The sequence below is a fragment of the Xylanibacter oryzae DSM 17970 genome (assembly GCF_000585355.1).
Classification (GTDB): domain Bacteria; phylum Bacteroidota; class Bacteroidia; order Bacteroidales; family Bacteroidaceae; genus Prevotella; species Prevotella oryzae.
Genome location: NZ_KK073873.1, coordinates 1,432,462 through 1,663,147, shown reverse-complemented (window position 1 = coordinate 1,663,147; position 230,686 = coordinate 1,432,462). Strand labels below are relative to the sequence as shown.

165 protein-coding genes, 1 pseudogene and 1 riboswitch (2 of these 167 running past the window's edge) are annotated in these 230,686 nt (G+C 37.1%); of the genes and pseudogenes, 112 read left to right on the top strand and 54 right to left on the bottom strand.

What is annotated here, in order from left to right:
- From XYLOR_RS06750 to XYLOR_RS06685, 14 genes are all read left to right on the top strand, one after another.
- On the top strand, positions 1-2,984 hold the 3' portion of the coding sequence (locus tag XYLOR_RS06750; RefSeq protein WP_036877998.1) for a glycosyl hydrolase family 28 protein. It extends 355 nt beyond the left edge of the window; only the last 2,984 of its 3,339 coding nucleotides appear in the window; the start codon falls outside the window, past its left edge; the stop codon is at positions 2,982-2,984.
- A 101-nt stretch (positions 2,985-3,085) separates the two neighbouring features.
- The gene (locus XYLOR_RS06745; RefSeq protein ID WP_036877996.1) at positions 3,086-4,414 is read left to right on the top strand and encodes a rhamnogalacturonidase; all 1,329 of its coding nucleotides are present in this window, start codon (positions 3,086-3,088) and stop codon (positions 4,412-4,414) included.
- An 86-nt stretch (positions 4,415-4,500) separates the two neighbouring features.
- Positions 4,501-7,653: a SusC/RagA family TonB-linked outer membrane protein gene (locus XYLOR_RS06740; protein ID WP_374057300.1), complete on the top strand. Its 3,153-nt coding sequence runs from the start codon at positions 4,501-4,503 to the stop codon at positions 7,651-7,653.
- Between the two features lie 34 nt (positions 7,654-7,687).
- Positions 7,688-9,718, top strand: coding sequence for a RagB/SusD family nutrient uptake outer membrane protein (locus tag XYLOR_RS06735; RefSeq protein WP_036880844.1), 2,031 nt, complete (start codon positions 7,688-7,690; stop codon positions 9,716-9,718).
- Positions 9,719-9,763: 45 nt separating this feature from the next.
- Entirely contained in the window at positions 9,764-12,586 is a 2,823-nt protein-coding gene (locus tag XYLOR_RS06730) for a SusC/RagA family TonB-linked outer membrane protein (RefSeq protein WP_036877994.1), read from the top strand.
- 52 nt (positions 12,587-12,638) lie between these two features.
- On the top strand, positions 12,639-14,384 hold the full coding sequence (locus XYLOR_RS06725; protein WP_036877993.1) for a RagB/SusD family nutrient uptake outer membrane protein: 1,746 nt from the start codon (positions 12,639-12,641) through the stop codon (positions 14,382-14,384).
- A 106-nt stretch (positions 14,385-14,490) separates the two neighbouring features.
- Positions 14,491-16,983, top strand: a complete 2,493-nt coding sequence (locus XYLOR_RS06720; protein ID WP_211242072.1) for a glycosyl hydrolase 115 family protein — start codon at positions 14,491-14,493, stop codon at positions 16,981-16,983.
- Between the two features lie 761 nt (positions 16,984-17,744).
- A complete protein-coding gene (locus XYLOR_RS06715; RefSeq protein WP_036877990.1) occupies positions 17,745-18,779 on the top strand; it encodes a hypothetical protein in 1,035 nt (344 codons plus the stop codon).
- Between the two features lie 470 nt (positions 18,780-19,249).
- Positions 19,250-20,905, top strand: coding sequence for a fimbrial protein (locus XYLOR_RS06710; RefSeq protein WP_036877989.1), 1,656 nt, complete (start codon positions 19,250-19,252; stop codon positions 20,903-20,905).
- Positions 20,906-20,970: 65 nt separating this feature from the next.
- Positions 20,971-22,161: a hypothetical protein gene (locus XYLOR_RS06705; RefSeq protein ID WP_245601962.1), complete on the top strand. Its 1,191-nt coding sequence runs from the start codon at positions 20,971-20,973 to the stop codon at positions 22,159-22,161.
- Between the two features lie 26 nt (positions 22,162-22,187).
- Positions 22,188-23,111 (top strand): FimB/Mfa2 family fimbrial subunit, encoded by a 924-nt coding sequence (locus tag XYLOR_RS06700; RefSeq protein WP_036877986.1) that lies wholly within the window; start codon positions 22,188-22,190, stop codon positions 23,109-23,111.
- A gap of 31 nt (positions 23,112-23,142) precedes the next feature.
- On the top strand, positions 23,143-24,921 hold the full coding sequence (locus tag XYLOR_RS06695) for a DUF4906 domain-containing protein (protein WP_245601961.1): 1,779 nt from the start codon (positions 23,143-23,145) through the stop codon (positions 24,919-24,921).
- A 94-nt stretch (positions 24,922-25,015) separates the two neighbouring features.
- Positions 25,016-25,378 carry a four helix bundle protein gene (locus XYLOR_RS06690; RefSeq protein ID WP_036877982.1) on the top strand — a complete coding sequence of 121 codons (363 nt, stop codon included), beginning with the start codon at positions 25,016-25,018 and terminating at the stop codon, positions 25,376-25,378.
- Between the two features lie 274 nt (positions 25,379-25,652).
- The gene (locus XYLOR_RS06685) at positions 25,653-26,375 is read left to right on the top strand and encodes a sensor histidine kinase (protein ID WP_051508915.1); all 723 of its coding nucleotides are present in this window, start codon (positions 25,653-25,655) and stop codon (positions 26,373-26,375) included.
- A 26-nt stretch (positions 26,376-26,401) separates the two neighbouring features.
- Here XYLOR_RS06685 and XYLOR_RS06680 read toward each other — a convergent pair whose 3' ends face one another.
- Positions 26,402-29,398, bottom strand: a complete 2,997-nt coding sequence (locus tag XYLOR_RS06680; protein ID WP_036877980.1) for a DUF4450 domain-containing protein — start codon at positions 29,396-29,398, stop codon at positions 26,402-26,404.
- Between the two features lie 197 nt (positions 29,399-29,595).
- Here XYLOR_RS06680 and XYLOR_RS06675 point away from each other — a divergent pair, with 197 nt between their 5' ends.
- Genes XYLOR_RS06675 through XYLOR_RS06650 form a run of 6 tightly spaced genes read left to right on the top strand, consistent with a single transcriptional unit; the run spans position 29,596 to position 39,595 of the window.
- Complete coding sequence (locus tag XYLOR_RS06675; RefSeq protein ID WP_036877977.1) at positions 29,596-32,340, top strand: TonB-dependent receptor; 2,745 nt, start codon at positions 29,596-29,598, stop codon at positions 32,338-32,340.
- 6 nt (positions 32,341-32,346) lie between these two features.
- Positions 32,347-32,730 (top strand): hypothetical protein, encoded by a 384-nt coding sequence (locus XYLOR_RS06670; protein WP_036877975.1) that lies wholly within the window; start codon positions 32,347-32,349, stop codon positions 32,728-32,730.
- Between the two features lie 7 nt (positions 32,731-32,737).
- Positions 32,738-34,240, top strand: coding sequence for a DUF6850 family outer membrane beta-barrel protein (locus XYLOR_RS06665; protein WP_154655686.1), 1,503 nt, complete (start codon positions 32,738-32,740; stop codon positions 34,238-34,240).
- 14 nt (positions 34,241-34,254) lie between these two features.
- The gene (locus tag XYLOR_RS06660) at positions 34,255-35,496 is read left to right on the top strand and encodes a DUF4876 domain-containing protein (RefSeq protein ID WP_036877971.1); all 1,242 of its coding nucleotides are present in this window, start codon (positions 34,255-34,257) and stop codon (positions 35,494-35,496) included.
- A gap of 34 nt (positions 35,497-35,530) precedes the next feature.
- The gene (locus tag XYLOR_RS06655) at positions 35,531-36,781 is read left to right on the top strand and encodes a DUF4876 domain-containing protein (RefSeq protein ID WP_036877969.1); all 1,251 of its coding nucleotides are present in this window, start codon (positions 35,531-35,533) and stop codon (positions 36,779-36,781) included.
- Positions 36,782-36,787: 6 nt separating this feature from the next.
- Positions 36,788-39,595 carry a M16 family metallopeptidase gene (locus XYLOR_RS06650; protein WP_036877967.1) on the top strand — a complete coding sequence of 936 codons (2,808 nt, stop codon included), beginning with the start codon at positions 36,788-36,790 and terminating at the stop codon, positions 39,593-39,595.
- 69 nt (positions 39,596-39,664) lie between these two features.
- Here XYLOR_RS06650 and XYLOR_RS06645 read toward each other — a convergent pair whose 3' ends face one another.
- Together XYLOR_RS06645 and XYLOR_RS06640 are read right to left on the bottom strand one after the other, a co-directional pair.
- Positions 39,665-43,978, bottom strand: coding sequence for a hybrid sensor histidine kinase/response regulator transcription factor (locus tag XYLOR_RS06645; protein ID WP_084608543.1), 4,314 nt, complete (start codon positions 43,976-43,978; stop codon positions 39,665-39,667).
- An 85-nt stretch (positions 43,979-44,063) separates the two neighbouring features.
- Positions 44,064-45,383, bottom strand: a complete 1,320-nt coding sequence (locus XYLOR_RS06640) for a threonine/serine exporter family protein (protein WP_036880835.1) — start codon at positions 45,381-45,383, stop codon at positions 44,064-44,066.
- A gap of 229 nt (positions 45,384-45,612) precedes the next feature.
- On the opposite strand from XYLOR_RS06640, the gene XYLOR_RS06635 reads away from it, so the two are divergent.
- The 6 genes from XYLOR_RS06635 (at position 45,613) to guaA (ending at position 51,911) form a co-directional block, all read left to right on the top strand.
- Positions 45,613-45,885 (top strand): co-chaperone GroES, encoded by a 273-nt coding sequence (locus XYLOR_RS06635; RefSeq protein ID WP_036877966.1) that lies wholly within the window; start codon positions 45,613-45,615, stop codon positions 45,883-45,885.
- Between the two features lie 36 nt (positions 45,886-45,921).
- On the top strand, positions 45,922-47,550 hold the full coding sequence (groL, locus tag XYLOR_RS06630) for a chaperonin GroEL (protein ID WP_036877965.1): 1,629 nt from the start codon (positions 45,922-45,924) through the stop codon (positions 47,548-47,550).
- 306 nt (positions 47,551-47,856) lie between these two features.
- Positions 47,857-48,036 (top strand): hypothetical protein, encoded by a 180-nt coding sequence (locus XYLOR_RS13920; protein WP_036877963.1) that lies wholly within the window; start codon positions 47,857-47,859, stop codon positions 48,034-48,036.
- Between the two features lie 55 nt (positions 48,037-48,091).
- Complete coding sequence (locus XYLOR_RS06620) at positions 48,092-49,630, top strand: RapZ C-terminal domain-containing protein (protein ID WP_036877961.1); 1,539 nt, start codon at positions 48,092-48,094, stop codon at positions 49,628-49,630.
- The gene (locus XYLOR_RS06615; protein ID WP_036877959.1) at positions 49,627-50,361 is read left to right on the top strand and encodes a nucleotidyltransferase family protein; all 735 of its coding nucleotides are present in this window, start codon (positions 49,627-49,629) and stop codon (positions 50,359-50,361) included. Before XYLOR_RS06620 ends, XYLOR_RS06615 begins: the two co-directional genes overlap by 4 nt.
- A 5-nt stretch (positions 50,362-50,366) precedes the next feature.
- Positions 50,367-51,911 (top strand): glutamine-hydrolyzing GMP synthase, encoded by a 1,545-nt coding sequence (guaA, locus tag XYLOR_RS06610; protein ID WP_036877955.1) that lies wholly within the window; start codon positions 50,367-50,369, stop codon positions 51,909-51,911.
- Between the two features lie 212 nt (positions 51,912-52,123).
- On the opposite strand, the gene XYLOR_RS06605 is transcribed toward guaA, so the two are convergent.
- Positions 52,124-52,777 (bottom strand): outer membrane beta-barrel protein, encoded by a 654-nt coding sequence (locus XYLOR_RS06605; RefSeq protein ID WP_036877953.1) that lies wholly within the window; start codon positions 52,775-52,777, stop codon positions 52,124-52,126.
- A 139-nt stretch (positions 52,778-52,916) separates the two neighbouring features.
- Positions 52,917-53,345, bottom strand: a complete 429-nt coding sequence (gene mscL / locus XYLOR_RS06600; protein WP_036877952.1) for a large-conductance mechanosensitive channel protein MscL — start codon at positions 53,343-53,345, stop codon at positions 52,917-52,919.
- Between the two features lie 216 nt (positions 53,346-53,561).
- Between mscL and gap the strand changes: the two genes are divergently transcribed.
- The 3 genes from gap to XYLOR_RS06585 all read left to right on the top strand — a co-directional run bounded on the left by gap (position 53,562) and on the right by XYLOR_RS06585 (position 56,553).
- Entirely contained in the window at positions 53,562-54,593 is a 1,032-nt protein-coding gene (gene gap / locus XYLOR_RS06595; RefSeq protein WP_036877950.1) for a type I glyceraldehyde-3-phosphate dehydrogenase, read from the top strand.
- 110 nt (positions 54,594-54,703) lie between these two features.
- Complete coding sequence (miaA, locus tag XYLOR_RS06590; protein WP_245601960.1) at positions 54,704-55,627, top strand: tRNA (adenosine(37)-N6)-dimethylallyltransferase MiaA; 924 nt, start codon at positions 54,704-54,706, stop codon at positions 55,625-55,627.
- Positions 55,618-56,553 carry a diacylglycerol/lipid kinase family protein gene (locus tag XYLOR_RS06585; RefSeq protein WP_036877948.1) on the top strand — a complete coding sequence of 312 codons (936 nt, stop codon included), beginning with the start codon at positions 55,618-55,620 and terminating at the stop codon, positions 56,551-56,553. Before miaA (XYLOR_RS06590) ends, XYLOR_RS06585 begins: the two co-directional genes overlap by 10 nt.
- A gap of 9 nt (positions 56,554-56,562) precedes the next feature.
- Here the strand turns inward: XYLOR_RS06585 and XYLOR_RS06580 are convergent, their stop codons facing one another.
- Positions 56,563-57,267: a Crp/Fnr family transcriptional regulator gene (locus tag XYLOR_RS06580; protein WP_036877944.1), complete on the bottom strand. Its 705-nt coding sequence runs from the start codon at positions 57,265-57,267 to the stop codon at positions 56,563-56,565.
- A gap of 263 nt (positions 57,268-57,530) precedes the next feature.
- Between XYLOR_RS06580 and XYLOR_RS06575 the strand changes: the two genes are divergently transcribed.
- The 3 genes and pseudogenes from XYLOR_RS06575 to XYLOR_RS06565 all read left to right on the top strand — a co-directional run.
- Positions 57,531-59,477: a glycogen debranching enzyme N-terminal domain-containing protein gene (locus XYLOR_RS06575; protein WP_036877942.1), complete on the top strand. Its 1,947-nt coding sequence runs from the start codon at positions 57,531-57,533 to the stop codon at positions 59,475-59,477.
- Positions 59,478-59,489: 12 nt separating this feature from the next.
- Positions 59,490-60,755 carry a glycosyltransferase family 4 protein gene (locus XYLOR_RS06570; protein WP_036877941.1) on the top strand — a complete coding sequence of 422 codons (1,266 nt, stop codon included), beginning with the start codon at positions 59,490-59,492 and terminating at the stop codon, positions 60,753-60,755.
- Positions 60,756-60,774: 19 nt separating this feature from the next.
- Positions 60,775-62,107: pseudogene (locus tag XYLOR_RS06565) on the top strand (glycoside hydrolase family 57 protein); the annotation flags it as partial.
- A gap of 552 nt (positions 62,108-62,659) precedes the next feature.
- Here XYLOR_RS06565 and XYLOR_RS06560 read toward each other — a convergent pair.
- Positions 62,660-65,191 (bottom strand): glycoside hydrolase family 88 protein, encoded by a 2,532-nt coding sequence (locus XYLOR_RS06560; protein WP_036877940.1) that lies wholly within the window; start codon positions 65,189-65,191, stop codon positions 62,660-62,662.
- A gap of 190 nt (positions 65,192-65,381) precedes the next feature.
- On the opposite strand from XYLOR_RS06560, the gene XYLOR_RS13320 reads away from it, so the two are divergent.
- Complete coding sequence (locus XYLOR_RS13320) at positions 65,382-65,942, top strand: DUF6359 domain-containing protein (RefSeq protein ID WP_051508913.1); 561 nt, start codon at positions 65,382-65,384, stop codon at positions 65,940-65,942.
- A gap of 205 nt (positions 65,943-66,147) precedes the next feature.
- Positions 66,148-66,329: riboswitch (cobalamin riboswitch) on the bottom strand.
- A 177-nt stretch (positions 66,330-66,506) separates the two neighbouring features.
- Here XYLOR_RS13320 and XYLOR_RS06550 read toward each other — a convergent pair.
- Positions 66,507-67,484, bottom strand: a complete 978-nt coding sequence (locus XYLOR_RS06550; RefSeq protein WP_036877939.1) for an ROK family protein — start codon at positions 67,482-67,484, stop codon at positions 66,507-66,509.
- Between the two features lie 130 nt (positions 67,485-67,614).
- Between XYLOR_RS06550 and XYLOR_RS06545 the strand changes: the two genes are divergently transcribed.
- The 8 genes from XYLOR_RS06545 to rpe all read left to right on the top strand — a co-directional run bounded on the left by XYLOR_RS06545 (position 67,615) and on the right by rpe (position 75,554).
- Entirely contained in the window at positions 67,615-68,280 is a 666-nt protein-coding gene (locus XYLOR_RS06545; RefSeq protein ID WP_036877937.1) for a LysE family translocator, read from the top strand.
- A 41-nt stretch (positions 68,281-68,321) separates the two neighbouring features.
- Positions 68,322-68,873: a DUF4924 family protein gene (locus tag XYLOR_RS06540; protein WP_036877935.1), complete on the top strand. Its 552-nt coding sequence runs from the start codon at positions 68,322-68,324 to the stop codon at positions 68,871-68,873.
- Between the two features lie 5 nt (positions 68,874-68,878).
- Positions 68,879-69,733, top strand: a complete 855-nt coding sequence (gene rfbD, locus XYLOR_RS06535) for a dTDP-4-dehydrorhamnose reductase (protein WP_036877933.1) — start codon at positions 68,879-68,881, stop codon at positions 69,731-69,733.
- Positions 69,734-69,738: 5 nt separating this feature from the next.
- The gene (locus XYLOR_RS06530; protein WP_036877931.1) at positions 69,739-71,307 is read left to right on the top strand and encodes a peptide chain release factor 3; all 1,569 of its coding nucleotides are present in this window, start codon (positions 69,739-69,741) and stop codon (positions 71,305-71,307) included.
- 9 nt (positions 71,308-71,316) lie between these two features.
- Positions 71,317-71,886 (top strand): L-threonylcarbamoyladenylate synthase, encoded by a 570-nt coding sequence (locus XYLOR_RS06525; protein ID WP_036877929.1) that lies wholly within the window; start codon positions 71,317-71,319, stop codon positions 71,884-71,886.
- A 1-nt stretch (position 71,887) separates the two neighbouring features.
- Complete coding sequence (locus XYLOR_RS06520) at positions 71,888-73,696, top strand: chloride channel protein (RefSeq protein ID WP_051508912.1); 1,809 nt, start codon at positions 71,888-71,890, stop codon at positions 73,694-73,696.
- Between the two features lie 26 nt (positions 73,697-73,722).
- Positions 73,723-74,709, top strand: coding sequence for a methionyl-tRNA formyltransferase (fmt, locus tag XYLOR_RS06515; RefSeq protein ID WP_036877927.1), 987 nt, complete (start codon positions 73,723-73,725; stop codon positions 74,707-74,709).
- 194 nt (positions 74,710-74,903) lie between these two features.
- On the top strand, positions 74,904-75,554 hold the full coding sequence (rpe, locus tag XYLOR_RS06510) for a ribulose-phosphate 3-epimerase (RefSeq protein WP_036877925.1): 651 nt from the start codon (positions 74,904-74,906) through the stop codon (positions 75,552-75,554).
- Here the strand turns inward: rpe and XYLOR_RS06505 are convergent.
- Complete coding sequence (locus XYLOR_RS06505; protein WP_036877924.1) at positions 75,549-76,142, bottom strand: RNA polymerase sigma factor; 594 nt, start codon at positions 76,140-76,142, stop codon at positions 75,549-75,551. The two genes, rpe and XYLOR_RS06505, sit on opposite strands and share 6 nt — an antisense overlap.
- 207 nt (positions 76,143-76,349) lie before the next feature.
- On the opposite strand from XYLOR_RS06505, the gene pyk reads away from it, so the two are divergent.
- Positions 76,350-77,801, top strand: coding sequence for a pyruvate kinase (pyk, locus tag XYLOR_RS06500; protein ID WP_036880829.1), 1,452 nt, complete (start codon positions 76,350-76,352; stop codon positions 77,799-77,801).
- 73 nt (positions 77,802-77,874) lie between these two features.
- Here pyk and XYLOR_RS06495 read toward each other — a convergent pair whose 3' ends face one another.
- From XYLOR_RS06495 to radA, 3 genes are all read right to left on the bottom strand, one after another.
- Positions 77,875-79,122, bottom strand: coding sequence for a phosphoglycerate kinase (locus XYLOR_RS06495; RefSeq protein ID WP_036877922.1), 1,248 nt, complete (start codon positions 79,120-79,122; stop codon positions 77,875-77,877).
- A gap of 153 nt (positions 79,123-79,275) precedes the next feature.
- The gene (queC, locus tag XYLOR_RS06490; protein ID WP_036877920.1) at positions 79,276-79,929 is read right to left on the bottom strand and encodes a 7-cyano-7-deazaguanine synthase QueC; all 654 of its coding nucleotides are present in this window, start codon (positions 79,927-79,929) and stop codon (positions 79,276-79,278) included.
- Positions 79,930-80,232: 303 nt separating this feature from the next.
- Positions 80,233-81,630, bottom strand: coding sequence for a DNA repair protein RadA (gene radA, locus XYLOR_RS06485; RefSeq protein ID WP_036877919.1), 1,398 nt, complete (start codon positions 81,628-81,630; stop codon positions 80,233-80,235).
- 184 nt (positions 81,631-81,814) lie between these two features.
- Here radA and XYLOR_RS06480 point away from each other — a divergent pair, with 184 nt between their 5' ends.
- Together XYLOR_RS06480 and XYLOR_RS06475 are read left to right on the top strand one after the other, a co-directional pair.
- Positions 81,815-82,732 (top strand): ABC transporter substrate-binding protein, encoded by a 918-nt coding sequence (locus XYLOR_RS06480; RefSeq protein WP_309477142.1) that lies wholly within the window; start codon positions 81,815-81,817, stop codon positions 82,730-82,732.
- A 13-nt stretch (positions 82,733-82,745) separates the two neighbouring features.
- Positions 82,746-84,974 (top strand): tetratricopeptide repeat protein, encoded by a 2,229-nt coding sequence (locus XYLOR_RS06475; RefSeq protein WP_036877915.1) that lies wholly within the window; start codon positions 82,746-82,748, stop codon positions 84,972-84,974.
- Here XYLOR_RS06475 and XYLOR_RS13315 read toward each other — a convergent pair.
- Genes XYLOR_RS13315 through kdsA form a run of 5 tightly spaced genes read right to left on the bottom strand, consistent with a single transcriptional unit; the run spans position 84,943 to position 93,034 of the window.
- Positions 84,943-86,049 (bottom strand): acyltransferase family protein, encoded by a 1,107-nt coding sequence (locus XYLOR_RS13315; protein WP_051508911.1) that lies wholly within the window; start codon positions 86,047-86,049, stop codon positions 84,943-84,945. The genes XYLOR_RS06475 and XYLOR_RS13315 overlap by 32 nt on opposite strands.
- A 7-nt stretch (positions 86,050-86,056) precedes the next feature.
- Positions 86,057-87,319 (bottom strand): phospholipase D-like domain-containing protein, encoded by a 1,263-nt coding sequence (locus XYLOR_RS06465; RefSeq protein WP_036877913.1) that lies wholly within the window; start codon positions 87,317-87,319, stop codon positions 86,057-86,059.
- On the bottom strand, positions 87,316-91,299 hold the full coding sequence (locus XYLOR_RS06460) for a two-component regulator propeller domain-containing protein (protein WP_036877911.1): 3,984 nt from the start codon (positions 91,297-91,299) through the stop codon (positions 87,316-87,318). Before XYLOR_RS06460 ends, XYLOR_RS06465 begins: the two co-directional genes overlap by 4 nt.
- A 23-nt stretch (positions 91,300-91,322) precedes the next feature.
- A complete protein-coding gene (locus XYLOR_RS06455; RefSeq protein ID WP_036877909.1) occupies positions 91,323-92,285 on the bottom strand; it encodes a KpsF/GutQ family sugar-phosphate isomerase in 963 nt (320 codons plus the stop codon).
- On the bottom strand, positions 92,282-93,034 hold the full coding sequence (kdsA, locus tag XYLOR_RS06450) for a 3-deoxy-8-phosphooctulonate synthase (protein WP_036877907.1): 753 nt from the start codon (positions 93,032-93,034) through the stop codon (positions 92,282-92,284). The genes XYLOR_RS06455 and kdsA overlap by 4 nt, the downstream gene beginning before the upstream one ends.
- 178 nt (positions 93,035-93,212) lie before the next feature.
- Between kdsA and XYLOR_RS06445 the strand changes: the two genes are divergently transcribed.
- Positions 93,213-93,749, top strand: coding sequence for an outer membrane beta-barrel protein (locus XYLOR_RS06445; protein ID WP_036877906.1), 537 nt, complete (start codon positions 93,213-93,215; stop codon positions 93,747-93,749).
- 88 nt (positions 93,750-93,837) lie between these two features.
- On the opposite strand, the gene XYLOR_RS06440 is transcribed toward XYLOR_RS06445, so the two are convergent.
- The 3 genes from XYLOR_RS06440 to XYLOR_RS06430 are packed head-to-tail and all read right to left on the bottom strand — an operon-like array spanning position 93,838 to position 99,378.
- On the bottom strand, positions 93,838-95,196 hold the full coding sequence (locus XYLOR_RS06440) for a TolC family protein (protein ID WP_036877905.1): 1,359 nt from the start codon (positions 95,194-95,196) through the stop codon (positions 93,838-93,840).
- A gap of 31 nt (positions 95,197-95,227) precedes the next feature.
- On the bottom strand, positions 95,228-98,356 hold the full coding sequence (locus XYLOR_RS06435) for an efflux RND transporter permease subunit (protein WP_036877902.1): 3,129 nt from the start codon (positions 98,354-98,356) through the stop codon (positions 95,228-95,230).
- 2 nt (positions 98,357-98,358) lie between these two features.
- Positions 98,359-99,378, bottom strand: a complete 1,020-nt coding sequence (locus XYLOR_RS06430; RefSeq protein ID WP_036877899.1) for an efflux RND transporter periplasmic adaptor subunit — start codon at positions 99,376-99,378, stop codon at positions 98,359-98,361.
- Positions 99,379-99,564: 186 nt separating this feature from the next.
- Here XYLOR_RS06430 and XYLOR_RS06425 point away from each other — a divergent pair, with 186 nt between their 5' ends.
- The 3 genes from XYLOR_RS06425 (at position 99,565) to XYLOR_RS06415 (ending at position 102,519) form a co-directional block, all read left to right on the top strand.
- A complete protein-coding gene (locus tag XYLOR_RS06425) occupies positions 99,565-100,494 on the top strand; it encodes a helix-turn-helix domain-containing protein (protein ID WP_036877896.1) in 930 nt (309 codons plus the stop codon).
- 493 nt (positions 100,495-100,987) lie between these two features.
- Positions 100,988-101,713, top strand: coding sequence for a nucleotidyltransferase family protein (locus XYLOR_RS06420; protein WP_036877895.1), 726 nt, complete (start codon positions 100,988-100,990; stop codon positions 101,711-101,713).
- Entirely contained in the window at positions 101,710-102,519 is an 810-nt protein-coding gene (locus XYLOR_RS06415; protein ID WP_036877892.1) for a hypothetical protein, read from the top strand. The genes XYLOR_RS06420 and XYLOR_RS06415 overlap by 4 nt, the downstream gene beginning before the upstream one ends.
- 124 nt (positions 102,520-102,643) lie before the next feature.
- Here the strand turns inward: XYLOR_RS06415 and XYLOR_RS06410 are convergent, their stop codons facing one another.
- The 3 genes from XYLOR_RS06410 to XYLOR_RS06400 are packed head-to-tail and all read right to left on the bottom strand — an operon-like array spanning position 102,644 to position 106,843.
- Positions 102,644-104,836, bottom strand: coding sequence for a glutamine synthetase III family protein (locus XYLOR_RS06410; RefSeq protein WP_036877890.1), 2,193 nt, complete (start codon positions 104,834-104,836; stop codon positions 102,644-102,646).
- Positions 104,837-104,893: 57 nt separating this feature from the next.
- Positions 104,894-105,778: a carbon-nitrogen hydrolase gene (locus XYLOR_RS06405; protein WP_036877887.1), complete on the bottom strand. Its 885-nt coding sequence runs from the start codon at positions 105,776-105,778 to the stop codon at positions 104,894-104,896.
- 21 nt (positions 105,779-105,799) lie between these two features.
- Entirely contained in the window at positions 105,800-106,843 is a 1,044-nt protein-coding gene (locus XYLOR_RS06400) for an agmatine deiminase family protein (RefSeq protein WP_245601957.1), read from the bottom strand.
- A gap of 158 nt (positions 106,844-107,001) precedes the next feature.
- Between XYLOR_RS06400 and XYLOR_RS06395 the strand changes: the two genes are divergently transcribed.
- From XYLOR_RS06395 to XYLOR_RS06345, 11 genes are all read left to right on the top strand, one after another.
- Positions 107,002-107,832: an ATPase gene (locus XYLOR_RS06395; RefSeq protein ID WP_036877885.1), complete on the top strand. Its 831-nt coding sequence runs from the start codon at positions 107,002-107,004 to the stop codon at positions 107,830-107,832.
- Positions 107,833-107,998: 166 nt separating this feature from the next.
- Positions 107,999-108,352 (top strand): NADH-quinone oxidoreductase subunit A, encoded by a 354-nt coding sequence (locus XYLOR_RS06390; RefSeq protein WP_036880825.1) that lies wholly within the window; start codon positions 107,999-108,001, stop codon positions 108,350-108,352.
- Positions 108,343-108,963 (top strand): NADH-quinone oxidoreductase subunit B, encoded by a 621-nt coding sequence (locus XYLOR_RS06385; protein WP_036877884.1) that lies wholly within the window; start codon positions 108,343-108,345, stop codon positions 108,961-108,963. Before XYLOR_RS06390 ends, XYLOR_RS06385 begins: the two co-directional genes overlap by 10 nt.
- Positions 108,964-108,970: 7 nt before the next feature.
- The gene (locus tag XYLOR_RS06380; RefSeq protein ID WP_036877882.1) at positions 108,971-110,542 is read left to right on the top strand and encodes an NADH-quinone oxidoreductase subunit D; all 1,572 of its coding nucleotides are present in this window, start codon (positions 108,971-108,973) and stop codon (positions 110,540-110,542) included.
- A 14-nt stretch (positions 110,543-110,556) separates the two neighbouring features.
- Entirely contained in the window at positions 110,557-111,639 is a 1,083-nt protein-coding gene (gene nuoH / locus XYLOR_RS06375) for an NADH-quinone oxidoreductase subunit NuoH (RefSeq protein ID WP_036877879.1), read from the top strand.
- Between the two features lie 23 nt (positions 111,640-111,662).
- On the top strand, positions 111,663-112,196 hold the full coding sequence (locus XYLOR_RS06370) for a 4Fe-4S binding protein (protein WP_084608541.1): 534 nt from the start codon (positions 111,663-111,665) through the stop codon (positions 112,194-112,196).
- A gap of 1 nt (position 112,197) precedes the next feature.
- A complete protein-coding gene (locus XYLOR_RS06365) occupies positions 112,198-112,713 on the top strand; it encodes an NADH-quinone oxidoreductase subunit J family protein (RefSeq protein WP_036877876.1) in 516 nt (171 codons plus the stop codon).
- Between the two features lie 3 nt (positions 112,714-112,716).
- Positions 112,717-113,025 (top strand): NADH-quinone oxidoreductase subunit NuoK, encoded by a 309-nt coding sequence (nuoK, locus tag XYLOR_RS06360; protein ID WP_036877875.1) that lies wholly within the window; start codon positions 112,717-112,719, stop codon positions 113,023-113,025.
- A gap of 6 nt (positions 113,026-113,031) precedes the next feature.
- Entirely contained in the window at positions 113,032-114,993 is a 1,962-nt protein-coding gene (locus XYLOR_RS06355; protein WP_036877873.1) for an NADH-quinone oxidoreductase subunit 5 family protein, read from the top strand.
- A 14-nt stretch (positions 114,994-115,007) separates the two neighbouring features.
- Positions 115,008-116,504 carry a complex I subunit 4 family protein gene (locus XYLOR_RS06350; RefSeq protein ID WP_036877872.1) on the top strand — a complete coding sequence of 499 codons (1,497 nt, stop codon included), beginning with the start codon at positions 115,008-115,010 and terminating at the stop codon, positions 116,502-116,504.
- Between the two features lie 42 nt (positions 116,505-116,546).
- Complete coding sequence (locus XYLOR_RS06345) at positions 116,547-117,980, top strand: NADH-quinone oxidoreductase subunit N (protein ID WP_036877870.1); 1,434 nt, start codon at positions 116,547-116,549, stop codon at positions 117,978-117,980.
- A gap of 383 nt (positions 117,981-118,363) precedes the next feature.
- Here XYLOR_RS06345 and XYLOR_RS06340 read toward each other — a convergent pair whose 3' ends face one another.
- Together XYLOR_RS06340 and XYLOR_RS06335 are read right to left on the bottom strand one after the other, a co-directional pair.
- Positions 118,364-119,761, bottom strand: coding sequence for a DUF5723 family protein (locus XYLOR_RS06340; RefSeq protein WP_051508910.1), 1,398 nt, complete (start codon positions 119,759-119,761; stop codon positions 118,364-118,366).
- A gap of 27 nt (positions 119,762-119,788) precedes the next feature.
- Complete coding sequence (locus tag XYLOR_RS06335; RefSeq protein ID WP_036877868.1) at positions 119,789-121,579, bottom strand: hypothetical protein; 1,791 nt, start codon at positions 121,577-121,579, stop codon at positions 119,789-119,791.
- 1,102 nt (positions 121,580-122,681) lie between these two features.
- Here XYLOR_RS06335 and XYLOR_RS13310 point away from each other — a divergent pair.
- Complete coding sequence (locus XYLOR_RS13310; RefSeq protein WP_051508909.1) at positions 122,682-123,884, top strand: PAS domain-containing sensor histidine kinase; 1,203 nt, start codon at positions 122,682-122,684, stop codon at positions 123,882-123,884.
- A gap of 79 nt (positions 123,885-123,963) precedes the next feature.
- Here the strand turns inward: XYLOR_RS13310 and XYLOR_RS06325 are convergent, their stop codons facing one another.
- From XYLOR_RS06325 to XYLOR_RS06310, 4 genes are read right to left on the bottom strand one after another with little or no spacing between them, the layout of a single operon-like run.
- The gene (locus XYLOR_RS06325) at positions 123,964-125,121 is read right to left on the bottom strand and encodes a sodium ion-translocating decarboxylase subunit beta (RefSeq protein WP_036877866.1); all 1,158 of its coding nucleotides are present in this window, start codon (positions 125,119-125,121) and stop codon (positions 123,964-123,966) included.
- Between the two features lie 4 nt (positions 125,122-125,125).
- The gene (locus tag XYLOR_RS06320; RefSeq protein ID WP_036877865.1) at positions 125,126-125,572 is read right to left on the bottom strand and encodes a biotin/lipoyl-containing protein; all 447 of its coding nucleotides are present in this window, start codon (positions 125,570-125,572) and stop codon (positions 125,126-125,128) included.
- Positions 125,573-125,622: 50 nt separating this feature from the next.
- On the bottom strand, positions 125,623-126,579 hold the full coding sequence (locus XYLOR_RS06315; protein ID WP_036877864.1) for an OadG family protein: 957 nt from the start codon (positions 126,577-126,579) through the stop codon (positions 125,623-125,625).
- A gap of 43 nt (positions 126,580-126,622) precedes the next feature.
- The gene (locus XYLOR_RS06310) at positions 126,623-128,311 is read right to left on the bottom strand and encodes a putative transporter (RefSeq protein WP_036877863.1); all 1,689 of its coding nucleotides are present in this window, start codon (positions 128,309-128,311) and stop codon (positions 126,623-126,625) included.
- A 231-nt stretch (positions 128,312-128,542) separates the two neighbouring features.
- On the opposite strand from XYLOR_RS06310, the gene mutA reads away from it, so the two are divergent.
- Positions 128,543-130,396 (top strand): methylmalonyl-CoA mutase small subunit, encoded by a 1,854-nt coding sequence (gene mutA, locus XYLOR_RS06305; RefSeq protein WP_036877862.1) that lies wholly within the window; start codon positions 128,543-128,545, stop codon positions 130,394-130,396.
- Positions 130,393-132,537, top strand: coding sequence for a methylmalonyl-CoA mutase (gene scpA, locus XYLOR_RS06300; protein ID WP_036877861.1), 2,145 nt, complete (start codon positions 130,393-130,395; stop codon positions 132,535-132,537). Before mutA ends, scpA begins: the two co-directional genes overlap by 4 nt.
- A gap of 188 nt (positions 132,538-132,725) precedes the next feature.
- On the opposite strand, the gene XYLOR_RS06295 is transcribed toward scpA, so the two are convergent.
- The 7 genes from XYLOR_RS06295 to XYLOR_RS06265 form a co-directional block, all read right to left on the bottom strand.
- Positions 132,726-133,988: an MFS transporter gene (locus tag XYLOR_RS06295; RefSeq protein ID WP_036877859.1), complete on the bottom strand. Its 1,263-nt coding sequence runs from the start codon at positions 133,986-133,988 to the stop codon at positions 132,726-132,728.
- Positions 133,989-134,030: 42 nt separating this feature from the next.
- Positions 134,031-134,399: a YccF domain-containing protein gene (locus tag XYLOR_RS06290; protein ID WP_036877858.1), complete on the bottom strand. Its 369-nt coding sequence runs from the start codon at positions 134,397-134,399 to the stop codon at positions 134,031-134,033.
- 8 nt (positions 134,400-134,407) lie between these two features.
- Positions 134,408-136,954 carry a ferrous iron transport protein B gene (feoB, locus tag XYLOR_RS06285; protein WP_036877855.1) on the bottom strand — a complete coding sequence of 849 codons (2,547 nt, stop codon included), beginning with the start codon at positions 136,952-136,954 and terminating at the stop codon, positions 134,408-134,410.
- Between the two features lie 142 nt (positions 136,955-137,096).
- Positions 137,097-137,801 (bottom strand): ABC transporter ATP-binding protein, encoded by a 705-nt coding sequence (locus XYLOR_RS06280; protein ID WP_036877854.1) that lies wholly within the window; start codon positions 137,799-137,801, stop codon positions 137,097-137,099.
- Between the two features lie 92 nt (positions 137,802-137,893).
- Entirely contained in the window at positions 137,894-141,211 is a 3,318-nt protein-coding gene (secA, locus tag XYLOR_RS06275; RefSeq protein ID WP_036877853.1) for a preprotein translocase subunit SecA, read from the bottom strand.
- Positions 141,212-141,303: 92 nt separating this feature from the next.
- On the bottom strand, positions 141,304-142,737 hold the full coding sequence (locus XYLOR_RS06270) for an alkaline phosphatase family protein (protein ID WP_036877852.1): 1,434 nt from the start codon (positions 142,735-142,737) through the stop codon (positions 141,304-141,306).
- Complete coding sequence (locus tag XYLOR_RS06265) at positions 142,734-143,948, bottom strand: Lnb N-terminal periplasmic domain-containing protein (protein ID WP_036877851.1); 1,215 nt, start codon at positions 143,946-143,948, stop codon at positions 142,734-142,736. Before XYLOR_RS06265 ends, XYLOR_RS06270 begins: the two co-directional genes overlap by 4 nt.
- Before the next feature lie 86 nt (positions 143,949-144,034).
- Between XYLOR_RS06265 and XYLOR_RS06260 the strand changes: the two genes are divergently transcribed.
- The 5 genes from XYLOR_RS06260 (at position 144,035) to XYLOR_RS06240 (ending at position 150,269) form a co-directional block, all read left to right on the top strand.
- On the top strand, positions 144,035-144,763 hold the full coding sequence (locus XYLOR_RS06260; protein ID WP_036877850.1) for a type III pantothenate kinase: 729 nt from the start codon (positions 144,035-144,037) through the stop codon (positions 144,761-144,763).
- Complete coding sequence (gene bamG / locus XYLOR_RS06255; RefSeq protein WP_036877849.1) at positions 144,756-146,057, top strand: BamG family beta-barrel-assembly machinery protein; 1,302 nt, start codon at positions 144,756-144,758, stop codon at positions 146,055-146,057. Before XYLOR_RS06260 ends, bamG begins: the two co-directional genes overlap by 8 nt.
- A 14-nt stretch (positions 146,058-146,071) precedes the next feature.
- Complete coding sequence (lptC, locus tag XYLOR_RS06250) at positions 146,072-146,776, top strand: LPS export ABC transporter periplasmic protein LptC (protein ID WP_084608644.1); 705 nt, start codon at positions 146,072-146,074, stop codon at positions 146,774-146,776.
- Positions 146,776-148,032, top strand: coding sequence for a hemolysin family protein (locus tag XYLOR_RS06245; protein ID WP_036877848.1), 1,257 nt, complete (start codon positions 146,776-146,778; stop codon positions 148,030-148,032). The genes lptC and XYLOR_RS06245 overlap by 1 nt, the downstream gene beginning before the upstream one ends.
- Before the next feature lie 98 nt (positions 148,033-148,130).
- The gene (locus XYLOR_RS06240) at positions 148,131-150,269 is read left to right on the top strand and encodes a peptidylprolyl isomerase (protein ID WP_036877847.1); all 2,139 of its coding nucleotides are present in this window, start codon (positions 148,131-148,133) and stop codon (positions 150,267-150,269) included.
- A gap of 97 nt (positions 150,270-150,366) precedes the next feature.
- Here XYLOR_RS06240 and XYLOR_RS06235 read toward each other — a convergent pair whose 3' ends face one another.
- The 14 genes from XYLOR_RS06235 to XYLOR_RS06170 all read right to left on the bottom strand — a co-directional run bounded on the left by XYLOR_RS06235 (position 150,367) and on the right by XYLOR_RS06170 (position 166,798).
- Positions 150,367-152,103, bottom strand: a complete 1,737-nt coding sequence (locus tag XYLOR_RS06235; protein ID WP_036877846.1) for an ATP-dependent DNA helicase — start codon at positions 152,101-152,103, stop codon at positions 150,367-150,369.
- Positions 152,093-154,681, bottom strand: coding sequence for a transglycosylase domain-containing protein (locus XYLOR_RS06230; RefSeq protein ID WP_051508908.1), 2,589 nt, complete (start codon positions 154,679-154,681; stop codon positions 152,093-152,095). Before XYLOR_RS06230 ends, XYLOR_RS06235 begins: the two co-directional genes overlap by 11 nt.
- 75 nt (positions 154,682-154,756) lie before the next feature.
- The gene (gene miaA, locus XYLOR_RS06225) at positions 154,757-155,653 is read right to left on the bottom strand and encodes a tRNA (adenosine(37)-N6)-dimethylallyltransferase MiaA (RefSeq protein ID WP_036877845.1); all 897 of its coding nucleotides are present in this window, start codon (positions 155,651-155,653) and stop codon (positions 154,757-154,759) included.
- Positions 155,654-156,433: an acyl-ACP--UDP-N-acetylglucosamine O-acyltransferase gene (gene lpxA, locus XYLOR_RS06220; RefSeq protein ID WP_036877844.1), complete on the bottom strand. Its 780-nt coding sequence runs from the start codon at positions 156,431-156,433 to the stop codon at positions 155,654-155,656.
- Between the two features lie 4 nt (positions 156,434-156,437).
- Positions 156,438-157,823, bottom strand: coding sequence for a bifunctional UDP-3-O-[3-hydroxymyristoyl] N-acetylglucosamine deacetylase/3-hydroxyacyl-ACP dehydratase (locus tag XYLOR_RS06215; protein WP_036877843.1), 1,386 nt, complete (start codon positions 157,821-157,823; stop codon positions 156,438-156,440).
- A gap of 15 nt (positions 157,824-157,838) precedes the next feature.
- The gene (lpxD, locus tag XYLOR_RS06210) at positions 157,839-158,882 is read right to left on the bottom strand and encodes a UDP-3-O-(3-hydroxymyristoyl)glucosamine N-acyltransferase (protein ID WP_036877838.1); all 1,044 of its coding nucleotides are present in this window, start codon (positions 158,880-158,882) and stop codon (positions 157,839-157,841) included.
- Positions 158,883-158,930: 48 nt separating this feature from the next.
- A complete protein-coding gene (locus XYLOR_RS06205) occupies positions 158,931-160,151 on the bottom strand; it encodes an HD domain-containing protein (RefSeq protein ID WP_036877833.1) in 1,221 nt (406 codons plus the stop codon).
- Positions 160,152-160,157: 6 nt separating this feature from the next.
- Positions 160,158-160,988, bottom strand: coding sequence for an orotidine-5'-phosphate decarboxylase (gene pyrF / locus XYLOR_RS06200; protein WP_036880812.1), 831 nt, complete (start codon positions 160,986-160,988; stop codon positions 160,158-160,160).
- Between the two features lie 35 nt (positions 160,989-161,023).
- Positions 161,024-162,136 (bottom strand): peptide chain release factor 1, encoded by a 1,113-nt coding sequence (prfA, locus tag XYLOR_RS06195; RefSeq protein ID WP_036877832.1) that lies wholly within the window; start codon positions 162,134-162,136, stop codon positions 161,024-161,026.
- Positions 162,137-162,161: 25 nt separating this feature from the next.
- On the bottom strand, positions 162,162-163,331 hold the full coding sequence (locus XYLOR_RS06190) for an AIR synthase-related protein (protein WP_036877831.1): 1,170 nt from the start codon (positions 163,329-163,331) through the stop codon (positions 162,162-162,164).
- A 15-nt stretch (positions 163,332-163,346) separates the two neighbouring features.
- Entirely contained in the window at positions 163,347-164,096 is a 750-nt protein-coding gene (locus XYLOR_RS06185) for a shikimate dehydrogenase family protein (RefSeq protein WP_036877830.1), read from the bottom strand.
- 18 nt (positions 164,097-164,114) lie between these two features.
- Positions 164,115-164,849 carry a bifunctional demethylmenaquinone methyltransferase/2-methoxy-6-polyprenyl-1,4-benzoquinol methylase UbiE gene (gene ubiE, locus XYLOR_RS06180; protein ID WP_036877828.1) on the bottom strand — a complete coding sequence of 245 codons (735 nt, stop codon included), beginning with the start codon at positions 164,847-164,849 and terminating at the stop codon, positions 164,115-164,117.
- Entirely contained in the window at positions 164,842-165,795 is a 954-nt protein-coding gene (locus XYLOR_RS06175) for a phosphoribosylaminoimidazolesuccinocarboxamide synthase (RefSeq protein WP_036877827.1), read from the bottom strand. The genes ubiE and XYLOR_RS06175 overlap by 8 nt, the downstream gene beginning before the upstream one ends.
- Positions 165,796-165,823: 28 nt before the next feature.
- Positions 165,824-166,798: a PhoH family protein gene (locus XYLOR_RS06170; RefSeq protein WP_036877826.1), complete on the bottom strand. Its 975-nt coding sequence runs from the start codon at positions 166,796-166,798 to the stop codon at positions 165,824-165,826.
- A 99-nt stretch (positions 166,799-166,897) separates the two neighbouring features.
- On the opposite strand from XYLOR_RS06170, the gene XYLOR_RS06165 reads away from it, so the two are divergent.
- From XYLOR_RS06165 to XYLOR_RS06110, 12 genes are all read left to right on the top strand, one after another.
- Entirely contained in the window at positions 166,898-167,725 is an 828-nt protein-coding gene (locus tag XYLOR_RS06165; RefSeq protein WP_036877825.1) for a DUF5715 family protein, read from the top strand.
- A gap of 90 nt (positions 167,726-167,815) precedes the next feature.
- Complete coding sequence (locus tag XYLOR_RS06160) at positions 167,816-169,765, top strand: ATP-binding cassette domain-containing protein (protein WP_036877824.1); 1,950 nt, start codon at positions 167,816-167,818, stop codon at positions 169,763-169,765.
- Between the two features lie 20 nt (positions 169,766-169,785).
- Complete coding sequence (locus XYLOR_RS14190) at positions 169,786-171,828, top strand: M13 family metallopeptidase (RefSeq protein ID WP_036877823.1); 2,043 nt, start codon at positions 169,786-169,788, stop codon at positions 171,826-171,828.
- A 174-nt stretch (positions 171,829-172,002) separates the two neighbouring features.
- Positions 172,003-172,938, top strand: coding sequence for a zinc ribbon domain-containing protein (locus XYLOR_RS06150; protein ID WP_036877821.1), 936 nt, complete (start codon positions 172,003-172,005; stop codon positions 172,936-172,938).
- A 2-nt stretch (positions 172,939-172,940) separates the two neighbouring features.
- A complete protein-coding gene (locus XYLOR_RS06145; RefSeq protein ID WP_036877819.1) occupies positions 172,941-175,886 on the top strand; it encodes a serine/threonine protein kinase in 2,946 nt (981 codons plus the stop codon).
- A complete protein-coding gene (locus XYLOR_RS06140) occupies positions 175,886-179,230 on the top strand; it encodes an AAA family ATPase (protein ID WP_036877818.1) in 3,345 nt (1,114 codons plus the stop codon). Before XYLOR_RS06145 ends, XYLOR_RS06140 begins: the two co-directional genes overlap by 1 nt.
- Positions 179,214-179,789, top strand: a complete 576-nt coding sequence (locus tag XYLOR_RS06135; RefSeq protein ID WP_036877817.1) for a double zinc ribbon and FHA domain-containing protein — start codon at positions 179,214-179,216, stop codon at positions 179,787-179,789. The genes XYLOR_RS06140 and XYLOR_RS06135 overlap by 17 nt, the downstream gene beginning before the upstream one ends.
- Positions 179,786-180,556, top strand: a complete 771-nt coding sequence (locus tag XYLOR_RS06130; protein WP_036877816.1) for a PP2C family protein-serine/threonine phosphatase — start codon at positions 179,786-179,788, stop codon at positions 180,554-180,556. Before XYLOR_RS06135 ends, XYLOR_RS06130 begins: the two co-directional genes overlap by 4 nt.
- Positions 180,557-180,591: 35 nt before the next feature.
- Positions 180,592-181,509, top strand: a complete 918-nt coding sequence (gene metA, locus XYLOR_RS06125; RefSeq protein ID WP_036877815.1) for a homoserine O-acetyltransferase MetA — start codon at positions 180,592-180,594, stop codon at positions 181,507-181,509.
- Entirely contained in the window at positions 181,509-183,329 is a 1,821-nt protein-coding gene (locus XYLOR_RS06120) for a peptidase U32 family protein (protein ID WP_036880809.1), read from the top strand. The genes metA and XYLOR_RS06120 overlap by 1 nt, the downstream gene beginning before the upstream one ends.
- Positions 183,313-184,305, top strand: a complete 993-nt coding sequence (locus tag XYLOR_RS06115) for a hypothetical protein (protein WP_036877813.1) — start codon at positions 183,313-183,315, stop codon at positions 184,303-184,305. The genes XYLOR_RS06120 and XYLOR_RS06115 overlap by 17 nt, the downstream gene beginning before the upstream one ends.
- 42 nt (positions 184,306-184,347) lie before the next feature.
- A complete protein-coding gene (locus XYLOR_RS06110) occupies positions 184,348-186,816 on the top strand; it encodes a glycoside hydrolase family 95 protein (protein ID WP_051508907.1) in 2,469 nt (822 codons plus the stop codon).
- Positions 186,817-186,857: 41 nt separating this feature from the next.
- Here the strand turns inward: XYLOR_RS06110 and XYLOR_RS06105 are convergent, their stop codons facing one another.
- Positions 186,858-188,111 (bottom strand): M16 family metallopeptidase, encoded by a 1,254-nt coding sequence (locus XYLOR_RS06105; protein WP_051508906.1) that lies wholly within the window; start codon positions 188,109-188,111, stop codon positions 186,858-186,860.
- A gap of 12 nt (positions 188,112-188,123) precedes the next feature.
- Here XYLOR_RS06105 and XYLOR_RS06100 point away from each other — a divergent pair, with 12 nt between their 5' ends.
- The 7 genes from XYLOR_RS06100 (at position 188,124) to XYLOR_RS06070 (ending at position 200,158) form a co-directional block, all read left to right on the top strand.
- Positions 188,124-191,135: a SusC/RagA family TonB-linked outer membrane protein gene (locus XYLOR_RS06100; protein ID WP_036877812.1), complete on the top strand. Its 3,012-nt coding sequence runs from the start codon at positions 188,124-188,126 to the stop codon at positions 191,133-191,135.
- An 18-nt stretch (positions 191,136-191,153) separates the two neighbouring features.
- Positions 191,154-192,644: a RagB/SusD family nutrient uptake outer membrane protein gene (locus XYLOR_RS06095; protein ID WP_036877811.1), complete on the top strand. Its 1,491-nt coding sequence runs from the start codon at positions 191,154-191,156 to the stop codon at positions 192,642-192,644.
- 38 nt (positions 192,645-192,682) lie between these two features.
- Complete coding sequence (locus tag XYLOR_RS06090) at positions 192,683-194,764, top strand: family 43 glycosylhydrolase (protein ID WP_245602036.1); 2,082 nt, start codon at positions 192,683-192,685, stop codon at positions 194,762-194,764.
- Positions 194,765-194,772: 8 nt separating this feature from the next.
- The gene (locus tag XYLOR_RS06085) at positions 194,773-196,143 is read left to right on the top strand and encodes a glucoamylase family protein (protein ID WP_036877806.1); all 1,371 of its coding nucleotides are present in this window, start codon (positions 194,773-194,775) and stop codon (positions 196,141-196,143) included.
- 7 nt (positions 196,144-196,150) lie between these two features.
- Positions 196,151-198,433 carry a beta-glucosidase BglX gene (gene bglX / locus XYLOR_RS06080; RefSeq protein WP_036877804.1) on the top strand — a complete coding sequence of 761 codons (2,283 nt, stop codon included), beginning with the start codon at positions 196,151-196,153 and terminating at the stop codon, positions 198,431-198,433.
- An 886-nt stretch (positions 198,434-199,319) separates the two neighbouring features.
- Positions 199,320-199,709: a hypothetical protein gene (locus XYLOR_RS06075; protein ID WP_036877802.1), complete on the top strand. Its 390-nt coding sequence runs from the start codon at positions 199,320-199,322 to the stop codon at positions 199,707-199,709.
- Positions 199,710-199,855: 146 nt separating this feature from the next.
- Positions 199,856-200,158, top strand: coding sequence for a hypothetical protein (locus XYLOR_RS06070; RefSeq protein WP_036877801.1), 303 nt, complete (start codon positions 199,856-199,858; stop codon positions 200,156-200,158).
- Between the two features lie 112 nt (positions 200,159-200,270).
- Here the strand turns inward: XYLOR_RS06070 and XYLOR_RS06065 are convergent, their stop codons facing one another.
- On the bottom strand, positions 200,271-201,377 hold the full coding sequence (locus XYLOR_RS06065) for an NAD(P)H-dependent flavin oxidoreductase (RefSeq protein ID WP_036877799.1): 1,107 nt from the start codon (positions 201,375-201,377) through the stop codon (positions 200,271-200,273).
- A gap of 1,522 nt (positions 201,378-202,899) precedes the next feature.
- Here XYLOR_RS06065 and XYLOR_RS06060 point away from each other — a divergent pair.
- The 24 genes from XYLOR_RS06060 to XYLOR_RS05945 all read left to right on the top strand — a co-directional run bounded on the left by XYLOR_RS06060 (position 202,900) and on the right by XYLOR_RS05945 (position 226,871).
- Positions 202,900-203,478 carry an acyltransferase gene (locus tag XYLOR_RS06060; protein WP_036877798.1) on the top strand — a complete coding sequence of 193 codons (579 nt, stop codon included), beginning with the start codon at positions 202,900-202,902 and terminating at the stop codon, positions 203,476-203,478.
- A 5-nt stretch (positions 203,479-203,483) separates the two neighbouring features.
- Positions 203,484-205,208, top strand: coding sequence for an HAD-IIIC family phosphatase (locus tag XYLOR_RS06055; RefSeq protein WP_036877797.1), 1,725 nt, complete (start codon positions 203,484-203,486; stop codon positions 205,206-205,208).
- Positions 205,208-206,110, top strand: coding sequence for an aldo/keto reductase family protein (locus XYLOR_RS06050; RefSeq protein WP_036877796.1), 903 nt, complete (start codon positions 205,208-205,210; stop codon positions 206,108-206,110). The genes XYLOR_RS06055 and XYLOR_RS06050 overlap by 1 nt, the downstream gene beginning before the upstream one ends.
- 16 nt (positions 206,111-206,126) lie before the next feature.
- Positions 206,127-207,071, top strand: a complete 945-nt coding sequence (locus XYLOR_RS06045; protein WP_036877794.1) for a hypothetical protein — start codon at positions 206,127-206,129, stop codon at positions 207,069-207,071.
- Between the two features lie 13 nt (positions 207,072-207,084).
- The gene (locus XYLOR_RS06040) at positions 207,085-207,330 is read left to right on the top strand and encodes an acyl carrier protein (protein WP_036877792.1); all 246 of its coding nucleotides are present in this window, start codon (positions 207,085-207,087) and stop codon (positions 207,328-207,330) included.
- Positions 207,331-207,569: 239 nt separating this feature from the next.
- Complete coding sequence (locus tag XYLOR_RS13915) at positions 207,570-207,992, top strand: acyltransferase (protein ID WP_169730558.1); 423 nt, start codon at positions 207,570-207,572, stop codon at positions 207,990-207,992.
- A gap of 3 nt (positions 207,993-207,995) precedes the next feature.
- Positions 207,996-209,159, top strand: a complete 1,164-nt coding sequence (locus XYLOR_RS06030) for a Coenzyme F420 hydrogenase/dehydrogenase, beta subunit C-terminal domain (protein ID WP_051508904.1) — start codon at positions 207,996-207,998, stop codon at positions 209,157-209,159.
- 44 nt (positions 209,160-209,203) lie between these two features.
- Positions 209,204-210,742, top strand: coding sequence for a lipopolysaccharide biosynthesis protein (locus XYLOR_RS06025; RefSeq protein ID WP_084608537.1), 1,539 nt, complete (start codon positions 209,204-209,206; stop codon positions 210,740-210,742).
- Positions 210,743-210,800: 58 nt separating this feature from the next.
- Positions 210,801-211,547, top strand: coding sequence for an alpha-1,2-fucosyltransferase (locus tag XYLOR_RS06020; protein ID WP_169730557.1), 747 nt, complete (start codon positions 210,801-210,803; stop codon positions 211,545-211,547).
- 8 nt (positions 211,548-211,555) lie between these two features.
- Positions 211,556-212,647 carry a polysaccharide pyruvyl transferase family protein gene (locus XYLOR_RS06015; protein ID WP_036877788.1) on the top strand — a complete coding sequence of 364 codons (1,092 nt, stop codon included), beginning with the start codon at positions 211,556-211,558 and terminating at the stop codon, positions 212,645-212,647.
- A gap of 3 nt (positions 212,648-212,650) precedes the next feature.
- Positions 212,651-213,793: a hypothetical protein gene (locus tag XYLOR_RS06010; protein ID WP_154655682.1), complete on the top strand. Its 1,143-nt coding sequence runs from the start codon at positions 212,651-212,653 to the stop codon at positions 213,791-213,793.
- Positions 213,790-214,644, top strand: a complete 855-nt coding sequence (locus tag XYLOR_RS13305; protein ID WP_051508903.1) for a glycosyltransferase family 2 protein — start codon at positions 213,790-213,792, stop codon at positions 214,642-214,644. Before XYLOR_RS06010 ends, XYLOR_RS13305 begins: the two co-directional genes overlap by 4 nt.
- 220 nt (positions 214,645-214,864) lie before the next feature.
- Positions 214,865-215,758: an NAD-dependent epimerase/dehydratase family protein gene (locus XYLOR_RS06000; protein WP_036877786.1), complete on the top strand. Its 894-nt coding sequence runs from the start codon at positions 214,865-214,867 to the stop codon at positions 215,756-215,758.
- Complete coding sequence (locus tag XYLOR_RS05995) at positions 215,737-216,882, top strand: glycosyltransferase (RefSeq protein WP_036877785.1); 1,146 nt, start codon at positions 215,737-215,739, stop codon at positions 216,880-216,882. Before XYLOR_RS06000 ends, XYLOR_RS05995 begins: the two co-directional genes overlap by 22 nt.
- A gap of 93 nt (positions 216,883-216,975) precedes the next feature.
- Entirely contained in the window at positions 216,976-218,025 is a 1,050-nt protein-coding gene (locus tag XYLOR_RS05990) for a glycosyltransferase family protein (protein WP_036877784.1), read from the top strand.
- Positions 218,026-218,106: 81 nt separating this feature from the next.
- The gene (locus XYLOR_RS05985; RefSeq protein WP_036877782.1) at positions 218,107-218,766 is read left to right on the top strand and encodes an acyltransferase; all 660 of its coding nucleotides are present in this window, start codon (positions 218,107-218,109) and stop codon (positions 218,764-218,766) included.
- 107 nt (positions 218,767-218,873) lie between these two features.
- The gene (locus tag XYLOR_RS05980) at positions 218,874-219,968 is read left to right on the top strand and encodes a glycosyltransferase (RefSeq protein ID WP_036877781.1); all 1,095 of its coding nucleotides are present in this window, start codon (positions 218,874-218,876) and stop codon (positions 219,966-219,968) included.
- 393 nt (positions 219,969-220,361) lie between these two features.
- Entirely contained in the window at positions 220,362-221,162 is an 801-nt protein-coding gene (locus XYLOR_RS05975) for a LicD family protein (RefSeq protein ID WP_036877779.1), read from the top strand.
- Positions 221,163-221,316: 154 nt separating this feature from the next.
- Positions 221,317-222,048, top strand: coding sequence for a WecB/TagA/CpsF family glycosyltransferase (locus XYLOR_RS05970; protein ID WP_374057286.1), 732 nt, complete (start codon positions 221,317-221,319; stop codon positions 222,046-222,048).
- Positions 222,049-222,083: 35 nt separating this feature from the next.
- Positions 222,084-223,169, top strand: coding sequence for a GDP-mannose 4,6-dehydratase (gene gmd, locus XYLOR_RS05965; protein WP_036877778.1), 1,086 nt, complete (start codon positions 222,084-222,086; stop codon positions 223,167-223,169).
- Between the two features lie 378 nt (positions 223,170-223,547).
- Positions 223,548-224,723, top strand: a complete 1,176-nt coding sequence (locus tag XYLOR_RS05960; protein WP_036877777.1) for a dienelactone hydrolase family protein — start codon at positions 223,548-223,550, stop codon at positions 224,721-224,723.
- Positions 224,724-224,994: 271 nt separating this feature from the next.
- Positions 224,995-226,131, top strand: coding sequence for a dTDP-glucose 4,6-dehydratase (locus XYLOR_RS05955; protein ID WP_036877776.1), 1,137 nt, complete (start codon positions 224,995-224,997; stop codon positions 226,129-226,131).
- Between the two features lie 97 nt (positions 226,132-226,228).
- Positions 226,229-226,453 (top strand): hypothetical protein, encoded by a 225-nt coding sequence (locus XYLOR_RS05950; protein ID WP_036877775.1) that lies wholly within the window; start codon positions 226,229-226,231, stop codon positions 226,451-226,453.
- Positions 226,446-226,871 carry a DUF2335 domain-containing protein gene (locus XYLOR_RS05945; RefSeq protein ID WP_036877773.1) on the top strand — a complete coding sequence of 142 codons (426 nt, stop codon included), beginning with the start codon at positions 226,446-226,448 and terminating at the stop codon, positions 226,869-226,871. The genes XYLOR_RS05950 and XYLOR_RS05945 overlap by 8 nt, the downstream gene beginning before the upstream one ends.
- Positions 226,872-226,949: 78 nt before the next feature.
- Here the strand turns inward: XYLOR_RS05945 and XYLOR_RS05940 are convergent, their stop codons facing one another.
- Together XYLOR_RS05940 and XYLOR_RS05935 are read right to left on the bottom strand one after the other, a co-directional pair.
- Positions 226,950-227,735 carry a LytR/AlgR family response regulator transcription factor gene (locus XYLOR_RS05940; protein WP_051508902.1) on the bottom strand — a complete coding sequence of 262 codons (786 nt, stop codon included), beginning with the start codon at positions 227,733-227,735 and terminating at the stop codon, positions 226,950-226,952.
- The gene (locus tag XYLOR_RS05935) at positions 227,732-228,796 is read right to left on the bottom strand and encodes a sensor histidine kinase (protein WP_036877771.1); all 1,065 of its coding nucleotides are present in this window, start codon (positions 228,794-228,796) and stop codon (positions 227,732-227,734) included. Before XYLOR_RS05935 ends, XYLOR_RS05940 begins: the two co-directional genes overlap by 4 nt.
- Positions 228,797-229,028: 232 nt before the next feature.
- On the opposite strand from XYLOR_RS05935, the gene XYLOR_RS05930 reads away from it, so the two are divergent.
- Both XYLOR_RS05930 and XYLOR_RS05925 read left to right on the top strand, forming a co-directional pair.
- Entirely contained in the window at positions 229,029-230,084 is a 1,056-nt protein-coding gene (locus tag XYLOR_RS05930) for an efflux RND transporter periplasmic adaptor subunit (RefSeq protein WP_051508901.1), read from the top strand.
- Positions 230,085-230,097: 13 nt separating this feature from the next.
- Positions 230,098-230,686: the start of an efflux RND transporter permease subunit gene (locus XYLOR_RS05925; RefSeq protein WP_051508900.1), read on the top strand. Its footprint extends 2,558 nt past the window's final position; the window shows 589 of its 3,147 coding nt (coding positions 1-589); it begins with the start codon at positions 230,098-230,100; the stop codon falls past the right edge of the window.

The following is a 230,686-nucleotide window of genomic DNA, read 5'->3' as shown; positions in this document are numbered from 1 at the left end:
TAATAGATGAAGGTAAATATCCAAGTGGTTTTGCAGGAGGTAAGTTTTCAGAAGAACGTCCTTATCTTCGTATGCAGGCTTTGGTCAGTTGTGGAGTCATAAATGTAAGTTCAGGAGAGGTTTTGACTAATTCCCAGATTGATAAGAATGCCATTAGTGCGGTTGCTATTTGCAATACTTCAGGTCTGCATAAAGAAGTTCAGATATCAGATCATAAGATATCTTTTTCGGCAGGAATGGATTCATGGAGGATAATGATTGTAAAACCAGATTTTCGTACCGGTCAGACAAGGTGCGTTAACAATCCTACAGGGGCAAAAGATACACGTTATTCACAAATGGATTATATGAATCCTAAAGCAGTAAGACAATTTATAGACTGGACTCACGAACAATATAAAAAATATATTGGCGGTGAGTTCGGCAAGACTGTATTAGGATTTCGTGGTGATGAACCGGATTATTCATATATTCCTTTTACACCTGCCATCATAGACTCTTTTAGAGTAATAAAGGGCTATGATCCTAAATTGTATTTGGCATCATTGGTTGCACCTACACAGACAGAAAAGGAGAGACGTTTCAAAGCTGACTACTGGGATGTCTGGTCTAGGTTATTTGCCGACAATTATTTTAAGCAAGTAGCAGATTGGTGTGGTAAAAATGGTATGGCACATGTCACCCATCTTAATAACGATCACAATATGCCAGCTTGTGTTAAGTCTGAAGGAAATCTGTTCCGTGATTTAAATAAGGTTCAAATACCGGGCATTGATGCTATTTGGAATCAGATATGGCCTGATACTGTGAACGATTTTCCTAAATACGCATCTTCAGTAGCTCATGTCTATGGCAAACCACGCTCTTTCAGTGAAAGTTTTGCAGCATACTATAATATTCCTACTATAACAGAAGCCAAGTATGTATTAGATTACCAGATGGTACGTGGAATTAATTTCTTCGAATTTATGTTTTGGATTGCAGGTTCAGAGAACCAAGGATGGATTTCTCAACCAGGTATGCATAAGTTGAACGATTATACCAATCGTACTGCATATATCCTCACACAAGGAATTCCAGGTGCGCGTGTAGCAATGTATTATCCTACTAATTCGTTGTGGCTGGGTAATAATAATGCTGCCGAAAGAGTAAAAAGGATAACGCATTTATTACTTCAGCATAAACGTGATTTCGATTATATTGATGATGATGCATTCACTGAAGCTATAAATGTAGGTCACGGTTATTTGCAGAATAAGAGTGGACAAAAGTATAATACCTTGATAATACCATCTGCCGATGCTTTGTCAGAGAAGGCATGGCATGTTATAAGAGATTTTGAAAAGGAAGGTGGAAAGGTCTTGTTCTGGGGTAGTACACCTTATTATATAATAGACAGAACATTTGAAGATGCAAAGACTTTTGTTAAAAGTGATTCTGAGTTTGTTGAACCTTCTGATGAATATACCGCTAATGTGGATGCAGCTATGCCTCGTGGAGAGATTGTTGTCAAAAACAACCAGCCCGAAGAGGTAAATAATGCACCAAGACGTGGAGGTGAACCAAAACGTATGCCCGTAGACCAGACAATAGATATCAGATATACCCGTAGAATAACACCTGATGGAGAATTCTATTTCATATTCAATGAAGGTCACCGTAATCAGAAATTTTCTATCGGAATGGATATTATAGGAAAAGCTGAAGCGTGGAATGGTGAGACCGGTAAAATCTCTCATATTGATTCTCGTATTGCAGACGACCGTACCTGGGTTGATCTGGAAATGAAACCTTATGAGACGGTGATGCTTAGAGTTAACAAACAGTCTAAACGTTATGACGTTAAAGATTTCGGAGCTATTGGTGATGGCAAAACGATAAATACACATTATATACAGTCAGCAATAGATAGCATATATAATAATGGTGGAGGAACACTGGTAATATCCAAAGGCGATTATATTACAGGTGCCTTGTTTTTTCATAAAGGCGTAAATTTGTTTTTGGATAAAGGCGCCAAACTCACATCTACAGTAGATGAAAAAGATTTTCCTTTGGTGTCTACACGTTTTGAAGGTAAGGAACAAATGTGGAAATCAGCACTCTTAAACTTTAATGACTGTAAAAATGTAGAGGTAGGCGGTAAAGGTATAATAGATGGTAGGGGAGTAGAGTGGAAATCACATCCTTTTGGAACGAGTGGTCGTCCAAGACTTATGTGCTTTACACGTTGTGATGGAGGAAAATTGAGTGGACTTTTACTCAAAGATCAGGCATCATGGTGTGTTCATATCTTATATACCGACAGTTTCAAAGTTGATGGTACTGTTATCAGAGCAGAACATACTATCCCCAGTTCTGACGGTATAGACATCGATTCATCATCTAAAGTTTTTGTCACAAATTGCGATATTGAAGATAACGATGATTGTATATCTATAAAATCAGGTAAAGATGAGGAAGGTCGCATGATAGGAAGATCTTCAGAAAATATATTGATTAGTAATTGTAGATTTGGATATGGACATAGCGGTGTAGACATAGGTAGTGAAGTATCAGGTGGTATTCGTAATGTCACTGTGAAAGATTGTATTATGGATGCCGAAAATGCCGGCGGTATTCGTATCAAGTCACAACCGAGCAGAGGTGGTGTTATTGAAAACATCCTTTTTAAAGATATAACTCTTAAGAACCCACGCACAGTATTTGATATAAATATGCGATGGAGGATGGTTCCGCCGTTGGCTCCAGCAGCAGAGAAATTAACAGAATTAAAGAATATACAGATAATAAATGTTAGCGGTACATGCCAAACAGTAGGATCGATAATAGGATACGACGAAATGCCTTTAAGTAGCATTATGTTTAAAAATTGTAATATAAAGGCTCAAAAAGGATTAATTTTTAAAAATACTAATATAAAAGACCTTACAGGACTATTAATTAAGGTAAACGAAAAAGAAAATGTTAAAAGCGCAAAATAGCTAATAAACGTACGATTTTTATATAAAACGAACAAAATTACCACATTTCTTATATAAACGCATGTTAATTTTGCAGGCGTAATTAACAAACTCTAATAATAATGAAGTTAAAACTGATACTATTAACCGCATCATTGATGACCATAGGTTTAAGTGCAAAAAACAAACAGTCTGTTTTCCCTGATGGAACAGCAATACCGCAGTGGTTTAATGATACGACTAAAGTCAATGTAGATAATCTTGGAAGAAAGTACGTAATTACTGATTATGGAGTCAAAAACGATTCCAGTATCGTACAGACCGAACAAATACAGAAAGTTATAGATACTGCTTATGCTAATGGTGGAGGCGTGATTGTATTTCCTAAAGGCACTTTCCTTAGCGGTTCTATTTTTTTCAAACAGGGAACCAACCTTTACTTGTCTGATGGTGCAACATTAAAGGGAATAGATGCAATTAAATATTATAATATCGTTAAAACTCGTCTCGAAGGACAGACACTGGATTATTTCTCTGCATTGGTAAATGCAGACGGACTTAATGGTTTTACGATATCCGGCAATGGTACCATTAATGGTAATGGCACACGCTTTTGGGAAGAATTCTGGATTCGTCGCAGAATAAACAGAGATTGTACTAATCTGGAAGCAATGCGCCCACGTTTAGTTTATATATCCAATTGTACAAATGTACAGGTACAAGATGTTCACCTTATTAATAGTGGCTTTTGGACAAACCATATATACCGCAGCAATCATGTGAAGTATATCAATTGTTATATTTATGCGCCTACCTCAGGAATAAAAGCTCCAAGTAGTGATGCAATAGATATTGATTATTGTCATGACGTATTAGTACATGGATGTTACATGAGTGTAAATGATGATGCTGTTGTATTAAAAGGAGGAAAAGGAACATGGGCAGACAAGGATACAACTAATGGACCTAACTATAATATAATAGTTGAGGATTGCAGATATGGCGTTGTTCATGGATGCCTTACATTTGGTAGTGAATCTTTGAATGACCGTAATATAGTATTCCGCCGTTGTTATGTTCACGATGCTAATCGTGTAATATGGTTGAAGATGCGTCCTGATACGCCACAGCATTATGAATATCTTTCGGTAGAAAATGTTGGTGGTGACTGTGCCAGTTTCCTGGTTGTTCGTCCATGGACACAATTTTATAATATTGAGAAGCGTGACGATATGCCAATGTCTATGTGCAATAACATAATGTTTAGAAATATTAATGTGAAAAGCGATAATTTTCTTGATGTAGGCAAATCAGAGAAGTATGTATTGAAAGACTTCTATTTTGAGAACTGTAATGTTAAGAATGATGCAGATCTTCTGGAAGAGGGAACAATACAAAATATGAAATTAAAGAACGTTAGAATTAACGGTAAAAAAGTTGATAAGTTTTAGAGTAATAAATAAATCTATTAATTATAATTATGAATAAACAATTTTCAAAGAGAACAATCCTGTCTGTCGCCGTATTCTTTACGGTTATGGCATTTCTGTCTTTCTTTAGTGTTCAGACTGTAATGGCTGCCACAAATGAATTGCAACAGCAAAGCCTCATTACAGGAACAGTTGTTGATGCTCAAGGAGAACCGGTTATCGGTGCAACCATAACGGTTGTGGGTGGTAGTGCCACACAGGGTACTATTACAGATCTTGATGGAGCCTTTAATATTAAGGCTAAAGCCGGTGCAAAACTTAAAATTTCATATGTTGGTTACGATACTCAGACAGTATCTGCACATAGTGGAATGAAAGTTACATTGGTAGAGAACACTACTATGTTGCAGAATGTAGAGGTCGTTGCCTACGGAGTGCAGAAGAAAGTTACCGTTACAGGTGCTCTTTCAAGTGTAAAAGGCGAAGACCTTGTACGTACACCGGTAAGTTCTGTAAACAATGTCCTTGCCGGACAATTAAGTGGTGTTACTTCAGTACAGTATTCAGGTGAGCCAGGAAATGATGCTGCTAGCATCTTTGTTCGTGGACAGGCTACATTCAACAATTCAAGTCCACTTGTACAGGTTGATGGTGTGGAGCGTTCAATGAACGATGTAGACCCCAATGAAATTGAGAGTATAACAGTATTGAAAGATGCATCCGCTACAGCCGTATTTGGTGTACGTGGTGCTAATGGCGTTATTCTTATCACGACCAAACGTGGTCAGGAAGGAAAGGCTAAAATATCAGCCACAACATCTTTCAGTATATTGACTCCTACTAAAATGGTAGAACAGGCCAACTCATATGAGTATGCTACATTCTACAACCAGATGAAGGACAATGATGGAAAACCGAGATTATTTTCAGATGTTGTTATTCAAAAATTCAAAGATCACTCAGATCCAATCCGTTATCCGGATACGAAGTGGGATGATTACATAATGAAAAAATCAACTCTTCAGACACAGCATAATATCAGTATTTCTGGTGGAACAAAGACTGCACGTTACTTTATTAATGTAGGTTTCTTCACACAGGGCGGTCTGTTCAAAGAATTTGGATTGCCAATGAATTATGGATACGAGTACAATAGGTTCAATTATCGTAGTAATCTTGACCTTGACATTACAAAGACAACAACAATCTCATTTAATGTTGCCGGTAATGTAAGTACTGCAAATAACCCAATGACTAGTGGTGGATCTTCAGGCCTTATCAAAGCAATGTATGAGGCTACTCCTTTTTCTAGTCCAGGCTTGGTTGATGGTAAATTAGTTACTTCTGCAACAAATTATGCCGATATGGGTACAGACCAGTTGCCTTTTGTTGGTGGATCTGGTATGACATATTATGCCTATAGTGGAAGTCGAGCAGGATTTAATCAGAATAATACTAACAAAAGTCAGATAGACCTTCAGTTATCTCAAAAACTCGATTTCCTTACAAAGGGTTTGCTCTTTAAGATTAAAGGTTCTTATAACAGTACATATTATGTAACTAAAAACGGAACAATGGATAGAGCCCTTTATACTCCTGTATTGTTGAAAGATGGTACTATTGGATATAAGAGAACCGGTACAGATGGCTCTCAAATATCATATGGTGATGAAACTACAGATAAAGACCGTGACTGGTATTTCGAAACATCTTTGAATTATAGTCATTCATTTGGTTTGCACAACTTGTCTGCTTTAGTTTTGTACAACCAGAGCAAGACATATTATCCTGCTGCTTATTCAGATATCCCTCACGGATATGTCGGTTTAGTTGGTCGTGTTACTTACGACTGGAACAACCGTTATATGGCCGAGTTCAATGTTGGTCATAATGGTTCAGAGAACTTTGCACAGGGCAAACGTTTTGGTACATTCCCTGCAGGTTCTATTGGTTGGGTAGCCAGTGAGGAACCATTTTGGAAACCATTAAAAAAGTTCATAAGTTTCTTGAAGTTACGTGCTAGTTGGGGTCTTGTTGGTAACGACCAATATGGAAGTGACAACAGTGTACGTTTTATGTATATGCCAGACCCATATTATGTTAATAGCACAAGCTATCTTTCACGTGGTGGATATGCATATAACTTCGGTGTAAATAATGGTACTGTTACCAAAGGTGCTTACGAAGGTCCCAAAAACAATCCAAATGTAACATGGGAAAAAGCCTTTAAACAGGATTATGGCGTAGATGTTAATTTCTTGGACGATCGTTTGCGTGGTACATTCGACTATTATCGTGAGCACCGTACTAATATTTTGCTTAATGATTACACGGCCCCTAGCATTATCGGATTTACAGTTCCTCTTGCTAACCTTGGTGTCGTAAATAGTTGGGGCTGGGAATTGTCTCTTAAATGGCAGGATCAAATAGGTAAAGACTTCCGCTATTGGGCAGGAATTAACCTTTCATACAACCAGAATAAGGTAGTAGAAGAGAAAGAAAAGCCATATAGCAACGACTATCAGTATGCTAAAGGTCATCGTATTGGTGCTCGTAGTCAATATTTGTTCTTTGAGTATTATGAAAATCCTTCTGCCAATAATATTGGTACCGCAGCTAGATATAAAGCAAAGTATGGTGAAAATCTTCCTACCCAGATTGTCGCAGACAATCTCCAACCAGGTGATGCTGTATATGTAGATTTAAATCATGATGGTGTTATTAATGCAGATGATATGAGTCGTGATTATGGTCATACAGATGATCCTCAATATATAGGTGGATTAACTTTTGGTTTCTCATGGAAAAACTTGTCCTTAAATACACAGTGGACTGCTGCTTGGGATGTTAGCCGTATGCTTTCTGGTGTCTTTATGGAGCCATTCCTCTGCTCTTCTAATAATGATCAAGGTGGATTGCTTAAATATCAAGTTGAACATACATGGACAGCCGATAATCCTTCTCAAAATGCAGAATATCCACGTGCGACATGGGCTAATGCATCTCAAAATTATGTAGCATCTACATTATATGAAAAGGATAGTAAATATCTTCGTCTTAAAACGTTGCAAATAGCTTACGATTTCAATTTCCCATTTATGAAGCGTATTGGTATGAATCAGTTACAGCTGGCGTTAAGTGGATACAACCTCCTGACTTTCACCCCTTATCTTTGGGGCGATCCTGAGACCAGAGCAAGTAGTTCACCTTCATATCCATTGCAGAGAACTTATACTCTTAGTTTAAAGATCGGTTTCTAATATGATTAACATTGAAAGAAAAATAAAATATTATATGAAACTAAATAATAAATTTTTTATCGGGGCTGTTGTAGCGTTTGCTGCATCTATAGGCTTTAGTTCGTGTACCGATAATATAGCTTTTGGAAATTCTTTTTTGGAAAAAGCTCCTGGCGGTAATGCTACTCAGGATACTATTTTCAATAATCCAGAATACACGAGGCAGTTTTTGGCAGGTATTTATACTTTGCAGTATTATGGATTGCCATGGCGTTCATCTAATGATGCACCACAATCTGCCAATTACTTTAATGGTCAGGTAGAGTCTCTGTCTGATTGCTTTGAGCTGCCATTTTCAAAATCTACAATATGGAATCAATATTATCAAGGATCATTTAATGCAGCAGCTGCATCTAGTACTGGTGGCGTTTATGGATTCCTTACAGAGAATACATGGGTTCTTGTGCGTAGAGCTTACGAATTGATAGAAAATATCAATAGAGTTCCTAATATGGAGCAGGATGAAAAAGATCGTTTGGTTGCAGAATCAAAATGTCTTATTGCTTCTGCTTATTTCAATATGTTCCGTCATTATGGTGGTTTACCATTGATTACCGGAACTTTTACTACTTCTGAGTCTTCATATGGTGTACAAATGCCACGTGCTTCAGTAGAAAAGACCGTAAATTTCATGGTCAATTTGCTTGATGATGCTGCTAAGACAAGTTCTTTACCTTGGGCATATGGTGCTGATGATGCTGCTTCTGAAACAGGCCATTGGACAAAGGCTGGAGCAATGGCTCTTAAATGTAAAATACTTCAGTTTGCTGCATCTCCATTATTCAATTCAGATAAAGGATATTATGGAAATACAACTGATGCAGAAAAAGATAGTCTGGTATGGTATGGCGGTTATGATAGAAGCCGTTGGACAGCATGTAAAAATGCTTGTAAGGATTTCTTTGATGCATTAGCTGCAAATGGTACTTACAAACTTGTACAGCCTACAGCAAATACACAAGAGGCATACCGTTATGCATACCGTTCTGCATATTGGGATCAGGGTAGCCCAGAGATACTTCATTCTGTTCGTGTAACCAACTCACAGAAAGACTCACAATATCAGTGGCTTTATTTGAGAGGTAACGATCGTCTTGCTTATTGTCTTACAGAAGAATATGCCGAAATGTTCCCTTGGGCTGATGGTACACCATTTGATTTTAATGCGGCTAAGAGTGCAGGGAAACTTGATCAGATGTTTGTAAAGGGCGATACTGTTAAAAATCAGCAGATGTTGCAGCATAGAGTTTATACACGAGATCCACGTCTTTACGAAACTGCAGATGTTAATGGAGCTTTACAGGTCGTTAATGATGCAAATGGTAATACTTCAGGTGCAAACTATGAAATTTGGGTAGGTGGTACCCAAGGAGGAACTGGCCAGAAAACAGCAACAGGTTGCTATGCAACAGGCTATCGTATAAATAAATACGTTGTTGGTGACATCATGTATTCTTCTTCGCATTATCCTCAGTGGGATGTACTTCGTTTGTCAGATATCTATTTGGTATATGCAGAAGCTTTATTGCAGGCAGATGATGACAATGTTGATGCTATTAAATATGTAGACAATGTACGTAGTCGTGTTGGGCTTAAGGGACTTGTTCAATGTAATCCTACAAAGGACTTAACAACAAACAAAGCAAATTTGTTAGACGAAATAATGCGTGAACGTGCATGCGAGCTTGGTTTTGAAGATACTCGTTATTTTGATATGGTTCGTTACAAACGTGCTGATTTGTTTGCAAAGACATTACATGGCCTTCGTATTTATCGTTTGGTTAAGAATACAACTACCGGTGTTTGGGAGAGATCAGAGTCACAGTGGTATAATGGTGACAGACCCTCAGCAAAGCAAGGCACACCTTCATATTATGAACCTTCTCATTTTGATTACGAAGTATTCCCGATAACTAATGGTGCTCGTGCTTGGTGGAGTAGCTTTGATAATAAATGGTTCTTACAGCCGTTCCCATCAACAGAAGTTAACAAAGGTTATGGATTAATTCAAAATCCGGGATGGTGATCTTATGTTGAATATTGATATTAATTCAATTAAACAATAAACTATATGAAACGAAATAATATATTAGTGTTTGCAGTTTTGGCAGGTCTTAGTCTGCCTGCTGCTGCACAACAAAATAAAGACTCACTTAGTACAGGCCGTTTTCAAGATCAGCCTATTGATGTGGGTGCGAACAGAACATTTAAACTTAGCGAGTCTACTGCAGCTGTATCTGTTATAACAAACAAGGATGTAGATAAGCGTGGCGCCCGTAATATAGGTAATTCTATTATTGGTCAGGGATTAGGTCTTATTTCATTACAGAATGCCGGAAACTATGCCGCAGCCAATCCTACATTCTATGTACGTGGTTTGCAGAGCCTTTCTGGTAGTACACCTTTAATTCTTGTTGATGGGATAGAGCGTGATATAGATAATATTACTCCGGAAGAAGTAGAGAGCGTTCAAATCCTCAAGGATGCAGCAGCGCTAACTCTATACGGATATAAAGGTGCTAATGGTGCCGTGCTCATTACAACAAAGCGTGGTAAGTATAACTCACAGTCTATGACTGTAACCCTGGACCATGTATTCAACTTTGCTGCCAATAAACCAAAGTTTGTTGACGCGCCTACTTATGCGCAGGCTATTAACGAAGCCTATGCCAATGATGGTTATGGCAACAACTACCGTTATTCAGATAATGAAATTGCAGCATTCCGCAGTGGTCAGTATCCATATTCTTATCCTAATGTAAATTGGGTTGACGAGACATTTAAAGATAATGCTGCCACTAACAAGATAAACGCACAGTTCACTGGTGGTGGTGAGAAATTCCGTTATTATGCGATGATAGACCTTATCTCAGACAAAGGATTTATTAAGAGTCCTAATGAGAATGATGGCTATTCTACACAGAATAAATATGTAAAGGGTAATATGCGTGCTAATATTGACGTAGACCTTACCCCAACAACTAAAGTTACAGCTAATGTTCTTGGAGTTCTTCTCGAAGCAAACCGTCCCGGTTCAAATGTAGACCTCTGGGATATGATTTATTCTACACCATCAGCAGCATATCCTGTTGTTTCACAGAATGGAAACTGGGGTGGAAGTAATACATGGGCAGGTACATCAAACCCTGTAGCTCAGTCGGTTGGCGCAGCTTATTACAAAAATCACACACGTAGCGTGTTTACAGACCTAACTCTTCGTCAGGATCTTTCCGGATTTTTAAAAGGTCTGTCAGCCCAAGCTCGTACTAGTTATGATAATACATCAAATATATACGAAGACCATAGCAAAACATATATTTATGATGTAACAGTACCTACATGGGCAGATGGTGCAACAGCTCCTACAGCAACAATAAGCTCTTACGGAACAGATTCTTCTATGGGTACTACCGCAAAAACAAATACATTCTCACGTCGTTTCCACTTCGATTTTGGTTTCGACTATCAGAATAGATTTGGAGCTCATTCTATTTATAGTCAGGTAAAATGGGATTATGAATTCCAGGATAAACAAGGTTATAATACAACAATTTACCGTCAGGATTTATCATGGTTTAATCACTATGGTTATAAAGACCGTTATTTTGCAGATCTATCTTTAGTATATTCAGGTTCTAGCCGTTTGGCCCCTAATACAAAATGGAGCTTCTCACCAACAGTATCTGGTGCATGGGTTATTTCAAAAGAGAACTTTATGAAGAATGTTTCATGGGTAGACTTCTTGAAATTGCGTGCTTCTTTCGGTATCTTAAATCTTGATTTGCTTCCTAATGATACATGGACATATTATGTACAGCAGTATCAGGTTTCAGGAGGTACATATCCATTCAATTCAGGTTGGGGATCTGATTTTGGTCGTACATATCTTGACCGTCTGGCATCAATAAACCCCGGTCATGAGAAAGCATATAAGTATAATGTAGGTATTGACGCCACATTATTCAAAGGATTGAATGTAACATTAGATGGCTATTTCCAGCGTCGTAGTGATATTTGGGTAGAAGCTTCAGGTGCATATACAGACGTCATTGGTGTTGATGCACCATACGAGAATGCAGGAAAAGTTGATTGTTGGGGTGGAGAACTCGGACTAGACTATACAAAGAAGATTGGTGAAGTTACTTATAATATTGGTGGAAACTTAAATTATAACCGCAATAAGATCAAAGAACAACTAGAGGAACCACGTCTGTATGATAACCTTATCCAGACAGGCCATTCATTGAACCAGATTTATGGTCTTAAGGCTATTGGTTTCTTCAAGGATGCTGCTGATATAGCAAATAGTCCTGTACAGACATTCTCTACAGTTAAACCGGGTGATATCAAATACGAAGATGTAAACGGTGATAATAAGATAGACGAAAATGATAAGACAGCCATTGGATATTCTACAGCCGCTCCACAAATATACTATTCATTCCATCTCGGTGCAGAGTGGAAAGGATTTGGAGTAGACATGGTGTTCCAGGGCACAGGACGTTACTCTGCAGTATTGAATACCAAGAGTATGTATTGGCCTCTCGTCAATAATACAACAATATCACAGTATTATTATGACAACCGTTGGACAACAGACAATCAGGATGCTAAATTCCCACGTCTAAGTCCACAAAGCAATGCAAACAACTATCAGACTAATACAGTATGGCTTGCAGATCGCTCTTTCTTGAAACTGCGTAATGTAGAAGTTTATTATAACTTTGCCAACAGCCTGTTGCAGAAGACAAAGGTTGTAAACGGAGCCAAGATATATGTACGTGGAACAGATTTGTTCTGTCTCGACCATCTCTCAGTTTCAGATCCCGAATCTTATGGAGCAACGAATCCTCTTACACGTAGTTTGGTTGTAGGACTCTCTGTTACTTTCTAATGACGAAAGATTTAATAAAGAAAGAATGTAATAATTCAAAACAAAGAATATAATGAAACTAAATACAATTATTGGCGTTAGTCTTGGAGTTTTAGCTCTTGCTTCTTGCAATGACAAAATGGACTACAAAGAATACAACGTATACGATAAGGATTATGTCAGTTCAAGTATGGGTTATGTAGGTAACCTCATGACTGATATATACAATTATGCAGATTATGATTTTGGCCAGGATTCTAAAGGTGCTATTTTAGGATCTGCTACAGATGAGAGTGAGTTTGCAACAGACGGAAATCCTATTCAGGATTTTTATAATGGCTCATGGAGTCCTGCTAATCCTCACAGCACAACGTGGTCTAATATGTATTCAGGTATTGCAGACTGTAATATCGTATTGAGTGAATTCCAAGGATTGAAATTCGCCTTAGACTCACTAAACAGTGATTATGCTCAGCAGATGTACCGTTATAATAACTATAAATGGGAATCTCGTTTCTGGAGATCTTATTTCTATTTCAATCTTGTACGCCAATACGGTGGCGTACCTTTGGTAACAGAGAGCCCTGTTGGCGGTAATTCAAAAGACATAAACGTTATGCCACGTGTGTCTTCCGATTCTGTTTATAAATTTATTATGGACGAGTGCAACGTAGTTAAGGACTCTATTATTGCGGATTATTCTAACCTTGGCAATATGGCTTTACCTTCAAGCGCTGCAGAAACAGGCCGAGCAGACAAATTGGCTGTTTTGGCTCTTCGTGCGCGTGCCGCATTATACTGGGCAAGCCCTCTTTTTAATACAACAAATGACAAAAGCCGTTACTACATAGCAGCTAAGTACACGAAGGAACTTCTTGATGCTTGTGATGCACGTGGTAAGAAACTGGCCGCAGATTATTCTTCATTATGGGGAGCTGACAACTGGAAAAATGAGGCTGTCACATGTGAAATTCTTTTTGGCCGCCGTATTTATGGCACAGGAACAGCGGGAGCTTCTGCTGTGTTTGAAGGATATAACTATCCTGTAGGTATAGAAGGTGGTGCAGGTGGAAACTGTCCTACACAGAACCTTGTAAATGCTTATGAAATGCAGAGTACAGGTCTTGGTATAAATGAACCGGGAAGTGGTTATAATTCAAGTAACCCATATGTAGGAAGAGATCCACGATTAGATGCTACAGTAGCAAAGAATGGTGATATCTGGCCAACGTCATATAAGACAGCCCTACAGACATATTATGGTGGTACTAACGGAGCACCTTTATCGGGCGCAACTCCAACGGGATACTATATCAAAAAATACTGTCATGGAGCTATCAATTTGGCTTCTAACTCAAAATATAAAGTAGACAACCATACATGGATTACATTCCGTCTTGGTGAGTTCTACCTGAACATGGCCGAGGCCCTGTATAAATATTTTGGTTCAGCTACGGCTACTTCAGCAGAGTTCCCATTGTCAGCTACTGACTATGTAAACAAAGTTCGTGCCCGTGCCAAGATGCCTAACTTCCCAACAACATTGGGTAATGATGCTTTCTGGGCAAAGTACAAGAACGAGCGAATGGTCGAACTTGCATTTGAGGGACATCGTTTCTGGGATGTTCGCCGTTGGAAAGAAGGCGGTACATACTTCCGCAATATTATTGAAACCAAATTGACAAAGAGTAATAGCGGAGTGATAACATTCAGCTGTGATACAATCAAACGTCAGTGGGACGACAAAATGTATCTATTCCCAATACCTCAGTCTAATATTCAGAAGAATAAGAATCTGACTCAGAATCCGGGTTGGTAAATTATAAATATTTTAATCGGGGTGTCCTGTATATATTATACGGATGCCCCGATTGTTTTTTACATGTAACCTAACTGATAACAGAATACTAAATACCAAAGACATCATGAAATTCTTTTCATTCATTTTCTCCTTCTTCTTTTTTATTACTGCCGAAGCTTCAGATTTGGTATGGTACAATGGCGCTGATAATATCAGATATTCATTGGCAACGCGACATTCGTTAGTTGTAAATACGGCTGTTGATATGTTCTGTGGTGATATGTGCAGCGTTACAGGAAAGTTGCCGCAGGCTGCACCAAAGAATGATGCCATTATTATAGTATATCAGTTAGATATGGCATCTGATAAGGAAAAGGCAGATATGAAAAAACATAATATCCCCATTGATAAGCTGATTGGAAAGAATGATGCTTTTTATATTAAAGTAATAGATAATAAGATATACATCACAGGTAGCAACGGTCGTGGCACCGCTTACGGTCTGCTTGAAGTTTCTCGTATTGCAGGTGTTTCGCCTTGGGTATGGTGGGGTGATGTCAAGCCGGAACATAAGACCAGCCTTACAATATCATCAGACTTCGAGACGTTGCAGATTCCATCTGTAGATTATCGTGGAATATTTATCAATGACGAAGACTGGAGCATGCGTCCTTGGAGCTGCAACACATTCGAACCATATGATAAACAAGGAACTATTGGCAGTGGTACCTACAAGCAGATTTTTAAGTTGCTGTTACGCCTTCGTGCTAATACCATATGGCCGGCGATGCATCCGGGTACTGTACCCTTTTTTATGACTAAGGGTGCCAAAGAGGTAGCAGACAGTTGCGGTATTGTTGTTGGCTCTTCTCATTGTGAACCTCTTCTTCGTAATAATGTGGGCGAATGGAATGTAGCTCTTCGTGGTCATTATAACCTTATATCCAATCGTGATTCGGTTTTGGCTTATTGGGCCGAAAGACTTAAAGAGACAAATCGTGGCGATTATCTTTATACAATAGGTATGCGTGGCATTCACGATGGTTCTATGGAAGGGGTAAATACACTAAAAGAGAAAACAGACGGTCTGCAGGCAGCAATAGATGCTCAACGTATGCTTATTGCCCGTTATGTAAATAAAGATGTTAAGAAAGTACCTCAGGTATTCGTACCATACAAAGAGGTCCTTCAGATAATGGAAAACGGACTTAAGGTTCCTGATGATGTAACATTGATGTGGTGTGATGATAACTATGGTTATCTTACCAGGCTCAGCGACAGTCTGCAACAGCAGCGAAGCGGTGGGGCAGGCATATACTACCATCTTAGTTATTGGGGCAGACCGCACGATTATCTATGGCTCACAAGTACTCAACCGGGACTTATTTATAATGAGATGAGACAGGCGTATGACCATAATGCCCGTAAATTGTGGATAGCCAATGTTCATGATCCTAAGGTTGTCGCATACGATTTGGAACTATTCCTTGATATGGCGTGGAATATAAACTCTGTTTCGGCATCAACACTTCAGTCACATCTGTGTAATTGGCTGTGCCGCCAGTTTGGTGATGAGGCAGGAAAGAGACTATTACCTGTCATGAAAGAGTACTATCGACTTTGCGGTATACGCAGACCTGAGTTTATGGGATGGTCACAGACTGAACTGGATAAAAAAATATATCCCAAAGGTCTTTCTCCAATGGCAGACACAGATTTCAACCAAAATGAATTTGGCAATGAATTGAACCGCTATCTGTGCTCTTATCAGAAATTGAAGATTGTTGTAGCAGACATCAAAAGTTTGATACGGCCTGATTTGCTTGACGCTTACTTTGCTGCAATCCAGTATCCGGTATATTCTGCTGCAGATATGAGTGAGAAGACTCTTGAAGCGCAGAAATCACGTACCTATTCTCAGAATTCTCTATCCGTGAATAGCCGTATTGATATGATAAAGTCGGCTGTTAAAAGTATCAAGGCATATAATGAGATACAAAGTCTGACATCCTATTACAACAACATAATGTCGGGAGGAAAATGGAAATACCTGATGAGTGACAAGCCCCGTGAGTTGCCGGTATTCGGCCCCCCTTCTATTCCGATTATTCCAAACGAGAGTGAAATGAGACAATATGGTGATGATGATAATTATACTTTTCAGTCCGATTCGTTATCTACCGATTATATATCAGAAAATGCATTCGATTACACAGTAGCTGACCCGGGTGCAAAGCCTGTTCAGATGCTTGGGCATAGTATGAATGCTGTGTCTTTGCCTAAAGGATGTGAACTGTCTTATGATTTTGTTTGCAAAAGAGAAGGCGAAGCTGTATTACGTACAGCCTTGATACCTACACATCCTAATGATAACGGTGATATTCGTTTCAGTGTAAGCATTGACGGTGCAGCTCCTTATATATATTCAATTAAGGAGGCAGATCGTTCAGAACAATGGAAACTTAATGTATTGCGAGGACAGGTTGTTATATCAACAAACGTATGGCTAAATAAAGGTCCACATACCCTAAAGATAAAATCTCTTGACGATCGTATTGTACTTGACCAATGGATGATAGACTTCAATACATCAAGAAAATTTTATGTGTTTCCGTAAAATGTTTATTAGTTTTGCCTTCAGTAAGAGCTTAAGGAACTTGCTATCAGCTCATAATGCTGAAGGCAATTTTTATACTTGTATCGTAGTTCTTTTCAGCTAGATTGTATATAGGTGCAAACTCTTTATTTGATAAGAAAAGGTCTTGTATATAATAATTTCTACTTTTGTATATTGTATCACCAATGTGTTGACAATGTTTTTAGCTAATCATTATGAATAACTAACTTAATGTCTTCATAATGCATGTATATTGATTTATAAGTGCTATACTTATAGGGCTTTCTATTTGTGTAGAACGATCGTGCGACCTAGGTCAAACGATCGTTCTACCTAGGTCGAAAGTTCATAAAGAATACTTATGCTCATAAAAAGGCATTGCTCTTTCATTATAATATGTACCTAAATTATATGAATATCCAAAAGGAAATACTTAATACACAAAAAAGAATAATTTTAGACTCGATAAATTTGCCTTCAGTGTATTGCGTTAGTAATCAATAGTTTAGTAGATACTGAAGGCAAATCTATATTGTTCCCTTAATATTGTTACCACCCATAAAGTCTAATATAACTGGATGTAATAAATGTTAAATTATATTATTAGTATCATAATTTTTAATTAATATGACATTAAATGAGTATTTTTGTATAGATTTAAAATATAAATAAAACCATGAATTAACTCTAATTTTTGGCGTAAAGATATTCTAAAATGTTGAACTAATATTATTGAAAAATTAAAAGAAAAATAATTATATATGAAAAAGGTATCTTTTATACCATTGTTAATGGTCCTTTTATCTTTTGTTGTGTTATCATGCAACAATGTAGACGATGTTACTTTAGAGAATCCTAAAGATATGTATTCTAGTGAGATTGAATTAAACAATATGAGTGTCGTTCTTAATGGGCAGCAACATGATGTAGAAAATTTGAAGTTTTATCCTTCAAATGATGATAGTACAAAACTATTAATGCGAATAGAAGGAATAATACCATCAGATAGTGATTTGATAATTCCGGTGAATGTAATCCCTACACAGGATTCTATTATATTCTCAGGTAAGAATTCCGATCCTCGTTATGACTTTGAGGTTAGAGGAGTCTATAAGAAGCGTTCTTCTATCGTATATGGAACTCATAATCATGTAAGGTTGGAATGCTCTTATAAAGTTATAGATGGTTTAAAATTGGAACATCCATATGTTTTTAGGTTTGATAAGGGGTGTATAGATTTTAGTTCAGAGGATGCTGGTAGTTTTGTAGATGATAAAGGTAATACTTATAATAATGCAGAAGTTGCCAAAACAGTAATAACTGACATATGTAAGAATATATCAAGAGAGACCACTGCCATGCAATTCTTGTTCCACGAGAATGGAACTATGGATATTTCTTTGCAGAAAGCAGGTGATACAGAAATGAAGCCATGGATGACAGTTCCTTATTGGTTCTCAAAATCAAGTAATTCTATCATTCTTGTTTTTAATGATGAACAGCAGTTGCAAGTCTGTTATCAATGGACTGGTCTGCCTAATATATGTGTTCCATTTTTAGTTAATTATGGTTTTAGAACAAGTGCCTATCCGTTGAAATTAATATACACTGATGAAGATAAATTGTCATTTTCTTTTGATCCTGTTATTGGATATCGAATTTATTCAATGTATGCTAGAGCTAAAGGATTGGAGGGAACTACAGCCGAAGAACAAAAGAATTTTTCTCTTTTTAAAGATATACTTTCAAAATCAAATAATTATGAATTCTGGCAGTTTATATTCACATCTGAGTAGTGATACTTGTTCTTTATTTCTATATTAATGGTCTAAATTACGCATTTTCTTAATTTATCAAGATAAAAACTTGTTTCAAGTATAAATTAAAATTACCTTTGAAATTACAAAAATAAGCAGTTAAAGGTTATGATAAAATATTGTGTTAAATATGTTAATATGTTTGCAAAGTTGAATAATTTTGCTAACACACACACACACACACACACACACACACACACACACACACACACAATTTATATAGACTCTTAAAATTTTTGAAGAAGATATATTTTATATCTTCAAAAAATTGGTCAATTTTCTTTTTCTCGTCATTTTTAGCCTATTTAGGCAGCTATTTTCGTGCCCGTATTTTTGCACTCAAAACTGTTGTCCCGCTTGTTGTTTCATGCTTATTTTTTATCTCTTGTTCATCAGAAACGTTTTTCTCCGGTGCAGACTTTTCGGAGTCTTCCTTGATCCATCTTTCTTTGGCATCCAATAAATCAGATAGTATTAGTACCAGAGCAAATGGCACTATTCCTGTCGACAATGGTGGGACAGCCGGAACGAATGAAGGCTTTTTGAATCACATATGTGTAGCATTGTTCAATTCATCAGGCAATTTGGTTACCATCCATGAATATGATTATATTAATGGCTCCACCGAAACAATAGCAACCCGTAAGGATGCTACCCAGATGCTTGTATTTGCCAATGTACCTCAGGGTGCTTTCTCGGGTAAATATACGATTAACGATTTCTATACAGTACCACAGGATTTGGGCTATACCACATCGGTAGACGGTAAGAGCAAAACGGGTGTTACCATAGCAAATTCTCAAAGCATGAAATCTTTGCCGATGATGTCAGCAGTGCAGTCACTTAACTGGTCTTCCGGTACAGTCCTTAGTCCAACAGTATCTCTTACCCGTTTGGTAGCGCGTGTTGCTATAACGAGCCTTACAACAAATTTCACTGGTTCATATTCAGGTTGCAGTTTCACTCCTACGGAAATCTTCATTTATAATGCCAATAATCAGCTTACTAATTGGAGTAAAAAGACAACTAGTGGTGACGTAAGTGGTGAGTGTATAGTTGCCAATTCAAATACTGTATATCTTGGTAGTGGCATAATAAGTACTTACAGTGGTCCCTACTACTTTTATGTGTTTCCACACAGTAGTACCAACCCTGCCAAATTGGTAATCAAGGGAACATTCAAGACAAACAGTGACAGTACATACACCACATATTATCCAATAACCGTAAACAGTAATGTAACCGGCAATATCGTATCTACCGTAACATCAGGCACAGGTGATTCTCAGATAAGTTCGAATACTACTTATGGTTTGTCTGTAACTATTAATGGTACAGGTGTCGCTAATGTTTCTGATGAACTTATACCCACTAATGTTACCGTAACCACGAGTGTTGCCAATTATACCAGTGCAACCGTCCCTGAATATTTCGGTCCTAAGATAGGAGATATATTCTATTCAGATGGTTCATACAGCAGTACACTTATTTCAGGTAAGACTCCTGTTGCAATCGTATTTAGTACAACAACGAGTGCTGCAGACAAGGCAAAAGGTTTTGTACATGGTTATGCAATGGCATTAAAGAATGCAAGTACTGGTTGTCAATGGGGACCATATCCTTCTTCTAATCCTACAGGTAGCTTAACTGCACATATTGGTACCGTTCTAAATGATTATAACGGTTTGACATATACGAGTAAGATAAACAATAGTACTTTTCCTGGTGCATATGCTGCAACGACATATAAATTGATTGTTCCCAATCCAAGCGGAACAAGTGGATGGTATCTACCGAGTGTCGGTCAATGTTTTCTTATTTGTGTAAATTTGGGCGGAATGTCATCTACTGGTTATATTGATCAAGATTCTTATATATATTGGGCTAATCAGGCTGCTACTTGTGCAAATAATATAAATCAAGTAATGAAAATAATTGGAGATGGAAAATATGATCCATTTTTAACAAATACTAGGTATTGGACCTCTTCTGAGTATACGACAGGACTTGCTTGTCATTTGGCTTTCTATATGGATGGGCATATGTATTTAAGTGGAAATACTACGGATAATAATCTTTATGTACGATCCGTTCTCGCTTTCTAATTTATCGATATTAAATCATATAAATGTAGAAATATATAAAGAATTAATTATAAAAACAAGAGACAATGAATAAGAATTATTTAATTATTGCAGTACTGATGTCAGTCTTGACGATTACATCCTGCACTTCTTCTGAAACAGAAGAGAAAACATCTAGTGGCAACCCCGCTATCGTTAACTTGAGCTTGGGTCTACAAACCCGTGCCTCTTCAACCTCCGCAATGCCGACAAGTTCCGCTACTTATGGAACCGGTGAGGGTAAGGTTGCTGCATTTTATGTTGGCCTGTTTGACGGCAACAAAGGTAAGGTAACAATAGAAACCGAGTCAAAGACCTCAATATCGACCACCACTCAGGCTCGTAATATACTAGTTGCCGCCAATACGATTAACACTGCAGCCGATAAGGCCTTGTTTACGGCCTGCAATTCGATGGATGATTTCAAAGCCCAGACAGCCGATCTAAGCTATACGACAAGTGCAGACGGCCAGTCAAACGCCGCCCGTAACACAACAAACTCTCAGACAATGACCGGTCTTCCAATGTCCGGTGAGGTAGACAACTGCTTTACCTCTTTTGCCACTTCAAATACCTCAAGTGTAACAGTACCCCTTGGCCGTCTTGTAGCCCGTATAGACCTAAACTCTCTGAAGTCTGCATTTGCAAGTACAACTACATATCCTAATGCTTCCTTTACAGTACATGAAATCTTCATGTATAATGTCAATGACGTTTGCACCTATGGTGGAATAACTAGTCAGAATATTGCCCTGGCAGAGTCTGCCGGCACAACAGGTAAGTGTGAGCAGACTAATGCATCAGGTGCAATAAATTCCTCCCTTAATGATTATGCTTATTTAAGTAGCGGGGCATTGACCAATACAGGTACTGGGACTGGTACAGATGCTGATCCGGTTGTATATATCACCTCCACAACTCCTTATTACTTCTATGTATTCCCTCATTCATCAACAAGTCCAACAAAATTGGTTATCAAGGGACTGTTCAAGACAAGTGTCAGTGATGCAGGTACAGAACTTTATTATCCAATAATAATAAATGATGATGCCATGTCAGACAAATCAATAACGACCGACAATGACGTTATAAAAGCCAATAACATCTATTCTCTGAGCGTTTCCCTAAAGGGCCGTGGTGTTCTCGATCCATCCCAGAATATCACCCCTGCTACAGCAACTGTAACATTAACCGTAACAGACTGGGCTGTGAATACCCAGACAGTAGTAATAAAATAGTTATAGACAGTCAAGTTATTATGATTATGAAGTTAAGATATTGCAAAGAGTTACAGCTGTTCTGTCTTGTTCTGGTACTTACAATGACATCCTGCATAGACGAGAATTTCTCGAACTGTGTACAATGCTCAGTAAGTGTATCAGCCACAGACAGTACAGGCAGGCCGCTTCCCGCAGCATTAAGTGGTAACCTAAAGGCATATCTATTCATAAATGGTAAATTTGACCGTATCGTAACAGCCGAACCTGATGGCAACTATCTGCTGAGCTACGACAGCCGTCTGGGCTCGGTATCACTTGTAACGATCGGCACTTCAGCGAGGGACAGTGTCGTGATGCATACCCCGTCAGAGGGCGATGATATAGGCCTGATGTCGGCCGGTGTAAAATTGGACTCAGTCACAGGCAAATACATCCTGCCCTCATCCCTCTATTATGGAGTATACAACTATACTTCAGGCCAACAGGGAAATAATACAACGCAGGCCAGTATCGTGATGCTTAACAAGCCTGTAACATTAAGAGTGGTTGTACGCCAGCTCAAGGAAACCTTTGGAGATGGCTCTTATAGTGTCGTCATCTCAGGCTTTCGCAGTATGATGACCTTTACCGGTCAGATTACGGGCGATTCAATAGATTACAGTCCCCGGTCATCATTTGATGGTAACAATCAGCTTGTAACAGATGCCGTCTGCTCATTTCCCAACAAGACAGGCGAGCATATTACAGTGGAAGTCTATAAAACCTCCAATGCAGGCAAGTCAGATACCCGAGTCTCGAGCCCAACAACAGAAACCTTGGTATGGAGCACTGACCGTGATGAGAATGGCGACTATGTATCCCTGAACTCAGGTGACAATAAAGTAATAATACTGGACTGTGGCCGTAAAGAAATCTCAATGAGCGTCATCCCATGGAACGAATATGCCCAGAGTATCGTAATACCATAGCGTAATTCCGTAAGACGAAAAGAATATAAAGATGAAGGAATCACTTAATATATTAAGAGTACAACAAAGACAAAAACTAGTTCTGGTTTTGTTAATGCTAACGGCATTAATATCAGTATTATCATCATGCAGTTCTGTAGATATGTCAGAGATGTCTCCCAGAACAGTATCGCTGACCGTTAATATAAGCAGGCAAAGCCCTACAATAGTAACACGGGCTATAAGTGATGCCATTGATAACATAGATATACTTATATTTGATGGTCAGGGTCATCTGATAGGCAGTGCCTATACCTCGACCAGTCCTACTTCTGTTACCCTGCCCACACGATTCGGCAGTAACTGTGCAATCTGTGCAGTAGCAAATACAGGCAGTAGCTCATATCTTGATGGTATAAGTACGCTTACCGAGTTGAGAGCAAAGGTTACGGCACCTGTATCAGACCCTGCGTCAGCATTAAGTATCATGTATGGTGAAACACCCAACGTGACAATAAATGCCTCGACAGCAACGCAGTCTGTATTGGTCAAGCGTATCTATAGTAGGTACGCATTTACGATAACCCCATCAAGTGATATAGCGATAACTGATTATCAGCTTTGCAATGTTCCCAATGAATGTTTTATTGCTCCTGGTAGTTCAAATAACCCGACTACAGGTTATAGCGGTATAAATTATAGTTCTGTAACGACATCGGCCTCTGCCGGTGGCGTAGTTACTGCAGGGCCTTATTATGTTCTTGAGAATATTGCAGGTAAGAATAGTTCAATAACAGCTTCAGAACAGCGAACAAGTGCAAATGCCCCATCCGGTGCTTCTTATATATTGATAAATGCAAAAAGGTATGCAGGTTGGGGAGCCGGTTGGAAATCAACCTATCGTATCTATCTGGGTGGTGTAACAAGTGCTACAACTCCAGTTGTAGACTGCACTGATTTTAATATATATCGTGGTTATGATTATAACTGCAATATCTCTATATTCGGTAGTGGAGCAAATGATGCAAGGGTCACATATACAGCCTTACCTTCTAGTGGTAGAAGTAATTTCTATACAGGTGATGCCATAGTGGGGAATTACCTTTACAGTGATGGTACAAATGGAACGACATTTAAGGCAAATCAAACAGTTGGTATAATCTATTCCAGCGAGATTACCCAGGCGCAATATGATGCAGGTTGCCGTCATGGTAGGGTCCTTGCTCTTAAAAATGCTAATAGTGGCAATGGTTGCTATTGGTCAAGTACTAATAATTCCCCATATACCGATCATACAAGTACCGGTCATCTTTACGCTACGACCTTTAAGACATGCTTTGATGATGTTAGTAGTGGCTATGATGCTTTGAATGCGAATCCATCGTATGTAAACACAAGTAGTAACTATGCATGGTATTATTGTAGAACCTATAATGACGGAACAAGCAGAACAAATGTTTCACCATCTACTAATACCGGTTGGTATCTTCCAAGTGTAGGTGAATGGTGGGATATAATGGAGAATTTAGGTACATGGACCAGTGATCAATATACAACAATAAAGGGTATGCGCACAAGTACAACAGCCATTCCTGCTTATATAATACAGAGTCTGCCAACAAGTACCTATTTTGATGCTTTGAATACAAAACTGTCAACAGCCGGTGGAGATAAAATTATTCCTAGCTCAGGTGCATATTATTTTTGGTCTGCGTCAGAGAACGGTGGTAGTTACGCTGTGGTCGTAGACTTCCGCAGTAGTGACGTCTACGTGTACTACTACTATAAGACTAACGGCAACGCCTATGTTAGGTCGGTCTTGGCATATTAATCTATTTATCACTTTAAAACTTTATCACTTTAGAATTTTTAGAAAATGAAGAATCATTTAAATACCGCTTTTAGGCGGTTGACACATAAAACCAATGGCATTATCTGAGGAGCTCCCAATATATAAGGCAACCTTCAGCATGCTTGGAATGGTTATAGAAAGAGTTAAATCATTTCCTCGTTTTTACAGATATACGGTTGGTGAGAAGATGGTTAATATCAATCTCGAAATGATATCATTAATATACAGAGCCAATAGCAATTATGACAAATTACCTTTAATAATAGAACTTTGCGACCGCTATCATATGTTGGTAATGCTGTTCAGATTAAGTGTAGAGCAGCATTTATTGACACCAGCACAATATGCCCGCTATGCTATGCAGATAAATATAATAGGAAGACAACTTACAGGGTGGAAACAATATTATGAAAGGAGAATAACCGGAAAAGAATAGACCAGACAATATTATAATATGAAAGAGATAGAAATAATAGCACAACAGAAACAGAGTGGAAATAAAAAGTTATATCTGATGAAGGTTGGTATGCATCATGCTTGTAATTATGATTAACGATGATATAGACGACGGTCGACTCGATTCCTTCCCGAATCTATATTTTGCAGTGACGACTGACCGTTCTCGGTGGAGACAACCCGGGTTGTCACCTGTGGTCGTGAGATTACAGCGGTCATAATCTACGGCATGATGCTTTTAAAATATTAATATCATGAAAGTAAAAGAAAAAGTTATTGAAGATGTGGAGCATGCAGAAAGTATTAAAAACGCATTCCTGCATAATATGAGTCATGAAATACGTACACCCTTAAATTCGATAGTAGGGTTTATGCAGTTATTAGATACTGATGTAACTGCAGAGGAGCATGACATCTTCCTGAAGATAATACACCAGAACTCAGAACTGCTGATAAGTATGATTGATAATATGCTCCTTATGGCATCTCTTGAAAGTGGCGAATATCAGATGGAGCGTGTGGATTTTGATGTAAGTTCGTTGATGCATGACTTATCAGAAAGCATGCAGGGGCAGATTCATGATGGTGTAGAACTTAAAATCATGATGCATGAGTCCATTTATGTATGCCTGGATCCGAATAGCCTTAGGCGGGTGCTGAAAGCCTTGATACTGAATGCCAACAAGTTTACACCTGCAGGCACCATAACAGTAGACTATAATGTAGACGATGATATGCTTAATGTGTCTGTAGCTGATACCGGCATCGGCATAGCTGTGGAAGACCGTAAAAAGATATTTGGTAAGTTTGAGAAACTGGACCAGTTCTCTCAGGGATTAGGTTTAGGTCTGCCGATATGCAAGGCTATAGTTAAAAAGTTAGGCGGTAGGATAGGAGTGCAGTCAAAACCGGGATGCGGTTCCGCATTCCGGTTTAGTGTGCCATTGCTTATCCATCACATAAATATAAACGTATAGTGTAGAATTACTCTACACCATAGGAACTATTGTTGTAATGTTATGGATATCAGTCCTATTACAATATCATTAGATAATGTACGTAGAGTAATACTCTTTAATTTCTTTGAAGGATCAAGTTTCATCTTAAGAATTGTACCTGCTCCTCCCGGAATTTCGCGGTATGCACCTTTAATATTTAGTACATCACTGATGTCTCTACTTACAATACCTGTACTGAAACCCACACGCAGAGGTCTAGGACTAGAGGTATAGAATGCTTTGCCGTCAACATAATAGTCTTGTTCTATCGGACACCAATTGTCAGGGTTTATCAATTCCATTTGTTGAGAACTTCCATCTTTGTAAAGCACTGTAATTATACCGTTGGCAATACGGCTCTGCATAGGATTGGTGCTTCCTGCCATAAGTAGAAATGCTGTAGAGGCGTTACCCTTGATAGGTATAGTTACGCTGTCAGGATAATTATTCCACAAAGATGTGTATATGATATTCTTGCCATTGGCAGGTGTGTGAAAAGGAACACCATCAGCATAGAATGTATTATTCTTAGCAAGTGAACGGAACACGGAATCATTTATCTCAGGATTGAAAATAGGATGACACCATTGGCCTACGCCGTTTTCGGGTATACGCAAAGTGGTATATGGTGAACTTGGTGATGTGTATTTATTCTTAAAGATGTCAGTAATATTGGCATTATACTTCAAATCCTTGCACATAGAGAACTGTTTTGACTTGTCGTATAACGGTTCTTCAGTGTCATTATCGGCCTGTTGGTCTTTTGCTAAATATGAATTGGACGTTGTTGAGCAGATGCTGTCACCACTCCATTTGATTACCACATTTAGAGTCTTATCTGCAGGTGCATTAATCTCAGCATAAGCATCTTTGTCGGACAAGCGAACAATCTTCCATGGTGTATCTATACCGTTTATAGTTACATTATTTACGTCTTGAAACGGCAGCTTTGCTCTGATAACGATAGATAGTTGTTGCTTGAAATTCTGTTTTATTATATAAGTGTCGGTCTTGTCATTACGAGAAAAGGAGTAATCCATATATGGTGATGATAAAGATGCTGAACGCCATTCGGACGGAAATCCGGGTTGCAGTATGCAGCGACCGAATAACGCATCAGGACGGACACCGAAAAGACCTTCTATAAGTGTGCGTGAAGATATACCAACAACATCGCCAAAGTCACGATAGCACTCACCTAGAGAGGCATCGTAATAAGAAATCTGACCGAAGTTACCAGGACTTTGTCCCAGATACATTCCGTCCATTATCATACCCTTCATTAGTCTGTAACCTTCTTCGTTTCTGCCTGCCTCAAAGTATGACAAAGCAGTATGCATGACCTCGCCCTGTGCAACATTATTTATGCTCCAGTCGTATGGCATCCAATTGGTAGTAGATACCGTAAACAGATTTTTTTCTGCTTTCGACAGTAATGTGTCGCCGGCTATCTTTATCGGTATATGTGGTATCTCCCTGTCTATATATTCAGTGGCTTGATAAGCCTGTAATGGAGAACAGGCTCCACAGTCGATAGGTGTGTATATGCTCCATAAAGCAGCACTCTGGTGTATACGTTTCAGACCCATGAAGTCTTGATATTCAGCCCAGTGACCTTTATCTTTAAGCCATAATCTCCGGTTCATTGCATCAAGTATCTTTTCAGCCTCTTTCTTATAAGGTGTGGCATCCTCGCCAATTATTTGCGCAATGCGTGCAGCAAGAAGATTAGCACGGTAGTTGTATGCCGAAGAATGAGTGGCGGCACCGCTGTTATAATAAAGGGCATCGCTAGCCCATATGCAGCAATAGGCATCATACAGGCCGTCATTATCAGGATCCCAGTTGCGTTTTTCCCACTCCAGATTCAATTTGATTGTCGGCCACATCTTACGCATGTAAGTAGTGTCGGCATCAAAGCAGAAATGCCATAGCAGTTCATCGATATAGTTGAGGTTCATATCATAATGATGAAACTGATGACTATTGTATGGATTACGACAAATATATCCGTTGCTGTACATCTGAGTTCCCCATTTGTAGACGCATCGTGACAGGGCGTTAGTAGAATCCTGTGAGGGATGGGGGATTGTAGGTGCTACATCGGTAACCTGACTAGCCGCATATGCATTGAAATGGCATACGGCACGGTCGTTCATGCCCAGTACATCGCCCAGAAAACCTGCCCTCCAACCGGGTAGTGGCATTCGCCATCCGATAGCTCCATGAAGCCATGTCTGTCCATCCCATACGCCATCAGCGGCAGCCGATAAAGCCCCTCCGATAGTATTAATATAAGGATCTGGAGTAAAGAACTTAATGCGGTCTACAAGACTTTTGCGTTCGGCATCTGTCTTTTGGAATATTGCATTACCGCCTTTTAATATTTTAATGTCCTGGTTGTCAAGTGATATAAACGAAGTGTTGTTTGTATTATCCCAGGCTATTGATCTTAACTTTTTAGGATTTAGAGGTGCTTCGAAACTTCCGGGTTTCTCAACGCCCAGGTCTCCCATACGGTTGAGTTTGGAGTTTGCTATCTCACATATAAGTCCTTCTATTTTTACTTTTCCATTAAACCCTTCAGTCTTGAACTGCCATATGCCACCTTCATGGTCATTATAAGCCAATACGGAAATATGAAGTTTGCCGTTATCCCAATTTTTATCAGAAAGGGTATAGTCTCGTCTTGCACCAACATAACCGGCCATACAATAAGAGGTGGAATCTAGAAAGACACTATTACCTTTATATGTAAGGCGGAATCGGATATTCTTATTATCGGTTTTGTTGTATGCAGCAAAAACGGGCCGGTCGCTTGTTTCTATTCTGAAAAGGGTGTTACCGCCGTAAAGAGCGCGTGTGAACCTGTTATTACCATTGGTGCATACGAAAGCATCGCCTTCCGGGTAATACTGCATTTTTCTGAAATCGTTGCCGGGACTTTGTGCCAGTGCATAAACGGATAGCAGCAGAGCCGGTAGTATTAGTATTTTTCTCATCGTTTTTAAGTTTGTAAGTTATTGAGATATAGTTTGTAGTGTGCAAAAATACATAAAAAAACAGATAAACGGGAAAATTAGTCAAAGAATTGAGACTTTAAAACAATTAGTAAAGGTCAAGGTTATCTTAAGATTCATTAATTTTAGGTATTGCAGTCACATCTTTTTCACTCTACCTTTGCAAAAAAATAAGGTAAATGAAATCAAAGGTGTTAATATTAGCTTTTCTTCTTGTTGCTTTTAGCATCGTTGTGAGGGCGCAAAATACGTATAAATGCAGGGTCGTAGATGGATATACAGATGAACCGCTTGCAGGGGCAGTAATAAGGATGACAATAGATAAAAAGGTATCTGTAATCACTGATATCAATGGGAATTTCTCTGTTAAGGCAAATAATCAGGCTATAAATAAAGGCATAGACATAACATATATTGGGTATACAAAAATCCATGTAGATCTTGTTAATGGAATGACATACAGATTGTCTCCGTCATCGACGACCATTAATGATGTAGTTGTAACGGCAACAGAATCGCGTGGACTTACAAGTTCGTCAAAAATAGAGAAACATGCGATGGATCATCTTCAGCCATCAAGCTTTGCAGATATTCTGGAACTGCTACCCGGAGGGATGGCAAAAGATCCGGTGCTGAATACATCGAATACAATATCTATAAGAGAAGTTCCAATAGCGAGCGGTAACTATGATACATCGTCGCTTGGAACGTCGTTCGTTATTGACGGGGCACCTATAAGTACTAATGCAAATATGCAATTTATGGATGGCGCATGGGAGACAAAAACCACAGGGCGAGACTATACCAATGCAGGTGTAGATATGCGTTCTATATCTACTGATGATATTCAGAATGTCGAAATTGTGAGAGGCATACCTTCTGTTGAATATGGTGACCTTACAAGTGGACTTGTCAAAATTAAAAGGCGTAAGGGTGGTAATGATATTTCGGCCCGTTTCAAAGCGGATATGGATAGCAAATTGTTCTATCTGGCAAAAGGGTTTACTCTTGAGCCGAGGCATATGTCATTGAATATAAGCGCAGACTATCTTGACAGTAAGGCTGACCCAAGGAATATATTGGAAACATACAAACGTATTACGCTTTCCGCACGGTTGAATAAACAGTGGATATCAGAAAAAAGTAATGTGGAAGCGGGACTGAATCTGGATTATGGAGGTTCTTTTGATGATGATAAGGTCGATCCGGAACTTAATTATGGTGGTGTGGACAAGTATGCATCCAAGTATAACAGGTACTCTCTGAATGCATCGCTTGATTATAAAAACCGTAAACTAAAATCAATAATCAAGTCGGCATCTGCACTTGTGTCAGTTTCTTATGAAAAAGATCTATTGGACCGTACCAGACTGGTACAACTTAGCCGTGAAACACCTGCTGCTACAACTACGGGTAATGGTGAAAGTGATGCAATACTTATTTCTCCATACACATATACAGCCAATCAGAAAGTTGACGGACGTCCATTCAGCATGTATGCAAAAGTAGGCACTACATTGAGATTCCCTATAAGAAATGTATCCAACGAATTAAAGTTGGGCGCAGACTGGCAAATGGATAAAAATTATGGTGACGGTCAGATATTTAATCAACTTAATCCCCTATATCCAGGGCTTTCAGTTCGTCCGCGTAAGTACTCTGCGGTACCGGCCTCGCATATATTGTCTGAATATGCTGAAGAAAATACAGTGATAAATATTGGTAAAAACAAGTTGGAGATACAGGCTGGAATAAGGGCAAGTACAATGCTTAACCTGTCGAGAGGATATGCACTTCATAATAAATATTATCTTGACCCACGAGTTAATATAGGATGGACATTCCCATCAGTATCTGTTATGGGTAGAAAAATGACGATACAGTTGGCTGGAGGTTATGGGCAACATACTAAGATGCCTACTATGGACCAACTCTATCCGGAACCTGTATATATGGATTTGATAGAACTGAATTATTATCACGCAGTAAAGGACTATCGCAGGATATACCTTCAGACATATGTTGTAGACCCTACTAATGCAGATCTGCGTGCAGCACGTAATAATAAATGGGAGATAAGAGGAGATGTTAATTTTGCCGGTAACAGACTCTCTGTTACATATTTTCGTGAAGACATGAAGTCGGGTTTCCGTTATACACCGATATACAATTCTTATAGTTTTAAAAGTTATGATGCGTCTTCAATAGATGCAAATACGATAACAGGTGCACCCGATGTAAGTACTCTTCCATATACCGCATTAACCGAGTTACGTAGTTATACGATGACTACTAATGGCAGTAGAACGTACAAGCAGGGGATAGAATATACATTGTCAACAATAAGGTTTCCGGTGATAAATACGCGTCTAACGGTAAATGGAGCATGGTTTAAAACAGAATACCGTAATTCACAACCAATAATGGAGATGCCTTCAAAAGTAATTGGAGGGGAAACATTACAGTATGCTGGTATATACAAAGATGATGACGGATATATTAGAGAGATGGTGAATACAAATTTTACATTCGATACTGATATTCCTAAACTAAAACTGGGATTTTCTCTTTCTGCTCAGTGCCTGTGGATGACTGCGTCACAGAATATGGGGAAAGAAAATATCCCTACGCAATATATGGATAGATATGGTGTGATTCGTGATTATACAGAAGAAGACAAGACTGATACCTATCTACAATATCTTGTTCGTACATATAATTCATCATTATATGACAGGCAGACAGTGCCTTTCTGTATGAATGTAAATCTGAAAGCAACAAAAAAACTTATGGGTGACAAACTGACTATTGCTTTGTTTGTTAATAAACTGCTGGATTATAATCCCGATTATGTACGTAATAATTATACCATACGACGCCAAGTAACACCATACTTTGGTCTTGAAATGAATGTAAAAATATAAAAGAAAATGAGAAAAAGACTATTATATATATTACCAATCGCTATTTTGATGCTGATAACCATTACTGCCTGTCATGAGGATAATGATGATTACAATACTAGTGCAGTCATATCCATAAATGTTCCTGACAGCATAATTATCGATAAAATGCAAGGTACTGTAACCGTTACTAATCTGAATAATAAGCAATCTTATTCTTCATCTAATTTCAATGGCACATCTACAAGTATGGATATAATGCGCGGATGCTATTCAATATCTGTAACCGGAACCGTGCTTTATCACGACAGTTTACAGATTAAGCACACACGGAATTTCAGGGCATCATCAAGTTATAGTGAACTTTTGAAACATCCGTCTGTGGTTAGTGTTGATATAATATTCATGTAAAATGGGAATGAAATATATCATATTAGCATTGCTACTCTTGGGCAATAGTATCAATATAATTGCCAGTACAGAAGATACTGCATCAGTAAAAGAGCATTATTCAATATTTAACGGAGTACTGACAGCTAACAGAGTTAACCCGGCATTCATGTATGGGACATATAAGTATCAATACTCTGAGATGTACGCTTACTCTGATAACGAAAGAACTGACAGACCGATATTTTATCAATTGGGTGATGGGCATTCGGATATTGGTATTGAAGTGAATTCTTATGTAAAACTAAGTAAAAGTAGTATCGTTTGGGGAGAGGCTTCGTACAGGAGTGGGAAAAAATATAACATAAAGTGGAATTCTACTACAGACTATGCATTATTATATCCTTATGTAATGGGTGATACACTAGGAGGAAACCTTAATAATGAACGGTATACCTTCGCCGGTGGATATGCAATAAAAACAGGCAAATTTACAATAGGACAATACATGAAATTCAGGGCTGAACATGAATACCGCACTACAGACCCAAGACCTCGCGGTATAGTGACAGACTTATCTCTACGTTTGGGCATTTCGTATGACTATCGTAAATATATTATCGGAGCGGGATTGGGAGGACTCTTTTATAAACAGACAAATAGTGTCTCTTTTTTTAGAGAACAAGGTGTTATACCTGAATATCAGATGGTTGGATTGGGCATGGATTATAAACGTTTTTCTGGTAGCAATACTTCTGCTTATTATAAAGCAACAGGTATCTCAACTGATATTAATTTAAGACCTATAGATGATGAGGGAGTGTATATATCAGCAACATACGATTATACTCCATACAGGCGAATACTGCCTAATTTAAATTCTTTGCCTGTAACTACATTATATCTATATCATTATACGTGCGAATTAGGTTGGAAGCATATCTCAGGAGTAGGATGGAGTGGCTTTGCCGGAATAAATTATGAGAAAAGAACGGGAGATGAGCATGTAGCAGGCAGTTCTTCTTCAACAGAGTATGCTGTAATAACAGATATGACTATGTATCGTAATCATAATGCTGACTATTATATGGGTGGTGCTTTGAACATCAAAGGTCTTTCATCGTGGAACGTAATAGGTAAATTGGGATACATGGATTATGGTTCAAAATATGTATATCCTGTGCGTAGCATGTCATTCTCAAAAGTTCATGGGAATATATCAGCTCAAATGATAAAAGATATAAGCAATGACATAATTGTGAATTGTAATGTGTCATCTTCATACTATATCAATGTAAGAAAAAATATGAGCATGCCTTATGCTACTATGGATTATGCCAATACTAATCTTATGGAATACACTTATGTAAATTGTACTGATAATTATTTAACAACTTATGCTAGTATAAGGATGGATTATAATCCACAGTTATGGAAACAGTATGGAATGTTTGTGGAATTAGGTGGAGGAATCATGACTAGCAATAACAATGGATATAAATTATATTTATCAATGGGTATAACATTTTAAATTATAAAAACAAAATGAATAAAGAAAAATTATTTAGGCTGATGTTATTAGTAATTGCTATATGTATTACTTTGGCTTCATGCAAGGACAATAACGAAGAAAATTCAATTCAGAGTGTGAAATTCGCTTTGTCATTAGATATGCCATTGAATGTTAATGAACCATCTCTTAATGAAGCAACAGCAACGTTGACGAATGTTCAAACTAAAATGACTTATACAGCAACGAACTTTAGAAAAAGTGGTACACAGTATGTGGATACTACAGAGATCTCAGCAGGAATATATTCTTTAGATGTGAAGGGCGACATTTCTTATAGTCTAGATACAACCTTAGTGAAAAGTACAGTAAAGGCAAACGAAAGTAATGTGGCTGTAAGTGCATCTGCAAACAGTAGTACAGTTGCAGGCAAGACAATAGCATTAAATACTTATAATGCACAGGATGGATTTGTCATCTCAGAGATATTCTTTACCGGTACACTCACACCTGAGGGTAAACAATACAGCGAGGATCAATACATAAAGATCGCAAATAACAGTGATTCTGTATTATATGCAGACGGACTCGCATTTGTGGAGTCTTCATTTCTGACAGTAGAAAAAGAAGATTATACTCCTGATATTATGAATCAAGCTATGACAATAGATGCCTTATATGTAATACTGGGAAAAGGTAAAGAGCATCCTGTAAAACCCGGAAAAGAAATAGTTATTGCTTTTGATGCGAAAAATCATAAAGAGATAAATTCAAACTCAATAGACTTGAGTTCTGCAGATTTTGAATTTTGTGATTTGTCATCTAATCCAAATTATTCTGATGATGATAATCCTAATGTGCCAAATTTAATTAATTGGATATCAGATAACCAATTGCAAATGTTGCATAATCGTGGTTTTAAATCTTATGCGATAGTAAGGCCTGATGTGGATATGAAGACATTTTTAAATAATTATAAATACAAGTATACTTATCTGTTAAACTATGGTGAATACTCTTTTGATATGGATGGAGAAGGGTATAAACTGCCTAATGCATGGGTAGTTGACGCTGTTAATCTCAGCGTAGCAGATTCATATCAATGGATAGTTACATCAGTATCCCTTGATGTGGGTTGGACACATTGTGGTAGTGTTGACGGAGATAAGACAAGGTATGGGAAAGCTGTGGTAAGAAAAAAATCAGGGAATAGATATATTGATACTAATAACTCTACTAATGATTTTGATGCTGATATGAAACCAACATTATTTTGATGAATACAATTTTATAAACTTAAAACAATAAATTATGAGAAAAGCTAAATTATTGATGGCTTTAATTGGATTGTTCGTTACTAGTTATGCTTTAATTTCATGTAAAGACAATGGTAACGAAGATGATCAAACAAAAAATGTAAAATTCGCTGTGGCATTGGATATGCCTCTGAACATTAATGAACCGTCTCTTACTGGCGCAACAGCAACGCTGACGAATGTACAAACAAAAATGACTTATACAGCAACGAACTTCAGAAAAAGCGGTACACAGTATGTGGATACTACAGAGGTTCCGGCAGGAGTATATTCTTTAGATGTGAAGGGCGACATTTCTTATAGTCTTGATACAACACTGGTGAAAAGTACGGTAAAGGCCAGCGAAAGTAATGTGACTGTTAGTTTACCAACAACCGGCGGTACAGTTGCGGGCAAGACAGTAGCATTAAATACTTATAATGCACAGGATGGATTTGTCATCTCGGAGATATTCTTTACCGGTACACTCACACCTGAGGGTAAACAATACAGCGATGATCAATACATAAAGATTGCAAATAACAGTGATTCAGTATTATATGCTGACGGGCTCGCATTTGTAGAGTCTTCCTTCGCAACAGTATTAAAGTATGACTATAAACCTGATATTATGAATCAGGCAATGACTATTGATGCAATATATGTGATACCTGGAAATGGAAAACAACATCCTGTGGCACCTGGGAAAGAGATCGTACTTGCACTTAATGCAAAGAATCATAAGGAGATTAATTCAAATTCAATAGACTTGAGTTCTGCAGATTTTGAATTCTATGATGTGTCATCCAATCCGAAATTTTCAGACGATGATAATCCGAATGTTGAAAACCTAATCAACTGGTATGATTATTCATATACTTATTTCACTCTTAATAATCGCGGATTAAGATCTTATGCCATAGCAAAACCTGAAACGGATAAGGAAACATTTTTACGGAACTATTTTTATAAATATAACTATGTGATATCATCAGGAGGAAACTCATATACAATGAGTAACTCAGGATACAAACTGCCTAATTCATGGATTATTGATGCTGTTAATCTAAGTATAGCATCATCGTATCAGTGGAATGTAACTTCTGCGTCACTTGATGCAGGTTGGGCTCATTGCGGAAGCGTGGAAGCTGATAAAACAAGGTATAAAAAAGCTGTAGTACGTAAAAAAGAAGGAAATAAATATATAGATACAAACAATTCGACTGATGATTTTGAATCGGATGCGATACCAACATTATTTAAATAATAATTTATGAAAAGAAAACTATTAACAGTATTACTGTTCGCTTTTGCCGTATTATCACGGGCTCAGGCATTATTGCCTTTTGATTCTAGTATAAGGCAAGGGAAACTGCCTAACGGACTTACATATTATATAAGGCATAATGCAAAAATGCCGCAGGTCGCGGATTTCTATATTGCCCAGCGTGTTGGGTCTATATTGGAGGAAAAGCAACAACGTGGGTTAGCTCATTTTCTGGAGCATATGGCATTTAACGGTACTATGAATTTTCCTGGTGACAGTATTCATCCTGGCATTGTAAAATGGTGTGAGAGTGTTGGCATTAAATTCGGACAGAACTTGAATGCATATACAAGTGTTGATGAAACGGTTTATAATATATCATCAGCACCTGTGAAAAGAGAAAATGTAGTAGATTCGTGTTTGCTTATACTTCATGACTGGAGTCATTTTCTGTTGCTTTCTGATAAGGAAATAGATAAGGAACGTGGAGTGATTCATGAGGAATGGAGAACACGTCGTGCAGGTATGGCTGTACAGCGCCTGATGGAAGATGCTATACCCGTAATCTATAAGGGATCAAAATATGAGGATTGCCTTCCGATAGGTAATATGGATATTGTAGACCATTTTCCATACAAGGACCTTCGTGACTATTATGCAAAATGGTATCGCTCTGATTTGCAGGCTATAATAATAGTAGGTGACATTGACGTGGATAAAATGGAACAGAAAGTAAAGGATGTGTTTGGTAATATACCAGCACCAATAAATCCTGCTGAACGTATATATTATCCTGTTGTGGACAACGATTCTATAGTGGTATTTACAGCAAAGGATAAAGAGCAGCCAACTGTGAATTTCAGTATGTATATGAAACGCGATGCTACGCCAAGAACAGAGCGCAATACAAAATCATATTATGCCGATGGATATAAGTCTCAAATTATCATAAAGATGCTTAATGACAGGCTAAAGGAAATCGTAAAACAAGCAAATCCTCCATTCCTTTCTGCATCTGTAAGGGATGGCGCTTTTTTCTTGTCGAATACAAAAGATGCTTTCTGCAGTTCTATGATGTGTAAACAAGATAGTGTACAAGATGGAATCTCTGCTCTTGTAGTTGAGATGCAACGGGCACGAAACAATGGATTTACACAGTCGGAGTTGGACAGGGCTAAGTCTGAACAACTAAGATGGGCTGAAAATTCATTCAATGATCGTGAGAAAGAGCGTAATTCGCATTATGTAAGGTTATGTCTCCGTAATTTTCTTGATGGAGAACCAATTATGTCTGCTGAAGAGGAATTGAATGAGGTAAAGAAACTAAATTTGCAAATAACTCTAAAGGATATAAATACAACAGTACGCGAAATTATTACAAATAAGAATGAGGTCGTTACTATTTACGGTCCTGATAAAGATGATTTTGTAATGCCTTCAAAAAATGAAATTATTTCATCTATATATAAGGCGAGAAACAAAAAATATGTCTCTTATACAGATAAAAAAATTCCGAATGATTTAATATCAAAAAAACCGAAAGCAGGAACTATCATATCAGAAAAAGAGTGGAAACATGGTTTCAGAATGCTTACGCTATCAAATGGTATGAAAGTATATATACGCCCAACAAATTTCGAAGGGGACGAAGTCAATATTTCGGCTTTTAGTCTTGGTGGAAAATCTTTATATCCTAATACTGATATGCCTAATATGAATTATCTGTCTGCATGTATAAATGAGAGTGGAATAGGGAACTTTGATGCAACTGCATTGGACAAGATGCTAGATGGAAAAACAGTTAATATTGCTCCCTATATTACTGATGAAACTGAAGGGATAAAAGGTTCTAGTAATACTAAAAATATGAAAGAACTCTTTGAACTTACTTATTTGTATTTTACATCACCGCGTAAAGATGTTGAGGCTTTCAAAAGTCTTATGAATAAACAGAGTGCTTTCCTTACAAATCGTGATGCAAACCCGAATGTATCATACAATGACTCTATTGTATCAATACTATATGGCAATAATCCAAGAATGGCGCCAATAAAAAAGGAGACTCTCTCGAGTGTTAACTATGATAGAATAATGCAGATATATAGGGAACGTTTTGCAGATGCTTCTGATTTCTCTGTAATAATGACAGGAAACATTGACATGGACAAAATACGTCCTTTAATATGCCGTTATCTGGCAAGCCTGCCACATAATAACAGCAATGAACAGATTAAAGACAACCATGTGTCTATTAGAGATACTAATGAAACTCATCTGTTCAAGAAAACTCAGGCAACTCCGTCGTCATTGACTAGTATATTCTTAAAAGCTAAAATGGAATACAATGCAGAAAATGATTTAAATATAGATGTGTTGAGCCAGATTCTACGAATGATGTATACTGATAAAGTTCGTGAAGAGAAAGGCGGGACATACGGAGTTAGTGTTGACGGTGAACTGGAAAGATTCCCTTACGCTGAGGCTTTGATGAAAATTAAATTCCGCACGGATCCTGAAAAATATAAGATGTTGATTCCTATTATATATGAGCAACTAAGCAAGGTTGCAAAGAACGGACCTAGTGAAGAAGATCTTAATAAGGTAAAAGAGTATGAATACAAAACGTATGGACAAGTTGTGAATACCAACAGTTACTGGTATTATGTGGCTTATAATGAACTAGTAAATAAGGTTGACTTTGATGCAGACTACCTAAAGAGAGTGAATGGATTAACAACTCAAAAGATAAGAGATTTTGCACAAATGATTCTTAATCAAAATAATCGCATTGAGATAACAATGATGTCTGAATAAAAACATAATTAATAAAATTAAAGCAAGTCTGAATAAATATCAGACTTGCTTTAATTTTATTAATAGTTTTTATTTTTTACCATATTTACTAGGTACAACACCATATTTTGCTTTGAAACATTTGTTGAAATATGATGCATCTTGTATTCCTACTTTATAACTAATTTCAGATATAGACAATTCGTTTTCAATCAAGAGCTCTGCAGCAATGCGCATACGTTCATTAGATAAGTACTTATTTGGGGAAATGCCTGTCAATTCACGCATCTTGCCATAAAATTTGGTACGACCCATATTCATCATTGATGCCAATACATCAACATTAAAATCGGTATCTTCTATATGTTGTGATATTATATGCTGCACTTTCTCCTTAAATACTTTGTCTGCCTTATTAGTGAGAATAGAATCTGATGTCAAATGAGCAGCAGGTGCTAAATCATTCGAGTCGCCGATGTTGCTGGTCTTTTCAGACTCTAATCTGATAGACCATTTTATGAGTTGTATGGCTCTGACAATAAGAATACGGAAGTTACATGGTTTGACCATATAGTCGTCTGCACCGGCCTCGTATCCTTTAATCTGATGGTTCTCATCATCTAAGGCTGTAAGCATTATTACGGGTATATGACAGGCATCCTTATCTTGCTTGATCTTCTTAACGATTTCGTAACCGCTCATATCAGGTAGCATTACATCGCAGATAAGCAAAACAGGGTGAGTCTTTAATACACCTTCGCAGCCGAATTGGCCGTTCATATATCCTTCTACATTGAAATATACACTCAGTTCATTCTTTATTTGCTCCATCATGTCCGGATCGTCTTCAATAACTGCTACAGTATAGTCGTTTATTGATGCTGGGAGCATCTCTCGTATTTCAATATTAGCATTTTCATCCAATACGTCTTTGGTTTCAACAGCTAGGTCGCTCTTATATTCTTCCGGGCTGTATACGTTATCATCGTCCGGGAAAATAAATGTGAAGATGGATCCGCCTTTTGCATCAACTCTATTATATGTTAGTGCCCCCTTATGCGCCTTAGCCATATTGTGTGCGGTATATAATCCTATGCCCATTCCTCCATTTGAAACATATCCATGCATAAATGGCTGGAATAAGTTCTGCATTTGTTCTTCACTTATTCCTGGTCCATTGTCTTCGCATATAATGCATATTTTATGGTATTGTTGATCTTTTATAATCTTAATGCTTACCTTTCCTTTTGTAGGAGTATATTTTACGGCATTGCTAATAATATTATAGACGATTAATTCTACTACATGTTTATCAAATAACATTTCATATTTTTTGTCAAAAGGAGTAAATGTTATTGATATGTCTTTCTGCCTGGTAATAGGCCAAAAGTCTTGATATATGTCTCTGACAAATGATATCAAATCGGCATGTTCTACATTCAATTTTATATTTTCGGTGCTGACTTTGCGGAATTCCATGAGTTGATTTACTAGGCGCAAAAGCCTTTTTGTACCTCTGTTGGCAGTTTGTATTGCACTCTTTGATGTATTGCGTCCTTCAGAATTACTAAGTTTATCAACTGCTCCTTGTATAACCGCAAGTGGTGTACGGAATTCATGTGCTATATGTGTAAAGAAATTTAACCTAAACTCGGTAAGTTGCTGGTCGATCTGTAGCTGTTGATGAAGACGGAATCTTTCTTTCCATCCTTTATATATATAATATCCAATTGCATATGCAATCAGTATATAAACAGCCCATGCCATCCATGTATTGTACCATGGTTCTTCAATATTTATATCCAAAGTGGTTTCGTCACTCCATTTATTGCTACCGTTCAGCGTTCGTAAATGGAATATATAATGGCCGGGAGCAAGATTGTTATAGTTCACCTTATTCGTAGTTGTTGAAGAATGCCAGTCACTGGATAGTCCTTCCAGATAATATTGATACAATGATGTCTTTATACTGTTGTAGTTGAAATTTGAAAAACTGATCTCGATAGTGTTCTCTTTATGGTTAAGAGAGATGCATTTCATATAATTAAGGGCCATATCCAATTCTTCGTTGCCAGCTTCTTTGTCATATAGAGATTTCCCGTTTACTTTCACATCAGTAATACATGCCTTTATGTTAGAGGCCTTGTGCATCTGCATTTCTTTTTCTGGTGTAATTGCAGTAAGTCCGTAGTTGGTTCCGAACAGAAGGCGTCCATCTTTTAATTTTACAGCACAGTCTTCGCTATATACATTGCCTTGCAGAACATTACTGAACTGATATGTTTTAATACTGAAGTCGTGACCATTAATACGTGATATTCCTCCTTCTGTTCCAGCCCAGATGTCGCCGTTGTTGTCTTCTATTATAGAGTTAACATTGTTGTTTACCAACCCTTCACTTGTAGTTATCGCATGATACTTTAATGACTTGTGATCCGGTGAAAATTTACATTCAACGGCACCTGAACCAAGTGCACCAATCCATAAAACCCCTTTAGTAGTATGCTCAAGACTGATTATCTCATCATTAGGCAACATATGATTTGCAGTATTATAGCAGATGAATGATTTATCTGTTATATTGCGTTTATGGCTATCTATATAGTACAGACCGTTGTTTGTCGCAATCCATAATTCTCCATTTTTGCCAAATTCAAGATTGTGTATTCTCCTTTCCTTAAAGCTGCGATTTAGATATTGATTGAATTTTAAAGGCTTGTTAGGCGAATATTTAGTCATAAGTAACCCGCCGTCCCATGTAGCTATCCATATACGCCCATAACAATCCTCTCCGATATCATAGAAGTCGTTAACAGGCACGTTATATTTACTGTCATTTTTAGAATATTTTATACCATCAACATATAGTCCGCCTCCTCGTGTGCCTATCCAAGTGTGCCCTTTACTGTCTTTAAAGTAGGCATATACACATGCATCCATCTCTTTTTGGAGTGTAATGGATCTATTGTTTGTGTTATAATCATACAATTTATTCTCTTTTGTACTTATTATTATATTTTCATCGTCTTTTTTATATATATGGCGTACGTAATTAGCCCAGTCGTCTTTATGTTTTGATTCTGGATAAATGAAATTGGCAGTCGCACTACCCACAGAATTTATGCATGATAAGCCTGCTGTTTCTGTACTAACCCAAATGCATCCACTACGGTCGATCATTATATCTAGTAAAAAGTTGGAATAAATTAATGGTCTTGCATCACTAGGTGTGTGATGAACCATCGTTCCGTCTTTTGGATTGAAAATAAAAAGACCGTTTCCGTAAGTAGCAATATACAGAATCCCATATTGATCTTTTACAATGTTGAACATTCCGTCTCTTGCTTTTGTATACTTGATGTTTGGTATTAGGTTGAATTTCCTTGCGGAACCTTTATTAGGGAAAATTGTCAGATTGCCATTGTCGTCAGATATAAAATAATATCCGGTAGCGGCCCACCTCTCTCTTCCATTTTTTATTTGAATGTCAAATGGTTTATAAAATACACCAGTTTTGAGATCCATCGCGAAAGTTTCGCTATCAGTGAATATGAACCATTTGTTTTGCCATATTATATTACTTGTGATTTTATTTATGTGCCCCATCATAGATGGTAAAATGCCGTGTCTAATAAGTCGGTATTTGTTATCGTAGACATATGCATTATTATCAGCTGTAATAAAAAGAATATATTTGTCCTGAATCCTGTTGGCTATTATATCATGTCCCTTAAGAAAAATCTTTTCTTTGCCTCTTTTGTCTAGCAATATTGCTCCTTTATCAGTAAAGAACCATACATTATTATTAAAGTCTTCTCTAATAGTATGTATCTTGTTGGTCGGTAGCTGATGATTTTCTTTTGTGTAGTCTTTCTTTGTAAGAATACCATTATTGCCACTTATGCATCTGGCTCCGAAGCAATCATCATATAGCCACATACCGTTAGGCGATAAATATCTGTTTTTGAATTCCCTTTCTTCATCACCGCATCCTGTGTAATCAACGAATTTAGCTTTCCTAAGATTGTAACAGGCAAGCGAATGCTTGGAAGTATAGATCCATAAAAGTTTATTCTTGTTATCATTGAAAAGCAATGCCACATGAGGGTCAGTATTTTCAACGGCCTTACTGCCAAGTTTATGAAAATTTACAAAAGAGTAACCGTCATAGCGACACAGACCATTAGATGTACCAATCCACATATACCCATAATCATCCTGAATCATGTCGTTTATTGTATTACAAGTAAGTCCGTCTGCCGTGGATATTAGTCTGCTTTCATAAGAGACAGAAGCATTAACCTGTATGCATGAAAAACATGATAAAAACAGAATAAAAAACTTATGGAATATAGCTTTCATATGATCATTAAAGTTTGCTGCAAAAATACTAAAAATAATCATATAAAGTATATTTAATCTGTTTTTATAACAAAAATCACATGCGTTTTATCATAAAGTTGGCTTGTTGATGCTATCAGGAATTAAGTCAATCTACATTAGGGCGCACTTGTTTCATTCTAGTAACAGAGAAAGACTGTCTGTGAAATATAAAGATAGGTATTACACAACCTACAACCATGCCGACCATCACAAGTATAGTGAGCATTCCAAAATGGAAAAACTGATCAACGTATTCGGCTGTGTAGTTCTCAGATGTACGAACCATATTTATAAGTGCTATTACAGATTTGTATGCAAACATACCTGGTACCATAGGTAGCAAGGATGGGAACGCAAAACATTCGGAAGGGCAGTGTATATGTGTTCCAAATTGTACCGCGAGTAATCCTATTACGAATGCTGCAATAGTAGAGGCCATTGCCTGATCCATCATTATGTTGCTGTTGTGCATAAGAAAATACCTTATGCCATGGCCAATACATGCAAGAAGTGCTGATATGAAAAGCGCTTTACGTGGAGGATTGCTTATAATAGCAAATCCAATTCCGGCTACAGCTGCGAATAGACCATCTGCGATGCTGGCAAGTATGATGTTGGCACGTATCACCTTTGTGAAAGTAGTGGCATCTATACCTGTTATGAGTAGTGTTAATGATAGTCCTAAAGCGATACATATTATAAGCATGCCTGCATTTGTCAGTCGTGCGATGCCATTAAGAACATGATGGTCTATAATGTCCATTACACCGTTTATTAAAGGTACGCCAGGCACTAAGTATAGCATACTCGTTCCTAGAGACATATCTTCAGTTCCACCATGTATTAAAAGATAGTCTGTTGAGCCTATAATGGTGGATATGAATGAGCATATAATGAAGACAGCAAGTGCACTCCATTTTCTTTTCGTAAGTTGTTGGCGAATGTAAAATCCTATAAATGTAGCAATCCATACGATAATCATTGATGTTAAGTTACCATCAAAAAGTCTACAAAAACATGCATTTGCGAACGATACAAGAATAAGTACAACCCATGGACTTTCGCGCTTCTCACTTATAATTCTTTTGTATTCGCTCCAGAGTCTGTCTATAGACAGATGCTCATCAAAAGCTCGCCATGACAATTTTGACAATTCCATGTTTGAACGGAAATTCAATGGCATAGAAGGCATTCTCTTGACATATGTATAAGAGTGGTTGCAATGGTTGTCGTGCAGCGTTATACTCATTGTCTTTGGGAATATTAGAATATTAGCATGATAATTAAATGATACCGCAATACGTTCTGTATTTCGGCACACTCTGGATGTCTGTACACCTACAGCCATTAGAGTAGCTGCATACTCAGATAAAAAAATAGTAATTTCTTTTAGGTTCTGGTGGATGTCATTTTGTTGTATCTGCATCGTCTTTATAACTTTATTAATTTGCACTAAATGTTATCTTTCTGAATTCGACTGCAAAATTAATACATATTCTTTGATTATCCAATTAATTGTGTGACAATTTTGTCAGTATGACACTGACATAATTGGCAATTTTTTAATTTTGGCACAGTTTTCGCATGTTATCTCACGAAAGCATTTCATTAGATGCTTCCAATACAGTATATAAACAATTAAAAAATAACAGATTATGAAAATTAAACCATTAGCAGACAGAGTACTTGTACTCCCTGCACCAGCTGAAGAAAAAGTAGGTGGTATCATTATTCCAGACACTGCAAAAGAAAAACCATTACACGGAAAAATTGTTGCTACAGGTAATGGAACAAAAGATGAGGATATGATCCTTAAAGACGGTGATGATGTACTTTATGGTAAATATTCAGGTACTGAACTGGAATACGAAGGTACTAAATATATTATGATGCGTCAAAGCGATGTTTTGGCAAAAATAGAAAAGTAATCAGTTAATAATTAATTTTTTAATAGACAAACAATTATGGCTAAAGAAATAGTTTTTGATACAGATGCACGCGACTCATTGAAAAGTGGAGTTGATAAATTAGCAAATGCAGTTAAGGTAACTTTAGGTCCTAAAGGACGTAATGTAGTTATCGAAAAGAAATTCGGAGCTCCTCAAATAACAAAGGATGGCGTAACCGTAGCAAAAGAAATAGAGTTGGAAGACCGTTTTGAAAATACAGGTGCACAGCTCGTTAAAAGTGTCGCTAGCAAAACAGGTGATGATGCCGGAGATGGTACAACAACAGCTACAATACTTGCTCAGGCTATTATTCAGGAAGGTCTGAAAAATGTTACAGCAGGAGCAAATCCTCTGGATTTGAAAAAAGGTATTGATAAAGCAGTTGCCGGAGTTGTAAACTATATCAAGAATAACTCAGAGAAAGTAGAAGATAATTACGATAAGATTGAGCAAGTAGCTACAGTAAGTGCTAATAATGATCCTGAAATAGGTAAGTTACTTGCAGATGCAATGCGCAAGGTTTCTAAAGATGGTGTTATCACTATTGAGGAAAGCAAAAGTCGCGATACGCACATCGGCGTAGTTGAAGGTATGCAGTTTGATCGTGGCTACCTGAGTGGATATTTTGTAACAAACGCTGATAAAATGGAGTGTGTTATGGAAAATCCTTACATTTTAATCTATGATAAGAAAATTAGTAATCTGAAAGACTTCTTGCCAATTCTTCAGCCTGCAGCTGAGAGCGGACGCCCATTGTTAGTAATAGCAGAGGATGTTGATTCAGAGGCATTGACAACATTGGTAGTTAACCGTCTCCGTAGTAATCTTAAGATTTGTGCAGTTAAAGCTCCAGGCTTCGGCGATCGTCGTAAGGCAATGCTTGAAGATATAGCAGTTTTGACAGGTGGACTTGTTATCAGCGAAGAAAAAGGATTGAAACTTGAGCAAGCAACTCTTGAAATGCTTGGAACATGTGACAAGGTTACAATTACTAAAGATAATACAACTATAGTAAATGGTGCTGGCGAGAAGAAACTTATAGATGAGCGTGTGGCTCAGATTAAAAATGAAATTGCTAACACAACAAGTAGCTATGATAAAGAGAAACTGCAAGAGAGACTTGCAAAATTGGCTGGCGGTGTAGCTGTACTATACGTAGGAGCTAACAGTGAAGTCGAAATGAAAGAGAAAAAAGACCGTGTAGATGATGCATTATGTGCAACACGTGCTGCTATCGAAGAAGGTGTTGTTGCCGGAGGTGGTACAACATATATTCGTGCTCTTGAATGTCTTAAAGATGTAAAGGGCGTAAATGCTGATGAGCAGACAGGCGTTAAAATCGTTGAGCGTGCAATAGAGGAACCTTTGCGCCAGATTGTCTTCAATGCCGGAGGTGAAGGTGCTGTAGTAGTACAGAAAGTTCGTGAAGGTAAAGGTGACTTTGGTTACAATGCTCGTACAGATTCTTATGAGGATATGCGCAAAGCCGGAGTTATTGACCCAGCTAAGGTTGCTCGTGTAGCTCTAGAGAATGCTGCATCAATAGCAGGAATGTTCCTTACTACGGAATGTTTGGTTGTTGACAAGGCTGAAGATAAGCCTCAGATGCCAATGGGAAACCCTGGTATGGGCGGAATGATGTAAGTTGTAAAGTCTAGATAACAAATAAATTGGGTAGTTTGTAAAAAACTGCCCAATTTTGTTTTTTTTACTATTAAAATGCTAAAAAATAGTATGAAATGTTTGGAGCTTATAACAAAACTTATTACCTTTGCCGATGTAAGAAGATAAAAAAGTATTGGAGTAATTCCAAAAAAGATATTTTTTTGATTTGTTTTAGTAGATTAGTTTTTAAGTAGTTTGTTTTTTAGAAATCGGTTGTCGTGAGATAACCGATTTTTTCTTTATAATTTTGTTGTTTATTTTAAATTATATAACTTTGCGCTCATTATGAATAAAAAGAAAATAACATCATATATAGTTTTGTGCCTTGTAATATCTTCTGGGCTATTGTTTATAACCGAATCATGGTTTATGTCTATGGGTATAATGATTATTCTTGTAATAGTTGATGTGTTATTAAAAGAATATATATCAAAAAAACAAGATGAAAATGATGGTGAAAAATGATTTTTTTTGTGATTTGGTCTCTTTTATACGATTTTTACAGTAACTTTGCAACGAAATGCAAGAGCTTATAGGATTATATAAGAAATGGTGTGGCGAAGAGCCGGCAAATGTGCAGAAACTTCCAGGCGCAGGAAGTAATCGTGAGTATTACAGAATTACAGGTACCGACGGGAACTCAATAATTGGCGTTATAGGAACAAGTCGTGATGAAGATCATGCATTTGTTTATCTTGCACAGCATTTTTCTCAGCGTAAACTTCCAGTACCGCAAATTTTTGCTGTAAGTGATGATGAATTATGTTATCTGCAGTCTGATTTAGGCGATTTGTCGCTCTTTGATGCAATAAAAGGTGGACGGGATACAGGTGGAAGATACAATGTAAAGGAAAAAGAGCTTCTTGTAAAGACTATAAGGGAACTACCAAATATACAACTTCGAGGTGCCAGAGGATTGGATTTTTCAAATTGTTATCCTCAGCCTGAGTTCGATTCAGATAATGTACTTTTTGATTTGAATTATTTTAAGTATTGTTTCCTTAAGGCAACAGAACTTGATTTTCATGAACTAAAACTAGAGGCGAATTTTCGCCTTTTTGCTAAAGATCTTACTTCTGAAAAATTGGATAGCTTTATGTATCGTGACTTTCAGGCACGCAATATAATGCTAGATCAAAAAAGCAATCCGTATTTTATTGACTTTCAGGGAGGCAGAAAAGGTCCATATTATTATGATCTGGCTTCTTTTTTATGGCAGGCATCTGCTAATTACTCTTTTAAGTTGCGCCGAGAATTGGTGTATGAATATTATAATTCTTTAAAAAACTATACAGAGGTCCCTTCTGTAAGGCACTTTGTAGAACGACTTAATCTTTTTGTATTATTCAGAACGCTACAAGTTTTAGGCGCCTATGGATTTCGTGGATACTTTGAACATAAAAAACATTTTATAGACAGTATACCGCCTGCTATACAAAATCTTAAAGAATTGCTGAAGTTGAATTGTTTTCATTATCCGTATATGATGAATATGCTGAAACGGTTAACAGATTTACCTCAGTTTGCTCAAACAGAAGAGCCTTCATTAAATCGTTCTGATGGATTGAAGATAACAACGGATCCATTATATAAATCACGCCCACAAGATGGGCCAGCTACATTCTCAAATTTTGATCATAATGGTCCACTTATAGTTAAAGTGTTTAGCTTTTCTTATAGGAGAGGTATACCTGATGATGATTCAGGAAATGGAGGTGGATATGTATTCGACTGTAGAAGTACACATAATCCTGGTAGGTATGAACCTTATAAAAAACTAACAGGACTTGACGAACCGGTAATCCGTTTTTTGGAGGATGATGGTGAAATACTAACATTCCTTGATAGTGTATATAAGTTGGCGGATGCTCATGTTCGTCGATATATACAGCGAGGCTTTACCAGTCTTATGTTTAGTTTTGGGTGTACTGGTGGGCAACATCGTAGTGTGTATTCAGCCCAACATCTGGCAGAACATATAAATGACAAATTTGGAGTAGAGGTGCGTATTGTACACCGTGAACAGAATATATCAACAATATTAAAGGCAAAGAAATAATGCAGGCAATGATTTTTGCAGCCGGATTGGGCACGAGACTTAAGCCACTTACGGAAAAAATCCCTAAGGCATTGGTGCGTGTAGGTGATAAAACATTACTTGAGCGTGTCATCAATAAGTTGAAAGGTGCCGGAACTGATAAAATTGTTGTAAATGTACATCATTTTTCAAACCAGATTATAGATTATCTTAGAAGGAATGATAATTTTGGAGTGGAAATTCTTATCAGTGACGAATCAGATAAACTACTTGATACGGGTGGTGGAATAAAAAAGGCTTCATCCCTTTTAAGTAAAACATCGCCGGTCTTGATTCATAATGTAGACATTCTTAGTAATGTGAATCTGAAAAGCTTTTATGAGTCAAACTTAAATAATGATGCTACATTACTGGTAAGCAAAAGAAAAACAAAACGTTACCTCCTCTTTGATTCAGACATGCGTCTCGTTGGCTGGACAAATATAGAAACAGGCGAAGTTAAAAGTCCTTATACAGACTTACAACCGTCAAAATATAAAAAGTATGCATTTTCAGGTATTCATCTTTTTTCTCCGAAACTTTTTGGTTATATGAACGATTTTCCAGATAAGTTCGGAATAATTGACTTTTATCTTGATATATGTGCAAAAGCAAATATCAAAGGTTATTTAAAAGAAGATTTAAAATTAATGGATGTTGGAAAAATGGAAACATTATCACAAGCTGAAGAATTTATAAACAATCAAATATAGTATTTATGCAACAGAAGATTATTATTCTTGATTTCGGATCACAGACTACTCAACTTATAGGAAGAAGAGTTCGTGAACTGGATACCTTCTGCGAGATTTTGCCGTATAATAAATTTCCTAAAGACTATGCAGATGTTATAGGGGTAATTCTGAGTGGTTCTCCTTACTCTGTACATGATAAAGAAGCTTTCAAAGTTGATTTAACTCAGTTTGTAGGCAAATATCCCGTCTTGGGAATATGTTATGGCGCGCAGTTTATCGCTAACTCAGGAGGAGGAAAGGTTGAAAAAACAAATACTCGTGAGTATGGGCGTGCCAACCTTCAAAAGTTTGATGCTGAAAATCCTTTGTTTAAAGGCTTTACAGAAAATTCTCAGGTTTGGATGAGCCATGGTGATACTATTACGGCAATACCAGAAGACTGTAATATAATAGCATCTACTGCAGATGTAAAGTTTGCTGCATATGCAAGCTGCAAAAATCCCCTTTGGGCTGTTCAATTCCATCCTGAAGTATTTCATACAACTCAAGGTGCACAACTGCTAAAGAATTTTGTAGTTGATATATGTGGTAGTAAACAAGTATGGAGCGCAGCTTCTTTTGTAGAATCTACAGTTTCAGAACTGAAACAGCAACTAGGCAATGATCGCGTTATACTAGGACTCAGTGGCGGTGTTGATTCTTCTGTTTGTGCAACATTACTGAATAGAGCTATTGGTAAAAACCTAACATGTATATTTGTTGACCATGGAATGCTCCGTAAAGACGAGTTTGCTAAGGTAATGGAGGCTTATTCCGGCCTAGGATTAAATGTGATTGGCGTAGATGCGAGTGATAAATTCTTTAAAGACCTTGAAGGAGTAACTGATCCTGAGAAAAAACGTAAGATTATAGGTCGTGACTTTGTAGAAGTTTTTAATGCAGAAGCAAAGAAAATTAAAGATGCAAAATGGCTCGCGCAAGGAACAATATATCCAGATCGCATAGAAAGTCTTAGCATAACAGGGATGACTATAAAAAGTCATCATAATGTAGGAGGACTGCCAAAAGAAATGAAGTTGCAGCTTTGCGAACCTTTGAAGTGGCTGTTCAAAGATGAGGTCCGTAGGGTAGGACATCAACTTAATATGCCGGAGCGTCTTATAAACCGCCATCCATTTCCGGGACCAGGTTTGGCCGTACGAATACTTGGTGACATAACACGCGAGAAAGTTCGTATTCTTCAGGATGCAGACGATATATATATAGAAGAAATGCATAATTATATATGTGAGGATGGTGATTCTCTATATAATAAAGTTTGGCAGGCAGGAACAGTTCTTCTTTCAACAATTCGTAGTGTAGGAGTTATGGGAGATGAACGTACTTATGAACACCCTGTAGCTTTACGTGCTGTTACGAGTATGGATGCTATGACAGCAGACTGGGCACATCTGCCTTATGACTTTATGGCAAAAGTTTCAAATGAAATAATAAATAAAGTAAAGGGCGTAAATAGGGTTTGCTATGATATATCATCAAAACCACCTTCGACAATAGAATGGGAATAATCCATTAATTCACTAAATATTGACTTATTGATATTACGATATCAATAAGTCATTTTTTATAATTATAGAAATTTTTTCTTCAAATAATATATTAATTTTGTCACTATTTATCCATATATCTAGTATAGATGGCAATATACTTAATGTTTGCGGAAAACGACTTATTGTATTACGGACATTCCGAGATGATTTTTCAAAACGTTGTTATAAAATTAGAATATGTATCCGACAGAAAAGCCCACCGTTATATTTATCTTTGAAACAACAAATAAATCATCCATTATTGATTCAAATGCATTGTCTGATTTATAAAGGTCTCTAAAACCATTCTCCATAAATATTCCCATATTAAAGTGGTCTTTATGAATGTATTGAATTTCAGAGCTTAAACCGTAATCCCATCGCGTTCTATATAAACCGTCGTTTCCGAAAGTTTTAACATCTTCATTGTTTTCCTTCCCGTTAATTGAAGTCTTGATATTTCCATTTCCACTTATTCCATAAGCAATATATGGACCTACTAAAACTCTCCATTCGTTTTTATAATTAGAAAGTGTTCCTATTCTTATTGCCAAGCGAACAGGTATGGTTATGAAATTTGCGTTGAAAGAATATTCCTTTGTCCTAATTCCTTTTTCTTGATCAGATGTAATTGTTGTTGTGTTTTTCTTTGTCCTATGTCTGTCAGACCAATGAAGTCCGGAAACAATAGAGAATCTCTTTGAAATAGGCATTTCTATATTACCTCCTACTCGCCATGATATATCTGGAGAAAATTGTGGTGCTCCTTCTATACTATATTTTATTTGCGCTTTAACAATGGTAGTTGAATAAATTATAATGACAAAAAACAAGAATCGTTTCATATTTTTAAATTAAAGTTTGTTGCAAAGTTAGTCAAACTTTTTGGGAAAATGAAACGAAACGAAGAAAAAGTCCTTCTTCGCATATATTGTAGTAATAAAAATCAATGGAAATTGTCGTTATGCATATAATATTTTTTACTTATTCTATACCATTTTTTTCTTTTAGTAAATCACGTATTTCCATTAAAAGCACTTCTTCTTTAGAAGGAGTGGGCTGATTCGTAGGCTTTTCTTCTTTTTTGTTATTTGCCAATTTGTTTATACCTTTAACTAACAGGAATACACATAAGGCGATGATAATAAAATTGAGTAAAGCTTGTACAAAATTTCCGTAATTGATTGTAGCGGGAGTTATTTTCTCAAGTCCAAAATCAACTGATGGTAATTTAAATTTCAAGTCTGTAAAATTCACTCCACCGATAAGCCAACCTATTGGAGGCATAATGATATCATCAACTATAGAAGATACAATTTTACCAAAAGCAGCACCAATAATTACGCCAACGGCCATGTCTACGGCATTACCTTTCACAGCAAACTGTTTAAACTCATTTATAAAATGTCCCATAGTTATTATTTTATATAAATTAATAGAAGTTTCGTATGCAAATATAGATTTTTTTTGTAACTTTGCGGGCGAAAAGAGAAATAAATGCAGAAATGCGTTATCTTTGGTAGATATTTTACTCTATAAGAGAAATTCATTACACAAATAAAGGGTGACGCACAAAGGCAAAAAAGTTGTTTAGTATATATTTTAACCCTTTAAAATAAATAAAGCAAAATGATTAAAATTGGTATTAACGGATTCGGTCGTATCGGTCGTTTCGTTTTCCGTTCTACTCTTGAAGAGGCTAACAAGAACGATGTTGTAGTAGTAGGTATCAACGACCTTCTGCCTGTTGATTACATGGCTTACATGCTTAAGTATGATACAATGCACGGACAGTTCGATGGAACAATCGAAGCTGACACAAAGAAAAATGAACTGATCGTTAATGGTAACCACATCCGCATAACAGCTGAGAAAGATGCAGCTGATTTGAAGTGGAATGAAATCGGTGCTGAATATGTTGTAGAGTCTACAGGTTTCTACTTGACAATGGATCGTGCTGAGAAGCACATTCAGGCAGGTGCTAAATATGTAGTTCTTTCAGCTCCTTCTAAGAAGGGTGACGACGGTCGTCAGGCGGATATGTTCGTTTGCGGTGTAAACACAGACAAATACGCTGGACAGACAATCGTTTCTAACGCTTCTTGTACAACAAACTGTTTGGCTCCTATCGCTAAGGTTCTGAATGATAAGTTCGGTATTGAGACAGGTCTTATGACAACAGTTCACTCTACAACTGCTACACAGCGTACAGTTGATGGTCCTTCTTTGAAGGATTGGCGTGGTGGTCGTGCTGCTTCTGGCAACATCATCCCATCTTCAACAGGTGCTGCTAAGGCTGTAGGTAAAGTTATTCCTGAACTTAACGGTAAATTGACAGGTATTTCTATGCGTGTTCCTACTTTGGACGTTTCTGTTGTTGACTTGACAGTTAACTTGAAGAAATCAGCTTCTAAAGAGGACATCTGCAAAGCAATGAAAGATGCTTCTGAGAAAGAATTGAAAGGCGTACTAGGATACACAGAAGACAAAGTTGTTTCTTCTGACTTCCTTGGCTGCTCATTGACATCTATCTTCGATGCTGAAGCTGGTGTATACTTGACAGATAAATTTGTTAAAGTTGTTTCTTGGTATGACAACGAGATCGGTTACTCTCACAAAGTAGTTGACTTGATTAAAATCATGAAGAAACACAATGGTTAATCATTGGAAACTTTAAGATAAAAAATTGCCGTTCAGCATTGCTGAACGGCTTTTTTTGTTTATATTTGCAAACAAAACAATATTTTTATAGTTCTTTTGAATAGTATCTGATGAAAAAAATGATAACCATATTGGGACCTACTGCTTCAGGCAAGACGCGTATTGCCACTGCTTTGGCAGTAGAAATAGGTGCGGAAATCATAAGTGCAGACAGTAGACAGGTATATAAAAATATGGATATAGGTACGGGTAAAGATTTATGTGATTATACTATTGCAGGTAAAAATATACCTTATCATCTTATTGATATTGTAGAGCCAGGCACAAAATATAATGTGTATGAATATCAACGTGACTTTTTTGAAGTTTATGAGGATAATTGCCGCAGGGGCGTAAATTCAATACTTTGCGGTGGTTCAGGTTTGTATATAGAGGCAGTTCTTAAAGGATATCAATTAATGCCTGTTCCTCAAAGTCCTGAATTGCGTGCCAAATTGGAAGGTAAAAGTCTCTCAGAACTTACAGAGATGCTTGTTGAGTTGAAATCACAAAACAAATCTAAAATGCATAATAATACTGATGTTGATACTGCCCAGAGAGCAATACGGGCAATAGAGATTGAAGAGTATTATAAGCATACACCATTTTCAGGACGTCAAGTCCCTAAAATAGATTCTCTTATTATAGGCGTTAATATAGATAGAGATGAGCGTCGTAAAAAGATAACTGACCGTTTAAAGCAGAGACTTGCAAACGGAATGCTCGATGAGATAAAGAGTCTTCTTGATACTGGCATTCCACCAGAAAATCTTATTTATTATGGTTTGGAATATAAATTTGTTACAGAATATCTTATAGGTAAAACAACTTATCAGGATATGTTTGATAAGCTTGAAATAGCAATACATCAGTTCTCAAAGCGTCAGATGACTTGGTTTAGAGGAATGGAACGTAGAGGATTCGAAATACATTGGATAGATGCTATGCATCCGATAGAAGAGAATATAAAGGAGATAAAAGACCTATGGCAGTAGAAAATTCAAGGTGGGGTATATTGTTTTGCCCTAAACATGGAATAATAAGCCCTCATAAATATTGGGGTAAAATACAGCGTGTATTAGAAGAACGTAAAGTTGAATATGATTTTGTTCAGAGTGAAACTACAGGAAGCGTAGAACGTCTTGTAAATATGCTTATAAATAATGGATATAAAACAATCATTATTGTAGGTGGAGATTCCGCTCTGAATGATGCCGTGAACTGTCTTATGCATACTGATAAACAGATACGTGATTCTATTTCATTAGGTATAATACCATATGGTGTTATGAATGATTTTGCAAGATTTTGGAATTTCAGTGAAAACAATATACAACAGACAATAGATTGGCTAATTAATCACAGAGTGCGTAAAATAGATTTGGGGTGTATTCGTTATACAAATAAGAAAGGTATAAAATGTCATAGGTATTTCTTGAATTGTATTAATATTGGGTTAATAGCATCTGTTATGAACCTAAGGCGACAAACACGTAGAATGTTTGGTTCACGAACATTATCTTTTATCGTATCATTTTTGCTAATGATATTTCAACGCCTGGAATACAAAATGAATATTAAGATAAATACGGATATAATAAAACGAAAGGTAATGACTGTCTGTATCGGTAATGCTCATGGATATGGACAAACTCCTAATGCTGTACCATATAATGGCTTGTTGGATGTATCAGTTGTATACCATCCAGAGGTTACCCAATTAATAGAGGGATTTTATCTTCTATTTACAAATCGTTTTCTAAATCATAGAAGCGTTCATTCTTACCGTACACTCAAGGTGGATGTGATAGAAGCAAAAAGACCTCTTGTATGTATTGACGGGAGACTTATTAGCACTCCTGTAGGTCCATACACAATAACAGTAGAACAAGAAGTTATAAATTTTCTTATACCGGAATAATATAAATATTTATCCCATTTTTGAGATCTTTCGTAGCTCTTCGTCTTGGATAATCTTTATTTTTCTGCCGTCTGTCGCGATTAGCTTTTCAGCAGAAAATGCAGAAAGTGTACGTATAGCATTACTGGTCGTCATATTAGATAGGTTTGCTAGATCTTCACGGCTTAGATATATACTAAGAGTGTGCTCGTCCTCCTCAACGCCATAATTATCTTTTAAGAAAATTATAGCTTCTGCAAGACGTCCGCGGATATGTTTTTGAGTTAGATTTACAGTGCGATCATTAGCTTGCCCCAAACCAACAGAGAGCTCTTTAATAAATAACAGTCCTATCATGCTGTTTTCTTCAATAAGTCTCATTATTATTTCCATCGGAATAAAAGCAATTACTGACGTTTCGAATGCTGCAGCAGCAGTTTTATAATCCTCTTTTGCAAAATAAGCCCTATAACCGAAGAGACCAACAGGCTTTATAACACCTATAATTTGATTCCTTCCGCTTACACCGTCTTTGCATATTTTTACTTTTCCCTTTATGAGGCACATTAAAGCTGTCGGCGTTTCATTCTCTTTATATATCAAATCATTTTTCTTGAAACGTTCAATTGTTATATGCTTCAACAGTAATGTGCGCTGATCCGCAGTAAGTGGATCCCAAAGACTTGAAATGGCCTTTACTGTTTCTAATTTATCGTAAGCCGTTTTTATAACCATAATACAACCTTTAAATCCCCCAGTTGTGCAAATTTACGATTTTTTTGTCAAATATATAAATTTTTCATAGAAAAAAGTTTTCAATAATGTAAAAATAGAATGTTTTAGGCATTTATACTAATATTTCTTTTGTGTTTTTAAAAATAAGCGCTATCTTTGCTTATGCGAAAAACGAAGGACAATGATACAAAAACACATAAAAGATTGTTGTTTTCCGTTATTAGCGTTGAGCTATGAACATTTAATACCTTAAAATAGGAACTATGAGTTATTTACGATTTGAGAAGGCTCTGATGACAAACTTGCAGGAATCGCTAACAAGAGAATTGCTACGCACCAATCGCTCTGGGGCATATTCTTGTTCAACTATTGTCGACTGTAACACACGTAAGTACCACGGTTTACTAGTTGTCCCCGTTCCAGAGATAGACGATGACAACCACGTGTTGCTTTCCTCATTAGATGTTACAGTCATTCAGCATGGCGCAGAGTTTAATTTAGGATTACATAAATATCAGGGCAATAATTTCAGCCCTAAAGGTCACAAGTATATTCGTGAGTTTGATTGTGATAAAGTGCCAACTACACTTTATAGGGTAGGAGGCGTCTTGTTAAAGAAGGAAGTCGTGTTTCAGCATTACGAGGACCGCATATTGATCCGTTACACTCTGGTCGACGCCCATTCTGCCACAACTTTACGATTCAAACCTTTTTTGGCTTTTCGAAGTGTAAGACAGTTTACACATGAAAATTCAACGGCTAAAAGAGATTACAGTATGGTTGATAATGGTATCAAAACATGCATGTATTCAGGATATCCAGATCTTTATATGCAATTCTGTAAAAAAAATGAGTTTGTGTTTCAACCAGATTGGTATCGTGGTGTGGAATATACTAAAGAACAGGAGCGTGGATATGCATCTAACGAAGATCTTTATGTACCAGGATACTTTGAAATGAAGATCCGAAAAGGTGAGAGTATCGTTTTTGCCGCCTCTACATCTGAAATTAAAACATCATTATTAAAAAAGTTATTTGATAAAGAAGTTTCAGAACGTTCCCCACGAGATAATTTCTTTCATTGTCTGGTAAATGCAGCACATCAATTTCATAAGCGCGAGAAAAATGATGATCGATATATTATTGCTGGATATCCTTGGTTTAAAAGTCGAGCTCGTGATACGTTCTTATCTTTACCTGGACTTACGCTTGCTATAGATGAACAGGACTATTTTGAACTTGTAATGAAAACTTCAGAAAAGGGCTTGCGTGAGTTTATGGAAGGCAAACCCCTTACTGTAAATATGTATGAAATAGAACAACCTGATGTTCCTTTATGGTGTATATGGGCTTTACAACAGTATGCTAAGGAAGCCGGTAATGATAAATGCAATAGTATATATGGGAAATTCATAAAAGATATATTAAACTATATAATTTCGGGACTCCACCCTAATCTGCGGCTTGATGAAAATGGACTTTTATATTCAGAAGGTCATGATAAGGCTATAACCTGGATGAATTCTACAGTAAACGGACGTCCGGTAGTTCCTCGTACAGGATATATTGTGGAGTTTAATGCATTATGGTATAATGCTCTAAAATTTGGTGCAAAGATTGCTGCTGATTCAAATGAAGATGATTTAGCTGAAAATTTTGAGCGGCGTGCAGAAATTTGTAAACGTTCGTTTGTAGATACATTTCTTAATGAATATGGTTATCTTTTCGACTATGTTGATGGCAATACGCCCGACTGGAGTGTACGCCCAAATATGATATTTGCTGTTGCATTAGATTTTTCACCTCTTTCTCAAGAACAGAAAAAGGGTGTACTTGATGTTTGTACACGAGAATTACTAACTCCTAAAGGATTGAGGACACTATCACCTAAAAGTGGTGGTTATAATCCAATGTATACAGGGCCGCAAAGTCAGCGTGATTATGCTTATCATCAGGGTACTGCATGGCCATGGTTAGGAGGATTCTATATGGAAGCATGCCTTAAGATGTATAAACGAACAAGGTTAAGCTTTATCGAGCGCCAAATGGTTGGATATGAAGATGAGATGACAAGTCGGTGTATTGGAACTATACCTGAGATGTTTGACGGAAACCCTCCATTCAACGGCAAAGGTGCAATGTCGTTTGCAGCTAATGTAGCAGAGATATTGCGTGCTCTGAGATTACTTGAAAAGTATAATTACCAATAAAGAGGAGATAATATGAAAGTTTTAATGTTTGGATGGGAGTATCCTCCTCATATTCTTGGTGGTTTGGGTACAGCCAGTTATGGTATAACAAAAGGCCTGGCAGAACAAGGTGACATGGATATAACTTTTTGTCTGCCAAAGCCATTTGGAGATGAGGACAAAAGTTTCTTGAATATAATAGCGATGAACGCAGTACCAATAGTTTGGCGTGACGTTAATTACGATTATGTAAATAGTAGAATAGGAAATATTATGGATCCTAGAGAGTATTATTCTCTACGTGATAATATTTATGCTGATTTCAACTATATGAATGTCAATGATTTGGGTTGTCTGGAGTTCTCAGGCCGCTACCCGGATAATCTTCATGAAGAGATTAATAATTATTCTATTGTTGCAGGTGTTGTAGCTCGTCAACAGGATTTTGATATTATCCATGCCCACGATTGGTTAACATATCCGGCTGGTATACACGCAAAGCAGGTAAGTGGTAAGCCATTGTGCATACATGTGCATGCTACTGATTTTGATCGTAGTCGCGGGAGAGTTAATCCTACTGTATATTCTATAGAAAAGAATGGTATGGATAATGCCGACTGTATAATGTGTGTCAGCGAACTGACACGGCAAACGGTGATTAACCAATATCATCAAGACCCTAAAAAGTGCTTTACAGTGCACAACGCAGTTTATCCACTTAAGCAAGAATATCAGGATATAAATCGTCCTGACCATCATGAAAAAGATAAGATCGTAACATTCCTAGGGCGTATAACTATGCAGAAGGGACCTGAATATTTTGTTGAAGCTGCTAATATTGTTTTGCATCGTACTCACAATGTACGTTTCTGTATGGCTGGCAGTGGTGATATGATGGATGCTATGATTTATTTGGCAGCAGAGCGAGGCATTGCAGATCGTTTTCATTTCCCAGGTTTTATGCGTGGGAAAGAAGTGTATCAGTGTTTAAAAGATTCTGATGTATATGTTATGCCTTCTGTAAGCGAACCGTTCGGGATATCTCCTCTTGAGGCTATGCAATGTGGAACACCTACTATAATATCTAAACAGAGTGGGTGTGCTGAGATACTTGACAACTGCATCAAGGTTGACTATTGGGACATACAGGCTCTTGCAGACGCTATATATTCAATCTGTAATAATGAAAGCCTGTTCAATTATCTTAAAGAAGAAGGTCAGAATGAAGTAAACCAGATAACATGGGAGAAAGTTGGACTATGGATACGTCAGCTTTATGACCAAATAATAAAAAAGTAAATAATAAAAACGAAATAACATGAAAACGATTTGCCTGTATTTTGAGATTCATCAGATTATACATCTCAAGAGATATCGTTTCTTCGATATCGGTACCGACCACTATTATTATGATGATTATGAAAATGAGCGTAACATCTGTGATATAGCCGAACGCTCATATATGCCTGCGCTTAATACATTTATGGAAATGATTAAGGCTAATGGAAAATACTTTAAGGTTGCCTTTTCACTTTCAGGAGTTGGAATAGAACAACTGGAACTTCATGCGCCTCAGGTATTGGAAAAATTGCAGGAATTAAATGAAACCGGATGTGTGGAATTTCTTGCGGAACCTTATTCTCATGGATTATCTTCACTCATAAATGATGAGTGTTTCACTTCTGAAGTGAAGAGACAGAGTGAAAAAATAAAAGAGTATTTCGGTAAAAAACCTACTGTTCTACGCAACTCTTCTCTAATTTACAGTGATGAAATTGGTGTACAGGTTGCACATATGGGATTCAAAGGAATGCTTACAGAGGGCGCAAAACATGTATTGGGTTGGAAATCGCCACATTATGTCTATAATTGTGCAGAATCTCCTAATCTTAAACTATTACTACGTGATATTAATTTAAGCGATGATATCTGCTTGCGCTTTAATAATAGAGAATGGGATGGATATCCTCTTTTCGCAGACAATTATATCAATAGAATAGCAGCAATGCCAGAAGATGAACAAATCATAAACATCTTTATGGAACTTACCGCCTTAGGCATAGCCCAACCGTTGTCTAGTAATATTCTGGAGTTTATAAAAGCTTTACCTGTTTGTGCCAAAGCCAAAGGTATAACATTTTCAACTCCATCTGAAATTTGTTCAAACATTGAAAGTGTAGGAAATATAGATGTTCCTGATACTTTATCGTGGGTAGATGAAGAAAGAGATGTAAGTAGCTGGCTTGGTAATCCGATGCAAAGTGAGGCTTTCAGCAAGCTTTATAGTGTAGCAGACCGTGTTCGCATATGTAATGACCCTCGTATTAACCAAGACTGGGATTATCTACAGGCAAGCAATAACTTTCGTTTTATGACTACTAAACCTTCAAGCATTAGTTTGGATCGTGGCATATACAGTAGCTCTTTTGATGCATTCACAAATTACATGAATGTACTAGGCGATTTTATAAACCGTGTGAATAGTCTATATCCGGATGATATTGACGATGATGAATTGAATAGTCTGCTTACTACAATCAAGAATCAAGGTGACGAGATTGAAATGAAAAATAAAGAAATAACACGTTTGCAGACTAAACTGGAGAAAATGCAGGATGCTGAAGATAAACTTAAGGCAAAAATGGAAAAATCTAAAACTGCAGAATTAAAAAACATTGATAAAGTTATATTTACTGAAGAAAAAACTGTAAAACAAAATAAAGAGGCTGCTAAAAAGAAAAAGGCAAATAAGACTGTAGCAGTTAATGTAAAGCCTGAAAAAACGCAAGACGATACTAAAAAGTCTAATAAGGATGAAAATCCAGCAAAATAAATAAAATAAAATGTCACAATACCACTATGTCTCTTAAGTTGTTGTATTTCAATGCGATAATGGATTGCTTCCGTCGGCATCAATGCCACTAAACGTCACTGAAATACCACGCTTATTTAAAAGCTATGCTTTTAGTCTTTAGTTGCATAGCTTTTTAAAGGTGAATGCATAGTTCTTACATAACAAAAGCTATGCTCCTATAGAGTAGGAGCATAGCTTTTTGTTTTATTAGTGGTATTTCAGTGACGTTTAGTGACATTTCATAAGCGCCAGAATGTCCATAAACACTAGGCAAGTGGTATTGTGGCGTTTTTTTATGAAATAAATTACTGAATCAAGATTTAGAATCTTAATTACCACAAAGTTTTTTTTAATTATTGTTGTTCAATCTTTCCATTTCGAGCGAAGCCCAAATAAAAGGTCCAACTCCCTTTGCATCATTATCGCGTATTGGTTCACTGATATAATATTCAAATGAACCGTCACGTTTTGGATTGCTATCAGGTCCTAATCCTGCTACCGAACAGCAATTTGTCAGTGAAATGGTTGAGTCTGCATTAACCTTTATCAAATTATCTAATATGCCATTGTATGCTTTCTTACCGGCTTCAAGAAATTTTGAGTCTTTAAGATACCCCAACCGATATCCTTTGAGCAGTGAATAGGCGAACATAGAAGAACAAGTAGCTTCCAGGTAATTTCCATCTTTATCATTAACATCCATTACTTGATGCCATAGCCCAGTGTTCTTATCCTGATATTTTATAACAGAAGATAAAACCTTATTTAAAAGGTCAATTACTTCACCCCTACGAGCATAATTCTGAGGAAGTGCATCAAGCATTTCTATCATAGCCATTGTCATCCATCCTTGAGCACGTCCCCATGTATGCTGAGATAATCCAGTCTCGTGATTAGCCCAGAACATTGAGTGAGTTTCATCCCATGCGTGTTTCCACAAGCCAGTTTTCTCATCGTATGTTTTTTCCGATGTTTTCATAAGTTGAGTAACAGCATCATTATAGACCTTATTTGTATTCTTATTAAGGTCAGAAGCATATAAAGTATAGAAAGGCAGTCCCATATAGATTCCATCCAACCATACCTGATTAGCATAAATCTTCTTATGCCACCATACACCTTCGTTTGTCCTTGGCTGATTTTCAAGTTGCTTGAATAGAGTCTTGATTGCTATTAGATTTTTCTTTTGAGGGAACATCTGGTTCATTCTAAGCACAAACCGTCCTGTTCGTATCTGATCTAAATTGAAATCAGACATTTTATAACTACGTATATTGCCTTTGGCATCTATCATAGTGTCTGTGTATTCCTTAAGATAATCTAATATCTTTTTATCTTTATGTGCTAAATAGGTGTCAAGCATTGACTCCATTTCTATGCCCATGACATAACTCCATTTTGGAGTCTTTGCAAAATCCAGGAGATATGGATGCTCAGAGCGTTTCATTTCTGAAAAAGACATCCATTCGCTGTAGTCTTTATAAGGCTTTTTTTTTAGAACCAGACTTCCATTTATGAAGAGGTTATTGTAATTGATATCCTTAGTATTTCCCTTTTCATAATTTCCACCAGATTCTACTCCGTTCCATCTGCAGTTGTTTACATTTATGTTATAAACATTAGTAACTGTATCGAGAGCTACAATCATTACTCCGTATTTGCTTTTCTGACATGTTACATTATCTACATATACGTTTCTTACTATTGGATTGAAACCACGGCAGCATCTTTCATTGTGTTCGTAGTCAAGGTTTATTTTCAACACAGCCTCTTTACATTGACCTACTTTAATATTTCGTGCATAAATGTCTTCTATTATTCCGCCGCGGCAAGAATTCGTTTTGAGTCTTATTACACGCTCAAGGTTAGGGCTGTCCATTTCGCAGTTTTCAACAAATACATTATTGCATCCGCCAGTAATTTCAGAACCTACAACTAGACCACCATGGCCGTCTTCCATCTTACATCCGCGTATTATCATATTCTTACTCGGTATATTCCATATTCGCCCATCTGCATTTCTACCACTCTTAATGGCAATACAGTCGTCTCCAGTATGGAAAGTACAATTCTCAATAAGTACGTTCTCGCAAGATTCAGGATCACAACCATCACCGTTAGGACCTTCGTTCCAAATGTGTACATCTCTTACTGTTATATTTTTGCTCAGTAATGGATGAATAACCCAGAAAGGAGAACGTAATAATGTTACGTTTTCAATAAGAATATTTTCGCATTTGTTTAGGTTTATCAATTGAGGTCTCAAACCATCTTTGGCACCGAACTGTCTTTTGTTCATTTCCAAACCGTCTTCAGACATTTTTTGAAGACGAGCTCTACTTCCGTTTTTCTGACTTATAGTACCTTCTGTCCATCCAAAACGAGCAGCTCCACACCATTTCCACCATGTGTCGTTAGTGCCGTTACCATCTATTACACCACCACCTGTAATAGCAATATTTTTAGCATTGTATGCGTAAATTAATGGTGATAAATTCCAGCAGTCCAAACCTTCCCATCTGGTTGGTACAATAGGGTAAAGACTCGGATCGAATGCAAAAAGTAGAGTAGCCCCTTTGCTTACAACCAGGTTGACATTACTCTTAAGAGTTAAAGCTCCTGTTTTCCAAGTCCCTTCAGGTACCAAAACCTTTCCTCCGCCAGCTTTGTTACATGCTGTGATGGCTGCATTGATGGCCTTCTGGTTGATTACTGCCTTATATTTGCAGTTGGCTCCGAATTTAGTAATATTAAAAACTTTGTCTGGGAATGTAGGTTGCTTAATAGCATGTTCAATTTCTTTGTACTTTGTTTCCCACGCTGACGACATTGCCATAGTGGGTAACAACATAGCTAGCATTAGTGTAAATAGATGTTTCATACTTTTTTGATTTGTTATTATATAGAATTCAGTTTGCAAATTTAATATTATATATTATAAGTTGCTATTAAAAAACGTCTGAAATCTATTAAAAATCATGAAAAATGGTATAATTGTATGTTTCTTTGATCATATTGTATATTTTTGTCGATAAAAAGTGTTAACTTTGTTCTCAGTTTTAAAATATATTATGAGAAAACTAATTTACGTATTTCTGGTATTATTAACGTTTGCATCTTGTGAAAAAGGATATGTTGTAGAAAATAATGCAGATGATAAACAGCAAACAGAACCCGTAGAACCATCGGATGCGGAAGATAATAATCTGCCAAAAGTTGATAGCGCCACTAAAGATAAAGACAGTGTCATAAATACATTGCCAAAAGATACACTGCCTGTAAATAATAAAAATGATAATTGTAGCGTGTCTTTAGCAATAGAGAAAGGTACCGGATGGATGTTGGGAGTAAAGGGCTATATCGTAGGAGATTGCACTAAAAGTTCTTCGTATGCTGAGTTCACAAGTCCATTTACGCATACACAATCTGTATTAATTGCCGATAAAAAAGGCGAAACTGATATCCGTAAAATAATGTCAGTGTGTCTTTCCGGTAGTATATATTTGAAAAGAGAAATTAATTTGGTAGATAACCCAGCTAATTATAATAGAAAATTATATGTGCATGGTCCTACTGTTAAGTATCTCGGTTTTATAGGAATGAAAGAAGTCTGGGAGTATATACTAGAGTAGATATCTTAATGCATATGATAATAAAACAACAGGGTGCGTCCTCACGGATACACCCTGTTAACTAAATAAACTTATATAACAATACACGTCGTTATCACTTTTATTGATACGATATGCAAAGATAAAAATATGACTGCCCGAATCATATGAATATCTAAAAACCTAAATTTATAATTGCTAAATCAGCCTTTCATCGAGACGTCTCAGCTTGCATATACATAAGGTAGGTCTTCTGACTTCGTTCCATCTCTAAACCCCTTCCCGCCATATAGACAGTGGACTAGCGTTAAAGATAATAAAGGAACTTACAGCTGCGGGACAGTAGGGGATTTTCACTCCTTTCCCATTTAATCGCGTATTAGGCGAGCCTTAATCAATGCAAAGATAATATCTTTTATTGAAACTGCAAAATATTTTGAAGAATTACTTGTGGCATAAAAATAACAATGAAGATATATTGTAAAAAATATTCGGTCATTATTATTAGCCCACATTGTATCAATAAAACAAGAAAGCACCACCATAAAATTGGTGATGCTTTCTTGTTTTCTATAATATATATAATTATTGTATATCCCAGCCAACAGCGCTAGCACCCAATATTGCAGCGCTACTTCCATCAAGACCACTAACTAAAAATTGAGCTTTACCCTTAAAAGTACTCATGACATGTTTTTCGTATGATTCTTTTATTGGTTTCATAATCAAATCACCGGCCTTTGTCAGTCCGCCAAAGAAAATAAATGCCTCAGGACTAGAGAATGCCGCAAAGTCTGCACAAGCTTCGCCAAGCATGTCACCAGTGAATTTATATATTTTTAGAGCCAATTTATCTCCTTTTTCTGCAGCTAATGAAACTGAAAGAGATGTTATGTCTTCTGCTTTTATTTCTCGAAGAAGAGATGGCTCATCTGTTGTCTGTAGCATTTCACGTGCAGTTCTGGCAACACCTGTAGCCGAACAATATGTCTCAAGACATCCGGTGCGTCCACATCCGCATTTTCTTCCATTTTCACGGCGCATTATTACGTGGCCAAGTTCACCGGCAAATCCGTCACTTCCATAAACTAATTGGTCGTTTACAACAATTCCTGAACCAACACCTGTACCAAGAGTGATTACAATGAAATTCTTCATGCCGCGCGCTACTCCATAAATTTTTTCACCGATAGCTGCAGCATTAGCATCATTAGTCAGTGCAACAGGAATATTGTTGAGGCGTTTGCTGAACATTTCAGCCAAAGGTACAATACCTTTTCCCCAAACAATGTTAGGAGCATGCTCAATGGTTCCCTTATAGAAGTTTCCGTTTGGAGCACCTATACCCATAGCTTTTATTTTGTCTATGCCACCAACTTGATCTATAATAATTTGAAGAGCTTCTACAGATGCATCTACATAATCTTCAACGTTATCAAATCCCTGTGTCTTGATAGCAGTAGTAGCCTTAATATCTCCACGGCTGTCAACAACACCAAATACTGAATTGGTGCCACCGAGGTCAAGACCGATAACATATGATTTCATCGTTTGTGTATTCATTTTGTATGATTTTAATTAATTTGATTTATGAATAATTGAGCTACAAAGATAATAAAAATGCCTAATCATGCAAAGATTTATGGGACAAAATTTGTATCTTTCATATTTTTTTAGCAATTTTGCACTCGTTATGCCGTTTCCTATACATATAGATATTTTAGATTTAATGATCAAAGGAATGCTGATTGGTATTATAGCATCAGCTCCAATGGGTCCAGTAGGTGTGCTTTGTATACAGCGTACATTGAATAAGGGCAGGTGGTTTGGTTTCGTTACCGGAGTCGGTGCTGCAATCAGTGACATCATATATGCACTGATTACTGGTTTTGGTATGAGTTTTATGATGGATTTTATAAATAATATGCAGAATATGTTTTACTTAAAATTAAGTGGAAGCATAATGTTAATGCTTTTCGGCATATATTGTTATAAATCCGATCCGACAAAAAAAATGCACAAAAGTGGTAATGGCAGAGGCTCACTTGTTCATAATGGAGTAACTGCTTTTATTGTTTGTTTTTCAAACCCACTGATAATATTCCTGTTTATGGCTTGCTTTGCTCAGTTCACGTTCGTGAAACCTGAGCATCCACTAGAAATGTCGGCAGGATATATGTGTATCGTGGTTGGGGCACTTTTGTGGTGGTTTGGACTCACTTGGCTTGTCGATAAAGTACGCGGCAAGTTTGATGATAAAGGAATAGTTTTGATAAATAAGATAATAGGGAGTGTCGTAATTATATTTTCAATAGTATTCTTTATTGGAACAGCTTTTAATCTCTATACTTTTTATTAAAAAATGATTAGCCAAGGATATTAATTACTTATCTTTAAAAAATGTATATAGCACAGACTTTAAGAAAAAAAAATATAGCTGAGTATACTTTGTATATGTGGCAAATTGAGGATTTAATAAGGGCTTACGGATGCAGTTTGTCGCGTATAAAAAAAGAATACATTAGTAAATTTGGTTACAATGATGAGCAGATAGATGAAGTAACAGACTGGTATGGTAACCTTATAAGGATGATAAACGAGGAAGGATGCCGAGAAAGTGGACATCTGCAGATTAACAAGGTTGTAGTGCAACAGCTTATTGATTTACATAATCAATTGCTGGATAGTTCAGAATTTCCTTTCTATCGTTCAGAATACTATAAGGTCTTACCTTATATTGTAGAATTGAGGCACAAGGGTGCTGATAAAGGTCAAAACGAAATAGAAACATGCTTTGATGCCTTATATGGAGTAATGATGCTCAGATTACAGAAAAAAACGATTAGTCCTAATACTGAGCATGCAGTAAAAGAGATAACAACATTCGTTGGGATGCTTAACGATTATTACTTTAAGGATAAAAATGGCGAACTTTTTAAGGAACAGGATTAGTAAAAATGAATATACTTATAACAGGTTGTAATGGGCAATTAGGAAATGAAATGCAATTGCTTGAGGAAAAAAATCCTCAGCATACCTTTTTTAATACTGATGTATCAGAACTTGACATTACTGATCAGTCGGCTATTAATGAATTCGTAAATAGCAATAAAATAGATGGTATCGTAAATTGTGCTGCATATACAGCTGTAGATAAAGCAGAATCAAATAAACAGTTATGTCAATTACTAAATACGGAGGCGCCTGGCTTTTTGGCAGAGGCAATAGAAAAACGCCACGGATGGATAATACAGATATCTACGGATTATGTCTTTGACGGGACTAAACATACACCTTACGTTGAGACGGACAGACCTTGTCCTAATAGTGTATATGGATCGACTAAACTGTTAGGAGAAACAGAAGTCGTAAATCATTGCAAAAATGCAATGATTATACGTACTGCATGGTTGTATAGCATATATGGCAATAACTTTGTGAAAACAATGATACGTCTGGGTAAAGAAAAATCTCAGTTAGGTGTTATTTTTGATCAAATAGGAACTCCTACTTATGCTGGTGATTTGGCTAATGTGATAATGGTGGCAATAAACAAGGGAGTATATCCAGGCGTATATCATTTTTCAAATGAAGGTGTTATAAGTTGGTTTGATTTTACTAAGGCAATTCATCGTATTGCAGGCATAAAATCATGCAATGTAAAACCGCTCCATACTAAAGAATATCCTACACCCGCAGCAAGACCTGCCTATAGTGTACTAGATAAAACAAAGATAAAAGAAACATATGGCATAGAAATTCCTTATTGGGAGGATAGCCTCAAAGAATGTGTTGAAAGATTGAAACAATAATATATATGAATAACGAAATAGAAAGAAGAAGAACTTTCGCAATAATTTCGCATCCTGATGCAGGTAAGACTACACTGACCGAAAAATTCCTGCTCTTCGGTGGACAGATTCAGGTGGCTGGTGCTGTTAAAAATAATAAGATTAGGAAAACGGCTACATCCGACTGGATGGATATAGAGAAACAGCGTGGTATATCCGTGTCGACTTCTGTGATGGAATTCGATTACGAGGGCTATAAGGTTAATATTCTGGATACTCCTGGTCACCAGGACTTTGCAGAGGATACTTTCCGTACTCTTACAGCAGTTGACTCTGTAATTATAGTTGTAGATGGTGCAAAAGGTGTTGAGGCACAGACTCGAAAATTAATGGAAGTATGCCGTATGCGTAAAACACCTGTGATTATTTTTATTAATAAGATGGACCGTGAGGGTAGAGACCCATTTGATTTGCTTGATGAACTAGAACATGAACTAGAGATAAAGGCACGTCCATTATCATGGCCTATTAACCAGGGTGCTAAGTTTAAGGGCGTATATAATATATATGAAAATAAGCTCGACCTTTTTACACCTGATAAACAAAGAGTAACAGAGAAGGTTGAAGTAGATATAAATAGTGAAGAACTGAATAAGCATATTGGTGAATTCGATGCCTTAAAACTTAGGGAGGACCTGGAACTAGTAGATGGTGTATATTCGGAATTTAATGTAGACGATTATCGTAATGCTGATGTCGCACCGGTGTTCTTTGGTAGTGCACTTAATAACTTCGGAGTACAAGAACTGCTCAACTGCTTTGTTAAGATTGCGCCAAGTCCAAGACCAATAGAAGCCGAGGAACGTGAGGTTAGACCTGAGGAACCTAAGTTTACAGGTTTTATTTTCAAAATAACGGCTAATATAGATCCGAACCATCGTTCATGTATCGCATTTTGTAAAGTATGTAGCGGTAAATTTGTACGAAATCAGCCTTATCTTAATGTCAGAACGAATAAAACAGTTAGGTTTTCTTCTCCTACGCAGTTTATGGCTCAACGCAAAAGTACTATTGATGAGGCTTATCCCGGGGATATAGTAGGACTTCCTGACAATGGAATATTTAAAATAGGAGATACACTTACTGATGGAGAACAACTGCATTTCCGTGGACTTCCTTCATTTAGTCCTGAGATGTTTAAATACATTGAAAATGATGATCCTATGCGTTCAAAACAGTTAAATAAAGGTGTTGAACAGTTGATGGACGAAGGTGTAGCTCAGCTATTTACCAATACGTTTAATGGACGAAAGATTATAGGAACAGTAGGGCAGTTACAGTTTGAGGTTATTCAGTATCGTCTAGAGAACGAATATAATGCAAAATGTCGTTGGGAACCGGTACACCTATATAAGGCTTGCTGGGTAGAAAGTGATAATGATGAAGAGCTGGATAATTTTAAGAAACGTAAATATCAGTATATGGCTGTAGATAAAGCAGGTAGAGATGTGTTCCTTGCAGACAGCGGTTATGTACTACAGATGGCTCAAGCGGATTTTAAACATATTAAGTTCCACTTTACAAGTGAATTTTAGTTTACTACAATGAAACAAGAAGAAGATATAAAAAAGGCAATAGAGGTTATGAAGGATGGTGGAACTATTCTTTATCCTACAGACACAGTATGGGGCATCGGATGTGATGCAACAAACCCAGAGGCAGTAGCAAAAGTATATGAAATAAAGCACAGAGATGATTCAAAGGCGCTTATTTGTCTTGTAGATTCAGATGCAAGATTGCAAAAATATGTGCGTGTTGTGCCTAATGTGGCATGGGATTTATTAGAATATGCTACTAAGCCGACAACTGTTATATTGGACGGTGCTGTAAATTTAGCTTCTAACCTTATTGCAGAAGATGGTTCAATAGCATTGAGAATAACTCAAGAAGAATTTTCAAAAGAACTATGTTTTCGCTTTCAAAAGGCAGTGGTATCTACATCTGCTAACGTTAGTGGTGAACCGGCAGCAGCTAATTATTGCGATATATCACAAGAAATAATTGATTCTGTTGACTATGTCTGCTGGACTCGTAGACAGGAACATCTGCCTCATACACCCTCAAGTATAATAAAACTTTCACAAGACGGACAAGTGACTATAATAAGAAAGTAAAATGTCTGAAGCAGCAATAGATAGTCTGGAAATAAGCAAACCTAACCGATTTATTAGTTGGTGCAAGTCGCATATCAGTGAGCATCAGTTTGTGCTCATTCTTGCCTTTGTTATCGGATTACTGACAGCTGTGGCTGCATACTCTCTACATTGGATAATTAATCAGATTGAAGCTCTTCTTACAAGTTCATTTGTTCCTAATTCTTACAACTGGTTATATTTGGTCTATCCTGTAATAGGTATATATCTTACAAGTTTGTTTGTTAGATATATCGTAAAGGATAATATAAGTCATGGAATTACTAGAATATTATATGCAATTAGTTCTAAACAAAGTCGACTTAAGGGGCATAATTGCTGGAGCTCTGTTATTGCATCTGCTATAACAATTGGTTTTGGTGGATCAGTGGGAGCCGAAGCCCCTATTGTTTTAACAGGTTCTGCTATCGGCTCAAATTTGGGACAATTGTTCCGACTTGACAATAAAACATTAATGTTGCTTGTCGGCTGTGGTGCAGCAGGTGCAATTGCCGGAATATTTAAGGCTCCTATAACAGGACTAGTATTTACATTGGAGGTCTTGATGATAGATCTGACAATGTCATCACTTTTGCCAATATTGATTTCTAGTGTGACAGCTACGTGCTTTACTTATATTTTTGTAGGGGCTAAATCGTTATTTGTTTTTACACTAGACGCGCCATGGCAGTTGGAAAGGGTTCCGGCTAGTATCCTATTAGGTGTATTTTGTGGATTAGTGAGTTTGTACTTTATTAGGACTATGACATCATGTGAAAATGTTTTTGCAAAGTTCCAACAACATCCATATATAAAATTAGCCATAGGAGGAACCGTATTGAGTCTGTTGATATTCTTTTTGCCTTCATTATTCGGTGAAGGATATAAGGATATAAACCTACTATTGAATGGAAAAACTGAAATGGACTGGAATGCAATACTTAATAATTCCCCATTTTATGGTCATGGAAATTTGCTTATGGCATATATTTCATTGGTCTTATTGTCAAAAGTTTTTGCTACTTCAGCTACCAATGGTGGTGGCGGTTGTGGTGGTACATTTGCTCCAAGTCTTTTTATTGGATGTTTTAGTGGCTTCTTGTTTGCGAGAATCTGGAATATCTATAAAATAGGCGTATATGTTCCTGAAAAAAATTATGCTTTGTTAGGTATGGCTGGTGTTATGAGTGGTGTAATGCATGCACCACTTACAGGAATATTTTTAATAGCAGAGATTACGGGTGGCTATCAATTGTTTATGCCACTAATAATAGTTAGCGTATGTGCATACCTGACAATTATAATATTTGAACCTCATAGTATTTATGGTATGCGACTTGCTAAGCAAGGTAAGTTGATAACTCATCACACAGACCGAGCAATATTGACATTGATGAATCTTAATTCTGTTATAGAAAAAGAATATACAGCGGTAGACCCTGATATGGATTTAAGTAAACTTGTTGGAGCCATAAGTCAGAGTAGAACTAGTTTCTTGCCTGTTTTGGATGATGCAGGCCGCTTGCTAGGAGAAATAGACATCACAAAGATTCGACATGTCGTTTTCAGAATAGAACTATACCATCGTTTTAAGGTTCGTCAGTTGATGACACCTCCACCTGCGACAGTGGGTGACAATGACCCAATGGAAGAAGTCGTAAAAGAATTTGATAGTACAAATGCGAACATGTTACCTGTTCTTGCTAATGATGGAAGACTTGAGGGCTATATAACACGCGAAAGAGTATATAGCATGTATCGCAAGATGGTAGCAGACATGAGTGAGGATTAATTTTCATTTTATAAATACATTTTAGTATGGAAAAGCAAGATCTTAGAATAGTATTTATGGGTACACCTGAATTTGCAGTGGGAACATTACAAAGACTGGTCGAAGGAGAATATAATATAGTAGCGGTTATTACGCAACCGGATAAACCTGTTGGTAGACATGGATCTGTATTAACGCAATCAGCTGTTAAACAGTATGCTTTAAAACACGATATACCGGTTTTACAGCCTGAAAAAATGAAAGATGAAACTTTCGTTGAAGAACTTCGTGAATACAAGGCAGACCTACAGGTCGTAGTTGCATTTAGGATGTTGCCTGATATAGTATGGTCTATGCCAAAATTTGGAACATTCAATGTGCATGCAGCTTTGCTTCCGCAATACAGAGGTGCTGCACCAATCAACTGGGCCATTATTAATGGCGAGAAGGAAACAGGAATAACAACGTTCTTTTTGGATAAAGATATAGATACAGGAAGAATAATTATGCAGAAATCGATACCAATAGATGAAGAAGATAATGTAGAGGTTGTATATGATAGGCTTATGAAGTTGGGTGCTGATGTTTGTACAGAAACAATCGATATGATTATTGCAGGAGATGGTAATGTTGATTCTTTGTCTCAAGATAAGATGGTAAAGACAGAGGAAAACCTAAAGTTAGCGCCTAAAATATACAAAGAAACTTGTAAGATAGATTGGTCGCAGTCGGCAAAAAGAGTCCATGATTTCATAAGAGGCTTATCACCGTATCCAGGTGCTTGGACAGAATTAGTATATGACGATGGAACAAGACAAATACTTAAGATCTATTCTTCAAGGGTTATGTCTGCAACAGGATATGCACCAGAAGATATCCCAGGCAAAGTAGAAATTGAAAATGAAACTTTGATTATAAGATTGTCAGATGGAAACTTGCATATTGAAGAATTGCAGTTGGCAGGAAAAAAGCGTATGAAAGCTCGCGATTTTGTAAATGGACTGCACAATATTGTGAATTTTCATGTAGAATAATATAATAAATAATGGTATATTAGCGTTTAATAGGTGTATTAATTAAAAAGTAGCCTATGAAACATTTTACATCTAAAGAGGTAAATCAACCGTCAGAAAAGACATTGAATCTTATTCGACAGATCGCTTATACCTACCGAACAATATATATTAATGGCAAAACGGAGACGTTTTGTTTGAACTAAAAATAAAAAATGAATACATTAGTATCACCTTCACTTTTGGCAGCAAATTTTTTGGATCTTAAGAGTGATGTTGAAATGATAAATAGGAGTGAGGCCGATTGGCTTCATCTAGATGTAATGGATGGAGTATTTGTTCCTAATATCTCTTTCGGATTCCCTGTTATGGAAGCAGTGGCGTCTGTATGTGAGAAACCTCTTGATGTGCATTTTATGATAGCAAACCCTGAAAGATACATAAATGCAACTGCAAGGATTGGCGCAATGATGATGAATGTACATTATGAGGCATGTATACACTTGCATCGTGTTGTTCAAGAAATACATGCAACAGGAATGAAAGCAGGAGTCACTCTTAATCCTTCTACACCTATATGTGTATTGGAAGACATCATTCAAGATGTCGATATGGTTTTGATAATGAGTGTAAATCCTGGTTTCGGAGGACAAAAATTTATTGAGAATACAATCAACAAAGTAGTTCGTCTTCGTAAGATGATCAAAGATAGCGGTAGCCGTGCTCTTATTGAAGTTGATGGTGGTGTAGATTCTGAAACATCTATAAGACTTGTTAAAGCTGGTGTAAATGTATTGGTAAGTGGTTCATATATTTTCAAAAGTATAGATCCTATTAGTACAATACATTCTTTGAAAAAATTATAATTCTAGAGTTATATTGTTTATTTTAGCCATTTTCCGCATATTAAGAATGGCATATCGCATGCGCCCTAATGATGTGTTTATTGATACCCCCGTGTTGTCAGCGATTTCCTTAAATGACATATCTTGAAAAAAACGCATATAGACAACTTCACGCTGGGATTCAGGGAGACAATTCATTATTTTCCTCACATCCTTTAGTATCTGTTCGTTTACGAACCTGTTTTCTATATTGCTGTCAGCTAAAATAGAGTTACTTATATTAGACATGTCGTTATCAGAATCATTGTCAATGATTCTTCTGTTTTTGTTAGCTCGGAATGAGTCCATTATTATATTGTGAGCAATACGCATAAGCCATGCACAGAATTTCCCAGTGTCTGAATATTTGGATTCGTGCATTTTACTTATTGCTTTTACAAAAGTTTCCTGAAAAACATCATTGGCTCTTTCTTCATCGCGTACAACAAACATAATATATGAGAAAAGCTTTGTCTGATTGCGCTTCAATAATAAATCAAATGCATAATTATTACCTTTGATATATAAAACGGCCAACTGTTCATCAGTTAAACTATCAAGTTCTTTCATTATTTTACTTATTTTAGATTAAGTAACAATTTCCCATAGGCTTTTATAATTGAATGTATTGTTTATTAATGTTAATGTCGCAAAATTAGCAATAAATTGTTATATGAGCAAACTTTTAACAAAAAAATATTAATCATCAGTAAAATGTTTCGTTATTTTTGGCTAACTTTGCAACTTACTATTTAAAATTAATGCCCAATATATATGATGAAACAGACTAAAATTGTTGCTTCAATTAGTGATCGTAGATGTGATACGGCTTTCATACGCGACCTGTTTAATGCAGGTATGAATGTCGTAAGAATGAATACTGCTCATGCAACACCCGACGGGATACGTACAATTATTAAAAATACCAGAAGTGTATCTAAACACATAGGTATACTTATAGATACGAAAGGTCCTGAGGTACGCTCAACAGGAAACGAAGAACCAATTCCCTATAAAACTGGAGAAAAAGTTAGAATATGTGGTAATCCAGATAATGATACTACACATGATTTTGTCAATGTTTCATATCAGAATTTTGCCAGTGATGTCAAAGTTGGTGATGATGTGTTGTTTGATGATGGTGAGTTGGATATGAAAATTATAGGCAAGGAGGGAGATTCTTTACTTGCTGAGGTTCGAAACGATGGTAATTTAGGCTCACATAAGAGTGTTAATGTTCCAGGAGCACATATTGATTTGCCAGCCTTGACCGAGAAAGATAAACGAAATATTTTATTGGCAATTGATGAGAATATAGATTTCATTGCCCATTCTTTCGTGCGTAACAGAGAGGATGTACTTGCGGTACAGCGTATTTTGGATGAGCATAATAGTGATATAAAGATTATCTCTAAGATTGAAAATCAAGAAGGAGTGGATAATATTGATGAGATTATTGAAGCTTCTTATGGGATAATGATAGCTAGGGGCGATCTTGGTATAGAAGTTCCTATAGAGAGAATACCTGGTATCCAGAGACAGATTATTCGTAAATGTGTTATCGCTAAAAAGCCAGTTATTGTTGCAACTCAGATGTTGCATACAATGATAAATAATCCTAGACCAACAAGAGCTGAGGTTACAGACATAGCTAATGCTATATATTATCGGACAGATGCTCTAATGTTGAGTGGCGAGACTGCCTCTGGAAAATATCCATTAGAGGCTGTTACTACTATGGCTGCTATTGCAGAACAGGCAGAAAAAGATAAAATTAAGGAAAATGACATTGAGGTACCTCTGAATACGAACAGCAATGTTACCGAGTTCCTTGCAAAAAGTGCTATTGATGCAACAGAGAAGTTGAATGTCAAAGGAATTATTACAGATAGTAGTACTGGACGTACTGCTAGGAACTTAGCTGCTTTCCGTGGTCCTAATCCTGTTCTTGCCATTTGTTATAATGAGAAGTTGCAGAGATTGTTAGCGCTGAGTTATGGTGTAATACCTGTATATCAGCATGAACAGATGAGCACACAGGATTGCTTTGTGGCTGCACTGAGGATGCTTCGTCAAAAAGGTTATATTTGTGAGGAAGATAAGATTGCCTATCTCAGTGGAAGTTTTGGAGAAGGTGGCGGCACTACATTCTTAGAAATAAATAAGGTCAAAGAAGTCTTTGATAAATCTTATATGTTTCATTTGCCAAATGTCGTAGAAAAGAATTAATATATAGATAATAAAAATAAAAAGCTGCCAGATTAAATTCGGCAGCTTTTTTATTTTATAGTATTAATTAGGATTATCCTTCTATTGCAGCTACGCCAGGAAGAATTTTACCTTCAATAGCTTCTAGCATTGCACCACCACCTGTTGATACATAAGATACTTTATCAGCAAGGCCGAATTTGTTTACAGCAGCAACAGAGTCACCACCACCAACAAGAGAATATGCTCCATTTTGAGTAGCGTCAGCTACATAATGAGCAATTTCACCAGTACCTTTAGCAAAATTAGGGAATTCAAACACTCCTACAGGACCATTCCATAGAATAGTTTTTGAATCCATAATGACTTTCTTCCATATTTCCAGAGATGCTGGTGAAGCGTCCATTCCTTCCCATCCATCAGGAATATTATGAGTGTCGAAAATCTTGCGCTCAGCATCGTTGCTAAATCCATTACCAGCTACAGTTGCTACAGACAAGTACACTTTAACACCTTTTTTCTCTGCTTCTGCAAGTACGTTAAGTGCTTCAGGCATAAGGTCATCTTCATGAAGTGAATTACCGATCTTACCACCTTGAGCCTTGAAGAATGTGAAACCCATACCTCCACCTATAATCAGATTATCTACTTTGTCAAGAAGATTTTTGATAACTGCTAGTTTAGAAGAAACTTTAGAACCACCAATGATAGCAGTGAAAGGATGTTTAGCATTCTTCAGAACATTATTGATAGCTTTAACTTCTTTCTCCATAAGATAACCTAACATTTTGTGATCTGCATCAAAATAATCTGCAATTACAGCAGTAGAAGCATGTTTACGGTGAGCTGTACCAAATGCATCGTTTACATAAACATCTGCATAAGAAGCAAGAGTCTTGGCAAATGCCTTCTGACTTTCTTTCATTGCTTTTTTAGCTTCATCATATTTAGGGTCTGTTTTGTCTATTCCGACCGGTTTACCTTCTTCTTCAGGATAAAAACGTAGGTTTTCTAGTAAAAGAGCTTCTCCTGGTTTCAAAGATGCTGCAGCTTCTTGTGCTTTTGCGCAGTCTTCCGCAAATTTAACAGGAGCGCCTAGAGCTTTAGCGACATTCTCGGTAATTTGTCTTAAAGATAATTTTGCATTAACTTTACCTTTTGGCTTGCCCATGTGGCTCATCATAATAAGAGCTCCACCATCTGAAAGAACTTTCTTGAGTGTAGGGAGAGCACCGCGTATACGGGTGTCGTCTGTTACATTGCCATTTTCATCCAATGGAACGTTAAAGTCTACACGTACAATTGCTTTTTTACCAGCAAAGTTGAATTGATCGATTTTCATATTGTTTATATTTAAATAATGATAATAAATCGTTTTATTGTAATAAATCGAACGCAAAGTTAATCAATTTATTCCATTTATTTATAATGCGAATAATCTTTTTACTATTTTTGGCACCGATTTATATTAAATGTAACACTTACTTTACAAATACTATTCGTATTCTGTTGTATCATCTATACCGGCACCGGCTAAAGCCTCTTTTCTTTCAACGCAAGTACCACATTTTCCGCAATGCTTTTCACCACCTTTATAGCATGACCATGTTTCTGTATAGTCTATACCAAGTTTTTTTCCAATTTTTGCAATATCTGTTTTCGTGATATTTGTGTACGGAGCAAGTACTCTGACTTTTGCAAAAGTGCCAGCCTGAGTGGCTTTGTCTATTGAGTTAATGAATTCTGGTCTGCAGTCCGGATATATAGTATGATCGCCTGCATGGTTTGCTATAAGTACATTTTTTAAGTCGTTACTTTCTGCAATACCTGCGGCTATTGAAAGCATTATACCATTGCGGAATGGTACAACTGTTGATTTCATGTTCTCATCATTGTAATTACCTTCAGGTATAGCTTCAGCACCATCTAATAGTGAACTCTTGAAGTATTGATGAACAAACTCTAGATTAATTGTGATGTGTCTTATTCCTAAACGTTTGCAGTGTAGTTTCGCAAATGGTATTTCACGAGCGTTATGATTACTTCCGTAATCAAATGATATACCTAATGCAATGCTGTCTTTTTTGTCGTATAACATTGTTATACTGTCCATACCTCCACTGATAATTATTACTGAATCTTTTTCCATCTTATTTTATATCTTTAAAATGTCTGGTAAACGTAAATATTGTTTATTTTGTAACTATACACCATTGATTTAAATAAAAGTTCATTTTAGGAAACTCTATATAGCTAAAACCGAGTGGTCTGGAAACGGTTAATTCTTCTGTATATTTGCCTACAATAATTGTCAATTAGCATTTGATTTGAAGAGCACACTAATCTGTTTTTTATATAGTGTATTGCTATATTATACATATTGCAGATGACCTTTTCCCGTGCTCAATGATTTTATCTTATTATTTAATTAGCAATTTATACTGTAACTATTTTACCCGAATAGAACTCTTAATGCTTCTTCTACTTTTCTGACAGGAATAAGTTCTATATTAAACTTTGAACTGTTTAATCCTTGCATATTAAGCTTGGGAATAATCATATGTGTGAATCCCAATTTTTCAGCTTCAATTACGCGCTGATCAATTCGATTGATTGGTCTTACTTCTCCGCTGAGTCCAACTTCTCCGGCCATGCAGTATGCAGAACTTATAGCAGTATCAACATTACTGGATAGTACTGCAGCAATGACACTAAGATCCATTGCTAAATCAGTAACCTTAAGTCCACCGGCTATATTTATAAAAACATCCTTCTGCATCAATTTAAATCCGACTCTTTTCTCAAGAACAGCAAGTAACATATTTAATCTGCGTTGGTCAAAGCCTGTTGCCGATCTTTGTGGTGTGCCATATGCAGCTGAAGATACTAATGCTTGAGTTTCAACTAAAAAAGGTCTTACACCTTCTATCGCAGACGATATAGCAATTCCAGACAACCCTTCGTGATCTTGAGTTAGAAGTAACTCAGAAGGATTGCTTACTTGTCTAAGACCTGATTGTTGCATTTCGTAAATACCTAATTCAGATGTGCTTCCAAAGCGATTTTTTATTGACCTAAGTATGCGGTACATATAATGTTGATCGCCCTCGAATTGTATTACTGTATCAACGATATGTTCTAGAATCTTTGGTCCTGCAAGTGTACCCTCTTTGTTTATGTGACCTATAAGTATTACAGGTATACTACTTGTTTTTGCAAAGCGTAGAAGAGCTGCAGCACACTCTCTAACCTGTGTTATACTACCGGGACTGCTTTCTACGTCTTCTGTTGAAATAGTTTGAATTGAATCCACAATTACTAGTTCTGGTTGAATATCCTTGATATGTGCAAATATGTTTTCAAGCGAAGTCTCACATAATATTTGACAATTATCATTTATAGGATGCTCAATACGGTCGGCGCGCATTTTTAATTGGTGAGCACTTTCCTCACCACTTACATATAGTATTTTACGCTCAGGCATCCTTAATATAGTTTGAAGCGTTAGAGTGCTCTTTCCTATTCCGGGCTCTCCTCCAAGTAATACTATTGATCCTGGTACAAGTCCACCGCCAAGAACACGATTCAATTCAATATCATGTGTATCTATTCTTGGCTCGTCTTTCGCAGAAATTTCATGTAAGAAAAAAGGATGATTCCTTTTCTGAGAGTCAATGGTTGAATGTATAGACATTGCTGCTGACTTTGCAGCTTGTGAACCTGTGCTATTATTAGCTATGCGAATTTCCTTAAAAGTATTCCATTGCCCACAACTTGGACATTTGCCAATCCATTTTGCAGATTCCTGTCCACAGTTGTCACATACATATGCAATTTTGTCTTTTGCCATTACATTTTTATTAATGCTACAAAATTACTAAATTTCTTTGTTATGGCAAAATAAATTATTAACTTTGCACCCGTTGATATGGTTAATATCGCGCATTAATTATAATGAAAATGTAAAGGGCTGCCTGTGCTCTAAACACAGGTTTGCCCTTTTATTAAATTATGAACGTATTTTTTAATTTATAATGATGAAATCTAAATATATTTTGTTATTTCTATTGGTCTCTATTCTGATTATGGGTTGTGGACGCTCTTATAATGAAGAACAAAAACAGTCTGCGAAAGAGCGTTTAAAACTTTATAAAGAAGATTCTCTAGCACTGAAAGTCGCTGTTTTACCAACATTAGATTGTCTTCCTATGTTAGTAGCTCGTGAGTATAATCTTTTTGATTCTTTAGGAACTGATGTTAGATTGAAAAATTATACGGCGCAGATGGATTGTGATACAGCTTTGTCAAGGGGTAGGGTGGAAGTTGCTATTACTGATTTAATCCGTGCAGAAAGGCTTATTAGGCAAGGTACAAATATTACTTACCTAACAGCAACAAATACATATTGGCAATTTTTTTCTAATCGTATAGCTAGATTGAAAGAGTTGAAACAATTGGATGATAAAATGATAGCAATGAGCCGTTATTCAGCAACAGACTATTTGGCGAAGCGTGCAATGGATAGTGTTAAGATAAAACATGATAAGGTTTTCTTTATCCAGATTAATAATGTAAATATCCGTCTTAATATGTTGATAAATAATGAAATGGATGCTATGCTCTTGACAGAACCGCAAGCTACAGTTGCTCGTATTGCCAGGAACCCTATTTTAATGGACAGCCGAAAACTAAATATTAATTTTGGAGTTATCGCTTTTAGAACTAAAGCTATAAAGGATAGCCGTCGTAAGAGGCAGTTGCAAATTTTCATAAAGGCATATAATCAAGCATGTGACTCAATAAACAAAAATGGTTTAAAGCATTATCGCAAACTCGTATGTAAATACTATCATGTTAGCGAAACTGTTGTTGATTCAATACCAATGATTAAGTACAAACATGTCAATTATCCGAGGCAAATAGATATCAATATCGCAAAAAAATGGAAGTAATAATTAAAGTGTTATGTCTGATAATATAGAATATATTAATAAAGCTATAGAGAAAATAGAAAATCGTTTTCTCGCAGATTCTCTTGATCTAATAAGTCAATATATACAGGGTACTGCAAATATTGACACTCATGCTGTTTATGATAATATACGCAATAATTATATTTTCATGCTTGACTATATGCAGCGTGGTACTAAAGATCCAGAAAGAGATGATTTGTATAATAGATTATTGAAAGAAACTTTTTCTGTGTTGATTGATTTATCTGTAGATTGTTATATAGCAGAACAACCTGCATTTATGGATGCATATAATATTACTAAAAATCAGTTGAAAATTAGTTCTGCTGCAGAGATACGTAATAATCTTGAAGATTTTGTTTCGTCTGTGGCAATAACTGATTTGAATTCTGGGCCTGATAAAAATGATCGGTTAGAAAAATTGTATGCCGAACATCAAAGTTATATGAGTTTGTTGTTCAAAAAAATAATGATCGCTAAGCATTGGACTGATAATGAATCTGCAGATATGCAGGCTTTATTGCTTTCACCAACTGTTGAAAGTCAGGATAGACAGGTTATAATAAGTGCATTGATGCTTAATTTATTAGAATTTTTTGATATACGTAAGTTTTTGCTCCTTGTTAATGTTTACACAAATACAGACGATGAGTGTATTCGTCAAAGAGCTCTTTTGGGATGGGCTCTTACAATGCGTCCTTCTGCAGATAAAATTTTTCCAGAACAGAGAGATGCTATTGATAGACTAATTCAAGATAAAGATACGTGCCTTGAATTACTAGAACTCCAAGAGCAACTTATTTTTTGTGAAGATACAGATCGTTATACAGATAAAATACAAAAAGAGATTATACCAGATCTTATCAAAAATAATAATAATCTTAATATAACTCCTTTTGGGATTGAGGAAAAAGAAGATCCGATGCAGGATATATTTGATCCTGGAGCTTCAGATAGAGCCATGGAAAATGTCGAAAAGTCTATGGGGAAAATGATGGACATGATGAAACAAGGCTCAGATATTTATTTTGGTGGATTCTCTCAGATGAAGCGATACCCATTTTTTGAAGATATTACTAATTGGTTTTGCCCCTTTTATATTCAACATCCTGGACTAAACCATATTTCTTACGAATGTAAAAATAGTCTTCTTTTGGAAAATTTAATGCATTCAGGGCCGTTTTGTGATTCAGACAAATACTCTTTTGCACTTACTATTGATAAAATCTTCAGTAGCTTACCTTCTAACGTAAAGGAGATGTTAGGCAATAGCTATGCATTTGGCCAAACTTTTCCGGAAGAAGATTTAGCTAAACCTATATATATACGTCGTATGTATCTGCAAAACGTTTATCGTTTTTTCCGTCTATACTCCAGAAAAGAAAATTTTGTTGACGTATTTGGGTTGAATGTAAAAAAAACTGGGGGATATAATTATGATCACAGGTCTCTTTTTTTGTTGAATACCTTATTTGATAGATCTAAATTATCTGATGTTTATAATGACTTTGCAAAGTTTATGTCTTCACATAAAAAAAATATAGATGTTGATATAATTTTTAGGGGCTATACAGATAAAAACATTAACTCTGTTTACCTAAAATTAAAGGGTGCTGAGTATTATCTTTCTGCCGAGTGGAGTAAAGCCTCGGAATGCTTTGAAAAAGCTCTTGCTTTAGAACCAGATGACGAGAGGACACTAGTTCGTCTGGGACGTACTTATCTTAAGGGCGAAAATTTTGAGAAAGCAGAGATTTTATATAAAAATATTCTATTAAAGTATCCGGATAAAAATAGTTTTGAGATAAAATATATTGTGTGCTTAAGTAATAATCATAAGCATGAGGAGGCTTTGCAGCGCTTATATAAGTTAAACTATGAGTTGCCAAATGATAATAATGTGATTCGTCTATTGGCTTGGAATACATTATATACTAACCAATTGGATAAGTCTAATCAATATTATTCAAAATTGATATCAGAGCCTTCAAACTCAATTCAAGATTACGTATATGCAGGATACTGTTCATGGTTCATGGGTAATATAGAAGAGGCTAAAGAACGATTTATATGTATTTTTGATAATGATTCTTTGCAAGCCAGTTTGAGGGATAAATTATTACGTTCTTTTTTTGCTCATGATTCAGAACTAATTAAAAATCATGGCATATCTGATTTTGAAATGGAAATTATGAGTGATTTAGTGCGAGGTGTTTCTTGATTTTATGGTAATAATAATTCCATATTAGTGGTATACCAACACCGGCAATTGAATACAGTATCCAAAATAAGTCTTCTTTTGCATGTTCATGTATTACCATGTGGCATCCTATTTGAAGATAATCCAAATTGTAATACCATATCTTAATTAAACTTACAAGTTTAAATGATACAATATGGAATACGTATATACAAAGTGTGTTTTCACCACAGTATACCATAAACTTTTTAAACCAGTTATTTTGTTTATCAATGGTAGAGCTGATATTGTATACCATCAAAAAACCTAAAATTGCAGGTATTGGCAAACATATAAATTCTTTAAAGTCTGATCTCCAATTCATGTTTGAAGTAAAGTAAATAGAGAATAGTAATACAATAATGAAATAAATCAATGTAAGCCACCAATCTTTGTTTAAATTCTTGTAATATTGTTTGAAAATAAAGCCAATCCCGAAGAAGAAAGTTCCCATTATATCTCTGTATCCCCCTTGTACCAGAGAAATAACATTAAGACCCTCAGACGTTTTCCATGCTGCAATAAGCAGGACAAACGCAATTATATAGAAAGGAATATACTTTGTGTTCCAATTCTTGTTAGTAGCTATATGATTAAAAATCTTATATAGTACAAGAAATAGAATACTGGCAACCAATAAAGCTCTGAAAAACCAAAATGCTCCAATAAGGAATTGGTCATAACCACCCATACATGTAAATATATTCCAAAAATTCTGCTCAATCTGATGCCATGAGTATGGATGAGTGACTCCTCCTGACCAATTACCAAATTTTTCATTTAGTATGCCTAACTTAAACATAAGGTTGTGAATGATAAGGAAAAATACGGACCATTTCACGAATGGGTAGTATAATCCTTTAATACGCTTTTTTATGAATGTTGTCTCATCGTTAAGATACTTCGTAGAAAAAAAATATCCAGCAGTAATAAAGAATATTGGCATGTGGAACTCATAAAGGAAAGCATTCAATATATCGGGTGCATCAGCATGTCCGATCACCATTAATATTATAGCGAAAGCTTTACATATAGATATGATAGTATTTCTTTTCATAATCCTTTTATAATACAGGTGCTAGAAAATGTGCAAACCATCCCACAAATTTGTTCCATGGCGTACGGAACTCATTCCAACTATCTTTAGTTAGTTTGAAGCTTTCCTTTTTATCTTTATCAAACATGTCACTAAGTTCCTTAGTAGTACAAGGATCTACTATTACGGCATTCTCTTCATAGTCAAAATTGAGACTGCGAGAATTCAAGTTTGCACTACCAATAGTACAAAATTTGCCATCTACCATGATAACTTTTGTGTGATGGAATCCATCTTTGTATATCCATATATTTACTCCATGTTCCATCAATTTGTGTACATTATAGAATACACAGTCAGGAGTAAGTGGAATATCGCTATGAGCAGATACCATTATTTCTTCCTTTACGCCTCTTTTTACAGCATTGCGTAATGCTTTTTTTAGAGTCCTGTTTAGTGTTAAGTAGGGGTTTATCAGTTTTATGCTGTCTTTTGCATCATTTATAGCATCTGTATAGAATTTTCTTATTATACTATTGCTCGTATGAGGCTCTCTATTTATGATTCCTACTATCTTATGTCCTGCTGTGCAACTGGTATCAGGTTTTAGTTGAGTAAAGTATCCTCCGTCAGTATACCCCCTGTAATATTTGGCCCCGGAAATATTTTGCTTTGTAGTTCTATTCCATATTCTGAGGAATATTTTTTGTAGATCATTTACTGCAGATCCATTTATACGGCAGTGCATATCTCTCCATTTTCCAACAGCTTTAGTACCCTTGATGTAGTAATCTGCAACATTCATCCCTCCCGTAAATGCAATTTTCCCGTCAATTACAACTATTTTGCGGTGATCTCTTGCCCAAACATGATTAACCCAAGGGAAACGAATTGGATCAAATTCATATATTTCAATGCCTTCTGCCCATAGTTTACGTAGATGTTTTCTACGTAAAGGTTTATTATTAGAATCATTACCGAACCCATCAAATAAGGCTCTGACTTCTACGCCCTGTTTACGCTTTTCTGCTAGTAATTTAAAAAGGCAATTTGCTATAGAGTCATTGCGAAAATTAAAATATTCTAAATGAATTGAACTTTTAGCATCCCTTATTGCTTGGAATAAATCATCAAATTTTTCATGCCCAGTTGTTAGTAGTGTTACACTGTTATCATTAGTGAAATTTACGCCAATCTGTCTCATTTGACTTACTATAAGCGAATCGCTAGTTTGCGCTATTGAATTTGTGGCTGCAGCTAGCAGCACAATAAAAATTAATCTAAATTTCATTTGTTATTTTCCCGGTTTCCTATCCTATACTCTAATGGAGTTATACCGAATTTTTCTTTGAAGATATGTATGAAGTTTTCTGCTGTTGTAAAACCTGTATTCTGTGCAATCTCATTCATGTTGATATTTGTTCGTATCAAAAGTTCACATGCATGTTTTATTCTCAAAATTCTGATAAGTTCTGCAGGCGTTTTATGAGTTATATTCGTTATTTTATGGAAAAAAGGAACTCTTCCCATGCCCATTGATGCAGCCATTTCCTCCAAGTTTAGTTGTCCGCGACTCATATTTTGCATTACATATTGCTCAATATTTCTGATAAGTTGCATATCTGTGGCATCAGTCATAGAGTAATCATTTTCAATATTGTCATTCTTTTTGTATAACTTAGAATCTATATTTTTTGTAATATTGTAATCCTCATTATTATTTGATGAATCTGCTTCTATATTATTTTCTATAGCGACTTGAATAGCTTCTTGGTACAAATTCTCATGGGTATCGTCATCATCCTTTTCTTTTGAAAAAAGCCTTTTACCTATGTTTGGCGAATATTTTTCTGGTTTTCTTTCTTTTTCGCTACTGTTACGCCTTATTATTCTTTCTTTGCCATGTTGATCTTTATCATATACCTTAGCTATATCATTGTTTGTTAACGATAGATCCTTTTTTGAGCTATGATTTTTATCTTCCAAATTATTATCAGTATTTTCATACTTTATTGAGGCTCTAGTCATACTATTATTCTGCCACTCTAAAAATTTGTCATCTCCACATATACTGTCATTTTCAATAAGATTATTCAAATTAATATCTCCGATACCTAATAATCGGTTGAATATAATCATTGCTTCTTGTATATTGAATGGTTTCGCTATATAATCATCAGCAGATAGCGTGATGTTCTTTTTCTTTATATCTGCAGGAGTAAGTATGGTATCTGTCATAAGTATAAATTTCGTACTTTGTGTTTTTGAACTCATTTTTATTTTGTTGCATAACTCACTACCAGTCATCTCTTGCATGTCCTGTTTACAAATAACTAGATCAGCTTTTAAATCATCCAAATCAGATGCTGCCGTTTCAATATTACTATAGGTTTGAAATGTATAAAAATCACTTAACCTAGCTGATGAAAATCGTAGAAATTCTTCATTGTCGTCAATCATTATTACTAAAAAACGCATCGTCGGTAACTCTTTCTTTTGGGGCTTAATTTCATATGTTAGCTCGTCTTGAGTTTCAGATGGCAATGTTACTTGTCCGTTTTTATCCATTTCTAACTTATCAAAAGCTCTATTCTTTGCTTTCTTTTTTGGTGATTCTAATAAAATTTGCATTTCTGATATTCTAGTTATCACTTGTAATATCTGAGAATGCAAAGCATTAAGTTGTTCCCTCCCTTCGATAGAACTTTCTCTCTCTGCCAAATTACCAATAATAGAAGTCATTCTAGCCATCGGTTGTCTTAATTCATCGCTAGTCTCTTTGATTTCATCTCGTTGCAGCATTAACTCATGTAAAATGGCTTTTTTTCTTAACCACATATCGCTGAACTTCTTAAATCCTATCTTCCAAATAAAGAAAATGATAAAACCTATTATTGTGTAGCATAAAAACATCCACCAAGACATCCACCAGGGGTGCTCTATAACTATCTTTAAAGTCCTTTCATGATTGCTTATACTTCCATTAGCGCTTATGGCTTTGACATGTAATGTATATGATCCGCTGCCTAAATCATTAAATGTTACTCCGTGCTTAAGTGCATCACCATTGTGCCATTGGTTGTCTAGTCCCTCCATCCAATATACGAACTGTAAACGTTCGCTTTGATTATAATTCCCAGCTGCAAATTTTATGGTGAATGTGTTCTCGTTGTTTCTTAATGTTATTTTATTACTTTCATTAAGAGCTTGAGGCAGTGGTATTCTTCCTTGATACTCATTGCTCGTTTCTATTTCATTATCGCCAATAAATAGTTGCGTTAACATAACGCTTGGTAGGCTGTTCTTGCCAATATCACTTCCTGGCATTACCCAATTTATTCCGTAGATTCCTCCAAAAATTACTTGCCCGTCTTTTCTCGTAAATAATGCTCCTTTATTGAATTCATTGCTTTGGAGACCATCTGAAATATCATAATTATATAATCCATAGTTGAAAGAATTGTCTTCATTGTTTCTTTCAACGACAACACGGCTTGCCCCATTACTTGTTGTGACCCAAATATTGTTATTATTGTCTTCGGTTATTCCACAGATAGAATTGTTGCATAATCCATTATTTTCAGTTATATATTTCAAACTGTCTGTTTCTTCATTAAAGATATTTAGTCCCTCTCTTGTACCTATCCATATCAGACCACGGCTATCTTGATAAACATTGGTTATGTAATTGTTTGTAAAGGTCTTTATGTTTGTACTGTTTCCTGTATAATAAGTCATCTCATTATTAGAAAGTTTCATTATTATTAGTCCGTCAGAAGTACCAATAAGAAGTCTGTTGTTTTTCGTATAATACAATGATGTAATATTATTAGACATCATTTTTCCATTTTCTTTTGTGTATGTGGAAAATGTGTTCATATTAGGATTAAATACTTGTAGTCCACCTGATGTCGCAATCCAAAGATTTCCGTTGCGGTCTGTCGTTAGTGCATTAATATGATCATCAATTACGGTCTTTGAACTGTCATTTACTGCTGAATAAAAATTGGTCGTTCCATTTTTAATTCTTGTAAGTCCATTCTGCATAGAACCTATCCATAAACTACCATCCTTTGTATATGCTAATGCAGTAATTTTTTTACTCGCTATAGCACCATTATATCCAATTAGCCCTTCATCTTCTGTACCATACAGTATTTTACCATTAGGTTCTTCGCAAATAGCTGAAACATCACCTATAGCCTTCCCCATAAATTTATATATATTTTTGCCCCAATAAGCTACACCATATTTTTGAGTACCAACCCAGATAAGATTAGTGTCATCAACATACACGCTTTGTGTCTTAACAATGCCTTCTATATTGTTGATCGTGCCATCCAAGTTTTCTGGTTTTACTGCTTCGACTTTATTAGTCAATACATTCATTTTGAGTAGTCCGTTAACATCGGTGGCAATCCATATGTTGCCATTCTTGTCTTCGTCCATTCCGTTTACAGCCCTGTCTGTACCTGTACCTTTAAAACCTAGTTTCGTTCCTATTGACATGTCCCACTTTGCCGTAGATTTATTATATTTAAGCAAAGTTCCTGGTCCATATAACCATATATTATCATTTGAGTCAGCAAATACTCTTATCCCATCATTAGATTTAATTTTAAGGTCTGCAAGTGCTTGATTAGCCCATGCGGTATGCTGTTGGTGCATAACATCACAGCATACAATTCTCCCATCATCATATGCTAGTATTGTACCTTCTGTTGATTCGCCCATAGATACAATGTTACCTTGAGGAATTCCTGTGGAAGTGTTTGTATAACCGAAATTATACAATAATTGTTGTTGCATATTGAAGCAGTCTACTCCATGGTTTGGGGTATAAGCCCATAAATTTTTATGGCTGTCAATGAATATAAGTGAAGGTGAAGTATTAATTCCCATATTAGAGAATGTAGACTTTATGTCTCTTTCGAAAGATTCTGTTTGAGGATGATAAATGCAATAGCCTGAAGACGTCTCTATCCATAGGTCACCATCCATACCTTCTTGAATGCTTTTTATATAACTGTCTGGTAGTGATGATCCATTTTGCGGGTCACTCTGAAAATTTTTGAATGTGTAGCCATCATATCTATATAGTCCTGCAGGAGTGCCAAACCACATATATCCCCTTGAATCTTTCATTATACAGTTAACTTGACTGCAAGTAAGTCCTTTAGAGGTATCTAAAGTTTTGAAAAGATACATAGAACCTGCTGATAGTGATAACAGTATCAGAGTTAGCATTAATATGGTTTTTAATCTCTTCATGCTTATAGAATATATAAAGCTTTTTAGATCATGCAACTGTAGTGGTCAACCACTCCAAGTAGGTGATTTTTACTATCAACAACTAGCACAGAGTGTATCTTATATTTGTTCATTATATTTTGAATTTCGGATATTTTGATATCTTGCATTACAGTTTTGGGATTTTTTGTCATAATATCTTCAACAGTACGGTCAAAAAAAGCTTTCTGGTTGTTTTCCATAGCACGCCTTATATCACCATCTGTTATAAGACCCACGACACAGTCTTCTGTAATAGCTATACCAAGTCCAAGTTTGCCTTTACTTACTAATATAATAGCTTCACCAAGTTTCATATCAGGCGGCATTATAGGCAAGTCGTCGGTTCTCATTACATCTAAAGCTGTTGTAAGTAACCTTTTTCCTAGCTCGCCTCCTGGATGGAATTGGGCAAAATCTCTTGGCTTAAAATTTCTTACCTCCATTAATGCAACAGCTAGGGCATCCCCCATAGCAAGCGCTGCTGTTGTACTACTTGTTGGAGCTAAATTAAGTGGGCAGGCCTCTTTTTCTACACATACATTGAGATGGACATTAGAGTATTTTGCCAATAGTGATTTTGGATTTCCGCTCATTCCAATTATAGGAACGTTCATATGTAATACCATTGGCAGAAATCTAAGTAATTCGTCTGTCTGACCAGAGTTGCTTATAGCTAGAACAACATCATCAGGGGTCATAACTCCTAAGTCCCCATGGTAAACATCTAGTGGATTTATGAAAAATGATGGGGTACCAGTACTAGATAATGTTGCAGCTATCTTTGCTCCTATATGACCACTCTTTCCTACGCCAGTTACAATAACTTTACCATGACATTTAAACATCATGTTCACTGCATCATCAAAGTTGTTATCCATTTGGGGTATAAGGTCTAATAGAGCCTTTGCCTCGTCTTTTATACATTGTATTCCGTATTCTCTTACGGATATTTTATCATTTATCATATCAGTCTCTTTATCAGTTTCCCTATTTCATATAGTGGAAGCATGTTTGGGCCGTCACTTAATGCTTCGTCTGGATTTGGATGTATTTCAAAGAAATATCCTGTTGCCCCAAAAGCTTTAGCTGCCATAGCCATATATGGAACAAATTTTCTGTCACCAGATGTTTTCCCGTCTCCGGCTCCAGGTCTCTGTACGCTATGAGTACAGTCCATAATTACATTCGGTACAATTTCTTTCATATCAGGAATATTCCTAAAGTCAACAACTAGATTGTTATAACCGTATATATTGCCGCGTTCAGTAAGCCAGACTTCTTTTGCTCCAGCTTCTTTAGCCTTTTCTACAGGGTATTTCATATCCTGACCAGATAAAAATTGTGCTTTCTTAATATTAACAACTTTACCTGTTCTAGATGCGGCTATTAGCAGGTCTGTCTGTCTGCAAAGAAAAGCTGGAATCTGTAGCACATCTGCTACTTGGCCAACTTGTTCCGCTTGCCAACTTTCATGAATATCGGTAAGAATACGTAGACCGTATTTTTCCTTAATGTCACTTAGCATTTCCAGGCCGCGATCTATACCAGGACCTCTGAAAGAACTTATTGATGTACGATTAGCCTTATCAAATGAAGCTTTGAATATTATATCTATATCCAACTCTTTATTAATCTTAACTAATTCCTCAGCGACAGTGCTTAGCAGTACTTCCGATTCTATAACACACGGACCTGCAATAAAAATAGGTTTCATATAGCAAAGGTAAATAAATTGGCTTAAATAGCCAAATATTTAACGCATATTTTGTGAAAAAATAAAAAAAGCAATGAAATATTTGTAAAAACAGAAAAGATTTATACCTTTGTCTGCAAATTCATATTTTATGGATTATAATTTAGGATAAATAATCAACTAATTAAAAAGAAAAGAAATGAAAAAGTTTTTTATGACTTTGGTCGTTATTGCTATTGCTGTCAGTGCTAGCGCACAAGTGTATGTAGGTGGTAATGTTGGTATTTCAAGAGTTAAATCTGATGGTGCAGACGCAGAAACACAGTATTCGTTATTGCCTGAAATTGGTTATAATATTAATAATGATTGGGCAGTTGGTGCTGAATTTGGATGGACAAAAGGTTCTACAACAGACTTTTATACTAATAATATACATACTTTTGAGATTGCTCCATATGCGAGATATACATTTTTCCATAGTAAATTGATTAATGCTTTTTTAGATGGAGCTATTTCATATGGGCATGTTAATGGTACAGCAGATGTATATTCTATTGGTGTTAAGCCAGGTATAATTGTTAATTTAACGAGAAAATTGAGTTTCGTTGCTCATGTTGGTTTCTTAGGTTATAAAGAAATTGATTATAAGGACAATATAAAAGCAGCTGATACAAATGTTTGGGGACTTAATTTAGATGGGAATAACATTCAGTTTGGTATTTTCTACAATTTCTAAATGGAAGTCTTAGCAAGTAATTAAATATTAAAGGTCGGAATCTCGTGATGAGAGTCCGGCCTTTTTTATAAAGTATTGTGGAGATAAATTAAAAGACTTCTCTTCCTGTTGCAATCATGTATGCAGTTCTGCTATTAAGATATTGGCAAACTGCTTCGGTATATTTGTCTTGTGATTGTTGATTGCTTGTTTGAGCGTCTAGCAGATCACTCATTGTGCCTGTGCCTGCTTTATAATAATCTTCATTAAGTCTAAGGTTTTCTGTTGATTGTTCTATACTTTTTTTTGCTATTTGTATCTGTTTGTATGCATTATCAAGATCGTTGTATGCACTTTGCATTTGTATTATTAATAGTTGGCGATTATCTTCTCTATCCATACGTGAAATTTGTTCTGCAATTTTTTGATGTTTTACTGTATGGTTGCTACTCCACCATTCACTTATTGGGATACTTACAGTAGCCATACCGATTACATTTGCTTGTCCATTACCAACTAAGTCTGCATATACACCAACAGCTCCAATAGAAACAGTTGGTAATAAGGCTCCTTTTTTCATTTTTGTTTGTAGTACATTAGCTTCAACATCCTTATCAAGTAGTTGAGCTTCAACTTTGTTGTTTATAGCTGATGTATGATCTACAAGATATGATGATGGTTCTGGAATATCTTCAGTAATTGTTGTATCAACCATTATATCAATACCGTTCATACCAATATACTGTGCCAATACCATTTTACATAGTTTAATTCCATTTTCAACCTTTAGCCTATTTGCAATTAATTCATTTTGCTTTATTTCTACAGTTAACATATCTTTTTTTGTGGATAAACCTCCCTTGTAAGAATTTTCAGCATCTTGATGTATTCTTTTTAATTGATTGTCAGCTGCCTCGATTGTCTTCATTTTCTCAAAAAGAGTTATTAGTTGGTTATAATAAGTCTCTGTAGACGATACAATCTCATCTTTAGACTGCCGCATCTGAAGTTTTTTAACGAGAGTTTGCAACTTAGCCAGCTTGTTTCCTGCTGTTATTTGGCCTCCAGCATAAATAGGTTCCATAGCTACAATTTGAGCTGCTGCTCCTGACTTGAGCATATCAAAAGAATATGATGATGGTAGAGAAGCCAGGGCAGACGGGTTTAACCCCATCTGCGATATAATTGAACTAAGTCCCTGTTTATCCTCTGCAGAAAGACTTACGTCTTTTTTCATTAGATAGTCATTCGAATGAAAATAGACAGCCCCTGCAGAAACATTCGGAAAGTATTTTGAAAATGCATTCTTTTCAGTTTCATGAGCTTGTTCTATACTCATTTGTGCATCCCTCATTTTAATATTGTTCTTTACTGCCAATTCTCTACACTCTTTTAAAGTATATATTTTTTGAGAAAACATCGGCAGAACTATGCCAATATATAATAATATTATTGAAATTCTTTTCATAATTAGTATTTATCTTAATAATTTCATATATTTAGTCTTCTGCTGCCAACAGTTTAGCACGCTCTTTTTCATTCTTAAGATGTCGTTTGTGATCTTCTATTCTGAAAACAATCCAATATCCTACAGGAATCATTGTTATTATGAAGAACATCGCGACAATTGTACCGAAGCATACAACAACTCCCATTGGTCCCCACATTGGTGAGTTTTGTATAACCATTGGAATAACACCCATTGAAGCAGCTGCACTTGTCAAGAATATAGGTCGCATTCTTCGTTTAGCTGCATTTATAGCAGCATGTTTAGCACTGAGATGATCTTTTATACGGAGCTCTTCAGCATAGTCAATCATAATAATACCATTCCTCACTATTATACCCATTAGTGATATCATTCCAAGTATACCAGTCATACTTGTATTTTGGTTCATTATCAAAATACCAAGCGCAGCTCCTAATAGAGAAAATGTTAGCGATGCCATAATCAATAAAGAAAGTCTTATATCCCGGAAATGAAATAGTAAAATAACAAAAATTATTATAATAGATATGCTAAGTCCTCCATATATTTGTGGGCCATTCTCATCATCGCTTTCACGTTGTCCTCCTACTTTCATGCTAACGCTTGTAGGCATATGTATCGTTTTAAGATTGGCAATAGTTTTATCTGTTGCCCTATTTGTGTTTACTCCTCTACGTAAATCAGCAAAAACGGATATCGTTCGTACTCCATTGCGACGTACAATCATGCTTTCACGCCAGTCTGGCTTAACATCGGCTATTTGTCTAAGATGAATATTGGGGGTCGGTATTAATCCTGAAACTGTTGCGTTATTAAGATCATCAACAGTTTGTTTCCCTGTATTGTTATCTTTCAACATTACTTTTACGGGATAATCACCTTCCCAAACGGTAGTCATAGGTATGCCATCGCCGAATCGTGTTGCGAGATTCATTGCAAGCAATGATTTGTTTATTCCAAGTCTGTTTGCTTCATCACTGTTCATGACAACGTTAATTCCACTTGTAGTTCCTTCAAAATTGCTACGCACAAGTACAAGATCTGTATCTTTGCGCATTACTTTCATTGCTTCATCTACAACTTTGTGTATCTGTTCATAGTTACTACTGCTAAATCTTATTTCTATAGGGGCTTTTGCGTCTGAATAGTCAAGTTGTTTGAAACGTACTTGTGCATTAGCAAAATAATTAGAGTATAATGGAGTAAATTTATCTAGTAATGCCTCTGTCGCTTTATCATTTTCTGTATTTACTATGAATTGGGCAAAGTTTGTTCCACCTAATTGTGGGGCATAACTCATTTGGAAACGTGGAGATCCATTACCATAGAATGTAGTTATATTTAGTACTCGTGGATCTTTTTTCATCATGTGGCTCAAGCTATCAGCAATTGCAGCGGTATGTTCTATTGCGGTACCAGAAGGAAGGTACATTTCTACTGCAAACTGGTTACGCTCTGCTCTAGGCATTAGCTTTGATGGCAGTTTTGAAAACAATGATGCTCCTATTACTACAGATATAGCTCCAATTCCAAGTGTTATAAAAGGATGACGGAAACAAGCAGCTATTAGAATGTCATAGTAGTGTTGCATTATATCCAAAAATGTTTTATGCTTTTTCTTTTTGCTATCATCTTTCTTCAATCCCTTTTTTATGAAAGTATATTGCATCCAAGGAACAACAAATACAGCAACAAGCAATGAAGCTCCAAGTATTATAGATACTGCGATAGGGAACCATTTTACGAAATCAAGCATTTGCCCTCTCATTGTTAATAACAATGGGAAGAATGTAATTGATATAGCAAGAGTGGCACTAAATATTGATGAGAAAAATTCTTTCGCAGATAATGACGCAGCGTGCCATCTGCTCATTCCGCTATCAATTTTCTCTATATAACAGTCAATGATAACTATACTATTATCAACAATCATTCCTAATGTTACTATAAGAGCTGCCAGTGTTACAGTGTTAAGTTCTATACCTCCGGCCATAAATACTCCTAGAGCCATAAGTATTGCCATAGGTATTGTGGCGGCAGCTACACTTGCAACACGAATAGGTAATAGTAGCATAATTACAAATATAACCGAACAAATGGATATAAATAATTCTTGCAGGAATTCTAATATGGAATGGTTCACTAATGTGCTCTGGTCTGTAATTGGATATATTGAGACGTCTGAAGGTAACGAATGCTTAAAGTTCTTTATAATGCTTTTGACTTGATCTCCGAAGTGTACGATATTATTACCTTCATTCATTTCTAGAGACAACACAATACACTTTGTTCCGTTATTTTTTATGTATGAGTCAGACTCAGGGTATTCTCGCTTGATTGTCGCTATATCTCGTAAACGGACAACATTACCATTTGGATCAGAATATACTATTTGCTGAGCAACTTCATTTTCTGTGCTCATATTTGATCTTATATGTATAGGGCGTACTGTTTTTTTGTCATCAACGTTACCGCTAATTATTGTCATACCTTGTGCCTGCATATTAGCCATTATGGTAGCAGCGTTAATACCATATGTAGATAGTCTGTCTCGGTCTATATATACGCCGATTTGTTCCTGTTGCTCTCCGTAAACACGTAGGTTCGCTATTGAAGGTAAGACTCTCAGACTATCTTGTAAGTCTGTCATATAATTGTGCAGTTCGTGATATGTCTTATTCTTGCTTTCCAATGTAATAAGCATAGCAGATGTATCCCCAAAGTCATCATTGGCTATAAGAGCCATAACTCCTGGAGGTAATTCTGTTTTGAATTGTTGTAAACGATGCTTGAACTTGCTCCAGAATTCATCTTTATCTTTAATATTATCATTCAGTTCAACAAATACATAGCATATTCCATCTTTTGTTTGCGAGTATGTTTTAGATTTTTTTATCTCTTTGAATCCCCATAAAAATTTTTCTAGAGGCTTTGTTAATTGGGATTCAACATCTGCAGACGTAGCTCCAGGGTATACACCTACAACAACTCCTTGGCGGATAGTGAAAGTAGGAAACTCATTTTTAGGCATGTTAATAAGCGAGTATACACCGAATACAATACATGCTCCCAATATTAGAAGCATGATGCTACGATAGTGCATCACAGCTTCTACAATATCCAATTTATTCTTTTTCATTATCAGTCATTTTTAACTTTAGAGCCTTCGCTCACCTTATTTTGTCCTGCTATTACAATCTGTTCTCCGTTTGTTAGACCAGATATTATTATTGTTCCGGCATCAGTTACCCCTCCTGTAATAACACTGCGTCTATGAGTCGTGTTACCTTCAACTATCCATACATAAGAGCCTTCACCGTCTATCAGTACATTTTCTTGAGGTATTATTATTGCCTTCTCACCTGATTTTCTACTCATCATTACACTACAAACCATACCAGGTAGCAATGAATGATCTCTGTTCGAAAGTTCAAGTTTAATATCGTATGTATGACTTAGAGGGTTAGCTTGTACACCTTTCTCTTTCACAATCCCAATAAAGCTTCTATTGTCTAAAGCTCCTACAGAGAATCTTACAGATTGTCCAATTCTAACACCTGATATTTCTTTTTCAGGAACAGATACTTTAATTTTGACATTATCAATTTTGACTAAATTGAAACAAGCAACTCCTGGCATAACATTATTTCCGATATCTACAGTACGCTTAGATATATATCCACTGAATGGAGCTCTAAGTACGCAGTCATGTAAATTTTTTAATGCAATACGTTCAGCAGCCTCTGCTTGTGCCAATTGTGTTTGAACCTCTATTAATTTTATCTCAGGTAGACTACCTTTTTTATATAAAGTATTAAGACGTTTGTATGCATCTTTTGCTTGTTTCATTGTAGACTGGGCAATGTCGTAAGTATTCATTAGTGTAGACTTGTCCAGCACAGCAAGTATTTGTCCTTTTTGTACTGCTTTACCTTCATCTGTGAATACTTGAGCAACTGTGCCCATTGTAGAAAAACTCAGTTGTGAACCATATGACTCTTCTACTGTACCAACATAACTTTTGTTGGCTGCATCTGCAGAACTGTTTACTGTCATAACCTTGACGCCAATAGGATCTGCCGTCTCATTCTTTTTTCCTGGTGAGCAACTTGAAATTAGAGTTGCACCTAATAGGAACATAATTAATTTGTTTGTATTCATCGTTTATAAAATATTGTTCTAAATAACCGCTGCAAAATTAATGCTAATAGTTACTATTGGCAAGGTTGATTATAACCATAAAATGTCCTATTTGCAAAATATGATATAAAAACGTATGAAAAATTTGATAAATATTTTAATAATTTACTATATTTGCGCCGTAATAAGGTCTTAAAAATATAAATTATGATATTAGAAAGTAATAAACAGAACAGTTTACAGTTGCCATTTGAATATCATCATTTACCTGATGATTTGCCTCAGTTCATTAAATCAGGTAATTTGTTAACCGTAACAGATATGGTAGGCATTGTGTTATGTACATCCGGATATATAAAAATTAAAACGGGATTAGGTCAATATGATTTGAAAAAGAAGGATGTTTTCTTGTATTCTCCTTCAGGATTAGTACAGATACAGAATATAAGTGAAGATTTTGAAGGAATTGTTATTAAACCTAGAATTGATTATATAATGTCTATATTATATAATATGGTGGATGTTAAAAATCAGATGTATATAAGAGATAATCCTCTAATTACTTTTAGCGATGAACAGTATGAATATATTTTGTCTACAATGCTTTCTATAGAAGCACGCATAAAGCAAGAAGCAAGCTCTGCTATTGATACTAGTAGAATTATCGTTTTTACAGAACTTATTAAGTCTCAGATGCGAACATTATTTTATGAAATAATAAATATATATCTTATCAATCAACCTTTAGATATTAAGGCTCCTGATAGGAATGATGAGGTAATGCAACGTTTTATAGTTTCACTTGACATGCATTATCGTAAAGAGAGAAATGTCGCTTTTTATGCATCAGAACAATGTCTCTCGTATAGTTATTTTTCAGAGATAATAAAAGCCAAGTCAGGAGTCACAGCTCTTAAATGGATTATAAATCGTGTAATAATGGATGCTGAACAGATGCTTGAATATACTAATGTCAGTGTAAAGGAGATTGCTGCTAGATTGTCATTTCCAACTCAGTCATTTTTTGGCAAATACTTTAAACAGTATGTAGGTATATCACCAAAAGAATATCGTAAAAAGGCGAGAAGTCGCAAGGGAGAAATTCCTAATAAAAATATAGAGGTCGATTTTTTGTAGTATATAATCGATTCTGGATGATTTTCTGCAATTAATATAATTGTTGAAATGTATTTATGGGAATTGTTTTTGTTCTTTTTGCCAATAATTATTCACATATAAATGAGCTTCCAATAATATGTATATTATATGGTGCCTTTTTTGACCGTATTTTAGACCAAAATAATGGCTAATAGTACGCAAATGCGTATATAGCGTTATCTTACATATCTGAATTGTGCTTGATAATCTTATTTATTAGATAGATAAAAATATTGTTTAGAACTATTTTTAATTGTTAGTGTCACAAATAAATTGTTTTATAATACCAAAAACTATATATATAGTTTTTATTTTATGTGCAGAATTCTATTCCTAATAATTATTATATAACATCTTTTGTTTTGTCTAAAATGCTTTTGTCTTTTTATATTAATGAATTTAAGTCTTCTGAAATTTCATTATTTCGGCAATTATGATTATTTTTGCACAAAATTATACACAATATAAAATAATGAAGTTCGCAATAATAGCTGCTGGTGAGGGGTCAAGACTCACAGCCGAAGGTGTTAAAATGCCGAAACCTCTAGTACAGGTGGCAGGTGAAAAGCTTATTGATAGACTAATACGGATCTTTATGCAGAATGATGCTACAGAAATAGTCGTTATTTGCAATGATATAACGACCATGGTAAGTAGGCATCTTATAAATCTGCAAAAAAATGGGCTTAATGGAACACCTGTTCCACTTAGGTTTGTAGTTAAGAGTACACCTAGTTCTATGCATAGCTTCTATGAGATAAGTCCTTATATTTGCGATGGACCATTCTGCTTAACTACTGTAGATACTATATTTAATGAACAAACGTTTTCCGAATATATAAAAACATTCAGACAATTAGTCAATGAAAATATTGCTGATGGGCTAATGGGCGTAACAGATTATATAGATGATGAAAAACCCTTGTATGTCGGTACAGATGGAGATCTTAATGTTACAGGATTCTTTGATGAAAGCCATGATTGCAAATATATCTCAGGAGGAATATACGGACTAATACCAAAAGCTATTGAGACATTAAAAAAATGTATCAATAGGGGTGAAAGCCGTATGCGCAACTTTCAGCGTGGACTGATTGTTGATAATATTAGACTAAAGGCTTATCCTATGGATAAGATAATGGATATAGACCATGCCGACGATATACTCAAGGCTGAAACATTCTTGCAGAAAAAATGAAAAAAATATTAGCAATAGGAAGGGCTGAACGGTTCTCTCCAAATTCTGTTGAAAAAGATGCTGCAATTCTCGGAAGTGTAGTTAAACTCCTTGCGGAGAAAGGATACGCTGTACGTACCATAAATGAGACAGCATTAAAGGTTGATAACCATGCTGATATCTATTTGTCAATGGGACGTTTGCCTGAAACCGTGGCACTACTTAAATCTCATGAAGATAATGGAGCTATTGTAATAAATAGCGCTTATGGAGTTGAAAAATGTGCACGTTCTCTTTTGGATAGTACTATGAAACAGGGCGGAATACCTGTTCCAAGGGCGATAAGTAAATATGGATATTGGGTAAAACGTGGTGATGCTGCAGCCCAATCTAAAGATGATGTCGTTTATGCAAAAGATGAAAAAGAAAAGGCTAATGCCATAGAGGTAATGCATAAGCGTGGTATATCAAGTGTTGTGGTTAGTGCTAATGTGAAAGGTGACCTCGTAAAATTCTATGGAGTTAGAGGTGTTGATTTCTTTAGATATTTTTATCCTACCGATGATGGACAGTCAAAGTTTGGAGATGAGAGGTTGAACGATGCTGCTATGTATTATGATTTTGATATATCTTCTATGCAGAGTGATGCCGAACGTTTGGCAGACATGGTTGATATTGATATATATGGTGGAGATTGTATAGTAAGATCAGATGGATCTTATTGTTTTATTGATTTCAATGATTGGCCTAGTTTCTCTCGTTGCTGTGATGAGGCCGCCTATGCTATAGCTTCAAGAGTATTTGAACTTAAGTCTATAACAATTTAGATATATGTAATCAGTTACTTTCAAGATTATAAGTTAGTAAAATATTTGCATTTATGAATTATAAAAAATAAGGTGAGACTTTATTGAAAGTCTCACCTTATTTAGAACTATGAATTATGTCATATTATCTTATAAACAGAAGTTCACGATACTTAGGCAGAGTCCATAATTCATCTTCTACTATCATTTCCAGACAGTCAATTTCATGGCGTATAAGCTCCATTTTAGGCTCTACATTATCATGATATGCAATAGCTCTGTTGTGTATATCATCTATTTTGTTGGCAACCTTTCGGGCATTTACCAATTCTTCAACAAATTTCTCTATCTTTTCGGCGCGCTCAGCAATCTCCTCAATAATATTCATGTTACGTGCAGATAATCGTTTTGCTTTATCTGCATCGAATATATTTCTCAGGCAAGCTACGTTCTTAGCTAACTGACTTTGATAGTGTGTTGCTACAGGTATTATATGGTTCATGGATAAATCTCCCATTACTCTGGCTTCTATCTGTACAGTCTTGACATAAGTCTCCCATTTTACCTCGTTGCGTGCTTCAAGTTCTTTCTTGTTCATTACATTCATGTCCTCAAACATCTTTATGCTTTCTGCATCTAGGTAGCGTTCAAAGATTACAGGGCAACTTCTTTCAGTGTCAAGTCCTCGTTTCTTCGCTTCTTTAACCCATTCTTCAGAATAGCCGTTTCCGTCAAAACGTATTGGCTTACATGTCTTAATGTCATCTCGGAGTACATCTATAATTGCGCTAATCTTTGGTTCGCCTCTAAGAATTAGTGTATCTACACGTTTTTTGAAGTCATTGAGAGACTCGGCAACGGCTGTATTTAGCGCAATCATTGCTGATGCACAATTTGCCTCACTACCAATTGCACGGAATTCAAAACGGTTTCCGGTAAAAGCAAATGGGGATGTGCGGTTACGGTCTGTATTATCAATAATTAGCTGCGGTATCTGTGGCAGATCCAGTTCCATACCTTGTTTGCCTTTCAGATTGAACAACTCATCTTTATCTGATTTCTCAATGTGGTTTAATACATCTGTCAACTGTTTACCAAGAAATGATGATATTATAGCAGGAGGTGCTTCGTTTGCCCCTAGACGATGTGCATTAGTCGCACTCATGATAGATGCTTTTAGTAGTCCATTATGTTTATAAACTCCCATAAGTGTCTCTACAATGAATGTAACAAATCGTAAATTCTCTTCAGGCGTTTTACCTGGAGAATGTAGCAATTTACCGTTATCAGCAGATAAACTCCAGTTATTATGTTTTCCTGAACCATTTACACCATCGAATGGCTTTTCATGTAGTAATACTCTGAATCCATGTTTACGAGCTATTTTTTTCATTAGAGACATCAATAGCATATTATGGTCTACAGCAAGATTGCATTCTTCGTAAATAGGAGCAAGTTCAAATTGGTTTGGAGCTACTTCATTATGACGTGTTTTGCAAGGTATCGCAAGCTCTAGAGCTTGTATCTCAAGATCTTTCATAAATGCTTGGACTCTATCTGGAATAGTACCAAAATAGTGATCGTCCATCTGTTGATTCTTTGCAGATTCGTGCCCCATAAGCGTACGACCTGTAAGAACGAGATCCGGGCGTGCACTGTATAGACTTTCGTCTACTAGAAAGTATTCTTGTTCCCAGCCAAGGTTTGTTTGAACTTTTTTTACTTCAGGATAAAATAGGTGACAAACGTCTGTCGCTGCAGCGTCTATCGCACGTAGGGCACGCAATAGGGGTGCTTTATAGTCAAGGGCTTCACCTGTATAGGAAATAAAAATAGTAGGTATACATAATGTGTCATCCATAATGAATACGGGTGATGTAGGGTCCCACGCAGAATATCCACGAGCCTCGAAGGTGTTGCGGATTCCACCGTTAGGGAATGAACTAGCATCCGGTTCTTGCTGAACAAGCAGTTTGCCAGAGAATTTTTCTACCATACCTCCTTTACCATCGTGCTCAACAAAAGCATCATGTTTTTCTGCAGTACCCTCTGTGAGAGGCTGGAACCAGTGAGTATAGTGCGTTACACCATTCTCCATAGCCCATTTTTTCATACCTGCTGCCACTGCATCTGCAATGCTACGGTCAAGGCGAGCACCGTTATCAATAACGTCAACTAGTTTGGCGTAAACATCTACCGGCAGGTATTTATACATCTTCTCACGATTGAAGACATACTTGCCGAAATACTCTGATGGTCGTTCGTTGGGTACATTAACCTCAATGGCTTTTTTCTTGAAAGCTTCTTCCACCACCTGAAATCTTAAGTTTGTTGACATAATCTGAATCTTTTATATTGGTTGGTTATAAATATCTATCTAAGTTTGCTGTTTATCTTACTCAATATACCTCTTAGTTATATCGCCATATTGATCTATACGCCTATCTCTTAAGAAAGGCCACCATCTTCTAACGTTTTCGCTATGTGAAAGGTCTATATCAATGGTTAGGAGTTCTTCTTTAGTTTCTGACGCTTGTATTAGGATTTCTCCCTGTGGGCCGACAACAAAGGATGTGCCCCAAAACTGGATGCCACCAGTAATTTCAGATGGATCTGGTTCGTATCCAACCCGGTTAACGGCTACTACAGGTAATCCGTTTGATATAGCATGACCACGTTGTACTGTTTGCCATGCATTACGTTGACGTTGTTTTTCTTCAGAAGTGTCACTGCTTTCAAATCCGATGGCGGTTGGATAAATTAAAATCTCAGCTCCTTGAAGAGCCATTAGTCGAGCGGCTTCAGGATACCATTGATCCCAACAGACCAGTACACCTAGACATCCTACAGATGTTTGTATAGGATGAAATCCTAAATCACCTGGCGTAAAATAGAATTTTTCGTAATATGCTGGGTCGTCAGGTATGTGCATCTTTCGATATTTACCTGCTATAGAACCATCTTTTTCTATAACTACTGCGGTATTATGATATAATCCGGCTGCTCGCTTTTCGAATAGTGACGTAACTATTACTACATTATTTTCTTTTGCTATTTTTCCAAAGAGTTCCGTAGATGGGCCTGGAATATTTTCTGCAAGTTCAAAACAGTCAACATTCTCTGTCTGGCAGAAATATAAAGAATTATGTAATTCTTGCATAACGATTAGTTGTGCTCCTTTGTGTGCAAGGTCTACAATGCTTTTAGTCAGGCGACTTATATTGTCTGCTTTATCAGCATTGTTATGTTGTTGTATCAAACCTATCTTTATTCCCTTCATATACTTTTCTCCTTTATTATATTAATATAGTTGCATAGTACAGCAATGAATTGATCCATGCTGTATTATTATATTATTTGAATCTATACCTTTTATTATTCTATCAGGGAATGCCGAGGCAATAGTTTCTAATGCCTTGCGGTCTTTATCATCCTGCCCATATGTAGGCACAATTACAGCTCCATTGATTATTAAATAATTTGCATATGTAGCAGGTAGTCTTTCTCCTTCATAATATATAGGTGAAGGTGCTTCAAGAGGAAGCAAACGATATGGATGTCCTTCAATGGTTCGTAAATTAGTTAGTTCTTCTTCCATAGCTTTTAGCTCGTAGTACTGAGAATCCTCTTTATCACTACAACTTACATACAATATAGAGTCATTAGGGGCTATCCTTACTAGAGTGTCAATATGTCCATCGGTGTCATCACCTATTAGATTACCATGATTTATCCAAACAATACGTTTTGCTTTGAGATATAATTTTAGCTTGTTCTCTATTTCATTCTTTGACAGAGGTTGGTTACGATGTGGGGACATTAGGCAATTCGTAGTAGTAAAAACAGTTCCTTTTCCGTCACTTTCAATAGAACCACCTTCCAATACAAAGTCAAGATGATTGATATATTCTCCTTTTAATATACCTGTCGCGAATAGCTGTTTGTTTATATTATTATCTTTATCAGAAGCAAATTTTTCTCCCCAACCATTAAATTTAAAATCGAGATAATACGTTTTTTCATTGTCTCTGAGTGTTATAAAGGCCTGATCACGTGCCCATGTATCATTAGTTGGACATTCAAAATAAAAAATTTTGCTTTGGTCTGCATTATGTATCCTTGACGATATAATTCGTTTTACTATATTGGTGTCAGGGGCTACAATAATAATTTTTTCTTCTGTGATTATTTTGCTTACAAGTTCTGTATATGTTTCTGTTATCCTATCCAATATCGGGAGCCAATCAGTATTTTTATGAGGCCACGTAAGCATAATAGCTGATTGTTTTTCCCATTCAGCAGGCATCAATTTTATATCTTTTGATGTGATCTCTTTGCTCATCATTTTTATAGAGACATTCAATTTCTTTTGCAAAGTTACTCTTTTTTCCTGATTACAAATAATAAATGCTTATTTTTAATTGCAAAAATAAACGTTTTTATTAAATTAAATGAATTTATTCAACTGAAAGTTTTAACTTTGCATTACTAAAATATAAATATATGATATTGATAGCAGACAGTGGATCTACGAAGACGGACTGGTGTCTTGAAGACGACGGTAATATAGTAATAGAAACTGCAACTCAAGGTATAAACCCTTTTCATCAGGATTGTGATACAATACGAGGTATATTAAATGATGAATTGTTACCTAAACTTGGCGATACAGACATAGAACAAGTTTGTTTTTATGGTTCAGGATGCAGAGCTGAAATGATACCTGAAATGCAGAAACTTATGTCCGAGATATTCCCTCATTCCGATATTGAGACTAATGGAGATCTCCTGGCAGCTGCAAGGGCTGTATGTGGAAACCAATATGGTATAGCTTGTATTTTTGGTACTGGATCTAATTCGTGTCTTTATGATGGGCAAAACGTTAAAATGAATACATCTCCTTTAGGATATATATTGGGCGATGAGGGTAGCGGTGCAGTACTAGGAAAATTGTTTATAAATGCCATATTTAAAGGTAAATTATCCTCACAAATCAGAGATGAATACTTGGATGAGAATAAGTTGACTTTGACAGATGTCATTGATAGGGTCTATCGGCAGCCGTTAGCAAATAGATTCTTGGCATCAACATCACTTTTCATTCGTAGACATCTTGGCAATGAGACTCTACATCAATTAGTTGTGGATAATTTTAGATCATTTTTTAAATATAACCTTTCTCAGTATAACCGTAGAGATCTTAAGGTTGGCGCAATAGGTAGTGTTGCCTTCTATTATAGTAAAGAATTAGCAGAGGCTGCAAAAGAAGAAGAATATACAATTGGAGTAATTGAAAAAAGTCCAATGAAAGGGCTTGTAAAGTTTCATCATTGATATTTTTATTGGTTAAAAACTAATAAATCGGAAACTTTTTACTTAGTTATAAAAATAAAATGCATAAATGCCAAAATAAAATATAAATATCCTTTTATTCTTTGCGATAAATTTACTACCTTTGCAGCCGCTAAAGCGAAACAATATAATATATTATAATACATATATGGATTATTTCATTTTGTTAATCACCGTTTTGATAACGGCAATTTTTCTGGTAGTGGCGGCTTATGTTATAGCTAAGCTTATCGGTCCGCGCTCTTATAACAAGGTGAAAGGCGAACCGTTTGAGTGTGGTATCCCTACACGCGGTTCTTCTTGGTTACCTGTTCATATAGGTTACTACCTCTTTGCAATCCTCTTTCTCATGTTCGATGTGGAAACTGTTTTCCTCTATCCATGGGCAGTAGTAGTTAAGGACTTTGGACCTATGGCTTTAGTTAGCATTGGGTTCTTCTTGTTGGTATTGGTATTTGGCCTAGCTTATGCTTGGCGGAAAGGAGCTTTGGAATGGAAGTAAGAAAACCTAAAATCAAAAGTATTCCTTACGCAGAGTTTAAGGATAATGATTCTCTTGAAAAAATAGCTCAAGAGTTGCATGAAGGTGGCGTTAATGTCATTACTGGCTCGTTAGATCAGATGATTAACTGGGGGCGTTCCAATTCTCTTTGGTCTCTTACCTTTGCAACAAGTTGCTGTGGTATTGAGTTCATGGCTGTTGGTTGTGCCCGTTATGATTTCGCACGCTTTGGCTTTGAGGTTACACGTAATTCTCCACGCCAAGCCGATTTGATAATGTGTGCAGGAACTATAACCAATAAAATGGCGCCTGTTATGAAACGTCTTTATGACGAAATGGCTGAGCCAAAGTATGTAATTGCAGTGGGTGGATGTGCTATTTCAGGTGGTCCTTTCAAATCAAGTTACCACGTAGTGCGCGGCATTAATGAGTTTGTTCCTGTAGATGTTTACATTCCAGGCTGTCCTCCACGTCCAGAAGCTATCCTTTATGGTATGATGCAATTGCAGCGTAAAGTTAAGGTCGAAAAGTTCTTTGGTGGGGCAAACCATAAAGAGAAGAAGCCAATCATCGTTACAGATGAAGATCTTAAAAATAATATAAATAAGTAAGGAAGCTATGAAACTTGAAAATAAAGTATTCGAATTAAAGAATTTTGCCTCAGAGATGGCAAAACTTAAGAGCGAAAAGCATTTCGACTTCCTTATAACTATAGTAGGTGAAGATTTTGGAGAAGAAGGACTTGGATGTATCTATATCTTAGAGAATACAAATAGTCATGAGCGTATAAGTGTTAAGACTATTGCCGGTGGAGACCGTGACAGTGCTTATATTCCTTCAATATCTAAAATTTGGAAAAGTGCAGACTTTCTAGAAAGAGAAGTGTATGATTTTCTTGGAATTAAGTTCCTCGGACATCCAGATATGCGTCGCCTATATCTAAGAAGTGATTTTGAAGGTTATCCACTTCGTAAGGATTATGATATGAGTCCGGAGAATAATAAATATACTCTAGAGTCTGATCCTGAACCAGATTATACTAATGAATGGAGCCTTGACGAAAATGGTAAGTTGGTCGCTACTCAACATAAATTATTTGGGGATGATGATTATGTTATAAACATCGGTCCTCAGCATCCAGCTACACACGGAGTCCTTCGTTTACAGACAGTACTTGATGGTGAGACAGTTCGTAAGATATATCCACATTGTGGATATATACATAGAGGTGTTGAAAAAATGTGTGAGGATTACACTTACCCTCAGACACTTGCCCTTACAGATCGTCTTGATTATTTGAGCGCTATGATGAACCGTCATGCTTTGGTTTCAGTAGTTGAAGAAGCAATGGGCGTTGAATTATCAGACCGTATTAAATACATTCGCACAATAATGGATGAGTTGCAGCGTCTTGACTCTCATCTTCTGTTCTACAGCTGTTGCGCACAGGACTTAGGTGCTCTTACCGCTTTTATATATGGTATGCGTGACCGAGAAGAAGTGCTTAATGTTATGGAAGAGACTACAGGAGGACGACTGATACAAAATTATTATAGAATAGGTGGATGTCAAGAAGATATCGATCCTAATTTTGTAAGTAATGTAAAGAAACTCTGTAATTATATCAAGCCTAAATTCAAAGAATTTGATGACATCTTTACAGGTAATGTCATAACAAATAATCGTTTTGTAGGTGTAGGTAAATTATCTCTTGAAGATGCTATATCTTATGGTTGTACAGGTGGTACAGGCCGTGCTTCTGGATGGCATAATGATGTTCGTAAAAATCATTCTTACGCCATGTACGATAAGATAGACTGGAACGAAATAACTTATAACAATGGTGATTGTTTCGATAGATATAAGGTTCGTATGGACGAGATGAAACAGAGCGTTCATATACTAGAACAACTTATTGATAACATTCCAGAAGGTGACTTCTATATCAAGCAGAAGCCAATTATTAAGGTTCCTGAAGGACAATGGTATACCAGTTGTGAAGGTAGTCGTGGCGAAATTGGCGTATATTTGGATAGCCGTGGTGATAAAAAGCCATATCGTCTGAAATTCCGTCCTATGGGCTTATCTTTAGTGTCTGCAATGGATGAAATCTTGCGTGGTGAGAAAATCGCCGACTTGATATCTGTAGGTGCAACACTTGACTATGTTATTCCGGATATTGACAGATAAAATAATAAAATACAATGTTTGACTTTAGTATAATAACAACATGGTTTGACAGTCTCCTTCGTACGACTTTAGGTCTTGGTAGTTTCTGGTCAATCCTTATTGAGTGCGTTATCGTGGGTCTGCTTATTCTTACAGCTTACGCCCTTCTTGCTATCGCACTTATCTTTATGGAACGTAAAGTCTGCGCTTATTTCCAGTGCCGTCTAGGCCCTATGCGAGTAGGTCCTTGGGGTATATTTCAGGTATTTGCCGATGTAGTGAAAATGCTCATAAAAGAGATTTTCCCTGTAGACAAGTCTGATAAGCTGCTTTATGTAATAGCACCGTTCTTGGTTCTTATAGGTTCAGTAGGAGCTTTCGCTTTTATGCCTTGGAACAAGGGCGCGTCAATTCTCGATTTTAATGTTGGCGTATTTCTCGTAACAGCTATTTCCAGTCTTGGAATAATTGGTATATTCCTTGCAGGATGGGGATCTAACAACAAGTATTCAGTTATATCCGCAATGCGTGGAGCTGTGATGATGATATCTTATGAGATGTCTCTTGGTTTATGCCTTATTTCTGCCGTCGCACTTACAGGAACTATGCAGTTGTCTGGAATAATAGAGGCCCAAAGTGATTCATGGCTTATATTTAAGGGACATATACCTGCAATAATAGCATTCTTGATATTCTTAATTTCAGGTAATGCAGAAGCTAATCGTGGTCCGTTCGACCTTGCAGAGGCAGAGAGTGAGTTGACAGCAGGTTATCATACAGAATATTCAGGTATGGGATTTGGCTTCTTCTATCTTGCAGAGTACCTTAATATGTTTATAATAGCAGGTATTGCAGCAACAGTATTTTTAGGCGGATGGATGCCATTACATGTTGCTGGACTAGAAGGATTCAACCATGTTATGGATTACATACCTGGTTTCGTCTGGTTCCTTGGTAAGACATTCTTCCTTGTATGGGTATTATTATGGATTAAGTGGACATACCCACGTCTCCGTATTGACCAGATATTGAAGTTGGAATGGAAATATCTTATGCCGTTAAGTTTGCTAAACCTTGTCTTGATGACAATCGTCGTAGCTTTTGGTTGGCACTTTTAATATTTGAAATATTGGAATAGAAAATGGAAAATAATAAATCATATTTCGGAGGGATATCAGATGCTGTGAAGTCATTGCTCACAGGTTTGCGTGTCACTATGAGTGAATATTTCACAAAGAAAGTGACCGAACAATATCCTGAGAACCGTAAGACAGAGCATATCGCAGAGCGTCATCGCGGACTATTGGTAATGCCTCACGATGCGGAGGATAACAATAAATGTGTGGCTTGTAAATTATGTGAGATCGCATGTCCTAACGGAACAATCAAGGTAATACCTGAGATGGTTGAGACTGCAGATGGCAAAAAGAAACGAATCCTTAAGGATTATGTATATGATCTAGGAGATTGTATGTTCTGCCAGTTATGTGTTAATGCCTGTCCACACGATGCAATCAAGTTCGTAAAAGACTTTGAAAACTCGGTTTTCGATCGTACCAAATTGGTTCAACATCTTAATATTTACAAACCTTATGTCGAACCCGAAACATCTCAAACTACTAAGGTAGAAGCTGTTGAGGAAACTAAGGTAGAAAAGAAAGAGGAGGATAAATAAAATGGCAAACATGGTAATGTTTATAATTCTTGCCGTAGTGATTCTCGGTTCAGCCGTGATGTGTGTTACGACGAAACGAATAATGAGAGCAGCCACATTCCTGCTTTTTGTTCTCTTCGGAGTTGCAGGATTATATTTCCTGCTCGACTACACCTTCCTAGGTGTAGCTCAGATATCAGTTTACGCAGGCGGTATTACAATGATTTATATTTTTGCAATACAGTTGGTTAGTAAACGTACTCTGCAGGGACTTATCGAACGTCTGAAGGGCGGTCATGTAATTGGTGGTATAATTGCCACACTAGCATGTCTCGCTACAGTACTAGTAGTGTTGCTTAAGAATAAATTCATTTATATGGCTACCCAGCAAGCTGATGTAGAAGTTCCTATGCGTACAATAGGTCATGCATTGATGGGCTCAGACAAGTACCAGTATGTACTACCGTTTGAGTTTATCTCAGTATTTTTGCTCGCTTGTATTATCGGTGGTATAGTAATTTCAAGAAAGGAGAAATAAAATATGGTACCAGTAGAATGTTATTTTGTGCTGTCTGCACTATTATTTGCAATCGGCGTATTTGGTTTTGTTACACGCCGTAATCTGATTGCCATGCTAATTTCTATCGAGTTGGTGCTCAATTCGGTTGATATTAATTTCGCAGCTTTCAATCGTTTACTATTCCCAGGGCAGCTTGAAGGATTTTTCTTTTCTCTGTTCAGTATTGGTGTCAGTGCCGCAGAGACAGCTGTAGCTGTAGCAATAATAATTAATGTTTACCGTCATTTCCATAGCGATCAGGTGAACAGTATTGAAAACATGAAATATTAAAAACTTATGGATTACAGTTATGTATTTTTGATACTCCTTCTACCGGCTTTATCATTCGTCTTGTTAGGATTGGCTGGTATGAAGATGTCGCACAAAGTTGCGGGAATAATAGGTACTGTTGTTCTGGGTACAATATTCTGTCTCTCTTACTACACCGCTTTCGAGTATTTTCTCGGACAGGGCAGGGGAGCTGATGGATTATTTCCTACAATAACACCTTTTAATTTTACATGGTTAAAGTTTAATGAACTGCTGACTTTTAATATCGGATTCAGACTCACACCTATCTCAGTGATGATGTTGGTTGTTATTACTACGGTCAGTTTTATGGTTCATATTTACTCGTTTGGATATATGCATGGCGAGAAAGGTTTCCAGCGTTATTATGCGTTCTTAAGCCTTTTCACAATGTCAATGTTAGGATTGGTAGTTGCAACTAACATCTTCCAGATGTACCTTTTCTGGGAGTTGGTTGGCGTTTCTTCTTATCTTCTTATTGGTTTCTATTATCCAAAGCATACTGCTGTGGCAGCTAGTAAGAAAGCGTTTATTGTAACACGTTTTGCCGATTTGTTCTTCCTTATTGGTATTCTGATATATAGTTATTATGTAGGAACATTCAATTTCGACCTTAACGCTATGCCCGAATTGGCTGGTAAGGTTGCAGGTGCAGCTCAGTTGATGCCACTTGCATTGTTCTTTATGTTTATTGGTGGTGCCGGTAAGAGTGCAATGTTCCCATTGCATATATGGTTGCCGGATGCCATGGAGGGTCCAACACCAGTATCTGCTTTGATTCATGCTGCTACAATGGTTGTTGCAGGTGTTTACTTGGTAGCAAGCATGTTCCCTCTTTTTGTGCAATATGCTCCAGCACAATTGCACTGGATTGCTTATATTGCAGCATTTACAGCATTCTATGCAGCAGCGGTCGCTTGTTGTCAGAGTGATATTAAACGTGTACTTGCATTCTCTACTATATCGCAGATTGGTTTTATGCTTGTGGCTCTTGGCGTATCTATGCCAGATGCTGCTACAGGAGCTGTAGCCCATACAGCTGAATATGCTGATTCTTATGGTTTAGGTTATATGGCCGGAATGTTCCACCTTTTCACACATGCTATGTTCAAGGGATGTCTTTTCCTCTGTGCAGGGTGTATTATTGAGGCGGTAGGTAGCAATGAGAAGAACTTTATGGGTAATCTGCGTAAGTATATGCCAATTACACATATAGCATTCCTCATCTGTTGTCTTGCGATATCAGGTATATGGCCATTGAGTGGATTCTTCTCAAAAGATGAAATTCTTGTAGCATGTTATAACTTCAACCCTGTAATGGGCATGATAATGAGTGGAATAGCTTGTATGACAGCATTCTATATGTTCCGTCTCTATTATGTAATATTTTGGGGACAAGGATATTATGAAAAACATATCAATGAAGGTGCAAAGAAACCTCATGAGGCACCTGCATGCATGACTTTCCCATTGATATTCCTCTCTCTGATAACAGTACTTTGCGGATGGATACCATTCGGTCACTTTGTATCAGCCAACGGATTAAGTTTTGATACTCATGTCAATTGGACTGTAGCTATCACTTCTACTGTATTGGCTTTATCTGCTATTGCATTGGCAACATTTATGTATAGTGGTAAGACAACACCTGTTGCAGATTATCTTGCAAAGAAATTTCCTCGTTTGCACGAAGCAGCTTATCACCGTTTCTATATTGATGAAGTTTGGATGTTTGTTACCCACAAGGTAATATTCCGTTGTATAAGTAAACCAATTGCCTGGTTCGACCGTCACGTTGTGGATGGAGCAATGAACTTTATGGCGTGGGGTACAAATGCAGCAGGTGATTCCATTCGTGGATGGCAGAGTGGTGATGTACGTCAGTATGCAGTATGGTTCCTGACAGGAACAATAGCATTGACATTATTCTTGTTATGTATATGTTTATAAAGAATTAGATAAAAATGAGTATATTAAGTCTATTCGTATTAATCCCTGCACTGATGTTGCTTTGCCTATGGCTGTCTCGCAACCTTAATCAAGTGCGTGGTGTGATGGTTGTAGGAGCCAGTTTACTATTGGCCCTTTCTATCTATTTGACTATCGATTTCATCCAACAGCGTCATGCCGGCAATACTGATCCTATGCTATATGTATACAGTGTCGCTTGGTTTAAACCATTAAACATTTGCTATTCAGTAGGTATAGATGGTATTTCTGTTGTTATGCTTCTACTTTCAAGTATAATTGTATTTACAGGAACATTCGCTTCTTGGCAGTTGAAACCTCTTACTAAAGAATATTTCCTTTGGTTTACACTTCTTTCTACAGGTGTATATGGGTTCTTTATATCTACAGACATGTTTACTATGTTCATGTTCTATGAGGTAGCCCTCATACCGATGTACCTTCTTATTGGTGTATGGGGTAGTGGACCAAAAGAGTATGCGGCTATGAAACTTACTCTTATGCTTATGGGTGGTTCTGCGTTGCTTATTCTTGGTATCCTTGGTATCTACTTCTTCAGTGGAGCTACTACAATGAATATATTGGAAATTGCAAGTGGACATCTAATGCCGAAGAATATGCAGATGATATTCTTCCCATTTGTATTTGTAGGGTTTGGAGTACTTGGTGCTTTATTCCCATTTCATACATGGTCTCCTGATGGTCATGCTTCGGCCCCGACAGCAGTATCAATGCTTCATGCCGGAGTACTTATGAAACTTGGAGGTTATGGATGTTTTCGTATTGCAATGTTCCTTATGCCTTATGCGGCTAAAGAATTAAGTTGGATATTCTTGATCCTTACAACTATATCTGTAGTTTATGGAGCTTTGTCAGCTTGTGTGCAGACCGACTTGAAATACATTAATGCCTATTCATCAGTAAGCCATTGTGGACTGGTTTTGTTCGCTCTCCTTATGATGACACGCACATCTTGTACCGGAGCTGTTTTGCAAATGCTTTCTCATGGACTTATGACAGCCCTCTTCTTTGCCCTTATCGGTATGATATACGGACGTACACATACTCGAGACGTAAGAAAGTTGGGTGGATTAATGAAGATAATGCCATTCTTGGGCGTCGGTTATGTAATAGCCGGTCTTGCCAATCTAGGTCTTCCAGGTTTCTCTGGTTTCGTAGCAGAGATGACAATCTTTGTTGGTTCATTCTCTAATGCTGATGTATTCCACCGTACAGCTACTATAATCGCTTGTACAAGTATCGTTATCACTGCAGTCTACATTCTTCGCGTAGTAGGTAAAATCCTATATCAAAAAGTTGCTGATCCTGCTTATGAGAAACTTACAGATGCCACATGGGATGAGCGAGTTGCTGTTTGTGGGTTGATATTCTGTGTAGCTGGTCTTGGTTTAGCTCCATTATGGGCTAGCAATGTTATCAGTGATACAATAGGTCCTATAATCGACCATATCAATATGGTTGCAGCGCTCTAATGAGAATTAAGAAATGAGGATTGAAAATTGAAATATTAAAAAATGGATTACAGTCAATTTTTAAAAATGATACCGGAAGCAACATTGATGCTTATCCTAGTGATAACATTCATTGCGGACTTCTGTTCCAACGGTAAAGAACGTAAATGGTTTAACCCGTTGATGTGCGTATTGATGCTTGCGCAGATTATAATCAATATTCTGCCACAGGTACCAGTTTCAGCCTTCGGTGGAATGTATCAGACTACGGCTGCAGCTGGTGTCCTTAAGACAATACTTGCAGTAGGTACACTTATAGTACTCATTCAGAGTCGTCAGTGGCTTTCACGCGAAGATACAAAGAGTCGTGAAGGTGAATTCTATATGTTGATAGTCTCAACTTTGTTGGGTATGAACATAATGGTGAGTTCAGGTCATTTCCTGATGTTCTTTCTAGGTCTAGAGATGGCATCAGTACCTATGGCTTGTCTTATTGCTCTTGATAAGAAACGTAATGAGTCAGCTGAATCTGCTGCTAAGTTTATTTTGACAGCAGTATTTTCTAGTGGCGTAATGCTCTATGGTATATCATTCATATATGGTAGTGTTGGCACATTATACTTTGAAGATGTAGCCACAGCATTAGGAAACTCACAAAATATGGCTCTTAATATTATGGGCATGGTCTTTTTCTTCAGTGGATTAGGATTCAAGATAAGCCTTGTTCCATTCCATTTTTGGACAGCAGACACATATCAGGGTGCTCCAACAGCCGTTACCGGATATCTTAGTGTAGTTTCTAAAGGTGCTGCAGCCTTTGCGCTTGCAATGATCCTTATGAAAGTCTTCGCTCCTATGTCAGAGTATTGGCAGTATATGCTTGATATTGTTGTTGTATTGAGTATAACAATAGCCAACCTATTTGCTATCCGTCAGAAAAATCTTAAGAGATTCATGGCTTTCAGTTCTATCAGCCAGGCAGGATATATTATGTTGGCTGTTATAGGCAATAGTGCGATGGGTATAGCATCTCTTTCATATTACATATTAGTTTATGTTGCAGCCAACCTTGCTGTATTTGCAATAATCAGCGTGGTGGAGCAGAATAATAATGGAAAAGTTGATATTGATGATTACAATGGATTTTACCAGACTAACCCTAAATTGTCATTCCTTATGACATTAGCATTGTTCTCTCTTGGAGGTATTCCTCCATTTGCGGGAATGTTCAGTAAATTCTTTGTCTTTATGGCAGCTCTCAATGTTAAGAGTTTCTGGGTATATCTTGTAGTATTTATAGCATTGGTTAATACAGTAGTGAGTCTTTACTACTATCTTATTATTGTTAAAGCTATGTATATTAACAAGAATGAGGCTCCTTTACCAACATTCAAGAGTGACTTTAATACTAAACTAGCTTTGTTCATATGTATGGCCGGAGTAGTACTCTTTGGAGTTTGCAGCTTTATTTATGACTGGATTGCAGTAGCAGCGTAATATGTTATATATAGCAAAAGAAGCTTCCCGCGAGGGGAGCTTTTTTTATTTTATACGGATTTAAATATAAATGGAATGTATTTGTAATATTCTTTTTTGAACTTTGCACTTGTAATGAATAATACAGCTAAATAGAAAAGATAGTGCGCTGTCTATTACTTATTATGTGTGGCAAGTTTATTCATTTTTACTTTTGTAACTTGTAACTTTTGTAACCATTTTTGTCTTTACTGATTTCAGTAGACAAATTGTCTTACCTGAAATTGTTAGAAATAGCGTTTGTTACAAAAGTCTGATAGGTGTGTTTATCACAGACTTAATATAGACTTTAACTAATGACGAGGTGGTCAAGTATATACTGACCACCTCGTATTTTATTTGTTTTACCAAGTAATATTAAATCCAAACGATGCACTAGCATTTGAACTAAGCGGTATATATTCTTTGCTACATTTTCCAATTACATGATCCATACCGATAAATAAGTTTATACCTTTGGGGTGAATATTAAGAATCCAGCCCATACTCGTCGTAAATGTGTTGACTGCCACATTTACGCCACCATCAAGCCATTTTACAGGAGCTATATTTGCGCTCAGTCTTCCTTCTGTCCATGAGTACTTTCCATTTATCCTCTGACTTCCAAGTAATCCGAATGTGAGCTTGCGGTATGCAGGAAGTGAGTACTCACAACCTATATTAGCTGTAGCTCCTATGTTAGTCTTTCTTCTTCCTTTATCTCCTTTATCTTGAAGATTCACAAAGTCTGCAATCTGATCACTGTATTTGTCAGTCTGGTTGTCTATAGGATTTGTTCCATTTGATTTTACTGAAACATCATGGAATCCGTCGAATGTAAATGACTTATTGCTATTTTCAGCACTCATGTTATTCGACCAGTTTATGAAGCCTAAGTCAAGTAGTGCTGCACTTAATGTAAAGGATTGACTTACTTTGTATACTCCACCTAAATCTGCTGCGATTCCGAAACCGCCAAGTCCTGCACCATTTACATCCACATCATTAATGCGCTCGTATGTACCTGTTGAAGATTTATAATCTTTAGTTTCACTTTTATATTTGAATCCTTTCATAGACACGTGAGCCTGTGCATCACCATTTATTGTCCATTTATTGCTGTTCTCTAAGTCTGCAGTAACATTTTTGAATTTGAAAGAAGCATCAGCTATACCGAACAGCAATTTTATTTTGGCACCAATACGCAGTCTTTTTCCAATATTGTGAGAGTGACCGAATGCAACTTCTGCATAGCTGAGAGCTTCCATATTTATGTCTCCAATATTATAAGTTTTATTGCCTGTGTTTTTTGCGAACTCAAATAATTCGTAAGGTAACACTCCTGCTACATTTGTACGTGAATTTACTTCTATAGTATTATATCCATTAAAAGCCTTAAAACCAGTAGACAATATGGCGATCGAAAGCTCACTGCCTATAATGTTATTACCTTTGTTGAATCCACTCAATCCATCTTTAATGTAAGGATTCATAAATGTTGTTTTCTTTTTGTCACTTTCTGTTGGGTACATCGGATTGTCAAAGACAATATCTTCATAACCGAAATTGCCCATGGTCTTGACATTGATATTACCAATTCCCGGGAAAGATACATAGTTCTGATCATTCCCGAATGCAGGGTTTAGGTCATGTCTGTATTTGTAATCGTTGGTGAAGTAAGCTGAATTGAGTCCCTGAGCCATTGATGCAGAAGAAATCATTGCCATTGCAGCAATATATATGTATTTATAATTTTTCATCATGTGTTCCTATTTATCGTTTTAAGCAGTCTATTCGAAGTCGGCAATAATCTTACCATAAATTTTTGCTTTGATATTTTTAAGTAGTAGTTTTTGGTAATAAGCATTTATAGTTACCCCTTCAACAGCAGAGTGTCCCTCTGCCTGTGCTGCCCCTGTAGCTTTGAATATTATGCCATCAAGATTCTTGAAAGCATTCTTCTTGTTCTGTGTGATGTTAATAACCAACTGTGTAGTACCAGCCTCCTTTGTTATCGGATTATATGCAGGTACTGTAGGCTTGATTTCTATACTTATGTCACTATTGCTTATCGGTTGCTTGTTTACATCAATAGCCTGCGCTGTAACCGAAAGATATACTGGTACCTGATTTACAACATCAGCAGAAAACTGTACCTTATTATCTATGCTTAGTTTTTTCACATCCTTGTTCCATCCGTCGAGAGTGTCATTGTATACTATCTTTGCATCTGAAGAGAAAGCCAGTGGGGCCTCCACTTTATAAGTAGGTTTTACCGTATATATCTTACCCATTTCTATAGTCGATGTAATGCTCCCGTCTCCCTTAGCCGTTATGTTACCGAATGTAATGGACTTTGGGATAGACTTTATTATGTCTGAAAGATTCGGAATCTCTACAACCTCATCATATTTATCTGTCAGAGCTGCTTTGTTTTTGCAGATACATACCTTGGTAGTAGTATTTGCATTTACGCTGAATTGAGGTACATTAACGGACACGTCAGGTTTGCCATCATATTTTGATGTTAGAGTACCACTAATAAGTCCTTTTAGAGGTAAGTCGGATTGCACGTTAAGTATTATGGTCGGATTGTACAAATCCATATTTACAGCATTGTCATTCAGAAAATCAGGTATATTATTCAAGTCCACTTTACCTATATTATCAAAGTCGATAGATGGACTGAATTTACCTGTAGCTCCAGATATGCTCATGTCGTCTATTTCCATAATACCACTTATTACGCATGCAGAAGGTACAATAGATGCGGTTATGCCCGAAGTGTCAAACGTTCCGTTTATGTCTACATTACCAATAATGTTTATGCTTTCACCTTTTGTAAAATTTATTTTATTGTTGGCATCGATGTTTTCTTGTGCATTCATGTTCATACCCTTAACAGACAATGATATAACAATATTATTAGCAGTAGGCACATCCGTCAATGTTATCTGGTTGTTCGCATTAAGACTTACCGGCTGCCCGTTATATTTTGCAGAACCTATGTCCATAAATCCTGGTAAAGTGAATACCAGACTGTTTAGTTTGCTTATATTCCTTTTTAGTTCGGATGATAACGACAGTGTTACAGTAATATTGGAATTGACGTTCATGTAATCAAGAGCAAGAATGGCAGATGGCACATTGCTGTACGAATAATTGAATGCCGTAATCTTACCGTTAAAAGATGCTGTTGATATATTCGATCTTAATGAGTGGCTCTTTGATAGATAAGAGCTAAACATAGAAACAGTGTAAGTGTTGATGCTATGCGATTTGATACTTACCTTATTAATAGTTGGGTTGGCCGCTGCTATATCATTATTTTCTTTATTGAATACATAATCTCCATTTCCCAATATACTTACGCAGTCACTATTGTCAAGTTTTAGTACGTCATTCAATTTTATTGAATCTGTTGAACTATTTCCAGGGAAACTTATTGAATCGCTACCGAATCCTAATGTAGCGTCAATATTAGATAAATCAAAATCAGAATTTCTACATCCCTCTGTAGAAAAGCATAAAAATGCCAATATTCCAATACCGAATAATTTGTAAAGTTTCTTATCTTGCATTTTATAAAATTAAGTAATATTTGTTTTCAGAGTATAAAGGTATAAATAATATTTAAGACTTTTTTAGTCTTTGTTTATTTTAACACTTATAAGTCTTATTTTTAGTGATAATGTATACTATTTGTTTTATATTTCTTGATATAGTTGTATTTTACCTCAAAAAAGGATTATAACGAACTTAAATTATGCTGTGTAATAAATAAGTTTATATTATTTTTTACGTCACTGAAACCTTAATATAGCGATATATTAGGGCTTAGACTATTATAATTTAATGTTTATTTTTTTTAAGTTATTTGTATTTTGCTTTCAGCTGGCACTTAAGGTGCTGATTATCAGTTTGTAAGGCTGAAGGCAACTTCTAATGGACGTTTTTTGTCCGTCACTTGTGCGTTTTCATTGTGTCCTTCCGAGTGTCGTTATTCATTGTCCTAAAAATTAGTTCTTTAAAAAGACAATAAATATTTTATAAAAGGACTCTTTTCAATACATAGAGCAATGCTTTTTTATGCCCGTAGCAGTTCTTTACTAACGTTCGACCTAGGTCGAATGATCATTTGACGTAGGTCGCACGATCGTTCGACTAATATCGAAAGTTATCAGAGGATAGCTTTTATTAATAAATATGCGTGCATTCTAAGCACATTAGTTTAGCTTTATTTACAGATTATCTATAAATATTTTTCAAGATATTAACGATCTAATATACAAAAAGGGCCAATTGTCCTATAGTAGGCGTATTCCGAACAAGTAAAGATACTTTATCGTGATATAATCCAGACTTATCCATCAACAACTGGTTATATCGCGAGTCAGGAAGTTGCCTTCAGTCGTACAAACTGATAATCAGCATATTAAATTCCGGTTGAAGGCAAAATAAAAAACATTTTACGGGAAAACATAAAAGAAAAATCATAAATATGGACATCAATACTGATTGTCAAATACATATTTATTAAAAAATCTATATTACTTACATTATAATATAGCTATTAACAAAAATTGTGTACGATAGTTAAAATAAACAAATAAAGTGTATAAATTATACTAATCAATAGATTTATTAGGTATATTTGCGAGTAATAACCTACGAATAATTAATATGATAAAATACATTATACTTATACTCCTTTTTTTGCTTTGCATATTATGCATATTGATATTGGTCAATCGCAAAAGAATTAATAGAGATAGCGTAGAGAGTTTTGAACTTCTGCTCAAGTATAAGACTATATTTGACAATGCACTTACAGGCATACGTCTATATGATAATAATGGCTATCTTATTGAAGCTAATGAACTCTCTTGCAGTATTTATGGTATTTCGAAAGAGGAACTGTTTAAAGCAAACACATGTATTTTTGATAATCCTGTATTTTCAAGCATCATAGACCGTGAACATCCCGAAGTATTCAGCGGAGTTCTTGAGAATGACTATGATAAACTTATGAATAATTCATACTTCACAATGGGTTTACCAAAGGGCATACATTATACAGAAACACATATCAACCCTGTTTACGATTACGACGATAAACTAAAGTTTATCGTCGTAACTTTTCGTGATGTAACAGAAACGGTAAATGCTCATAAACAGTTGGAAGTGGAAAAGGACAAAGCTCAGGCATCTGACCGTCTTAAATCGGATTTCCTATCTAATATCAGTCATGAAATAAGAACACCGCTTAATGCCATTGTAGGATTCTCTGATGTTATTTGTAAATTCAATCCTAAAAACCAGGAGATGAAGAAATGCCAGGATATGATAAACCATAATAGTAAGATACTACTTAACATTATCAATAATATTCTGGAATTGTCTACTATAGAATCAGGTAATATGGAACTTGATGATAAAAAATTCAATTTGTCGGAAATGTTCAATACTGTATATTCATCATTAAAACTCCAAAATCCTAATCCGACTGAAATAATATTCACATGCGAAGTGCCTGTTGACGAATGTAATATCATAGCAGATAAAAATCAACTTAGACAACTGCTTATTCATCTTGTGCATAACTCGTTTAAGTATACACAGAGGGGATGTATAAGAATGTCTTATGAGATAAATCCTGATGGCATAACTGTTATTGTATCTGATACCGGTGTTGGCATACCTGAAGAAAAGATTAAGAGGATATACAATAGGTTTGATAAACTTGATTCTTTTAAGCCCGGCACTGGACTCGGTCTTTCCATATGCAAGGCTCTTGTTGATAATATTGGTGGTAAAATTGATGTATCATCTGTGGTAGGGAAGGGTACAACTTTCAGAATTTGGTGTCCTATAGTATCTGATTAATACTTTAAACAATATAAAATAAGTCCCGGACTGATTAATTTAGTCCGGGACTTGCTTAATTTCTATACTTTATATATCTCTATGACAGGAATCCCAACAGTGCACCTGCAGCTACCGCCGAACCGATTACACCTGCTACATTAGGTCCCATCGCATGCATCAACAAGAAGTTGTGACGGTCATATTCCAGTCCTAAGTTGTTGGATATACGGGCACTCATAGGTACAGCACTTACACCGGCATTTCCAATAAGCGGATTCATCTTTTTAGATATAGGCAAGAATATGTTCATAAACTTGACGAACAGTACTCCGCTAGCTGTAGCTATAATGAATGCCATAGCTCCGAGAAAGAATATCTTTATTGTGTTTGATGTAAGGAATTCGCTGGCCTGTGTACTGCAACCCACTGTAAGACCAAGTAAAATAACGACAATATCGTTGAGAGCATTGCCGGCAGTCTTTGCCAAACGTGTAGTTTTACCAGACTCCTTAAGCAGATTACCGAAGAACAGCATACCCAGAAGTGGCAGACCTGAAGGTACTATGAATGTAGTAAGCAAAAGTCCCATTATCGGAAATAGAATGCGTTCTGTCTGGCTCACCTTACGGGCTGGCTTCATATGCATTACACGTTCCTTCTTTGTAGTTAGAAGACGCATCAGAGGCGGTTGTATTACAGGGACAAGTGCCATATATGAATATGCGCATACAGCGATAGCGCCCATAAGATTAGGACTCAACTTGCTACTTAAGAATATGGCAGTAGGTCCGTCTGCACCTCCGATGATAGCAATGCCGGCAGCCTGATTAGGTTCAAAACCTAAAGCCAGAGCTATCATGTAAGCACCAAATATGCCGAACTGTGCAGCTGCACCAACCAGAATCAATTTAGGATTGGATATTAGTGCCGAGAAGTCGGTCATTGCCCCTATACCCAAAAATACGAGTGGTGGATACCATCCCTCACGCACGCCCTGATAGAAAATGTTAAGTACTGAATTATCTTCGTAAAGACCAATCTCCAGTCCTGCGTCTGCACGGAAAGGAATATTTCCTAGAATGATCCCCAAGCCAATAGGGACAAGCAGTAATGGCTCGAAATCGTGCTTTATGGCGAGCCATATGAACAGCGCGCCTATACATATCATGAGAATATTACCATATGTGGCATTAGCAAAGCCTGTATAGGTAAGAAACTCATTGAAGTTTTGTGTTATAAACTCTGTGAATCCCATAGTCTTATCCTATTGTTAGCAATGCGGCTCCTTCCATCACCGTATCACCATTGTTTACTGATATTGATGTTATAGTGCCACTTGTTTCTGCCTCGATGTTGTTTTGCATCTTCATAGCTTCGAGCACTATTACCACGTCTCCTTCTTTCACTGTGTCGCCTACTTTTACCTTTACTTCGGTTATAGTGCCCGGCAGAGGCGAACTTACTGGTGTGCCACTACCGGTAGGAACGATTACAATAGGTTTATCTTCTTCCGGCTGAGCAGAAACTGCTGCCGGTTTATGAGGTTCTACATGTACATGTTGAGGTTTGGGAGTATTATGAATAGCCTGTTTCAGTTCCACCTCAAATGGAATACCATTTACAGATACTTTAGCGATATTGCCTTCAATATCCTGAATGTCAACATCATAATCTACTCCTTGTACTTTATATTGATATTTGCTCATGGCTTTTTGGTATTAAATAGTTAAATATAAATTCACTGTTATCTTAGCAATTAATCCGTAAAGTGGATTAATTCCATAGCCTCGTCGTTCCAGCCGGTATGCTTTGGTCGAATTGTTATGATGCCACTTTCAACATCATGTACATCATCCTGATATTGTTTTAAGGCCATAGCTATTACAGCAATGTAAATCTCCTTGTCAATACCATTGGATTTCAATCCATCCTGTGATATAATGCCCGTCTTATTATCAGTGTCAAAAACAGCTCTTATAGGTTTGGCGTTAACAATATTTTTTGCTTTAGCCTTGCGCTCCATTACAATACCAAAGATGCGGAAGAATGCATACATGAGGAACAAGCAAAAGAACACGATGCCCATAGCCAGTACTGTGATGCCAAGACCATAAGGATCCTGACGTTTCACCTTAGCTACTTTAGATTCGCTTGTGCGGATGTAATTGCTGATTCCGGGAGTTACGCTGGCAGAGTCTTTCTTTTCCCATTTAGCCGCCCCGTCGTGAATACGTGCATAAGATTCGTTGCGATCTAGTGGCGGCACTGTTACAGAGTCTACTATATCAGTGGCATTACCATCATAAAGAGCAATCCACAAAGGTTTTTGGGAATTGATCTTAACAGATAAGTGCAACGAGCCTTTGGCAGGATTGCTGTTGCAATAAAATAATAAATGTTGGCGGGCAGTAAGATTAGTACGCACCTCTTCATTAGGTATCATACTCATCTTCGTGATACGCTCGGAAACAGTCATGTTAGGATTAAGAACGGACCGGTCGGTAGTAATGTACATGCCGCGTACATTAAAGGTAGAGAAAGACGCATTTGCTATCTCTACCCAAGCCTCACGTTGTCCGAATTCATCCTGCACACCAGACGTATTCTTTGTCAGCACTTCGTTGATTTTGATGTTTGTGGCCTTTTGACCGAACATCAGCGAAGTGGATGACAACAGAAATACCCCTAGTAGTAATCCGAATTGTTTCTTCATGTGTTTAAAATATTATATAAGTGTTATTAAGGTCAGTCTATTTTTATGCTCCGCAGCAGAACAAGATTATGAGCTGTGCTGTAAGAATCCTTAGGAACATGCTCAAAGGATAAACTGTAGAATAACTTACAGCCGGAGCCTCTTTAGAACAAGTGCCGTTGGCATAAGCCAGTGCAGGTGGGTCTGTGCATGTACCGGCAATGAGTCCCATTATGGTGAAGTAATTAAATTTATATTTCATCCGGGCTATCACCCCTATTATCAGAATAGGTATAACTGTAATCAAAAAACCGGTATAAACATATTTGATGCCATCACCTTGTACTACAGTCTCCCAAAATCCCGCACCGGCTTTAATACCGACACTGGCAAGGAAGAGTACCAGTCCTATTTCTCTTAACATCATATTGGCACTAGTAGTTGTATAAGTGACAAGATGTACCTTATAACCATAGCGGCCTATCAGAATAGCAATGATAAGTGGACCGCCTGCAATACCTAATTTCAAAGGTGTAGGCATTCCCGGTATAATGATTGGAATACTTCCGAATAGTATACCGATAATAATGCCTATAAATATAGTAGCTATATTAGGAGTTTCAAGGCGCTTTATAGAGTTACCCATAGCATCAGCTGCATGGTTTACGGCATCCTCTTGACCTACTACCATCAAACGGTCACCCACCTGCATGGCAAGATTACGACTGGCAAAAAGATCCATACCCTGACGTGTGATACGAGTAACATTAACACCATATACAGATGAAAAATGCATTTGTCCCAGTGTCTTGCCATTTACAGAAGGACGGGTGATAAGAATGCGCTTGCTCACCATCGGTTGGTCTTGTTGCTCCCAGGCTACCTGTATTTGTGGACCAATGAAGGCTATAATAGCTTCAGCGTCAGCCTCCGCACATGTTACAAATATCTGGTCGCCGATTTGAAAAACAGTATCTTTTGTAGGTATACTTACATGACCTTCATGCAGTATACGTGAACATACGAAATCACGATTCAGAAAGTCACGCACCTGTAACAGAGTACGCCCGGAAAGATAAGAGTTGGTAACTTGCAAATGCATCTGATGCGGTTTTGCATGAGGATTTTCCTCCTCCTCTTCGTTCAATTGTTCCTCTTCTTTGTCGAGGCGTATACGACAGATGTATTTGATAGCTATCGTAGCACCTATCATTCCCCGTACTCCCAGAGGATAAGCACATGCATATCCTGAAGCAATCTGAGGAATATCCCCTTTAGGGAAAACGGAATTGAGAGCCTCGTTGGCTGCACCAAGTCCAGGAGTGTTAGTTACCGCACCATAAAGGGTGCCCACCATCATAGGGAGATTGTTGTGGTTGGATGTGTCGAAAAATAAATAATAACATCCGAACATTACACCGATGTTGAGTAGAATCATAGCTGTAGCAAGACAGTTTAGTGTTATGCCTCCCTTTCTGAAACTCTCAAAGAAACCTGGCCCTACTTGAAGACCGATGCAGAATACGAACAGGATAAGTCCAAAATCCTGTATGAACCCTAAAATGTTTGTAGGTGCTGTGAAACCGATGTGACCGGCTACTATACCGGCAAAAAGGACAAATGTAACACCGAGAGAGATTCCTCCTATCTTTATCTTGCCCAGATAAACGCCCAAGGCAATGACGATAGAGTATAGCAACGCGATGTGTGCTACCGAATCAGTGGTAGTAAATAGATTAATCAGCCAATTCATAACATATTAAATTTAGTACTGCAAAAGTAGGCATTTTATTGCTCATAAAATAATTTTCATGTAGTTTTTTTAGATGTTAATAAGAACTTTTGGGTTTTTAACCACTCAATATGTGTAATAGAACAAACACTTGCATTTAAAATACATGAAAATATTTGTTTTTTAGGCATTTTTCAGCTATATTTGTGCCCGAAAATTGAATAACTTATATAACAATAAAACAAGAACAGTATGTCTAACAAGGAAAAACTCTTCAAGGAGTTTAAGTCGCCCACCACTCAGGAATGGTTGGATAAGATTCAGGTGGATCTTAAAGGCGCTGACTTTAACAAAAGACTCGTATGGAGAACTAACGAAGGTTTTAATGTACAGCCTTTCTATCGTAGAGAGGATGTTTTGAAATTGAAAACTCCTGATTCATTACCAGACGAATTCCCATTTGTCCGCGGAAACAAGAAAAGTGACAACTCTTGGTACGTACGCCAGAATATTGACGCAACTGATCCTAAAGAGGCTAATGCAAAGGCTCTGGATATCCTCAACAAGGGTGTCGACTCATTGGGCTTCAATCTACCTGCCGATAACTTGAGTGGTGAATTTATCGCCACATTATTAAAAGATATCAGGTGCGATGTCGTAGAGGTCAACTTCAGTACATGCAAGCGTCATACGCTTGACTTGGCACGTATTCTGGCTTCTTATTTTGACCAGCAGGAATATGATAAAGACAAAATTGTTGGTTCGCTAGATTGGGACCCGATGGAGAAAATTATCATGAGTGGCAAGGATTCCACACAGATTCTGCCTGTTGCTTCTAAGATAGTTGAGGCTCTGAAAGATTATCCTAACGTACGCTGCATATCTGTCAACTCTGTATCGCTCAACAACAGTGGCGCATACATTGTTCAGGAACTCGGTTATGCCATGTCATGGGGTAACGAATATCTCAGTCAGTTGGTAGAAGCTGGTGTAGAACCTACTTTGGCTGCCAGAAAGATAAAATTCAATATGGGCATATCTTCAAATTACTTTATGGAGATTGCTAAATTCAGAGCAGCACGTATGCTTTGGGCTGATATTGTTAAACAATACGAACCTAAATGTGATTGTGCTTGCCGTATGTGTGTCAATGCTACGACATCCGAGTATACAATGACTCTGTTTGATACTTATGTTAATATGCTCCGCAGTCAGACTCAGACCATGAGTGCAGCCCTTGCCGGTGTACACTCTATTGTAGTTACACCATTCGACAAAACTTACGAACAACCCGATGATTTCTCAGAGCGTATAGCCCGTAATCAGCAGCTGTTGCTTAAAGAAGAGAGCCATTTTGATAAAGTGGTAGACCCTGCTGCAGGTTCTTATTATGTAGAAGAACTTACAACATCTCTTGCCAACGAGGCTTGGAAAATCTTCTTGAAGGTAGAAGACGAAGGTGGATTCCTTGAAGCAGCCAAGAAAGGCTTCGTACAGGATGACATCAACGCTAGCAATGATAAGCGTCATGCTGATGCAGCCAGACGCAAAGAGTTTATCCTGGGCACTAACCAGTTCCCTAACTTCACTGAACTTTCTGATGGTAAGAAACCGGTAGACTGTTCATATGGATGTGACCACAAAGAAGAGACTGCATTCAAGGCAATAACGAAGTCACGTTTGTCTTCAGAGTTTGAAGAACTCCGCATGCAGACAGAGAACAGCGGTAAAACTCCTACAGCATTCATGCTTACAATCGGCAGTCTGGCTTGGCGCCAGGCACGTGCTCAGTTTACTTCCAACTTCTTGGCCTGTGCAGGATATAATGTTATTGATAATCTTGGATTCGACACAGTAGAAGAGGGTGTAGATGCAGCATTGCAGGCTGGAGCAGAAATAGTTGTATTGTGCTCAAGTGATGACGAGTATGCAACTTATGCACTGCCTGCATTCAAGTACCTCAACGGCAGAGCAATGTTCATTGTAGCAGGAGCACCTGCATGTATGGACGAACTCAAGGCACAGGGTATCGAGAATTTCGTACACGTGCGCTGCAACGTTCTTGAGACATTAAAAGAGTATAACGCTAAATTGGGAATCAAATGAGAAAAGATTTTAAAAACCTAGATATTTATGCCGGTATCAAAGCCGAAAACGGTGAAAACTGGCAGAATGCTAACAATATTGCTCCCAATTGGAAAACTCCGGAGCACATAGACGTTAAGCCTACGTATACAAAAGAAGACCTTGAAGGAATGGAACACCTCGACTATACAGCCGGTCTGGCACCTTTCCTGCGTGGCCCGTACTCAATGATGTATCCTTTCCGCCCGTGGACTATACGTCAGTATGCCGGATTCTCTACAGCTGAAGAGAGCAATGCCTTCTACCGTCGTAATCTTGCCAGTGGACAGAAAGGCCTGTCTGTTGCGTTCGACCTTCCCACTCACCGTGGATATGACCCTGACAACGAGCGTGTTGTAGGTGATGTTGGTAAAGCCGGTGTGTCAATATGCTCGGTAGAGAACATGAAGGTGCTCTTCGACGGTATTCCTCTTAATAAGATGTCAGTGTCAATGACAATGAATGGTGCTGTATTGCCTATCATGGCTTTCTATATAGTAGCCGGACTGGAGCAGGGCGCCAAACTTGAAGAGATGGCCGGAACTATTCAGAATGATATTCTCAAAGAGTTCATGGTTCGTAACACCTATATATATCCACCTGCATTCTCAATGCGAATAATCAGTGATATCTTCGGATATACATCCAAATATATGCCTAAATTCAACTCTATCTCTATCTCAGGCTATCATATGCAGGAGGCCGGAGCTACAGCAGACATCGAGTTGGCTTATACTATCGCCGACGGACTGGAATATGTTCGTTCGGGTGTCAATGCCGGTATAGATATTGATGCTTTCGCACCACGTCTGTCATTCTTCTGGGGTATATCCATGAATCACTTTATGGAGATAGCCAAGATGAGAGCAGCACGTATGCTTTGGGCTAAGGTTATAAAACAGTTTAACCCTAAGAATCCGAAGTCACTCATGCTGCGTACTCACTCACAGACATCAGGTTGGTCGCTTACAGAGCAGGATCCATATAATAATATTGGTCGTACATGTATAGAGTGTATGGCAGCAGCTTTGGGGCATACCCAGAGTATGCATACCAATGCCTTGGATGAGGCCATCGCACTTCCTACCGACTTCTCAGCACGTATCGCCCGTAATACACAGATCTTTGTGCAGAACGAGACTCAGATATGCAAGGAGATCGACCCGTGGGCCGGTTCATATTATCTGGAGACTATGACCAATGAACTTGTTCATAAGGCTTGGGAGCATATACAGGAAATTGAGAAACTTGGCGGTATGGCCAAAGCTATCGAGACAGGTGTGCCTAAGATGCGTATTGAAGAAGCAGCTGCTCGTACACAGGCTCGTATCGACAGTGGTGTACAGACTATCGTAGGTACTAACAAGTATCGTCTTGACCATGAAGCTCCTATTGATATTCTTGAGGTAGACAACTCCGCAGTACGCAAACAGCAGGAAGATTCTCTGAAAGAAATGCGTGCCAGTCGTGATGATAAGAAAGTGAAAGAAACTCTTGCAGCACTTACAGAGTGTGTACGTACAGGCGAAGGCAACTTGCTCGAAAAGGCAGTAGAATGTGCCAAGGTACGTTGTACTCTTGGTGAGATAAGCGATGCCTGCGAAGTAGTTGTAGGCAGATATAAAGCAGTAATCAGAACAATATCAGGAGTGTACAGTTCAGAAAGTAAGAATGATGCCGACTTCGACAAAGCATGCGAGTTGACAGAAGAGTTTGCTAAGAAAGAAGGTCGCCGTCCACGTATCTTTGTAGCAAAGATGGGTCAGGACGGACATGACCGTGGTGCTAAAGTAGTAGCAACAGGTTATGCCGACTGCGGATTCGACGTAGATATGGGACCTTTGTTCCAGACTCCGGCCGAGGCAGCTCGTGAGGCTGTAGAGAATGATGTTCATGTAGTAGGTGTATCATCACTTGCAGCAGGTCATAAGACTCTTATTCCTCAGTTGATAGCCGAACTTAAGAAGTTGGGCCGCGAAGACATCATGGTAATTGCCGGTGGTGTAATCCCTGCACAGGATTATGACTTCCTCTACAAGGTAGGCGTAGCAGCCATCTTCGGTCCCGGCACATCAGTAGCCAAGGCCGCTGTAGCAATGATGAATATCCTCTTGGATAAATAATATCAATACGATATAACATAATAAATCCCCCACGATTCGGTTCGTGGGGGATTTTTAGTGTCTCTATTATATAAGGTACGGTAATCGGTTACATGGCTTTTTGCTTTTGTCATCACTTACTTATCCTCTGTTACTTTATGCTACCTACTTAATCAATAGTGAGAAATAAGCTAGTAATTAGACAATACTTATATTATCTTTTTAGGTTTGAAGATGGCGGCAAAGACAATACATATAAAGAGGGCGTACACCGCGAATATGGTCCATACTGTATTCCAGTTGCCCGTAGTGTATAAGTTGTCCGCCATCTTCGTCTGTACGGTAAAGCTGTTGACTGTAACCTGTGCCCATAGTGTACCTATCATTGTGCCGAATCCACCTGTCATAATCATAAACACGCCCTGGCTGCTTGCACGCATACTGCTGTCGGCCACTTCGTCTACAAATAGGGTGCCGGCAATAGAAAAGAAATCGAACGCCATGCCGTACAATATCATAGCGAAGACAAACATCCACATTCTGTCACCGGGATTGCCGAAGGCGAACATCGCGAAATGGATGGTCCATCCCAACATGGATATGAGCATCACTTTCTTTATACTGAGGTGCCTCAACATAAATGGTACGAGGAGCATGAAGAGGGTCTCGCTCATCTGTCCGAAAGACATCAATATGTTGGAATGGTTGACACCAAAGGTGCCGGCAAACTGTAATACAGTAGCAAAGCTGTTGAAAAATGGATTTGCAAAACTGTTGGTTGTCTGAAGACAGACGTTAATAAGCATTGAAAAAATAAGAAAAATGGCTAATTGCTTCTGCTTGAATAGTTTAAAGGCACTAAGGCCAAGAGTCTGAAAGAGCGACTGTCTCTCTTTTGTTTTACGAGTATGGCAGTGGGGTAGAGCATACGTGAAGAGGGCAAGCACCACACCTATTATGCCGGAAGTGACAAACTGCATCTGACTGGTCTGATATCCAAGTAGGTCGACCGCCCACATAGCGAAAATGAAACCGATAGTACCGAACATTCGTATCACCGAAAAATACTTTACAGTGTCTATATCCGCATCGCTCAGTAAATTGAGCGTAACAGAATTGTCGAGCGATATAGTGGGCATATATAAAGCTACGCTGATGCTGAACAGCAAGAACAGTATAGCGAAAGAGCTGTTGGCTCCGTTGATATATCCGTAATAAGCTATGGCAAACATCATCAGTGCTGCTATCAGATGGCAGATACCCAAGAGCCGTTGAGCCTGGATCCATCTGTCGCCGATGATGCCTATCAGTGCGGGCATGACAATAGATACTATGCCCATCATGGCATAGAAGTATCCTATCTTGTTGCCCATACCTATATTAACAAGGTATCTGCCAAGCGATGTGGAATAAGCTCCCAACACGGCATATTGCAACAGGCAGGTTATGGCTAGTTTAATCTTCAGACTCATTATTTGTGATTAATGTATTGAGCACTTAGCCCGATGACATCTCTATACTATCTGTCTGCCAAATGGAACGAGAGCTATGTGAGCTAACTTGAAGTGCTGTTTGCCAAAGGGTATGCCTACTATCGTGATGCAGAAGAGTATGCCCCAGAACAAGTGCGAGATACATATCCAGAAACCTCCTATGAATATCCATATAACATTCATCAGTGTGCTGATACATCCGCCACCGGATGGCTTTTCTACCACTTTGCTGCCAAAAGGCCACATAGCCAAGACGGCAAACTTTAATGTCTGGAGACCAAACGGTATACCTATGATGGTAATCATCAACAGGATGCTGCTCACGATATATTGGATGGCTATGATAAAGCCTCCGAAAATGAGCCAAATAATGTTTCCTAATATTTTCATACTATATATTATACGAATAAACTGCCTATCTGATATACAGATGCTGAAACGCACCATGCCAGTACGGTGGTGTAGCCTGCCGCTAACAAGGCCCACTTCCAACTGCCTGATTCGTTCTTTATGGCTGCTATTGTGGCTATGCATGGGAAATAGAGCAAGACAAACAACAGGTAACAGAAGGCAATCAGTGGTGTGATGCCGTCTTTACTCATCTGCTTGTACATATTGGCATATTTGGCCGAGTCGTCATTGCCTTTATCTGAATAATTACTCTTATCAGAGTAAAGGACTCCCATTGTTGAGGCTACAATCTCTTTTGCGCCCACACCGGCAACGAGGCCTACATCCAGTTTCCAGTCGAAACCTTGAGGGGTGAATACAGGGGCAATGACTTTGCCAATCTGTCCGATATAACTTTGTTCTTGTTGCTCTTGTGCGCTTAGTTTGTCATTATGAGGGAAATATCCTAATGCCCAGACTATTATACTTGCCACGAGGATAATACCACCCATCTTCTTGAGGTATTGTTTGCCTTTCTCCCATGTGTGGCGTCCTATAGCCTTACTCGTTGGGAAACGATACGGCGGAAGTTCCATAACAAATGGAGTGTCTTCGCCCTTTACTATCCAATGGCTGAAAATCCTACTCATGATTATGGCCATTACGATGCCTATAACATAAAGGGATATCATTATAAGACTGCGGTATTTCAGAGCAAAGAATGTGCCTGTAATCATTATATAGATGGGCAGGCGGGCTGAACAACTCATCATAGGCAGAATAAGCATCGTGATGATGCGACTGCGTTTGCTCTCTATGGTACGTGTTGTCATAACTGCAGGAACATTGCATCCGAAGCCCATGATAAGTGGTATAAATGATTTGCCGTGAAGGCCCATCTTATGCATAAGTTTATCCATTATGAATGCTGCACGTGCCATATATCCTGAGTCTTCCATGAAGGATATAAAGAAGTATAGAATAAGAATTTGAGGTAAGAAAACAATGACAGAACCGACACCTCCTATAATGCCGTCTACAACCATTGCCTTTAATGGTCCTTCGGGCATTGTGTTGCTAAGAAAACTGCCAAGGGCACTAACGCCTGCATCTATCCAGTCCATTGGATACTGACCAAGACTGAATGTGACTTGGAACATTACGTACAGCATTAAGAAGAATATAGGGAAACCTACGTATTTGTTGGTTATTATGCTGTCAAGAAGATGGGTCATCTGATACGTGTCTTGCTCTTTGCCCTCTTCATATCCTGCCTCTTTGAGCGCTCCATTGATAAATCCATACTTGGCGTCCATTATAGCAGTTTCGCTGTCTTCCTTAGTTTCTTCTTTTATTTTTTCAGCCGCAAGATCCCTGGTTTTTAGTACTTCATCACCATTGGGCAGAGTACGTACCAGACGCTCGGCGCTGGCATCCATCTCAAGCAGTTTGATGGCAAGATAACGAGTAGAGTATTTATGTCTTATCTGTTCATCATCGTGCAATTGTTTCTTAACGGTGTCTATAGCTTCTTCGATAAATCTACCGTGATTGAGGTGTATATGTCTGAATACGCTCCTGTTAGGGCGACTGCCGTGAGCGAAATCTTCAAGATGATCGCCTCCGTGTAGCTTTTCGTAGTTCTTGTGCCAGTTTTGTATATCGGCTGCAACTTCAGGGTTTATATTACCTTTTTTGTCGATGAAGTCAACTCCCTCATACATATTGATGATGGTATGGAATAGTAAGTCTACGCCTCTTCCGGTTTTAAAAACAGTAGGTATGAATGGCACACCGAACAACTGTCCTAATTTGTAGTAATCTAGTTTATCGCCACGCTGTTCAAACTCATCGTACATGTTCATGGCGCAAACCATCCTTAGGTGCATGTCAACAAGTTGGGTCGTTAGATAAAGATTACGCTCCAGATTACTTGCATCCAGAACATTTATGATGATATCAGGTGTTTTGTCTATGATTTGTTTTCTTACATACATCTCTTCAGGACTGTATGCTGATAGAGAATAAGTGCCGGGCAGGTCAACAAGATTGAACTCATAGCCTTCAAAATGTGCATGTCCCTCTTTTGCATCGACAGTTACACCTGAATAATTCCCTACACGTTCGTGCGAGCCGGATGCAAAATTAAAAAGAGATGTTTTTCCACAGTTTGGATTTCCTACAAGTGCTACGTTAATTACTCTTCTTTTTTTCATTGCCGCATCGTGCAGCTGTTTGTCAGTAAGTGGTTGCTCGTCTATATCTTCACTACTTATAATCTCAGATTTAAGGTTTGTCGTATCTTCTCCTTTTTCTAGCATTTTAGCTTCTTCAATAGAAATGATCTCTATCATGTCAGCCTCGTCATGTCTGAGAGATACTTCGTATCCCATTATTTTATATTTCACTGGGTCATGGAGTGGGGCATTAAGAAGTACTTCGATAACTTTTCCCTTTATGAATCCCATCTCAACGATGCGTTTGCGGAATCCACCATGACCCAAAACTTTTACGATAACACCTCTTTCGCCTGTCTTTAATTCTGATAATTTCATATAATATTTTTTTGCATCTTTATTCTAGTTGCAAAAGTACACAAAAAAATGGTACTTTATTGCTGTTTTCGGTGCAAGAAAATCGAAAATACCTAATAATGATGATGGTGCAAAGGGTAATTTACGGTTATCTTACAATCATTTATATGTTTTCGAAGTACTCAGTCAGTTCTTGTGATGCTATTCCTGCATCGTTAGCAAGATCTTTTATGATACGACCATGTTCAAGTAGAGCTATACGGCTGGATATGTCTATAGTGTGTGACAGGTTATGACTGCTGATAATTATTGTCGCACCTGTTGTTGCATTGTATTCCTTGAGTATTCGTTTAAGCATTGACTGTCCGGATGGATCAAGAAAATTGAACGGTTCGTCTAATATAAGTATTTCAGGTTCGTTAAGCATAGCGGCTATTATGCCTACCTTTTGTTTATTACCGGCAGACATATCTCGGATAAGTTTCTTTTTCCCTGTTACTTCACCATTCATGAAGCGTTCAAACTTGGTCAGTCTCTCTTTTAGTGTAGGCTCTTTAATTCCACATACTTTACCTATAAAAGAGAAATATTCTTCGGGGGTTAAAAATTCTATCAAGAAGGATTCATCAATATATGCACCTGTAACATTTTTCCATTCTTCAGATTCAGCGGGATTAATATCTCCTATGTTAAGAGAACCTTCATCTGCCTTTATTAGGTCAAGTATCAGACGGAAGAGTGTTGTCTTACCTGCACCGTTGTTTCCTACCATACCAAATATTTCGCCACTGTGTATAGTCAAATTGTCTATATCACAGGCAATCGTATCACCAAAAGACTTTTTTAGATTATTGATGTTGATATTCATAATGCTTCTATTAAGGTGTTTGATACTAAAACTAATTTTAAAATATAAGGGCGGACATTGCTATCCGCCCTTATTATGATTATACGTTGTTTTTAAACAAGTCCTTTACCGTGGCAATTCTTGAATTTTTTACCGCTTCCGCAAGGACAAGGATCATTGCGTCCCGGCATCTTTTCTGCATGTAGAGGCATTTGCGGTTGTCTAGCGCCTTCGCGTGTATCGTGATGAGCTGCAGAAGCTTGTTCTGGGTCACCCAACTCGTCTTTTATTTCCTGATAGCGCATAGAGTGTTCTTCGGGAGCAGCTCTCTGTGGCTGTTCCATCTCAGGAATAGCTCCACGCATAAGTATGCCAACGATTCTATTGTTCATAGTGTTGACCATACTGTCAAACAGTTTTACACTCTCAAGTTTGAATACAAGCAGTGGATCTTTCTGTTCGTAAGATGCATTCTGAACACTGTGTTTCAATTCGTCGAGTTCGCGAAGATTCTCTTTCCAACAATCATCAATGATATGTAGAAGTATAACTTTCTCAAACTGTTTTACAACGCTCTTACACTCACTGTCGTAAGCCTCTTTCAAGTCGCATGGGATATTGTATACACGTTTTCCGTCTGTTACAGGAACCATTATACGCTCGTACATGCTGCCTTGTTTTTCGAATACATCTTTGATAATAGGATATGCAACGGTCTGTATTCTGTCGGCTTTACGCTTGAATGAAGCCATTGTAATCTGGAATGCTTTCTCGGCAATGTCATTGCGGTTTTCATTGCTGAATTCCTGTTCTGTAAATGGAACTTCCATGGCAAGATCCTGTAAGAATGCTTCTTTGCATCCGTCATAGTCATTATTCTCTATGATGTTTACTACACGATCCCAGAGAATATTAGTGATATCCATACCAATACGTTCTCCCATAAGGGCGTGGCGACGTTTCTCGTATATTACAGTACGTTGCTTGTTCATTACATCATCGTATTCGAGAAGGCGCTTACGTATACCAAAGTTGTTTTCTTCTACCTTTTTCTGTGCTCTCTCGATACTCTTAGAGATCATAGGGCTCTCTATCATTTCACCTTCCTTGAAACCTAGGCGGTCCATAACACTGGCAATACGCTCGCTGGCGAATAGACGCATAAGTTTGTCTTCAAGACTGACGTAGAATACCGATGAACCCGGGTCACCCTGACGTCCTGCACGACCACGCAACTGGCGGTCTACACGACGACTTTCATGACGTTCTGTTCCTATGATGGCAAGACCACCTGCGGCCTTAACTTCTTTAGACAACTTGATATCGGTACCACGACCGGCCATGTTGGTAGCAATTGTTACTGCACCAAGACCGTCTACACTTTGTCCGGCTTTTGCTACAATGTCTGCTTCTTTCTGATGTAGTTTGGCGTTAAGTACGCTATGTGGTACTTTGCGCATCTCGAGCATACGTGAGAGTAACTCTGAAATCTCTACAGATGTTGTACCAACAAGTGTAGGACGACCTGAATCTCTCATTTTGATAATCTCTTCAATAACAGCACTGTACTTCTCACGTGCTGTCTTATATACTCGGTCTTCCATATCATTGCGCTGGATAGGACGGTTGGTTGGTATCTCTACAACATCTAGTTTGTAGATATCCCATAACTCACCGGCTTCTGTAGACGCCGTACCTGTCATACCCGACAGTTTATGATACATACGGAAGTAGTTCTGCAGAGTAATAGTAGCAAATGTCTGTGTGGCTGCTTCTACCTTTACGTGCTCTTTAGCTTCGATAGCCTGATGTAGTCCGTCGCTCCAGCGGCGTCCTTCCATGATACGGCCCGTTTGCTCATCCACAATCTTAACTTCGCCGTTCATAACTACATACTCGTCGTCTTTGCTGAACATTGAGTATGCTTTAAGTAACTGCTGTAAAGTATGTACACGTTCGCTTTGTATTGCGTAGTTATTTAATAGTTCGTCTTTCTTGTCAAGACGCTCTTGATCATTAAGACCTTCTTCTTTTTCAAGGGCTGAAAGCTGTGATGCAATATCTGGAAGTACAAAAAGTGTCTTGTCGTTAACTTGCTTTGCAAGCCAATCTGTTCCCTTATCAGTAAGATCAACAGAGTTTAGTTTTTCGTCTACAACGAAATAAAGTGGTTCTACAGCTTGAGGCATACGTCGGTTATTGTTCTCCATGTATGACTCCTCTGTTTTAAGAACTCCAGCCTTAATACCTTCTTCTGAAAGATATTTGATAAGAGGTTTGTTTTTTGGAAGTGCCTTGTGGCTGCGGAATAGGCTTAAGAAGCCTTCTTCGACCATTTTTTGGTCTTTCTTTTCCTGACCTTCTGTGATTTTCGCTTTTGCATCAGCAAGGTATTGTGTGGCGAGTTTACGTTGAACCTCAACAAGACTCTCTACTAATGGCTGGTACTCTTCGAACATCTGGTCGTCGCCCTTTGGTACAGGACCTGAGATAATCAAAGGTGTACGTGCATCATCAATAAGGACTGAATCGACCTCATCCACAATTGCATAGTTGTGCGCGCGTTGTACCAAGTCGGCTGGCGAAATGGCCATGTTATCGCGAAGATAATCAAAACCGAACTCATTATTGGTACCAAATGTTATATCTGCCTGATAAGCTTTGCGTCTTTCTTCTGAGTTTGGTTGGTGTCTGTCTATACAGTCTACAGAAAGTCCGTGGAATTCGTATAGAGGGCCCATCCATTCAGAGTCACGTTTAGCAAGGTAGTCGTTGACTGTTACTACGTGTACTCCATTGCCTGTTAAAGCATTCAAGAATACAGGGAGAGTAGCTACAAGTGTTTTACCCTCACCGGTTGCCATCTCGGAAATCTTACCTTGATGCAGAACAACACCACCGAATAGCTGTACATCATAGTGTACCATATCCCATGTGATTTCGTTGCCGCCGGCCATCCAATGATTCTGATATATAGCTTTGTCTCCTTCAATATGTACAAAATCTTTTGTAGCTGCTAATTCACGGTCGAAAGCAGTAGCAGTCACTTCGATTGTCTCATTTTCGGCAAAACGACGTGCTGTATCTTTCATGATAGAGAATACATCAGGTAGAGCGTCGTTAAGTGCTTTTTCGTAAATTTCGAGAGCTTCTTTTTCTAATTTGTCAATATCATTGAAAATCTCTTCACGTTCGTCTATAGGTGTTTCTTCAACTTTAGATTTAAGTTCGGCAATCTTATCTTTCTGCTCTTTTGCAGACTCTTGAACTTGTTGCTGTATCTCTTTAGTGCGATTACGTAGACCGTCATTATCTAAAGCCTGGATTGCTGGGTAAGCAGCCTTGATCTTTTCTACTATAGGTTGTATCACTCGCATATCACGCGATGACTTATCTCCGAAAAGGGACTGCAAAATTTTACTGAAATTCATTTTATATTTTATTTTTGTTATTAACGATTGATTTAATTGACTGCAAATTTACGAAAAAAAACTGATTTGCAGCATAATGTGATATTATTTTATCAGAACAGAGGTTCTGCCTGGCATGCATTAGGTGCCCTTATACGTATCGATTTAGCTATTGTTGGTGCGATACGATCAATCGTTACAGGATAATTAATTTTCTCAGCTTTTGTTCCTGCGCCATAGATTATTATTGGGAATGGTATTATGTTTGCTCTTGACAGTTGATTGTCAAAATTATCTTCGTTTATTAGACGCCAACCGGGTGCTACTTCTATAATGATGTCTCCGCTGTGGTTGTTGTTGTAGCCATTGCGTATTTTTTCTGTCATGGCATTGCCTGATGACAGTAGATCTTTGTATGTGAAAATATTTCTGACACCCGAAACTTGTGCCAAAAACTCTTGTGCTCTGTCTAGTATTTCTCCGAAGTTGACACGTTTCTGGTCGAATAGTTTGTGATTAAGAAATATCTCATTATTGAAGCATGTCTCTACATAGTTGCCCTGCCCATATATTGCGCAAAAGTACATGTTTAAAAGGCTTGCTGTTCTGTTGATATAAAATTTACCTGTTGGTATTCTGTATTTTGAATAGTCGGCAGTCTTATCATCACTACAGCCGATGCTCGTAATAACAAATAGTACGTGATCTTTACCAATAAGTGATTGTATATTACTTATAAAGTCGCCTATCGTGCGGTCTAGTTTTGTGTATACATTCTGAACATCGGTCTGACATCCTGTCACAGAAGAGGTGTTGTCATTACCTGCATGATAAGTTACTGCCAGTATGTCTGTTATGTCGTCAAGACCCATTCCATTGCTTTTTATACACTGCAAGGCCATGTCTTTGACTTTCTCGTTCAGAATACTGTTAGACTTTTTATTTCGTGATGTTGAATATTGTGTAGATGTGGAGTTTAGGTCGTTGAAAGCTGTAAGCCAGCTTATTTTAGACTTTGTATAATATGGTGATGTACGCCACGTACCATCGTTGGAATCTATCCAGAATGCTCCATCGGCAGCATGACCTGCTGAGAATACGGCCTCTTCGCTTTCGGGGGCTACTGAATATACTTTTGCAGAACCTCCTGTAGATATTTTAAGTTCGTCGCAAATAGTCGATGTACATAGGTTTTCTGGAGTTCCATTCTCGCAATCTACGGGTCTTAATGTCTCTTTATCAAGCCATTTATTACCTGTGATTCCATTATAATATGGTACGGAACCTGTATAAATAGATGCTATGGCAGAAGCTTTGTCTATTGGCGAAAATGGATATGAACAAATAGAGTATACCGTTCCGTCTTGAAGCAACTTCTTGAATCCATTGTTGTTATACAGAGGTGAAAATGCTTCCAGGTAGTCTGAACGTAACTGGTCTATAGTGATATTGACAACCAAACGTGGTGCTGGGTTGACTGCCTGTGCCTTAGTCTGTGCTACAGGTAGCAAGGCCAGAAGTGAAGCTGTTATATAGGTGTACTTCATTTATTGTTATTCTTTATCCATGTTGGATACCTGGATATACAACGTAGTAGCAAACATAGTGCCAAAATATCTATCGCAACTGGAATTTCTTGCAGACCAGTGATAGATGCTATAAGCAATAGCACTATCGGGATTATACTGAATATAAAGAATTTGTCTTTACTCTTATTCCTTGTTGATTTTATCATTTTGGGTATAAAGAATAGAGGTAAAGGATTAAATATAAGTATAAGCAGATTGGTGCTCGTGGTAGGATGCTGTGAGCAAAATAAAACTACTATAAGTATTCCTGCCAAACCGCATATCGTCATCATAATCGCATCAAATCCCCATGTCATTTTTTTGCTTATATGCTCGTATATGGTAATTAATGCCGCTATGCAAAATAAAATTGCGGCGCATTCAAGAGGGGTTAATGGAAAATTATTCTTTATTATTTGTGCTCCTGGTTTTACAACTATTATCGTCTTGCTAACCAAATGCCTTGTTGTTCCGTCTGGATTGCATATTATGGCTTTTCCAAAGTCTGCTAATAAATTACCCGGTAGGAACTGCTGCTGTTTATGATTTGTCTTAAAATCTGCCGCAAGCCCTAATGCAAGATCATTTCCAAATCTTGCCCATGGATAATCTTCATTGTATCCATGGATCATTTCTCGATAAGATGCATTATATCCCTTACGGTCAGAGTATCTTACTTGGCCTTTAATACATCTTATTATAATGTCTCTTGCCCTGGTAGTGCAATTATCTTTGAAATAATTATATCGGTATATTCTGTTTTCTGGTTTGTAATTTTCTGCAAGCGCGTCCCTAAGCGCCATCTTCTCTTTGGGGGTAAGATTTAATATCTGCTCTGTAACCTTGCTTCCATATGAGTAATATTCTTCAATGAATGCATCAAATGGTATAATACCCAACTCATAATCAGTTAGTCCAAATGCAAATCTTAAAACAAAAAATGGTTTTCGAAAATCGAACATACCATAATTGAATGCATAATCAATATTGTTGTGCCAATCATGATATCGTATTGCGGTATGTCCATAAAGACTATATACTTCCTGATGGGGAGAACAGGTAAGAAGACCTATCTCGACAGAGTCCATGTCTGAATTCTGATTTTGGGCTTTTATGGCATTTGAACCGCTGAAAATCAGTAGTATAATGACATAAAGATATCTTAAATGAATATTCTTAAATCGTTTCACGATGCAAAAATAACTTATATTTTGCACTTATCGTGCTATTATTCCGATTTTTTTCAATAATTTTGCGCCTCGTAAACCAAAAAAGTTTGAATTTAGTAATTGACATAGGTAATACGTGTACCAAACTCGTTGCTTTTGAGGACGGTGAACCGATAGAAGAGAAACGCATTGAGAATGATGAACCGCAGAAAATGAAAGATTTCTGTAAGAAATTCTCATTTGAGCGTGGTATATATTCATCTGTAATAGATCTTTCACGGCAATTTGTTGATATAATTATTTCGCTTCCTTTCTCAATGATGGAGCTTCAACCGGGTGTAACCGATATACCTATTATTAATAAATACAAGACTCCGCATACTTTAGGATCAGATAGATTGGCCGCTGTGATAGGAGCTAACTATCTAAACCCCCAATCAAATATACTTATAATTGATATTGGAACCTGTGTTACTTATGATTTTATAAATGCTAGTGGTGAATACCTTGGTGGAAATATATCACCGGGCCCAACAATGCGAATAAAAGCTCTAAATAAGTTTACAGCCCGATTGCCTATAATAGAGCGTAGCGGAAGTATTCCTGAGATAGGTACGAGTACTGAAACAGCAATCCGTAGTGGCATAATGAATGGCATTAGATACGAAATAGAAGGCTATATCAGTAAATTTTCTGTAAAATATCCTGGTCTTTTTATTTATTTAACGGGCGGAGTCGATATTAATTTGCACATTCCGGAAAAAATGCGCATCTTTGCAAATAAATTTATTGTTCCTATAGGACTTAACAGAATATTAGAATATAATAATGAATAGTTATAGAAGAATTTTCGGTGTGCTTATGCTCACTATGGTTACAATGGCGGTAGTCGCACAGAGTGGCACCAACTCTCCTTATAGCCAATATGGTTTTGGTATCTTATCTGAACAAGGTGGTAGTGCTAGCCGTGGTATGAACGGGCTTGGCATAGGATTTCACAGTAAGGATCAAGTTAATATTCTCAATCCTGCATCTTATTCAAAGATTGACTCTCTAACATTCCTATTTGATGTTGGCGTGTCTGGGCAGAATACAAACTTTAAGGAAGGACTTAATAAGGTTAATGCCAAAAATGCAGACTTTGAATACGCTATCGCCGGATTTAGAGCTTCAAAGGGTGTTGGCATAAGTTTCGGTATCATACCTTTTACTAATATTGGATATGATTATTATAACAAGACTTATATGGAAAGTGATAAAAGTTCTTATTATACTAATACCTATTATGGGTCTGGCGGAATTCATCAAGCTTATATTGGTGCAGGATGGGAACCTATAAAGAACTTCTCTATCGGTGCTAATTTATCATATCTCTGGGGCGATCTGAGCAGATCTGTTGTAAATAATTACAGCAATTCTTACATAAATACACTTTCTAAGTATTATGATTACACAGTAAGTAGTTATAAAGTGGATTTGGGTATGCAGTATACACATCAGATAACCAAAAAGGACTTCTTGACATTGGGATTCACATATGGAGTTGGACACAAAATAAGTGCAGAGCCAAATTGTAAGGTTATCTCGACAAATCCTTCTACTGCAGTTTCGGATACGGCATCATATACTTTAAAGAATGTACTCAAGCTTCCAACAATGTATGGTATTGGTTTACAATGGAATCATGATAATAGATTCAAAGTTGGATTTGATTATTCATTGCAAAAATGGGGTAGTGTAGAGTATCCCGAATATAAAGTAATAAATAATAAGGCTGAATATAGTTTGTCTGGTAATATGTTTATGGATAGACATAAGTTTACTCTGGGTGGTGAATATATTCCGGATGAGACAAAACGTAGCTTATTGAGTAGAATACATTACCGTGCTGGTGTATCTTATGCTACACCTTATATTAAAGTAAATGGACAGGATGGTCCAAAAGAAGTAAGTGCCAGCTTTGGTTTTGGTATACCTATTACTAATAGGTATAACAATCGTTCTTTACTTAATATATCTGGTCAGTGGGTTCATTCGTCAGGCAATAATATGATAATAGAGAATACGCTTAGGATAAACATTGGTATAACATTCAATGAGCGTTGGTTCATGAAATGGAAATTCGAATAAAGTTTTTATCATATATGACAGCAGGTCTTTGCCTACTGTTGTCTGCCGCATCATGTCAGCAAGAAAAAGAACATATTGCGCCGGCAATATGGGGACGTGACTCTGTTTCAACAATGGTGAGTTATGGCGTTAATGCCTTGATTTCTGATTCGGGCGTAATAAAGTATCGAATCGTTACTGAAAGATGGGATTATAATATTGTAAGAAATCCACAAAAGCAGTCTTTCGAAAAGGGAATCTTCCTTGAGCAGTTTGATGAAAAATTTCATATACAAGCATATATTCAGGCAGATACAGCATACTATTATGACCAGAAAAAACTTTGGGAACTTAGAGGGCGTGTAACTGTACGTAATTTGGATGGCTTGATCTTTAGAAGTGAAGAACTTTTTTGGGATGGTATATCTCATGAATTATACTCGTATAAGTTTTCACATGTTATAACTCCTCAGAAAGAGATTCAAGGCTCTTACTTTAGAAGTGATGAACACATGAGTCATTATATAGTAACGAACTCAAAAGGGTCTATGGAGAAAAATGATTTTTCAAGTGCTCCACAGCAAAAGGCACCGCAGGCTCCAGGTGATACAGCTCATCTGCAACCGCGAAACCCTGCTGTTGCTAAACCTAAGACCGCTGTATCGTTACAGAATAACCAATTAAAAAACAATAAAGCTGCGCGTAATGCGCCATTTAAACCGAGATTATCTAACCGTTGATGACCACACAAATAATAGAGATAGTAATAACAATGCTTTTCTCTGCATTCTTTTCGGGTATGGAGATAGCTTTTGTTTCCAGCAACCGACTTCTTGCGGAAATGGAAAAGGAAAAGAATGGATTTTCGCAGAAAGCTATTTCTGTCTTTTACAGGCATCCTAATAATTTCGTGTCTACAATGCTTGTAGGCAATAATATAGCTTTGGTAATCTACGGAATACTCATTGCTCATTTGTTTGATAATACTATATTTTTAGGTCAGCCTGTTGGATTTACTGTTCCAGTTGACACGGTGCTATCTACAATAATAGTCCTGTTTACAGGTGAGTTTTTGCCGAAAGCTCTTTTCAAAAGCAGTCCAAACCGTTTACTTACTTTTTTTGCAGTACCTGCGTTTGTATGTTATATAGTACTTTTCCCAATATCTAGATTCTCTACATTCATGTCTCACTTCATATTAAAACTTTTAGGTGTGAAAATGAGGAAGGCAAAAGGTGATAAAGAATTTTCAAAAATTGATTTGGACTATTTGGTGCAGAGCAGTATTGATAATGCCAAAAGCGATGATGATATAGAAGATGAAGTTAAAATATTCCAAAATGCCTTAGATTTTTCTGATACTAAAGTCAGAGACTGTATGGTGCCTCGTACTGAGATAAAAGCTGTAGAAATAGATTGTAGTGAAGGTGAACTAATGAATAAATTTGTTGAGAGTGGAAATTCAAAGATAATAGTTTATAAAGAAGATATAGATCATATAATAGGTTACATACATTCTTCCGAGATGTTCCGTAATTCAAAGCAGTGGCGTGATAATATAAGGACAATGCCTTTTGTACCTGAAACAATGGCAGCTCAAAATTTGATGCATCTTTTCTTGCAACAGAAGAAAAGTCTGGGTGTCGTAGTTGACGAATTTGGAGGCACAAGTGGTATTGTATCACTTGAAGATATAGTGGAAGATATTTTTGGAGATATAGAGGATGAACATGACAATTCAAGTTATATTGCTAAGAAAACTGAAAATGGAGAGTATGTTTTGTCTGCACGTCTTGAAATAGAGAAGGTAAATGAGATGTTTGATATTGATTTGCCTGAAAGTGATGACTATATGACAGTAAGCGGGCTTATACTTAATTACTATCAAAGTTTTCCTAAACTTAATGATATTGTGAAAATCGGTAAGTTTGAATTTAAGATAATAAAGAATACAATGACGAAAATAGAGGTAGTGAGACTAAAAGTTAACGTTTAAAGTAATTTTTTACGTAAAAAGGTCGCATAATTGCTATATTTTTTGTAAATTTGTACGCTAAATTTGAAAACATAAATAAACAAAAATAATTAAAAGTAATGGCAGCATTAGGAAAAATTAGAAGCAAAGGGGTGTTTCTGGTTGCTATAATAGCATTCGGCCTTTTCGCATTTATCGCCGAGGAAGCGTTCCGCTCTTGCGAATCAACAAGCAATGAGAGCAAACAGCAGGTTGGAGAAATCTTAGGTGAGAAAATCTCCGTTCAGGATTTTCAGAAACTCATTGATGAGTACACTGATGTTATAAAGATGACACAGGGACGTGATAATCTTACTGACGAAGAGTTGAATCAGGTTAAAGACCAAATATGGAACACGTATGTTCAAAGTAAGATTGTTGAGAAAGAGGCTAAGAAAATTGGTCTTACTGTTACTGATAAGGAAATAGAGAATATCTTAAATGAAGGTACTAACCCTATGCTTGCGCAGACTCCTTTTGTAAATCAGCAAACAGGTCGTTTTGATGCAAATATGCTTAAGAAATTCCTTTCTGAGTATAAGACTATGGACAAATCTAAGAATCCGCAGGCAGCAGAACAATATGAGAAAATATACAATTTCTGGACTTTCATTGAAAAGACATTGCGTCAACAAACTCTTGCGACAAAATATCAGAGTCTTCTTGCTCATTGTCTTATTTCAAATCCGATATCTGCAAAGATGGCCTTTGAAGGTCGTTCTGTAGAGAGCGTTATACAATTGGCTTCTGTGCCTTATTCTTCAATTAATGACAATAAAGTTAAAATCACAGAGAGCGATTTGAAGGATAAATATGATGAAATGAAAGAGCAGTTCAAACAGTTTGTTGAGAGCAGAGATATAAAATATGTCGATTATAAAGTTGTTGCTTCTCCTACAGACCGTGCAGCACTTAATAAAGAAATTTCTGGAGCTGCAAATCAGTTGAAGAATGGCGCTGATGTCGCTCAGACAGTACGTAAAGCTTCTTCTTTGATTAACTACCTTGGTATTCCTGTTTCAGCTAAGGCTTTCCCTCAGGATATTGCTGCTCGTCTTGATTCAATGTCTGTTGGTCAGGTTTATGGACCTGCTGTAAATGTTCAGGACAATAGCATTAATGTGATTAAACTTATTTCTAAATCTCAGATGTCAGACTCTATTCAATACCGTCAGATACAAATTGGTGGCGCTAACGTAAACCAAGCTCGTAAAACAGCAGACAGTGTTTATACAGCTATTAAAAATGGCGCAAAATTTGAGGATATAGCCAAAAAATATAGACAGGATGGTCAGGCTCAGTGGCTTACATCAGCCATGTATGAGAATAGTGGATCTGTAGAGGGTGACAATAAAACATACCTTCAGTCAATTATGCATACTGCTGTTAACGGAATACAGAATATTGCTGTTACTTCTGGTAATGTAATCGTACAGGTTTTAGCACAAAAGGGTATGGAAACTAAATATGATGCAGCTGTAATCAAAAAGACAATAGAATTTTCTAAGTCGACATATTCTAAAGCATATAATAAGTTTAGTCAATATGTCAGTGAGAGTCAGGATGCTAAGGCTATTGAGACAAACGCAGGCAAATTTGGTTATAAGGTGAGTGAACGTAAGGATATGTATAATTCTGAGCATTATGTTGCTAGTATTCATGGTACACGTGATGCTATGAAATGGATTTTTGGAGCCAAAACAGGTGATGTATCTCCTCTATATGAATGTGGTGATAATGACCATTTATTAGTTATGATTATGACGAAGATACATCCAGTAGGTTATCGCTCTTTACAAGATGTAAAGGATATTGTTAAAGCAGAGGTAATGAAGGAGAAAAAGTATGAGATGATACAGGCTCGTATGAAAGGCGTTAATAGTATAGCAGCTGCTAAGGCTAAGGGTGCAATTGTCACTAACGTAAATCAGGTTACATTCTCTTCGCCTACATTTGTACAGGCTACAGGTGCGAGTGAACCGGCTATCAGTGGAGCTGTCGCTGCTACGGCTGCAGGTAAATTCTGTCCAAGAGTAATAAAGGGAAATGCTGCAGGTTATATGTTCCAGGTGGTTAATAAAACAAAACGTCCTGGTAAGTTTGATGATAAAACAGAGGAGCAGCAATTGTCACAACAGGCTATGCAGTCTGCTAGTCGTTTTATGAACGAACTTTACCTTAAGGCAAAGGTAGTTGATAACAGATATCTCTTCTTCTAAACAGAATATGATTTATAAAAAAAGGTTCACAAATTAATATTTGCGAACCTTTTTTTATAAATATTTTTATCATTTATGATGTGTTACATCTCATATATTAGGAAACATTATCTTCCAATTTTTTTAGTCTTCTTATTGCATCTTTTGCGTTTGGGTACAACTCAATTGCTTTCTTATAGTTTGATATGGCTGCTCCATTCATGTGTTCTTTCTCACATTCTTTGCCAAGTAATGTAAATTCTGCAGCTAATCTCATCAAAAATTTATCTTGTCTTTTCTTTTCTTCTATTAATTTGCAATTTTGCTCTTTAAGCGAATTGATACAATTCAGTTTACGTCTTATTAAGCGTTTTGCTGCGGGCTTCTCAATGTCATATCTACTATGTATTGCCTTAAAAAAATCATTTAGGAACTTATCCATATCACCAACTTCGAAAGCCTTTATTGCGTCATGATATTCCTTATCTGCTTTACTCTCTTTTATAGCCTTATTTATGATGCTATTATCATTATAATGCTTAGCAAAATTTATTATTTCGTTTCGCACAAAAATCTCGTCTCTTCGTATTGGATCTTTTAGGCTGATGCCATCAAGAGAAGTGCACCGGCTTAGTGCAACATACGCTTGCCCACCAGCAAAAACACCTCCTGTAAAATCAATTTGAACCTGTCTGAATGTGAGTCCTTGACTCTTATGAATAGTTATTGCCCATGCTAAGCGGATTGGATATTGTATATATACTCCAAGTTCTTCTTCTTCTATTTTCTTTTCAGTATCATTAAATGTATATCTGAGGTTTCTCCATGATTCTCGTTGTACTTCATATTCGTTGCCATCTTCAGTAACAACATATATAATTTTTTCTTTTTCGTCTATAGCTTCTATTACACCAAGGGTACCATTTACCCATCTCTTATCCATATCATTCTTGATAAAAATAATTTGCGCTCCTACTTTAACTTTTAGCTCTATAGGATTGGGTAGAGAGTTTTGTGGAAATTCTCCTCTTATCTCTCCTGTAAAGGTTGTCGCAGTTCCTGGAAGTTCATCCAATTTTTTGTCATTAATATAGTCAACGGTATCACGTCGTGTAGCTAAAGTTATTACTAGATCATTATCTTTCGTTGGTAGTTCGGTATTAAGGCGTTGGTTTAGTTTAATGATATCATCAGTAGTAGTAGTGCTATTCCTGATACGGTTTAATATATCAACAAAAGAAGCATCAGACTGTCGGTAAACTTTTTTTAGTTCAATACTTACTAATTGCATATCTTTGAAAACATTGGCATCAAAGAAAAAACAAGAAGTATAAAATGGCCGTAAAAGTTTACGGTCTTCTTCTTTTATTACAGGTTCAAGTTGGTATATATCGCCTACTAACAAAAGCTGTTTTCCACCAAAAGGTTCGCGCATATTATGTGAATATATGCGTAGCACTTTATCAACAAAGTCAATTATATCAGCTCTTACCATACTAATTTCGTCAATTATAATAAGTTCTACTTCCCTGAGTAATCTTCGTTGGGTACCATTATATTTCAGAGTTTCCTTGATATGTCTCACTGAATATCTAGAATCATTAGGTAGTAGTGGAAAAAAAGGGATCTTGAAAAAACTATGTAGTGTAGAACCACCAGCATTGATTGCTGCAATGCCTGTAGGTGCAAGAACAACGTATTTCTTTTTTGTTACAGAACATATATATCGTAGAAAAGTCGATTTACCCGTCCCTGCTTTCCCTGTAAGGAAGAGCGAGCGACGGGTAAATTGGATTAATTGCAGAGCCTTTTGAAGCTCTTTGTTATCTAAGTCTACATTTGAATTAGAAATCATCGAGACTCATTTGTTTAAGAGAAGTCTTACTTTTCTTTTTCTTTTCTTTTTTCGGTTGGCTGTTTTGTTCAGTCGTTACAGCATTTTTCTCCTGCTTAGTGGCGGTAGGCTTATCAGACTCAGTAGCAACTGGTTCACGTTCTCCGCCTTCTTCAGCGTTGTCTTTAATTACTGGGTTACCATTTTCGTCTAATTCTATCATTTCGTCTTCCCCTTTCAAACTATCTTTTGTTGCTTCAGCCTTTTGCTTTGGAGCATAACTTGCACAATTATACATTCCGCTAGTTATATCATCATCTTTTGGTTTTCCGAATTTACAATGATAGCGTTTGAAATGTGGATCTTGGAATACACTTTGAAGGAAGTAGCCACATATAGGCAATGCCGTTCTGCTTCCCTGTCCCAAAGCTCCAGTTCTAAAATGTATGCAACGGTATTCGCCACCAACCCATGCACCAACTACGAGTTTTGGACTTACGCCTACAAACCATGCATCAGAATGGTTATTCGAAGTACCTGTTTTACCGCCAAATTCAGTATCACGGAAGTTTCCTACGTAACCCCATAGAGGTTGAGATGTACCACCTGGTTCACGCATACCGCCTTGAAGTAATTGCTGTACTAGAAAGGCACTCTTATATGGTATAGCTTGGCGAGTTTCTGATGGTGCGGTATATACCTCATTTCCATCACGGTCTACAATACGTGTTACTAGAACAGGAGCATGAGTTTTACCATCGTTAGCCACACAGCAATATGAATTTACCAATTCCAACAGATTCACATCTGATGAGCCTAAGGCTAATGAAGGTGTATCATCTAGAGGGCTCTTTATGCCCATTGCATGTGCGGTCTTTATTATATTTGCAGTACCTACTTCCTGACCTAAGCGTACAGCAACAGAGTTTATGCTCTTTGCAAAAGCACTCTTAAGAGGAATAGAATCTCCTGAAAAAGAACCATTAGCGTTGGATGGAGTCCATGTAACCATTTGTCTTTTTACCTTATCATAGACTTGCATGCTTATATATTCGTCACGGCGTTTGTCACAAGGGGTCAGTCCCTGATTCATTGCTTCTGTGTAAACGAATAATTTGAATGTAGAACCAGGCTGACGCATTGATGTTACTTTATCATATTTCCATGTTTTGAAATCAATATCACCTACCCATGCTTTGACATAGCCGCTTTGTGGTTCCATTGCTACGAATCCACAATGCATGAAATGTATCATATATTTTAGTGAGTCTATTGTGCTCATCTCTTTTACTACAGTGCCCTTCTGATAGTCAAATAGTTTTACTTTATGTGCCTTATTAAGGCAATAAGCCACACTATCAGGGCTATTCGAATATTTCTGTATAAGATATTTATATATGGGTAATTTTTGGATTTTGTCTTCAATGAATCCTGGTATAACATTACCTTTTTCGTCAACCCACGGATCTCTGTTACCCCAGTGTGCCTTAAAGTTTTGCTGTACTATCTTCATTTGCTTTACAGCAGCCTCTTCAGCATATTTTTGCATTTTAGTATCTACTGTTGTGTAAATTTTAAGACCGCTAGTATATAGGTCATAGCCATTTTGTTTACACCAGTCTTTAAGATAATTGGCGACAGCCTCTCGGAAGTATGTTGCTTGACCATCATAAGTGTTTTCTACACTATAGTCAAGTTTGATAGGAATTATTTTTAAAGAGTCATATTCCTCTCTCTTCATGTCACCGTGACTAACCATATTGTCTAAAACGACATTACGCCGTCTAAGACTGTTTTTAGGATTTGTAAGCGGATTATAAAATGATGTAGCCTTAAGCATACCAACAAGTAATGCAGCCTGTTCTGTCGTGATATTTTTAGGTGTCGAATTGAAATAAGTCTTACAAGCAGTTTTAATACCGTAAGCGTTACTACCAAAGTCAACCGTGTTAGCATACATCATAAGGATATCTTTCTTATTGTACATCATTTCAAGTTTAGTAGCGATAATCCACTCCTTACTTTTCATAATGAGCATTCTTAGCCCCGGTATATATCCAAGTAGTCCTGTTGAATATTGGGTACGAACTCGAAACATATTCTTAGCTAACTGTTGAGTGATAGTAGAAGCACCACGAGCATCGTGATGTAGTACCATATCCTTGGCAGCAGCGAACATACCTTGAAAGTCTATGCCAAAATGATGGAAAAAACGTTCATCCTCTGTATCAATAAGAGCTTTCCAAAATTTTGGGTTAACTTCATTGTACTTGACTGGTTGACGATTCTGATTGAAAAAACGTCCTATCATGACATTGTCGGCACTATATATTTCAGATGCTTCAGCGGTGTTAGGATTCTTTATCTTGGAGAAGCCAGGTGATTTGCCAAACAGCCATAGGAAGTTAATATCAACGGTTCCAAGATAAATAAAAAACAAAACTATTAATGATGCTATTACAACAGCTGTTTTCTTATACCATGGAGCTTTGATGTACAAACCTTTGTACCATTTCCAGAATTGACGTGACTTTTTGATACACCATCTTAAAAAGTTGATGATGCGTGAGCCATTCTTTTCATTGAGAATTCTACTCATATTGTTTATTTTACTTTATTTATTCTTTAAATTAAACGCTGCAAAGATACTGCAAAAATAAATATAAAAAGATTTCTATATCATTAAAGTTATATATTTTATGATTTCTTCAATATCAGAAGGAGCAAACCATTTTATTTTATCGTCATGGTGAAACCACGTAAGTTGTTTGCGGCAATACCTGCGTGTATTGCTTTGTATTCGTCTGATTGCTTCTTCCTTGTTGATGATCCCATCAAAATATTCGAATAATTCTTTATATCCTACTGTATTAAGTGAATTTAATGTTCGTTTTGAGTATACTCTTTTTGCTTCTTTAATTAGGCCTTCTTCAATCATTGTTAGTACGCGTGCATTTATTCGTTCATACATTCTCTCCCTTGAGCGTTCTAATCCTACCTTTATGATATTAAAGGGTCTTTGTTTTTTGACATTAGATCTGAAAGAAGTATAAGTTTTTCCTGTCATTGTACAAATTTCAATGGCATGTATAACCCTACGTGTATTATTTAAATCCACAATATCGTAATATTCTGGGTCTAGTACTTTCAGCTCTTTGCAAAGCACATCAAGACCATCTGATTCATACTTCTTTTTTATCATTAGCCTTGTTCTCTCATCAATAGTAGGGATTTCGTCAATTCCATCACACACAGCATCTATGTACATCATACTGCCACCACTCATCATAGCGATGTCACTTTCTTCAAACAAATGTTTTATGATATTCAGTACATCGTTTTCGAACATCGATGCATTATAATAATCCTCTATATGGAGATTACCTACGAAAAAATGTTTTACTCGTCGCTGCTGTGATATAGTTGGTGCAGCAGTTCCAATAGGTAGCTCTGCATAAATCTGGCGTGAGTCTGCATTGATGATTGGTATATTGAAATGTTCTGCAATACCTAAACATGTTTCTGTCTTGCCGACGCCAGTAGGTCCTACAACAACGACGAGTGTTTTCATTTATACAAGAGGGCGTACTATGCCTCTCTGAGAATTTCTTACAAAATCTATAATATAATCTATTTCCTTACATTGAGGAAGTTCTTTTTGAATTTCCTGAATTCCTTCTTCAATTATGCCTTTAGAGTACAACATTCTGTAAGCCTCGTGTATATTGTTTATCAGTTCATTACTGAACCCATGCCGGCGTAATCCTACCAGGTTTACACCGCAATAGTATCCATAATCTTTTCCTGCAATAATATATGGCGGAATGTCTTTGCTAAATTTACTTCCTCCCTGTATCATAACAAATCCGCCAATATGGCAAAATTGATGTGTAAGTACAGTAGAACTTATAACTGCGTCATCGTCAATAGTAACCTCTCCTGCAAATTTTGTGGCGTTACCTATAATCAATCTGTTTCCCAATACACAGTCGTGAGCTATATGAAGACTTTCCATCAATAGGTTGTTACTACCAAGGATAGTTGTTCCTTTAGAAGCAGTTCCTCTTGAAATCGTAACGTTTTCCCTAATACTGTTATTGTCACCAATTTGACATGTAGTATCTTCACCTTTAAATTTCAAATCTTGAGGTTTGGTACTTATACTTGCTCCAGGGAAAATTTCATTATTGTTGCCGATACGTGCTCCGTAATTTATTGTTACGCTATTTTGCAAAGTATTATTGTCGCCAATTACTGTATTCTTATCGATAAAACAAAATGGTCCAATAATATTGTTGTCTCCAAGTTTTGCTTCAGAATGTACGAAAGCTAAAGGGCTTATATGATTCATTTTTTTATTTGTTTTTTACAATTTGCGCAGTGAATGTAGCTTCAGATACTACTTTGTCACCTACGAATGAGTATCCTTTCATTGAAGATATTCCGTGTCGTACAGGTGCTAATAGTTCTACCTTGAATATAAGGGTATCACCAGGTACTACTTTTTGGCGAAACTTGACATCATCAATACGCATGAAGTATGTTGACCAACGCTCAGGTTCTTCTACAGTACTTAGTACAAGTAACCCACCGCACTGAGCCATCGCCTCTATTTGGAGTACACCAGGCATCACTGGTTCTTTAGGGAAGTGACCCTGAAAAAAAGGTTCATTACTAGTAATATTTTTGATGCCGACAATACTATTAGGACCGATATTTATAACTTTGTCTACTAATTGCATAGGATAGCGATGTGGAAGCAGTTCTCTTATGCGATTTACATCCATAATAGGTGATTCGTTGCAGTCATAGAATGGTGCCTGAATTTCATGTTTGCGTATTTCGCGTCGCATTTGTCTTGCAAATTTGTTATTTATTGTATGACCAGGGCGTGTAGCGATAATTCTACCTTTTATAGGTTTTCCTATTAGAGCCATATCCCCGATTATATCAAGCAGTTTGTGACGTGTACATTCATTTTCCCAAACTAATGGTTTGTGTTGTATATATCCTATCTTTGTAGCATCCAAATGAGGAACTTTTAGGAAGTCTGCTAGTTCATCTAATTGCTCTTGAGTTATTTTTCTTTCGTATATTACGATGGCATTGTCCATGTCACCTCCTTTTATAAGGTTCGCTTTAAGCAAAGGCACAACATCACGTACGAAAACAAAAGTACGTGCTGGAGCTATTTCTGTTGCAAAGTCTTCGACGTTGTCTATAGTAGCAAATTGGCTGTTAATGAATTTTGAATCAAAAGAGCACATTGCCGTAATACTGAACTGTTCATCGGGCAGAATAGTAATGCAAGATCCACTTTCTTCATCCTTTACTTCTATTTTATGTTTGATTACATAATAATCTTTTGGAGCATTCTGATCTTCAATTCCTACCTCATTTATTTTTTCAACAAACATAGCGGAACTACCATCAAGAATTGGAAATTCTGGGCCATTTACCTGAATAAGGCAGTTATCTATGCCCAAAGCATATAAAGCAGCCATTCCATGCTCAATGGTTGACACTTTTAAATCTCCTTTGCCCAAGCATGTTCCACGCTGTGTTTCTACTACGTTCTCAGCGATAGCGTCAATCATTGGTTGACCATCTAAGTCTATACGCTGTATTTTATAACCTGAATTTTCTGGAGCTGGGTTAAATGTAACCGTAAGACTCAATCCTGTATGCAAACCTTTTCCGAAAAGAGAAAAGCTGCCTTTCAGTGTCTTCTGTTTCGACATAAGTTATTAATGAATTTATTTAGACTCTAATTTATTTTTTAGTTCATCCAATTCTTTCTGTATCTCATTCAATTGCTTGTACATATCTGGCAGTCTGCGAATGATAACCTGAGATTTGAAGTATTGTTTAGGTTCCATAGGTGGCGTTCCAATCAGTGTTTGATTGCTTTTTATGTTTCCAGGAACACCAGATTGCGCACCAAGGAATACTTTGTCTCCTATTTGTATGTGCCCAGCTAGTCCTACCTGACCACCGAACATACACCATGAGCCTATTTTCGTGCTACCCGCTATACCGACTTGTGCTGACATAACAGTGTTTTCACCTATTTCCACATTGTGTGCCACCTGAACCAAATTGTCAAGCTTAACGCCCTTACGGATGTAAGTGCTGCCCATTGTAGAACGGTCTACGCACGTGTTGGCACCAATCTCTACATTATCTTCGATAGTAACTATACCTATTTGTGGAATTTTATCATAACCCTCTGTTGAAGGAGCAAATCCAAATCCATCAGCCCCTATCACAGAACCTGCATGTATTGTAATATTATTTCCGAGTTTACATCCTTGGTATATCGTAACGTTAGGGTAGAATATACAACCCTTTCCTATCTTTACACCATCACCTATTACAGTGTTTGGATACACCTGTGTATAATCTCCAATTATTGAGCCATCCCCGATATAAGCAAAGGCTCCAATATAGACATCTTTGCCAATTTTTGCATTAGGAGAAACAAAGGCAAGCGAATCAATACCTGCCTTTTTAGGCTTGCTTGATTCATATAACTGTAAGAGTTTTGCTACACACTCATATGCGTTCTTAACCCTAATTAATGTAGCATTTACGCCTCTTTCAAGTTCGAAATCTTCATTGATAAGAACTATGGATGATTTTGTATCATATAGATAGTGAGTGTATTTGGGATTGGATAAAAACGAAATAGCTCCAGAAACTCCTTCTTCGATTTTGGCAAATGTGTGTACAGTTGCATTCTCGTCACCTTCCACACGGCCTTGTATAAATTCAGCGATTTGTTTAGCTGTAAATTCCATATTTATAAACTTGGTTGTACTTAATCTTGCAAAGATAATAAAAATACTTTATATTCTTTGATAACAGAGATAATATTTTCTTATTTTTTTAGAAAGTAGAGCTATGTTTAGTATTTCTGATGCATCTACAATATCTTTAGTATTGCCATCTTTGTAAAGAATAGTGATACTCGCGTCATTAGTGTCATACATATCTTTTTGTATGGTATCAACACATATGAAATATTGTGCTTCTTCTTTGGATATATTTAATGCTTTGCTTATCCTTTCTTCAAGTTCTTCTATTCTTTCTTGTGGAATGTTTTCTTCATGCACTTCAACCTTGAATATGTTTCTATTAAGAATATCAGAAGCCAGCAAAGAAAGTATTTTGTCATCACTATGCATCCATACTTTAAGTGCACTCCATATATCAGTATCATCAAGTTCCTCATAATATCTTAGAGCCTCTTCGTGCGAATTGAAAAAATCTGCATCAACATTATTATAGAGAAAGTAATGTAGGGCAGGAGACGCAAAAATATTTTTATTGTTTTTAGCTAAATGCTTAGCCCTTAGGAGAGCTTTTACCAGGACATTTTCGCAGGCTACTGCTGTTTTGTGGAGATATACCTGCCAGTACATCAGTCGTCTCGTGGTTATATAGTTTTCAATAGAGTATATTCCATTTGATTCTACAACAATATTATCATCCTTTACATTTAACATTTTTATTATTCTTGCGCTACCAATGTTTCCTTCTGTGACCCCAGTAAAGAAGCAGTCTCGACGGAGATAATCCAGACGATCCATATCAATCTGGCTGCTTATTAACTGGTGAAGAAATTTTTTTGGATATTCATTCTTGAATATTTTAATGGCCAGATTGAGTCTTCCATCCATATTAGCATTTATCTTTTCCATCATCATTAGTGATATCTCCTCATGGCTGATTCCATGTATTAGAGTGTCTTCCAATACGTGGCTGAATGGTCCATGACCAATATCATGCATCAGTATAGCTGCTTCTATGGCTTCTGCCTCACTGTCGAAAATAAAAACTCCCTTCTGTGATAGTGAAGTTATGGCTTCGCTCATTAGATGAAATGCGCCTATGGAATGTTGGAATCTAGTGTGTTGAGCACCTGGGTATACAACAGACGCTAAACCCAATTGCTTTATTCGCGTAAGTCTTTGCATCAAAGGATGCTTTACTATGTCTAAAAGTAATCCTCTTGGTATTTTTATAAAACCAAATACAGGATCATTAATAATCTTACTGTTGTTCAAAATAAACTATTTAGAAGTCATCCTATCAAGTTCAATGCTCATCTGTTGTTGTAACTCTTTAGCTTTTTCACCAGCAGCATCAGCGAAGTTCCTATTATTACTGGCATAAATTATGCCTCGTGAACTGTTTACTAAAAGTCCACAGTCTTTAATCATACCATATTTGCAAACTTCCTCAAGACTTCCACCTTGTGCACCTACTCCAGGAACTAGCAAGAAGTGATTTGGAATAACCTTACGTATATCTTTGAACATTTTTCCTTGAGTGGCACCAACTACATACATCATATTCTCATTGTTGCCCCATTTCTGAGAAATACGCAAAACCTTTTCAAATAGTCGTTCACCATTTTTATCCTCAGAAAGTTGAAAGTCATTTGACCCCTTGTTGCTTGTTAGAGCTAGCAATACCACCCATTTATCTTTATAAGTAAGAAATGGAGTTACACTATCCTCTCCCATATAAGGAGCTACTGTTAGTGCATCAAGATTATATTTTTCAAAGAATGTACGTGCATACATTGCTGAAGTATTACCAATATCACCACGTTTGGCATCAGCTATAATGAATTTTTCAGGGTAGTTCTCATTTAGATACTTGATCGTTTTTTCAAATGCAACCATCCCTTTTATTCCTGAAGCCTCGTAAAAAGCAAGATTCGGTTTGTATGATACACAATAAGGTGCAGTCGCATCTATTATATTCTTGTTGAATGTAAAGATAGGATCTTCTTCATTGAGCAGGTGTTCCGGTACTTTTTCTAGATCAGTGTCAAGTCCCACGCAAAGAAAAGATTTCTTTGCATTTATTTGATTTATAAGTTCTTTTCTATTCATAACGATATCTGTATTAATCATCTTTTAAGACCAATCTACAGTTCTGTTTCCTTCATTCTCTCTGCATTTTCAGCTACGGTCAGAGCATTTATCATCTCCTCTATATTACCGCTCATAAATCCAGTGAGGTCATGAGTCGTAAAACCTATACGGTGGTCAGTTACACGTCCCTGCGGGAAGTTATATGTGCGAATTTTTGCAGAACGGTCACCAGTAGAAACCAATGATTTACGTCTGTTAGCTATATCGTCCATATATTTTTGATGCTCGCGGTCATATATGAATGTTCGTAATCTGGAAAGTGCTCGTTCTTTATTTTTTGGCTGGTCACGGGTTTCAGTACATTCTATAAGAATTTCTTCCATTTCTCCTGTATTTGGGTTCTTCCAAGGATATCTAAGACGTACTCCAGATTCTACCTTATTTACGTTCTGTCCGCCTGCTCCACTACTTCTAAATGTATCCCATTTTATATCACCTTCATTTATGCTAACTTCGAATTTATCAGCTTCAGGCAATACAGCTACTGTTGCAGCACTAGTATGCATACGCCCTTGTGTTTCAGTAGCAGGGACTCGTTGAACACGGTGTACACCTGATTCATATTTTAGAACACCATAGACGCCGTCACCGCTAACAGCAAAATCAATCTCTTTAAATCCGCCAACAGCACCTTCACTGACGCTAGTAACCGATAAATTCCATCCTTTTGAGTCGCAGAATTTCTTATACATATTGAATAAGTCTCCAGCAAATAGGGCTGCTTCATCTCCGCCTGTACCAGCACGCACCTCCATCTGTACATTCTTTGCATCCTCAGGATCCTTAGGTACAAGAGCTATTTTGATTTCTTCTTCTATTTTTGGTTGTTTACACTCGTTATTCTGCAACTCTTCACGAGCCATTTCCCTCATGTCAGGATCACTTTCGTTATTCAGAATATCTTTAGCCTCATTTATGGAATTAAGACAATCGATGTAACGTTTGCGGGCGTCCATAATATCGCCAAGTTCCTTATATTCTTTTGTAAGTTTAACATAACGTTGTTGGTCTGCAATAACGCTTGGGTCGGTAATAAGTGTTGAAACTTCCTCATAACGACTTTCCAGACCATCAAGTTTTTCCAATATACTATTATTCTCTGGCATATTTTTGTTCTTTACCTCTTATTTATTAGTAATCGAATACTCCGAATTCTGATTTAATAGTAAGACTTTTTTTCCCGTCTTCAATGTGCCCTATTATCTGAGCATCAATATTAAAGCTATTTGCTATTTCTATAATTTCATGAGCTACTTCCGGACGTACATAAACCTCCATTCTGTGTCCCATGTTAAACACCTTATACATTTCTTTCCAATCTGTTTGGCTCTCATCTCGGATAATCTTAAACAAAGGTGGGACAGGAAACATGTTATCTTTTATTACATGGCAGTTTTCTCCTACAAAATGTAGCACTTTCGTTTGCGCTCCACCTGTGCAGTGTATCATGCCATGAATTTCAGGTCTCATTTCATCTAGGACCTTCTTTATTACAGGAGCATACGTACGAGTAGGAGAGAGTACTAATTGTCCTGCATTCACATCTACACCACCGATTTTATCATCAAGACGATGATGCCCACTGTAAACAAGTTCATCAGGAACATCATGATTATAACTCTCAGGATATTTTTCAGCTAGATATTTTCCAAATACGTCATGACGTGCGCTTGTGAGACCATTACTTCCCATTCCTCCGTTATATTTGTCTTCATAAGTAGCCTGCCCGAATGAAGCCATGCCAACTATAACATCTCCAGGGCATATTTTGGCATTGTTAATAACATCACTACGCTTCATACGACACGTTACTGTAGAGTCTACTATGATTGTACGGACTAAGTCGCCTACATCGGCTGTTTCACCCCCAGTAGCATAAATACCGATACCCATTTCACGCATCTGCGCTAAAAGTTCATCAGTTCCATTTATTATAGCAGATATTACGTTACCTGGAATAAGCATCTTATTACGTCCGATAGTGCTTGACACAAGAATGTTGTCAACAGCACCTACACATAGCAAGTCATCCGTATTCATTATTAGTGCATCCTGTGCTACACCTTTCCACACGCTTAAGTCTCCGGATTCTTTCCAGTACATATAAGCCAGTGACGATTTAGTACCTGCACCATCAGCATGCATGATATTACAATATTCAGGGTCACCACCTAGAATATCTGGTATTATTTTACAGAAAGCCTGTGGAAATATACCTTTGTCAATATTTTTAATAGCGTTGTGTACATCCTCTTTGGCTGCACTTACGCCCCTCATCATATAACGATTAGATTTATCCATCAATATATTATTATTTTATTCCATATCGTTCCAAAATTCCCAGCTAGCGAAAGCTTGTAGTAGGAGCATCTCTAGCCCATTTTTAGTAGTAGCACCTCTTTCAGCTCCTTTTTTCATAAATAGAGTCTCGTCAGGATTATAAATAAGGTCATAAAGAATTGTTTTGTTATCCATAGCCTCGTATGGTAATAGCGGACACTCTTCTGAGTGCGGATACATACCTACTGGAGTACAGTTTACGATTACATTATATTCCTTTATCAATTGAGGCGTAACGTCGCTATACAGTATGCACTCCTCATTTTTTCTGTTTCTGCTTACATATAGAGTTTCTAGTCCTAGTGATTTTAGACCATAGTTTATAGCCTTTGATGCACCTCCTGTACCTAGAATAAGAGCTTTCTTATGGAATTTCTCAAGAATGGGTCCGATACTTTTGGTGAATCCTATTACATCAGAGTTGAATCCCTTAAGAATTACCTTGTCTGTCTTTTTTAATACACGAATTACGTTTACAGCGCCTATAACCCTTGCCTCTGGACTAATATAATCCAGATAAGATATGACCTTCTCCTTATAAGGAATTGTTACATTAAGACCTTTTAGGTTCGGGTTAGAGTCAAGTATTTCAGGCAAAGCATCAATACTTGGAATTTCAAAGTTTTCATACTTAGCATCAATACCTTCATTTTCAAACTTTTCGTTAAAGTAACTTATCGAAAAGGAATGACCTAGCGGAAATCCTATCAAACCATATTTGTCCATAATCGTGTGATTGTTATTTTATTTTGTAGCGAAATACATTGTGCATACACCAAACGTCAGCCTTTCAAACTTAGCCTCTCTAAATCCAGCTCTTTTCAGGACTGCTACCATAGTTTCACCCTGTGGGAAAGCCTCTATTGTATCAGTAAGATAATTGTAGGCATTGGTATCCTTTGATATCAGTCGCCCTACAATAGGCAATACAGTATGGGAATATATTTTGAAGAGTTGTTTCATTGGAAATGAAACCGGCTCGGTCAGTTCCACTATACTTATTTGTCCGCCTTCCTTTAGTACACGGTGCATCTCTTTTAGTCCTTTGTCAAGATTCGGAAAATTTCGTATTCCAAAAGCAGATGTCACGGCATCAAAAGTTGAGTCTTCAAAAGTAAGGTTCATACAGTCTTCCTTTTTGAATGATATGACATCATCCATTTCTGCTTTTTTTACTTTGCCCTTCCCTATGTTCATCATACCCTCGCTTATGTCAGCTCCAATTAACGACTTTGGCTTAAGCATTTTTGCTGCCATTATGGCAAAGTCACCCGTACCAGTAGCCACATCTAGAATACATTGTGGCTTAGCTGAAGCCAGCTGTCTTATAGCTTTACGTCTCCATCCTTTATCGATATTCCATGAAAGTCTATGGTTCAGTAAATCGTACGAGTGGGCAATCTGGTCGAACATAAGTTCTACTTGTTTACCCTTCTCTTCCTTTTCACTATAAGGTTTTATCTTTTCTTGCTTATACATTACGTTTTTTTAGTTCTTCAGTAACGTTCTTTTCGATACGTGCAGCAATATTCTCCTTATCTTGAACTTTATTAAATTTCTCTCCAGTTATACGTTCATATAGTTCTATATATCTTTCACTTACGCTGTTGACATATTCATCAGTCATCTCTGGGACTGTCTGTCCAGGTTCGTTCATGAAGTCGTTTTCTATAAGCCATTGGCGTACAAATTCCTTTGATAATTGTTTTTGAGGTTCTCCCTTTTCGAATTTTTCTTCATATCCGTCAGCATAGAAATAACGGCTGCTGTCAGGAGTATGAATTTCATCAATAAGATAAACTTTACCGTCACGTTTCCCAAATTCATATTTTGTGTCCACAAGTATTAGTCCGCGACTGGCTGCAATCTCCTGTCCACGGGCGAAAATTTTACGTGTATAATCTTCCATTATATTGTAATCTTCTTTACTTACTATACCTTGTTTGATAATTTCTTCCTTTGAAATATTCAAGTCGTGGCCTTCGTCTGCTTTAGTAGTAGGAGTAATTATAGGTTCAGGGAAACGCTGATTTTCACGCATACCGTTAGGCAACTTTACACCGCAAAGTTCCCTACATCCGTTCTTATATTCGCGCCAAGCACTTCCGGTAAGGATAGATCGTATTATCATTTCAACTCGAAAACCTTCACATTTTAGACCGATAGTAACCATTGGATCAGGAGTTGATAACTTCCAGTTTGGACAGATGTCTGTAGTTTTATCCAAAAATTTTGCAGCAATTTGGTTAAGCACCTGACCTTTGAAAGGAATACCTTTCGGAAGTATTACATCAAAAGCCGAAATACGGTCAGTGGCCACCATAACGATTACATCATCGTTAATGTTATACACATCACGAACTTTTCCGTGATAAACACTCTTTTGTCCATCAAAGTGGAACTCAGTCTTTGTTAAAGCTTTCATTTTTAATATTTGGTTTTAAATTTTCCTGTTATTTATTATCATCCTTTTCGTCTGATTTTATTTCAGCCTTGCTATCAAACTTTTCATAAGCGTTTACGATTCGCGAAACGAGTTTATGTCTTACGATATCTTTCTTCTTCATTTCGATGAACTCAATACCTTCTATTCCCCTAAGTATCTGAATAGACTCTACTAATCCACTCTTTTGACCTCTTGGCAAGTCAATCTGTGTCATGTCACCAGTAATAATCATCTTAGTATTCCATCCCATGCGTGTAAGGAACATTCTTATTTGCGCAGGTGTCGTGTTCTGTGCCTCGTCCAAAATAACAACAGCATCACTCAACGTACGCCCCCTCATAAAAGCGAGAGGAGCTATCTGTATGATATGCTTCTCAATCATGTCCTGAAGCTTTACAGCCGGGATCATATCTTCCAAAGCATCATATAGCGGTTGTAGATACGGGTCTATCTTATCTTTCATATCGCCAGGCAGAAACCCCAGCTTCTCACCGGCTTCAACTGCTGGCCTACTAAGTATTATTTTCTTTGTAGTCTTCTCTTTTAGCGCTTTCACAGCCATAGCAATGCTGAGATACGTTTTACCTGTGCCTGCAGGTCCCACAGCAAAAATCATGTCATTTCTTTCGAAAGCGTCAATCAATTTCTGTTGGTTTTCACCACGACCTTTTATAGGTTTTCCCGTTACGCTGTATACCAGAACTCCCTTAACGGAATCCTGTTTGGTCTTTTCTCCCTTTGTAATCGATATGATGTCTTCTTCGTCTAAAGAATTATATTTCAATACATGCTTTCGCATATTCTCAATATCCTCTTCAAACGCAGCCATCTGCTCCTCATCGCCCAAGACACGTATTACGTTATCTCTGGCTGCAATTCTCAATTTAGGGAATAACGCCTTTATTATCTGCAAATGAGAATTGTTTACCCCATAGAAAACAACGGGGTCGATATCTTCCAAAACGATATGCTTCTCTGTCAATGTTTTTAAATTCTTAAAAATTTGCTGCAAAATTACAAAAAACTTTTTATATCTCAACCAATTACGCTATCTTTGTAGCTTAAAAACACGAAATTTTCAATGAAGATTACAAAAAATAGATATTTAGAGGGTTTTGGGATCGTTGTAATATTATTGGCGCTAGTGCGTTGCGTATATCCATCTATTGCGGAAGACCACAATGAAAAGTTGTTGAAAACAGCGCCATCCAATAGTACAAATGTCTCAGAAAAAGTAGATTCTGTAGTAATGTCAAAAGAAGCAAGCGAAGCTGTTGATGCTGACGACTCTATGAGTATGAAATTCTCTCCATTTTTTGATAAGAGCGGTAAACCGATTAAAAACAGAATATATAGCGTACCAAATTTTGGGAAGGCATTTCCAGATCAAAATGATGTACAGTTGGCTGTGGCAATGAAGTATGGTGTGCAACCGGTTCAAAACCGTGGCGAAGCTGAAAATAGAAAACGTGAACTAGTCTTCATCGGTTGCAATCCTTACTTTTATGTAGATCATCTGCACAATAGTATTCCGTATCTTGTACCTCGTGCATCTGTACTTCTTCAGGAGATCGGTCGCACTTTTTTCGATAGCCTTCAGATGAAGGGCGTTCCATTGCATAAGATAATCATAACAAGTGTGATGCGCACAAAGGATGACGTCGCTAAATTAAGATACCATAATGGTAATGCAACTCAGAATAGTTGTCACCTTTATGGTACAACATTCGATCTTTGTTACAACAGGTATAAGACTGTAGAAGACCCAAATGGCCCAAAACGCCGCCAGGTAAGGAATGATACTTTGAAATGGGTGTTGAGCGAAGTTCTAAACGACATGCGTAAACAAAATAGATGTTTCATTAAATATGAAGTTCATCAAGGTTGTTTTCATATAACAGTTAAATAATAAGAAACCATTAATACTTATTATTTTGCATATTTTTTGTATTTGAAATAAAAAAGTCATATCTTTGCACTTTGATAATTTTTAAGGTAAATGATATCAGTAGAAGGACTTAAAGTAGAATTCGGTATAAAACCGTTGTTTAGTGATGTAAGTTATGTGGTCAATGATAGGGATCGCATTGCTTTGGTAGGAAAGAACGGAGCAGGCAAATCCACCATGCTTAAGATAATATGCGGTATGCAGAAACCCACAGCAGGTGTAGTTGCGATACCTCAAGATACAACCATAGGCTATCTTCCTCAGGTTATGATACTTCAGGACGATACTACTGTTAGGGAAGAAGCCCGTAAAGCCTTCAATGACAATACGACGCTTAAGGAACGTCTTGATAAGATGAATCAGCAACTGGCTGAGCGTACCGACTATGAAAGTGATGATTATTTGGAGCTCGTTCAGAAGTTTACAAATGATCACGAACGTTATATGATGATGGGAGCCGAAAATTATGAAGCTGAAATAGAGCGTACTCTTATCGGATTAGGTTTTGAACGAACAGATTTCGATCGTCCTACTAGTGAATTCAGTGGTGGATGGCGTATGCGTATTGAATTGGCCAAAATACTTCTACGTAAACCGGATGTGCTCCTTCTTGATGAGCCTACCAATCACCTTGATATTGAGAGTATACAGTGGCTGGAACAGTTTCTGTCCAACAATGCTAAAGCAGTATTGCTTGTAAGTCACGACCGTGCTTTTATTAATAATGTGAGCAACCGTACTCTTGAGATATCATGTGGCAAGGTCGTTGATTATAAGGTGAAGTATAATGATTACATCAATTTGCGTGCTGAGCGACGCGAGCAGCAGATGCGAGCCTATGAGAATCAGCAAAAGGAAATTGCAGATATTAAAGATTTTATAGAGCGCTTCCGCTATAAAGCTACTAAAGCTGTGCAGGTGCAGAGCCGTATTAAGCAACTGGCCAAAATTGTACCTATAGAGATAGATGACGTAGATACATCCGCCATGCACCTAAAGTTTCCCTCCTGCTTACGCAGTGGCGATTACCCTGTTATATGTGATGATGTACGTAAGGCCTATGGCCCACATACAATATTCGAACATGTGAACCTCACAATTAAGAGAGGTGAGAAAGTTGCTTTCGTAGGAAAAAATGGAGAAGGCAAGTCAACGCTTGTGAAGTGTATAATGAGTCAGATACCTTATACAGGTAAACTCAAGATTGGGCATAACATACAGATTGGATATTTTGCACAGAATCAGGCTCAGATGCTTGACGAGAACCTCACAGTTTTTGAGACTATCGACAATGTTGCCAAAGGTGAAGTGCGACTTAAAATAAAATCTATATTAGGAGCCTTTATGTTTGGTGGTGAAGCTTCTGACAAAAAAGTCAAGGTTTTAAGTGGTGGTGAACGTAGCCGTCTGGCTATGATAAAGCTACTACTTGAACCGGTAAACCTACTTATTCTTGATGAACCAACTAATCACCTTGATATGCCATCAAAGGATGTGCTTAAAGAAGCCATTAAAGCATTTGATGGAACAGCTATTGTCGTAAGTCACGATCGAGAATTCCTTGACGGTCTTGTAAGTAAGGTATATGAATTTGGATGTGGAAAAGTGAAAGAACATATAGGTGGTATATACGATTTTCTACGCGACAAGAATATAAGTTCACTCAACCAGTTGAATACGGCAAAGACCAATACAGAGTCTCAAAAGATAGTCTCAATTATGGAACCTTTAAAGCCCTCAGAAAATAGTAGATTGAGTTATACTGACCACAAAGAACAACAAAAAAAACTTCATAAACTTGAAAAGACGGTGAAAGATTCAGAGCAGAAAATAGAAAATATTGAGAAACGTTTAAAGGAACTCAATGCTGTACTTTGCTCACCTAAAAATGCAAGTAACATGGAACTTATAAACGAATATTCCACCATTAAGAAATCTTTGGATGAAGAAACTGAAAAGTGGGAAAAAGCCTCTGAAAAACTAGAAAAGTTCGATAACTAAGAATTTAATTAGATATAATTATGAAAATGAAGAAATTAATTCCTATTATGGCCTTTGCATCAGTCGCCATTACAGTTGGTGCACAGACCCCATTGAAGTCAGGCATTGATCTGTCTAATATGGATTTGACAATGAAGCCTGGGACCGACTTCTATCAGTATGCCTGTGGTGGCTGGATGAAAAAAAATCCTCTGCCTGCAGCTTATGCACGTTTTGGTAGCTTTGATCAACTTCAGCAGAACAATAGCAAGCGAATCAATTCTATATTGACAGAGTTGCAGAAAGGTTCTTTTGCCAATGGTACGATAGAACAGAAATTGGGCGATTTCTATAAATTAGCTATGGATTCAGTACGCCGTAACAAAGAAGGCGTAGCTCCTGTAATGCCTCTTATTAGAGATATAGAGAAAGCTAAGACTATAGCACAGTTAGAAGCCATCCAGTTAAAGTATGAACCATATGGTGGTATTGGTGATGTTGTTCCAGCGTCATTCGATGCAGACCAGAAGAATGCCTCTATGAATATTCTTAATATATATCAAGGTGGTATCACACTTGGTGAAAAAGAATATTATCTAGACAATGATTCTGCTACAGCAGGTATACGTGAGGCGTATAAAAAACATATTGTTACAATGTTCCGCCTGTTTGGATTCTCTGATAAAGTTGCACAGCAGAAGATGGTAGACATCATGAATATAGAGACATCACTTGCTAAAGTAATGAAATCAAATACAGAACTTCGTGATGTTGAGGCCAACTATCATAAAATAAAATATTCAGAGTTTAGTAGCAAATATCCGCATATTCAGATTGATAAACTTATGCAGGCTCTTGGCGTTAAAGCCGCAGACTATCAGACATTAGTTATCGGCCAGCCTGAGTTCCTTGCGGGTGCAGACAAGATAATTGCAGCCTTTACACCTGACCAGAAAAAAGCCTATATGGAATGGGATGTTATTAACAGTTCTGCATCATATCTGAGCGATAAAGTTTCAGCGGGCCACTTCGATTTCTTCGGCAAGACAATGCAAGGTAGAAAAGAAGACTATCCACGTTGGAAAAAATCGACCAGTCAGGTTGAAAGCAAGATGGGTGAAGCATTGGGACGTATCTACGTAAAGCGTTATTTCCCTGCTACATCCAAAGCGCGTATGGAGCAGTTGGTGAAGAATTTGCAGGTATCACTTGGCGAGCGCATTCAGGCACAGACATGGATGAGTGACACGACAAAGGCTGCTGCATTAGATAAACTTCACAGCTTCTATGTTAAGATTGGTTATCCTAATAAATGGAAAGATCTTAGTAAACTTACTATAAATCCATCTAAGTCATATTATGCCAACGTGCTTGAGTGCAACAAATTCCTTACGGAATGGTATATTAGTCATAAGGCAGGAAAACCAACCGATAAAGATGAATGGTTAATGACACCGCAAACAGTCAACGCATATTATAATCCTACAACTAATGAGATTTGTTTCCCTGCAGGTATTCTTCAACCACCTTTCTTTGACCCATCAGCCGATGATGCTTTCAACTATGGAGCAATTGGTGTAGTTATAGGTCATGAAATGACTCATGGATTCGATGATCAAGGTCGTCATTATGACAAAAAGGGTAATATGACAGACTGGTGGACAGCATCAGATGCAAAGAACTTCGATAGTCGTACAGGCAAATATGCAGATTTCTTCTCTGCTATCAAAGTATTGCCTGACCTGAATTCTAATGGTAAACTCACATTAGGTGAGAATTTGGCTGACCATGGAGGCCTTGAAGTATCTTTCAATGCATATAAGAATGCGACGAAAAATGCTCCACTCAAGGACTTTGATGGACTTACTCCAGACCAGCGTTTCTTCTTGGCTTATGCAGGAGTATGGGCTAGTAATATCACAGAAAAGGAAATACGCAATCGGGTAAAGAGCGACCCCCACTCATTGGGGATGTGGCGCGTAAATGGAGCTCTTCCTCATATTGAAGCTTGGTATAAAGCTTTTAATATTAACGAAGCAGACAAGATGTTTATACCTATAGACAAACGTCTTTCACTTTGGTAAATAAAGTTCTTAAACGCTATAAAAACCGCCGTAAATGTAAATTTATGGCGGTTTTTTTTTGTTATTATACTTTTTTTTATATCTTTGCGATAAAATAATATGTGTCGACTTGATGTCCTAAATTAAATCAACACATTATATTATAATGTTAATTACCAGTTAATAGATTTTACTATGCTGAGTGACTTTGAAAATACTAAAGAAGACCAGATAACAGAACAGGAGACGTTGCTGAACAAATATGCGGAATTACATCAGGATGAGGGGGTGCAGAAACCATCGTTCCCCAGCCAACTACAACAGGTTGGGAAATTCATATGTCCTAAATGTGGTTCACTTAACGAGTCGGAAGCTGATTTCTGTGCTTCATGCGGAGAGTCATTGCATGCCTCTGTATGTCCTAACTGTGGCGCAAAGATAGACCCTTCTGTTGATTTCTGTGAGAAGTGCCATCATTATATAAAGAATGATATTTGTTCTTTTTGTGGCGCGCATTTGTCTGGAGATGAAGCCTATTGTCCTGAGTGCGGTTCGCCACGTGGTGGCATTGTATGTCCACAATGTCATACACTCAATGAGTTCGCATTCTGTAAGAAGTGTGGCATGGCATTAACAGAAGAGGCAAAAGCAATGGTTGCTGAACTTCATAACAATAAGGATTTTATCGCTCTTAGTAAGGTAGCAAGCCAGTATATTCAGTTGGATAATAGTTTACCCTACGAAAATGCTAAAGATAAAGAACTAAGTGATCAAAGCGAAGAGTTTCGTAGACATGTACTTACTCTACTTGCTAACGACAATGGTATAGAAGATCCTAAAATTCCTGTTAATAATAAAGAGAGCAAGAGTTTAGACGAGATTCTGCACGAAAAAGAGAAACTTATGATTAGACTTGCATCGCTTTTTGAGACGATGAAAGTTCCGCCTACAGATTCAGCTGTTAGTGCTCGTAACTACGCCATGGCTTGCAAACCGGTTGATTTGCGTCTTGGATGGATATGCAATTACAAACATGCAGTCCATGCAGGTCCATCTGGTTGTGCTAAGCCGCAGATGGGCGGAAAGTGGATAATCTTAGGAAGTAATCAAAATACAAAAGACGACAAATAACAATGGATGACAAAACCATAATCACAAACGACCATAAACAAGCTACACTTATAGTTGAGCCACCTTCTGACGATATAACAGCTAAGACAGGTTTGCTTAACCATACAGAAGTGGGTAGTTATGACATTGTGCTTAAAGGCAAAAGTTATCATAACATTAAATGTCTTTCCAGTTCATCTGGCGAGGCTCAGATATATCTCGTGGTATATGGAGAAAATGAGTATGTTCTCAAACTATATTATCCCAATTGTAAATTAAACAAGCAGGTTTCAAAAGTAATCTATAACATAAATTTTGAAATGATTACTAATGTCATTGATTTTGGTTATACATTTGTGGATGGCAATAAACGTGACTACGAATTGATGGAATATCTCCATGGGGGAACTCTTGCCGATTATAAGTTGAATCATAACATAAAGAATTTTAGAAGCATCGCATTGCAGTGTGCTGCAGCCCTTCATTATTGTCATTTGCGCAGAATAATACACAAAGATATTAAGCCTTCCAACTTTTTCTTTCGTGATGACGAACATACCCAAGTCGTGTTGGGCGATTTTGGTATATCATTATTTTTCACATTAGAGAGTGAAGGCGTTATTCGTACCACTCAGGCACGCACACCTACATATGCTGCTCCAGAGATGTATACCAATGTGATTGATGGTGAAGTTGAAATAACCCCGGCCGTAGACTTCTATTCGTTGGGAATGACGCTCTTTGCCTTATGGTTGGGTAATGAAATACATTCTCCCGATGAACGTAAGATGATGCAGCAGAAAAGCGAAGGTCATCTGCCACGTATCAACGAACTGCCTGAACGTGTGAAAATACTTATACAGGGTCTTACTACAGTTAATTCTTCCACAAGATGGGGGTATGACGAAGTTGAACGTTGGTTTAAGGGTGAGCAGGTTGACGTAGACATATCTTCACCATTTCTAAAATATAAGAATTTCATTGTCGACCCGGAACGCAATCTTATGGCTTCTAATCCAAAAGAATTGGCTCAGTTGCTTTTCGAAAACAGGCGCCTTGCAATAACATATCTGTACAATCACAAGATATCACAGTGGCTTGAGAGTTGTGGAAATGAGAAGATAGCCTTAAAGGTAGAAAACATAGTAAACGATCTCTATCATGTAGATACAAAAGCAGGACTAATAGCATGCATCTATTCTATAGATGAATCCTTCCCTTATATTGATGTTAATGGCAATAATTGCACCGATATACATCAAATTAGTATGGCGTTGCTTAATAATGTAGATAAGTATTCTTTGCTGTTGTCAGATTTCAAAGACCCACTTTTTCTATATCTTGAGTCGCATACCGATTGTGATATAGATCGTCTAAGGGCATTGTTCGGTAAGAAGGGTATAGACCGTCATGTTGCTATCATGAGTCTTGTATACGAGATAGACAGTGATATTCCTTTCTTGTCAAAGTATCCATCGTCAACTCTTAAAGATATTACATATGCTTTTGGTCATTTCGATTGCACTGAGGATGATTGGCGTAGTCTTTGTGATGGGCGTCTTTTGTCGTGGATGTATTGCCATTCGGACCGTATGGCTACCGAATCGATAAGGATACTTACCGAGAACCGTCAATATACACATTCGTTTGCTTATAAGATATTATACAACATAGACCGTGATGCTGCTTTTGATTTACGTGATGCACGCTCACCCGAAGAGGTTGGTGAACTGATGAATATCAAATTGCAGGAGTGCCAGAACCTTTCAAAAAAAGAATTTGCTAGCGAACTCTTTGATTATGTAGATCCAGACGGTCGTCTTGCATATTACGCACAGATGCATGGTTGGTACGATTATGTTTCAGAAGGTATAAAATGTTTTAATCTTGAGTCGGAAGAAAATCGTAACCGCATGGGGGCATACGATATTCAGACAGCCTCTTACCGTTTTTGTCGTATACTCGGTGTAATCCCAAAATATAAGTTGGATGAGTTGAATGTGCTTAGTGATGGTCACAATGTCTCTAAAAACTATATGAATAGTGTTCGTCATGAGATACGCAGTGGTAATTTCAGTCAGTGGCTGGCAATCTTCTATCATGAAGACCCGTTTGCCGATTTCTCAGAGGCATATAGTTATGAACGTACTCTTGAAAAATGGATATTACTCTTGGGTGAATTTGATATAAACCAGAAGTACTATCGTAGATACGTTACTGCGAGAAAAGAGACAGACGAACAGACCGAATCAGCTCGCCAATTGTGGGCTCATGCTTCTAACAAAGAGATTATATGGAGTTACACGTTTTATTGCCTGTGCATATTATGGTTGGTATTTGTAATATTTGTTGGTATAACTCCAGACGGTCGCAGATATTTGATGAACCATACCGTATTCAGCATAGGTGTACCTCTAGGTCTTTGTTCTGCCCTTATATGTGCTGTCCATTCCTATTTTAATGGGTATGGCTTTACTATTGGTACAGGCATATCCTTGTTAGGTTTTGGCACCGCAGCTATTCCTATAATGATACTTCGAGAAGTTTATAAAGGTATACCGTCATTGTTCATTTTAACGATAGTCATCATAACCATTATATATGCATACATATGTTATGTTACTAATTTCCGTCATAATTCCGACGAAGATAAACAGGCTATAAACCAAGTCCTTGATGATGATATTAAGTCCACTCTTCTAGAGCCTCTTTATTTCACTTTCCGCACCAATTCGTATAAGTATAAAGGAAGTAAGTTTGCTATGCTTCAGGACGTCAGTGATCATATCCGTAGCATGGCAGGAGAATCAGTTATCCACTATATGTGTTGGAGTCTGATGATAGCAGTTTTTGTGATAGATTTCATAATATACAGTCCTCATTTTGGTAATACAGTCAATCCAAAGTTGCCTACATGGCGTGTCGACTATCAAGAAGTGTTGCAAAAGTTAAAACATGATGTAGAATAATGAAATGTGAGCATTGTCATAAACAAAACCGCAAGGAGGCAAAATTCTGCAAATGGTGCGGAAAACCCCTTGTTCAGTCCAATATCCTTGATAGGTTGGTTGGACTAAGCGATGTTAAGGACAAGCTCAAGACAATTGTTGACTCATACACATATTTACGTTCACGCAAAGATGTAGCTAATGTCCATATTGGTATCAACTCAATCATTGTCGGTGAAACAGGTACAGGCAAGACCCTTCTTGCAGAAGTAATAAGCGATTACTTCTATCAGCATAAAATTATTGATAAAAACAAGTTTATCAGAGTTGATGCAGTAGACTATAACCGTTTTGTAGACCATTGGGACGAGAATGTGAAGAAAGTTCGTGGTGGAATACTCTTTTTTGATAATGTTCAGAAACTTTTGCCATATAAATATTCCAATCAGGTAAATCCACTTGACAAGCTCTTCGTCGAAATGGACCACTGGAATGACAGTCCTATTGTTATAATGGCTGGTCTGTCAAAAGGACTAGATGAGTTTCTTGAAAGCAATCCTGCAGTAACTAATCGGTTTAATTATCGTTTTGAACTGCCCGAACCTAGTTATCAGGATCTCAACGACATATGTCGTAGCAAGTTGCGTACCAAGTATGATATAACCAATTTCACAGATGAAGCCTCCGAACAGTTACTTAAGTATTTCCGTTATCAGGTGAAGATAAAGGATGAGTCGTTTGGTAATGGACATTTGGCTAGTAAAGTGGCCGAAGACATCTTCACGTCATTTATCGGTCATGATCCGTATACAACCACTGTAGAACGTGAAGACATACGCGGTTATGTGCCTGAAGAGCGTACTCTTGATGAGATACTTACAGACCTTGACAAGTTTGTAGGCATGGACGAGATAAAGAAAGTCGTAAAAGAAGTCGCTTACACCGTCAAGAACAACCTTCAGCTAAATGAGCGTGGAATAGATGTAAACCACAAGATGGGATTGCACGCCGTTCTCACAGGTAATCCCGGTACAGGTAAAACATCCATAGCCCGAAAACTTGGCGAGATATTAGCTTCGATAGGTTATCTAGACAGCGGTCATGTTGTGGAGGTAGACCGTGCACATATGGTAAGCCAGTATCAGGGCGAGACACCCAAATTGGTTGATAAACTATGTGATAAAGCTATGGGTGGCATTCTCTTTATAGACGAGGCATATACCCTTGCACCTGTATCCAATACAGGCGAACGTGATATACAGGGTGAACAGGCGCTTGAAAAACTCATGAAGCGTATGGAAGATGATCGCGGAAAGTTTGTGGTAATCGCCGCAGGTTACCGTACCCAAATGGAAAATCTCTTCCGCATCAATCCTGGTTTCCGCAGTCGCTTCAATTATTTCCTGAATATAGAAGATTATACTGCCGACCAATTATACCAAATACTTCTGAGTTTCGTAAAATCGAAGAAGTATATCATGTCTGATGAGGCAGAACTTATAACACAAAAGTGCATCCAATCCATGTACGACTTACGAGATAAGAACTTCGCCAATGGCCGTAGCATGCGACAACTGTTCGAGAAAATATGCCGTGCTCAGGCAGAACGTCTTCAGCGTGGTGATATATCCTCTATGAGCGATCGGCAACTTACTACTATCCTTCCTGAAGATATTCCATACGAGGCACCCAAGGTAGCTGATTATAACAAGTGTCTGGAAAAACTCAAAGGTATGGTAGGGCTCAAATCTGTCAAAAATGAGATAACTAATCTTGTATCATATCTCAATCTTCAAATTAAACGTGGCGAGAGTCATACTTTCCAGGGGAAACATTACATATTCACCGGCAATCCAGGTACGGGCAAGACTACCGTAGCTCGAATAATGGCTGATGTATTTAAGACACTTGGCGTCCTTTCTCGCGGTCATCTGATAGAAGCCGATCGCAGCAAACTTGTTGCCGGCTATTCTGGTCAGACGGCCATAAAGACCAATAATCTTATTGACAGCGCCATGGGTGGTGTACTTTTTATAGATGAGGCTTATACTCTGGTCCAGGGTGATAATGACAGTTTTGGTGCAGAAGCTATAGATACGCTCCTAAAGCGTCTTGAGGATGATCGTGGCAAGTTCATATGTATCATTGCCGGTTATACAGATCTGATGAAAAAGTTCATCGATACAAACCCAGGACTGAAGAGTCGTTTCACAAATACACTCCATTTCGACGATTATACGCCTGACGAACTCACACAGATATTTGTCAATATGGCTCATGCGCGAAAGTTTGTCATATCCGATGAGGTACAACAGGCTATACATCGCAATTTTGAAGAGATATTTCTTCGTAAAGACAAAAATTTCGGCAATGCTCGCGAAGCCCGTCACCTATTTGATGAGGCCATAGAGCATCAGAGCAAACGCCTTGTCGAACAGATCAATGACGAAAGCCTTAGTGAAGATGAGATGTATCGCATTACAATAGATGATATATCCATTGATGATAGTGCTACTGTACGCCCTCTTGATGAAGTGCTCGCAGATATTGATAAGCTCATAGGTATGCGTAATGTCAAGAATTCGATACGTCGTCTCGCCGTACAGAGTATGTTCATGAAGCAACGCAACGAATCAGGTGTAGGCAAAGTACAGCAGTTGTCTATGAATTTTATCCTTACAGGTAATCCCGGTACAGGTAAGACCACGATAGCTCGAAAGATGGGTGAAGTGCTTCATAGTATGAACATACTTTCCACCTCGCGTGTGATAGAAGTAAACCGCAGCAAACTTGTAGGCAAGTATATGGGCGAAACACCTAAGATAGTCAACGATGTATGTGACTGCGCAATGGGTGGCATCCTTTTTATTGATGAAGCTTACACTCTTAGTGACAGTCGCGATGCATACGGTAAGGAAGCCATAGACACACTTATGAAACGTATGGAAGACGACCGTGGTAAGTTTGTTGTCATAGCAGCAGGTTACAAAGAGAATATGGACGACTTTTTATCCACTAATCCTGGATTAGCCAGTAGGTTTACCCACCGTCTGCATATAGACGATTACAACGAAGATGAATTACTTCAGATATATAAGAAGATGGCAGACGATCAGGACTATCATCTTGACCCCCAGGCCGAGTTCAAACTTATGCATGTCATCGACGAGATACTCGTGTTAAAAGACAATGCTTCGTTCGGTAATGCCCGTGCTATGCGTAACCTTCTCAACGCCACTATACAACAACTGTCTATACGTGTATCAAAAATGCCTGTAGACAGCCGTACCCCAGAGATATACCAGACCATAATGTCTGAAGATTTAATAATAGGAAAGAAAGGAAGCGATGATAATATGTCCTAATTGCAAAGAGGAAATAGATGAAGACTCACATTATTGCGATCAGTGTGGGCAGGCTTTGCTATATTGCGTGCAGTGTGGCAGGGTTGGACTTGGTCGGCGCTGTACATATTGTGGTGGTATGATGTATACACTCGACGAGGTTATGAGTAGGAAATCCAAAGATTCCAGCCTCACAAATACGTTTAATTCGTTTACGGCTTCGATAGCCGCTTCCAGAAGAGGTAGCATAGAATTGCCAGAGCAGTATAAAGTACCAGGAGTTCCACAACTCACTCTATATAATGGAAATTTAAACATCCGAATAATCGGTCAGAATGGAGCTGTCATCGGTCGCCGTCAGGGTATATACCAGAAGATATTCGAGAGTAATAAATATGTTTCTAGCGTTCATGCCCAGTTGATGTATTCCAACGATACCGGTTGGTGCATAATCGACAAGCATTCATCCAATGGCACGATGGTCAATCAGCATAAACTACAGCCTGATGTAGCCATGTCTATAAAGAATGGTGATATCGTGACTATAGCTAATATCAACCTGCAAGTCAGTGTGATATGAAAGAAACAAATCAGAATGTTATGTTAAATTTGGAAATAGATGCGGCCAGTAGAGTAGGACTGGTTAGAAAAAACAATGAAGATATGATACTCGTTGGTGACCGCTTGGTCCGCAATGAGACTTATCAGACCTGTGCGAACATCTCAGACAGTCATATGTACATTATCGCACTTGCCGATGGCATAGGCGGTCACAAAGCCGGTGAGAAGGCTAGTGAGATAGTACTCGATAGTCTACGCCATAAGTTTAGTATGCCGTGGGGATATCTTGACGCCTGTCGTTTCAATGAGGCCGCCTACTATTGGCTTGACCATGTATCACGATATATAGCTTATCACAGCAAAGCCGAACCGATTTATTCGGGAATGGGCACTACTCTGGTAGGTTTTGCAGTCAACTATAATGATTTATATTGGGTCAATTGTGGTGACAGTCGCATATACCTATATCGCAACAACAAACTTACCCAGTTGTCTACCGATCATTCGCTAAACAATATTTTAGGGAATACCAGTCATAACGGTATTATAGTGAATTGTATAGGTGGAGGTTGCGACACATCCTATTTGGATTTGGTCGAATTTCACAAGTCAGTGAGTCATGGCGACACTTATATGTTATGCTCAGACGGTCTCACAGACATGTTGAGTGATGAGGATATATCCCATTATCTTCTGGATGGAGCCACAGCCGATCAGCTATGTCAGTATGCAGAAGATGCCGGAGGATACGACAATGTATCGGTATGTTTAGTAACAGTATTATAGTCATATAAAAAGATAAAAAGATAAAGGAATAAAAGATGCCATTAAGATTACCAGACAGATTACCTGCGATAGAGATTCTCAAAGGCGAGAATATCTTCGTTATGGACAATTCAAGGGCGACAACACAGGATATCCGCCCACTTAAGATTGTTATACTCAATCTTATGCCACTAAAGATAACAACAGAGACAGACCTAATACGTCTGCTCTCAAATACACCTCTTCAGCTCGAAATCAGTTTTATGAAACTGAAAAGTCACACGCCCAAAAATACACCTATAGAACATATGATGATGTTCTATAAAGACTTTGAGCTGATGAGAAATGAGAAGTTTGACGGCATGATAATAACAGGAGCCCCGGTAGAAGACTTGGATTTTGAGAAAGTCTCTTATTGGAAAGAGCTCACCGGCATATTCGATTGGGCCAGAACTCATGTCACAAGTACTCTATATATATGTTGGGCAGCTCAGGCCGGATTGTATTATCATCATCACATCCCCAAATACCATCTCCCAAAGAAGATGTTTGGTGTGTTTCGTCAGTATCCTCTCGAACCACAATTACCTATTTTCAGAGGTTTCGACGATTACTTTAATATGCCGCACAGTCGTCATACAGAGACACACAAAGATGATGTGTTGAAATGTCCCGACTTGCAACTCATAGCTGAATCACCAGAGTGTGGTGTTAGCATGATTATGGAGCGTGGCGGTCGAGAGATATATGTCACCGGTCATCTCGAATATGCTGCTAATACTCTTAATACAGAATATAGACGTGATCTTGGTAAACGCGACGATGTTGAAATACCTCTGCATTATTTCCGCGATGACAATCCTGCAAACGAACCAATGGTTACATGGCGCGCACACGCCAACCTGCTTTACAGCAACTGGATCAACTACTATGTATATCAGGAGACACCATACGATATCAATACGATCGAATGATGAGACAACTTGAATTACTTTCGCCCGCAAAGAATCTGGAGTGCGGCATTGCTGCCATCGATAATGGAGCCGACGCCGTATATATCGGCGCACAGCATTTTGGTGCCCGTTCTGCTGCAGGCAATAGCATTGATGATATCCGTCAACTGGTTGAGTATGCTCATCCGTATCACTGCAAGGTGTACGTTACTGTCAACACCATACTCTACGACGACGAGCTCGATGCCACCCGCGAACTTATCACCCAATTATACGATATAGGTGTAGATGCTATCCTTGTGCAGGATATGAGTATACTCCGTATGGATCTGCCACCGATAGCCCTTCATGCCAGTACACAGACCGACAACCGTACTGCTCAGAAGGTGAAATGGCTCCGTAGCATTGGCTTCAGTCGTGCCGTACTGGCTCGCGAACTTTCTGTAGATGAGATAGCAGCCATACATCACGCCGTTCCAGATATGCCACTCGAGGTCTTCGTCCACGGTGCTCTATGTGTCAGTTATTCCGGCCTGTGTTATGCATCACAATACTGTTTCAACCGTAGTGCTAACAGAGGCGAATGTGCACAGTTCTGTCGTCTTAAATTCGATCTTACTGATGCAGATGGGCGTGAGATACAACATGAGCGCCATCTGCTTTCTCTTAAAGATATGGCCCAGATAGATAACCTTGAAGCACTTATACAAGCTGGTGCTACATCATTTAAGATAGAAGGTCGTCTTAAAGATTCTGATTATGTTAAGAATGTTACAGCAGCCTATAGTCAGCGCCTTGACGAAATAATATCACGTCATCCTGACCAGTACTGCCGTGCCTCTATAGGTAAAGTAGAATATACTTTCACGCCTAATATCAACAAGACATTCAATAGAGGTTACACTACATATTTCCTCAACGGTCGCCAGCCCGACATTGCATCCTTCGATACCCCGAAGGCTACCGGTGAATACGTAGGAACAGTCAAGGAAATACGCGGACATACATTCACTGTAGCAGGATTATCCAATTTTGCTAATGGTGACGGATTGTGTTATTTTAACGACCATCGTGAACTAGAGGGCTTCAGAGTAAATAAGGTCGAAAACAACCGTCTCTTCCCACTCAAGATGCCAAGTGACCTTCGCCCGGGTACACGCCTGTACCGTAATAATGATATAGAGTTTCAGCGACTTCTATCCAGACCTAGCGCGTCGCGTCGCATACCGGTTAGAATGACCATAAGCGAAGTGTCCGAAGGTTTCTCACTGCAAGTCACCGACTCCACAGGTCAGCGCGTCGTGCACACCATGCAGATGGAAAAACAGGAAGCTGTGAAACCTCAGAAAGAAAATATTGTTCGCTGTCTCACCAAGTTGGGCAACACACCATATATATGCGATACCGTAAATTTCGAACCTGAAGAGTTCAACTGGTTCATACCTGCCGCCCAACTCACCCAGCTGCGCCGTGAAACAATGCAACAGTTTACCTCTCAAAACAGTTATGAACCGGTTGCTGTACACAGTCAGCCGTTGTCTCCCGAACCATATCCATATCCATGGCTGTACAACATATCCAACAAGCCTTCAGCAGAATTCTACCGCCTTCAAGGAGTGCCAGATGCTGCACAATCATTCGAGCAGCAACAGCCCGACACTCCACTTATCATGCAGTGCCGCCACTGTCTACGCTATTCACTTGGCTATTGTGTAAGGTATGGAGGCGAAAAACCAACATGGAGTGAGCCACTTATGCTCTCATTGCCTGATGGCAGGCACTTTCGTCTTGAGTTTGACTGTAAAAACTGTAAAATGAACATATATGCGGAAAACCGTTAATTGTATAACAATAATGATATTGGCGCTGCTTGTCAGCTCCTGTTATTATAAGAACGAATCGGATACTCCTGACGCGTGGAATCTCACCGAACAGGAGCTCGATTCTATTTCGTTCTCTACTTCTCATCACTATACCCGCAACTATAATTTTGTAGTCAAGGCCGATTCCATGCCGCTAATAGTGCAGCAGCCCGAAGAAGCCATCAACAGTCTGAAGACCGACAGTGTAGAAGTTTATCGCCACGACCGACTGGTAGTGGCCGACATCCGAATGCTGCCCGACGATAAGACCGACAGCGTCTGGGTTCAACTTGCTCGTGATCAGAGCACCATTGGATGGATTCACGAGAGCAAACTCCTCCCGTCAGTAGTTCCCGACGACCCTATCTCACAGTTTATTGATACATTCTCCAATATTCATCTTATCTTATTCATGATAATTATCAGTCTTATGGCTGCTGCATATCTGATACGCCGAATATTGAGGAAAGGAGCCAAAATAGTGCATTTTAATGATATACCATCATTCTATCCCACATTGCTCACCGTGATAGTGTCGAGCAGTGCCGCTTTCTATGCCAGTATACAGTTGTTTGCACCCGAGACGTGGCGTCATTTCTATTACCATCCCACGTTGAATCCATTCACCGTACCACTTATATTATCAATATTCCTGATATCGGCATGGGCAATGATAATAGTAGCTATAGCGTCAGCCGAGGATGCCATCAAAAATTTACGCTTCTACGATGCCATAGTATATCTCAGTGGATTGGCAGGCATGTGTGCGATAGATTATATCGTATTCAGTATAAGTACCTTATATTATGTAGGCTACATATTTCTTGCAGCTTATATTTTCTTTGCCCTATGGCGTTATTATTATTATGCCCGTTATCCTTATGTTTGTGGCAATTGTGGGGTCAGCATCAGGCGCAAAGGTATCTGTCCGCACTGCGGTGCAATGAATGAATGAAATAAGAAGATTTCATAGAATAAATAATATAATCTTTTAAACATGAAACTAAAAATATTATTATCCGGCATATTACCGCTCTGCTGCATAATAGCGACACCGCATACGCTTACATCAGCCAGTGAGTCACATACAGACCAACTTCCGAAACCACGCACTGAATACAGATATTCAGCAAATACCAATTATAAGCCTAATAATCTGATGACCCTTTGGTATACTGATCCAGTAACAGCAAAGTCGTGCGGCAATCCTTGGATGGATTATGCCCTTCCTATTGGCAACGGTCAGTTTGGAGGTATGATATATGGAGGCATCAACCAGGATATCGTCCAGTTTAACGAAAAGACCCTTTGGAAAGGAAGTCCTACCGAAAGAGGCTCTTATCAGAGTTTTGGCAATTTGTACATGGAAGATTTAAGTAATGTGTTCTCCGATGCCTCACCTGCAAAAGCAGCGAAAAATTATTATAGATATCTTGATATAAGTTCAGCTACAGCAGGTGCTTCATGGACAAGTCCTGACGGTAAGACCACATTCACCCGCGAGTACATCTCCAGTTATCCCGACCATTGTATTGCTATTCATCTAAAAGCTTCAACAGCCCATGCCATTAATACCCACTTCTTTTTATATGACCCACATGGCAATATGGTTAAATATAATAGTGGACAAGGTACATTCAGCGGGAAATTCACTACCATAAGCTATAATGCACATATGAGAATAATTCCGATTGGAGGTACTATCACCACAAATAGCACAGGTATTTATGTAAGAAACGCAGACGAGGTTTTAGTGATACTCGCAGGAGGAACTGACTATAGTCCTACAGCTCCGGGTTATGTACAAGGAACATCAACACTTGATTACAATATTTCAAAACGCGTAACCAATGCAGCCAATCTGGGATGGAGTAAATTATACCGTCGTCATCTTGCTGATTATCAGGCATTGTATAATAGAGTATCATTCACTCTTGACGGAGCTTCCAATCAGTATCCTACTGACAAGATGCTGACATTATACGAGGCTTCCAACAGTAACAAAATGTTACGGTTCCTTGAAGAACTCTATTTCCAATACGGTCGTTATCTTCTTATATCATCGTCTCGTGGAATAGATGTTCCCAACAATTTACAAGGTATTTGGAATAACAGTTCAGAACCACCATGGCAGTGTGATATGCACGCCAATATTAATGTACAGATGAACTATTGGCCAGCAGAGGTAACTAACTTATCCGAGACACATGACAAGTTCTTAAAGTATATTTATAATATGGCCATGGTTCAGCCACAGTGGCAGTCGTATGCACGAAACCGCTGCGGACAAACTACAGGATTTGCCTGCTTCACAGAGAACAACCTTTTCGGTCATTGTACCACATGGCATAACGACTATTGCGAGGCAGGTGCATGGGACTGTTCACATTTATGGCAGCATTACCGCTATACTTTGGATAAGAAATTCCTTAAAGATGAAGCGTTGCCTGTTATGATAAGCTGCACAAAGTTCTGGTTGGAACGTCTTAAAAAGACATCAGATGGAACCTATGAGAGTCCTGACGACTGGTCTCCTGAACATGGACCTACCGAGAATGCGACAGCCCATTCACAGCAGATTATATGGAATCTTTTTTCTAATACAATTGATGCTATCAAAATTTTGGGTAAAACTGAATCCAGAGTATCCGACAATTTCGTAAGTGAGCTGATAGAAAAATTCAAGAAGCTTGATACAGGTTTGCATAAGGAAGTATATTCAGGTAATTACGGTAAGACACGTTTTGGCGTAAATACAGGTGATAGCATATTACGCGAATGGAAATATACGGATTATGCCATTGGTAACGGTTCTGAAAGTAGTCATCGCCACCTTTCTCATCTGATGGCCCTTTATCCTTTAAATGAGATTTCGCATACAAGTCCATATTTCATTCCTGCTGTCAACTCACTAAAATTGCGTGGAATACAATCCCAAGGCTGGTCAATGGGCTGGAAGATAAATCTATGGGCTCGTGCATTAGTAGGAGACAGTTGTTCAGCTATATTCAAACTTGCTTTCCGGCATTCAGGCGATTACACCATCAATATGTCTTCTACCGCCGGAGGTGTCTACTATAACATGCTTGACTCACATTCTCCATTCCAGATTGATGGTAACTTTGGCGTTTGTGCCGGTATGGCAGAGATGCTTCTGCAGAGCTATACAGATACTATACAGTTTATACCAGCTCTTCCTCATCTATGGCCGAAAGGTTCAGTTACAGGTCTTCGTGCCACTAACAACTTCGAAGTAGATGAAAGTTGGTCAGATATGCGAATGACAAAAGCTATTATCAAATCATACAGTGGTGTGAAATGTCTATTGGGATATAAAGATATCAGCACAGCAATAGTAACAGATGCTGCTGGAAAAAATATACCTTTTGCTGTCATAGATAAAGATCATATCTCATTTCCTACAAAGGTAAACGGTAAATACACCATCAAATTTCTTCCACGTTGAAAGATTTTAACGGCTGAAAAAGTGCATTGCATATGTAGGTATTACCTATATATGTCACACTTTTTCAGTTCAATGATATTCCCGTATTTGACAAGTTCTTTCATAGGCAACTTCTTTTTGTTTCCTACGATTATGACTGCACGTGGATGGTTCAGAATATTTTCTTTGTAATATGATATGATATCGCCCATTCCCAATAGAGGAATGCTTTTTGCTATGCCTGTATTAGGATCTTCGCTGTATCCGAGTTCTTTATCGTTTGCTATCATTGTACCGATATTTCTGAACGATGGATAGTTATTGTTGATGCGGTTTATAGCCTCCTGTTTTACAGCTTCAACATTCTGTTCTCGCAAAGGCATGTTGTTGAACAGGCTGTCAAGGATTCCGAGTGCCAGTATCGTTTTGTCGTTCTGAGTACCGAGTTCAGCGATGTATGCTGAGCGGTCGGCGGCGAACCTTATCGGTGGTTGCTGGTCGTGACCGTAGGTGCTGTAAGCGTAAGAACGGAACTCACGTATTTCTTGGAATAGAAGTGAAGAGAATCCTCCTCCAAAATAGCTTCCCCATATCTTCAGTTTCGCTTTCTCACTGTCTGAGGTGCATGGTTTTACTGTCTGATAAGTTTTAATTTTCGTTTGTCTGGCCGTTGGCAGATTGAATATGTATACCGTTGGCTTTTCTATTGTCTTCATCTGTCTGTATACGATAGAGGCGGGTAGTGCAGCCTCATTTATCGGCATATATTCCCTTACTGCATTTTCCACATCATCAGTAGACTGTTGACCACAGTAAACTATAGAGCATTCGTTTTTCGGCAATTCCTTGAATAAGTCAATAAGTTCCTCTCCTTTCATCTTCTTAATATCTCTAGCCGAAGTATGGTTGATATAGACCGACTTGTCACCATAGGCAATCTTTTCGATGATGGCATCAGCTACGTCATCAGCATCTTTTACGAAAGATTTATTGTTCACCTTATATGTTTCAGCCAGAGTCTTCATACTTTCCTTATCAGCTTTGGCATTATCCATGAAGTTACGGAGTAGTTGAAGCGATGGTACCAGATTGCTGTCGATACCCGATAATGTAATGCTGAAACTATTTTTTTCTGCTGAGGTTTCAAACGTTGTACCGAGCTGTTGAAATGCTTGTCCTAATTTATGTTTTGATAGAGAGTCTGTACCGATATCAGACAAATATGATGCCAGTGCACTTAACCTTGGTTCGCATAATGTGCCTTTATGATAAATTAGTGAGAACGAGAATAGATTATTTACAGGGTTCTTTTTCATATACATAGTGACATGTTTAGTCAGCACCTTGGTTTCTTTATTGTTCAGCTGGGGTTTGCTCAGAACAATACAATAAAAGGAACTGTAGTAGACAAGGTGAGTCAACCTGTTATCGGCGCTACAGTAATGGTTGATGGTACCAGTCATGGTACGGTGACCGATTTTAATGGTAACTTTACTATTAAGGATGTACCATCTAGTGCAACAGTAAGTTTTTCATTTGTTGGAATGAAAACCAAAAAGGTTAAAGCATCGTCAGATATGAAAGTAACATTAGATGACGATATGCAGAATCTTGAAGATGTAGTTGTTATCGGTTATGGAGCTGCAAAGGCTAAGGATCTGACATCACCTATTACAGTAGTGAAATCAGCAGAAATCAGTTCTGTTCCTTCTACGTCTCCAATGACAGCAATACAAGGAAAAGTGGCTGGTGTTAATGTTATCAGCAGTGGTACTCCCGGTTCTGGTCCTACAGTAAGAATACGTGGCTCAGGTTCATTCGCCAACAGTTCACCTCTTTATGTTGTAGACGGCATGTTCTACGATGATATCAACTTTCTTAATAACGAGGATATCGAAGAGATGTCTATCCTGAAAGATGCATCTGCTGCAGCTATTTATGGTGTAAGAGCTGCAAATGGCGTCGTTATTGTTACAACAAAGAAGGGAAAGAAAAACCAGCCCGCTAAGATTACCTACGATGGTTATATTGGTTTCCAAAAAGCCACCAATGTACTTAAGATGGCCAACTCACAGCAGTATGCTACAATGCTTCTCGAAGCTAATTACGATGCTTATGCTCCAACCATCAAGTCGTCTATAGATAAGTATGGTGGTAGTTATGCAGGTTCAGATTTCCACAATTGGACTTTTGGCAGTGATACAGACTGGTATAAAGAAATGCTTCGTACCGCTATTATTTCCAATCATAGTCTTGGTATAACAGGAGGAAGTGAGAAAACAACTTATTCTCTTGGTATGAGTTATCTTTATCAGGATGGAGTTATGGATGTAAAAAACAACTATAAGCGTCTTAACTTCCGTGCAACTCTCGATTATGATGCTACATCATGGTTAAAAGTAGGATTCAGTAGTGTTGTCAGCATATCCAATCAGGTATTGCCTAATAACAGTGCATGGCAGCAGGCGTTTAATTCTCCTGGTATATACCCTGTATACGATTCAAACAACACAAGTGCATTCCCTGATAAGTATGCATCACCTTCAACAGTAGGTTTCACGTCCAACTTCTATAATCCTGTGGCAATGGCCAACTATTATAATTCGAAGAACGATTCTCATCAGTATCTTACAAATCTTTATGCGCAGATTAATTTAATACCAGAGAAACTTAATTTGAAGACAAGTGTCAACTATAATTATCAGGCTATCAACGGAAAGACTTTTGTTCCTACGTATTATGTGAGCAGTTGGCAGCAGAACACAACTACAAGTCTTACCAAGAGTACAACAAGTTACGACAATTATATATGGGATAATACCATGACATATCGTGACAGTTGGGGCAGACACAACTTTGGTGCAATGCTCGGTATGTCAATGCGTCAGGAAAAGTATCGTTTTCTAAGTGGAACTGCTGTTAATGTACCTGAGGGCAAAGAAGAATATCAATATCTAAGTCAAGGCAATTCTACAGGTATTACACTTTCTGACAACGGTACTACATATCGCGGACTCTCATATTTTGCTCGTTTGAACTATGATTATGCCGGAAAATATTACCTTATGTTTACTATGCGTGCAGACGGATCTTCAAAGTATCAGGACAAATGGGGATACTTCCCATCAGTAGGTGCATCATGGGTTGTAACAGAAGAGCCATTTATGAAAAATCAGAGTGCAATAGAATATCTTAAGTTACGTGCCAGCTGGGGCCGCCTGGGTAACGACCACGTTGCTGCAAGTGATGGTTTCGCAAACATAACTACAGGTAACGGTTCATCAGGCGTATTCGGTAATACCACACTACCGGGATATCAGAATACATCATACTTTAGCTGGTTGCAGTGGGAGGTTGTAGATGAAATAAATGCCGGTCTTAATCTATCTACTCTGCAAGGTCGATTAAATATTGATGCCGATTATTTCCACCGTATGACAAAGCATGCTGTCATATCTCCTAAGATAGCATTCAGCAATCAGACTTTGGCAGGTAACTATGGTAAAATCCTTAATGAAGGTTTCGACTTGTCTGCAACATGGTCAGATCGTATCGGTAAAGATTTAAAATACCATATTGGTACCAATATCTCAATACTTAAAAACAGAGTTAAAGACCTTGGTGGACCATCAATAATCAAAGGTGGAGAAACCGTAAATATAGTAGGTGAGGAAATGAACTCATTCTATGGATATAAGGTTGTCGGCATCTATCAGACAGCAGCAGAGTGTGCAGCTGATCCTACAGCCGTAAAGAACGGTCTGCAGCCGGGCGACTTTAAGTATGAAGATAAGAATGGTGATGGAATCGTTGATGGTAATGACAGACAGGCTCTGGGTTCTTATATACCAACCTTCACATACGGAATCAATGCCGGTATTACTTGGAAAAATCTCGACTTTGAAGTTAGCACATACGGTCAGTCGGGAGCAAAGATGTATAACCGCAAACGTGCTCTCCGTTATGCACAGAGCAATTACAACTTCGATTACGACCAGTTTAAGAACCGTTGGACAGGAGAAGGCTCTACCAATAGCTATCCTTCAGCAGCAGCACTTATACGTAGCTGGAACATTTCAGACCAGCGTGTCAACTCATTCTTTGTAGAGAGTGCCAACTATTTCCGTATCCAGAATATCACACTGGGTTATACATTCAAGAATATCAAGATGGGCAGCTACACTATGCCAAGCATACGCCTCAGTGCAACAGCCGACCGTCCATTTACAACATTCTCTGCTAATTCCTTCTCACCCGAACTTAGCGACTCTCAGGGTTGGGATACAGAGGTTTATCCTATAACTGCAACTTATACATTTGGTATTCAAATACAATTCTAACGCATAAAATTTAGTACAATGAAAATTTATAAATATATATCTGTTGTAGCTGTTAGCACAATATTGCTTGCTATGACTTCGTGCAGTAGCTATCTGGATAAAGATCCGGAAAACAGTGTACCTGAAAAAGGTGTAGATTTCACTGATATGGCCAATATGTACCAGCCCGTATCCGGTGTATACGCAAAACTGCGTACCGGTGGTATGCATTGGGTAATATGGCCATTGTCAATAATCCGTGATGATGATGTTTGGTCTGGTCGTATTGACGATCAGGCTATCCTCAATCAGTTTGGTGGAAAGACCGACGATCCTACAGGGTATAATTACGACAATACCTTCTGGGGACTGAATGAAATGTGGAATCAGTATTACGGAATGATAAAAGTGGCTAATGCAGCTTTGGAATCGCTCGATAAATATGCAGCCAACACTACAAATACTGCAACTCTGGCTACAAATAAGTCGTATCAGGGTGAAGTTAGAATACTACGGGCTTATGCTTACTGGCGCCTCACACAGGCATTCGGACCAGTAACAATCCTTAGCAGTAACAGTCAGACCGACCTTACACGTTCTACTTTAAAATCTGTATATAATTATATTCTTAATGATTTGCAGTACGCTACCGACAACTGTCCCAAACTACGTCCTAACGAGATGGAGCACGTAGGAGCAGCATCTGCATATACAGCTGAAGCTTTGGCAGCAAAGATATATCTCAATGAAGGCGACTATGCTAAGGTAGAAGACCTCACCAATGACATTATTAATAGTGGTAAATTCCAACTATATCCTGATTTCTATGAATTGTTTAAAATACCGGGAAAACTCTGCGATGAAAGTTTGTTAGAGTGCCAGTGTACCGACTTTGGATTAGGTTCAGGCGATATGGTAGATGCAGATCAGTGGTTTGTCTTCCAGGGTCCGGCCAACGATGGCGATATCTCAGGATGGGGATTCATCGGCTTGTACAAATCATTCCGCGACTGGGCTAAGAATAGAGGTGAAAGTGTTAGATACACCACTTCATTCCTAGAGGCAGGAACAACTACTCCAAGTGGTGACGTAATCCGCCCACTTCAAAACGCAACGCAGACCGACTGCTGGAATGGTAAGGCTTATACTCCTAAGAACGAGTTGACATCAGGACGAACAAAATATGGATCAAACAACAATGTCCGTATACTTCGCTATGCAGATGTACTGCTCATGAACGCAGAAGCTAAAGTACGCCAGAGTAAAAATGGCGATGCACCTTTCAATCTGGTAAGAGCGCGCGCCAAGATGCCATCAATCACAAATGTTACTGTCGACCAGATACTAGACGAGCGTCGTATGGAACTCTGTTGCGAGTGGGGCGAACGTTATAACGACTTAGTTCGTACCGGAAAGGCTGCTACAGTTTTAGGAAAGTACGGATGGACAGTAGACAAGACCTATTATCCGATTCCATTTGATCAACTATCGGATAACCCTGATTTGAACAAAGCTCCAATAGATAAGTAATGACAAAGACAAACTATATCATATTATTCATTCTGTTAATGCTTCCTGCTTCGGCAGGGAGCATCAACTTAAGTGATTCTTCAGATTCTATAAAAGTAGTAAAGGGACAGGTCAGCAATTACTATATTCCCGTACACAATACTTATCAGATTACCGGTCGTGTTACCGATACCGATGGTAAGCCTCTCGAGGGAGCAACTGTAATGTTCTTCGCCAGTCCCAGTCATTGTAATACTGATGCAGAAGGCAATTATCACCTGACGGCAACTGATATCGATTTACACATATATGTGTATTATCCGGGTAAGGATTTTGCTAATGTTATAAGAAAAAAGGGAGACCGCAATATAAATGTTGAGATGGTCAGCAGTACCGGAATATCAGTCTCTCTACCAAGGCATAAAGCTCAAGCCACGCCATGGTACGACCCTTATAACAATAGCACTTCCACATATTGTAACCCTCTTAATATCAGCTATAATTACGAGTCGTATGATGATAATGTCAAGGCTCAGGGTTCGTTCCGCTCTTCGGCAGATCCAATGGCACTTACCTACAAAGACCATTACATGCTTTTCTCTACTAACCAGGGCGGTTTTCATTATTCCAGGAATCTAAGCGATTGGGATTTTTGTACAGCATCATTCCAGCGTCTCCCTACAGACGATGACCAATGTGCTCCGGCAGCTTATGTTGTTGGTGATACTCTCTTTTATACAGGGTCCACTTACAAGGGATTACCTATATGGTATACCACCGATCCATGGTCAGGACGTTGGCGTCAGGCCGTAGAGTGCAGCACGCTTCCATCATGGGACCCCTGTCTGTTTGTAGACGACGACGGCAAGTTATATCTCTATTATGGTTCAAGCAACGAATATCCTATAAAGGCAGTAGAGTTAAGCCGTGACAATTTCATGCCCATAAGCAAGATACACGATGTGCTCATGCTCGATCCCGAACACCATGGTTGGGAGAGATTCGGAATGAACAATGATGATGATACAACTTTACGCCCATTCGTCGAAGGCGCCTATATGACCAAACATGACGGCAAATACTATTTGCAGTATGGCGGTCCAGGTACCGAATTCAAAATATATGCCGATGGCGTTTATGTTGGCGACAACCCTTTAGGCCCTTTTACTTATCAGAAACATAATCCGATGTGCTATAAACCGGGCGGTTTTGTACAAGGTTCAGGTCATGGCGGCACTTTTGCCGACCTTAAAGGCAACTATTGGCATGTAGCTACATGTATGCTTTCATTGAAGTATAAATTTGAGCGCCGTATCGGACTTTATCCGATGGCTTTTGATAAAGATGGCATAATGTATTCTAATACAGCCTTTGGCGATTATCCATGTTGGAATGCCGATAAAGATATCAAGAAACCTTCCGACCGATTTGCCGGTTGGATGCTTCTCTCATACGGCAAGAAGGCAACTGTGTCATCCGTCGACAGCATATACGGCGCGTCTAATCTTACAGATGAGAACATGCGTACATTTTGGACAGCAAAGACAGGCAACCCCGGAGAGTGGGCTCAGCTGGATTTGGGCGCAGTAAAGGATGTTAAGGCTATTCAACTTAATTTTTACGACTACAAGACAGTACAGAACAATCGCGCCAATGACATATACTACCAGTATAGAATATGGGCTAGCGATAATGGTACAGACTGGACACTTGCAGTCGACAAGAGCGATAATGACAAAGACTCGCCACACGACTATCTGGAACTCAAATCGCCATTACGCACACGATATATTAAGGTAGAGAATCTGCATATGCCGTCATCCGGTTATTTCTGTTTATCAGAGATCCGGGTATTCGGCAGTACCGATGGTAAAAGACCTACACAGGTACAGGGTTTGAAAGTGCTTCGTTCTCACAAAGACCCACGCAACGCCTTTCTATCATGGCGCCCTTCGTCGGGAGCTTATGGCTATAATATCTATTATGGCATAGCAGCAGACAAACTTTACAACAGCATCACTGTACTTGGTAATAAGTCTTATAACTTTAGAGGACTTGACACCTCCGGCAACTATTATTTTGCAGTCGAGGCTTTAGGAGAAACAGGGTGTTCAGAGTTATCCAAAACTATAAAAAAATGATTTAGTATATGACAAAAAGTAAATTATCCGTTTTGTTACTTCTTGCTATGGCATTTATTTCATGTAAAGCTGGCGAGACAAATGAAAGTGCAGTTCAGCCTACCCCTGAAACAACAAGCAGGCCTTCTTCATTTTCAAGTGATGATGCTATGCTCGACTATATAGAGAAAGTACATCTCAACTATATGTGGGATGGAGCAGACCCGACATCCGGATTGGCTTATGAGCGAATACACCTCGACAACCAATATCCTGAAAACGATCAAGACGTAGTTACCCTTGGTGGTAGTGGTTTTGGAGTGGCAGGATTGTTGGTCGGCATCGATCGTGGCTTTATCAATCGTGCAGACGGTGTTGCCCGTTTGACCAAAATAGTCAATTATCTGTCTAAGGCAGATCGGTTTCACGGTATGTGGCCACACTGGCTTTATGGACCTACTGGTAAGGTAAAACCATTCGGTCAGAAAGACGATGGTGGTGATTTGGTAGAGAGTTCGTTTATGATGCAGAGCCTGCTTTGCGTACGCCAGTATTTCAGAGGAGGCAATACGGCAGAAAAACAACTGGCAGATAAGATCGACACCTTATGGCAAGGTATGGAGTACGACTGGTATCGTAATGGAGGTAAGAATGTCATATACTGGCATTGGTCACCCGACTATGGATGGGATATGAATTTCCCATTACAAGGATATAACGAATGTCTTATCGCCTATATTCTTGGAGCATCTTCTCCTACTCATTCCATACCTGCAGCGTGTTATCATGAAGGATGGGCACGCAGCGGAGCCATCAAGAGCAATTCAGCCCCGTTCGGTTATGCGCTCGAGCTCAAACATAACGGAGCCGAAGAACTTGGCGGTCCACTTTTCTGGTCGCAGTATTCATACATCGGGTTATGTCCAAAAGGTCTTACAGACGAGTATGCCGATTATTGGAATGTAACTCGCAATCATGCGATGAGCGATTATGAGTATTGTGTCCGCAATCCTAAGGGATACAAAGGCTATGGTAAAAACTGTTGGGGACTTACCGCCAGTTATTCTATCGATGGATACTCAGCTCATTCTCCCGGTAATGATTTAGGCGTTATCACACCTACGGCAGCACTGTCGTCATTCCCGTATACCCCACAGCAGTCTATGGCCGCATTGAAATATTTCTGGGGTAAAGGCAACTGGATATGGGGTAAGTACGGATTCTACGATGCCTTCTCAGAGACAGCCAATTGGACAGCACCCCATTATCTGGCTATCGACCAGCTCACCATCGCACCGATGATAGAGAATTATCGCACCGGTCTGTTATGGAATTTGTTCATGAGTTGTCCCGAAATTCAGTCAGGTCTGAAAAAACTAGGATTTACAATCAATAATTGATACGAAAATGAATAAGAGAAACATATTACTATCTGCTTTCGCTGCATTTACACTGTGCGCCGGTGCAGCTTCTGTCAATGACGACACAAAGATGAATGTCTTTATAGACAATCTGATGAGTAAGATGACCTTAAGAGAAAAAATAGGTCAGCTTAATCTTCCTGTCACCGGCGATATCGTCACAGGCGAGGCAAAGAGCAGCGATGTAGCCGGCAAAATCAAAAGAGGTGAAGTAGGCGGACTCTTCAACCTCAAAGGTACTAAAAAGATAAGAGAAGTACAGAAGGTGGCCGTAGAACAAAGTCGCCTTAAGATACCACTCATCTTCGGTATGGATGTCATTCACGGATATGAGACAGTGTTCCCAATACCGTTGTCGTTATCTTGTAGCTGGGATATGAACGCCATCAAAGAGAGTGCGCGCATAGCCGCCACCGAAGCATCAGCCGACGGTATCTGCTGGACATTTAGTCCGATGCTCGACATCTGTCGTGATCCACGTTGGGGCCGTATGTCAGAAGGCAATGGCGAAGATCCATATCTTGATGCCCAAATTGCCAAAGCAATGGTTCAAGGCTATCAGGGCAATGATCTTAAAGCCAACAACACCATTATGTCGTGCGTCAAGCATTTCGCACTCTACGGAGGGGCCGAGGCCGGTCGCGAATACAATACTGTGGATATGAGTCATTGGCGCATGTTCAATGATTACATGCCCGGTTATAAAGCAGCTGTAGATGCCGGCGCAGGTAGCGTGATGACATCATTCAATGTCGTAGACGGAGTACCGGCCACAGGCAACAAATGGCTTCTTAACGATGTGCTTCGCGATATGTGGGGCTTTAAGGGTTTTGTTGTAACCGATTTTACAGCCATATCCGAGATGACAGCTCATGGTATGGGCAACCTGCAACAAGTATCAGCACTGGCTTTGAATGCAGGCACAGATATGGATATGGTATCCGATGGCTTTATCGGCACCCTCGAGAAATCCTTAAATGAGGGTAAAGTATCTATGCAGTCAATCGATCAGGCGTGCCGTCGTATATTAGAGGCAAAATACAAGTTAGGTCTGTTCGACAATCCCTATAAGTACTGTGACGCCAAGCGAGCATCAAAAGAGATCTATACCGTAGAGCATCGTGCAGAAGCACGCCGTATTGCCGCCGAGACATTCGTTTTGCTTAAGAACCATGGCAATATTCTGCCCCTCAGACGAACCGGTAAAATAGCTCTTGTCGGTCCGCTTGCAAATACCAGTGCCAATATGCCCGGTACATGGAGTGTAGCAGCCCGTGCGGATAAGTACAAATCGCTGTATCAGGCTATGAAGGATGCCGTAGGTGATAAAGCTCAGATCTTATATGCCAAAGGCTCCAATTTGATGTACGATTCAGTGATGGAGAAGAACGCCACAATGTTCGGCCGTGAGATGCGCGACAAGCGTTCGGCTAAGGATATGCTTGATGAAGCGTTGAGAGCAGCAGCAGATGCCGATGTGATAGTAGCCGCAGTAGGTGAGTCGTCAGAGATGAGCGGAGAGTGCAGCAGCCGTAGCAATCTTGATATGCCTGACGCCCAGCACGATCTTCTTACCGCACTCAAGCAGACAGGCAAACCTATCGTACTTCTTAATTTCTCAGGTCGTGCAACAGTAATGACATGGGAGACCCGGAATTTTCCGGCTATACTTAACGTATGGTTTGGCGGTAGCGAAGCCGGAGATGCCATCTGTGATGTGCTTTTCGGAGACAAGTCGCCTAGTGGAAAACTTACCGTTACCATGCCAAAGAGCGTAGGTCAGATACCTCTATATTATAATCATCTCAATACCGGTCGTCCACTTGAAGACGGCAAATGGTTTACCAAGTTCCGCAGCAACTATCTGGATATCGACAACAGTCCGCTTTATCCTTTCGGTTACGGACTGTCTTATACCACATTCTCATATGGAGAACCCCGTCTGAGCAGTAATCATCTTAGTGAAAATGGAGAAATCAAGGTATCAGTAGATGTAACCAATACCGGCAGTTATGATGCCGACGAAATAGTTCAGATGTACATCCGTGATCTTGTAGGCAGTGTATCCCGTCCCGTCAAGGAATTGAAAGGTTTTCAGCGTATCAGCCTTAAGAAGGGAGAGACAAAGACAGTGTCATTTACGATAAAGCCCGATGATTTAAAGTTTTATAATCAGAATCTTGATTATAAGTTCGAACCGGGTGATTTTGATATTATGATAGGTAGTAGTAGTGATGATATTAAGACTTTAAGGTTTACATTAGATTAGATTGTAATTCAGTTCTTAGCGGCACAGGTCGTATGGATAGTTTATCCATATGCCTGTGCCATTTTCTTTTATACACATTTATTTTTTCCTTCTTTCGACTTTTTGGATGTTTTCTATACGGTTAGTTTTTCTCACTTCACCGGCGCTTATTCCCCTTTGAAAGATTTAAAGGGGTGCCCTTTAGGGCGGGGTATGTGAATAGAACGCGTACCTAACCAATATTGAATAAAGATGATATATCCTTATTGATTCACATTCTCCGTCACTTCGTGACACCTCCTTAAATCTTTCAAGGAGGAATAGAAGCAGCGCACTGAAACGCTTGTGAGGACAATAGCGCAAGCAGGGAGTGCGTAAGCAGTGAGAGTGCGTAAGCAATAACGGTGCGTAAGCCTGCAAACGATAGCGTAGAAGCGTTAAACGGGAGCGACCGAATGAAGCGTTAAAAAACGAAGCATGTCTGAGCGTAGCGAGTTCTTCGTTTTAGCTGAATGACAGAGCGGAGTAGCTTCGCAGCGTGTTTGCGTTTTTTCTTTTGGTTCGGTTTTCTTTTGTACACACAAAAGAAAATGAACGCATTCCGCTCACAAAAGAAAATGAACACCCAGCATCCACAAAGAAAAATGAATTAAGAAAGGAAGATTGGATACTTCTGATATGTAAAAAAAATATGTATTTTGAATAACAGATAAATATTATTTTAGTTAAAACACAGAAACTATGTTAATTTTAGGACAATATCGGGAAATAAGACTATATTTGCGAATAAGTATTTTCTATACTTTATGTAAATATTTTTTTAGTCATAAAAAGTAAGCGGCTTTTTATATAAATATAGATAAGAATTAGAATATATCAATTACCTTAACAATCTAAATTTTACATTATGTCAAGAATTGCGTTACAAGCTCTTGGAGCTGAAAAGGGAAAGTACTTGAGTCATGCCTTAGGCAAAGTATGGTTGCAGAATGGAATCCAAGGTGAAGGCGAAGTCTTTAACCTAGAGAAACGACCAAATGGCCGTGTAGCATTAGTCTGTCTAGGAGCAGAAGCAGGTAAATATCTGTCTCATGCATTCGACAAACTATGGCTTCAGAACGGTATTCTGGGTGAGGGCGAAGAATGGATTTGCCATGAAAAAATTCACACTGATGTAGCCTTCGAATGCCTCGGAAAAGAAAGTGGTAAATTCTTAAGTCATTCTAATGACTTGATTTGTCTTCAGAATGGCTATCAGGGCGAAGGTGAACTATGGCAAAAAGAAGATCAAAGATAGAGTTTGATTTATTCTTTATTGTATTAGCATTTTGCTAAAATCATTAGCGGCATTCGTTAATAATATTCCGAATGCCGTTTCTCATGTTGGTTCTTAATAAATTTAGTGCACATATCGTTAATGTTTTTCATTTAAATCAAATCATTATGAAAAAGGTAAATAAAATCACTTGTGAGAACGGTGGAGGCTTTGCTCAAAAATTCAAAGTCGTATGGAAAGAAGGAAATAGTGGATGGTCTGGTACTTATCCGAATCCTCAGTCAGAGACAATTGAGTTGAAGAATCTGAATATTCAACCGGGAGAAGAGGTTTGGATAAAGGTAAGTGCTATTTTAGGAAAAACAAAGGAATCATCTGATCATGTTGCTTACGATCCTAATTGTGATGATGGTGCATTGTACAAGACAACCGGTGCTACATTAACTTATAAAATTAAGTTGATGAACTGAAGTTAACTTGAGTGCAGACAGTCAGGATCTTAATCTATCGTGCACGTAAATGATAGGTCTGACAGTTTGCACTCTGTTGTTTTTGTGATATTACATTGCGGTTGATATCACATTATTTCTTTTTGAGAGAAAGTTCTTTCTCTTTCCATTCAGTCATTAATTCGGAAATCGTATTCTTTACACTCATTATTCGGTTGCTACGATAAGCATTGGCACCGGAAAAAGCAAATCCGTTTTGAAAATTTCCTTTAAAGGCGTTATAGAGAGCCAGCATAATACAATAGGGGCTCTTGGAAATATCGCAGGTTTTGATGCAGTGGAAAGGACAATACTTGGGTTGTTTGATGCCTTCTTTCACTTGGCTTAGAAAGAAACCGCTGATTGCACGGCCGGGCATTCCAACCGGACTTTTAATTATCTCAATATCTTCTTCTTTTGCATTCAGATATTGTTGTTTGAATTCCATCGAAGCATCGCATTCGTCTGTCGTTACGAACCGAGTGCCCAATTGCACTCCCGAAGCACCCAAATCCATCATCTTGCATATATCTGATCCGGTATAGATGCCGCCCGCTGCAATGACAGGAATCTTTTTGTGATACTTCTCTTCGTAGATAGCGGTTTCGCTTACTACCTGAGGCAAGATTTCTTCTAACGAATAGTGTTCGTCGAAGATTTGATTTTCTTTGTAGCCCAGATGTCCTCCGGCCTTTGGTCCTTCCACTACTACGGCATCCGGAAGGTAATTGTACAGGCTGTGCCATCTTTCACAAATAATGCCCAAAGCACGAGCTGATGAAACGATAGGTACCAGTTTCGTCTTGCTCCCTTTCTCCAGGAATTCCGGCAAGTTGAGCGGAAGTCCGGCTCCACTGAAAATGATATCAACTTTTTCAGATATGGACGTTTTCACCATATCGGCAAAGTTTGACATAGCGACCATAATATTGACTCCAATAATGCCTTTCGCTTTTTGTTGTGTTTCTTTTATCTTTTCACGAGCGGTTTTCAGTTCTTCTTTAAGTCCTAAAATGCATGCTTCGCTAAAATTAGTCGATAAGTTATTATACAAAAGTCCTAGACCGGCACATGAAATCACACCAACGCCTCCTTCGTTTGCAACGGCCGAGGCTAAGCCGGATAAAGAGATTCCTACGCCCATTCCACCTTGAATGATGGGAATTCGTATTTTTAAATCTCCGATAGATAAATTTTTCATTTTATACTATAATGTCATAATGTTGTATGATTGCGCTCTATCGCAATCTTTTTTTCTACTTAATAATCACAATAAAATCGGATTCGCATGATGTATTTGTAGTTACATGCGAACCTTAAATGCCAACAAAAGAAGCTGAATTCCATTAATTATGGCGAAGAAAAATCCCGAAAACAGATAGGGGAAAATACTGCTAAATAAAAATTTCAATACAAACTTAATTGTTTCGGGGTGCAAGTTATTACAATAACTTGGATAATCTCCTTTTTTGATAAATATTTAAATATAATTTCGTTCTTATAACGAATAGCAATAAATTGCGTTGCCCTGATTGTGAATAGCTTTTTTATGAATGCACACCCTTAAAAGCAGAGCAATCATCGGACAATATAACCCTTGAGGGGTTCGGCTTTACTTTAAACGATTGGTATCCAAGTAAAGGAACCTATGCTTATTAATTTAACGGCACAGGTCGTATGGATAGTTCATCCAATTGTATTTTACTAACAAGAAGTTTTTTCTTAAAATCCTTCACGTTATCTGTAATATGCTTATATACAGAATGATAAGTGTGAAGGAAGCCTTTTTTCCTTCACACTTCCTTCACGGGTATTTTGTTAATTATTATCAATTTGCACAAAAAATATTGTATTACGTGAAGGAAACGTGAAGGAAAAAAGGCTTCCTTCACGCTTAAATTACTTAATATCAACGCATTAAGTGAAAACGTGAAGGATTTTAGAGAAAAACTATGCTCCCACTATGCTAAAGCTATGAGTTCATATCACTAAAGCTATACCTTTATACTTCTGGAACAATTCTTTGATAGTGTAAAAGCTATGCTCCAGCTGCGTAGGAACAGACTCATTTTAATAAGATAAAGGTAAGGTGACTATGCCTGACTTTGCAATTGCAATCTCTGGCAGGACTGGTTACCGGTACAGCGGTAGCGGCTAACTAGCTCTGAAGTAATGTCTTAAACGGCATCCGTGAATAATAGTAGCGGATGCCATTCTTTATTTATATTGTAAACTATAGATATAATTTGTCTACCAAACCGAAAAAAAAGCTCAATTCGTTATAAAGTGAAAAAAAATAATATTACCTTTGCACCAATCAGAGAAGTATATATCAACAACTATAATACGTGCTCAGAAAAATACAAAAGATAGAAAATGACTCTGTGCCGGATGGTCAGAGCCTTCTATTTTTAGACAGAGATAACCTGTTTGCCGCGGTAAAAAATACTTATCGGGAATCCCCAACCCTTCTCTGAATGCTACTAATTCTCTGAATAAATAATATATTTAAATCATAGTTATGAGGCTAGTAATAAAGTCTAAAATAATACTATACTGAATTATTATACAAATAAAATAGAATTTTAATTATTATTTCAATTACTTATTCAGTATTTAAACAAAATTGTTATATAGTGCGAAGCTATGTTGAACCTTTTAAATAATAAAAGCTTATGATATCTAAACTAACCTATTTTTTTAAAAAAAATATGCAAAAGATTATGACAAAAATAAAAAATGAATATTTTTTAAAAAAATACAGTGAAATAGATGATACAAGTATTTGTAGAAAAATAAATATTAGACTTGATAACCCTAAAGAAGGACTTAAGTACCTAAAAATAGGTGCAGATTGCATAATTCAAGGTAATTTTATTTTTGAATCAGAACAAGGAAGTGTAATTATAGGGAATCATTCTTATATTGGGAATAGTACATTTATAAGTAGATCCTCTATTGTAGTAGGCAATAATGTAACAATAGCATGGGGTTGTACTATTTATGATCATGACTCTCATTCTTTGAGTTATTTGAAAAGAAGAACAGATATTTCAGATGAACTTTATGATATAAGGCATGGCGAGAATTTTATTAAAAATAAAGATTGGGGAGATGTCGCTACAGAACCAATTGTTATTAATGATGATTCTTGGATAGGAATGAATTGCATTATACTCAAAGGCGTTGTAATTGGAAAGGGTTCCATAATAGGTGCTGGAAGTGTAGTTACTCACGATGTACCTGACTTTTGTGTTGCAGCAGGAAATCCAGCTAAAGTAGTAAAACAATTAAATAAATAATGTAAATGCTTACTTTTCAGCAATTAAAGAAAAAATTGAAACAAAACAATTCTGAATTACCTATTATTAAGTTGGCTATAGTAGGTGATACCTCTACTCAATTCTTAGCAACAGCTATAAAAGGAATGGGAATAGATCGAGAATTTAATATAGAAATGTTTGAAGCTGAATATAATCAAGTTGAACTGCAATTTATGGATCATAACAGCCAACTTTATCAGTTTAATGCAGACTATATTATTGTATTTCAATCAACCCATAAATTGAATGAAAAATATAGTTTGTTGCAAAACACAGAACTAGTTAATTTAGCAGAAGAACGTTTATCTTTCGTAAGGTATATATGTAGTAATACAGATTCGAAAATAATATATTATAATTATCCGGAAATAGACGATTCTGTATTTGGTAGTTATGCAAATAAAGTTACATCTTCATTTACATATCAAGTGCGTAAATTAAATTATGAGCTTATGCGGTTATCCCAAGAAGTACATAATCTTTTTATCTGTGATCTGTGTGCCATACAAAATAAGTTTGGACGAAATATAATGTTTGATTCGACCATATATATTAGCACAGAAATGATACTGTCACTAGACATATTACCATATGTGGCTTCAAGAACTATGGATATAGTCTCAGCAGCACAAGGCAAAATAAAAAAATGTCTTATTCTAGATTTAGATAATACATTATGGGGAGGTATTATCGGGGATGATGGTATGGAAGGCATTCAGTTAGGCCATGGTTTGGGAATAGGCAAGGTTTTTACTGAATTCCAAATGTGGGTAAAAAAACTTAAGGATCGTGGAATAATTATTTGTGTATGTAGTAAAAATGATGAAGACATTGCAAAAAAACCATTTGAAAAACATCCTGATATGATCCTTAATCTAGATGATATTTCAGTTTTTATTGCGAATTGGGAAACAAAAGTTGATAATATTATAAGAATACAAAAAATACTTAATATAAGCTTTGATTCTATGGTATTTATTGATGATAACCCCTTTGAACGGAATATGGTAAAGGAGAATATAATAGGAATAACCGTCCCCAATTTACCAGAAGACCCAGCAGAATACTTAGAATATATTTATTCTCTGAATTTATTTGAAACTACATCTTACAGCACCGCCGATAAAAATCGAACAAAGCAATATCAATTACAGGCAGAGAGAGATATATATTCAAAATCATTCGATAATGAAAAAGATTTTTTGATATCATTGAATATGGTTTCAAAAATAGAAGGATTTAATAAGTTTAATATTCCTAGAATAGCGCAATTATCTCAACGAAGCAATCAATTTAATCTAAGAACTGTAAGATATGCAGAGACTGATATTGAAGATTTGGCTATGGAAAAAGATACAATTTGCATCAGTTTTACTTTAAAAGATAAATTTGGTGACAATGGGCTTGTATCTGTTGTTATAATGAAAAAACTAAATGATGATACGTTATTTATTGATACATGGTTTATGAGTTGCCGAGTTCTGAATAGAGGTATGGAAAACTTTACGTTAAATACAATAGTATCAATAGCGGAGGGAAAAGGCTATAAAAAAATTGTAGGCGAATATTTATCTACTACCAAAAATAGAATGGTAAAAGAACTTTATACTAATTTAGGATTCTCAATATATCAATCTAATAGATATATTTTGGATATCTCTAAATATGTAAAGAGAGATTGTTATATAAATATTGAAAACAATATATAATGGATAAACTTGTCAAACTTTCAAATGGGGTAGAAATGCCAATTGTCGGATTTGGAACATATTCTATTTTTGGAGAGTCACTACGTAATTCACTTCTATCAGCTTTAGATAATGGTTGTTTCCTATTTGATACAGCTCATTGTTATTCTAATGAAGAAGATTTGGGCGATAATTTCAATTTTATTTTCAATAATACAAAATATAAAAGAAAAGATGTATTCATTACTACTAAAATAGGCGACAAACTTGATAATAATGGGTTTCCTATTGGTGCATATTTCTATAATTCAGCATCATGTATAAATAGAAATCATAGAGAGGTCGTTTTCAAGCAAGCAAATGAATCTTTAAAAAAATTAAGAACTGATTATATTGATTTACTCCTCATGCATTGGCCATATAATGACTGTTTAGAAGAAATCTGGGATTCTTTAGAATGTTTGCTAAAAAGTGGCAAAGTCCGATCTATAGGTTTAAGTAATTGTAAAGAACGGCATATAAAAAAGATATTACAGGTTTGTAACGTAAAACCAATGGTGAATCAAATATTTGTTTCGCCAATAAATATACAGAGAAAAACGATTGAATACTGTAATAGTAATAAGATAAAGGTAGAGTCATATAGTCCATTGATGTGTTTAAGAAGTGATTTTAATATTGTATCTTCTAATATAGTATCTTCTATATGTGAAAAGTATGGAAAAACACCCGCACAAGTTATCCTTAGGTGGAATATCCAAAAAGGTGTTATACCAATACCAAGATCAATGAGACCTTCTAGAATCGAGTCAAATTATCAGATATTTGATTTTGAGTTGTCTCTAAATGAGATAAATTCGATCGATGATTTTAATGTAAATTATCAATACTTGCCAGAATCTCTTTATTGTCCAGGTTATTAAAATAACAGTTAATATAATGAAGTTTAATATTGCTTTTTTTGCACATATATATAAAGTTATATATAAGATTCTCTTTTTTCATAGTAATTGGTATCATACTTATTTTAGCGATGCTTTACGTATAAGTAGAATACGACAGCACTTGGAAATAATTAATTTAGGTAGTAGCCCCGGAAAATATGCCCTGGATTATTCTAATGTGGGTGTTAATGGATTTAATTTGGCAGTAGGTCCACAAACATTAACATACGATTTAAATGTACTGAAAAATTACTATTCCTTTTTAGATGAAGATGGTCCACGTATAGCTTTATTTCCAATTTGTCCTTTTAGTCTTTGTAAAGTATCTTATACTAAAAATGATGGTGATTTGTATAAAAATTTGCGCTACTATCCGTTCCTTCACAGGGCAATGATTGATAACTTTGATATAAATTATTATAATTTATATGTCAAAGATCCTTCAACGCTTGGAATAAAAAAATTAATAAGTTCATTATTAAGTTGGCATACTGATTTGTATAACATTTCACGTTGTACATGTAAAGGTCCTAAAATGGCTAAGGCTGCAAAACAATTAATTGATGCATGGATTAATGAGTTTAATCTTACTAACTTTGATACAGATAATTTACCACAAAAAATAAATGATGCGATAGAATATAATTCTAAAAAAATAGACGAAATTATAAAATTTTGCATAGAAAGAGACATAAAGCCTGTTTTTTTACTTACACCAATATCAACAGAATTAAATAAATTAATTCCATCAAAATTTAAACAGCTAAGTGTTATTAATGTGTTACAAAGTAAAAAGATTCTATTTTTGGATTATTCAGAAGATTGTCGTTTAAATTTGGAAAGTTATCTTTTAAACCCTTTGTGTCTTAATAAATTGGGACGTGAAAATTTCACTAAACAGTTAATTGAGGATTTAAAAAAATACAAATATATAAAATAATAAAATTTAGAGTATGGATAAAAAAGAAATTTTAGAAAAAGTAACATTAATTTTTAGAGATATACTTGATAATGATGAAATTGAATTGGAATACAATACAACTTCAGATAATATAGAAGAATGGGATTCTTTAACCAATGTCCAACTTATTGTTGCAATAGAAAAATATTTTAATATACGTTTTACTTCTATTGAAATAGTTTCTTGGAAGAATGTTGGAGAATTGGTTGATAATATTTCAAAAAAGATATTAGCGTGATGTCTCGTTTTGTTAATGATTTGATTAGGAATACTTGTTTATACCCTCTTCCTATTACAAGAACTTTCTTATTTAATTTTTTACGTTCTAGAACATTAAATAAAGGAAGACTTAGTTATCTGATTTTCACAAAATACTCTATATTTGATGTTCATAGAACCGCAAAAATCATAGTTAACGGTCTTACTTGGTTTGGATATAAAAAGGTTCGAAATTCACGTTTGGAAACAACTTTGTGGATGGATAAATATTCATGCTTAGATATAAATGGAGGATCCATATTTAGTGGGTGTGATATTCAAGTTTTTGCTAATGCGCATTTGAGTATTGGTAAATGTTCTATGAATCGTAATGTCCAGATTTTATGTATGAATGAAATTACTATTGGTGATGGTTGTCTTATATCTAGAGATGTAGTAATAAGAGATAATGATGGCGGACATTCCATATTATCAGATAGTTATAAAAAAACATCACCTGTGCACATAGGAAATCATGTATGGATAGGACAGGGCGCTATTATAATGAAAGGGGTAACAATAGGAGATGGAGCTATAATAGGAGCTAAATCATTTGTTGCAACAAATGTAAAGCCAAATTCTTTAGTTATGTGTGATCCATCAAGGACATTCGCAAAAGATCAAGAATGGAAAGACAATTAATTTATGATTGATATCAAAAGAAAAGAAGATTGCGTAGGTTGTGGGGCCTGCATTGATATTTGTAATAAAAATGCGATAGAGTTTATTACCGATATTGAAGGATTTTGGTATCCCAAGGTTGATACAAATAAATGTGTTAATTGTGGAATGTGCGAAGCCGTTTGTCCTATAATAAATTCAAAAAAAATAAATAGTACAAACACGGATAAGCCCATAGCATATGCAGCTTATAATTTAAATCGTGAGATTCAATTTGAAAGTACGACAGGAGGGCTTTTTTCAGCTTTGGCACAAAAGATGCTTGACCAAGGAGGTTATATAGCAGGGGCTATATGGACGAAAAATCATATGGTTGAGCATATTGTTTCTAATAAACATGATGACTTGAACTTAATTAGGGGCTCAAAATATCTACAGAGTAATACTACAGGACTATATAAAAAAATCTCAAAATTGCTTTCTTTAGGAGAAAATGTTCTAGTATGTGGTTGCCCATGCCAAATGGCAGCTCTTAGAAGTTTTCTAAAGTATAAAAATTTTGATAATTTAATTATAGTTGATTTTATTTGTTGCAGTATAAACTCACCCAAATTATTTCGTAAGTATTTGGATTCTTTGGAAAATGAGTATGGCTCAAAAATACTAAAATATCATCCAAAAAATAAAGAATATGGAGGTTGGCATAATTTTGCATTCAAGGCTACTTTCGAAAATGGAAATATTTATGTAAAAAATACAATTGATGATGATTTTACGAGATGTTTTATAGGCACGCATATCGCAGGAAGACCTTGTTGTTACGAATGTAAATTTAAAATGATACCACGAGTTGCAGATATTACAATAGCTGATTTTTGGGGTATAGAAAATGTTGACCCTGTTATGGATAATAAATATGGTACATCACTTGTTATTGCCAATAACACAAAAGGTAGAAATTTCTTTTTTTCTATCCGTGATGTTATATGTGAAAAAGAGGAATCATTAGAAAAAGCGACAGCATTTAATCAACATCTAATAAAATCATTATCACCTTCATTGATCAATCGAAAAAAGTTCTATTTATCATTGGATAGAAATGGATTTCGTTATGTTATGGATAAGTATGGCTACATAAATAACAAATGGTATAAAAAAATTATTAGTAAAATAACTAATAGATTCTAAATTATTTAATTTCTTATTGTATCGCTCCTGTAAAATAATATAAAATGGATATTAATAGTAATAATAAACGAATAGCAAAGAACACCCTCTTTTTGTATATGCGTATGATTTATACGTTATTGGTTTGTCTTTATACAAGTCGCGTAGTGCTTAAAGTTCTTGGCTTTGTTGATTATGGCTTATTTAATGTTATTGGTGGCTTTGTGCTGATTTTTGCCTCAGTTAATACGGCTATGTCTGTTGCTAGTTCTAGATTCTTAGCATATGAAATAGGGAAGAAAGAAAAAGGTAATCTTGATAAGGTATTTAATACAGCGATTTTTATACATTTTTTAATAGCAGTATTACTTTTGTTTTTGTGTGAAACAATCGGATATTGGTTTTTATTAAATAAAATGAATATTCCTCCAGATCGTATTTTTGCTTGTAAATGGGTGTATCACTGTTCCGTTTTTGGATTGTTATTAAGTGTGTTGACTGTTCCTTTTACATCTCTGATTATAGCAGAAGAAAAAATGTCAGCATTTGCATATCTATCAATTCTTGATGTTAGTATTAAATTATTGATAGTTTACAGTATTCAATATATAACATATGATCGTCTAATAGTTTACTCTATATTATTACTTGTTATATATATAATGGATTTCGGACTTTATAGATTTTATATTAAAAAAAAATTCCCAACTTGCCATATTCAATTTATGTATGATAAATATACATTTAATAGAATGATTAAATTTTCGTTGTGGGCTATGTTTGGAAATCTTTCAGCGCTAGGAGCTACCCAAGGAGTCAATGTATTACTTAATATGTTTGGAGGTCCAGTACTTAATGCTGCAAGAGGCATTGCGGTTCAAGTTCAGACAGCAGTTCAGCAATTCGCTTCAAATTTCCAGATGGCATTAAATCCTCAGATAATTAAAAATTATGCAGATAATGAATATGCAAGGATGTACAATTTGATGATTAAAAGTTCAAAGTATACATTCTTGTTAATGTACATATTGTCTTTTCCTATTATAATTAATACAAGTTTTATATTAAATTTGTGGCTTGGTAAATCACCACAGAATACTATTGAATTTATAAGAATAATTCTAGTCACATCTATAATAACGTCAATGACAAATTCCTTAGGCGTTGGAATTGAAGCTTCTGGCAACCTAAAAAAGTTTATGTCGATTGTATGTACAGTAACATTGTTGATACTTCCTGTTTCATATGTATTCTTATATCTTGGTATGCCCCCAATAACTACTTTTTATGTTGCATTAATATTAGAAAGTATTAATTATTTCATTAAATTATTTTTAGTACATAAAATATTAGGGATGCCTTGCATGGATTACATAAAGAAGGTTTTATTAACTTCCTCATATATAGTTTTATTTAGCGTTATACTTTATTTTGTGATTCACCGACATAATATTACGACTATATATTCATTTATCCAAGAATCTTTATATTTTGTTATTATAATTGGTCTTGTGGAATTTTTTATAGGATTGAACTCGAATGAAAGAAAAATGATTCTGGATTTTTGTTTAAAAGCGTTTAAAAGGCATGATAATAATATATGATAATATCGGACAGACGTGTAACCGTTTGTGGTCTCTGATGCCCACTTTATATAAAAATATGAAAAATAATTTTCATATTTATGTTATGTTCCCTGATCCGGAATTTGAAAATTTTGATAATCTCAAAAAAATAGGAAATGTACATATTGTATTCAATTATTATAAGATAAAAATACCAATATTTAGAAAACTATTTAAGTTCATATTTAATGCTTTATTAAATAGTATTATAGCAAAAAATATATATAATATGCTAGCAAAAAAATATCCTGATAATTTTATTAGCGGTTGGAATTCTATAACATCTTTCAATACTCAAATGAGTGAGATAGAACGCATAAAAATGTTGGAATATTATAGACCTAATATAGATGTCATTAAAAGATGTCGAATTTTATTTTCTAAAATAGTTAAAGATGCGGATATTATATTGGGGGTTCATATTCGTCGTGGGGATTATAAATATTATTTAGATGGAAGGTACTATTATTCCGTAGAAGAATATATTGATTATATGAGGCGCCTAATTTTCTTGTTCCCACAAAAGCGTGTATCATTTTTTATTTCGACTAATGAGAAAAATATTGAAATTCCTTCTGATGTCAATTTTTTTATTAATAACAATGCAACAGTTGTAGATGATTTGTATTGTCTTTCTTTATGTGATTATATAGTTGGTCCCCCTTCAAGTTTTTCACGTTTTTCTTCTTATATAGGGCAGGTCCCAATTCATCAAATTAAAAACATGAATGAAGAAATTAGTATAGGAGATTTTTTTATAAATAATAATTATTTGAACGATTAATATTTGGCATGAAAGTTTATATATTATCTTTACCATTACATACGAATATTGGAGGTATTCTTCAAACTTTTGCTTTGCAGAAGACACTTCAAAACTTAGGGTATGATACTTATGTAATAAAAAGAAATTTATATGGTTTTGGATTCAAGGCTGCCATATTAAGAATACGTGATAAAATAAATGATAAAATTTTTAATAATATTAAAATTGACAAGAACTCTATTTTCCGTCATATAACAGGAGATTTATTTGCACAGTCTTATTATATAAGGCCTTTTATCAGAAATAATATTAAGGAGTTATATATTAATGATTTGAAACAATATCAATGGAAGGATTCAGATGCAATAATTGTTGGCAGTGATCAAGTTTGGCGGATGAATTTTTTTAATCCGATTCTTGATGCCTATCTTAATTTTTTAGGTAAATCAAAAATTCGAAGAATAGCATATGCTGTATCTTTTGGAAGCTCTGAAATAAATTATCCTAGCGACCTAATATTAAAATGTAAGCCTTTATTGAAGAACTTTTCTGCTATTTCTGTAAGAGAAGATACTTCTATACGGGTATGTAAAGAGGTCTTTTCGATTAATTCTAGTTTAGTTCTTGATCCTACAATGTTACTAGATATATGTGAGTATAAGAAAATAGCATCTTCAATATTGAATAAAGAAAAATCATTCTTATTTTCTTATATACTTGATAGTAGTATTAGTATAAAAGAAATGTTATATAATATCTGTAATGAATTAAAATTATCAAATATCGATTTTAGAAATGGAGATTATATTAAACCATCTGTTGAATGTTTTTTGGCTAATTATTTAAATTGTGAATATGTTGTAACTGATTCTTTTCATGGAACAGTGTTCGCATTGCTTTTTCATAAAAAATTTGTATCTATTGCAAATTATAATAGGGGTATAGACCGTTTTAAATCACTATTAAGTTTAGTTGGGTTAAGTAATAGATTAATAGACTCTAATAAGATAGAAGATGTGATGTATATCCTGAAAGATGATATAAACTGGGATGACGTTGATAGAAAAATTATGTCATTGAAGATAAACTCAATTAAACTATTAAAAGAAAATCTATAATAGATGAAGATACTTGTTATTTTATTATTAGCCTGTGACTGTTTTGGGAATGTACCTAAAGCAGATGTGTTACTAATTCCATTTTGTATTTGTGGAATCTTTATGCATTCAAAATTCTACGCAGATGATGTTAACAAATGTATAAAACTAACAGTTTTAGGATTGCTTTTAAGTATGGCATCTTGCTTTTTCTTTAGAGGGCAAAGTTTGTGGGCATCACTTCAAGCATTACGTTTTTATTGGCTAATTTGTTTTTTCTTTTATCTTTCAAGCCAAAATATTGAGATTAAAAGAATAGAAAAAGGCCTATGCCTATTTTATTTTATTTTTATAATAGCTTATATCCTAAAATGGATGTTCCCCTCCTTAAAGATAGGCATGGATTTTAATGATAATTCTATTGATAATACAAAGAATGTATTTTTATTGGGAATATTTATTTTGCCCTTTGGCTTTTTTTATTATCTTAATAAATTATTTAAAAGATTTAAAACCAAATATATGTTCTTTGTCCTATTAGCTGTTCTTATATGGTTTAATATGGGTAGTAGAACAAATATAGTTGGAGGAATAGTTTCATTTTTGTTTATGTATTTTCATTATTTCCCTATATCTCGTATAAATATAAAGCATCTTAAGTTTGCTATTACTTTAGGTCTGTTCATCTTTCTTTTTTTACAAATTCCAATAATACAAGAATCACTAAAAGTTATTCAAGAGAAGCAACAATATGGTAGTACATTGGATAATCAAGATTATATAAGAGTACAACAGTTCCATTATTTTACGCAGGATCACTTTAAAAATATATTTGAGTATTTTCTGGGATCAGGAATGCCTCATGGAACTTCAGCATATGGCCAAAAAATGTTATCACACGGAGAGATTGGAGGAATTGTTACAGGATGGTTTGATTGGGGATTGATAGGGCTTAGTTGGGTCGTTGGTATATTTACAGTATTTATGTTATTCTATTTATATGTGAAAATTGTCAGAAGCAAACTAAACGATGATTTTTTTTACTTGAAAAGTATATATCTGTTTTACATTATTACGTCTCCTTTTGCTATATTATCTTTTGAAGGCGGAGCTTTTATTTTACAGTCATATTTGTTGTACATATTTTGTAAAAAGCGAATTAGATGATAACTGTTATTATTCCTCTTTTTAATAAAGAAGCCACGATTGGCCGAGCTATTGAGTCTATAATTAAGCAAACTATAAAAGATTGGGAGCTAATAATTGTTGATGATGGGTCTACTGATAATAGTGCAAATGCTGTAAATAAATATATTTCTGATGAAAGAATTTCTTATCATTATAAAGAGAACGCAGGCGTTTCTAATGCGAGGAATTTCGGCCTAAAATTAGCTAATGGGGAATGGGTTATATTTATTGATGCGGATGATTATTTTTTGCCCTGTGCATTTCAAATTTTATTAGGGACGGTTAAAAAGTTTGGGACCATGATTTCAACAGCAAACTTTTATGTTGAAAAAAATAAAGTACGTAATAAATATTCCAAATGTAAAAAAGAGCGTATTTCTAAAAATAATTTTAGAGATTGTTTTTGGAGACAAATCTCGCCTAGAGCTGGATCTACTTTGATAAAAACTTCTATAGCTAAAACATTTCCATATAATGAGAGTTTATATCGATATGAAGATGGGGAAAATCTCTGTTTTTTGATGCGAAAATATAAGATCGCAAATAGCCCAGTTCCTGTAATGGTATATTCTTTGGACTCTCTTTCTTTGAGTAAGTCATTATTTGATATAAAAAAAGATTTTATATCAGTAATGATTTTTGAGAAGAAAAATTTTTGGGAAAAAGTTTGGTTAGGCGAATTGCTGATACAAGGATTAATTTTGTATAAAGCAGAGAGAGCTTTTTTAATAAAAAAGTATCTGATTTATTTATGGATTCTACCAATTACAAAGGTGCTAATGCTTGTGAGAAAATTACATTTCTTTATAGAAAAGATTTTCAAAGCATAGCTTATTTTAAGTGTTAATTATACAGAATGGCAACCATTAAAATAAAAATACACCTAATTATTATCTTTGATAATGTGTGATATTTTGTGGTTCGTTTTTTGAAAGAAGTTACAATATGTGAAGGCGCTATTGTTGATCTAAGTAGTGCCATTACAAAAGATACACCTGCTTGTTTACTTGTTGCAGGTAATCCGGCTAAAGTTATAAAAAAAATAAAGGAATGAAAATACTCATTGTTGGTTCAAAAGGTTTTATAGGAAGTCATTGTGTCGATTATTTTTCTCGTGATAATGATGTATGGGAATGTGATGTAGTTCTTGAGTATGGTAATGATCATTATTTATCAATAGATGCTGTAGATAGTGATTTCTTGGAATTATTTAGGAAACACCAATTTGATGTTTGTATTAATTGTTCAGGAGCAGCGAATGTTCCTTTTTCTATGGAAAAACCATTTAATGATTTTAGGCTTAATACATATAATGTTTTAAAATTACTTGAGGCTATAAGATTATTTTCTCCAGAATGTAAATTTATAAATATGTCTAGTGCTGCTGTGTATGGAAATCCTATTTCATTGCCTGTTAGTGAAAACAGTAAAACACAACCAGTATCTCCTTATGGCTGCCATAAAATTATGACAGAAATGATATGTAGGGAATATAGTTCTTTTTGGAATGTACAGACGTGTTGTTTGCGTATTTTTTCTGCATTTGGCCCAAGATTAAAAAAACAAATATTTTGGGATATGTACAAGAAGTTTAAAGAACAAGACACCATAGAATTATGGGGGACAGGATCAGAATCAAGAGATTTTATTTATATATCAGATATTATTGATGTAATAGATCTTGCTATAAAAAATAGCACTTTTAAATCAGAAATCGTAAATGTAGCAAATGGATGCCAAATAACGATTTCTGATTTAGCTTATATTTTTGTTAAATTACTTGGAACAGAAAAAAAGGTCGTTTTTAATAATGTCGTTCGTGTTGGAGATCCTATTAATTGGGAGGCTGATATAAGTATAATAAAGTCTTGGGGATATAAGCAAAAGGTTAATATAGAAGAAGGAGTAGAAAAATATATTATATGGCTGAAAAACAACAAATAGCAATTATATATGAAAATCTGACTGGCTGGGCTGGTGGAACATTATATGTATTAAATCTAGTTTCATCACTATCATTATTAGATGAATGTGATAAACCAATAATTCATTTGTATTGTGTGTCAAAAAAAGATTTTTATTCTTTTCAAGAAATCACAAAGTATCCATACCTTAAAATGGAAAAACTATACAGGAATCCTTTTATAAAGGCACTAAATAAGGTTTTCAGGTATGTTAAGGCTTCACCTTTATCTTTTTTTGGAATTGATATTTCAAAGACAAAGGATGTTTTCGTCTTCCCTGTGCGTTCAAGAAATATAATGAGTAATGATCATAAAATTTTGGGTTGGATTCCTGATTTCCAAGAATTGCATTATCCCGAATTTTTTAGTAAATCTGAATTAAATTACCGAGATAAAGAACATCGTGATTTCTTTTTGAGTAAAACACCTGTTGTATATAGTAGTAAAGACGCGTTCCAAGATTTTAAAAAATACTATCCTGAATACGACGTAAAATCTTTCATATTACCTTTTGCAGTAACTCTTCCAGATTTTTCTGATTTAAATATACAACATGTCAAATCAGAATTTGGGATTAATAAAAAATATTTCTTTTGTGCTAATCAATTTTGGGTTCACAAAAATCATATGTTTCTTTTTCGAGTATTTAAAAAATTAATAGATAAAGGATTTGATTATCAATTAGTTTGTAGTGGAAAATTATTAGATTCAAAAAAGGATAAATACACTCAGGAAATTAGAAGCTTTTTGCAACAAAACAACCTGCAAAATCGTATAGTAATATTGGGGTTTATTGATAGAAAGAAACAGTTATGTTTGATGAAAAATTCATATGCAATTATTCAACCTTCTCTTTTTGAAGGTTGGAGTACTGTAGTTGAGGATGCGAAGGCTCTAAATAAATATATATATCTGTCAAATTTGAATGTACATATAGAACAAGCTCCAAAAAATGTTTGTTATTTTAATCCAAATGATGAAGAAGATTTAATAGATAAATTGCAAAATGTTCATCCGAATGAAATCAAATATGACTATAAAATTGATATAATGAATTTTGGAAAATGCTTTATAAAAATCATTAATGAATATGGTAAGGAGTAATATAAAAATATAAATGATAAAATAAGATAAGTGAATGGTGGTATTTATTTTAAGCAGCGAATATTTATTGAATAATTATAATCTAATACAGTTATGAATCGATTAATTATAGCAGATATAAAGAGTCAAAACTCTAATGGTAGGTGCATCGGACATTATTTTGCAGTAGCTCATAATTATTATGAACTTTTTAAAGATTATGTAGAAACTTTAATTGCTGGTGGACCAATTTACCAGCAACAATTTAAAGAAAATCTTTTATGTCTTCCTTTTGATGCTTGCGTAAATGAAGATTCCTTTTTGAAATGTAAATTACATTCTTTGAAAAATAGCAAAGAACTATTCAAAGAAGCTAAAGATGATATTATTGTTTTACAACATGCAAGTGCTGCAACTGTCATACTTTCTATAGTGATGTTTTTCCATAGGAAGAGCAAACTATTTCTGATCCAATATAATGATGAAGCTATTAATACTCTATTTAAGCGCATGATGTATAAACTTGCGAAAAAAAAGATCAATGGTGTTATTTGTCCTAATGAGAATATAGGAAATTTATTTGGACTACCATATTGTGTAGTACCTGATTATATATTTAACTCTAAATGTAAATCAGACGTTATTCCTTTTACAGAAAAAAAATATGATGTTTGTTTCGTTGGAAGAATAGAAAAAGAGAAAGGTGTAATAGACGTAGCTAAGAAAATTGCAGGTACAAAATATAAAATGATAATTGCAGGTAATATTCGTGTACCTTATTTAAAACGAGAGTTAGAAAAAATTTGCCAAAAATGTGATAATATAAGCTTGCATATAGGATATTTATCTGATAATGTATATTATGGGTATATTAATGATAGTCGCTTTTGTATATTGAATTATCAAGGTGATTATTCTAACCGTAGTAGTGGGGTCGTCCTAGATACAATTTTCCATGATGTACCAGTTATTGGTTTGGATTGTAAAGCTCTGGATTTTATAAAATTGTTTAATATGGGCCATGTTTATGATGATTTAAAAAATCTTGATTTAGATAGAGTGTTGACAGAAAAGAACTATAATGAGTATTTGAAAAATATTGAATTATATAAGTTAAAACATATCGAATATAAGGGGAAACTCGTTAGATTTTTAGGCTTATGATAATTATATAAACGTTTAAAGTTCTGTATGGGATATCTTTTAAAAATATTAAATTAGTACTTTCTAAAATATTAGCTAATTATGAAAATCTTGAATGCCTTACTTTCACTTCCTAAATCTCTATATATATGTTTTCTTAATTTGCCATTAAGAGAAGCTCTAAAAATACCAATTTTTGTACACTATAATTCTAAAATTTCTATAAAAGGGAAACTGTGTATAAAGGGTTCTGCTTCTTTTGCGCAAATTAGGATCGGATTTCATAAAGTTCCTGTTAAACACAGCTCTGAGACTACCATCTTCAATGTGAAAAAAAATGGATTTGTTTACTTTGAAGGTAAAACTCATATTGGAAAGGGGAGTATAATTAATGTAGAAAGAGGAGCCAATTTAATATTAGGTGATAATTTTGCGATATCTGCTTCATCTGTAATTAGTTGTTATAAACAAATTGAGTTTGGCAAAAATGTTCAATTGAGTTGGGATGATTTAATAATGGATTCAGATACTCACATAATATATAGTGAAGATGGCTCTATTTTGAATGAAATAAAGCCAATTGTATTTGATGATAAAATTTGGGTTGGATGTAGATGCACTGTTCTTAAGGGTACGCATGTACCTCATGATTGCGTAATAGGTGCATGTAGTCTCGTAAGCGGTGATAAGTTCGAGCCAAACACAATTATAGCAGGTAGTCCGGCAAAGTCTATAAAAAAGATAAAAACCTTTAAGATATAATGATTCCAATTATTGTACAGATACATGATCTTTTATTTTGAGCATATAAATACTTTTAGTTATTATAATATAAATATAGAATAAATCAGACTGAATTAATTGAGTATATGAAACCTAAAATACTATTTATAATGCATATGCCACCACCTATTCATGGAGCTGCAATGATAGGACAATATATACATGAAAGCAAACATATTAAGACTAATTTCGACTGTCATTATATTAATCTTGCAACATCTATGGATTTGCGTGATATTGGTAAGTTCAAAATCCGTAAATTATTTACTTTCATATATATGCTATTAAAAATAGTATATAGCATAATGACAATTAGACCTCAATTAATTTATATTACTCCAAATGCATGTGGAAAGGCTTTTTATAAAGATTTTATAATCGTAATGCTACTAAAAATATTTGGATTTAAAATAATTGTTCATTATCATAATAAAGGTGTCGCTACAAACCAAGCAAATATATTTGATAACTTATTGTATAAGATGTTCTTTAAAAACTTGAAAGTAATATTATTAACGGAATCATTGTATACAGATATAAATAAATATGTAAGTCGGGATAATGTTTATATTTGTCCAAATGGAATACCTGAAATCAATAATCCTTTAAAGGATGAACATTCAAACTTTAATATATTATTTTTATCTAACATGATGTGCGAGAAAGGCGTTTATATATTGCTAGAAGCGTGTAAAATATTGAAATCTAAGGGACTTCATTTTTGTTGTCATTTTGTTGGAAAATGGAGCAATATTAGTAATGAAAATTTCCATAAATATGTATTTGATAATAATCTTTCGACTTGTGTGACTGCATATGGCGCAAAATATGGAGAAGAAAAAAATAAATTTATGTCAAATGCTGATGTCTTTGTACTCCCTACTTATTACCAGAATGAATGTTTCCCTTTGGTATTATTAGAGGCTATGCAGCAAAAAATAACATGTATAGCATCTAATGAAGGAGGTATTCCTAATATTATTGATGACTGTAAAACAGGATTCATCATATCTAAAAAAGACCCTAAAGAATTAGCACAAAAAATAGAATATCTTTATAATCATCCTGATGAGAATAAACTTATGGGGGAAAATGGATACAATAAGTATTGTGCAAATTATAAACTGGATATATTTGAGCGTAATTTTAAGGATATATTGATAAATGCAATTTCCAAATAATGAAAACGTTAGTTTTTTGGGGGAAAGTTTGTCATATACATGATTCAAAGTTAAAAAAATAGATCTTTAGTACACCGTTACAAGTACGATTTAAAATATGCTGCAAATGCATAAAATTTAATCGTAGTGCTTTTACTATAAGACTGAAGTATATATAGCATTAATAATTATGTAGTACATAAGTTGAAGAATGTTTTATTATCATTGAATAGAACAAAGAAAGTTTTAGTAATTGTGAATAAAATATAAAATCTGATCTGTATTTAAGTCAAAGTATATTTGACTTCGATTAAGTTTCAGATAATTGAATGGTTGTAGCATTTAAAAAATAAAATAGCAAACATCGATTTTATTAATATTAGTCAAAATATTTTGGATATTAATTAATGACACATGGATAATAAAATTAAAGAACTTCATCATCGATTGGCTTTATTGATGCATGAAATACATAAAATTTGTATCGAAAATGATATAAAGTATACAATGATTGGTGGTACTTTAATAGGTGCAATAAGGCATAAAGGCTTTATTCCTTGGGATGATGATATAGATATTGGTATGACTTTAGATAATTACATTAAATTTAAAAATATCGTATTTAATAAAAAATATGATTGGATTGATTTTGATTTAGCAGGCATAACAAAAAACTATTTTTGCACGTATATTAAAGCTTATGATACTAGAACTATGTTTATAGAGAATGGCGTTAAAATATCAAGAGGACTATTTGTCGATATTTTTCCTATAGTAAAAGCTGGCGATACTAAATTAGAAGCATTATACGAATTTGCAAAGCATAAATATTATCAGTCTATATTAAAAAGAAAATCACAGGCATATAATACATTTTTTGTAAAAGAACTATTTTTGAAATTTTTATCAAAAAGTTATGAAACAGATAAATTAATGATTTTAATTGATCTTCATTATAGCATTATTGACAAGAAATATAAAAAATATTCTTCAGATATGGATGGCACTAAGAGAGGAATCGTTTTAACCCAGTTGTTTGATGAATATTGTTTGTATAAATTTGAACAATATGAATTTATGGGTATCAAGAGAGCTGATGAGTATTTAAAAAAAGTTTTTGGCGATTATATGAAATTACCACCTGAAGAAAAACGTGTACCTAATCATCTGATATACCTTGATTTGGATTTATCATATAAAAAATATTCTTTATAGTGCATCTGATTTATCATTCAGTATAGAGAGATTTAATGATTATAAAAATATGTACGAGAAATAAACTTACTTATGAGTTATTTTGCAACAGAATTTTCATCATCGGATTACACGTTTTATTTTCCGTGTTTTTCAATTATATAAGTAGTATTCAATGAAGAAAAACTTTATGTTTAAAATAAATGGTGCAAGTATCGTTAGTGATAGGTACGAACTATTAGCATTGCCAACAGGCAAAAAACTTATCAATACAATAAATGCACACTCTTACAATATGGCACAAAAGGATGATTTTTTTGCTGAAGCTTTGAATAATGGGGATGCTTTGATACCAGATGGTATATCAATACTTAAAGCATATAAATGGAAACATTGGAAGAATGCTCCTAAAGAGCGTATAGCTGGTGCTGATTTATTCAATATAGAGATGGAGCGACTTAACAATAATGGAGGAAAGTGTTTCTTTCTGGGTAGTAGTGAGACAGTACTTTCGCTTATACGTAAGCGTGCTGCTATAGAGTATCCTAATATTAAGGTCGTTACTTATTCTCCACCATACAAACCTGAATTTGATGATGATGAAAACCGAAATATGATTGAGGCTGTGAATAGGGAAAATCCCGATCTTTTATGGATAGGTATGACTGCTCCTAAACAAGAAAAATGGGCTTATCAGCATTGGAATGAGTTGAATATAAATTGTCATTGTGGTACAATAGGAGCCGTTTTTGATTTTTATGCAGGAACGGTGAAACGTGCTCCTATATGGTGGCAACAGCATGGTTTGGAATGGCTATATCGCCTGATTATGGAGCCTAGACGTATGTGGAAAAGATATATAATAGGCAATGCTATGTTTCTTTGGAATATTTTGGGAGAAAAATAATTATAGAATTAAAATAATTTTACATTTATAATACAATGGATAAAAAAGTTGCACTAATCACAGGAATTACCGGACAGGATGGTTCTTACCTGGCAGAGTTTTTGATAGAAAAAGGCTATGAGGTACATGGCGTCTTACGTCGTTCTTCTTCATTCAATACAGGTCGTATAGAACATCTGTATCTAGATGAATGGGTGCGTGATATGAAAAAGACCCGTTTGGTAAATCTCCATTGGGGTGATATGACAGATTCTTCTTCATTGGTAAGAATAATAAGTGAGATAAAACCTACTGAAATATATAATCTAGCAGCACAGAGTCATGTAAAAGTATCTTTTGATGTCCCTGAATATAGTGCGGAAGCAGATGCGGTAGGTGTTTTACGTCTGCTAGAGGCTGTCCGTATTTGCGGTTTGGATAAATGCTGCCGTATATATCAGGCTTCTACGTCAGAACTGTTTGGTAAGGTGCAGGAAGTACCCCAGAAGGAGACAACTCCATTCTATCCCCGTAGTCCTTATTCAGTAGCAAAACTTTATGGTTATTGGATAATGAAGAACTATCGTGAGAGTTATGATATGTACTGTTGTAATGGTATATTATTCAATCATGAGAGTGAGCGCCGTGGTGAAAACTTTGTGACTCGCAAGATAACATTGGCGGCCTGTCGTATATCTCAGGGCTATCAAGATAAATTGTATCTAGGTAATATGGATGCACGTAGAGACTGGGGCTATGCCAAGGATTATGTGGAGTGCATGTGGCTTATACTGCAACAGGAAAGACCTGATGATTTCGTTATCGCAACAGGTGAGATGCATACAGTAAGAGAATTCTGCACACTTGCATTCAAAGAAGCCGGAATAGATTTGCGTTGGGAAGGTAAAGGCGCAGAAGAGAAGGGTATTGATGTGAAAACAGGTAATATCCTGGTAGAGGTTGATCCAAAATACTTCCGTCCCTGTGAGGTAGAACAGTTACTTGGTGATCCGACCAAAGCGAGAACAACTTTGGGCTGGAATCCAACGAAGACAACATTCCCGGAATTGATTAAAATAATGGTTGAACATGATATGAAATTCGTGCGTAAATTATTTATTAAGGCTCAAATAGCAGAGTAGTAATTATACCATGAACACATTAAATATTCTGACCATGTTAAAACAAGGAGTCATAAACAACCCCTTTTAAAAATATAAATAGATTAAATTATTAAATAGGCTTTTACGCCGTATACTACTTTGAAGCCATATTGCTTTGTCGATCATCTTTCGTGATTCGGCAAAGCAATAATAATATAAAATATATGAAAAATATAAGTACAAAGGCTTACATGAATGCCGTAAGTGTCCAAAATAAGGGTATTGGGTGATACATTAATATATGTTACTTTTGCACTTGAATAAAATTATAGAAAGATGGAGAGTACAACGGATTTTGAAAAGTTACTTTTTCTGTACAAGACAGAAGGCAAAAACATGTAGATAGAATCATTTATTATGATATTAAAAAACTGTTTATTGACAATAATATTTCTGCTGTTATCTGCTATCCCGGTAAAGGCACAAAAGAAATCGGAGACTCCACAGAAGAGGGATGTCTTTGAGTATACTTTTGATCTACCTAAATATGTGGAACAACTAAAACTAGAACTTACTTATCCTCTCGCCTGGCGTAACCAGCAGAATATGCCTTTCGACTTATGGAAGGAAAAGGCTCGCGCCAAGGTGTTGGAATGCATGATGACTCCTCCTAAGGCTGCTAACTGTTTTGATCCGGAAATCATTGGCAGGGAAAAGCGTGACGGGTATGTGGCTTTGAAGGTAATGTTCAACATCAATGCTTACAGCCGTATCATGGCTTATATCCTGGTGCCGGATGGCAAGGGGCCTTTCCCTGCCGTGAACCTGCTGCATGATCATGGTGCTCATTTCTTTATAGGCAAAGAAAAGATGATACGTCCTTTCGGGGTGTCACAGGAGGTGACTGATGATGCTCAAAGCTGGGCGAACACGCTCTATGAGGGACAGTTCGTAGGGGACTATTTGGCCAAACATGGTTATGTGTGTTTCTCCATAGATGCTCCTTTATGGGGAGAGAGAGGGCGCGAAGAGGGTGTGGACCGCAGTAAATATGATGTCATTGCGGGAAACATGATGATGCTGGGCCGTGATCTTTGTGGTTTCATGCATTATGACGATATCGCTTCTACGGATTTTATGGCGACATTGCCTTATGTGGATAAGGATCGTATAGGATGTATGGGATGTTCTATGGGGGCTTATCGTGCATGGATGCTTTCGGCTTTAAGTGACAAGGTTAAGGCGGGGGTGTCTGTCTGCTGGATGGTAACGACGGATGCACAAATGAGTACTGCCGACAACAAACGGGAATATGGTGGATTTGCAAATTGTCTCCCCGGTCTTCGTCAATATCTTGACTATCCGGATGTGGCATCTATAGCGGCACCTAAGCCGATGTTGTTTATTGACGGAACGAAAGACCATCTGTTTCCTATACGTGGGGTAAAAAAGGCGTTTGAAGAGATGCATGAAGTATGGAAAAGTCAGGGGGCAGACGATAAATTAGATACGGAGATATGGGATATACCTCATAGTTGTCATAAGGATGTTCAGTTAAAGGTGTTGCATTTCTTGGATAAGTATCTAAAGTGAAGAAAACAGCAATCAGTCTAGAGATTTTGCAAAGTTGCTTTTCTGTACAAGACAGAAGGCTAACAAATAAATCTATCTATGAATATTATATTAAAGTTATTTTATTTTGATTATAAAAAATATTACTGTAATTTTGTAGTTGATTTATACAATGGGCAATCTTATTTTTAAAATATAGATGATTCTACTGATAGATTAATCAATGAAATAGACATTATTGGCTATAAACGCATTGATATGTCTGAAGAGGATGACTGGTAAATAGAAATATATGAAAAGAAATATCTTAATAACAGGTGGTGCCGGGTTTATCGGCAATCATGTGGTTCGCTTGTTCGTAAACAAGTATCCGGAGTATCATATCATCAACCTGGATAAGTTGACATATGCGGGTAATCTGGCTAATCTCAGGGATATAGAGGGGATGCCTAACTATACGTTTGTGAAGGCTGACATATGTGACTATGAGGTGATAAAGAAGCTGCTGGCGCAGTATGAGATAGACGGGGTGATACATCTGGCAGCAGAGACGCATGTGGACCGCTCGATAAAGGATCCTTTCGTGTTTGCACGGACTAACGTAATGGGTACGCTGACGTTGCTGCAGGCGGCTAATGAGTACTGGGAGAGCAGGCCTGAGGGTTATGAGGGCAAGAGGTTCTATCACATCTCTACGGATGAGGTGTATGGGGCGCTGGAGCTGACTGACCCAGAGGGAATAGAGTCGCCTTTCACGACGAAGGCTTCGTCGGCAGAGCATCATCATGCTTATGGCCGTGAGTTCTTCCTGGAAACGACGAAATATAATCCGCACAGTCCTTACTCGGCGGCTAAGGCGGGGAGTGACCACTTTGTGCGTGCTTTTCATGATACGTACGGCATGCCTACGGTGGTGACCAACTGCTCTAACAACTATGGGCCGTATCAGTTCCCTGAGAAGTTGATTCCGCTATTTATCAATAACATCCGTCATCGTAAGCCGTTGCCTGTATATGGTAAGGGTGAGAACGTGAGAGACTGGCTGTATGTGGTGGATCATGCGAGGGCTATAGATGTGATATTCCATCGTGGCCGTGTGGCTGAGACGTATAACATCGGTGGTTTCAATGAATGGAAGAACATCGACATCATAAAGGTGCTGATAAAGACGGTGGACCGTTTGCTGGGCAGGCCTGAGGGTGCTGATAATGATCTGATAACTCATATATCTGACCGTAAGGGTCATGATGTGCGTTATGCGATAGACAGCCGTAAGCTGAAGGATGAGCTGGGCTGGGAACCGAGCTTGCAGTTTGAGGAGGGTATCGAGAAGACGGTGAAGTGGTATCTGGACAATCAGGAGTGGATGGATAATGTGACAAGTGGTGACTATCAACGATATTACGTGGATATGTATAAGGGGAGATAAAAATACACAGGTGTTGCACTTTAACACATAAAACATTGCTTATTATAATTAATTTATTAACTTTGCAACTGAAATCAAACAAAAAGGAGAATATTATATGTGCATAATCAAAGGTGTCAAACATTTTATGTCAAATGGGGCAAAAACATTTCGTAGTGCTTCGTCTGGTAAATACGATGTGGAATCTGATTCTGTAAAGGAAATTCGTCGAGAAATGTTTGAAAAATCAAAATCAGATTCAGTTAACTTACGTTCAGATCGTGAAAAAATAGGGCGTGACATGCGTAATGGCTTTAACAAAGTAGCAATGAAAAATGGCTAAGCAATCAATAAAACGCAGCGAAACTCACGTATCTACTAGTAATGGCGTAGGCAATCAATTGGAACAGACTGTTACCGTAGAGGATAGTTCCATGCCTTCACCAGAGGAATTAACTAAATATATAGCGATAGACCCCAAAATTCTTGATTATTTTATTGCTGCTTCGGAAAAGGAGCAGGAGCATCGTCATTGCTCAGATATGAAGAAATTAAAAATCATAAGCAATGCTGAACGTAGAACAGGACGAATAAATTTTTTCGGAATGTTTTTTGCTTTTTTGTCAATTGTTGTATTTATGGCCGTGGCAGGATTTGCTCTTTATCTGGACCATCAATGGTTTGCAGGATTTTTCGGTATGACAGGTTTAGTTACAATAGTTTCAATATTTGTGACTAAAGATGATAAAAAAAAGAAATAGAAAACGTCTAATGCTTTTATGTGTTGTACCTCCCCCACGATGATTGCATCGTGGGGGAGGTACTTTTTTGTAATGGATCTATTTGTTGAGCCATTCTTTAAGCTGGGGGGCACGCTCACGACTGCACATTAGCTCAACATTTTCATAGCCTTGAAGGCATATACGCAGTTTACCACCAAAGTGGGTCTTAAGGCTGCTCACACTGTTGATACTGACAATATACTGACGATTTACACGAAAGAATTGATCGGGATTCAACTGACGGTCTATCTCGTCAAGCGACATCGAAAGGTTATAGAACCTACCTGTATGGAGATATATTTTTGTTTCTTTGTATTCGGTGCAAATGAAACTGACATCATTGGTATTGACTATCTCAAAACCATCTTTGTAGGGAATGAGAAACCTTTCACGATATTGGTATCTGTCTGCGCGCATCTGGGAAATGAGTCTTTTAAGCCCTTGCATCTCGGCTGATTGTGCCTTGATGCTTTCACCGCGCAAACTATTGATGTGGTTAAGTGTTCGGCGTAATTCTTCTTCTTCAATTGGTTTCATCAGATACGCCAGGCCGTTATACTGAAAAGCTTTCAAGGCATATTCGTCGTAGGCCGTGGTGAACACCAGACTGGAAGTTTCATTAAGGGCATCAAGGGCATCGAAACTGATACCGTCGTTCAACCGTATATCTGCAAAGACAATGTCGGGAGCCATTGCTCCCTGATGGGTGCTAAGCCATTGCCTAGTCTCAGAAACAGACTCTAACGGGCCTTCTATAACCATGCCGGGATCATAATCAGAGAGTAACCGGCGTAACCGATTGTAGTTGCGAAATTCGTCTTCTATAATCAATACCTTTATCATTTTCCCAATTTTATTAGTGGAAGGATTACTGTGAAGTTCTGACCGTCACAGTTTATGGTTGGCTGCTCGTCTGAGAGCAGGCGATAGCGTTGTTGCAGATTGGCAAGTCCCAACTTTGTAGATTCTACCTCGGACGAAAGGTGCATGATAGGGTTGCTAACCACTATATGCTGTTGGTCTATGCGGATATTGACCACGAGTGGATGCGCTGCGCTATGAGCATTGTGCTTGATGGCATTCTCTACCAACAGTTGGATGACGAGAGGTGGTACACCAAGTGTCTGTATTGTGGTGAGTTGTTCGGCTGTAGGGAATATGACCCGAATGGCGTTGCCAAAGCGGGTGCTGACCAGATGAACGTAAGAGCGGAGCATACGTAACTCGTTATCGACGCTGACCAGATGGGTGCTCATATTGACGAGCTTATATCTATAGACCCTTGACAGGCTTTCGAGAAACTCGTGGGCTTCTTTGGGGCTTTCTTCAATCAGGTCGGAGAGAATACTGAAGTTATTAAACAGGAAATGCGGGTCAACTTGTGTCTTTAGTGCTATCAGCGATGTCTGCAGGTTGATTTCACGTTGACGGATATTGTCCATCTCAAGATGGTGTTTCTCTTCTGCCTGACTCTTATATATCTTCTGAAAAGATATGTTGGCGTGGATGCCGGATATAAAAGTGGCAACAAGGCAGAACAGATATACTGTCTTGATGTACTCCTGACGTGGCAATGCTCCCCAAATGAGTGTCAGGCCTTTGGTCATGAGTATGGCTGTAAGAAGATTGGTGGAAAGCAGCATGATGGAATAGATAAACATCTTGCTGCTATAATGCTGCAGGGGCTGGAATATGCGGATAAAGAAATAGTTGAAAAGCAGCGAAATACTAAGATATGCTGCCATCATAGTTCCATCTAAGAGAAAGTCGTATAAAGTATAGGCAACTTTGGTGTCATCAGGATCGCCGTAGCCCATTACATAAATGAACACGAATGATACCACTATGGCTATGAACCACAGTTTGGCATATAGCAGAATACCATTATAGAATCCTTTTTTCATATACATGAGTATGTTATATTATTTGCAAAATTAGGTAAAAAAACGGAAACAAGTAGGAAAAGAAGTACTGAAACGTATAAAACAGCTGTTGAAACGGAAAAAAAGCATTCGAAATATCAACAATGACGGTTCAGTGGCCTTTTGTTCCGCTTCGGATAGTTTCTCTTTTATTCGTATTGAGTATAGCCGTATCTTTGCTATGGGAAAATATTTAGTATCAAACATATAATATATGAAAAGAATTTTTTTGGTGATGTTGGTCTTTCCATTTATACTGACGGCTTGCAAACAAAAAGTGACAATAGGAAAAACTCCTGTCAAAGAAAATTTTAAGACATTCGTCGTGAAGAATGAACCGGCCACACTGACTTTGAGTTATCCTGCTACTCTGCGTGGCAGACAAGATATCGCAATCTATCCGCAAATAGAAGGAAAAATTGTGAAAGTGTGCGTGGAAGAGGGACAGACGGTAAGGAGCGGGCAACCGCTTTTCATCATAAATCAAGCAGGTTACCGAGCTGCACTGGCTACTGCACAGGCTAACATACAGGCCGCGCGTGCACGGGTAGATAATGCTTTGCTGATGCTTCAGAGCAAACAACAGCTTAAACGGCAGAAGGTGATATCTTCATTTACAGTTGCGCAGGCGGCCAATGCACTGAAAACCGCCCGTGCCGAAATGGCACAGGCATATGCGGAGAAAAGCAATGCAGCCAACAATATGTCGTATACGATAGTGCGCAGTCCGTCGGCCGGGGTGGTGGGTACTCTTCCGTATAAAATAGGGGCGCTCATTTCGCCATCAATGTCTCAGCCGCTGACTTATGTTTCTGACAATATAAGGATGGTGGCCTTCTTCTCTCTTAATGAAAGTCAGCTTACATCGCTTATCAGGCAATACGGATCTAAAGCCGGGGCTCTGAAAGAAATGCCTCCTGTAAAGTGGAAAATGAGTGATGGCAGTGTCTACGAATTTAATGGAAGGATTGTTACTATCAGTGGACTTCTTGATGAACAGACTGGATGTGTGAGTGTACGTGCCGTTTTTAATAATGACAGGCAACAGCTGATAAGTGGGGCTACCGGTAATGTGCTGATGCCGATGAAAATATCTAATGCTATCGTTATTCCGCAGACTGCTGTAAGCGAATTGCAGGATAAAATGGTTGTATACCGCATCGTGAATGGTAAACCGATAATGACACAGATTAAGGTTTTTCATATTAACGACGGCAAGAACTATATTGTGACGGAAGGTTTAAAGGCAGGAGATAAAATTAAAATGTAAAAGGATCTAATATATGAGCTTTAAAATATTTATACAGCGACCGATTCTCTCTGCTGTAATCTCTGTACTTATTGTACTGATGGGAATAGTTGCACTCTTTTCGTTGCCTGTTGAGCAATATCCGGATATGGCACCACCAACGGTCAATGTGATGACAACATACCCGGGCGCCAATGCCGAAACTGTAATAAAGAGTGTACTTACACCGTTGGAGGTTGCCATAAACGGTGTGGAGGGTATGACATATATGACATCTTCGGCAAGCAACTCGGGTGATGCAAGTATTACTGTATTCTTTAAGAATGGTGTTAATCCGGATATGGCTGCCGTTAACGTGCAGAACCGTGTGCAGGCTGCTCTGTCTAATCTGCCGGCCGAGGTGACCAAACAGGGGGTAATGACAGAAAAACAGCAGAACTCTGAGCTGATGACAGTCTGTCTATATAGTGAAGATGGAAAGTTGGATGAGAACTTTCTTAACAACTATATGAATATCAATGTGGTGCCGCGTCTGAAACGAGTAATGGGTGTGGGAAAAGTTATGCTATATGGTTCGGATTATAATATGCGTCTGTGGTTGAAACCTGATAAGATGTCGCAAT

Excerpts from the sequence above, each read along its gene's own strand:
- XYLOR_RS06130 (WP_036877816.1), top strand. The coding sequence starts at position 179,786 with ATGAAAGAAACAAATCAGAATGTTATGTTAAATTTGGAAATAGATGCG.
- miaA (WP_036877845.1), bottom strand. The coding sequence starts at position 155,653 with ATGAAAACACTCGTCGTTGTTGTAGGACCTACTGGCGTCGGCAAGACA.
- XYLOR_RS06480 (WP_309477142.1), top strand. The coding sequence starts at position 81,815 with ATGATGAAATCTAAATATATTTTGTTATTTCTATTGGTCTCTATTCTG.
- XYLOR_RS06295 (WP_036877859.1), bottom strand. The coding sequence starts at position 133,988 with ATGAGTCTGAAGATTAAACTAGCCATAACCTGCCTGTTGCAATATGCC.
- rfbD (WP_036877933.1), top strand. The coding sequence starts at position 68,879 with ATGAATATACTTATAACAGGTTGTAATGGGCAATTAGGAAATGAAATG.
- XYLOR_RS06410 (WP_036877890.1), bottom strand. The coding sequence starts at position 104,836 with ATGTCAACAAACTTAAGATTTCAGGTGGTGGAAGAAGCTTTCAAGAAA.
- XYLOR_RS06580 (WP_036877944.1), bottom strand. The coding sequence starts at position 57,267 with ATGGTTATAAAAACGGCTTACGATAAATTAGAAACAGTAAAGGCCATT.
- XYLOR_RS06145 (WP_036877819.1), top strand. The coding sequence starts at position 172,941 with ATGGATGACAAAACCATAATCACAAACGACCATAAACAAGCTACACTT.
- XYLOR_RS06550 (WP_036877939.1), bottom strand. The coding sequence starts at position 67,484 with ATGAATACACAAACGATGAAATCATATGTTATCGGTCTTGACCTCGGT.
- XYLOR_RS06440 (WP_036877905.1), bottom strand. The coding sequence starts at position 95,196 with ATGAAAAGAATTTCAATAATATTATTATATATTGGCATAGTTCTGCCG.
- XYLOR_RS05960 (WP_036877777.1), top strand. The coding sequence starts at position 223,548 with ATGATATTAAAAAACTGTTTATTGACAATAATATTTCTGCTGTTATCT.
- fmt (WP_036877927.1), top strand. The coding sequence starts at position 73,723 with ATGGAAAAGCAAGATCTTAGAATAGTATTTATGGGTACACCTGAATTT.
- lptC (WP_084608644.1), top strand. The coding sequence starts at position 146,072 with ATGACAGCAGGTCTTTGCCTACTGTTGTCTGCCGCATCATGTCAGCAA.
- feoB (WP_036877855.1), bottom strand. The coding sequence starts at position 136,954 with ATGAAATTATCAGAATTAAAGACAGGCGAAAGAGGTGTTATCGTAAAA.
- XYLOR_RS06310 (WP_036877863.1), bottom strand. The coding sequence starts at position 128,311 with ATGAATTGGCTGATTAATCTATTTACTACCACTGATTCGGTAGCACAC.
- bamG (WP_036877849.1), top strand. The coding sequence starts at position 144,756 with ATGAATAGTTATAGAAGAATTTTCGGTGTGCTTATGCTCACTATGGTT.
- XYLOR_RS06090 (WP_245602036.1), top strand. The coding sequence starts at position 192,683 with ATGCTTCCTGCTTCGGCAGGGAGCATCAACTTAAGTGATTCTTCAGAT.
- XYLOR_RS06560 (WP_036877940.1), bottom strand. The coding sequence starts at position 65,191 with ATGAAACATCTATTTACACTAATGCTAGCTATGTTGTTACCCACTATG.
- XYLOR_RS06240 (WP_036877847.1), top strand. The coding sequence starts at position 148,131 with ATGGCAGCATTAGGAAAAATTAGAAGCAAAGGGGTGTTTCTGGTTGCT.
- XYLOR_RS06055 (WP_036877797.1), top strand. The coding sequence starts at position 203,484 with ATGCTTACTTTTCAGCAATTAAAGAAAAAATTGAAACAAAACAATTCT.
- XYLOR_RS06420 (WP_036877895.1), top strand. The coding sequence starts at position 100,988 with ATGAAGTTCGCAATAATAGCTGCTGGTGAGGGGTCAAGACTCACAGCC.
- XYLOR_RS06025 (WP_084608537.1), top strand. The coding sequence starts at position 209,204 with ATGGATATTAATAGTAATAATAAACGAATAGCAAAGAACACCCTCTTT.
- XYLOR_RS06395 (WP_036877885.1), top strand. The coding sequence starts at position 107,002 with ATGATATTGATAGCAGACAGTGGATCTACGAAGACGGACTGGTGTCTT.
- XYLOR_RS05995 (WP_036877785.1), top strand. The coding sequence starts at position 215,737 with ATGGCTGAAAAACAACAAATAGCAATTATATATGAAAATCTGACTGGC.
- XYLOR_RS05945 (WP_036877773.1), top strand. The coding sequence starts at position 226,446 with ATGGCTAAGCAATCAATAAAACGCAGCGAAACTCACGTATCTACTAGT.
- XYLOR_RS06720 (WP_211242072.1), top strand. The coding sequence starts at position 14,491 with ATGAAATTCTTTTCATTCATTTTCTCCTTCTTCTTTTTTATTACTGCC.
- XYLOR_RS06540 (WP_036877935.1), top strand. The coding sequence starts at position 68,322 with ATGTATATAGCACAGACTTTAAGAAAAAAAAATATAGCTGAGTATACT.
- XYLOR_RS06335 (WP_036877868.1), bottom strand. The coding sequence starts at position 121,579 with ATGCAAGATAAGAAACTTTACAAATTATTCGGTATTGGAATATTGGCA.
- XYLOR_RS06060 (WP_036877798.1), top strand. The coding sequence starts at position 202,900 with ATGACAAAAATAAAAAATGAATATTTTTTAAAAAAATACAGTGAAATA.
- XYLOR_RS06650 (WP_036877967.1), top strand. The coding sequence starts at position 36,788 with ATGAAAAGAAAACTATTAACAGTATTACTGTTCGCTTTTGCCGTATTA.
- XYLOR_RS05930 (WP_051508901.1), top strand. The coding sequence starts at position 229,029 with ATGAAAAGAATTTTTTTGGTGATGTTGGTCTTTCCATTTATACTGACG.
- XYLOR_RS06380 (WP_036877882.1), top strand. The coding sequence starts at position 108,971 with ATGAAACTTGAAAATAAAGTATTCGAATTAAAGAATTTTGCCTCAGAG.
- XYLOR_RS05990 (WP_036877784.1), top strand. The coding sequence starts at position 216,976 with ATGAATCGATTAATTATAGCAGATATAAAGAGTCAAAACTCTAATGGT.
- XYLOR_RS06405 (WP_036877887.1), bottom strand. The coding sequence starts at position 105,778 with ATGAAGGGAATAAAGATAGGTTTGATACAACAACATAACAATGCTGAT.
- XYLOR_RS06685 (WP_051508915.1), top strand. The coding sequence starts at position 25,653 with ATGAAAGTAAAAGAAAAAGTTATTGAAGATGTGGAGCATGCAGAAAGT.
- XYLOR_RS06455 (WP_036877909.1), bottom strand. The coding sequence starts at position 92,285 with ATGATAAATGATAAAATATCCGTAAGAGAATACGGAATACAATGTATA.
- pyk (WP_036880829.1), top strand. The coding sequence starts at position 76,350 with ATGAAACAGACTAAAATTGTTGCTTCAATTAGTGATCGTAGATGTGAT.
- XYLOR_RS06070 (WP_036877801.1), top strand. The coding sequence starts at position 199,856 with ATGAAAAAGGTAAATAAAATCACTTGTGAGAACGGTGGAGGCTTTGCT.
- XYLOR_RS13915 (WP_169730558.1), top strand. The coding sequence starts at position 207,570 with ATGGATAAATATTCATGCTTAGATATAAATGGAGGATCCATATTTAGT.
- kdsA (WP_036877907.1), bottom strand. The coding sequence starts at position 93,034 with ATGAAACCTATTTTTATTGCAGGTCCGTGTGTTATAGAATCGGAAGTA.
- pyrF (WP_036880812.1), bottom strand. The coding sequence starts at position 160,988 with ATGAATAGAAAAGAACTTATAAATCAAATAAATGCAAAGAAATCTTTT.
- XYLOR_RS06390 (WP_036880825.1), top strand. The coding sequence starts at position 107,999 with ATGGATTATTTCATTTTGTTAATCACCGTTTTGATAACGGCAATTTTT.
- XYLOR_RS06475 (WP_036877915.1), top strand. The coding sequence starts at position 82,746 with ATGTCTGATAATATAGAATATATTAATAAAGCTATAGAGAAAATAGAA.
- XYLOR_RS06100 (WP_036877812.1), top strand. The coding sequence starts at position 188,124 with ATGTTTAGTCAGCACCTTGGTTTCTTTATTGTTCAGCTGGGGTTTGCT.
- XYLOR_RS06745 (WP_036877996.1), top strand. The coding sequence starts at position 3,086 with ATGAAGTTAAAACTGATACTATTAACCGCATCATTGATGACCATAGGT.
- prfA (WP_036877832.1), bottom strand. The coding sequence starts at position 162,136 with ATGCCAGAGAATAATAGTATATTGGAAAAACTTGATGGTCTGGAAAGT.
- XYLOR_RS06415 (WP_036877892.1), top strand. The coding sequence starts at position 101,710 with ATGAAAAAAATATTAGCAATAGGAAGGGCTGAACGGTTCTCTCCAAAT.
- XYLOR_RS06715 (WP_036877990.1), top strand. The coding sequence starts at position 17,745 with ATGAAAAAGGTATCTTTTATACCATTGTTAATGGTCCTTTTATCTTTT.
- XYLOR_RS06725 (WP_036877993.1), top strand. The coding sequence starts at position 12,639 with ATGAAACTAAATACAATTATTGGCGTTAGTCTTGGAGTTTTAGCTCTT.
- XYLOR_RS06030 (WP_051508904.1), top strand. The coding sequence starts at position 207,996 with ATGATTGATATCAAAAGAAAAGAAGATTGCGTAGGTTGTGGGGCCTGC.
- XYLOR_RS06735 (WP_036880844.1), top strand. The coding sequence starts at position 7,688 with ATGAAACTAAATAATAAATTTTTTATCGGGGCTGTTGTAGCGTTTGCT.
- XYLOR_RS06160 (WP_036877824.1), top strand. The coding sequence starts at position 167,816 with ATGATATCAGTAGAAGGACTTAAAGTAGAATTCGGTATAAAACCGTTG.
- XYLOR_RS06575 (WP_036877942.1), top strand. The coding sequence starts at position 57,531 with ATGAGTTATTTACGATTTGAGAAGGCTCTGATGACAAACTTGCAGGAA.
- XYLOR_RS06445 (WP_036877906.1), top strand. The coding sequence starts at position 93,213 with ATGAAAAAGTTTTTTATGACTTTGGTCGTTATTGCTATTGCTGTCAGT.
- gap (WP_036877950.1), top strand. The coding sequence starts at position 53,562 with ATGATTAAAATTGGTATTAACGGATTCGGTCGTATCGGTCGTTTCGTT.
- XYLOR_RS06120 (WP_036880809.1), top strand. The coding sequence starts at position 181,509 with ATGAGACAACTTGAATTACTTTCGCCCGCAAAGAATCTGGAGTGCGGC.
- miaA (WP_245601960.1), top strand. The coding sequence starts at position 54,704 with ATGAAAAAAATGATAACCATATTGGGACCTACTGCTTCAGGCAAGACG.
- XYLOR_RS05955 (WP_036877776.1), top strand. The coding sequence starts at position 224,995 with ATGAAAAGAAATATCTTAATAACAGGTGGTGCCGGGTTTATCGGCAAT.
- XYLOR_RS06385 (WP_036877884.1), top strand. The coding sequence starts at position 108,343 with ATGGAAGTAAGAAAACCTAAAATCAAAAGTATTCCTTACGCAGAGTTT.
- XYLOR_RS06680 (WP_036877980.1), bottom strand. The coding sequence starts at position 29,398 with ATGAGAAAAATACTAATACTACCGGCTCTGCTGCTATCCGTTTATGCA.
- XYLOR_RS06320 (WP_036877865.1), bottom strand. The coding sequence starts at position 125,572 with ATGAGCAAATATCAATATAAAGTACAAGGAGTAGATTATGATGTTGAC.
- XYLOR_RS06495 (WP_036877922.1), bottom strand. The coding sequence starts at position 79,122 with ATGAAAATCGATCAATTCAACTTTGCTGGTAAAAAAGCAATTGTACGT.
- radA (WP_036877919.1), bottom strand. The coding sequence starts at position 81,630 with ATGGCAAAAGACAAAATTGCATATGTATGTGACAACTGTGGACAGGAA.
- XYLOR_RS06045 (WP_036877794.1), top strand. The coding sequence starts at position 206,127 with ATGAAGTTTAATATTGCTTTTTTTGCACATATATATAAAGTTATATAT.
- secA (WP_036877853.1), bottom strand. The coding sequence starts at position 141,211 with ATGAATTTCAGTAAAATTTTGCAGTCCCTTTTCGGAGATAAGTCATCG.
- XYLOR_RS06530 (WP_036877931.1), top strand. The coding sequence starts at position 69,739 with ATGAATAACGAAATAGAAAGAAGAAGAACTTTCGCAATAATTTCGCAT.
- XYLOR_RS06460 (WP_036877911.1), bottom strand. The coding sequence starts at position 91,299 with ATGAAGAGATTAAAAACCATATTAATGCTAACTCTGATACTGTTATCA.
- XYLOR_RS06235 (WP_036877846.1), bottom strand. The coding sequence starts at position 152,103 with ATGATTTCTAATTCAAATGTAGACTTAGATAACAAAGAGCTTCAAAAG.
- XYLOR_RS06140 (WP_036877818.1), top strand. The coding sequence starts at position 175,886 with ATGAAATGTGAGCATTGTCATAAACAAAACCGCAAGGAGGCAAAATTC.
- XYLOR_RS05970 (WP_374057286.1), top strand. The coding sequence starts at position 221,317 with ATGAAGAAAAACTTTATGTTTAAAATAAATGGTGCAAGTATCGTTAGT.
- XYLOR_RS13305 (WP_051508903.1), top strand. The coding sequence starts at position 213,790 with ATGATAACTGTTATTATTCCTCTTTTTAATAAAGAAGCCACGATTGGC.
- XYLOR_RS06020 (WP_169730557.1), top strand. The coding sequence starts at position 210,801 with ATGAAAAATAATTTTCATATTTATGTTATGTTCCCTGATCCGGAATTT.
- XYLOR_RS06525 (WP_036877929.1), top strand. The coding sequence starts at position 71,317 with ATGAAACAAGAAGAAGATATAAAAAAGGCAATAGAGGTTATGAAGGAT.
- gmd (WP_036877778.1), top strand. The coding sequence starts at position 222,084 with ATGGATAAAAAAGTTGCACTAATCACAGGAATTACCGGACAGGATGGT.
- guaA (WP_036877955.1), top strand. The coding sequence starts at position 50,367 with ATGCAACAGAAGATTATTATTCTTGATTTCGGATCACAGACTACTCAA.
- XYLOR_RS06095 (WP_036877811.1), top strand. The coding sequence starts at position 191,154 with ATGAAAATTTATAAATATATATCTGTTGTAGCTGTTAGCACAATATTG.
- XYLOR_RS06325 (WP_036877866.1), bottom strand. The coding sequence starts at position 125,121 with ATGGGATTCACAGAGTTTATAACACAAAACTTCAATGAGTTTCTTACC.
- XYLOR_RS06010 (WP_154655682.1), top strand. The coding sequence starts at position 212,651 with ATGAAGATACTTGTTATTTTATTATTAGCCTGTGACTGTTTTGGGAAT.
- XYLOR_RS06655 (WP_036877969.1), top strand. The coding sequence starts at position 35,531 with ATGAGAAAAGCTAAATTATTGATGGCTTTAATTGGATTGTTCGTTACT.
- XYLOR_RS06150 (WP_036877821.1), top strand. The coding sequence starts at position 172,003 with ATGCTGAGTGACTTTGAAAATACTAAAGAAGACCAGATAACAGAACAG.
- XYLOR_RS06545 (WP_036877937.1), top strand. The coding sequence starts at position 67,615 with ATGCCGTTTCCTATACATATAGATATTTTAGATTTAATGATCAAAGGA.
- XYLOR_RS06085 (WP_036877806.1), top strand. The coding sequence starts at position 194,773 with ATGACAAAAAGTAAATTATCCGTTTTGTTACTTCTTGCTATGGCATTT.
- XYLOR_RS06700 (WP_036877986.1), top strand. The coding sequence starts at position 22,188 with ATGAAGTTAAGATATTGCAAAGAGTTACAGCTGTTCTGTCTTGTTCTG.
- XYLOR_RS06315 (WP_036877864.1), bottom strand. The coding sequence starts at position 126,579 with ATGAAGAAACAATTCGGATTACTACTAGGGGTATTTCTGTTGTCATCC.
- XYLOR_RS06345 (WP_036877870.1), top strand. The coding sequence starts at position 116,547 with ATGGATTACAGTCAATTTTTAAAAATGATACCGGAAGCAACATTGATG.
- XYLOR_RS06400 (WP_245601957.1), bottom strand. The coding sequence starts at position 106,843 with ATGATGAGCAAAGAGATCACATCAAAAGATATAAAATTGATGCCTGCT.
- XYLOR_RS06165 (WP_036877825.1), top strand. The coding sequence starts at position 166,898 with ATGAAGATTACAAAAAATAGATATTTAGAGGGTTTTGGGATCGTTGTA.
- XYLOR_RS06425 (WP_036877896.1), top strand. The coding sequence starts at position 99,565 with ATGATATTAGAAAGTAATAAACAGAACAGTTTACAGTTGCCATTTGAA.
- XYLOR_RS06050 (WP_036877796.1), top strand. The coding sequence starts at position 205,208 with ATGGATAAACTTGTCAAACTTTCAAATGGGGTAGAAATGCCAATTGTC.
- XYLOR_RS06280 (WP_036877854.1), bottom strand. The coding sequence starts at position 137,801 with ATGAATATCAACATCAATAATCTAAAAAAGTCTTTTGGTGATACGATT.
- XYLOR_RS06730 (WP_036877994.1), top strand. The coding sequence starts at position 9,764 with ATGAAACGAAATAATATATTAGTGTTTGCAGTTTTGGCAGGTCTTAGT.
- bglX (WP_036877804.1), top strand. The coding sequence starts at position 196,151 with ATGAATAAGAGAAACATATTACTATCTGCTTTCGCTGCATTTACACTG.
- XYLOR_RS06645 (WP_084608543.1), bottom strand. The coding sequence starts at position 43,978 with ATGATTATTTTTAGTATTTTTGCAGCAAACTTTAATGATCATATGAAA.
- scpA (WP_036877861.1), top strand. The coding sequence starts at position 130,393 with ATGAGAAAAGATTTTAAAAACCTAGATATTTATGCCGGTATCAAAGCC.
- lpxA (WP_036877844.1), bottom strand. The coding sequence starts at position 156,433 with ATGAATCATATAAGCCCTTTAGCTTTCGTACATTCTGAAGCAAAACTT.
- XYLOR_RS06670 (WP_036877975.1), top strand. The coding sequence starts at position 32,347 with ATGAGAAAAAGACTATTATATATATTACCAATCGCTATTTTGATGCTG.
- XYLOR_RS05940 (WP_051508902.1), bottom strand. The coding sequence starts at position 227,735 with ATGATAAAGGTATTGATTATAGAAGACGAATTTCGCAACTACAATCGG.
- XYLOR_RS06115 (WP_036877813.1), top strand. The coding sequence starts at position 183,313 with ATGCGGAAAACCGTTAATTGTATAACAATAATGATATTGGCGCTGCTT.
- XYLOR_RS06505 (WP_036877924.1), bottom strand. The coding sequence starts at position 76,142 with ATGAAAGAACTTGATAGTTTAACTGATGAACAGTTGGCCGTTTTATAT.
- XYLOR_RS06635 (WP_036877966.1), top strand. The coding sequence starts at position 45,613 with ATGAAAATTAAACCATTAGCAGACAGAGTACTTGTACTCCCTGCACCA.
- XYLOR_RS06000 (WP_036877786.1), top strand. The coding sequence starts at position 214,865 with ATGAAAATACTCATTGTTGGTTCAAAAGGTTTTATAGGAAGTCATTGT.
- XYLOR_RS06270 (WP_036877852.1), bottom strand. The coding sequence starts at position 142,737 with ATGAAGTACACCTATATAACAGCTTCACTTCTGGCCTTGCTACCTGTA.
- XYLOR_RS06605 (WP_036877953.1), bottom strand. The coding sequence starts at position 52,777 with ATGAAACGATTCTTGTTTTTTGTCATTATAATTTATTCAACTACCATT.
- XYLOR_RS06665 (WP_154655686.1), top strand. The coding sequence starts at position 32,738 with ATGAAATATATCATATTAGCATTGCTACTCTTGGGCAATAGTATCAAT.
- queC (WP_036877920.1), bottom strand. The coding sequence starts at position 79,929 with ATGGAAAAAGATTCAGTAATAATTATCAGTGGAGGTATGGACAGTATA.
- metA (WP_036877815.1), top strand. The coding sequence starts at position 180,592 with ATGCCATTAAGATTACCAGACAGATTACCTGCGATAGAGATTCTCAAA.
- XYLOR_RS14190 (WP_036877823.1), top strand. The coding sequence starts at position 169,786 with ATGAAAATGAAGAAATTAATTCCTATTATGGCCTTTGCATCAGTCGCC.
- ubiE (WP_036877828.1), bottom strand. The coding sequence starts at position 164,849 with ATGTATAAGCAAGAAAAGATAAAACCTTATAGTGAAAAGGAAGAGAAG.
- XYLOR_RS13320 (WP_051508913.1), top strand. The coding sequence starts at position 65,382 with ATGAGAAAACTAATTTACGTATTTCTGGTATTATTAACGTTTGCATCT.
- XYLOR_RS06350 (WP_036877872.1), top strand. The coding sequence starts at position 115,008 with ATGAGTATATTAAGTCTATTCGTATTAATCCCTGCACTGATGTTGCTT.
- XYLOR_RS05980 (WP_036877781.1), top strand. The coding sequence starts at position 218,874 with ATGAAACCTAAAATACTATTTATAATGCATATGCCACCACCTATTCAT.
- XYLOR_RS13920 (WP_036877963.1), top strand. The coding sequence starts at position 47,857 with ATGAATAAAAAGAAAATAACATCATATATAGTTTTGTGCCTTGTAATA.
- XYLOR_RS06640 (WP_036880835.1), bottom strand. The coding sequence starts at position 45,383 with ATGCAGATACAACAAAATGACATCCACCAGAACCTAAAAGAAATTACT.
- XYLOR_RS06065 (WP_036877799.1), bottom strand. The coding sequence starts at position 201,377 with ATGAAAAATTTATCTATCGGAGATTTAAAAATACGAATTCCCATCATT.
- XYLOR_RS06585 (WP_036877948.1), top strand. The coding sequence starts at position 55,618 with ATGGCAGTAGAAAATTCAAGGTGGGGTATATTGTTTTGCCCTAAACAT.
- XYLOR_RS06185 (WP_036877830.1), bottom strand. The coding sequence starts at position 164,096 with ATGGACAAATATGGTTTGATAGGATTTCCGCTAGGTCATTCCTTTTCG.
- lpxD (WP_036877838.1), bottom strand. The coding sequence starts at position 158,882 with ATGGAATTTACAGCTAAACAAATCGCTGAATTTATACAAGGCCGTGTG.
- XYLOR_RS06520 (WP_051508912.1), top strand. The coding sequence starts at position 71,888 with ATGTCTGAAGCAGCAATAGATAGTCTGGAAATAAGCAAACCTAACCGA.
- XYLOR_RS05985 (WP_036877782.1), top strand. The coding sequence starts at position 218,107 with ATGAAAATCTTGAATGCCTTACTTTCACTTCCTAAATCTCTATATATA.
- XYLOR_RS06245 (WP_036877848.1), top strand. The coding sequence starts at position 146,776 with ATGACCACACAAATAATAGAGATAGTAATAACAATGCTTTTCTCTGCA.
- XYLOR_RS06105 (WP_051508906.1), bottom strand. The coding sequence starts at position 188,111 with ATGAAAAAGAACCCTGTAAATAATCTATTCTCGTTCTCACTAATTTAT.
- XYLOR_RS06190 (WP_036877831.1), bottom strand. The coding sequence starts at position 163,331 with ATGGATAAATCTAATCGTTATATGATGAGGGGCGTAAGTGCAGCCAAA.
- XYLOR_RS06435 (WP_036877902.1), bottom strand. The coding sequence starts at position 98,356 with ATGAAAAAGAATAAATTGGATATTGTAGAAGCTGTGATGCACTATCGT.
- groL (WP_036877965.1), top strand. The coding sequence starts at position 45,922 with ATGGCTAAAGAAATAGTTTTTGATACAGATGCACGCGACTCATTGAAA.
- XYLOR_RS06675 (WP_036877977.1), top strand. The coding sequence starts at position 29,596 with ATGAAATCAAAGGTGTTAATATTAGCTTTTCTTCTTGTTGCTTTTAGC.
- XYLOR_RS13315 (WP_051508911.1), bottom strand. The coding sequence starts at position 86,049 with ATGAAAAGAAATACTATCATATCTATATGTAAAGCTTTCGCTATAATA.
- XYLOR_RS06175 (WP_036877827.1), bottom strand. The coding sequence starts at position 165,795 with ATGAAAGCTTTAACAAAGACTGAGTTCCACTTTGATGGACAAAAGAGT.
- XYLOR_RS06705 (WP_245601962.1), top strand. The coding sequence starts at position 20,971 with ATGAATAAGAATTATTTAATTATTGCAGTACTGATGTCAGTCTTGACG.
- XYLOR_RS06365 (WP_036877876.1), top strand. The coding sequence starts at position 112,198 with ATGGCAAACATGGTAATGTTTATAATTCTTGCCGTAGTGATTCTCGGT.
- rpe (WP_036877925.1), top strand. The coding sequence starts at position 74,904 with ATGAATACATTAGTATCACCTTCACTTTTGGCAGCAAATTTTTTGGAT.
- XYLOR_RS06290 (WP_036877858.1), bottom strand. The coding sequence starts at position 134,399 with ATGAAAATATTAGGAAACATTATTTGGCTCATTTTCGGAGGCTTTATC.
- XYLOR_RS05935 (WP_036877771.1), bottom strand. The coding sequence starts at position 228,796 with ATGAAAAAAGGATTCTATAATGGTATTCTGCTATATGCCAAACTGTGG.
- mscL (WP_036877952.1), bottom strand. The coding sequence starts at position 53,345 with ATGGGACATTTTATAAATGAGTTTAAACAGTTTGCTGTGAAAGGTAAT.
- nuoH (WP_036877879.1), top strand. The coding sequence starts at position 110,557 with ATGTTTGACTTTAGTATAATAACAACATGGTTTGACAGTCTCCTTCGT.
- XYLOR_RS06740 (WP_374057300.1), top strand. The coding sequence starts at position 4,501 with ATGGCATTTCTGTCTTTCTTTAGTGTTCAGACTGTAATGGCTGCCACA.
- XYLOR_RS05975 (WP_036877779.1), top strand. The coding sequence starts at position 220,362 with ATGGATAATAAAATTAAAGAACTTCATCATCGATTGGCTTTATTGATG.
- XYLOR_RS06465 (WP_036877913.1), bottom strand. The coding sequence starts at position 87,319 with ATGAAATTTAGATTAATTTTTATTGTGCTGCTAGCTGCAGCCACAAAT.
- XYLOR_RS06215 (WP_036877843.1), bottom strand. The coding sequence starts at position 157,823 with ATGTCGAAACAGAAGACACTGAAAGGCAGCTTTTCTCTTTTCGGAAAA.
- XYLOR_RS06340 (WP_051508910.1), bottom strand. The coding sequence starts at position 119,761 with ATGATGAAAAATTATAAATACATATATATTGCTGCAATGGCAATGATT.
- XYLOR_RS06430 (WP_036877899.1), bottom strand. The coding sequence starts at position 99,378 with ATGAATACAAACAAATTAATTATGTTCCTATTAGGTGCAACTCTAATT.
- XYLOR_RS06135 (WP_036877817.1), top strand. The coding sequence starts at position 179,214 with ATGATAATATGTCCTAATTGCAAAGAGGAAATAGATGAAGACTCACAT.
- XYLOR_RS13310 (WP_051508909.1), top strand. The coding sequence starts at position 122,682 with ATGATAAAATACATTATACTTATACTCCTTTTTTTGCTTTGCATATTA.
- nuoK (WP_036877875.1), top strand. The coding sequence starts at position 112,717 with ATGGTACCAGTAGAATGTTATTTTGTGCTGTCTGCACTATTATTTGCA.
- XYLOR_RS06110 (WP_051508907.1), top strand. The coding sequence starts at position 184,348 with ATGAAACTAAAAATATTATTATCCGGCATATTACCGCTCTGCTGCATA.
- XYLOR_RS06355 (WP_036877873.1), top strand. The coding sequence starts at position 113,032 with ATGGATTACAGTTATGTATTTTTGATACTCCTTCTACCGGCTTTATCA.
- XYLOR_RS06695 (WP_245601961.1), top strand. The coding sequence starts at position 23,143 with ATGAAGGAATCACTTAATATATTAAGAGTACAACAAAGACAAAAACTA.
- XYLOR_RS06015 (WP_036877788.1), top strand. The coding sequence starts at position 211,556 with ATGAAAGTTTATATATTATCTTTACCATTACATACGAATATTGGAGGT.
- XYLOR_RS06660 (WP_036877971.1), top strand. The coding sequence starts at position 34,255 with ATGAATAAAGAAAAATTATTTAGGCTGATGTTATTAGTAATTGCTATA.
- XYLOR_RS06040 (WP_036877792.1), top strand. The coding sequence starts at position 207,085 with ATGGATAAAAAAGAAATTTTAGAAAAAGTAACATTAATTTTTAGAGAT.
- XYLOR_RS06690 (WP_036877982.1), top strand. The coding sequence starts at position 25,016 with ATGGCATTATCTGAGGAGCTCCCAATATATAAGGCAACCTTCAGCATG.
- XYLOR_RS06075 (WP_036877802.1), top strand. The coding sequence starts at position 199,320 with ATGTCAAGAATTGCGTTACAAGCTCTTGGAGCTGAAAAGGGAAAGTAC.
- XYLOR_RS06230 (WP_051508908.1), bottom strand. The coding sequence starts at position 154,681 with ATGAGTAGAATTCTCAATGAAAAGAATGGCTCACGCATCATCAACTTT.
- XYLOR_RS06370 (WP_084608541.1), top strand. The coding sequence starts at position 111,663 with ATGGAAAATAATAAATCATATTTCGGAGGGATATCAGATGCTGTGAAG.
- XYLOR_RS06570 (WP_036877941.1), top strand. The coding sequence starts at position 59,490 with ATGAAAGTTTTAATGTTTGGATGGGAGTATCCTCCTCATATTCTTGGT.
- mutA (WP_036877862.1), top strand. The coding sequence starts at position 128,543 with ATGTCTAACAAGGAAAAACTCTTCAAGGAGTTTAAGTCGCCCACCACT.
- XYLOR_RS06620 (WP_036877961.1), top strand. The coding sequence starts at position 48,092 with ATGCAAGAGCTTATAGGATTATATAAGAAATGGTGTGGCGAAGAGCCG.
- XYLOR_RS05950 (WP_036877775.1), top strand. The coding sequence starts at position 226,229 with ATGTGCATAATCAAAGGTGTCAAACATTTTATGTCAAATGGGGCAAAA.